This is a genomic window from Pseudoalteromonas sp. CNC9-20 (genome assembly GCF_022347875.1).
Classification (GTDB): Bacteria; Pseudomonadota; Gammaproteobacteria; order Enterobacterales; family Alteromonadaceae; genus Pseudoalteromonas; species Pseudoalteromonas ruthenica.
Genome location: NZ_JAKRFS010000007.1, coordinates 57,672 through 230,907 on the forward strand (window position 1 = coordinate 57,672; position 173,236 = coordinate 230,907).

General features: G+C 47.0%; 157 protein-coding genes, 2 tRNA genes and 1 pseudogene (1 of these 160 running past the window's edge). 74 read left to right on the plus strand and 86 right to left on the minus strand.

Annotation, left to right across the window (positions count from 1 at the left end; genetic code table 11):
• From ycaO to folX, 6 genes are all read left to right on the plus strand, one after another.
• Positions 1 to 1,444: the 3' portion of a 30S ribosomal protein S12 methylthiotransferase accessory factor YcaO gene (gene ycaO, locus MHM89_RS16675; RefSeq protein WP_026111117.1), read on the plus strand. Its footprint begins 317 nt before the window's first position; only the last 1,444 of its 1,761 coding nucleotides appear in the window; its start codon lies beyond the left edge, outside the window; it ends in the stop codon at positions 1,442 to 1,444.
• Between the two features lie 142 nt (positions 1,445 to 1,586).
• Positions 1,587 to 5,990, plus strand: coding sequence for a PAS domain-containing protein (locus MHM89_RS16680; RefSeq protein WP_239409290.1), 4,404 nt, complete (start codon positions 1,587 to 1,589; stop codon positions 5,988 to 5,990).
• 95 nt (positions 5,991 to 6,085) lie between these two features.
• The gene (gene nadE / locus MHM89_RS16685) at positions 6,086 to 6,916 is read left to right on the plus strand and encodes an ammonia-dependent NAD(+) synthetase (protein ID WP_151173619.1); all 831 of its coding nucleotides are present in this window, start codon (positions 6,086 to 6,088) and stop codon (positions 6,914 to 6,916) included.
• Positions 6,917 to 7,067: 151 nt separating this feature from the next.
• Positions 7,068 to 7,775 carry a dihydromonapterin reductase gene (folM, locus tag MHM89_RS16690; RefSeq protein ID WP_239409291.1) on the plus strand — a complete coding sequence of 236 codons (708 nt, stop codon included), beginning with the start codon at positions 7,068 to 7,070 and terminating at the stop codon, positions 7,773 to 7,775.
• Positions 7,776 to 7,786: 11 nt separating this feature from the next.
• Positions 7,787 to 8,341, plus strand: a complete 555-nt coding sequence (gene folE, locus MHM89_RS16695; protein WP_239409292.1) for a GTP cyclohydrolase I FolE — start codon at positions 7,787 to 7,789, stop codon at positions 8,339 to 8,341.
• An 8-nt stretch (positions 8,342 to 8,349) separates the two neighbouring features.
• The gene (gene folX / locus MHM89_RS16700) at positions 8,350 to 8,706 is read left to right on the plus strand and encodes a dihydroneopterin triphosphate 2'-epimerase (RefSeq protein ID WP_022944982.1); all 357 of its coding nucleotides are present in this window, start codon (positions 8,350 to 8,352) and stop codon (positions 8,704 to 8,706) included.
• A gap of 27 nt (positions 8,707 to 8,733) precedes the next feature.
• Here folX and MHM89_RS16705 read toward each other — a convergent pair whose 3' ends face one another.
• Entirely contained in the window at positions 8,734 to 9,192 is a 459-nt protein-coding gene (locus MHM89_RS16705) for a YqaA family protein (protein WP_026111116.1), read from the minus strand.
• 38 nt (positions 9,193 to 9,230) lie between these two features.
• Positions 9,231 to 9,545 (minus strand): DUF4870 domain-containing protein, encoded by a 315-nt coding sequence (locus MHM89_RS16710; protein WP_045979475.1) that lies wholly within the window; start codon positions 9,543 to 9,545, stop codon positions 9,231 to 9,233.
• Between the two features lie 268 nt (positions 9,546 to 9,813).
• On the opposite strand from MHM89_RS16710, the gene MHM89_RS16715 reads away from it, so the two are divergent.
• Both MHM89_RS16715 and MHM89_RS16720 read left to right on the plus strand, forming a co-directional pair.
• A complete protein-coding gene (locus MHM89_RS16715; RefSeq protein ID WP_022944979.1) occupies positions 9,814 to 10,284 on the plus strand; it encodes a DUF2721 domain-containing protein in 471 nt (156 codons plus the stop codon).
• A gap of 132 nt (positions 10,285 to 10,416) precedes the next feature.
• The gene (locus MHM89_RS16720) at positions 10,417 to 10,866 is read left to right on the plus strand and encodes a cytochrome c (protein ID WP_045979403.1); all 450 of its coding nucleotides are present in this window, start codon (positions 10,417 to 10,419) and stop codon (positions 10,864 to 10,866) included.
• A 115-nt stretch (positions 10,867 to 10,981) separates the two neighbouring features.
• Here MHM89_RS16720 and MHM89_RS16725 read toward each other — a convergent pair whose 3' ends face one another.
• Both MHM89_RS16725 and MHM89_RS16730 read right to left on the minus strand, forming a co-directional pair.
• The gene (locus MHM89_RS16725; RefSeq protein WP_239409293.1) at positions 10,982 to 14,374 is read right to left on the minus strand and encodes a S8 family serine peptidase; all 3,393 of its coding nucleotides are present in this window, start codon (positions 14,372 to 14,374) and stop codon (positions 10,982 to 10,984) included.
• A gap of 162 nt (positions 14,375 to 14,536) precedes the next feature.
• Positions 14,537 to 15,172, minus strand: a complete 636-nt coding sequence (locus MHM89_RS16730; RefSeq protein WP_235419992.1) for a cytochrome b/b6 domain-containing protein — start codon at positions 15,170 to 15,172, stop codon at positions 14,537 to 14,539.
• Positions 15,173 to 15,284: 112 nt separating this feature from the next.
• On the opposite strand from MHM89_RS16730, the gene MHM89_RS16735 reads away from it, so the two are divergent.
• On the plus strand, positions 15,285 to 15,971 hold the full coding sequence (locus MHM89_RS16735; RefSeq protein ID WP_239409361.1) for an AzlC family ABC transporter permease: 687 nt from the start codon (positions 15,285 to 15,287) through the stop codon (positions 15,969 to 15,971).
• Positions 15,971 to 16,270, plus strand: coding sequence for an AzlD domain-containing protein (locus tag MHM89_RS16740; RefSeq protein WP_026111113.1), 300 nt, complete (start codon positions 15,971 to 15,973; stop codon positions 16,268 to 16,270). The genes MHM89_RS16735 and MHM89_RS16740 overlap by 1 nt, the downstream gene beginning before the upstream one ends.
• A gap of 34 nt (positions 16,271 to 16,304) precedes the next feature.
• Here MHM89_RS16740 and MHM89_RS16745 read toward each other — a convergent pair whose 3' ends face one another.
• A complete protein-coding gene (locus MHM89_RS16745) occupies positions 16,305 to 16,493 on the minus strand; it encodes a hypothetical protein (protein WP_022944972.1) in 189 nt (62 codons plus the stop codon).
• A 340-nt stretch (positions 16,494 to 16,833) separates the two neighbouring features.
• Here MHM89_RS16745 and MHM89_RS16750 point away from each other — a divergent pair, with 340 nt between their 5' ends.
• On the plus strand, positions 16,834 to 17,625 hold the full coding sequence (locus MHM89_RS16750; RefSeq protein WP_045979407.1) for a YggN family protein: 792 nt from the start codon (positions 16,834 to 16,836) through the stop codon (positions 17,623 to 17,625).
• Positions 17,626 to 17,634: 9 nt separating this feature from the next.
• On the opposite strand, the gene MHM89_RS16755 is transcribed toward MHM89_RS16750, so the two are convergent.
• The gene (locus MHM89_RS16755) at positions 17,635 to 19,080 is read right to left on the minus strand and encodes a PLP-dependent aminotransferase family protein (RefSeq protein ID WP_045979408.1); all 1,446 of its coding nucleotides are present in this window, start codon (positions 19,078 to 19,080) and stop codon (positions 17,635 to 17,637) included.
• Between the two features lie 92 nt (positions 19,081 to 19,172).
• On the opposite strand from MHM89_RS16755, the gene MHM89_RS16760 reads away from it, so the two are divergent.
• Positions 19,173 to 20,120, plus strand: coding sequence for a DMT family transporter (locus MHM89_RS16760; protein WP_151173623.1), 948 nt, complete (start codon positions 19,173 to 19,175; stop codon positions 20,118 to 20,120).
• On the opposite strand, the gene MHM89_RS16765 is transcribed toward MHM89_RS16760, so the two are convergent.
• Positions 20,077 to 20,940 carry a diacylglycerol kinase family protein gene (locus MHM89_RS16765; protein WP_239409294.1) on the minus strand — a complete coding sequence of 288 codons (864 nt, stop codon included), beginning with the start codon at positions 20,938 to 20,940 and terminating at the stop codon, positions 20,077 to 20,079. The genes MHM89_RS16760 and MHM89_RS16765 overlap by 44 nt on opposite strands.
• 277 nt (positions 20,941 to 21,217) lie before the next feature.
• Between MHM89_RS16765 and MHM89_RS16770 the strand changes: the two genes are divergently transcribed.
• The 4 genes from MHM89_RS16770 to MHM89_RS16785 all read left to right on the plus strand — a co-directional run bounded on the left by MHM89_RS16770 (position 21,218) and on the right by MHM89_RS16785 (position 22,892).
• The gene (locus MHM89_RS16770; protein WP_022944967.1) at positions 21,218 to 21,358 is read left to right on the plus strand and encodes a hypothetical protein; all 141 of its coding nucleotides are present in this window, start codon (positions 21,218 to 21,220) and stop codon (positions 21,356 to 21,358) included.
• 172 nt (positions 21,359 to 21,530) lie between these two features.
• A tRNA-Ser gene (locus tag MHM89_RS16775) sits at positions 21,531 to 21,621 on the plus strand.
• A 23-nt stretch (positions 21,622 to 21,644) separates the two neighbouring features.
• Positions 21,645 to 21,737 (plus strand) — tRNA-Ser (locus MHM89_RS16780).
• Between the two features lie 540 nt (positions 21,738 to 22,277).
• Entirely contained in the window at positions 22,278 to 22,892 is a 615-nt protein-coding gene (locus tag MHM89_RS16785) for a flavin reductase family protein (RefSeq protein WP_239385833.1), read from the plus strand.
• Here MHM89_RS16785 and MHM89_RS16790 read toward each other — a convergent pair.
• Entirely contained in the window at positions 22,870 to 23,985 is a 1,116-nt protein-coding gene (locus MHM89_RS16790) for an aminotransferase class V-fold PLP-dependent enzyme (RefSeq protein WP_239409295.1), read from the minus strand. The two genes, MHM89_RS16785 and MHM89_RS16790, sit on opposite strands and share 23 nt — an antisense overlap.
• The gene (locus MHM89_RS16795; RefSeq protein WP_022944964.1) at positions 23,985 to 25,160 is read right to left on the minus strand and encodes a monodechloroaminopyrrolnitrin synthase PrnB family protein; all 1,176 of its coding nucleotides are present in this window, start codon (positions 25,158 to 25,160) and stop codon (positions 23,985 to 23,987) included. The genes MHM89_RS16790 and MHM89_RS16795 overlap by 1 nt, the downstream gene beginning before the upstream one ends.
• Before the next feature lie 116 nt (positions 25,161 to 25,276).
• Here MHM89_RS16795 and MHM89_RS16800 point away from each other — a divergent pair, with 116 nt between their 5' ends.
• The 3 genes from MHM89_RS16800 to MHM89_RS16810 all read left to right on the plus strand — a co-directional run bounded on the left by MHM89_RS16800 (position 25,277) and on the right by MHM89_RS16810 (position 28,329).
• Positions 25,277 to 25,762, plus strand: coding sequence for an Lrp/AsnC family transcriptional regulator (locus tag MHM89_RS16800; protein ID WP_239409296.1), 486 nt, complete (start codon positions 25,277 to 25,279; stop codon positions 25,760 to 25,762).
• Positions 25,763 to 25,847: 85 nt separating this feature from the next.
• Positions 25,848 to 27,188, plus strand: coding sequence for an alpha/beta fold hydrolase (locus MHM89_RS16805; protein ID WP_045979414.1), 1,341 nt, complete (start codon positions 25,848 to 25,850; stop codon positions 27,186 to 27,188).
• Between the two features lies 1 nt (position 27,189).
• Positions 27,190 to 28,329 (plus strand): GNAT family N-acetyltransferase, encoded by a 1,140-nt coding sequence (locus MHM89_RS16810; RefSeq protein WP_239409297.1) that lies wholly within the window; start codon positions 27,190 to 27,192, stop codon positions 28,327 to 28,329.
• Here the strand turns inward: MHM89_RS16810 and MHM89_RS16815 are convergent.
• The 6 genes from MHM89_RS16815 to MHM89_RS16840 form a co-directional block, all read right to left on the minus strand.
• Positions 28,300 to 28,896 carry a DUF938 domain-containing protein gene (locus MHM89_RS16815; protein WP_239409362.1) on the minus strand — a complete coding sequence of 199 codons (597 nt, stop codon included), beginning with the start codon at positions 28,894 to 28,896 and terminating at the stop codon, positions 28,300 to 28,302. The genes MHM89_RS16810 and MHM89_RS16815 overlap by 30 nt on opposite strands.
• Positions 28,889 to 30,961, minus strand: a complete 2,073-nt coding sequence (locus MHM89_RS16820; RefSeq protein WP_239409298.1) for a S9 family peptidase — start codon at positions 30,959 to 30,961, stop codon at positions 28,889 to 28,891. Before MHM89_RS16820 ends, MHM89_RS16815 begins: the two co-directional genes overlap by 8 nt.
• 58 nt (positions 30,962 to 31,019) lie before the next feature.
• Positions 31,020 to 31,589 (minus strand): hypothetical protein, encoded by a 570-nt coding sequence (locus MHM89_RS16825; RefSeq protein WP_022944957.1) that lies wholly within the window; start codon positions 31,587 to 31,589, stop codon positions 31,020 to 31,022.
• A gap of 211 nt (positions 31,590 to 31,800) precedes the next feature.
• Positions 31,801 to 34,923 (minus strand): efflux RND transporter permease subunit, encoded by a 3,123-nt coding sequence (locus MHM89_RS16830; protein ID WP_239409299.1) that lies wholly within the window; start codon positions 34,921 to 34,923, stop codon positions 31,801 to 31,803.
• 9 nt (positions 34,924 to 34,932) lie between these two features.
• Positions 34,933 to 36,027, minus strand: coding sequence for an efflux RND transporter periplasmic adaptor subunit (locus tag MHM89_RS16835; protein ID WP_238319660.1), 1,095 nt, complete (start codon positions 36,025 to 36,027; stop codon positions 34,933 to 34,935).
• Positions 36,028 to 36,356: 329 nt separating this feature from the next.
• Positions 36,357 to 36,971 (minus strand): PQ-loop domain-containing transporter, encoded by a 615-nt coding sequence (locus tag MHM89_RS16840; RefSeq protein WP_040643146.1) that lies wholly within the window; start codon positions 36,969 to 36,971, stop codon positions 36,357 to 36,359.
• Between the two features lie 274 nt (positions 36,972 to 37,245).
• Here MHM89_RS16840 and MHM89_RS16845 point away from each other — a divergent pair, with 274 nt between their 5' ends.
• Positions 37,246 to 38,385: a PepSY-associated TM helix domain-containing protein gene (locus MHM89_RS16845; protein WP_239409300.1), complete on the plus strand. Its 1,140-nt coding sequence runs from the start codon at positions 37,246 to 37,248 to the stop codon at positions 38,383 to 38,385.
• Positions 38,386 to 38,397: 12 nt separating this feature from the next.
• On the opposite strand, the gene MHM89_RS16850 is transcribed toward MHM89_RS16845, so the two are convergent.
• The 4 genes from MHM89_RS16850 to MHM89_RS16865 all read right to left on the minus strand — a co-directional run bounded on the left by MHM89_RS16850 (position 38,398) and on the right by MHM89_RS16865 (position 43,376).
• Positions 38,398 to 39,936, minus strand: a complete 1,539-nt coding sequence (locus tag MHM89_RS16850) for a PH domain-containing protein (RefSeq protein WP_239409301.1) — start codon at positions 39,934 to 39,936, stop codon at positions 38,398 to 38,400.
• On the minus strand, positions 39,926 to 40,441 hold the full coding sequence (locus MHM89_RS16855; protein ID WP_239409302.1) for a PH domain-containing protein: 516 nt from the start codon (positions 40,439 to 40,441) through the stop codon (positions 39,926 to 39,928). Before MHM89_RS16855 ends, MHM89_RS16850 begins: the two co-directional genes overlap by 11 nt.
• A gap of 9 nt (positions 40,442 to 40,450) precedes the next feature.
• The gene (locus tag MHM89_RS16860) at positions 40,451 to 41,305 is read right to left on the minus strand and encodes a D-hexose-6-phosphate mutarotase (protein ID WP_239409303.1); all 855 of its coding nucleotides are present in this window, start codon (positions 41,303 to 41,305) and stop codon (positions 40,451 to 40,453) included.
• A gap of 112 nt (positions 41,306 to 41,417) precedes the next feature.
• Positions 41,418 to 43,376, minus strand: a complete 1,959-nt coding sequence (locus MHM89_RS16865) for a methyl-accepting chemotaxis protein (protein WP_239409304.1) — start codon at positions 43,374 to 43,376, stop codon at positions 41,418 to 41,420.
• A gap of 158 nt (positions 43,377 to 43,534) precedes the next feature.
• On the opposite strand from MHM89_RS16865, the gene MHM89_RS16870 reads away from it, so the two are divergent.
• From MHM89_RS16870 to MHM89_RS16880, 3 genes are all read left to right on the plus strand, one after another.
• Positions 43,535 to 44,029, plus strand: coding sequence for a MarR family transcriptional regulator (locus MHM89_RS16870; protein WP_022944948.1), 495 nt, complete (start codon positions 43,535 to 43,537; stop codon positions 44,027 to 44,029).
• Positions 44,030 to 44,226: 197 nt separating this feature from the next.
• A complete protein-coding gene (locus MHM89_RS16875; RefSeq protein WP_022944947.1) occupies positions 44,227 to 45,549 on the plus strand; it encodes a porin in 1,323 nt (440 codons plus the stop codon).
• A 181-nt stretch (positions 45,550 to 45,730) separates the two neighbouring features.
• On the plus strand, positions 45,731 to 46,270 hold the full coding sequence (locus MHM89_RS16880) for a carboxymuconolactone decarboxylase family protein (RefSeq protein ID WP_022944946.1): 540 nt from the start codon (positions 45,731 to 45,733) through the stop codon (positions 46,268 to 46,270).
• A gap of 39 nt (positions 46,271 to 46,309) precedes the next feature.
• On the opposite strand, the gene asnB is transcribed toward MHM89_RS16880, so the two are convergent.
• The 5 genes from asnB to MHM89_RS16905 all read right to left on the minus strand — a co-directional run bounded on the left by asnB (position 46,310) and on the right by MHM89_RS16905 (position 52,914).
• Positions 46,310 to 48,349, minus strand: coding sequence for an asparagine synthase (glutamine-hydrolyzing) (asnB, locus tag MHM89_RS16885; protein WP_239409305.1), 2,040 nt, complete (start codon positions 48,347 to 48,349; stop codon positions 46,310 to 46,312).
• Positions 48,350 to 48,378: 29 nt separating this feature from the next.
• On the minus strand, positions 48,379 to 49,458 hold the full coding sequence (locus tag MHM89_RS16890; protein ID WP_239409306.1) for an aspartate carbamoyltransferase: 1,080 nt from the start codon (positions 49,456 to 49,458) through the stop codon (positions 48,379 to 48,381).
• A gap of 102 nt (positions 49,459 to 49,560) precedes the next feature.
• Entirely contained in the window at positions 49,561 to 50,985 is a 1,425-nt protein-coding gene (locus MHM89_RS16895; protein WP_239409307.1) for a sodium:solute symporter family protein, read from the minus strand.
• Positions 50,986 to 50,993: 8 nt separating this feature from the next.
• The gene (locus tag MHM89_RS16900) at positions 50,994 to 51,479 is read right to left on the minus strand and encodes a hypothetical protein (protein WP_239409308.1); all 486 of its coding nucleotides are present in this window, start codon (positions 51,477 to 51,479) and stop codon (positions 50,994 to 50,996) included.
• Positions 51,480 to 51,603: 124 nt separating this feature from the next.
• Entirely contained in the window at positions 51,604 to 52,914 is a 1,311-nt protein-coding gene (locus MHM89_RS16905; protein ID WP_239409309.1) for a Zn-dependent hydrolase, read from the minus strand.
• A gap of 219 nt (positions 52,915 to 53,133) precedes the next feature.
• On the opposite strand from MHM89_RS16905, the gene MHM89_RS18945 reads away from it, so the two are divergent.
• The 5 genes and pseudogenes from MHM89_RS18945 (at position 53,134) to MHM89_RS16930 (ending at position 59,045) form a co-directional block, all read left to right on the plus strand.
• A complete protein-coding gene (locus tag MHM89_RS18945) occupies positions 53,134 to 55,449 on the plus strand; it encodes a TonB-dependent receptor (protein WP_239409310.1) in 2,316 nt (771 codons plus the stop codon).
• Between the two features lie 87 nt (positions 55,450 to 55,536).
• Entirely contained in the window at positions 55,537 to 56,130 is a 594-nt protein-coding gene (locus MHM89_RS16915) for a biliverdin-producing heme oxygenase (RefSeq protein WP_235420010.1), read from the plus strand.
• Positions 56,131 to 56,168: 38 nt separating this feature from the next.
• Positions 56,169 to 56,513 (plus strand): annotated as a pseudogene (locus MHM89_RS16920) (YbaN family protein); the annotation flags it as partial.
• Positions 56,514 to 56,729: 216 nt separating this feature from the next.
• Positions 56,730 to 57,173 (plus strand): energy transducer TonB, encoded by a 444-nt coding sequence (locus tag MHM89_RS16925; RefSeq protein WP_239409311.1) that lies wholly within the window; start codon positions 56,730 to 56,732, stop codon positions 57,171 to 57,173.
• 12 nt (positions 57,174 to 57,185) lie between these two features.
• Positions 57,186 to 59,045, plus strand: a complete 1,860-nt coding sequence (locus tag MHM89_RS16930; RefSeq protein ID WP_239409312.1) for a hypothetical protein — start codon at positions 57,186 to 57,188, stop codon at positions 59,043 to 59,045.
• Between the two features lie 18 nt (positions 59,046 to 59,063).
• On the opposite strand, the gene MHM89_RS16935 is transcribed toward MHM89_RS16930, so the two are convergent.
• Entirely contained in the window at positions 59,064 to 59,489 is a 426-nt protein-coding gene (locus MHM89_RS16935) for a carboxymuconolactone decarboxylase family protein (protein ID WP_239409313.1), read from the minus strand.
• A gap of 190 nt (positions 59,490 to 59,679) precedes the next feature.
• Here MHM89_RS16935 and MHM89_RS16940 point away from each other — a divergent pair, with 190 nt between their 5' ends.
• From MHM89_RS16940 to MHM89_RS16965, 6 genes are all read left to right on the plus strand, one after another.
• A complete protein-coding gene (locus MHM89_RS16940; RefSeq protein ID WP_022944934.1) occupies positions 59,680 to 60,099 on the plus strand; it encodes a DoxX family protein in 420 nt (139 codons plus the stop codon).
• Positions 60,100 to 60,142: 43 nt separating this feature from the next.
• Positions 60,143 to 60,994, plus strand: coding sequence for a pirin family protein (locus MHM89_RS16945; protein WP_239409314.1), 852 nt, complete (start codon positions 60,143 to 60,145; stop codon positions 60,992 to 60,994).
• Positions 60,995 to 61,050: 56 nt separating this feature from the next.
• Complete coding sequence (locus tag MHM89_RS16950; RefSeq protein WP_239409315.1) at positions 61,051 to 62,880, plus strand: monovalent cation:proton antiporter-2 (CPA2) family protein; 1,830 nt, start codon at positions 61,051 to 61,053, stop codon at positions 62,878 to 62,880.
• Complete coding sequence (locus MHM89_RS16955; RefSeq protein ID WP_138548759.1) at positions 62,881 to 63,765, plus strand: LysR family transcriptional regulator; 885 nt, start codon at positions 62,881 to 62,883, stop codon at positions 63,763 to 63,765.
• A 119-nt stretch (positions 63,766 to 63,884) separates the two neighbouring features.
• On the plus strand, positions 63,885 to 64,571 hold the full coding sequence (locus MHM89_RS16960; protein WP_022944930.1) for a pirin family protein: 687 nt from the start codon (positions 63,885 to 63,887) through the stop codon (positions 64,569 to 64,571).
• Positions 64,571 to 65,311: a sulfite exporter TauE/SafE family protein gene (locus MHM89_RS16965; protein WP_239409316.1), complete on the plus strand. Its 741-nt coding sequence runs from the start codon at positions 64,571 to 64,573 to the stop codon at positions 65,309 to 65,311. The genes MHM89_RS16960 and MHM89_RS16965 overlap by 1 nt, the downstream gene beginning before the upstream one ends.
• Before the next feature lie 29 nt (positions 65,312 to 65,340).
• Here the strand turns inward: MHM89_RS16965 and MHM89_RS16970 are convergent, their stop codons facing one another.
• The 5 genes from MHM89_RS16970 to MHM89_RS16990 all read right to left on the minus strand — a co-directional run bounded on the left by MHM89_RS16970 (position 65,341) and on the right by MHM89_RS16990 (position 70,092).
• A complete protein-coding gene (locus MHM89_RS16970) occupies positions 65,341 to 66,486 on the minus strand; it encodes a heparan-alpha-glucosaminide N-acetyltransferase domain-containing protein (RefSeq protein WP_239409317.1) in 1,146 nt (381 codons plus the stop codon).
• Positions 66,476 to 68,554 (minus strand): TonB-dependent siderophore receptor, encoded by a 2,079-nt coding sequence (locus MHM89_RS16975; RefSeq protein WP_239409318.1) that lies wholly within the window; start codon positions 68,552 to 68,554, stop codon positions 66,476 to 66,478. The genes MHM89_RS16970 and MHM89_RS16975 overlap by 11 nt, the downstream gene beginning before the upstream one ends.
• Before the next feature lie 154 nt (positions 68,555 to 68,708).
• Complete coding sequence (locus MHM89_RS16980; protein WP_239409363.1) at positions 68,709 to 69,167, minus strand: GNAT family N-acetyltransferase; 459 nt, start codon at positions 69,165 to 69,167, stop codon at positions 68,709 to 68,711.
• Entirely contained in the window at positions 69,164 to 69,541 is a 378-nt protein-coding gene (locus tag MHM89_RS16985) for a DUF3703 domain-containing protein (RefSeq protein ID WP_235420021.1), read from the minus strand. Before MHM89_RS16985 ends, MHM89_RS16980 begins: the two co-directional genes overlap by 4 nt.
• Positions 69,542 to 69,702: 161 nt before the next feature.
• Positions 69,703 to 70,092 (minus strand): DUF523 domain-containing protein, encoded by a 390-nt coding sequence (locus MHM89_RS16990; RefSeq protein ID WP_239409364.1) that lies wholly within the window; start codon positions 70,090 to 70,092, stop codon positions 69,703 to 69,705.
• A gap of 141 nt (positions 70,093 to 70,233) precedes the next feature.
• Here MHM89_RS16990 and MHM89_RS16995 point away from each other — a divergent pair, with 141 nt between their 5' ends.
• Positions 70,234 to 70,851: an aspartyl/asparaginyl beta-hydroxylase domain-containing protein gene (locus MHM89_RS16995; protein ID WP_239409319.1), complete on the plus strand. Its 618-nt coding sequence runs from the start codon at positions 70,234 to 70,236 to the stop codon at positions 70,849 to 70,851.
• On the opposite strand, the gene MHM89_RS17000 is transcribed toward MHM89_RS16995, so the two are convergent.
• On the minus strand, positions 70,821 to 71,333 hold the full coding sequence (locus tag MHM89_RS17000) for a hypothetical protein (protein WP_239409320.1): 513 nt from the start codon (positions 71,331 to 71,333) through the stop codon (positions 70,821 to 70,823). The genes MHM89_RS16995 and MHM89_RS17000 overlap by 31 nt on opposite strands.
• A 70-nt stretch (positions 71,334 to 71,403) precedes the next feature.
• Positions 71,404 to 71,646 (minus strand): TIGR02647 family protein, encoded by a 243-nt coding sequence (locus MHM89_RS17005; protein WP_022944921.1) that lies wholly within the window; start codon positions 71,644 to 71,646, stop codon positions 71,404 to 71,406.
• A gap of 263 nt (positions 71,647 to 71,909) precedes the next feature.
• Between MHM89_RS17005 and MHM89_RS17010 the strand changes: the two genes are divergently transcribed.
• A complete protein-coding gene (locus tag MHM89_RS17010; protein ID WP_022944920.1) occupies positions 71,910 to 72,449 on the plus strand; it encodes an Eco29kI family restriction endonuclease in 540 nt (179 codons plus the stop codon).
• A gap of 22 nt (positions 72,450 to 72,471) precedes the next feature.
• Here the strand turns inward: MHM89_RS17010 and MHM89_RS17015 are convergent, their stop codons facing one another.
• Positions 72,472 to 73,629 carry a DNA cytosine methyltransferase gene (locus MHM89_RS17015; protein ID WP_239409321.1) on the minus strand — a complete coding sequence of 386 codons (1,158 nt, stop codon included), beginning with the start codon at positions 73,627 to 73,629 and terminating at the stop codon, positions 72,472 to 72,474.
• Positions 73,630 to 73,983: 354 nt separating this feature from the next.
• Here MHM89_RS17015 and MHM89_RS17020 point away from each other — a divergent pair, with 354 nt between their 5' ends.
• Both MHM89_RS17020 and MHM89_RS17025 read left to right on the plus strand, forming a co-directional pair.
• Positions 73,984 to 74,949, plus strand: coding sequence for a calcium/sodium antiporter (locus tag MHM89_RS17020; RefSeq protein WP_239409322.1), 966 nt, complete (start codon positions 73,984 to 73,986; stop codon positions 74,947 to 74,949).
• A gap of 58 nt (positions 74,950 to 75,007) precedes the next feature.
• Positions 75,008 to 75,361 carry a hypothetical protein gene (locus MHM89_RS17025; protein ID WP_239385860.1) on the plus strand — a complete coding sequence of 118 codons (354 nt, stop codon included), beginning with the start codon at positions 75,008 to 75,010 and terminating at the stop codon, positions 75,359 to 75,361.
• Positions 75,362 to 75,536: 175 nt separating this feature from the next.
• Here MHM89_RS17025 and MHM89_RS17030 read toward each other — a convergent pair whose 3' ends face one another.
• Positions 75,537 to 76,325 carry a hypothetical protein gene (locus MHM89_RS17030; protein ID WP_239409323.1) on the minus strand — a complete coding sequence of 263 codons (789 nt, stop codon included), beginning with the start codon at positions 76,323 to 76,325 and terminating at the stop codon, positions 75,537 to 75,539.
• A gap of 284 nt (positions 76,326 to 76,609) precedes the next feature.
• On the opposite strand from MHM89_RS17030, the gene MHM89_RS17035 reads away from it, so the two are divergent.
• The 3 genes from MHM89_RS17035 (at position 76,610) to MHM89_RS17045 (ending at position 78,441) form a co-directional block, all read left to right on the plus strand.
• Complete coding sequence (locus tag MHM89_RS17035; protein WP_045979442.1) at positions 76,610 to 76,849, plus strand: hypothetical protein; 240 nt, start codon at positions 76,610 to 76,612, stop codon at positions 76,847 to 76,849.
• A 277-nt stretch (positions 76,850 to 77,126) separates the two neighbouring features.
• Positions 77,127 to 77,702, plus strand: coding sequence for a hypothetical protein (locus MHM89_RS17040; RefSeq protein ID WP_239409324.1), 576 nt, complete (start codon positions 77,127 to 77,129; stop codon positions 77,700 to 77,702).
• Between the two features lie 199 nt (positions 77,703 to 77,901).
• Positions 77,902 to 78,441, plus strand: a complete 540-nt coding sequence (locus tag MHM89_RS17045; protein ID WP_239409325.1) for a hypothetical protein — start codon at positions 77,902 to 77,904, stop codon at positions 78,439 to 78,441.
• A 328-nt stretch (positions 78,442 to 78,769) separates the two neighbouring features.
• Here MHM89_RS17045 and MHM89_RS17050 read toward each other — a convergent pair whose 3' ends face one another.
• Complete coding sequence (locus MHM89_RS17050; RefSeq protein ID WP_239409326.1) at positions 78,770 to 79,255, minus strand: hypothetical protein; 486 nt, start codon at positions 79,253 to 79,255, stop codon at positions 78,770 to 78,772.
• Between the two features lie 342 nt (positions 79,256 to 79,597).
• On the opposite strand from MHM89_RS17050, the gene dcm reads away from it, so the two are divergent.
• Together dcm and MHM89_RS17060 are read left to right on the plus strand one after the other, a co-directional pair.
• On the plus strand, positions 79,598 to 80,647 hold the full coding sequence (gene dcm / locus MHM89_RS17055; protein WP_239409327.1) for a DNA (cytosine-5-)-methyltransferase: 1,050 nt from the start codon (positions 79,598 to 79,600) through the stop codon (positions 80,645 to 80,647).
• A 19-nt stretch (positions 80,648 to 80,666) separates the two neighbouring features.
• Positions 80,667 to 82,262, plus strand: a complete 1,596-nt coding sequence (locus MHM89_RS17060; RefSeq protein WP_239409328.1) for an AAA family ATPase — start codon at positions 80,667 to 80,669, stop codon at positions 82,260 to 82,262.
• A gap of 9 nt (positions 82,263 to 82,271) precedes the next feature.
• On the opposite strand, the gene MHM89_RS17065 is transcribed toward MHM89_RS17060, so the two are convergent.
• The 11 genes from MHM89_RS17065 to MHM89_RS17115 form a co-directional block, all read right to left on the minus strand.
• A complete protein-coding gene (locus MHM89_RS17065; RefSeq protein ID WP_239409329.1) occupies positions 82,272 to 83,972 on the minus strand; it encodes a hypothetical protein in 1,701 nt (566 codons plus the stop codon).
• Positions 83,972 to 87,049: a helicase-related protein gene (locus MHM89_RS17070; protein ID WP_239409330.1), complete on the minus strand. Its 3,078-nt coding sequence runs from the start codon at positions 87,047 to 87,049 to the stop codon at positions 83,972 to 83,974. Before MHM89_RS17070 ends, MHM89_RS17065 begins: the two co-directional genes overlap by 1 nt.
• Positions 87,050 to 87,065: 16 nt before the next feature.
• Positions 87,066 to 88,193: a sigma-70 family RNA polymerase sigma factor gene (locus MHM89_RS17075; protein WP_239409331.1), complete on the minus strand. Its 1,128-nt coding sequence runs from the start codon at positions 88,191 to 88,193 to the stop codon at positions 87,066 to 87,068.
• 50 nt (positions 88,194 to 88,243) lie between these two features.
• A complete protein-coding gene (locus MHM89_RS17080; protein ID WP_239409332.1) occupies positions 88,244 to 89,851 on the minus strand; it encodes a Tn7-like element transposition protein TnsE in 1,608 nt (535 codons plus the stop codon).
• A complete protein-coding gene (locus tag MHM89_RS17085; protein ID WP_239409333.1) occupies positions 89,848 to 91,356 on the minus strand; it encodes a TnsD family Tn7-like transposition protein in 1,509 nt (502 codons plus the stop codon). Before MHM89_RS17085 ends, MHM89_RS17080 begins: the two co-directional genes overlap by 4 nt.
• 1 nt (position 91,357) lies before the next feature.
• Complete coding sequence (locus MHM89_RS17090) at positions 91,358 to 93,013, minus strand: AAA family ATPase (RefSeq protein WP_239409334.1); 1,656 nt, start codon at positions 93,011 to 93,013, stop codon at positions 91,358 to 91,360.
• On the minus strand, positions 93,013 to 95,094 hold the full coding sequence (locus MHM89_RS17095) for a Mu transposase C-terminal domain-containing protein (protein WP_239409335.1): 2,082 nt from the start codon (positions 95,092 to 95,094) through the stop codon (positions 93,013 to 93,015). The genes MHM89_RS17090 and MHM89_RS17095 overlap by 1 nt, the downstream gene beginning before the upstream one ends.
• Positions 95,078 to 95,908, minus strand: coding sequence for a TnsA endonuclease C-terminal domain-containing protein (locus MHM89_RS17100; RefSeq protein WP_239409336.1), 831 nt, complete (start codon positions 95,906 to 95,908; stop codon positions 95,078 to 95,080). Before MHM89_RS17100 ends, MHM89_RS17095 begins: the two co-directional genes overlap by 17 nt.
• Before the next feature lie 104 nt (positions 95,909 to 96,012).
• Positions 96,013 to 96,702, minus strand: coding sequence for a hypothetical protein (locus MHM89_RS17105; RefSeq protein WP_239409337.1), 690 nt, complete (start codon positions 96,700 to 96,702; stop codon positions 96,013 to 96,015).
• A 204-nt stretch (positions 96,703 to 96,906) separates the two neighbouring features.
• The gene (gene glmS / locus MHM89_RS17110) at positions 96,907 to 98,727 is read right to left on the minus strand and encodes a glutamine--fructose-6-phosphate transaminase (isomerizing) (protein WP_022944908.1); all 1,821 of its coding nucleotides are present in this window, start codon (positions 98,725 to 98,727) and stop codon (positions 96,907 to 96,909) included.
• Positions 98,728 to 98,790: 63 nt separating this feature from the next.
• Entirely contained in the window at positions 98,791 to 99,555 is a 765-nt protein-coding gene (locus tag MHM89_RS17115; RefSeq protein WP_022944907.1) for a DeoR family transcriptional regulator, read from the minus strand.
• A gap of 241 nt (positions 99,556 to 99,796) precedes the next feature.
• Between MHM89_RS17115 and MHM89_RS17120 the strand changes: the two genes are divergently transcribed.
• Both MHM89_RS17120 and MHM89_RS17125 read left to right on the plus strand, forming a co-directional pair.
• On the plus strand, positions 99,797 to 101,269 hold the full coding sequence (locus MHM89_RS17120; protein ID WP_235420029.1) for a methyl-accepting chemotaxis protein: 1,473 nt from the start codon (positions 99,797 to 99,799) through the stop codon (positions 101,267 to 101,269).
• Positions 101,270 to 101,279: 10 nt separating this feature from the next.
• Complete coding sequence (locus MHM89_RS17125) at positions 101,280 to 101,774, plus strand: DUF6436 domain-containing protein (protein WP_239409338.1); 495 nt, start codon at positions 101,280 to 101,282, stop codon at positions 101,772 to 101,774.
• Positions 101,775 to 101,779: 5 nt separating this feature from the next.
• Here the strand turns inward: MHM89_RS17125 and MHM89_RS17130 are convergent, their stop codons facing one another.
• The 5 genes from MHM89_RS17130 to MHM89_RS17150 all read right to left on the minus strand — a co-directional run bounded on the left by MHM89_RS17130 (position 101,780) and on the right by MHM89_RS17150 (position 109,141).
• Complete coding sequence (locus MHM89_RS17130) at positions 101,780 to 102,100, minus strand: DUF6482 family protein (protein ID WP_138507928.1); 321 nt, start codon at positions 102,098 to 102,100, stop codon at positions 101,780 to 101,782.
• A gap of 98 nt (positions 102,101 to 102,198) precedes the next feature.
• Complete coding sequence (locus MHM89_RS17135) at positions 102,199 to 104,604, minus strand: ABC transporter permease (RefSeq protein ID WP_239409339.1); 2,406 nt, start codon at positions 104,602 to 104,604, stop codon at positions 102,199 to 102,201.
• A gap of 169 nt (positions 104,605 to 104,773) precedes the next feature.
• A complete protein-coding gene (locus tag MHM89_RS17140; RefSeq protein ID WP_045979453.1) occupies positions 104,774 to 107,167 on the minus strand; it encodes an FtsX-like permease family protein in 2,394 nt (797 codons plus the stop codon).
• A 2-nt stretch (positions 107,168 to 107,169) separates the two neighbouring features.
• Positions 107,170 to 107,877, minus strand: a complete 708-nt coding sequence (locus MHM89_RS17145) for an ABC transporter ATP-binding protein (RefSeq protein WP_022944901.1) — start codon at positions 107,875 to 107,877, stop codon at positions 107,170 to 107,172.
• A 10-nt stretch (positions 107,878 to 107,887) separates the two neighbouring features.
• Positions 107,888 to 109,141 carry an efflux RND transporter periplasmic adaptor subunit gene (locus MHM89_RS17150; RefSeq protein ID WP_239409340.1) on the minus strand — a complete coding sequence of 418 codons (1,254 nt, stop codon included), beginning with the start codon at positions 109,139 to 109,141 and terminating at the stop codon, positions 107,888 to 107,890.
• A gap of 219 nt (positions 109,142 to 109,360) precedes the next feature.
• Between MHM89_RS17150 and MHM89_RS17155 the strand changes: the two genes are divergently transcribed.
• The 3 genes from MHM89_RS17155 to MHM89_RS17165 all read left to right on the plus strand — a co-directional run bounded on the left by MHM89_RS17155 (position 109,361) and on the right by MHM89_RS17165 (position 113,482).
• A complete protein-coding gene (locus MHM89_RS17155; protein WP_239409341.1) occupies positions 109,361 to 110,758 on the plus strand; it encodes a sigma-54 dependent transcriptional regulator in 1,398 nt (465 codons plus the stop codon).
• Between the two features lie 5 nt (positions 110,759 to 110,763).
• On the plus strand, positions 110,764 to 112,059 hold the full coding sequence (locus MHM89_RS17160) for an ATP-binding protein (protein WP_138507924.1): 1,296 nt from the start codon (positions 110,764 to 110,766) through the stop codon (positions 112,057 to 112,059).
• A 193-nt stretch (positions 112,060 to 112,252) separates the two neighbouring features.
• Positions 112,253 to 113,482, plus strand: a complete 1,230-nt coding sequence (locus tag MHM89_RS17165) for a LysM peptidoglycan-binding domain-containing protein (protein WP_235420035.1) — start codon at positions 112,253 to 112,255, stop codon at positions 113,480 to 113,482.
• On the opposite strand, the gene MHM89_RS17170 is transcribed toward MHM89_RS17165, so the two are convergent.
• The 23 genes from MHM89_RS17170 to rpmH all read right to left on the minus strand — a co-directional run bounded on the left by MHM89_RS17170 (position 113,479) and on the right by rpmH (position 134,681).
• Complete coding sequence (locus MHM89_RS17170; RefSeq protein WP_239409342.1) at positions 113,479 to 114,153, minus strand: hypothetical protein; 675 nt, start codon at positions 114,151 to 114,153, stop codon at positions 113,479 to 113,481. The two genes, MHM89_RS17165 and MHM89_RS17170, sit on opposite strands and share 4 nt — an antisense overlap.
• Before the next feature lie 125 nt (positions 114,154 to 114,278).
• Complete coding sequence (locus tag MHM89_RS17175) at positions 114,279 to 114,815, minus strand: hypothetical protein (protein ID WP_239409343.1); 537 nt, start codon at positions 114,813 to 114,815, stop codon at positions 114,279 to 114,281.
• Positions 114,816 to 115,766 carry a hypothetical protein gene (locus tag MHM89_RS17180; RefSeq protein WP_239409344.1) on the minus strand — a complete coding sequence of 317 codons (951 nt, stop codon included), beginning with the start codon at positions 115,764 to 115,766 and terminating at the stop codon, positions 114,816 to 114,818.
• Between the two features lie 200 nt (positions 115,767 to 115,966).
• A complete protein-coding gene (glmU, locus tag MHM89_RS17185) occupies positions 115,967 to 117,328 on the minus strand; it encodes a bifunctional UDP-N-acetylglucosamine diphosphorylase/glucosamine-1-phosphate N-acetyltransferase GlmU (RefSeq protein ID WP_045979459.1) in 1,362 nt (453 codons plus the stop codon).
• 227 nt (positions 117,329 to 117,555) lie between these two features.
• Positions 117,556 to 117,978 (minus strand): F0F1 ATP synthase subunit epsilon, encoded by a 423-nt coding sequence (locus MHM89_RS17190; RefSeq protein WP_022944891.1) that lies wholly within the window; start codon positions 117,976 to 117,978, stop codon positions 117,556 to 117,558.
• A 13-nt stretch (positions 117,979 to 117,991) separates the two neighbouring features.
• Positions 117,992 to 119,377, minus strand: a complete 1,386-nt coding sequence (atpD, locus tag MHM89_RS17195) for a F0F1 ATP synthase subunit beta (RefSeq protein ID WP_022944890.1) — start codon at positions 119,375 to 119,377, stop codon at positions 117,992 to 117,994.
• Between the two features lie 32 nt (positions 119,378 to 119,409).
• Positions 119,410 to 120,270, minus strand: a complete 861-nt coding sequence (gene atpG / locus MHM89_RS17200) for a F0F1 ATP synthase subunit gamma (RefSeq protein ID WP_022944889.1) — start codon at positions 120,268 to 120,270, stop codon at positions 119,410 to 119,412.
• A gap of 53 nt (positions 120,271 to 120,323) precedes the next feature.
• Positions 120,324 to 121,865 carry a F0F1 ATP synthase subunit alpha gene (gene atpA, locus MHM89_RS17205; RefSeq protein ID WP_022944888.1) on the minus strand — a complete coding sequence of 514 codons (1,542 nt, stop codon included), beginning with the start codon at positions 121,863 to 121,865 and terminating at the stop codon, positions 120,324 to 120,326.
• Between the two features lie 14 nt (positions 121,866 to 121,879).
• A complete protein-coding gene (gene atpH / locus MHM89_RS17210; RefSeq protein ID WP_022944887.1) occupies positions 121,880 to 122,413 on the minus strand; it encodes a F0F1 ATP synthase subunit delta in 534 nt (177 codons plus the stop codon).
• A 16-nt stretch (positions 122,414 to 122,429) separates the two neighbouring features.
• The gene (gene atpF, locus MHM89_RS17215; protein ID WP_022944886.1) at positions 122,430 to 122,900 is read right to left on the minus strand and encodes a F0F1 ATP synthase subunit B; all 471 of its coding nucleotides are present in this window, start codon (positions 122,898 to 122,900) and stop codon (positions 122,430 to 122,432) included.
• 45 nt (positions 122,901 to 122,945) lie between these two features.
• Positions 122,946 to 123,179, minus strand: coding sequence for a F0F1 ATP synthase subunit C (gene atpE / locus MHM89_RS17220; protein ID WP_022944885.1), 234 nt, complete (start codon positions 123,177 to 123,179; stop codon positions 122,946 to 122,948).
• Positions 123,180 to 123,236: 57 nt separating this feature from the next.
• Complete coding sequence (gene atpB / locus MHM89_RS17225) at positions 123,237 to 124,094, minus strand: F0F1 ATP synthase subunit A (protein ID WP_022944884.1); 858 nt, start codon at positions 124,092 to 124,094, stop codon at positions 123,237 to 123,239.
• Between the two features lie 15 nt (positions 124,095 to 124,109).
• On the minus strand, positions 124,110 to 124,490 hold the full coding sequence (locus tag MHM89_RS17230; RefSeq protein ID WP_045979460.1) for an ATP synthase subunit I: 381 nt from the start codon (positions 124,488 to 124,490) through the stop codon (positions 124,110 to 124,112).
• Positions 124,491 to 124,635: 145 nt separating this feature from the next.
• A complete protein-coding gene (locus MHM89_RS17235) occupies positions 124,636 to 125,556 on the minus strand; it encodes a ParB/RepB/Spo0J family partition protein (protein WP_045979461.1) in 921 nt (306 codons plus the stop codon).
• 20 nt (positions 125,557 to 125,576) lie between these two features.
• Positions 125,577 to 126,362, minus strand: a complete 786-nt coding sequence (locus MHM89_RS17240) for a ParA family protein (RefSeq protein WP_022944881.1) — start codon at positions 126,360 to 126,362, stop codon at positions 125,577 to 125,579.
• Between the two features lie 16 nt (positions 126,363 to 126,378).
• A complete protein-coding gene (gene rsmG / locus MHM89_RS17245; protein ID WP_130146647.1) occupies positions 126,379 to 126,999 on the minus strand; it encodes a 16S rRNA (guanine(527)-N(7))-methyltransferase RsmG in 621 nt (206 codons plus the stop codon).
• A 15-nt stretch (positions 127,000 to 127,014) separates the two neighbouring features.
• Positions 127,015 to 128,904, minus strand: a complete 1,890-nt coding sequence (gene mnmG, locus MHM89_RS17250) for a tRNA uridine-5-carboxymethylaminomethyl(34) synthesis enzyme MnmG (RefSeq protein ID WP_239409345.1) — start codon at positions 128,902 to 128,904, stop codon at positions 127,015 to 127,017.
• Positions 128,905 to 129,314: 410 nt separating this feature from the next.
• Positions 129,315 to 129,752 carry an FMN-binding protein MioC gene (gene mioC / locus MHM89_RS17255; protein ID WP_239409346.1) on the minus strand — a complete coding sequence of 146 codons (438 nt, stop codon included), beginning with the start codon at positions 129,750 to 129,752 and terminating at the stop codon, positions 129,315 to 129,317.
• A gap of 897 nt (positions 129,753 to 130,649) precedes the next feature.
• Complete coding sequence (mnmE, locus tag MHM89_RS17260; protein ID WP_022944876.1) at positions 130,650 to 132,014, minus strand: tRNA uridine-5-carboxymethylaminomethyl(34) synthesis GTPase MnmE; 1,365 nt, start codon at positions 132,012 to 132,014, stop codon at positions 130,650 to 130,652.
• A gap of 105 nt (positions 132,015 to 132,119) precedes the next feature.
• On the minus strand, positions 132,120 to 133,745 hold the full coding sequence (gene yidC / locus MHM89_RS17265; protein WP_022944875.1) for a membrane protein insertase YidC: 1,626 nt from the start codon (positions 133,743 to 133,745) through the stop codon (positions 132,120 to 132,122).
• 27 nt (positions 133,746 to 133,772) lie between these two features.
• A complete protein-coding gene (gene yidD / locus MHM89_RS17270; protein ID WP_082079318.1) occupies positions 133,773 to 134,024 on the minus strand; it encodes a membrane protein insertion efficiency factor YidD in 252 nt (83 codons plus the stop codon).
• A 93-nt stretch (positions 134,025 to 134,117) separates the two neighbouring features.
• Positions 134,118 to 134,543 carry a ribonuclease P protein component gene (gene rnpA, locus MHM89_RS17275; RefSeq protein WP_022944874.1) on the minus strand — a complete coding sequence of 142 codons (426 nt, stop codon included), beginning with the start codon at positions 134,541 to 134,543 and terminating at the stop codon, positions 134,118 to 134,120.
• Between the two features lie 3 nt (positions 134,544 to 134,546).
• On the minus strand, positions 134,547 to 134,681 hold the full coding sequence (gene rpmH / locus MHM89_RS17280; protein ID WP_045980711.1) for a 50S ribosomal protein L34: 135 nt from the start codon (positions 134,679 to 134,681) through the stop codon (positions 134,547 to 134,549).
• A 569-nt stretch (positions 134,682 to 135,250) separates the two neighbouring features.
• Here rpmH and dnaA point away from each other — a divergent pair.
• The 4 genes from dnaA to gyrB are packed head-to-tail and all read left to right on the plus strand — an operon-like array spanning position 135,251 to position 141,289.
• Positions 135,251 to 136,651, plus strand: a complete 1,401-nt coding sequence (gene dnaA, locus MHM89_RS17285) for a chromosomal replication initiator protein DnaA (RefSeq protein ID WP_239409347.1) — start codon at positions 135,251 to 135,253, stop codon at positions 136,649 to 136,651.
• 10 nt (positions 136,652 to 136,661) lie between these two features.
• A complete protein-coding gene (gene dnaN / locus MHM89_RS17290; RefSeq protein WP_022944872.1) occupies positions 136,662 to 137,765 on the plus strand; it encodes a DNA polymerase III subunit beta in 1,104 nt (367 codons plus the stop codon).
• A gap of 3 nt (positions 137,766 to 137,768) precedes the next feature.
• Positions 137,769 to 138,860 carry a DNA replication/repair protein RecF gene (recF, locus tag MHM89_RS17295; RefSeq protein WP_138507914.1) on the plus strand — a complete coding sequence of 364 codons (1,092 nt, stop codon included), beginning with the start codon at positions 137,769 to 137,771 and terminating at the stop codon, positions 138,858 to 138,860.
• Between the two features lie 11 nt (positions 138,861 to 138,871).
• The gene (gene gyrB, locus MHM89_RS17300) at positions 138,872 to 141,289 is read left to right on the plus strand and encodes a DNA topoisomerase (ATP-hydrolyzing) subunit B (RefSeq protein ID WP_138548730.1); all 2,418 of its coding nucleotides are present in this window, start codon (positions 138,872 to 138,874) and stop codon (positions 141,287 to 141,289) included.
• A 77-nt stretch (positions 141,290 to 141,366) separates the two neighbouring features.
• Here the strand turns inward: gyrB and MHM89_RS17305 are convergent, their stop codons facing one another.
• A complete protein-coding gene (locus MHM89_RS17305) occupies positions 141,367 to 142,506 on the minus strand; it encodes a S8 family serine peptidase (RefSeq protein WP_239409348.1) in 1,140 nt (379 codons plus the stop codon).
• Between the two features lie 289 nt (positions 142,507 to 142,795).
• Between MHM89_RS17305 and glyQ the strand changes: the two genes are divergently transcribed.
• The 3 genes from glyQ to MHM89_RS17320 all read left to right on the plus strand — a co-directional run bounded on the left by glyQ (position 142,796) and on the right by MHM89_RS17320 (position 146,335).
• Positions 142,796 to 143,695 (plus strand): glycine--tRNA ligase subunit alpha, encoded by a 900-nt coding sequence (gene glyQ / locus MHM89_RS17310; RefSeq protein ID WP_026111100.1) that lies wholly within the window; start codon positions 142,796 to 142,798, stop codon positions 143,693 to 143,695.
• Positions 143,696 to 143,703: 8 nt separating this feature from the next.
• Positions 143,704 to 145,773, plus strand: a complete 2,070-nt coding sequence (glyS, locus tag MHM89_RS17315; protein ID WP_239409349.1) for a glycine--tRNA ligase subunit beta — start codon at positions 143,704 to 143,706, stop codon at positions 145,771 to 145,773.
• Positions 145,774 to 145,882: 109 nt separating this feature from the next.
• Positions 145,883 to 146,335 carry a hypothetical protein gene (locus MHM89_RS17320; protein ID WP_026111099.1) on the plus strand — a complete coding sequence of 151 codons (453 nt, stop codon included), beginning with the start codon at positions 145,883 to 145,885 and terminating at the stop codon, positions 146,333 to 146,335.
• A gap of 3 nt (positions 146,336 to 146,338) precedes the next feature.
• Here the strand turns inward: MHM89_RS17320 and tusA are convergent, their stop codons facing one another.
• The 3 genes from tusA to fadB form a co-directional block, all read right to left on the minus strand.
• Positions 146,339 to 146,578: a sulfurtransferase TusA gene (gene tusA, locus MHM89_RS17325; RefSeq protein ID WP_022944865.1), complete on the minus strand. Its 240-nt coding sequence runs from the start codon at positions 146,576 to 146,578 to the stop codon at positions 146,339 to 146,341.
• 108 nt (positions 146,579 to 146,686) lie between these two features.
• On the minus strand, positions 146,687 to 147,850 hold the full coding sequence (gene fadA, locus MHM89_RS17330; RefSeq protein ID WP_045979470.1) for an acetyl-CoA C-acyltransferase FadA: 1,164 nt from the start codon (positions 147,848 to 147,850) through the stop codon (positions 146,687 to 146,689).
• Between the two features lie 2 nt (positions 147,851 to 147,852).
• Positions 147,853 to 150,015 (minus strand): fatty acid oxidation complex subunit alpha FadB, encoded by a 2,163-nt coding sequence (fadB, locus tag MHM89_RS17335; protein ID WP_235420048.1) that lies wholly within the window; start codon positions 150,013 to 150,015, stop codon positions 147,853 to 147,855.
• A 301-nt stretch (positions 150,016 to 150,316) separates the two neighbouring features.
• Between fadB and MHM89_RS17340 the strand changes: the two genes are divergently transcribed.
• The 10 genes from MHM89_RS17340 (at position 150,317) to MHM89_RS17385 (ending at position 158,083) form a co-directional block, all read left to right on the plus strand.
• The gene (locus MHM89_RS17340) at positions 150,317 to 152,200 is read left to right on the plus strand and encodes a transglycosylase SLT domain-containing protein (protein WP_239409350.1); all 1,884 of its coding nucleotides are present in this window, start codon (positions 150,317 to 150,319) and stop codon (positions 152,198 to 152,200) included.
• 60 nt (positions 152,201 to 152,260) lie between these two features.
• Positions 152,261 to 153,583, plus strand: a complete 1,323-nt coding sequence (gene pepQ, locus MHM89_RS17345; RefSeq protein WP_022944861.1) for a Xaa-Pro dipeptidase — start codon at positions 152,261 to 152,263, stop codon at positions 153,581 to 153,583.
• Between the two features lie 59 nt (positions 153,584 to 153,642).
• The gene (locus MHM89_RS17350; protein ID WP_138588048.1) at positions 153,643 to 154,257 is read left to right on the plus strand and encodes a YigZ family protein; all 615 of its coding nucleotides are present in this window, start codon (positions 153,643 to 153,645) and stop codon (positions 154,255 to 154,257) included.
• A gap of 39 nt (positions 154,258 to 154,296) precedes the next feature.
• On the plus strand, positions 154,297 to 155,748 hold the full coding sequence (locus MHM89_RS17355) for a TrkH family potassium uptake protein (RefSeq protein ID WP_022944859.1): 1,452 nt from the start codon (positions 154,297 to 154,299) through the stop codon (positions 155,746 to 155,748).
• 831 nt (positions 155,749 to 156,579) lie between these two features.
• On the plus strand, positions 156,580 to 156,789 hold the full coding sequence (locus MHM89_RS17360) for an EF-hand domain-containing protein (RefSeq protein WP_022946908.1): 210 nt from the start codon (positions 156,580 to 156,582) through the stop codon (positions 156,787 to 156,789).
• 58 nt (positions 156,790 to 156,847) lie between these two features.
• On the plus strand, positions 156,848 to 157,057 hold the full coding sequence (locus MHM89_RS17365; protein ID WP_022946908.1) for an EF-hand domain-containing protein: 210 nt from the start codon (positions 156,848 to 156,850) through the stop codon (positions 157,055 to 157,057).
• Positions 157,058 to 157,108: 51 nt separating this feature from the next.
• On the plus strand, positions 157,109 to 157,321 hold the full coding sequence (locus tag MHM89_RS17370) for a calmodulin (RefSeq protein ID WP_239409351.1): 213 nt from the start codon (positions 157,109 to 157,111) through the stop codon (positions 157,319 to 157,321).
• A gap of 35 nt (positions 157,322 to 157,356) precedes the next feature.
• Positions 157,357 to 157,575 (plus strand): calmodulin, encoded by a 219-nt coding sequence (locus tag MHM89_RS17375; protein WP_022946910.1) that lies wholly within the window; start codon positions 157,357 to 157,359, stop codon positions 157,573 to 157,575.
• 46 nt (positions 157,576 to 157,621) lie between these two features.
• On the plus strand, positions 157,622 to 157,840 hold the full coding sequence (locus tag MHM89_RS17380; protein ID WP_022946911.1) for a calmodulin: 219 nt from the start codon (positions 157,622 to 157,624) through the stop codon (positions 157,838 to 157,840).
• A gap of 27 nt (positions 157,841 to 157,867) precedes the next feature.
• Positions 157,868 to 158,083, plus strand: coding sequence for an EF-hand domain-containing protein (locus MHM89_RS17385; RefSeq protein WP_022946912.1), 216 nt, complete (start codon positions 157,868 to 157,870; stop codon positions 158,081 to 158,083).
• A gap of 68 nt (positions 158,084 to 158,151) precedes the next feature.
• Here MHM89_RS17385 and trkA read toward each other — a convergent pair whose 3' ends face one another.
• The 4 genes from trkA to def are packed head-to-tail and all read right to left on the minus strand — an operon-like array spanning position 158,152 to position 162,296.
• Entirely contained in the window at positions 158,152 to 159,528 is a 1,377-nt protein-coding gene (gene trkA, locus MHM89_RS17390) for a Trk system potassium transporter TrkA (RefSeq protein ID WP_022946913.1), read from the minus strand.
• Between the two features lie 7 nt (positions 159,529 to 159,535).
• Positions 159,536 to 160,819: a 16S rRNA (cytosine(967)-C(5))-methyltransferase RsmB gene (gene rsmB / locus MHM89_RS17395; protein WP_239409352.1), complete on the minus strand. Its 1,284-nt coding sequence runs from the start codon at positions 160,817 to 160,819 to the stop codon at positions 159,536 to 159,538.
• Positions 160,812 to 161,771 carry a methionyl-tRNA formyltransferase gene (fmt, locus tag MHM89_RS17400; RefSeq protein WP_022946915.1) on the minus strand — a complete coding sequence of 320 codons (960 nt, stop codon included), beginning with the start codon at positions 161,769 to 161,771 and terminating at the stop codon, positions 160,812 to 160,814. Before fmt ends, rsmB begins: the two co-directional genes overlap by 8 nt.
• 12 nt (positions 161,772 to 161,783) lie before the next feature.
• Entirely contained in the window at positions 161,784 to 162,296 is a 513-nt protein-coding gene (gene def / locus MHM89_RS17405) for a peptide deformylase (protein WP_022946916.1), read from the minus strand.
• 130 nt (positions 162,297 to 162,426) lie between these two features.
• Here def and MHM89_RS17410 point away from each other — a divergent pair, with 130 nt between their 5' ends.
• The 6 genes from MHM89_RS17410 (at position 162,427) to hemF (ending at position 167,330) form a co-directional block, all read left to right on the plus strand.
• Positions 162,427 to 163,554, plus strand: coding sequence for a LysM peptidoglycan-binding domain-containing protein (locus MHM89_RS17410; protein WP_239409353.1), 1,128 nt, complete (start codon positions 162,427 to 162,429; stop codon positions 163,552 to 163,554).
• A gap of 46 nt (positions 163,555 to 163,600) precedes the next feature.
• A complete protein-coding gene (dprA, locus tag MHM89_RS17415) occupies positions 163,601 to 164,722 on the plus strand; it encodes a DNA-processing protein DprA (RefSeq protein ID WP_239409354.1) in 1,122 nt (373 codons plus the stop codon).
• 1 nt (position 164,723) lies between these two features.
• Positions 164,724 to 165,197, plus strand: a complete 474-nt coding sequence (locus MHM89_RS17420) for a DUF494 family protein (RefSeq protein ID WP_045980674.1) — start codon at positions 164,724 to 164,726, stop codon at positions 165,195 to 165,197.
• 61 nt (positions 165,198 to 165,258) lie between these two features.
• Positions 165,259 to 165,837 carry a topoisomerase DNA-binding C4 zinc finger domain-containing protein gene (locus MHM89_RS17425; protein ID WP_022946920.1) on the plus strand — a complete coding sequence of 193 codons (579 nt, stop codon included), beginning with the start codon at positions 165,259 to 165,261 and terminating at the stop codon, positions 165,835 to 165,837.
• A 3-nt stretch (positions 165,838 to 165,840) separates the two neighbouring features.
• Entirely contained in the window at positions 165,841 to 166,404 is a 564-nt protein-coding gene (locus MHM89_RS17430) for an L-threonylcarbamoyladenylate synthase (RefSeq protein WP_022946921.1), read from the plus strand.
• 2 nt (positions 166,405 to 166,406) lie between these two features.
• Positions 166,407 to 167,330, plus strand: a complete 924-nt coding sequence (gene hemF, locus MHM89_RS17435; RefSeq protein WP_239409355.1) for an oxygen-dependent coproporphyrinogen oxidase — start codon at positions 166,407 to 166,409, stop codon at positions 167,328 to 167,330.
• 127 nt (positions 167,331 to 167,457) lie between these two features.
• Here hemF and MHM89_RS17440 read toward each other — a convergent pair whose 3' ends face one another.
• Positions 167,458 to 169,053: a nicotinate phosphoribosyltransferase gene (locus MHM89_RS17440; RefSeq protein ID WP_239409356.1), complete on the minus strand. Its 1,596-nt coding sequence runs from the start codon at positions 169,051 to 169,053 to the stop codon at positions 167,458 to 167,460.
• Between the two features lie 10 nt (positions 169,054 to 169,063).
• Positions 169,064 to 169,918 (minus strand): ribose-phosphate diphosphokinase, encoded by an 855-nt coding sequence (gene prs / locus MHM89_RS17445; protein WP_239409357.1) that lies wholly within the window; start codon positions 169,916 to 169,918, stop codon positions 169,064 to 169,066.
• A 181-nt stretch (positions 169,919 to 170,099) separates the two neighbouring features.
• Between prs and MHM89_RS17450 the strand changes: the two genes are divergently transcribed.
• Positions 170,100 to 170,798 carry an NUDIX domain-containing protein gene (locus MHM89_RS17450; RefSeq protein ID WP_239409358.1) on the plus strand — a complete coding sequence of 233 codons (699 nt, stop codon included), beginning with the start codon at positions 170,100 to 170,102 and terminating at the stop codon, positions 170,796 to 170,798.
• A gap of 73 nt (positions 170,799 to 170,871) precedes the next feature.
• On the opposite strand, the gene MHM89_RS17455 is transcribed toward MHM89_RS17450, so the two are convergent.
• Complete coding sequence (locus tag MHM89_RS17455) at positions 170,872 to 171,330, minus strand: group II truncated hemoglobin (RefSeq protein WP_151172248.1); 459 nt, start codon at positions 171,328 to 171,330, stop codon at positions 170,872 to 170,874.
• A 26-nt stretch (positions 171,331 to 171,356) separates the two neighbouring features.
• On the opposite strand from MHM89_RS17455, the gene aroE reads away from it, so the two are divergent.
• Together aroE and MHM89_RS17465 are read left to right on the plus strand one after the other, a co-directional pair.
• Positions 171,357 to 172,181 (plus strand): shikimate dehydrogenase, encoded by an 825-nt coding sequence (gene aroE / locus MHM89_RS17460; RefSeq protein ID WP_239409359.1) that lies wholly within the window; start codon positions 171,357 to 171,359, stop codon positions 172,179 to 172,181.
• On the plus strand, positions 172,178 to 172,426 hold the full coding sequence (locus tag MHM89_RS17465) for a DUF1488 family protein (RefSeq protein ID WP_022946925.1): 249 nt from the start codon (positions 172,178 to 172,180) through the stop codon (positions 172,424 to 172,426). Before aroE ends, MHM89_RS17465 begins: the two co-directional genes overlap by 4 nt.
• Here MHM89_RS17465 and MHM89_RS17470 read toward each other — a convergent pair.
• Entirely contained in the window at positions 172,398 to 172,946 is a 549-nt protein-coding gene (locus MHM89_RS17470) for a gamma carbonic anhydrase family protein (RefSeq protein ID WP_239409360.1), read from the minus strand. The two genes, MHM89_RS17465 and MHM89_RS17470, sit on opposite strands and share 29 nt — an antisense overlap.
• Positions 172,947 to 173,236: the final 290 nt, after the last annotated feature.

Consider the following 173,236-nt stretch of genomic DNA (forward strand, 5'->3'; position numbering starts at 1 on the left):
TGAAAAGTGGTTTGCCGTTGACGGCGAACAAGTGCCAGAAGGTTTGATGAATGAGCAGCTATGGGACTATTTTGACCCTGAGCGCGAACTCACCCCATCTCACCTTTATGACTTTAACTCCGGCAATACCGAGCGCGGTATTTGTGCGCTGCCATACACCCGTGTGCGCGATGAAGAAATTGCCTACATCCCCGTCAATGTCATCGGCAACATCTTTGTATCTAACGGCATGAGTGCCGGGAACACCAAATACGAAGCTCGCGTGCAAGGCCTTTCAGAAGTGTTTGAGCGCGCCATTAAAAACCAAATTATCGCTGAAGGAATTTGCCTACCCGAAGTACCTGAAGAGGTGGTGAAGCAATATCCGAAGATTCACCAAGCCTGTGAAGAGCTACGCAGCCATGGGTTTCATTTGCGCATCGCCGATGCGTCGTTGGGCGGTAAATACCCGGTTATGAGTGTGACCCTAATCAACCCAGTTGATGGCTCGGTGTTCGCTTCATTCGGAGCTCACCCGTCATTTGAAGTGGCGTTAGAGCGTACCGTTACTGAGCTTCTTCAAGGCCGTCGCCTTGACCAACTCGACGTATTCCAATGCGCCACCTTCGATAACGACGAAGTGGCGTCAGCAGAAAATATCGAATTACATTTTATCGACTCCAGCGGCCTGATCTCCTATGACTTCTTCCGTGACCAAGCTGATTTTGACTTTGTGCACTGGGATTTCAGCGGCAACACCGAGCAAGAGTACCAATTCTGCACGGATCTGATCCACGACATGGGCTACGACATCTACATCATGGATTACACGCACTTAAACGTGTACGCCTGCCGTATCTTGGTACCCGGTTTATCCGATATTTACCCTGTGGATGAGCTCATCTGGCGCAACAATAATGAGGGCGCTAAATTCCGCCAGGACTTCCTGTCACTGGATCAATACGACGCCGAACAATGGCTGGAAATCTACGACCGCTTAGAAGAAGCAGGACATAGCGATATTATCCGCGCTGCTGAATTTATCGGTGTGGTGACTGATGCCGACACGCCTTGGCATACGCTGCGCATCGGCGAGCTGAAAGCGCATCTATGCCTTGCCGCACAAAGCGAGGAAGCCATTGATTGGGTCGAGTGGATTCTGCATACCGATCAAATTAGCCCAGAGCGGATTCGCTTCTTCCGCTGCTTAAAAGCGGTCTTGGAAATCAAATATGACGAACAACGAGCTTACAGCACTTATCAAAGCTCATTGGCGCTGATGTTTGGTGCTGACAATGTTGAACTCGCGATTGAAATAGCAGAAGCGCGGATACAATTCCACGGGCTTAGCTTCCCAGGCTTAGCACTTGAGGGCTTCAAAAAGCACCACGCACTACTCGATGGCTACCGCAAACTGCACAGAGCAAAAGCGCAGTTTTGGGATCGCCAAGTAAGCGATAGCTAAACTCTTTTGATGATGCGCCCAAAGCCTGGGCGCATTGTTCCTATGCCCGAAAAATCAGCACCTTAGCTGATATATTAATTAGACAAGCCTCGCTACTGCACTATAGTTTAAGGTGTTGTTCAACCACCGACTATCTGCAGCCATGCCACCAGCTTCGAAAAGCCGCTTTTATGCCATTGCCTTTTACGGCCTAATAGCCCTCACCCTAGCTGTGGCTGTATTTCTCGATCACCTCAATTATCAAAAAGCTGAACAACAATATCGCCAAGATGTGCGGGAAGTAGCACAAAGTTATCGCAGCCGATTACAGGCACTGATGACTGCCAACATTCAACTTGTACGCGGATTAATACCGGCCATCGCTGCCCAGCCCAACCTCAACCAACAACAATTCAGTGTCATTGCACAAAGCTTGTTTACCAGTTCTAAAGAACTGCGCACCATAGGTGCAGCACCGGATATGGTTATTCGAATGACCTACCCTCTCAAGGGTAATGAGGGGGCCATTGGCCTCGATTATATGGCCACCCCCAGTCAACGTGATGCAGCCTTGGCCGCTAAAGAAGGTGGAGAAATAGTCATTGATGCCCCCGTTAATTTAGTGCAGGGCGGTGTTGGCATTATTGCTCGACTGCCCATTTATCTGCAGCAGCCGAAACAAGAGTTTTGGGGGCTGATATCGGTCGTGCTCGACGCCAACAAGGTCTATAGCAATGGCGGACTCGTGCAATTACAAGAACAATTCAATGTCGCCTTGTATAAGCGTAATCCTGATAAACACATGTTTGGCGATACCGCTATTCGCTATAGCGACCCCATTGAACTATCGATTAGTCTACCTAATGATACTTGGTATTTGGCAGTCCAACCGCAAACGGGCTGGCAACCTCCGTGGGAGAGCTTTGGCTATGCGCGCATCGCGATTGTTTTAACCACCTTGTTAGTGGTACTGTTTTTAGCTTGGCTTCGAGCCTTATTCTTAAAACTCATGGTCAATGAGCAGCGTCTTCAAGCGTTATTCGACCTTTTTCCGCTAGGTATCGCGTTATGTGATGCCAAAACGGGCCGCTATATCAATGCTAATAAAGCCTTACTTAATTCGCTCGATACCCACTTACAACAGCTAAAACAACAACACTTCGCCAACACTCTGCGCTTCAACGAGCGCACAGTACCGGCCTTAGATCAATTGCGCCATGGTCAACATATTGTTGCGGGAGAAGCTCTTTGGCAAAACAACAGTACCTTCCCGGTGAATGTGAATGGGGTGCAATTTACCAATGCTCAGGGTGAACCTTTTGTGTGGCTACTCATTGAAGATTTGCGCGAAAAGAAGGCGACACAAGCAGAAATACTTGAAAAGAGTCAGCGCCTAGCATTGATCGTTGAAAATATCGGTGTTGGAACCTGGGATTGGCAAGTACAAAGCGGCGAAGTGACGTTTAACGAGCGTTGGGCGCAAATCATTGGTTATGAGCTCGAAGAGCTCACCCCCATCAATATTGATACTTGGCTCAATCACACCCACCCTGATGACTTAAAAGAATCAGGACTACGTTTGGAGCAACACTGGCAGGGACACAGTGAACAGTATGTATGTGAAGCCCGAATGCGTCATAAACTAGGCCATTGGGTGTGGGTTCTGGATACCGGCCGAGTCATTGAATGGTGCGACGATGGTCGACCAAAACGTATGATTGGCACGCACTTAGATATTAGCTCACAAAAGTCGACTGAGGCGGCACTGCGCCATGCTAAGCAAGAGATCGAGCGCTTCTTTGAGCTCAGCGCTAACTTTATGGCTATTCTCAACGTACATGGCTTTTTCGAGCGCGCCAACTCACGCATATACCGGGGCTTGGGCTTTACAGCCAGTGAAATACTTGCCAAGCCGCTGCTCGACTTTGTCGCCTGTGATGATAAAGAGCGCGTACAACAACAATTTGATAAGTTGGGCCAGCAGGACAATGAAACTCAATTTGATTGCTACTTGCGCACCCACTCACACAAACAGCTGCTATGCCGTATTAACTTGGCTCTGGATCAAGAGAATAGCAAGATTTATATGGTTGCTAGCGACATCACTGAGCAGCAACGAATCAGCAAGCAGCTGTTGACGCATAAACAAATGCTCGAAACAATGAGTACCCAGGCACGCATTGGCGCATGGGAGCTGAATAACGATACTAACCGCGCGTTCTGGTCCAAAGTGAACCGCGAGATTCATGGCGTCGATGACAGCTACCTGATCACCGCAGATAATCTTTTTCACTTTTTCACACCCAGTTCCCAATCACAGTTAAATACGCTCATTAGTCGCACTATCAATGACCGTCAGCCGTTTTGTACTGAGCTACAGATAGTCACAGCTCAAGGTGCTAAAAAGTGGGTACGCGTGCGCGGTGAGGCGGAGTTCGACCAGCAACGCTGTATTCGCATCTTTGGCTCTACCCAAGATATAGATGGCGAAAAGCGCGGCCAGCTCGCGCAACAGCAATTAGCACAACGTAATAGCGCTTTAGCAGGGCTCACGGTCGATGACGCGATTCTCAATGGTGATTTAGACGCGGCTAAACACATTATCACCCGCATGGTCAGCCGCACCTTAAACACCCATAGGGTCAGTATCTGGTTGTTTGACGATGCCCACCAAAAAATGCATTTACTGTCGCTGTACGAGCAAGAGAAAAACAGCCATAGCGAGAGCGGTGTATTAGTCGGTGAGCAATACCCAACTTACTTTAGCGCGATACAAAAGCGAGCGGTATTAAGCATCAGTGATGCTCACAACGATCCGCTGACCAGGGAGTTTTTACAGGACTATCTGCAGCCGCTCAATATTCATGCGCTTCTCGACTGTGCCATCCCGGGGCGCCATGGCATGGTCGGCGTGGTGTGCGCAGAACAGCTTCATGAGCCGCGTGTATGGAGTGAGAATGATGAAAACTTTCTTATTGCTATCGCCAATATCATCGGTGGTGTCTATGCCAACCACGAAAGACAACTAACGGAAATTGCCCTTCGCAACGCGAAAAATAAAGCTGAGCATGCGGCGCTCGTAAAAAGTGAGTTTCTTGCCAGTATGAGTCATGAAATACGTACGCCGATGAATGGCGTATTGGGCATGTTAGAGCTACTGGATCACAGCACATTAAATGACTCGCAGCATCATCACCTGCAACTAGCCCGCTCTTCTGCCAACACCTTGTTAAGTATTATCAACGACATATTGGATTTTTCTAAAATTGAAGCGGGCAAGGTAGAAATTGAACATATAAGTTTTGATATTCACCAAGTGTTGTCACAGGTTGTTGAGTCGCTAGCCTTGAAAGCACAGCAACAAAACAACCGTTTATATCTGGATGCGCATCAGCTACCACAGCAAATAGTTGAGGGTGATCCCAACCGCTTGCGACAAGTGCTGGCCAACTTATTATCGAATGCGATTAAATTTACCGAAGACGGTGAGATAACGATTACCGCAACACTCGATGAGCATGGGGTATTTACCTGCAGTGTCCAAGACACCGGTATTGGTATCTCTAAACAAGCTCAAGCGCAATTATTTGATGCCTTTACCCAGGCTGACAGCTCCACCACTCGGCGCTTTGGCGGCACCGGTTTAGGTCTTGCCATTGTCCGTCAGCTATGTCAGCTCATGCATGGCGATGTCAGTGTGAAAAGCACTGTGGATCAAGGCAGTACATTTACGTTCTTCATTCAACTGGAAGCTAATGAGCAATCTACCATCACTCAACACCTGGTGGGTGAGCACGTGGCTATTTTCTGTCATGACCGCCAAGAGAGTACCCTCGCTCGGCAACACTGTGAGTTGATGGGAGCAAAGGTCACCTGCTTTACGGATGGCAATGACTTGCTTGAGCATTTGGCTAACCAAAGCGTCGAGCGCCTCATTATCGATGCCGAACCGCTATTAAAAAATACCCTCGAGTTACAGCATCGACTGAAAAGCACGCTTAGCGAACAATGTCAGCTGTTGGTCTTAGCGAATATGGAGCAAACTAATGAAGTCAGCGAGCAATTGGAATTTGAACACTTCCGATTGGCGTTTCATCCATTAACTAGCTTTGATATTTTCAGCGGTTATACGCGCTCAGAAGAGACTGGTGCGCAGCAGCTCTCAGAGACTATTAACTGTTTGCTTGTAGAAGATAATCAGGTCAATCAAATTGTTACCTCATCCTTATTGGACAAACACGGTTGCAACTACGAAATTGCCAATGATGGACAACAAGCGATAACACGCTTGCAACAGTGTCCTTCGGGGTATTTTGATGTGGTGCTGATGGATTGCCAAATGCCCATTCTTGATGGCTACCAAGCAGCCACTCAAATCCGCCAAGGCAAGGCCGGAGAGCAACATCAAAACATTGCGATTATTGCCCTGACCGCCAACGCAATGGAGGGCGACAAGGAAAAATGTTTGCAATCGGGTATGAACGATTATTTGAGTAAGCCCCTTAAGCCAGACGCGCTCTACGAGAAGCTGACCATCTGGGCACATATGGCACCGCCGTGTGAATAGCGCGAAGCAAAATAGCAAGCCCGAGGTCGGCGCTTTAATTTTTTTGTAAATGCTTACATAATAGCTGCTTACCATCTTGCTCAAGCGGGGGAATTATGCGAGCCGAAATCGTTGCCGAAATGAAAGTGCAACCTAGCATTGATGTCCAACAAGAAGTTACTCGTCGGGTGTCATTTTTAAAACACAAGCTTCAACAAGCCCACTGCCGCACCTTGGTGCTTGGCATCAGTGGCGGTGTTGATTCCTCTACTTGCGGCCGTCTTTGCCAGCTTGCCATTGAAGAGCTCAACGCCGATCACGATACTGAACAATATCAGTTCATTGCCGTGCGCTTACCTTATGGTGTGCAAGCCGACGAGGATGAGGCGCAGCTGGCGCTCGATTTTATTCAACCCAGTCAGCGTGTTACCGTGAATATCAAACCCGCTACCGACCATATGCATGAACAGGTGCTAAGCAGCCTCGCTGGCAGTGATTTAAGTTTACCCGCACAAAGCCATATTGATTTCGTTAAGGGCAATGTCAAAGCGCGCCAGCGCATGATTGCCCAGTATGAGCTAGCGGGTCTACATCAAGGTTTAGTCGTTGGCACCGATCATAGCGCGGAGAACATTACCGGGTTTTATACTAAGTTTGGGGATGGTGCGTGCGATCTAGCGCCGCTGTTTGGCTTATCTAAACGCCAAGTACGCGCCCTTGCTCAACACCTCGGAGCGCCTGACGCCTTAGTTACCAAGGCACCGACCGCCGACTTAGAGTGCGATCGCCCCGGCCTCACAGACGAAGAAGCGCTGGGCTTGAGTTATGACCAAATCGACGACTTCCTTGAGGCGAAACCCTTAAGTGCAGAAATAGAGCAACGCATAATCGCCATATATCAGCGCACTCAGCATAAGCGCCAACCGATTCCGACCATTTACGATTAGTGCACATAGCCCATGTCAGTACATGGGCTATGACTACAACAAAACTAACCTCAGGCGTAATTGATCGACCGCTCTCGCCCATGCGTAAACACTGCAATCCTTTTGTCATTTGTTTATAGTAAGAGCAGTTCACGCTTAAACTGAAGAAGTTATGTCCTTTCCAATTTTAATAACCGGGGCCGGACAACGTATAGGTCTTGCCCTTGCCCAGCATTTTGTAGCTGAGCAGCACGATGTCATTATTACCTACCGTACTCGGCACAATGCAGTAGATGAGTTAGCGGCGCAAGGTGTTACTTGTATTCAAGCAGATTTTAGTGACGATGAAAGCATTATTCACTTTATCAATGAGTTACGAGTACATACGCCAAAGTTACGCGCTATTATTCATAACGCATCAAGTTGGGATAGTGAGAGTAAAAACGACGACTACGCAGCCTTGTTCGATAATATGATGCGTATTCATGCCAAGGTACCTTACCTTATCAACCAACATTGCCAAGACATGCTCGAGCACAGCGATGGCTATGGCGACATTATTCATTTAACCGACTTTGTGGTCGAGACAGGCAGTGCCAAACATCTTGCCTACGCAGCCAGCAAAGCGGCATTGGATAATTTAACTAAGTCATTTGCAGCCAAGTACGCACCACATATCAAAGTGAACGCTGTTGCCCCTTCGCTGATTATTTTTAACGAGGGCGACAGTGAACAGTATAAACACAAGACATTACAAAAATCCCTCATGGGCATTGAACCTGGGTGTCGAGAAATTATTAATGCTGTCGAGCTTCTGCTAACCAGCGACTATATAACCGGACGCAGCTTAGCCGTTGATGGCGGCCGTCATCTAAAGTAATTGAGAACATTATGCACGACGAATTAAAACAAAGTTACCAACAATTAATCTCCGCCGTTGGCGAAGACCCTCAACGCGAAGGCCTACTAGATACCCCCAAGCGTGCAGCCAAAGCCATGGAGTACCTAACTCAAGGCTACCGTCAGACATTAGCAGAAATCACCAATAATGCGGTGTTTACCTCTGATGCTGATGACATGGTTCTGATCCAAGATATAGAGCTTTACTCAATGTGTGAACATCACCTGTTACCCTTTGTCGGCAAAGCACATATTGCTTACATTCCCGAAGGGAAAGTCTTAGGGCTTTCGAAGTTTGCCCGTATCGTTGATATGTTTGCCCGTCGCTTCCAGATCCAAGAGCAATTGACTCATCAAATCGCTCAAGCAGTTGAAGAAGTCACTGGCGCCAAAGGCGTTGGCGTGATCGTTGAAGCTAAGCACATGTGTATGATGATGCGTGGGGTCGAAAAGCAAAACTCTAAAATGCGTACGTCAGTTATGCTTGGTAATTTCCGCACTGATCCGAAAACGCGCAATGAATTCCTGCAGCTAGTGAAGAATTAGGACACACCATGACCAACGCCATTATCAATGTTACTAATCTCCGGCTAAGAACCTATATTGGGTTCAACCCCGAAGAACGGGAAAAAAAGCAAGATGTTGTGATTAATATCGAGATCCACTATCCGGCAGATAAGGCGTGTACCAGTGATGAGGTGCAAGAAGCACTCAACTATAAGACCGTCACCAAGGAAGTGATCGCACTGGTAGAGCAAGGACAGTTTTTACTTTTAGAAAAGCTAGTCGCGGATATCTTAGCGCTCTGCCACCAGCACCCTAGTGTGCATTACGCTAAAGTACGGGTGGACAAGCCACATGCGTTGCGATTTGCAGACTCTGTATCGTTGACCTTGGATTGGCACGCTTAGCTGTCTAGCTATGATTAAGCACTCGCATTAATTGGCGAGTGCTTCCCCCCCGCCATACAATGACTGTATGCCAAGAGCCATCAATATAACCACCCAATACCGCACGCCTTTACCGATACTGACAATAGCAACAAACAGCCAAAACCGGACCCGAAAGATACCACCTATCACGGTGAGTGGATCGCCAATCACCGGCAACCATGCGAAAAATAGGCTATACACACCGTAACGATGAAAACGGCGTGTCGCTTTTTCCATCGCTGCGGCTGAGACCGGAAACCATTTTTTGTGCTGAAAGCGTGTAACTTGGGTCCCCAAGGCATAATTGACACAGCTACCAAGAACATTCCCAAGTGTTGCAAACAACCATAACAACACTAGGTGATAGCCCCCTTGCGTCACCATCGCAGTAAGTACCAATTCCGATGAGCTAGGTAGGAGCGTTGCCGACACAAAGGCGGTTAAAAATAAACTAAAATAGGCCAGCAAAACGCTCCTGTATTGCTACTTTGTATGTCTAATACTTATAAAAACTTAATACACAGCGGATACTTAAACTCTTTGCCTTCGTAGGCTTTGATGCTAGCAATAATCACCATTACGAACGAGAAAATGGCGACTAAAGGCAGTAGCACAACCCCAATAGCCACAAAAATAAGTAAGAAGCAGACGATGAAAGCAATAAGCATCGTTAGCTGAAAGTTCAATGACGCGCGGCCATGACGGTCAACCACTTCCATCTCATCTTTTTTCACCAACCAGACAATCAACGGGCCAATGATAGATCCAAATGGCACTATAAAACCCGCGAGTGCGGCTAAGTGACACAGCATCGCCATGGTTTTCTCATCATTGCTTTGCTTGTTGTTATTGTTTGCCGGTGGCGGGGTGTCATTCTTCTCTGGTAATACGGGTTCCATATTCTCTCCTGCTTTATGGGTTTGGTATTCAGATTCGCAGGTTTTCTTGCTTGTGTCTAGATACCCGCTCAGTATTAATAACAAACCAGGTGCGTATAGGTTGGCTCTGTGAGGACAGCCTAAGCATTGGTATTACGGCGTATTAGCGCTAGACTAGGGCTCTTGTAATATCATCGTCGGAGTTAACGTGGGTACTGAAGTTGTTAATATTTTAACCATGGCAAAGGTCATTCAAACAGCCGTCGCTCCGGTATTTCTAATCACAGGGATTGCGGCCACCCTTGGGGTACTATCAAACCGCTTGGCGCGGATCACCGACCGTGCTCGTGCCTTGGAGAGAAAACTAAAAATCAGCAGCGATGAAGAGTTTAATCGCTCACTAGCAACTGAGCTGCGCGCCCTGTTAAAGCGTGCGCGTTGTATTCATATCGCTTTTAGTTTCAGTGTACTCAGCGCTACCTTAGTGAGTGCAGTCGTTATGCTGTTGTTTATGGCAAATATCCAAGCCATTAACCTTGGTACTGCTATTGCTGGGTGTTTTATGGTCGCGATGCTGCTGCTTATATTGGCATTTATCGCGTTATTAGGAGAAGTCTTTTTAGCGACTAGAAGTATGCGCAGGGGCATGATATTCGCAGACATTGATCTCGGAGAATAACCACAATTGCACATACCTTCAGCGTTTAGTAGGACTTATTAGTCATTGCAGCGATTATTAGCACACTTGCTCTTGTGTTCACTGCCCTGCTTAGGTAAAAAGAAGGTTGTTTTACGAAAAGGGGCAAATGGAATGAAACTAAAAACATTATTGGCGGCGACTCTGATCGCCACATCGGGTTCAGCACTAGCAAACTCCGTGTTCGAGAAGCCGGAAGATGCGATTGAGTATCGGCAGTCGGTCTTTTCATTGATCCGGGTGCAAATTGGTGACATGGGCGATATGCTTAAGGGTAAGGTTCCTTTTGACGCGGCACGCTTTCAACAACGCGCAGATAACGCTGCAGCGCTATCACAAATGCCTTGGGAAGCGTTCACTGCGGGCTCAGATCAGGGTAATACCGATGCCTTAGCAGCCATCTGGGAAGACAAGGCCACCTTTGATAAAAAAGCCAACTCCTTTGCGCAATATGCCCAAGAACTTGCTGTTGCTGCTAAAAGTGGTGATAAAAAGCAAATCGCTCCTGCTTTTAAAAACTGGGCGAAAGGCTGTAAAGATTGCCACAAGTCATTTAAAGACTAAACAAACCCGCTCATGGCGGTATCAACCAGTATGAAGCTCAAGCTGATTACCATGTTGGAACACCTATAAAAAACGGCGCCTTCAGGCGCCGTTTTTATGTCCATAGCTCAACGAACTAGCTGCGACGACGACGCAACCACATAAGTGGTGCCATCAGTAGCGCTAGCCACCCTAATGAGCCCGAGCTAGTGCTCTTCTTCACAGGAACTTGAGGCTGTGGTTCTGGTTGCTCAGATGCTTCATCAGCTAGGTTAGTGACATTGACCATCACCGTTGCCGTGTTAGAAATATTGCCGCTGGTATCTGTGGCAACAACTTCAAACATTACCTGTTCAAGGCCACTGTCGTAATCAAGCTGTTCGGCATTGGCCACAACGACCTCACCATCGCTGTTGATATCAACGGCGGTCGAGCTTGAGCTCACAACAATAAACTCTGAAATAGCGCCAGCAAAGGTCGCATTTCGCTCAGCGGTAAGTGTACCAATAACCGTACCTTGTTCGGTGTTTTCATCTACCGAGAACTGCGCATCGGCCAAACTAGGCGCCACTTGCATATCATTGCGCGGTGAGGTGACAACGGCTTTGGCACCATTGGTAGATAGAATAGTGAAGTTAGCATCAGCAAATAAGAACTGTGCACTTTCCCCAGGAGCAATACTCTGTACTTCATCACCCTGAGCATCTACTGCCATTGCCACAATTTGTGCAGGTGCGAAGTTATAGTTACCTTGAGCAGTATCAACGGCGTTACTGCCACCTGTTGGGAAATTATCAGGTGCGGTTCTGAAACGTACCGTAGCATTGACATTGCCCAAGTCCGCCGCAGTCAGACCATAATCACCAATACAGTTTTGCAGTGTTACGTAGTTAGTCGCACTGTCGAAGTACAAGTTGCTCAGATTACCGCTTAGTTGACCATAAGGCGTTGTAAAGGTAATAGGTGTAGGTGTCGCGCCGCCAAACAGTGAGTAGTTTAGCGAGTGGGCTGTGACATCCCAGCGGCCATCACCATCCATATCAAAATCTGCGGCGAAGCCACCCATATCAGCGTGGGCTACAGGCTGGTCAACAACCAAAGTTGTAAATACGCCATATCCTGATTCACAGAACGAGGCTGGTACAGCCAATGTCTCGACACTGCCAGCTACAATATCTAAACGACCACCATCACCCACTGTGTCTGTTACTGTATTTTCAACAATCACCGGTGTGAGCTCCGCAGCACCTTGGTTGTGCAATGTATAAACGACACCTTGCTCACCTTTTTCGGCGCTGATCACAGGTTTTGCCGCTGCACGTGGAAGTACATGATAAACCAAGTGCAAGGCCTGTTCACCGCCTTCACTAAAGACCAACGCACCATCTAGCTCTGAGTCAGTCAGCAACTCAGTCGCTGCTAAGGTGTCAATATTGCTGCCACTTAGCTGCCACTCTGGCAATGTTGTGGGGTCAATAGTCATTGCCACTTCAAACTCGACGGATTGGCCCGCCGGAATAGTCACTGAGGTGGGATACTCAGCCATTAAGCTGCCGCGTTCAACATCATCTGCAAAACGCTGCTCTAAACTGAGCTCATATGTCTTAGCACTGCTTGAAAAGTTTTTAACTACCACGGTTTTAGTCATCGTGGTTGTTTCACTTAAGCTTTGCAGCCCGAATGACAGCGCAGCTTGATGCGTGTCTTTTGCCCAAGCCGCTACCGGCAGGTTCGCAGCCTTTTCTACGTCAACCAAACCAGAGCCAATGGCGCTAATCGGTGCCATTGCAGCGTTCTCATCTAGCGCACGTGGGGTGACGGTAACATCAAGGTTTGCTGCGTTCATCAAGGTTGCTTTAAGTTCCATCGCGTTGCGCTCTGGTAAAGCCTCTTTAAGCATACTGATAGCACCAGCAGTAATTGGGCCTGAGAATGACGTGCCTGTTGCTCCTGAAAGCCCTGTTCCTGTGCCAGGCTCGGCGGTCATGATATTAACACCGGGGGCAGTGATCTCAGGTTTTAATAGGCCGCTGACCGAAGGTCCACGAGAGGTGAAATCGGCCATTGCACCAGGTGTTGCCACTAACTCAGAGGAAATATTGAAACTAGCGCCGCCTTTCAATTGCGCCCCAGTGGCAAAAGTAACCCCCACTGATGGAATACTCACTGCTTCGTCAAATCCGCCCATAGGCGCAGGCGTGCCATCATCAACGTTATTGGCGATAATAACAAAAGCAGCACCATTAGTTTGGGCAGCCAGTACTTTATCAGTGAAGTTACAGCCACCACGGTCCACCACTACAGCCTTGCCTGTAAAATCAACACCTTCAGCAAAAGGCTCACAAGCGGTTTGGTTGGCATCTGGATAAACCAGCTCAATGTCATCGCTGCTAAAGCTGAACGCACCTGGGCCAAAATTGGCGCCCTGAATAACAGCTTCTTCGCCTGCCACTGTGCCTTCAGCCACACGAGTCTCATCCGTTGGGTGAGTCATGGCTCCCACAGAAAGTGCATTTTCAGTGGTGCTTGGGCCACCAACGATAAATGGATATGCACCATCGTTGCCGGCAGAGATAACCACACTTGTACCTAACTTGGCGGCGCGATTAATAAATAGGCCTACCGCATCTTCCGCAAGGTCACCGTAGTCGCCACCTAAAGACATGTTAACTACATCGACGCGGTCTTCAATATCCATGTCGCCATTGGGGTCCATCGCTGATTCTAGCGCCAGTAATTGTGCAAGCCCTGGACAACCACCGCCACACACTGAATACACAAACAATTCTACATTAGGTGCAATCCCCGTTACCGAGTGTGAAACATGTGTACCGTGACTTGTTCCGAAGTCAATCGGATCGGCATCATTATTAAAGTAGTCATAGCCACCTTTAACAATACCTTGCGGCCAAGTTACCGTCGTTGGATCAGCAGTGGCTGCGTCATAAGCTGCTTGCGTACCCTCACCACCAAATACTGCGTGGGTATAATCAATGCCAGTATCAAGCACTGCCACTCGAACTCCTTCACCAGTCGCGATTTGGCTCTCAACTAAGGGCGTTGCTTTGATGTAATCAGCGCTATCAGCCACATTAAGCTCGTAGTCGTAAACCGGGTAGATTTCTTTCACATCCTCGTGTGCCAGCACTTTTCTCACTTCAGACTCATCGCCGTTAACGACAAGCGCATTAACCAGCTTAGTGGTGCGTGTGATCACATTGAGATTTAAATCGGCGCTTTGGATATTACTTAATACACGCTCTTGCGCTTGCGAGATTTGCGCACTTTGCGTGGCTTGCTGATCTTTGCTTACTGAAAACATCGGCTCACTGTTAAGCTCAATAAGCCAAGATACAGCACGTTTGTTCTGTTTTTTAATGTCGCCAAGTTGGCGCTCAATTTTGCTTTGATGCTGCGGTGTAAAAATTTTATTCTGTGGTTCTAGTTCTGAAGCTGCGACTTGAGTGCTAAGCAAGGCAGACGACACGCCCAGTGCTAATGCACTCAATTTGAGTTTATTTGAAGCCATAATTTTCCTCTGAAAGACATCATTATTGTTGTTGTTCAATTGCAACTATAATGAAAACAAAAAGAGGAGCAAGATTAAATTAATGTAAAATTATTATAAGTAAGTTGGAAAGCGGGCTATGCCCGCTCAATGGGTCACCATGAATATGTAACAAAGTATGTTTTAAATAAGACTTACGAGTGGCTCGTAACCCCAAGTACATAACAACGCAGCCAGTATAGCTGCAAAAACGACGAACGCGGGCCAAGCAGGTTTGACTACCGCTGTTTCTTGTAATGCATTATTGCGACCGGTGATCATCGCTGGTACCAGTCTTTTACCTTTCAATGCATAAATCACAATAGCAGCAATATGCAAAGCAATGGCGGCTAGGATAAAGTCAAAGTTTTGATGGTGCACGGACGAGGCCCACTCAACCCAATCGTAAGATACATATTGGACTAAAGGACCATCGGTAAGAATGTCGTCTGTGGTCATCAATCCGCTGAGCAGTTGCACCAATAACAGTGCAAAAAATAGCAACACCATATAGCTGCCCGCCGCATTATGCCCGGCCACTTGTTCGCTTTGTTTGAGCGCCCTAAACACGGCTTTGGGTGAGTGTAATAACTTGCGCAAACGAGCACTTTCGCTACCAAAAAGCCCCCATAACAAGCGAGTTGCAAGCAATGCTAAGGTAATGTAGGCGAGCACAAAGTGTAACTCCATCGCGCCCTCCTCCGCAGAGAAATAGAGGCCAGCAATACACAGCACTAAACTCCAATGAAAAAAGCGTATAAACCCATCCCAAACTTTCATTTTTGACTCCTTAACTTGGCAATATTGCGATTATGCCAAACTCTGTGTCATGCTGCGTGCTTGATCGTAAAAAACTTTGCTTATGTCTGCTGTTACAAACGCTAAAAACCGAATCCGCTTACATCGACTGGCCTTTATCAAAGGTCAGCTCGATATGTTACCGTTAAACTTAGCGGTTTTACCTTGGGGGCTATTGTGTGGCTCGTTAGCGATGCAAAACGGCTTCAGCGCCTGGGAAACACAATTGATGTCGTTGTTGGTCTTTGCCGGCTCGGCGCAACTGGTGGCCATCGAGCTTATCGCTGATCATACGCCACTGCTGACACTGCTGTTTACGACCTTCATTATTAGCTCTCGCCACTTTCTCTATGGTCTGGCAGTACGCCAAAAGGTGATTAGCCAACCGCTGCGCTGGCGCTTGCCCGTCAGCTTCGTGTTAACCGACGAGCTATTCGCCTTTTCCCACCACCGCAAGGCATATCAAACGAAAACACGCCTTATTTATGCGCTCAGCGCTGGCTTTAGCTTTTATGTGGCCTGGAATATATGGACTCTATTGGGCATCTTGGCAGGCCAACTATTACCCGATTTAACCAATTTAGGCTTAGACTTTGCCATCGCCACTACTTTTATTGCCTTGGTTGTGCCCACCATAAAAAACAAAGCAACCTTAGCCTGCGTGGTGATCACCGGGATTTGCGCCGCCACTTTCAAAGCTTGGGGACTGGAACTCTGGTTGGTACTTAGCGCCCTAAGTGGTATGACGGTGGGCTACGTGGTCAGTAAGGGTAACCAATGATACTGACGACCATAGTGCTTATGGCATGTATCACCTTTGCCAGTCGTTACCTGTTTTTACATCGCGCCTTACCCTTTCGGGTCGGGCCCAAATTACAGCGCTTTTTAAGCTTCAGTGCGCCGGCGGTACTGACCGCTATTTGGGTGCCCATTGTCCTCCTTCCTGAGGGGCAGTGGCATATTAGTTATCGCAATCCTTATTTACTGGCCGCCGTACTGGCCATTATTGTTGCTTATCGCAGTAAAAGCATCTATCTCACTACCTTAGTAGGGATGGCTGCTTATTTTCTGCTGCGCTGAAAAACAAAAAAGGGGCTTTCGCCCCTTCCTAACTTTACTCGTTGAGGTAATCGTCAAAATCATCGTAGCCGAGATTTTTCCGCAGCTTACGCTGCTCTAGATAATCATCAAGCTTCTTTTTGACCTTGCGCTTACGACGGTCATGTTGGTTACGCCCCATCGCTTCGTATTCATCTTCAACAAATTCGTCATCTAACGCATCATAGGAATATGTTTTACCCACAATACACTCCAGTTAATTACAATCATTGTGCGCGGCTCAAGCTTAGCTTCACCACGACCAAGAGCCTACGCCCTTAAAATGAATAAATAGCTGCAAATGGCAAAACTGGAAAGTGAGATTTTTTTATCGTTTCAACAAATATCTTTTATTGACGATGATCATCAATGTGCGACTTTCACTAACACCTTATTGAAAACGACTAAAAGTTAGCTTTTTTTTAAATCTCTAGCAAAAGCCAGCTCACTATAAATTCATAACCTATTGTTTATTATGGAATAATAATTTTGGCACCGAATTTGTAATGTATCTCTCGTAACAACAATCAACGGGAATAAAGACAATGAAAACGACAGCAGCCCTTCTTTTTGCATCCATGACGGTAACCACAAGCGCACTGGCACACGAGCAAAAGCCAGATAACCTCTCATTTGGTTCACAACAGTGCGATATTGAGTTTAAAAGTGATATTCGTATCAACCCTGAACGCATACAAATCACCAATGTCGATAATCAACACATGGTGTACGATGGTCAGCAGCTGCTCGTTGATGGTGAAGTTATGCCTCTGACTGCAGCTCAGCAGCAAGCACTGGATAATTACTCTCAGCAACTACGTAGTTACGTCCCTGAAGTTGCTCAGATTGCCCTTGATGGCGTGAAAATAGCCGGTGTGGCCATTGAAGAAGTGAGTGCAGCGTTTGGCATTGAGCATAATGACGCGTTGCAGCAGGTCGTGGATAATATTGGCAATAATATCGAGCATAGCTTTTATCAAAATGGCGAGTTTGTGATGGGCAAACAAAGCTTTGATGAGCTAGGTGAAGATATTGAGCAACAATTCGATGAAAACTTTGAACAAGCCGTTGAACAGGCAATGGTGCAATCAATAGGCAGCGTGCTGATGGCCTTGGGTTCGCAAATGGTCAGCTCAGGTGGCGACATGGACGAGTTCGAGCAGCGCATGGAAAGAATGGGTGAGCAAATTGAACAGCGTGTTGAGCTTCAAGCTGCCAATATCGAGCAGCGCGCAGATGCCCTTTGCCATTCATTTTCAGAGTTGGCAGAGCAAGAGGCCCAACTGGTGAGCATGGTCCCAGAACTAAGTGACTTCCAGCTTTTAATTACTAAATAGTCGGAATAATCACCCCTTTCGCACTTGCTGGCAGAGCGCTCCCAACCGCGCTACTGCCACTTCCACTTTATCGCTCCAAGGAATACCATAACTCAGGCGCACACATTGACGGTATTTATCGGTAGCGCTAAATATTGAGCCCGGTGTAATGCTGATCCCCGCGTCCAACGCCAAATGAAAAAGTTCAATCACATCGTATTGGCTTGGTAACTGCAGCCACAATACACAGCCGCCCTTGGGATTAGTCATCCGCGTTTTTTCCGGAAAATGCTGTAACACCAGCGCCCGCATGCGCTCCTTGTTCAAGGCTAGGCGCTGGCGTAGTGTACGTAAGTTTTTGTCGTAATCGCCACTACTCATAAATTCGTACAGGGTCCACTGATTCATCAATGATGATGAACAGCTAATCGCCCGTTTTAAGCGTCGCGCTTGCGCTGCATACTTACCAGCAATCATCCACCCTACGCGATAACTCGGCGCCGCTGTTTTAGACAGCGACGAGCAGGTGATCACTTGCCCTTTGCGAGAAAAGTATTGCGCCGGTTTGGCATGACTATGTTCATACGCCAATTCACCATACACATCATCCTCAATAAGCACCGCCCCTCGTTCCTCAATCATGCGCACCAGTTGCTGGCGGCGCTCATCGGACATTTGCGAGCCTAAGGGGTTGCTAATTGTAGTAGAGAAAATACAGGCTTTGATGTCGTGCTCTGCGAAGGCACGCGCCAAATCATCTGCACAGACACCTTCTTCCGGGCACATTGGGATCTCTATGGCTTTCAGCCCCAAGCTTTCAATCATCTCAATGATGCCGAAGTAACAGGGCGATTCGATAGCGACAATATCACCCATTTGCGTAACGCATTGCAGCGCAATGTTTAATGCTTCTTGCGCGCCATTGGTAATAACGAGCTCGTCACTATTCACACCGATGGCAAAATCTAAATATCGACCGATGATCTCTTTTTTTAGCGGTGCAAAGCCATCCAGTGGGCCATAGTTAATCGCTTGGTCGCCGGCTGCGTTCATGACCTTGCGCATAGTTCGGCTCAATACTTTATCGGTGGCACTCACCGCCACCGGGTTGGCGATCCCCAGCGGGATCACACCGGGCTGATGTAAACCATCGAAAACCTGTTCAATTAATGCCTGCTTGTTAACTGCCACGGGCGAGCGCGCCAGTCGTGAACGTTTAGGCTGGCTGCACGGGAGCACCGCCGCATTTAAGTAAAACCCAGACTTTTCGCGGGCGCTAACCACCCCTTGACGTTCTAACTCCTGATACGCTTGCTGTACCGTGGGAATGCTAACCGAGAGTTTCTGCGCCATGGCCCGCAGCGAGGGAAGTTTTTCCCCTGCATTTAAGGTGCCGTGTTGCTGCATATCTTTAATCAAGTCGACAACTTGCTGATAAAGATAAACAGCGCGCTGCTTGTTAATCGTCCGCGACATAATCTGTATAGGTATCAAAATCACTTTTCTGTGTATGTACAGTATACAGAATCACTTTAAAATACCACCTTTTACGATCACGAGAATTCATCATGAACAACATCCTGCTTTATGTGGTCACTGTACTCATTTGGGGCTCAACTTGGCTGGCGATTGAGTTTCAACTAGGTAGCGTGCCCGTGGAGGTATCACTGTTGCTGCGCTTTGCCATAGCAGCGCTATTGATGTGGGGGTATGTGCTCATCAAACGCCTGCCTATGCGTTTTAATCGCCGCGATCATGTCTTTTTTGCCTTATTAGCATTGTGTAATTTTGGCGCGAATTACCTCATTCTCTATTGGGCGCAAGCCTATTTAACCTCAGCACTGGCCTCGATTGCGTTCAGTATGCTGTTGTTGATGAATATCATTAATACCAAGCTGTTTTTCTCTCGTCCCATCGCCAAACGCATTTATTTTGGCGCCCTACTGGGCGTGGTAGGGATTGCCGTACTGTTTTGGCCGGCAATTTCGTCGTTGGATTTAAACAATGGCGTATTAATTGGCTTGCTGCTGGCGTTGTCGGGCACCTTAGTGGCATCGTTAGGGAATATGGTCAGTGTGCGTAACTCACAAGCCGAGGTCGGAATTTTACAAGGCAATGCTTGGGGCATGTTGTATGCAACCCTAGGTTTAAGCTTATATGTTGTATTCACTGGCGCCAGTGTCGACTTCGCAACAACCACAATGAGTTACTGGCTATCGCTGCTTTACTTAAGCACCTTTGGTACGGTCATCGCCTTTGCCTGCTACTTCGTGCTATTAAAAAATATTGGCCCTGAGAAAGCCAGCTATGTGATCGTCTTATTCCCGCTCGTAGCGGTGGTACTGAGCACCCTATTTGAAGGCTTTGTATGGCAAGCGAACACCGTATATGGCTTTGCCTGTGTACTGCTTGGCAATGCCATTGTGCTCACGCCAGTGCACAAAATAACGGCTCGCTTTCGTAAGCCCCGTGTTACCGAGGTACCACAAAAAGCAGTGCGTCCGCTTGGCAGCTAATCACGGCGGGCGTGGTGCCAAGGTATTCGCCATCGGCTTCAATACCCAACCCTACAGTTGTCACCTCACAGCGCTTTATAGCCGCTGTGGTGATCTGTGCAAGTCGGGTATGCGCGCCAAAGTAACTAAATAATAGCGCCACAGCTTGGCGCAGTGGCGCGCCTTGAGCAACGCTGAGGTAATTTAGAGCGCCGCTTGTCACATTAGCATCCGGCGCGACCTTCATGCCACCACCAAAAAACTGACCATTGGCAAAGCAGCACATCAGCTGGCGCTGGTTAGTCACCTTGCCATCAATTTCTACCCTGACCTGTGGGTTAGAGTAGGTATAAAAGTGCCTAAGCCCCTCCCAGCTATATCGCCAACGGGCTAATCGGCCTTTTTTGTTCTGCGTTGCGCGCACCACCTCAGCGTCATAACCAACTCCAGCCACATTAACAAAGTAACGATCGTTGATTCGCCCTAAGTCGATACGCTGTGCCGGCGCCCGTAAAGCTGTAGCTAACCAATGCGCTTGGCTAACACGCCACTGCCGAGCAAAGTCGTTGCCACTGCCACAGGGGATCAATGCCACCTCAACAGCGGTGTAGGCAAACGCATTGACAACCAAGTGTAAGGTGCCATCGCCACCGAGCACCACAACCCTTGTTAAACCATTGCTACGCGCTTTCAAACGTTTTAAGTCACGCGCAAAGTCCCCGGACGTAGCTAGGCGGGAGTAACCAATAGCCGCTTGCTGCAAACATTTTTCGAGTTGGTCGAGCAACTTTTTTTGGTAACTGGGGTGATAGACCACCAACCAAGATGAACAAGTCGGCAAATGGACACCTTAAAACAAATATGTTTTATCTGAATAAATATGCAGCCTATTTTAATACAGAAAGCTTATCAAGCTTTAAACCCTTAATATAATAAGGTTCAAGGTAAAAGCACACAAATATAATCATGCATAAAACACGCTAAAGCGAAACTTAACAAAAGCAAAATATATAAAAAAAACTTATGCGAAAGGGCCAAAATTTATCGTTTTATTTTTAACCACTTCAGCCTCACAATAGCCATGTTTTCAGACACAGACATAGCGCGGAGCAACCAAGATGAACCCAGTAAACACATTAAACCAAACGGCAGCAAGCCAAGTCGCAGTGAAGCCCAGCAAGCGTAAAGCAAAAATGCTGGCAAAGTTAAACCGCTTCGGTAAGGAACTCGCTCTTAGTGGCGTCGTTCGTTACAAGTAATAAGTTAGATTAATGTTACTTTGGGTGTAAGGCACCAACCAGCTTTACACCCTCAACCTTCCCCCATCGCAGTCTAAAATACCCTCTATTTCACTGAATTAGCACAAAAATCAAGCAAACGACCGTTTTTCTATTTACACCTGCGTTTTGCCTCAGTATTATCCTAGCCCATGGAGAGATGGCAGAGCGGTTGAATGCACCGGTCTTGAAAACCGGCATGGGTTAATAGCCCATCTAGGGTTCGAATCCCTATCTCTCCGCCACATTTTACAAACTGATTCGCGCCGGAGAGGTGGCCGAGTGGCTGAAGGCGCTCCCCTGCTAAGGGAGTATAGGGTTTGTAGCCCTATCGAGGGTTCGAATCCCTCCTTCTCCGCCATTAGTTATAAGAGAACCGCCTTTACGGCGGTTTTTTTATAACTAAATTTCGAGTAGGCGGACTTGGTGAGGACCCTTTGTTCGACAAAATGTCGGGAACATTTTGAGCCGCGAAGGCGCCCGTAGCGGCGAGTGTATGGATACACGAGTGCTCATCCCGAGTCGAAGCCATTAGTTAAGTTAAAAAACCGCACATTGTTGCGGTTTTTTGCTTTTCGGCGTCCAGTCGCAAGCGTCCAGCCTTCGGCGTCTCAGAACTGCGAAGCAATACTTCGATTTCTTCGACCCTTCTCCGCCATTAGTTATAAGAGAACCGCCTTTACGGCGGTTTTTTTATAACTAAATTTCGAGTAGGCGGACTTGGTGAGCCCCCTCCGTTCGACAAAATGTCCGGAACATTTTGAGCCGCGAAGGCGCCCGTAGGGACGAGTACAGGATGTACGCGCGCTTATCCCAACAACCGTTATCAGAACCTGGCCTTTACTTTTTCACCACGTTTGCCACCATAACGCCCCATTATCAACAGCGATGAATATTCACTATGCTATTACATACTCAAGACGCAGAGTCTAGCCAGCAACTTTATCAGCACCTTGTCGGTGCCATCACCCCTCGTCCTATTGCTTGGGTCAGCACCCGCAGCGCCACTGGCGTCGATAATATCGCCCCTTACTCATTTTTTAGCGTGGCCAGCTGCCAACCGCCGGTGTTATCAGTTACTCATGTGACACCTCGCACAGGAGAGCCGAAAGACACATTGAAAAACTTGCTGGCAACCAAAGAATGTGTGGTAAATATTGTCACTGAAGACTTGCTCACGGCGATGAATCAAAGCTGCGCCAACTACCCGAGTGATATCAGTGAATTTACGGCCGTGGGTATTGATAAGCACACTAGCCACAGTGTATCCGTGCCAGGCGTTGCCGCTGCGCCAGTACGCTATGAGTGCACGCTGCGAGAGGTGATTGAGCTTGGCTCAGAGCCGGGAAGCGGGCAAATGATGTTGCTCGACGTTAAAACCATCGACATTGATGATGCTCTGTTGGTCGATGGTCGCATCGCACCGGAACGTTTGCCCACTATAGGTAAGCTAGGTGGCGATGCCTACGCGCATACCACCCGTCAAAGCGTGCTTAGTCGCCCAGTACTCGATTAGCAACGCTGAGTAACGCCGCAATATCTTGCTCATCATTGTAGATGTGCGGTGAAATACGAATACCCAAGCGGCGTTCATCGACGCTGATACAGGCTTTGTTTAGTTCCGCTAGCAGGGCCTGTTGGTGACGTCCGCCATGGACAATCAGGGTACCACTGCGCTTCTCGGGCTCCTTCGGCGAGACAATCCACTGCTGCAGGTGCGACCACAGCAATTGTTGCATGGCCAGGTTATGGTTACGCACCTTATCGATGCCGTACTCATTGAACCAGCTAATACTGTGCGCGGCCAAAACATAAGGTGCAATATTGGGGGTGCCGCCCCAAAAACGTAAGGCACTGGGGTGGTAGTCAAAATGATGAATATCAAATTCAAAAGGATTGCTGTGGGAAAACCAGCCCACGTCTTTGGGCTGACAGTGCGCTAATTGCTGCTCACTAACCCATAAGTAAGCGGCTCCTGGCCCACCACAGAGCCATTTTACGCTCGAGCCGATCATAAAGTCGGGTGCCACTGCGGTTAAATCCAAAGGGATCACCCCCGCTCCCTGAGCTACATCGATTAGCGACAACACTCCCCGCTTTTTTGCGTACTCACAGATATGAGCAACCGGGGCCTGCTGCCCAGAGTTGGAATACACCTGACTAACAAACACCAAATCAACCTCAGTGTCTAAGTAATGCTGCCATACCTGAGCATCACTGACATCTTCGTGAGCCGGTATAAATCGCAGCTGACAATCCTCAGGTAAGGCTTTTTGCAACACAAAGCCCATGCTCGGGAAGTCTTGCTCACTGAGCAGCACTTTGCACCCACCTCTCGTTAGCCGTGGGTGGGCCATCAGCAGCTTGGTCAATGCACTGGATAAATTAACCTGTGGGCAAAATTGCCCAGCAGGGCTATTAAATAACCTCGCGAGTGCTTGAGTAAACTGTTCAATAACCTGCAGCCATTGTGACCAAGGCTCTTGTTGGCCCTGCTGCCAAGGCGCAAAGAACGCCTCATTGAAGGCGTGCTGTGCGGTTGTTAATGGCCGACCCACCGAGTGGCTGAGTAAGTAGGGCCCTTGAGGCAAGGCAAAGGTATCTTTCATTAGTTGTCCACCAACGCCGTTAATGTGGCGATATCGTGATAACGGGTGTGAATATCATCGCGCTCACGCGCAGCGCGCTTATCGCGCAGATTAGCGAGTTCGGCCAACAGCACAGGTAAGGGCGGTCCACTGGCCGTTACCTTCGTTTGATGCTGGCTACCAAGATTTTCATTAGGAATACGAATATACTTATCAACCAGCTGGTTATGGTGCTGAATTGCCGTTTGCCCATGCAATTTACACACCCTCAAAAATGCTCTGAGGTTTTGCTGAAACCAGGAACTGCTATGCTGCTGCGGTGCCACCGCTAAAAACTCATCCATAATCGACGGCAAACGCATGCAATTGCGCAGTACGCGCTGATCTTCTGGCATCATGTATAAAAACTTCTCTACCAGCATTTGTGAATAAGCCGGTTCATTGGCGCAGCATAACCCCAACAACATATCGATCACGTTAATACCAGCAAAATCACCGGCATTGGCGCCCCGATAGACCTCTTTGCCAACCCGATAAGGCTTGTAATAGGGGCGCACGGCATAAAAGAACTGCTGTGCATCAAGGTGCTGAAATAAATAGCGGTTACTCTCCAGTACATCTTTTAGCGCTTGTTCGGCCACTAACAATAAATCAGGAACCACAGGGTGAGAAATGCCCAAAGGCTGGATACGCAACAACGCATCGGCGGCCCGCTTGAAGGCCACTATGCCCTTAGTGTTATAGTCAACAAACAAGCGTTCATCGGGCAGATCAGTAAAACGTTTATATTGGCCATTGATAGCGCGATTATGGGTGGTTAAATGCGCCGTTGCAAAACGAGGGGTAACGCCTATGGACGCGCCAATGTGCATAGCCAGAGTCGACGCTTGTTGCAGCGGAGAATGCGTTTCTCGTGACGGCTCGGTGATTTCATGACGCCGACACGCCGCCATATATAAGCCAACATTGCCGAGCAAATCAAAGGCACTATCGAAGCCCTCATCGGTATTGCCCTCATCAACTAAATTAGCTATTAACGCGTCTCCTTCGTCTGTGAGTTGCTGCTTCAGTGCATCGCCGACACCATGGACATTGGCACGATCGGCCTGTGCTTGGTAGCGCTGTTCTAATTGATTATTAATTTCGACAAAGCGACTGCGGATCCAGTCATCAAATTGCTGTGCGTGCGGTGTCATAGGAGCTACAAAAATATTGCCTTACATAAGGTAAAAATAGCATAAAGCCGGTGGTGCTTTTTATTAACCTCCACTAACATAAACGTATAAAAACAATAAAAATCACCATTGAATAAATGACAAATAGCGATAACCACTCAAAAATTAAAATAGATGCCAAGGACCTGCAGTTGCTTGCGCTGCTGCAAGACAATGGCCGGATGAGTGTCAGCGAGTTAGCGCAGCGCGTTAATCTGTCAGATACTCCTTGTATTCGCCGCATCACTAAGCTGCAGCAAGCTGGCTATATTCGTGGTTACCATGCCCGTTTAAACGCCCAACAACTGGGGTTTCATGTTACCGTCTATGCGCTTATTAAATTACAGCAAAACTCCGCTCAGGCCGCCGATAACTTCGAAAGCCAAGTGGATGGCTTTTTAGCGGTGCAGGAATGTGCGGTGATCACCGGTGAGTACGATTATTTGCTAAAAATTATTGCCAAAGACCTTGGTGACTACGAACACTTCGTCAAACATACTCTCGGAGGCCTTGCGGAGATTGCCGCCATTGACTCCACCGTGGTTTTAAAACAACGCTTCTCTCGCTGGCAGCTGCCGCTGTAGTTGTATATACAGGGTTGCTCGCTATCCGCTAGCTGTCAGTGCAGTGCTTTGGTATGCTGCTAACTTGGATTGATGGAGTACTCCCATGCGTATCGTTATTTTTATGCTGATGTTGATCAGCGGTGTAGGCCACAGCAGCGAAACTTGCCTCGATATAGTCAGCGATGTCGACACCATAATGGCGGCGAAAGAACAAGGCCGCTACCGCTACGCCATTGGTGATGGCCAAGCTGCGGTTGATATCAGCGACAACCCCAGCTTTGCTACCTATTTACGCCGTGCCAATCAGTGGCTAAAGACACACAACCCCCGCGCCCACACTCCTTGCCCCGTAAACACAGCCACAGTGCAACTGCTGCAGCAGCAACAACAGCTTCCTGCCAATACTCAAGTGCATCATTTACTCAGCCCATTTGAGCTGCGTCAGCATAATAATGACAAGGTCGCGTTGCTGTTTCACGGCCTTACCGACTCCCCTTTTAGCTATCATAGCCTCGCGGCCTATTTCTATCGCCAAGGTTTCACCGTGCGGACAGTACTGTTACCAGGCCATGGCAGTGCCGCAGCTCAGCTTCAGGACGCCGAGTTTTCGCAGTGGCAGCAACTTGCTCGCTATGCCATAAACCGTGCCGCTAACGAGTTCGAACAGGTGGTGATTGGCGGCTACTCAACCGGTGCGGCGTTAGCCATGGCCGAGCTTGTAGCCGAGCCTGATAGAGCCAATATCCGCGCCCTTATGCTTTGGTCTCCCGCCAGTGAACCACATAATAAAAATGGCTGGCTAGCAAAGTGGATTGATCGGGTTCCATTCGTAAACTGGATCGATAAAGACGCCGACATAGATTTCGCCAAATATGAAAGCTTTCCTTTCGCTGCCGCAGCCCTAGCCCATCAAGCCATGTCGCGAATTAGTCAAGATGCGCTGACTGAAGCCGAGCTGCCCAATATTCCGTTATTTGTTGTTCAAAGCGAGGTCGATACCACTATTGATGCACGCGCGACCTTAAATATGCTTAAGGTATGGCATGACCCACAAAAACGTCCGCAAACCCGGCACGATATGTTGGTGTTTTATGGTCAACAACAAGCTGCCAAAGCATTGTTAGGGGCCGCGTTCGATATTCGTAGTTATTCATGTCAGCGTGGACAGCCTCCTTGTGAGGACGTTATTGATATCTCTCATATTGGTGTGGTCAACGCGCCACAGCACCCATACTATGGTCGGCAAGGGCTTTATCGTAACTGCGGCAGCTATTTAGAGGATGATGCCCGCTACCGCCAATGCAAAGTGGGTGAGGTGATCGTCGGTGAGCGCACCGCCGCTAACCTCTCGCAGCAGCGGCCGCTCAAGCGCCTGACCTATAACCCGTTTTATGCGCAGCTAGAGCAAGATATGAGCGCGTTTTTAGCTCGGGTCATGCAGTAACATGACGGCACTGACGCATCGCTTCTTTACGTCGGTCACCGAGGTTGGACAACCCACTTGGCAACGTTTTTTCAGCGCTCACCCTTTTAGCCAATATTCGTTTATTTACGCCCTAGAACAATCCGGGAGTGCCTGCGCACAATCCGGCTGGCAGCCCTACCATCTAGGTTTATACCGAGGTGAGCAGCTGGTCGCCCTATGTATAGGCTATATAAAATCTCACTCTTATGGCGAGTATGTATTTGATTGGAGTATTGCCGAGGCCTACCAGCAATACGGCTTTGACTATTACCCTAAATGGCTTAGCGCCATCCCCTTTACGCCCATCACCGGCCCGCGTATCGCTTACCGTGATATTGACCCACAGCAAGCGGCTATCGCCCTCGCCAACGCCCTAGATCACGAAGCCGAGCAACAGCAATGGTCGGGATGGCATATCAACTTTTACAATGACGACGTCAGCCAACACTTGGCACATCCCCCTTTACTAAAGCGTCAAACCGTACAGTTTCAGTGGCGCAATCACGGCTATAACAACTTCGGACACTTCTGTAGCGCACTGAAGTCTCGTAAGCGCAAGCAAGTGTTAAAAGAACGAGCACAGATTGCGGCGCAGCAGTTGCAGGTACAAGTGCATCAAGGCCGGGAAATTAGCCCCGAGTTAATGCATGCAATGATCCGCTTTTACCAGCAAACTTACCTCAAGCGCTCAGGCCATCTGGGCTATTTAACTGCAAACTTTTTCACCCAGCTACTCACGCTGATGGCTGACCATTTGGTCATTATCAGCGCTTGGCACCAAGGCACCATTGTCGCCGCAAGCCTTTATCTGCGCGACCAGCAAACCTTGTACGGTCGATATTGGGGTTGCGATGAGCAATTCCAGCACTTGCACTTCGAACTATGCTATTACCAAGGTATTGAATTGTGTATAAACGAGGGGCTAACAAACTTTAACAGCGGCGCTCAAGGGGAACATAAAATCGCCCGTGGCTTTGCGCCGATTTTCACCCACTCCTGCCATCGCTTTTGTGACAGCCCATTCACTGCCGCATTAACGGACTTTGTGGCTCGCGAAAGTGCGCAGCTGGACTTGTATAGACAACAATGCTTAGCGCTTAGTCCGTTCAAAGTGCAGTAACTGATTATTCGCAGGCATCGCTACATCATCAATCAAGGTCAGCCCCGCTTGCTTGGCTAAGGCGACCAGCCATTGTTGCTCCCTAATACCACTGCGTGGATCGCGTTGTTTGAGCATGGCATCAAACTGTGCATTGCTGGCACTGGTGAACTGACCTTGACACTTAAAAGGCCCGTAAATACATAACTGGCCATGTAATGGCAAGTGCTCACTAACCCCTGCAAAGAACGCCTCAACCAGCGCTTCGCTGACAATATGAAGGGTATTGGCAGTGAACATACCATCTGGTTGCGATACCGGCCAAGGCTCGCCAATATCGAGAGACAATGGCGGTAACAGGGTGTCACACTGTGCCTCTTGCAGCCATAGCTCGATGCCATCATGGTTAGCAGGTAAGTCGCTGGTTTGCCACAATAAGTGCGGCAATCGAGGAGCGAAAAAAGCAGCGTGCTGGCCAGTGCCCGAGCCAATCTCAAGCACCTGCTCAGTATTTTTAAAAATACGCTGTAATTGCGCCAATATTGGCGCTTTATTGTTTTCACACGCCTGTGAAAAAGGTTTATTGATGCTCATCTTCAGCCAAAGTATGTAGGAAGAAGTTAAACTCAAGGGCTTTCTCTTGCAGGCTTTTGAATCGCCCAGAAGCCCCACCATGACCCGACTCCATGTCGGTTTTAAATAACAATAGGTGATTATCGGTTTTGTACTCGCGCATTTTCGCAACCCATTTCATCGGTTCCCAGTACTGCACTTGTGAGTCATGCAGCCCAGTGGTTACCAAAATATGGGGATAATCTTGCGCCTTGATATTATCGTACGGGGAATAAGCCGCGATGGTTTGATAATCGCCCTCATCGTTGGGGTTACCCCATTCATCATACTCGTTGGTGGTCAGCGGAATGCTCTCATCCAGCATGGTGGTCAGCACATCAAGGAAGGGCACATGACAGCCAATCGCACGATACAAATGCGGAGCCTGGTTAATGACCGCCCCCATCAGCAGGCCACCGGCACTGCCGCCGCTGGCGAACACTTTATCCTCAGCACCATAACCCTTGGCAACCAGCGCCTCGGTAACATCAATAAAGTCATTGAAGCTATTTTGCTTATGTTTGAGCTTGCCTGCTTCATACCATTGCCGGCCCAGCATCTCTGAGCCACGAATATGCGCAATAGCATAGACGAAGCCACGATCGAGTAAACTCAGGATGGTGCTGGAAAAGCTTGGATCGATAGTAATGCCATAGGCACCATAACCATACTGTAACAGCGGGTTGCTGCCATCGCCTTTAAATAAATCACGACGGTATACCAGAGAAACAGGCACTTGCTCACCGTCACGCGCAGTGATAAACAAGCGTTCGCTGGCGTAGTCATCGGCATTAAACTCACCCACCACCTGCTGCTGCTTCAACAAGGTTTTCTCACCCGTGGCTAAATCAAACTCAAACAAGCTACCCGGCGTTGTTAAGCTCGAATAAAACACCCGCGCCTTGCTCACATTCGGTTCGGGATTCATGGCCACACCGGCAAAGTAACAGGGGTCGGCAAATTGCAGTGGCACCGGCGACCCCGTCGCCATGCCTTGGCGATGCTGGTACACCACAAAGCCTATCTGCCCTTGCTGGCGCTCGGTGAGCAACCAGTAGTGCTCAAACAGCTCGACACTCTCTAACAGCACATCCTCGCGGTGGGCAACGAGCTCTTGCCATTGCTGTAAGTCGGCTAATTGCGCGGCAGTGGCTTGCATAAAGCGGAAGTTCTTCGCCTGCCAATTACTGACGATATAAAAGTACTCACCTAGCTTATCAATATCATACAGGTGCCCTTGGGTGCGCGGCAGTAACTCCGTTACTGGAGCACACGGGTTATCGGCATCAATAGCGAAGGTATGGCTGGTTTCTGTGGCTTCTAAATCGATAAAGATCAGGCTCTCGTCACGGCTTTTGCCCAGCCCCATATAAAAGCTGCGGTCACTCTCTTCGTATACCAACACGTCTTGCTCTTGCGCCGTACCTAAGCGATGACGAAACACCTGATAACCCAGCAGTGTTTGTTCATCTTTACGCACATAAAAAACTGTTTGGTTATCGTTGGCCCAGACTACTTGGCCTTCGGTGTTAGTGAGGGTGTCGCTAAGCAGCTCACCGGTGGCGAGATCCTTAAACGCCACGGTGTAGATACGTCTTCCCGAGGTATCTTCGGCATAGGCAAGAAGCTGCTCATTGGGGCTCACTGCCACCTCACCTAAATCATAGAAGTCATGGCCTTGTGCAAGCTGATTAACATCCAACAGTAGGGTTTTATTATCACCACTAAAACTGGTGGCACGAAAATGTCGGCCGTACTCTTCATCACCACTGACTTCGCTGTGATACCAATAAGCGCCATCTTTGACCGGCACGGTATTGTCGTCTTTCTTTATGCGCCCTTTGAGCTCGGCGAACAGCTGTTGCTGGCGCTGCGCAGTAGACGAAAGCATTTGCTGACAATAACGGTTTTCCGCCTCTAAGTGAGCGAGAACTTCGGGGTTTTCACGCTTATCGTCACGCATCCAATAGTAATCATCTTGGCGCTGCTGACCATGGTGGGAAAGTAAGTGGGGAACCTTTTTGGCGATGGGTGCTTGCACAAATGACCTCAATACACTGAAACTGAGCCGTCAGTGTATCATTTGCTCAACAGGGCGACTATTCCTCTACTTCTTGCCAAGCTGTTTGCCAATTTAAGCCAACGCCTGGTTCGTATTGATCGTGGTTTTTACCACCCAAACGACACAGTTCGGTATACGGCCAAGGCTTGCAACGGTACACCTTTCCAGTCGCTAAATGCAGTACTCGGTCACCAGCGCGATAGGACTCGTGGTTAACAGGAAAAATGTGATCATAGCCGGAAGCCATTTCTCCTACCTGATCTTGGCTTTTAGCTACACAGTTATAATTAATGACTACTTCAGTAATGCCACAGCGACTACTGGCATAAATTTCATTACCACGATAGCCAACAATCAATCCTTGCTCGGTCATGCGCCCAGCCTGCATTAAAGGAATATGAGTGTTAATGTATTGCGCCACTTCACGGGACCAATTCTGAGGTTCCCCTTGCTGGTCCGATTCAATATTGATGACAAAACTGAGATCTTTGACTAGCCCTTGGGTGTCGTATACTTCTACTTCAACCACGTCGCCACGAAACAACTGGGTATGACTACTGAGCGTGCCCACGCTGATCCATTCACTTTCGGGTAAAGACTTCACCATTGCAAACCTCACAATTTGGCTTTCCTAAACAAACCAGGTAGCAACCCAATAAAGCTTAATTAAAACTTAAAGGTAACTTAATTTTTAACCAGCTGAAAGATTAATATTCTACTTTCACCCTTTGCCATAGCGCAATAAAGTATTGGTTTATTGAAGCAATATAATACTTTGATACTAAAAAAGGGAAGTCTCCTTCCCTTCTATTAGTTGCTTACGCCTTTGCCGCTTTTGGCCTGCGACTGAATAACTGCCAGAACTTAACAAATGCTCGGCGCACATCAGCGAGTATCATATATAAGCAAGGTACCAAAATGAGTGTCAGTAACGTTGCGTACATTACCGCAAAGCCTAATGCTACGGCCATGGGGATGACGAATTTAGCTTGTAGGCTGGTTTCGAACATAATGGGTAGGACACCGGCAAAGGTAGTAATCGACGTCAGGGTAATAGCACGAAAACGGGCGCAGCCACCCTCAACCACTGCCCTGGCCGTGCTGTGTCCTTCACGGCGCGCTTGGTTGACAAAGTCAGTCATTACCAATGAGTCATTGATAACCACACCGGCGGCGGCGATTAGGCCGAAGAAAGACATGGTACTGAGGTCAAGGCCGAACCAAAAATGTCCCCACAATGCCCCTGTTAAGCTGAACGGGATCACCGACATCACAATGAGTGGCTGGCTATAACTCTTCAGCGGCACAGCTAAAAGAATATAAACAATGATCATTCCCGCAATGAAAAACAGCATTTGCTCATTTGCCTGCGCTTGCTGCTCTTCAATGGAGCCGCCAAGCTCAGTTTTAACCGAAGGAAAGTCCTCTTTTAGCTGTGGCAGTAGGTCTTCTTTAATGCGTTTAACAACGGCTGTTGGCTCCACCATTTCTTCATCGATGCTGCCATACACATAGACGGTGCGGTAACCACCCTCGCGGCGGATATAGCTCACACCCGGGCGCTCTTGAAGTTCAACCACATCACCTAACATCACTTCTTGACCGCTAGGAGTCATCACTACGGTGTGTTTTAACGATGAGAACGCCTCGCGTGTCAGTTTAGGGTAACGCACCATCACCCGTACTTCTTCACCATTGCGGATCACCCGTTGCGCTTCACCACCATAGAAACTTGCCCCAACTTGATTAGCAATATCTTGCAAATCTAGACCCAAGTCATAGGCCACTGGCTTGAGACTAAGCTGCACTTCCTTGCTTGCTGGGTCGATGGTTGAACTAATATCAAACAACCCCTTTTGCTGTTGCAGCATGGAGATAAACTGACGCCCAGCGGCATTAAGCGTATCAATATCGGAACCAAATAGTAGGTAACCGAATTCGCCGTCCCCTCCCGGGTTACCGTTGACATCATCTTGGATAGTCAGTGATTTAATGCCGGCTATTTCTGGCATAGCTTCGCGCCAACGGCGCGACAATTCAAAGGCGTTATAAGGGCGAATTTCTTCTTCAACGAGTGGCGCCAATACCGTGGCTTCCGTGCGGCCTTGGTTAAACACCAACAGATCACGCACCATTTTTTGCCCAGCTTGTTGTTCGGTTTCGCGATCAACTTCACGCACCATGGCTTCAATTTTTTGCACCGCTCGGATAGTTTGCATGTCCGAGGCATTATCGTTCATCTCGATATTAATTTGCGGGAAGTCATGCGGCACTTTTGGTGTAGGAACCATACGCACATGGTTGCTGGCTATAAGTGTAAAACTGAGCACTAACATACCGAAGAAACCTAATAGCACCACCCAACGCCACTCGATGCACTTTTCTACCGTGCGTCGGTAAGGGCCATTAACGAAAGCAAAGAACCGAGTATTAAAGCGCGTTCTGAACCCATCTTTTTTAATAGGTGGGAACTTAGTATGAGCGATGTGCGCGGGTAAAATCAGTTTTGATTCAATCAAGCTAAACGCCAAACACGCCATCACTACCACGGCGATACCGAAGAAGAAGGCTCGTTCAGGACCACTTGATAATGTAAACGGCGCGAATACCGCCATCGTAGTAAGCACCCCGAAGGTCGCCGGTGTGGCGACACGTTTAGCGCCGCGCACCACATTTTCAACGCCACCGCCTTTTCTCTCAATTTCGGTATAGGCACTTTCGCCTATGACAATGGCATCATCCACCACGATTCCAAGTACCATGATAAAGGCGAATAACGATACGATATTGATACTAATGCCAAATAACGGCATGGTCATCAGGGCACCCAAGAAACAGACAGGTAAGCCCACCATCACCCACAGAGCCAATTTAAAACGTAAAAACAAGCTCAACATAATGGCCACCAAAATGGCCCCTTGGAACAAGTTTTTCAGCATCATGTCCAAGCGCGCATTGAGGTAGTAAGTCATATCCATCAAGGGGACAAGACGCACTCCAGAGGGGAGCGACTCATTCTTACTGTCGATATAGGCTTTAACCGATTCGGCCACGGGAATCATATTTTGTTCTTTGGTTGCTTTCACGCTGAGGTAAATGGCGTTTTTACCGTTGAACTTGAAATAACGCTCACCCTCGGTGAAACCGTCTTTTATTACCGCCACATCTTGCAGTAGGACCTTCGCGCCATTAGCACCGACTTTCACTGGAATAGAGCGGAACTCCTCACCAGAGTATGACTGCGCCTCTACACGCACAGAGATAATGCCGGCATCGGTACGTAATTGACCAGCGGAGAAGTTAGCCGAATAACGTCTTACCGCACTAGCCACATCATTAAGTGTGAGGCTATAACGGCGCAAAGTATCAGGCTTGATTTCAATAGCAATCTCATCGAGTGGCACATCGTTTTGCACCAACGACACATTGCTTAGCTGTAGTAACTCATCCTCAATGTTATTGGCTATAGGCTTGAGTTCTGTCAGAGGTAAATCAGCAACCAAAGACATGCCTATGACATCTTGGCGGAATTCTACTTGGCTAATGGTGACAGGCTCCATTCCCGCAGGAAAGGTCGCGATGCCATCAACACGCAGCTTAACTTTATCTAAAACATCGGTGAGCTCAACATCTGGGTCTATCTCTAACTGCGCGCTTCCTGAGTTGCGAAAGGCACGATACACCCCTTTTTCGATTTCAGTGACATCCTTAAGTGACTCTTCAATTTTGATCAGGATGCTTTCTTCAATCTCTTGTGGTGAGGCTCCCGGGTAATTAGCCTGAACGGTGATATAGTTGACTTCAACATTGGGAAACATCTGCCGCTGGATGGTCATGTAACTCACAATACCCATGATGATGATGAATAACATCATCAAGTTGGCAGCCACAGGGTTATTGGCAAAGTAAGCGATAATGCCGGTTTGTTTTTGCTGTTGCATTATCGGCTCCTACAGTTGATCCGTTGTCTTGGGGCTATTTTCAGAGCTATTTACAGCTCCGGCAATACGCACTTCCATGCCTTCTTGCGGGTACTCAGGCAAAGTGATAACCACACGGTCGTCAGCATCAAGGCCACCACTGATCAGAAAAAACTCATCTTCTTCACGTACCACTTTGACTTGTCGAGGTTGCAGCAGGTTGTCTTTATTCACCACCCACACCGTCTGGTTATTCACCAGCTCTTGCGGCAGGCGGAAAATCTCTTTCAAAGTTTGTCCGGCGAACTGCACTTGCACATAGCTGCCAAACTTCAGCTTAGGCAATTGCCCGTGCATAGCGTAGGGATCGTTAACACGCACCACCAAGTTACTCATACGCGTAGCGCTGTCGACCACGCCTAAATCGCGATCGATCACGGCACTGCGAGTGAAACCGTTTAAACCCTCCCGGATAATGGTGGCTGGCGTGCCAGCAACACGCTGTGGTAAAAAGGCACTGTCAAAACCAGCCACGGGGACAATCACTTCCGCCGTCTCGATATTGTTAAGTTCAGCTACTTGGCTACCCACAGAAACGAACTGTCCTTGGCCTACGTTTCGGCTGATCACTAAGGCATCGTAGGGGGCGCGGACTTCGCAGTTGTCTAAATCACGCTGAGCACGCTTTAACGCTGCTTCTGCTGATTTCACAGCAGCTTTGGCGCTGAGCACCTGAGGTTCACGCAGGAATAATGCTGAACGCTTTACACCCGGCGTACGGGCAGCTTCGTCTTTGGCGACGTCTTGTTGTGCTTGCTCTTCAATTAATGCCGCTTGGGCCCGAGCAAGCTCTGCTTCGGCTTGTAATACCGCAGCTTCATAGTTATCTTTTTCAATAGTGAACAGCAGCTCGCCACGCTCAACAATACCGCCTGCAACAAAGCGTTCGTTCCAGCTTACCACCTCGCCGGTAACCTGCGCGGCAAGCTGAGTGCTTTCAAGAGGCTGTACCTCACCATATGTGGATAGCAACACTTGATGATCGTTGGCCGCAAGCTGCTCTACCTCAACGACTGGGCGTGTATCAACTTGCTTGGTCTCATCTGGCTTCTTTGCCGACACCATAACAGCGGCTCCAGCAAGCCCCGTTACTAACACGACTCCCAGCGCCACCAACAACTTTTTCAGTACCTTGTGCATACCCACTTACCTTGATAAATCTATACTCACGTTATATTAACAAGTTGCCGTGTATAAGTAAGGTGACATTTGTAAGGAAGTATTACTACTTTGCAGTTTCTTTACACCACGGCATCACCTGTAGCCATGACCGATAATACGTATCAACGAGATGGAGAGATTAGGTGACTTGAAAGGGCGACAAGAGAGGGCATAAAGTGGGGTATTTAAACGATGAAAAAGGCTGCATACGGGCAGCCTTTTTTACTTCGAACTTATGCCATAGCAGGACGATGACGGTAATATTGAATACAGGCTAATTGCGCCGCATTGGTCAATAAGATCATCACAAAGTTAAGAATATGCGACACGCTGGGCGCCGCCATATAAAGTTCAGCCGTCAGACCAAAGCACCCTGCCAAAAGCTGCAACATAAAATAGCGCGCACTCAAGTTACTAACATCACCACTGCGCAAAGTTTTATAGGTTTGTGGCATAACGCGAATTGAGCTCATAACCAGACCAACATACGTCAGAGCGATAAGCAGACTATCGGCATCAACGTAAGGGCTAGCCAATAAAGAGAACGGCGCCACGCTGAATAGTAGCATGTACAATAATTGCTTACGCTGCTTGGCTGCGGCATCGTAACGAAGAAAATAGTACAAAATAAGGCTACTGAGCATACCGGTCACCACAAAAGGTAAAACCATGTAGTAACGCTCAAAAAATAGGTTGAAGGCAATAAAGTAAATACTTTGCGCTACGCCAAAACTCATCATAAGCAAAGAAAGCCCAGAAACACTGCGGTTTTTGCGAACTTTATTTAGCATCGGCATAAAGCTAAAAGCTAAGATAAAAGACGAAATAATGGGCAAATACTCAGTCAAAGCAACCTCTTTTGTTAAACTAATCGTTAAAATAGAAAACAGGCCGTTAATAAACAAACAACTAATGTAAACGCATGATTATTAACAACTTTTTGAAGGCGCGCATTGTATAGATGCTAGCCTACTAAGCAATAGCAATACGGCACTCAACGCATCATGCAAACGTAAAGATATAATTACATTTTCAGCTTATGTTTACGCTTAACGAGTATGGTTGTATTATTTTTGATAATCGTTATTATTTGCATAACCGTCAGAAAGCTCGCTTAGTCCCATGCGTAAAACCCTATTTAAAATTCATAGCTGGTTAGCTCTTGCTGCCATGCTGCCATTACTGTTGATCAGTATCACTGGTGCTATTTTGGTGTTTAAAAGCGAAATAGATGGCTGGCTAATGCCGCAAAAACACTTTGCCGTCGCCAATACTGAACAGCGGTTGTCGCTTGATACGCTCACCGAGCGCATCGAACAACGTTATCCAGAACACGTTATTGCTGCGTGGGAAGTGTTTGATAATGACACTGCAGATAGAGTGTACACAATCAAAAAAGGCACCGAGGATTGGTACAAGTTCCACGTCAATCAATACACTGGCGAGACACTTTCTGAACCTGTTAGCACCACACATTACATTACCGATTTCTTGGTAGAGCTGCATTACACCTTTATGCTCAATGACTTGGACTCCTTACCGGGACAAACAGGAACAGTACTGGGGTTTTTCTTCGCACTGTTCTTACTGGTGTTAGGGGTTACGGGACTTATCATTTATCGCAAATTTTGGCGTCGTTTGTTCACTTTACGCTGGCGAGCAACGCTGCAAATTGTGCTCAGTGACATTCATAAAATGACGGGGGTTTTTGGCTCTCCCATTCTCATTATATTGGCGATCACCGGGGGCTACTTTAACTACGCTGTGTGGTATCACGAAGTAATTGAACATGCCGATGAAGAGCACCCTGTGGTGATGAATAAACAACATTCGGCAAACTTATCACTGCAGTCATTAATGGACGACAGTCGCACACAAATTGCCAGCTTTAAGCCAACTTTTATCACGTTACCTCATGAGGGAGATGACCATATTACCTTTTGGGGAGAAGTCGACAGCAGCAATCCGCTTTTCAGTGAATACGGTAATATGGTGACTTATAACCGTGACACAGGTGCCCATATGAGCAACTGGGATATCCGTGAGGTAGCATTTGGTTGGCAATTAATCGATAGCTTTCGCAAGTTACACTTTGGCTATTTTGCCGGTCTTGTTAGCAAAATCATCTGGGCGGTGATCGGTTTAAGCCCAGTTTGGTTGGCGGGCACAGGGTTTTACTTGTGGTATGTGCGAAGCCGCCGTAAGAAGGCTTCTAAGCGTAACCGTCGTACACAAACACACCACAAGCGGGCTTATAGCTAGGCTAAAAAGCCATTAAAACCAAGCGCGCTGGTCGGTTTCGATATGAAATAACAGTCGATCGGCCAGCATCCGTGCTTGCTGCTCAGGCATAAATGGCAAGGTGAGGCGCTTTGAAGCAAACTGAATACTAATGGTTGCAACCTGTGCTTTGGCCATTAATGTTGTTTGCACCACGCTGACCTGCTGCGCTTTAAAGAGCTCACACACCGTGAGCACACTGCCAATTAGGCCACTGCGATGGATTAAAAACTCCTGCCCTTGATGACTGACTAACTGCCAGCCAAGACGCTTGTATATACAATAATGATAAAGCGCTAAAGGCAGTATTAACAGCGCCAACGCAATGAACGCCCAATGTAAAAAAGCCGCCAATGAACAACTCACTGTAGCTAATGGCAATGCGGCCAATAAACCGACGCGATGCCAAAAGTAGCGCCGAGATACCGGCTGCAAATCACCGTCATAGTTAGCAAACCAAGGAAACATCGTTGCCATCATCTGGGTCATCTGCGCATGCGTTAACACCGGCAATAACAGCGATTGCTTATCCTGCTGATGTTTCGGGCCGAAGGTAGCCACTTGCGCAAAACTCAGGGTATAACGGCGCAATAATACCGCGACCCAGTTTTGCTTAATGGTCGCGCTTTGTACCTTGGTAAAACGCATACTGAGTTGCTGGCGCTCTAACAACCCAGCAACTCGACGAAAACGGGCCTGCTCGATAAAAAGTTCAAAATTATAAAACCGTAATAACGCCATGATCACTGAGCCACCGACAGTAAGTATCACTGCGGCGATAAGCAAAGTGATCAGGGTTAACTCTTCAGCGTATGCAGCCAAAAGGTCGTGAGCATTGAAAAAGGCATCTAAATTAGCGATCACCACTTGCTCAAATAGTCCATCGACCATATTCACAATAGGCATGAGGGCCGCTAGCGCCAGCAATGCCATATTCGACATCAACCCATATTTAGCCACTTCATGGTTCGGCAAGGCTAAATCAGCCGAGGTTGCTACTTGAGTCTCTTGCTCTGTATCAGCCTCCTCTTCATCACTGCGCTGCTTCGACGCTAAAATAAAGCGACGTAGTTGCTGCGCATGGGCATTACTCAAAGCGGGTAAGACTATCTCTTTGTCACTGCTACCAGCGGCGTCAAACTGGCAGTTTGTTCTTCCCAGAGGAGCAAAGTAAAAAGGCGTGGCAAGGTTAATATTTTGCACCCGTGCAAAACGTAACGCCAGACGCTCTTTAGTAAACACACCTTTATGAAGCAACACTTGAGCATCGCCTTGCACCCGAAAACGAAATGTTGCGTAATAAGCACAGCCATACGCAACTAATGCCAGCAGCGCGATTCCTCCACCCCATGTTGCCCAAAATATCTTACGTTCAACATTTACAACAAAGAGCACCAAGACCGGCAACATATTTAAGAAGCCATCAGCGATAAGTCGGTAACCGGTATTCACAATGAAATAAAGAATCGCCCATGGACTCAAGCGCTGCCACTGCTGCGCTGGTTCAGCTGTATTACTGCTATTATTGCTCATCGTTGTGGTACTGCTGTATAACGTCGCGCAGGGCTTGGTTTTGTTGATGATGCAACCCACTCATGGTTAGGTCGGCAGCAAAACCACCGGCACTAAATAACTGCAAGGTACTTACAGACCAGAGTCGCTCAAGTGGCCCATGATGAATTTCACTGTGCTGAATACGAGCAAAAGGAAGTAGGGTGGTTGTTCGCCAAATAACCCCCCGTTGATACATCACATCATGCTCGCGAATCGCATAACCGCTATGGCGATAAGTAAGGTACTGCCAGAATATGTGTAGGCATGCATAAGCTGGGAGAACGTAGGGCAACCAAGGCCGCAAAGCGGCAAAATCAAGCGGTCGCAAATAGGCAACAGCGGCTGTAGCAACGAGCAACCCCACTAACCACAACAGAGCCCTTGTTAGGCGATAACCTAACGCCGCTCCCGGCAAAGGTTGTAATTGCACGGTTTGGTGCTGTGGCAGGTGCTCAATCTGCTCATTACTAAATGACGAGCCCATAGACCGTTACTAGCCCCAGCGAATAATGGTTGCTAGTGTATGGCTTTGCTGCGCCGCAAGTTCAACTTTATCGTCAAGCACATTTGCGGCCTCTAAACACAGCATTTTGTGGTATTCGTCGTCCGCAAAGTTCGATAACCGCTGAGACTTATCTACCCAGGGATTCCATAAAACACACGAACGCGAGTTTTCCCGGGCAACCTCAATGGTGCCGTCAGGGGTGCGAATACGCTGCAATGGCTGTGCATCACTGTAGACCATATCGGTTTCACGGCCAAAGTGAACCACTTCTTGTTGCTCAAAGGGCCCTTCACCAAACTCGATGTACTGTGCCCCCTGCAAGCCGTCTACGGATGTTTGCGTAATATCTGGGGTCGGTAAGTAGCTATGCAGTGCTTGTGTTAGTTGCACTGGGCTGTCACCTAAGTTGGTGTTAGTCAACCGTACCTCGAGCTGTTTATCGCTCAGTACATATTCAACCTCTAACTTGGTGTTGTGAGGCCAATAGGTTTTATCCACCTTCGCCATCGGCAAAGACAAGCTGATGCGAATGGCGTCTTGTTCTTCTTTTACTTCTTCTGCACGCCATAACGATACTCGAGCCACACCATGAATGGGCCATTCGGGATTTTGATGCACTCCAAACCAAGGCCAACAGATGGGGATCCCGCCACGAATACTTTTGCCCTCTTGGTAATCCTCCTCGCTCGATACCCAAATAAGTGGTTTTTGGTTAGCTGGAGTGTATTCGGTCAGTTGTGCGCCTTGAAGAAAAATACGGGCTTGGCACAAGGGTGAATTAACCTGTAAGTATTCTAAACCCGACTCACATCGAGCAATAGTAACACTAGGTGAAAGCTGCATACTTCGTTCCTTCTTAAAAAAGCCAATGCAGCTTCACCATACCCAAATAATCATAATTAAGTAAATATATCGCGAAAATAATTCATCTCTCGGTCATGTTTTTACTTTGCATTTAGGTTTTAAAGCGCCCAACTAGAGCGGCCAATTGTTTCGCAAGCGCATCTAAACGCTGGCCACTGCTGTCTGTTTTAGTCGCCACCTCACTGACTTCATCAGCGGCGGTTTTAATCTCTACGACATTACGATTAATATCTTCCGCCACGTGCTGCTGTTCCTCTGCAGCCGTCGCTATCTGCGTATTGAGATCACTAATATCCATCACTGAGCGATTAATTTCCACAAACTGCTGTTGCGCCGCATTGGTTTGCTCAACAGTTTGGGTGCTGCGAGCCAAGCTTTGATTCATCTCCCCCGCAACCCTTTCGCTCATTGCTCTGAGCTTATCCAGTTGCGTGGCGATTTCTTCTGTCGATTGTGAGGTTCGTTGTGACAGCGCCCGCACCTCATCGGCAACAACGGAAAAGCCACGTCCATGCTCACCGGCACGGGCCGCCTCAATTGCGGCATTGAGTGCTAATAAGTTAGTTTGCTCAGCAATGGCGCGAATAACATCCAAAATGGAGGTAATACTTTCGCTCTCTTGTGCGAGCTGGGTAATGTCACTCGCCGCCGAGGTAATCGCCTGCGACAACTCAGTGACACTGGCCACGGCTTCGGTAATGACTTCTTGCCCTTGCTCGGAGGCATCGCGTGTTTGCTGCGCTAAATCGGCAGCATTGGCACAACTTTGCGCCACTTCATTTGCGGTTGCCGCCATTTCGTTAATGGCCGTGGCAGCCATTGCAAGTGCCTGCTGCTGCTGATCAGTATAACCGTTTAAGCTACTCGAAAGTGACAATGAATGTGTTGCGGCCTCATTCACTTCTTTCGCGGTGTCATTTATTTGTGCCACCAACTTGGCAATAGAAGTTAAGAACACATTGAAGTTCGCTGCCAAAGCACCCGTCTCATCTTTCGAGCTTACTTGCAGCCGCTGGGTAAGATCGCCATCTCCTTCGGAGATATCCTCTAAGCCTTTGCTAACAGTAATAATTGGGCCGCTGATAAGCCCCGATATGGTATTACCTAACAACGCAAATATCCCAGCAAGTACCAAGCAAACGATTATAATCGTCCACGTCATGGCGTTAGCCGCCGCCATCACCTCGCTTTGCGGTACTAAACCAATGAACTTCCAACCTAGCTGTGGCGAGGTATAGAGGTGGGCATAGTAGTCCTCACCGGCCAACGTCACTTCAAAGTCGCCATTACGGCTTTGCGCCAATTCGCTAAAAGCGCCGTTGCTGACTTGGGAGAATTGTTTAAAATTATGCTCTGGATCCTTAGGGTTAACTAATACCGTGCCGCTATCTTCTACCAGCATGAGGTAACCCGACTCACCCAAAGTGATTTTTTTAACCATATCGGTGAGTGCCTTTAACGACACATCCATCCCCTGCACACCCACGACTTGCCCGCCTTCTTTCACCGCTTTTACGGTGGACACGATTACCGTATCATCAGCAGCCCAATAATAAGCATTGGTGCGCACCGTCTCGCCATTTGCATTTGCACCATGTTGATACCACGGACGTTGGGTCGGGTCGTAGCGAGGGCCAACTGCTGATTGTGGCCACTGAATATAGCCGCCCTCTTGGTTGCCCATATACACATAGGCAAGGCCCGGATGGGTTTCGCCAAAATGACTAAACAACGTAAACGCCTGCCGCTCAATTTGCGAGCCAGCTAGCGCATCGAGTTCGCTGCTGGTGTCACTGTTTTTATACAGGGTGACATCCGTGGTTGCTGCCAACACTTTAGGATGTGAGGCGAGAAAGTCCACATCTTTCACAACCTCGGCAAAAAACGAACTGAGGCCTCTATCAATCTGGATGACTTCGCGATTAGTTAAGTCTTGAAAGTTACTCAGCGCTTGGTCACGCGCTTGATTAATAACAATAACAGCAATGATACCCAGAGGTAGAATAATTGCACTGACAAAGGCCAGTAATAACTTGCTTCTAATACTCATAGTTGTATTGCGCTAGGTAATAATGATTAACTTTAGTTTCAATAGCCTAAACTCGCCACGTTTTTATAAACCTTAAACGTAACGGTTTTTATCAAGGGGGTGTAGTCCGCTTGGTATTTAAAGGTATAATGGCTGCTTTAGTCAGTTGGAGGTTGGAAATGCAAAAGTATGACGAGTTATTAATTGCCCTGCGTAAGGTCATCCGCGCCATTGATCTGCACTCCAAACAACTGAACAAAACGTCCGGCCTCACTGGCCCCCAGCTGCTAATTATGCATGAAGTGGCACAAACCGACGGCATCACGGCCAGCCGCATTGCCCAAAATGTGAATCTTAGCCCGGCAACAGTCACCAATATTTTAGATAGGCTAGAGAGTCGAGCCCTGGTAAGCCGCGTGCGCAGCCAACTTGATAAACGCCGAGTGAGCTTATATTTAACCGAGCAAGGCAAAGCGCTGCTTGATCAGGCACCACAACCACTTCAAGATCACTTTATCGAGAAGTTCAGCAGTCTCTCTGAATGGGAACAAACTCTGCTACTTTCGTCGATGCAGCGCATCGCCGCAATGATGGACGCAGACAACATAGATGCCTCTCCGCTACTGGAAGTGGGTGCAATTACCCGTCAGGTTGACCCTGGAAAATCAGAATAACTCTAATATTAGTAAACACTTACACATTTCCCCAAAACGGTTCCTCTTGCTACACTAAAGCACGGTTTGGTATAGAGGGGTCGTATCTAGGATGATCCCTTAACGCCACTGGCCAGTATTTAATCTGGTTAATCAACTTCGAAAAATTCAAATACTTAGTCTAGGCTAAGTGATTATGGCAACAACATAGGGCAATTATGACTACGTTCAAGAAGACCGCATTGGCTCTTGCCATTACCTGTGTTTCTGGCACCGCAATGGCGAACCCAGAAATGGAGGCAATGAAGGAGCAACTGGCACAGTTGCAAAAGCAAATGCAGCAGTTGCAGAAAAAGCTTGATGCCGCTGAGCAAAGTGCAGAGCAACAAGCACAGCAGCAAGAAGAGATTAATACCCGTATTGCTCAACAAGAACAGCAGCTTGAGCAAACAGTGGCGATGGAAAAGAGCGCCGAGAAAGAAGATGGCATTCATGTTGGTGGTGCAGTACGTACTAACTTCAGCCATACCTCTTACGATGATGATAATAAAAATCGTGGCGGCGACTTTGACTTCGATATCTTCCGGTTAAATTTCTCTGGCGATATTGGTGATGTCGAGCTCAACGCTGAGATTCGCTTCTTCGACTACATGACGGCCGTGAAATATGCCTATGTTGGCTACGATTTCGCAGAAGACTGGCAAGTGCAGGCCGGTATTACCAAAGTGCCTTTTGGTAATTGGCCGTACAACTCACACAACTGGTTCTTCGGCACCACTTACTACATTGGTTTAGAAGATGACCATGACATGGGTGTGCTATTTAAGCGTAAAGTAGCCGATAACTGGCAACTCGATCTTGGCTTTTTCAAAAATGATGAGCTAGGTGGCGTTGATGGTTACGTCGATAATCGCAGTGATCGTTACTCTTATGATGTTGTTGGCTTTAGAAATGTGGGTGATGGTATCTACGCAGAGCCAACCAACCCGATTGGTGAATACAACACCTTTTCAGGTCGTTACGCTTATCACTTAGAGCATGAAGGTGGCAAAACTGAGATTGGTGTTTCTGGCTTAGCCGGTGGCCTGCATGATGGTAATGACCGTGCCGGAGATTACCAAGCGTGGGCTGTACACGTAAATAGCAACATCGGCCCCTGGAACTTCCAGTTGCAACACGGTGACTACAACTACGATATCGACAACGTCGATCGCATGGCGGTAGGTGCTTACTCCTTCTATGACAGTATTGCCGCAGAAGCCACAATGACCAACGCCAACATTGCCTACAGCCTCCCTGTTGAGTGGGGTCCGGTAACCAATCTGCAGTTTTACAATGACTACGGCATCATCTACGACAAGTCTGACAACAGCGAAGACACGTGGATGAACGTAACCGGCGTTTCTGTTGCCGCAGGCGGGTTATTCACCTACTTTGACTTAGTACATGCTAAGAATCAGCCATTTGTAGGGGGTTCTATTGCTGGTGACAGTGACGAAACAGAACGCCGCTTCAATATCAATATTGGTTATTACTTCTAAGTAGTGAGTGATTCAAAAAAAGGGCCTGATGGCCCTTTTTTATTGCCCTGTGCGACCCGATGTACCGTTATTTTATTTCACCGCACCTTAGATGGGTGTGAAGTCAGATATAACTAAATCTTATTTGAACAAACATTCAAATAAGCCTAGTCTACTCCCTATACACCAAAAGGAGATAGCGATGAAAGAATTTACTTTACATACCCCAGAGACCGCGCCAGAAAGCAGCAAACCCTTACTAGAGAAGTCACAACAAGCTTTTGGTAGTATTCCTAATTTGCACGCAGTCATGGCCGAATCGCCACAGCTTTTACACGGATACCAAGTATTGCATGAAGCCTTTTTAAACAGCTCATTCAATAATGCCGAAAAAACAGTGGTATGGCAGAGTATTAACGTTGAACACGAATGCCATTACTGTGTCCCTGCGCACTCAGCGATTGCCAAATCAATGAAGGTAGATGACGACCTTAATCAGGCTTTGCGTGACCAGGCGCCATTAGGTGATGACAAGCTAGAAGTACTGCGTGATACCACGCTCGAAATTGTGCGTCAGCGTGGTCACTTGAGCGATGAACAAAGTAAGACCTTTTTCGCTGCCGGCTATAGTCAGCAGAATTTATTGGATATTATTCTTGCTCTCAGCCAAAAAGTGATGAGTAACTACGTAAATCACCTCGCCGACACACCACTGGACGATGCCTTTAAACCTTTTGCCTAACACCATAAAAAGGGCTGCGCTTGCAGCCCTATTCGGTTTCTATATTTGTGCACCTTGGTGCGCGTCGTCAGCACGCCAACCATAATGTTGCGCCAATTGTGCAGCCTGTTGAGGCACATCGGTTGCTACAAACTGCTGATACAATACCTGAACGCCAATCATGTGATTAATCACCGCATCCAACTGCACCTTCAATGCATCATCAGTGTCAGGGGCATCGTGAAGGGCAAATAAATCCGCCACAGCTTGCGGGTCTAACAGGCCTGATTGTGCTAATGCCTCGTCGCTTAGGTACTTGTCAGCTAACTGCTTCATCGCTTGCCACTTTTTCTCATCGGTGTGAGCGGGCGGCGCCATAAAAGCAAACTTTTCCCGTTTATATAAGGTCTCCGGCAGTAACCCTTTCATTGCCTCACGTAACACGTATTTTTCTTTGTTGTCTTTAATACGCAGATGAGGAGGGATGTTAAAAGCAAACTCAGCAAGATGATGATCTAAGAACGCTGGCCGCGCTTCCATCGAGTTAGCCATATCGACTCTGTCACCACCCCAGGTGAGAATCTGCCCTTCGAGCATGGTTTTAATCCATACATACTGCGCCTTATCGAGAGGGTGACGCCCTGCTAACATATCGTTGTCAAAGGTGGCCGCAATGGCTTTGCCAGCATCATAATCAGCTAAGGCTGTTTTATGTTGCTCAGCCACCAACCCATCGGCGAACTCACCACAAGCCAGCCAAGGTTGTAAACAACTGGGGGTAAAACCAACTAGGCTTTCCAAGGCCTCATTACGACACTCATTGCGCGAGAGCATCGCGCCCTTAAAGAGCTTATTGGTTTTTTGTAACATGCTCTGCCACTTTGCGCGCTCATCGGCATCCACTTCATCCATACCATAAAGGAACAAGTCGTTACGGAACGAAGGGTAGCCAGCAAAGAGCTCATCAGACCCTTCTCCAGTCATCACCACTTTATAGTTTACGTCGTTCACTTGCTGGCTCATGAGGTATTTTGCCACACCTAAGGTGTTGTAAATGGTGCGCTCGGTATGCCATAAGGTGCGCTCAAAATGACTGTAAAGCTCATCACCGCTGAGTGACATGATGTGATGATCGGCCTGCGTGGCTTCGGCCATTTCTTTTGCTATGGGGGTTTCATCATAATCGTCGCTATCAAAGCCGATGGTGAATGCCTTGATAGGTTGCTGACTCGCCGCCGAAGAGAGCCCGAGAATCGCGCAAGAATCAATGCCACCCGACAGGTAACAGCCAACTGGCACGTCTGCTGTTAAACGCAGCTGCACCGCTTCTAGTAACTTTTCGCGGACTCCTTGTATATACAACTGTTCATCGGCGTCATTTTGGTGCTCCTCAGCGCGGGGAAAGTTAACGTCCCAATAGCGATTATCCGTGATTTGCCACTGCCCATTTTGCCGTTTAAAACTGACAACATGACCCGGCTTGACTTGGTGTACGTCAGCGAATGCCGTGCTCCCCGGCACCATCACTTGAATAAGCTGATGATAGAGCCCAGCACTGGAAAACTGTCGCTTAACCTTGGGGTGCGCAAACAGCACTTTTAACTCTGAGCCAAACACCACTTCGTCTTGTGTTTGCGTGTAATACAGGGGCTTTATCCCGAAGCGGTCACGCACTAAATGCAGTGTGTCTTCTTTGTTGTCATACAGTGCAAAAGCAAACTCCCCACGCAGTTGCTCCAGCATCGCTTGCATCCCTTGGCGCTGATAAAGATGGAGCACAATTTCTGAGTCACTTTTCGATTGAAAACGAGCGCCTTGAGCCACTAAGTCGGCACGAATTCGGGCATAATCATAGAACTCGCCGTTGTGTGTAAGCATCAGTTGCTCATCACTGTTCATAAAAGGCTGTCGTGCTCGTTGCTCATTTAGGTCAATAATAGAAAGGCGGGCATGACTAAAGCCGATGCCTTTACCCTCAATACGACGGTAGCCGAAACCATCGGGGCCGCGATGGTGTTGGATAGCCGCCATATTGACAAGCAGCTGTGGATCAATGGATTGAGTTGGATCGAGATTAAATACTCCCGCTATACCGCACATGTAAAATCCTTACTAAATTAAACTGCTAGCTAAATGACATCCATCACTGTATCGGCTCGCTGCACCATACAAGTGAGAAGTGCCATGCGTAAAAATACTGCGCCTCGCGCTTGGGAGAAATACCAATTATGAGGCGTATCATCTAAACAGGTGGAGAGCTCTTCACCTCGAGCTAAAGGGTGCAAGATGATGGCGTCTTTTTTCAGCTGAGATTTGCAATTGAGGCCGTATTTTTTGCCATAGGTTTCAAAGCTATCGCCTACCCAAGCAATGGCATTGATGTACACCACATCTAGCTGAGGCAGAACCTCATCCATCTCCTTGCTGGTACGAATATGGATACCGGCATCGATGAGTTGCTGTTTTTGGCCAGAGTCGAATATGGTGTTTTCATCTTGGTCGTTGAGTAATACTATTTCATCGACAATCTCGGGGAAATGCACAAACATTTTAAGCAGACTACGCACCGTGCGCATTTGATTCGGAACACCAACAATGCCGATTTTGAGCTGGCGAAAATCCTCATGCTCTGGATTAAGTAGCGCTGGACACCATTTGAAAATAGTGTATAGGTCGGACATTGCTTGTGTTGGGTGTTCATCAATACCGTTACCGGCATTAATAATAGGAATACGCAGCGGCCCAACCATCTCCGCTATAGACTCATTGGCATTGTCTCGCAGTACCACACAGTCGCCGTAGTTATTAAACATCTCTGCGACATCGGCGAGAGACTCCCCTTTGGCAATGCCTGTAGAGGAGCGATCGGTAATTGACATGATATCGCCACCTAGGCGGTGCCAGGCACTTTCGAATGATAACCGCGTACGCGTACTTGGTTCATAAAAAGCACTGATGAGAATCTTCCCTTGCAGCGGCGAGCGATAGCGTGCAGGGTTACTTTCATACTTCGCAGCCAGACGAAATAGCTGCACCAAAATATCGCGGTTCAACTGATCAGCACTGATGATATGCTGATTTTCGACTTGATGGAGTAAGTCTCCATCCTCTTCAATTGCTCGTAATAACGCTTTCGGATGAGCATCACCGTAAACATCAGGTCGAGCTCTATCAAAAGCGGCTTTTTCAATGGCGAGGGCACTTACCATAATTTTCCCTTAATATGATCGCGAACAAATAAGGTCACGAGTAAAATAGGACACAACAACGCCAGCACCAGAGCGGCGTATATCAACAGAGAAAACAAACTGCTAGAGATCATGGTTGTCCTCCGTTGGTGTCTTTAGTTGCTGCCAATTAAAGGGCGTGTTATTCAGCTTGCATGCAATGATGCAAACCACCAAGGACACGGCACAGGAAATTAATGCCGCGACGTAAAAACCAATTGCAAAGTAACCAATCAACCCACTTGTTGTGCCCAAGAGCATGGCCAAACCAGCACTTTTGCCAATTAAGCGGCGGTAATATAAGCCAAGTACGATGGGCCAAATGGTGCTCGCAACGAACGCACCGGCAAAATTAAGTAAGGCACCCAGAGTCGCTAGTTTGGGCAGGCACAACACCCATGTAGCGACCCCTAGAATGACGATAACTCGCTTACCGATACGCATTAACGTTTCAGAGTCAGCATCAGGATTAATATGCTTGTTATAAATATCCTGAGTAATAAGGTCAGAGGTGGCTGCTAAAAGTGAATCAAGACTCGAGGCAAGCGCGGAGAAAACAATGATAAACAGTAAAATAGCGCCCCCATAACCAAGCACATTCGCCGCCACCATGGGGCCGACCATATCCGCACTGGGAGGGAAAATACCTAAGGTTGGCGCAGCAAGGGCAATAAACCCTGTCACTATGGGTATCGGCAACCATAATAATCCGGCGGTGAAGTACGCTTTTTTAGCGGTATCAACACGAAAGGCAAAAGCCCGTGACCACCATACGTTAGAGTGAAAGATCTCTCCTAAGCCAAAAAAGATGTTGTTAAACAAAAACAGTAATGCCGCAGGAAACAATAAATCCAACAGCATGGGATGCTCTGCGGCGAGGTTCTGATGCACCGTTTCCAAGCTGTAGTTATCGATCACCACACCAGCCACAATGATCACGCCAATCACGATAATCAGCGCTTGAATAAAATCGGTAGCGATCACCGCGCGCATCCCACCGAATAAGGTGTATAGCACGCACATGGTGAGGATTACAGTCATCCCCAAGTGATAATCTAGGCCACTGAGTGATTCCAGTAAAATCCCCCCTGCCATGCCTAAACTGACTAGCCAGCTAAAAGCGTAAACCAAGGAAATAATGAGAAATATGCGCCAACTAAAGCGACCAAAGCGTAAGCGAATAAAGTCGCCACTGGTAAACCCTGTGGGCAACAGCCGCTTAATGCGTTGACTAAGCGGAGCAAATAACAGCAGCCCTAACGCGGCAAAGGAGTAACCTACCATCCCCCAAATACCAAATTGGTACGTCAATTGTGGTGCCACCAAGGTGGTATTACTGGTGACCCAGGTTGCCATCGCGGTGGCGGTTGCAAAGGCAAAGCCAACATTACGTCCTGCCAAAGCAAAGTCTTCATGGGATTTAATATGACGTCCAAGCCACCAGCCGAAAACAACCCAAACGATAGCAAAAATAGCGGTGATAATGAGCGCAGTTTGCGTATCTAACATGCTACTTCCTAAGAATCCGGCGCTCGGTTATCGGCTACATAGCCCCGCATTAGCACCAGGAACAAAGCGATGAAAAGCACCAAGCCAAGCGTAAATAGCGGCCAAACCAAAGTCATACTGTGGTGCTGCACAACAACAGTGGCGCTGTCGCTGAGTGCTTGACCCTCTGCAACTAAATTAACGGTGTAATGACCCTCTGCCAAACCACTAATAGTAACGGCTTGCTGGCCATTGACTGCAGCTTCTATGGGAAACAGGTGGGAATCAGATTCAATATGCAAGTGCGCATTGGCTAATATAGAGGTGAGTTCTTGCTCACTAAGGGCCAAGGACGGTGCAGCACGCAACTTTACATCAAAATAGCCGGCGCTGACGTTCTGCTCTGCGGGTTCAATAACAATAGGACGCTGACTCTGCGCACCAGCCACACCCCATCCCATTGCAAGCGCAAAGATGGTGAAGCTTACCAATACACACTGACTTAGTAATTTCATACTGCCGCAGGCGTCCCTAATGCGTAAAAATTAACCCTAACACTCAAATTTTTTGAATTCAAACTAAGCATTTAATTAAAAAAGTTTAGTGAAATAAGCCTAGTACATCTTTATGCAATTGCTGTTAACCCACTTTTTTATTTGAGTTATTAGCAATCTTTGTGACTTTTTTATCGCCTTTACGCGTCGCTTTGACTAACCCAGAACTGGTTGCTTGGGTGGCAACGCAGGCCAGCAACAAGTTGGCTCCGGCCTCTACGTCATGCCAATGCGACCACTCATCAGGGGCATGGCTTATGCCATTGACCGAAGGGATAAATATCAGCCCAGTTTCTGTGAGACTGGTAAAAAACTGACAATCATGGCCTGCACCACTGGGCATACGTTGATAGTTCAGCCCCAGCTGCTGCGCTTGCTCGGCAATAAAGTCTGTTAACACAGGGCTGCAATGCTGCGGTGCTAACCAACTTACCTGCTCGTATTCAAACATTAATTGATGGCGTCGAGCGATAGCAGAAAGGGCTTTACGGCAGGCTTGGCTCAACGCCTCCATGATATGTTGGTCCATATCACGAACCACTAAGGTGAAATCCACCTCACCGGCAATAGTGTGGGCAAACCCGGGCTTTAACTCAGCTTTGCCTACGGTAATACGGCTGTACTCAGTGCCATCTTCATCAATAATACGGTTTATTTCATGGGCAAAGTCCGCCAGCCCCATAAACGCATCAGAACGCATTTCCATCGGCGCGGTGCCCGCATGGTCGGCCTTACCCACCAGCTTCACAATCCACTTAAATACACCAGAAATGCCATCAACAACGCCAATTTGTATACCAGTTTGGTCAAGCACAGGGCCTTGTTCGATATGCAGTTCAATAAAGCATTTTAAATCCTCTGGGCTAAACGCTGCGCTCAGCGCTTGCATAGGATCAAGGCCGCAACTTTTCATAGCGTCACTAAGTAGGTAGCCGTCTGCATCATGCATAGTGAGAATATCGTGCGGGGTTAATTTGCCCGTCAGTGCTTGCGCACCAAACATCCCGCCAAAGCGCCCTTCTTCTTCTGCAGTAGCAACTACCCGCACAGGGTGTTTTAAGGCAACGTCATGGTGTTTCAATACCCGTAAACATTCGAGCCCAGCAATCACCCCCAAAGTGCCATCAAACATGCCCCCCGCAGGCACGGAGTCAAGGTGTGAGCCGACTACAACCGCACTGGCATTTTCTGGTCCATACTCAATGTGTACATTGCCTGCACCATCCATGTGGGTGCGAAAGCCTTCGCTTTGGGCCAAATCCATGAGCCAATTGCGCGCCTCAAAATCGGCGGCGCTAAAGCCAGGACGATAAATTCCCTTATCTTCCTCGTTATACCCGATCCGCGACAAAGTAAATAAAGTCTCTTTTAAGCGTTCGATATTAACGTTGTACATACTCCCTCCAAAAGCAGAACAGCTGTCCCCACAGTGTAGAAGAAAGCGCCTGTTTGTCAGGTGAACACGTCATATTGCCTGTTATTTCCGACACATGGGCTTATTAGTAAGGAAAGACACAACAGCAAACTGGTCTGAGTTGTACTTAAAACACAAACAATATGTGGAAAAGTTAATGCGAACCATTATCATACGCACCTTCTTAAATAGGAGCACATTGTGAAAAGCAGTACAATTTACTCATTATTACTATGCAGTTTTTATGTTTCCGCCAACCCCTCTTCTCTTCAAGAGCCCATTCGAGAAATAGAAGTGATCACCGTTGAGGGTCAGCAGCTGTATTTAAAGAAGCGTGAAATCGAGCATGCCAAAGGGTTTAGCAACGCCGATATTTTCTCCACCTTTGCCAGCATTGATGCCAACAATTTACGTAATGAAGCGGGGGCACTCGATATTGGTATTCGCGGCGTGCAAGGCGAAGGGCGAGTACCCATTTTTATTGATGGAAGTTTACAATCGACCCACACTAACCGGGGGTATATGGGTACTTCTGAGCGCACCTACATTGATTCAGATCTCCTCAGTACAGTGCACATCAGCAAAGGAACCAGTGTCAGTGCAGCGCCTTTCTCAGCCGGTGCGATTGGTGGTTCCGTGACTATGACCACGCTAACACCCGCTGATATTGTTAGTGGAGGTAAGCAGTATGGTGGGCTAATTAAGCTTAAAACCTACAACAACAATAAAATGCCCAACGTCAGCGATGATGCAAAGCAACAAAGTTATTATCAGATTAGCAATGACAGCGATGTCACCGATTTTAATCACGGCTCTATGCTTGTAGCGTCTGCGTTCGCCGGTCCACAACTCAGCGCCGTACTTGCGTACAGCGATAAGAAAACAGGGAATTACTTTGCCGGCTCTCATGGCTACCACGAATTTGTCGAGTACAACGATTGGGGCGACGTTTTACCGCCAGTAAACCGTGGCGGTGAAGTGGTTAATACTAGCTTTGAGAGTCAATCGGCTCTGGCCAAACTGAGCTACCAGCCCAGCGATGAGCACCTATTTGAACTCAATACCCGCCACCATCAGCAAAAAGCCGGGGAGATGCTCGCGTCTTATTGGTATAAACAGCGGGCTGACGATATTTGGCAACTTCCAGATGGCTCTTGGGAAGTCATGCCCGAAGGCGTCGAAACCATGCCACAGTGGCAGCCCGGCACGGCACAGGTTAATACAGTGAGTGCTAGCTACCGTTTTCTACCGACAAATAATGCGCTTTTCGATGTTCGCCTGAACGCTTGGAGCACACATGCCAAGTTAGAGCAATACAATGCGCTAGGCAGTAACTTTGGCCCCAATGCCCTGCAATACTTCCACAAATACACGAATAAACGTCATGGTATTGGCGCATACAATACCGCCTCTTTGATGCTCGCCAACACGTTACCGACTACGCTCACTTATGGCTTGTCTTGGCAATCTGAACGTTTGCAGCCAGAAAAGGACGCTGCTAATTACTTTTATGGAGACCAGCCCACTTCTCGCAATGGTAAACAAGTGAAGCGCAGTGCGTTTATAGATGCTGAATTTGATCTTGCGCCGTTCGAGTTAGCCCTTAACTTTAACCATCACGATTCCGAAACTGAAGATTACCAAGGTCATTACAGACTCGAGTTCAACGGCAAAACTGACGCAATCGCACAGCTAACCTATCGCTTTTCCAATAACGCCTATGTATTGGCTAAATATAGCAGCGCCTATCGCATGCCGAATGTCTATGAAACAACCGTCTCCAATGAGGTGTTTTCATATTCACCTTACTACCCACTCTCACCGGAGCAAACGAAATCATTTGAGCTAGCTCTGGGTCAGCAACTCTCCGACTTACTAACGCCAAAGGACACCCTTGCCTGGTCAGCCACCTATTTCCACACCCGTATTGATGACATGCTAGGAACCGCGCAGTTAGCCAATCCAGACCCTCAGGCGCAGGGATGGCAAAAATCAGCATTCACCTTTACCAATTACGATAGCTTTACCCTTCCTGGTATTGAATTAACAGTTAATTATCGCGGTGCCCAATTCTATGGCTCTATCGCTTATACCCAATATACGGGGGCACAGATCTGCGCCACTGATGCGGCTGCGTTTAACGACGCTCAGCGCTGCAGTGCGCAAGGTTTCTCTGGCAGCCTAACGCCACTGCGTATTCCACCGAAACGAAAGTTGGTTGCCACTCTAGGTAAAACCTTCTTTGCTGATACGCTTGATGCTGGCCTGATTTACAAGGGGCATTCGCAAAAATATCATCCGGGCGGATTTTTAGTAGGCACCGGAGTTGATGCATTACAAAGGATCCCTGCCAGTTACCAGCTAGATATGTACCTTGATTACAAGATAAATGACGCACTATCAAGCTCCCTTGCTATCACTAACGTAACCGATCGATACGTGGTTTCCTCGGGATCAATTGTTGCCATGCCAGAGCCGGGACGAACTGTCACGGTCGCTTTGGAAGTGAAACTTTGATGGTCACTCACCAGTGCCGCCATGCGCTGGTGACTCACATTCACACTTTATACCTATAAACCGTTTAAAGACTACCCGGAGTAATACATGACTCATAGCGACACCCTACTCTCTCGCAGTGAACGCCTTAAGCAAAGCACTCACGACTTGCATGAGAAAATTGATACCACCATTATGGCCAAGCACCCCTTCGAAAGTACCGAAAACTATTTACGCTTCCTGTCTTTGCAGTTTTATTTTCTGCGCGATGTGGAGGTTCTTTACACTCACCCCGCATTGCTTGAATGCATTGACGATCTGCCCATGCGCTCACGCATCAGGTTATTGGAGCAAGATTTTTTCGACCTCGGCTATCCTTTACCCAGTGGTCGTTTAGAGCCAGTGTTAAGTGATACCACAGAATTAGCTCGCGCTTTAGGTTGGCTGTACGTGGTAGAGGGCTCTAAAGTGGGCGCGGCGATGCTGGGTCAGCAAGTACAAAAGAAGTTATCTTTAAATGGTGAATACGGCGCACGCTTTCTTGCTGGACCGGGCGCAGGACGTGGCAGTGCCTGGCGACATCTAGTACACTTAATTGACAACATTGAGCTCGATGCGTACCAAGAAGAAGCCATTGTGTTTGGCGCGCGTCAAGCATTTACGCGCTTTCAGCTTTATCAAGCACAAGTGTATTCAGGGTAACGGAAGTACAAGTGAGCAAAACCACTGCTGCGGGTCTGATGACCCGCTATAAAAACTACTGCTTACAAGGCCTAGGGCTTGGTTTTGTTGGCCTCGGAGTCATTGGTATTGCGCTGCCAGTGATGCCCACCACCATTTTCTTTATTCTTGCCTTGGCATGTTTCACTCATTCCTCACAACGCTTGGAAGAATGGCTACTGAATCACGCGCGCTTCGGGCCAATTTTACACAACTGGCAGAGCCATAAAGTAGTGCCACATAAAGCCAAGTGGCTCGCCGCGATAGGAATGAGCATAGGCCTATATTTTATGATGCACTCCTCTGCCCCGACGTGGGCTGTTGCGATAGTTGCGGCAATTGAAGCCTTGGTATTGGCCTATTTAGCTTATTGCCCAAGCTATCCTCAACAACCTGCGCACCGCGCTCGCGCCATCATTGCCGTCGTAAGCGCTGTGCTATTCCTAGGTGGGTGTTACCTTATGGCCTGGCTAATGAATAAATTTTAGTCATCCTCTTCACATGTTCTCGCTTAAACTTTAAGCTAGCTAAGGAAGGTGTTTCGCACCGCCATTTTTTATTACTGTAAACAAGGATGTATTATGCTTAAAACCATACCACTGATACTGGCGCTGGCAGCCAGTGCTTCGGTTGAAGCCAAAGAGGTGATTCACGCCGATGTGAAAGTGCACTATCTAGTAAGCCAAGACGGGGAGCAGCTTTGGCAGCCACTTGATACCATAAATACCCCCCGCTACCCTATTGAACTAGCACGGGATGGAATTGCTGGCTGTGCAGTTGTAGGCTTTGATATTAGCCCTGAAGGCAAGCCTAAAAATATCGAGGTCATTGCTCGCCAGCCACAGCGCCATGCTCGGGAGCTTCGTAAGGCAACACGCGAGTACATTCGCAATTGGCAATTGCCATCCAGAGAAAGTAGCGAGGATCTGCCTATGGCTTTACGCTTCGATTATTGCATTGGCGGTAAAAACGACGAACAAGCCCAGGCTTTATGCGCTAAGGCGATTACCAAACCCTGCGCTTAGCCACGATCAATTATGCGCCACAAGCCCATCGTTATTGTGCTTATTACTGTTACGGCGATGTGGCTTGCTTGGCAGAAATTATTACCAATCGAGCAACAAACGCACGAAACCAGCACACCAAGGGTTACAAGCTCAACGAGCTTAACGGTTGATAAAGAGCCAGTGCTATCACTCAGTGATGCGTCCACTTCACTAGCGAAGCCCAGCATCCATCAATGCACCAACGAATTGGCCCAGTATGAAAATCAACGACTCAGGTATTTCACCACTTTGAACTACCAGGCCCTATTACGCCAAGGGTACTCCTTAGATCAAGTCACTCTCGCTATCGCGCACTTTCTCGGGCCAAGCCATGCAACAACATGGCGCTATCAACAATTAAAAGCCAATACGCAAATGGCGCAGCGAATCGCGACTGCAAGCCAACAATTCAGTGAAAATACCGCAACGGAGCTACTCGTTCAGCCCCACTCTCCACAACCTTGGCTACTGGAAAAGTTAGCTCATCCTTCATTCTCCCTCGCGCCAGGGCAACAGTTATATGTCGACGATATAGCCTGGCTAATTAGTAATATTGACATTTTAGATGCGCAGATTGTCACCGTTATTAAGCACTTTGATGATATTAACCTCGTCGTATCACAAGATTATGCTGATGCCTTGCGGTTAATTGATTTGGCCGCCAGAGCAGGACGAACGGAGGTGGTTAAAGCCCTATTAAACAAAGGGGCCGCGCTGAGTGACGACAATTATCTGCCTTCCACATTAGAGTGGGCAATATGGGGGTTGAGTAACGCTCCACAGTCTCGTTGGCCGGACTATGTCGAGGTGATTGAGTTATTGACCAGCCGAGGGGCTAGAGCAGCATTTATCTACAACGAAAAGGGCGACATTATTGAAGCGCAGGGGCGTCGCTTTAAGTTGACCGCTGAGCGTATACAGCAAATATATACCCACCACCAACTCGATTTTGACAGCCTGTGGCAAAGAGATGCTTTGCACTTGGACCTTGCTCAGCCGCTGATTCAGCCACTGCAGCAGCGCGCCGACCAGCAACTGGTTATAAGCCAACAATTGAAGAGCCGTTTAAGCCAATGCCCTAGTTTACTGAGAGAGTTTCGTACTGACTGGCAACCGCTCGGGTTAGCGCATGCTCTGGCACAAGTGAGTTACGAAGACGACGTTGATTTGGCCGCGTTGAATGCTCGCTCCGTGCAACTTTACGAGTGTTACACCCGCAACCAAGCGCGCAACGCCAAGCGTACCGTTCATCACAGTCAAGCTGCAAAAGCTTATTTAAAGGTGCTGCGCAGAGAGGGGTTAGAGGCCGCCTTAGCATCGTTATATCAGCAACCACTCACCGAAGTGTTACGCCGAGATCTATTTTACGCCTCACTGAGCCGCGTCGGGGCACAGTCATTCACACGACTGCAGAGCTCACAACTGGGTCAATCCCAGCTGGACTACGTGCGCTTACCCGCAGGTTTGACGCTCCCGCAACTACGGGAGTATTTGCCGCGATTCGATAGTCACGGACATTCGCTACTGTATTATGCGATTAGCCACTACGATACCGAGCTACTAACGCAATTAGTGGCCGCTGGCGTCCCCTACCATCAAGGCATAACCGCGATGGATCCGCTTGCCCTGAGCCTACAGGGCATTGAGCTATTCGCGGGCCAAGCACCGAGCTTGCAGGTACTCGATGAGGTGATGACCTATCAGCCTCCGCTTACACCCTGGCACCGTAGTATGTTGGCACTCATCGCCCGCAAAAACCCAGCACTATACCAGCAGTTGCACACTCGTCACCCACAGCTACGCCATCAAGACGCGCCGCTACCTGAGTATGACTGTAGCAGCCAGTTTTAGCTAAGCTGCTTGCCCTCACTAAAAGTCAAAGCCGATGGCCACTCGATTCCAGCCGTTAATTTGAATAATAACTGCGCATAAAGCCACTATTTGCTCTTCACGGTAATGCGCTTGCAGCCTTTGTATATCAGCCTTCAGCGGCTCATGCCCCGAAAGTGAGGTTAATGCCTCAGCCCATTGCAGCGCCGCCCATTGAGCCGCTGTAAAAGTTGATGCCGCTGGCGAGTTTAGCAATGCAGCTATCGTCGCCTCAGTAATATTGCTTTGCTGGGCTTCACGAGTATGCATGGCAATACAAAAGCGGCAGCCATTAATAGCCGATACGCGCAAACGCACCATATGTATTAACTCTGGCTCAAGTTGATGCTCTGCGGATTCGGTCATCGCCATCAATGCTTCAGGGAGTTGTGGTAATAGTTGATAAAGCTGCTGCTGAGATAGCATGGTTAGTTCCTCCTATGAATAATCACTATCAGCTTACAGCGCGCCACAGTGGAACACTTGAACGTTTACGTCATTTCATTCTTTTAAAACGAACGAAATAGCGTAATTTAACTAATTTTCATTCTCTCAGGTTAAACCTATAGTGATTACATCGCCACTGCGGTGGCACACTTTTATCGAGGAGAGAACCATGAATATCATTAACATCACCCACACCGAAGCCTTTAACAACATTACCAAGCTACTTGCTCGTTTTGCCTTAGCGGCGCTGTTTATACTCACAGGACTCAGTAAGGTTGAGTTTTACGATGCGACCGCCCAGTACATGGCAACAATGGGTGTACCCGGCGTCTTACTGCCTTTAGTTATCGCTCTTGAGGTGATTGGCGGCGCAATGGTGGTACTAGGTCTACTTACCCGCTTAACCGCACTGGCCTTCGCCATTTTTAGTATCGTCAGCGCCTTACTATTCCACTTTGACTTGGGTGAGCAAACACAGTTTTTGATGTTTTATAAAAATATCGCCATTGCCGGTGGCTTTTTAGCTCTCGCAGCTAGTGGCGCAGGAAAATACAGCCTAGATCAGCTATTACTTAAAGACCGCAGTTAACAGCACAGAGCCAGTGCCAAAGCGCTGGCTCACCCCATATACTATGGCAAAAATACTAGAAGCAACGCAGCACGATATTGGCGGCCTCACGGTCAAGCGGATACTGCCACACCTAGAAAAGAAAATGGTCGGCCCCTTTATCTTCTTTGATCATATGGGCCCCACCACCTTTGCGCCGGGACAAGGTGTGAATGTTCGCCCGCACCCACACATAGGTCTCTCTACCCTCACCTACTTATTTACTGGCAGCTTGTTACATCGCGACTCGCTAGGAAATCACGTTGAAGTAAGCCCTGGCGATGTTAATTGGATGACCGCAGGGCGCGGTATCGTCCATTCTGAACGCGAGTCGATAGAAGTCCGAGCCAGTCACCACGATATAAATGGCTTACAATGCTGGGTCGCGCTACCGCCCACTTTATGTGAAATTGCACCTAGTTTTACACATATCAATAAGGCCGCCTTGCCACAGCGTATTGTTGATGGGGTCACCATGCGCCTTATTGCTGGCGATGCCTTTGCCATGAGTTCCCCGGTAAAAACCTACTCACCGCTGTTTTACCTCGATATTATCGCCACGGCTCATAGTCGTATTGCGCACCCTAACCCGCTTCAAGAAGCGGCCATCTACGTTATTTTTGGCGCTGTCGAAGTAGGCGAGACCGCTGCAACAGCTCATCAGTTTGTGCTTCTGCAAGAGGGGGACACGGAGCTCAAATGCCAAAGTGACTGTCGCTTTATTCTGCTCGGTGGCAATGCCTTTAATAAAGCGCCTTATTTGCACTGGAATTTTGTTGCTTACAGCCGCGAGCGCATCGAGCAAGCTAAATCGGATTGGCAACAACGCCTCTTTGCCGATATTCCCGGAGACGATAACGAGTTTATACCGTTGTAATTAGTTTGTAGTTCCGCCACTCTAAGTGGCCTAACCGTGATTGAGTAGGATAACCTATGTTATTGATGGCCCTTATTTATTTGGGAGCAGCGATTATTGCTGTGCCGCTTGCTAAACGCCTTGGTTTGGGCTCGGTATTAGGTTATCTGCTCGCCGGTATCCTAATTGGCCCCTATGCCTTGGGCTTGGTCGGCGACCAAACAGAGGTGATGCACTTTGCCGAATTTGGCGTAGTGATGATGCTCTTTCTCGTCGGTCTAGAACTGCACCCGGCACGGCTTTGGCGCATGCGTCATGCCATTCTCGGCCTGGGTGGCTTACAAGTCACCTTAACGGCGGCAGTGCTATTTGCCCTGTGTTACTGGCTGTTGCCATTACCTTGGCAAAGCGCATTAGCCATTGGCTTAATGCTGGCGCTGTCATCCACCGCCATCGTCTTACAATCGCTCGAAGAAAAAGGCTGGTTGCGTATTGAGGCGGGACAAAACGCATTTTCGGTGCTGTTATTTCAGGATATCGCCGTTATACCCATGCTCGCCCTACTGCCACTGTTGGCGTTTGCACCCACGTCTGCGGCAACGGCCCACAGTAACCTTATTGAAGATTTGCCGGTGCTGGCGCAAGTAGGTATTTCCACCGCCCTTATTGCCGCAATTATTCTCGCCGGCAAGTATGTATCCGCACCGCTGTTTAGGTTTATAGCGGAAACCCGTATGCGCGAAATCTTCACTGTTTTTGCGCTGTTCTTAGTGGTGGCGATCGCTTTGCTTATGCAGCTAGTGGGGCTGTCCCCGGCGTTAGGCACCTTTCTCGCGGGCGTGGTACTAGCAGAGAGTGACTTTCGTCATGAGTTAGAAGCCGATATCGAACCCTTTAAGGGGTTATTATTGGGGCTATTTTTTGTTGCCGTTGGCGCCAATATCGACTTTGCCTTGTTGGCTGACAACTTCGCTGACGTGTTGCTAATGGTGTTGATACTAATCACCGTTAAGGCAGTGATTCTATTTGCCCTTGCCCATATATTTAAGCTTGCAAGTGGTCACAAGCTGCTATTTACCCTGGCGCTCGCTCAAGGGGGCGAATTTGCTTTTGTGCTGCTGACCACCTCTTCATCACTGCAAATCTTAACCTCCGAGCAAGTCAATCTAGTGACCTTGGTCGTGGCTATTTCGATGTTGATGGCCCCCCTTTTACTGATCCTTTATGAACGCTTACAACGTCGTAGCAATAGCAGTAATACACCGGCCTATGATAAACCCGAGCACATCGCGGCCAGCAAAAATGTGATCATCGCTGGCTATGGTCGCTTTGGCCAAGTCATAGGGCGCTTACTCAGCGCTCAAGGCTACGATATCACCGTGCTAGACCATAGCCCTAGCCAAATCGAGTTGTTGCGACGCTTTGGTACGCAAGTTTTCTACGGCGATGCGGGCCGCAAAGAATTACTCGATGCTGCGGGTGCTGAACATGCGCAAATGCTCGTTATCGCCATTGATGATGCCGATAAAACCTTGACCATTATCGAGCTGGCGAAAAAACATTATCCGCACCTGAAATTGGTCGCTCGCGCACGTGATAGACGCCATGCTTACCAATTGATTGGTGCCGATATTGATGCCTTTAATCGTGAAACAGTCGACTCCGCCATTAACCTTGCCGTTGAGTCATTGCAACTACTAGGAAATAGCGAGCCCGATGCACAACGCGCCGGTGAGCTGTTTCGCAACCATGATCGGGAATCGCTATTGCAACTGGCTGAGTTATGGGGCGATGATCACAGTTATGGTGTTGCGGTACGCCAGCGTATGGACGATTTAAAACATGTGTTAGCGCAAGATAAGCAAGCACAGCAGAAACTCAATACCTGTGATAATGGTGATTGTTAAGTGTTAAGAATAACGTTAGAACAGTGGCGCATGTTTCGCGCCGTGGTGGAATATGGCGGCTTCAACCAAGCGGCCGCAGGCGTGCATAAAAGCCAGTCCAGTATCCATAATGCCGTGGCAAAAATAGAGGCCGCTTTAGGCGTGAAGCTATTTACCGTGCATGGCCGTAAAACCACTCTGACCGAGGCCGGTAATATGATGCTGCGCCGCGCTCAGTACCTGCTTGATGAGGCCGCCAAGGTCGAAGCCATGGGCCATACTCTAGGTGAAGGCATTGAATCACAATTGCGTATTGCCGTTGACGAGTTACTCCCCAAAGAGCTGCTCTTCAGTGTGCTTGAAGCCACCAGCAGCCAGTTCCCGCTGCTGCGCATTGAACTGTTTGAATCGGTACTAGCCGGTGCCAACGAACTACTGCAAGACAATAAAGTGGATATCGCCATCTCGCCATTGGCCAATGATGATTTTTGTGAGGAGCTTGGCCACTTTGAGTTTATCGCGGTTGCGCATCCGCAGCACGCATTGCAGCAAATCCCCCGCGCCCTCACCTTTGAAGACCTCAAAGCACATCGGCAAATCGTGGTGCGCGATTCAGCGCTAAATGCGCAGCAAAGTTCCGGTTGGCTCGGCGCTGAGCAGCGCTGGACGGTCAGCCATTTACACACCTCTATCAATATGATCAGCAAGGGATTGGGCTTTGCCTGGCTGCCCCGCATCGCTATTACCGAGCAGCTTGAGCAGGGCACCCTTAAGGCACTTAATATTGCCGGCGCAGACACCCGTACGGCGTTGTTATATCTGCTCTTTAAAGACGGCGATAATCTCGGCCCCGCCGCGCGTACATTTATTGGTGAGCTGCGCTACCGACTGATGGCAGACGAATAAGCCCGAGGTCTTAAGCAAATACATTCGTTAAAAACGAACGCTAAGTACTTTTTTAACTCATTTTATTCACTTTTGTATGCTCTTAAACTGGCTCTATCAACATACTTTTGGAGTCTACTATGAACTATATTCGTCGCGCTGAGCAGCGAGGTCAGGTTAATCTAGGTTGGTTGCAAAGCCAGCATAGCTTTTCATTCGGCCATTACTATGACCCCCAGCATATGGGCCTGTCGACCTTACGCGTTATTAACGAGGATAAGGTAGAACCGGGCCAAGGCTTTGCCACCCACGGCCACCGCGATATGGAAATCATTTCCTATGTCATTGAGGGCGCTTTAACCCATCAAGATAGCCAGGGCAACACTTTTACCCTCACTGCCGGCGAAGTACAACGAATGAGTGCCGGCAGCGGCATTATGCACAGCGAATATAACGCCTCGCAAAGCGAACATGCGCATTTCCTACAAATTTGGATTCTGCCAAAGTTTAAAGGGATCACCCCCAGTTATGAGCAACGGCGCATACCTCAGCAGGGGGCGATGACCCCGCTAGTGACGCCGCAAGGTGAAGGCAACACCCTAAGCATTAACCAGCAAACGCGCTTATCGCGGCTGATGCTCACCGCGCAGCAAAAGTTTCGCTTACAAAGCGGTACTAACCTTGGCTATGTGCATATTGTCAAAGGTGCATTAACAGCCGATGGCGCGCATTTTTCCAGCGGCGATGGATTTGCCTTGGAGCGCGAGCAAAGTATAGAGCTACAGGCTGAAAGCGCGCTAGAAGCATTGTATTTCGAGCTGCCTTAATGACCTTACTGACTCTTACTGTTGTCGCTTTGGTCGTGGTGCTGACCGGCATTTCCAAATCCGGATTTGCTGGCGCCCTCGGGGTGTTTGCTGTGCCTCTGTTACTGCTGGTAATGCCAGCGGTGGATGCTATCGCCCTGATGCTGCCAATTTTAATTGTTGCTGATGTATTGAGCTTAAAAAGCTACTGGCGTCAGTGGCGGGGGGATTTAATTACCCAGCTATTACCTGCGGTGATAGTGGGTGTAATTGTCGCGCAGTGGCTCATTACTGAGATCGATGGGCGCTGGTTAAGCGCGGCTATCGCCACTTTTAGTGCAGGTTTTGCCATTCGCAGCCTATTTTTTGCGAATACTCGTTATGCGTTGTTGGCCAGTCATTGGGGAGCGAAAGCGATGGGCCTGCTCTCTGGTCTCGCCAGCACCTTGGTTCATGCCGGCGGCCCACCACTGATTATGTACTTTAATGCTAAAGCACTGCCGCCCCACCACTATGTTGCCACCGCCGCTGCCCTGTTTGCACTGATGAATGGCGTAAAACTGATTGCCTTTAGCAGCCAAGGGTTGTTAACCCTCGATATCCTGCTGCTCGCCCTGGCTTTCTCCCCTTTGGCGCTAGTAGGTAATTGGCTGGGGGTCAAAATTCAGCAAAGGTTCGACGCCCAGCGTTTTGTGCGGGTGATGAATGGGTTACTGCTGTTACTGGCCGCCGTGTTATTTATCAAGCTCATGCTCAGTTAACAAAGCCACAGCAATGCTGTGGCCTAATGTTATAGATACTTTAGCCACCACTGATGATGAGTGCGCTTGTAATCGCTAAACCACTTCACAGGCAAGTAAAGAGCCACGGCAAGCACCACAGCGATAAGCCATATCCAAGCAATGTGATTAACCCCCACATACTCGCCCTGATTATTTCCCACCAGCCAATAAGCAGCTTGGTACAATGCCAGTAACACATACAAATGGACGACGTAAAAGAACATGGGTACCGAACCAAAGGTACGCAACATGTTGGTGACGCTTCCCAGCGGCTTTTCAAAGACATAGAGGCCGACAAACATACCCGCCAGAGTAATGAGTAAAAAGCTCAAAGAGGGGGGATACTTAGTGATATTGAAAATCGACATGGTCGTTTGCATCGCCGAGTCGAAAGAATGCCAAGGCAATGTTTCACCATAAATATTGCCACCGCGTAACAAAGCAAAGAGCAACACACAGATTAACGCAAGCCCTAATAGCCAAGCCTGACGTCGTGGCATCGCGATACCTTTGCCATACAGCGGTCCGGCACAATAACCAAGCAAGATTACGCCAATCCATGGTAACACTGGATAACTGACCTTCACATTGAGCCAACTTGTTTCCAAGATGTAGCCGCGATCATGCAAAATACGCCACAGCGTATACCCGCACTCATTTTCATTAAACTCGATGGGGGTGAGCATGTTATGGGTAAATACAATGGTTAAACCTAAGGTCAGCAACACCGGCATAGGTAGCTTGTGCAATATCGCCAGCACCAGCATACACAGGCCAATCGCCCACATAACCTGTAGCCATAGGGTATGGTAACTGCCCATCCACGAGTAGCTAATCAGGGTTACTTCAAGGGCTATAATAAAAAGCCCACGTTTGAGCAAAAACCCGGTGGCACTGCGTGGTTGGCCTTGCCTGGCGTGCTGATATAACCACGCCGACATGCCAGTTAAAAATATAAATGCAGGCGCGCAAAAATGAGCGGCGAAACGACTCCAAAATAACCCCGGCGAAGTCGTTTCTATGACCATAGGGTCGCTCACTTGCATGTGTAAAAAGAAACGCTCACGCACGTGATCCACCAGCATCAGCAGAATCACCACACCGCGCATAATATCAATGCTATGAATACGCTTCTTTAGCTGCTCAGAAGTCATAACCGACACTCAGTTTAAACTGTGTTGGCGCACCCGGATACGCCCACATAGCATTGTAACTACTGGCAATATAGTGCTCATTAAAAATGTTATCGACATTCAGCGCCACCGATAGCTGCTGTGATGCAAACCATTTTGCGTATAGACCAACAAGTTGGTAGCTGGGAATACGAAAACTGAGATCGGCGGGGTCGCCCAGGCGGTCAGAGTTATACTTGTAATGAGCCCCTACTTTTATGTCTTGCTGCCACAGTGTCAGGGCATGGTTTATAGCCACAGCAGCATTATGCTTGGGTACGTTTACCAGCGGGCTGCCTTTGGGTATCGGTACTAACCAGTCAGCGTTAATTACGTCGTTGGCCGTTTTCGCATCAACATAGGCATAAGACAAGATGTAATCGGTGTTACTACCGAGCGAGCCGGATAAATCAAGCTCAACGCCTCGGCTATTCGCCTCGCCTACCGGCGCTGAGTAACCGACATTGATTGGATCAGACACCAGCATGTTACTCTTGGTCGCATCAAACCACGCCAGCGTACCGCTAAGGTGTTCGGTACTAAATTTTATTCCGACCTCAAACGAGTCACTTTCCTCAAAGCCAAACGGCTTGCCGTTGGCATCGGTGCCACTGAGCGGTAAAAAGCCTTCTGAATAGCTGGCATATAAATTAATAGCGCTATTAACGTCGTAAACCACACCAAAGCGCGGGCTTATACGATTTTTAGTGCTTTTTGAAGCCACCCCAGACTTGGTTTCGAAAATATCTTGGGCTATTTCATCAAATCTGAGCCCGAGCATCACTTTTAGCGAATCACCTAGGTCGAGCTGATCTTGTACATAGATACCATAGGCATCTTGCTGTTCATTGTTCTCATATTGCATGCTCACATCAGGGCCCGGCATAGAGTTATAATCAGGCTCGAATATATCTAGGGTATAGGTGGCGTAGCCACCTCGATACCGATATAGGCCCGTGCGCAACTCATAGTCATAACCATCCACACCGAGCAACACATGGTTAGTAATGCCGGCAACCTCAAAGTGGCCGCTTAGCTCGATACGTGCCGATAGATCATCAGACTTATAGTCGCGATAACGATGCTGACGCGTGAGAGTACGACCATCATCGTATACAGACTGTCTTGACGGCGACAATTCCGCATCAGAAGAATAACCCGTTAATGTACTCGTTCGATAACTGGCACCGACAAGCAGTGACCAATCGCTATTTAAATCATTATGATATTGCAGCTGGTGGCCGCGCGAATGTACCTTGGTAGGCGTATCGTTGGGGTTTCCTAAAAATCGCGACTCAGGCAGGGTTTCAATATCGCCATTTAAAACCACAATACCGCGATCGTACATTTGCTGCTGATCAACATACTCAAACTCATAGGTCAGTGAAGAGTCATCCCCCACTTGGTAGTACAGGGACGGCGTAATTGCGAACTTATCATGGTGCACATAATCCCGGTAACTATCACTGTCTTGCCAAGCCCCATTGATGCGAAAAGCAACATCGTCGTTAACTGCGTTCGTGTAATCTCCTTGCACACGCGTGTGATTGTCACTGCCTATCTCAGCTTGTAACTGTCCTTGCTGATAAAACTGTGGCTTTTTAGTAATAATATTAACTGTACCGCCCGGCTCTGAGCGCCCATATAATGCCGAGCCTGGCCCCTTAAGTACCTCAATATATTCAATATTGGATACGTCTCGCGGCCCAGCAAAGCCACGGCCACCGCTGAAACCATTGATAAGGTACCCCGAGGGCATATTTTCGTTGCCCGACAGGCCACGAATTGAATAGCTATCCCACAACGCGCCACCATTATTTTTGCGCGAGATACTGGCAGAGAAATCAAGGGCATCACGAAAACGTGTAATGCCGTTATCTGAAATTAAGTCTTTGCCCAGTGTGGTAATTGATTGTGGCAACTCTTGTGCGGGAATATCACCGCGAAAAGCTTGCTTGTGCTCAACGGTAATCGTTTCTATGTCATTGTTTTGCTGTGCAAATGCCCAACTCGGCAAAGCCAGCACTAAAAGCGAAAGTGGATACTTCATAACATCACCCAAGTAGAATTTGTTATATCATAACAAATGATATAAAGTAACAAAATACTTGTATGATAAATGTGACTTATCGCGACCAACCGATGCAGTGATGGGCTAATTCTTATGGATAGGTTAAAGCGGCTCTACGCTACCCATCAGATAGCTAGTGCCAGGGAGTTTGGTTTTCTATATACAACAGGGCCAACATGTCTTCCTCATCGTCGTCCATGCCCTGTTCAATGAACCCAAACTGGCTGTAAAACTGCTTCGCAACAGGGTTGGAGGGGTTATAGCAAATTTCAATTTCTGTGATCTGTGACTGTTCTTTAATTTCGGCAATGGCCAACGTTAAGGCATAACGGCCATACCCTTGGCGCTGATAGCGCTCGTCAATCATAAACCGCCAGATTGAGACTTTGTGCGCACTTTCCTGTACCCACATAAAGAACCCGATAGGCTGCTCACCCAAGTAAATTGCCCGGGTGCTATAGCCGCTATTAAATTGCGCTTCAACTAAGGACCACATATTACAGGCCACATAATCTTGTTGCTGCTCACTTACATCAAGATCACATACGGCCTCATAATTGCCTTTAGTAATCGCGCGCAACGACAAACTTATTGCTCCCATGTTGCGACCCTCTTTTTAGCGTTAGCAATGGTTTGAGCGTAATTTGCAGGGATGGGCATCACTTTAAACGGGCTGACATTAGCGCCACCAGTATTCCCCCTAGGCACCCAACCCAAGGCTGTTTTACTAGCGGCCCCGAGAACTCTTACCAATTGCCCTGTGAATTCTGGTAAAACGCGGTTACACCACGCCCAACGTAACATCAACATATGCACATAAGTATGCCAATAGGTGGACTCTTGCCCCAATACATGGGCATTTTGCAAATGAAAAAACTGTTTATTGGGGTCGTTGGCATGCTGGGCTTGGCGTGCATACACCAACTCACGTAACACACTAAACCTAATGGCTTGACTAAAGGTCATGGACGCTCTTAAAAGTGAACAAACTTTCACCTAGCATACTACTTAGAGTTAGCTCCAAGGCAAGCATTAAATGGTGACTTCTTAATCGCTGAGCTGTACTCGCAATTGTTTTAAGGTATGTTGACTAAACACACTCACGTGATTTGCTCGTAGCAGTGCACTCACGACCCCTTGCGAGCACCAAACTCGCCATTGTAAATGGTATTGCTACCACAGGAAGGGCTCGATTCTGTTAACACCGCATAGCGAATGTCGTGCTGTTTGCACAATGCTAGTGCCTGGCGAGCGCCTTGCAAAAACACCGCTGTGACATCTTCACCATCTGCGGTCACTATTTTAGCCCGCCCTGCGAGCACATCATCGCCATCACCCCCTACAATTTCTGCTGCCGCTCTGGGAATCGGCAAGCCCGCAGCAACCTCTGGGCACAATGGCATGATATGACAATGGCTACGCAGCCATTGCATATGTTCGCACTCTGCACTTACGCAGGTGGCGTTATAACGCACTTTACTGCCCAACAGGCAGGCACTCACTAAAACTGGGGTCATCACGATAATAAATGGCTGATATCAGCCAGTAACTTACCGAAAATATCAGCACTCGGCTAGTAAGGCGCTGTAATGACCCGTAATGGTTAATAATTTTGAGGGTGTTGTACTAATTGGCATGCTTTTTCGGCTTTTTTTACTATGTGTCAGAATCATCAACTCAGCGGCCAAGTAGCCGCATTTGCGCAGCTCTCGCTCTGTTTTTCGCCGTTGGATATTCTCAATTCATTGCCTAAGTTAACAACTCTGCCTTGGGTTCCTCATGTAAATACCCAACATTATCAGGGCCAGTGGGATGTTGTTCCGTTACGTTGCCAAGCCCACCATAAAAGCGCCCATGAGATCTTACAAAGCTTTAGTATTGACCAAGGCGAACATTGGACCAACTTACCGTTATTACAAAACAGTCATGCGCTTGTTGAGGTGTTGGCGAGTCTGCCTTGTCCGGTAAAAGCTGTGCGACTCATGCGCTTACGAGCCGGCGCGGAAATAAAACCCCATCAAGACCTAGGGCTCGCACTGGAATTCGGCGAGGCCAGATTACACTTGCCATTGCGTAGCGACGAGCACCTTATATTCAACGTAGCTGATCATCGTGTGCCGATGCAGTGCGGAGAGCTTTGGTATCTCAATGCCAACATGACACATAGCGTGCACAACCGCAGTACTGAAGACCGCATCAATGTGGTGATCGACTGCCAAAGTAACGCCTGGCTTACTCACCAAGTTTATAACAGTGCTAATTGCCTGTGGGTGTAAGCGTCATCGCGAAACCACTGTTGCATAACGGGAAACCCCTGTGGTTGCTCGGGTGCAAGACACATAAACCAACTATAAAGTAGCGGCACACCTGGGCCTGGGTTAGTGCTAAAGGCAGTAATTAAGTTAGCGGCAGCGCCGCGATAGCCGTGTTCGTGAAACACGACACTAGGCGGCAGACCTATCGCTTGAAGTGCTGCCCACGACCACGCCATTGCCGCCATTTCTTCGCCGCCTTGGTGACCCCATTTTTTAACATCACCGCTGAGTGTGGCGCGGTGATGTCGGTCTGTAACCGCTAGGTGCCCAGCCTCATGGAGTAAATCCCCTTCATGGGCTAAGCGCTTTTTATCGATCACTAATATCCCTTGATGAATATTGATACCCGGAAGAAAGCTCTCTTCAGCCACTGGAGCAAAGCGATAAGGCAGCTCGATATCATCGAAAAACTGCAAAATAGCAGGCAAGTGAGTGTGCACCATGATCACCTCGTCAGCTGTTGTGATACTTGCAGCTTACAGCGGCGACACTCACGCTTGCTATTACAGGCCATTACCCGGCTTTTGAGCTTAATGCCGCGTAGAGAGTGTCTAAATGTTTCACTAAGTCGAGGCCTAAATCGGTTAAATATCCCCCATCGGGACTATCGGTAATGCCTTTATCGAACAACCGCTGCGCGGCATCACGCAACGTTGCATCAGCATCACTGTGTACCTTTATGCCCTGCATGTGGCTAGCACGTGGAAACTTTGCCAACAGCTCCATTTCATCAATCATGGTTTTATTTATGCGCACGGTGATTCCTTATAATTGTTGTTGCTATCACTTTAATGCTAGTTGAAGATCAAATTTATGCTGTTTTTTAAAGTACTTTCTTTTTCTAAGTGAATGAAAGTAATCGCTTTACCTCAGGTATTGTTAACTGGTTCGTACATTGAATTGCGGATAAGGAATAACAGCTAAGACAGCCTAAAAGCTGCAATTACAATTATATTGCCAAGTTATATATGACGTTCTATATTTAGGAACGAAATAAACACACTTCAAGGATGATACTTATGACCATTAATGTAATCGCGCAAACATTCCAGTCCCACCAATTAATACAACTCGCCAACGAGGCTGCACGCTTTTTAGAAGCCACTCCTAAACACATCTTGCCCATCGCAAGCCAGTTTATGGGTTCGGGAGTGTATGCGCTCTATTATAATGGCGCCGACAAAGACTATGCAGGCATCGGCAATGTACCTATCTATGTAGGCAAGGCGGTACCCACTGGCGCTAGAACTGGCTCCATGGTCAGAAAAGAAGAGCCGAAATTAAAGTCGCGTCTCAATGAGCATGCGCGCAGTATCCAGCAAGCAAGTAATTTAAAGATCGCTGACTTTAAATGCCAGTTTATGATTATCCCAGTAGATATGAGTGCCATTATTCCCGTTGTTGAATCAATGCTGATTAACAAGTATCGGCCTATTTGGAACACTCAAATTGACGGCTTTGGTAATCATGATCCCGGCAAAGGGCGGTATGAGCAAGCCCGTTCTGCTTGGGACCGTAAACACCCAGGTCGAAAATGGGCCGACAAACTACAAAGCTAAATACAGCGTCACCAAAGCCAGCCTAGCCCTGGCTTTGGTTAATTGCCCGAAACACACTGGTGCCAACAATTTCAGCCAATTGAGAGGGCACCGCATTGCCCAGCTGACGCATCACTTCGCCCCAAGAACCTGAGAACACAAAGTCGTCAGGGAAGGTTTGAATACGAGCACTCTCGCGCACGGTATAATAGCGTACCGAGCCATCATGGTAGCGGATCATATTTTCTCCCCCAGGCACCCCATGGGCACCCGCCTTTAGGGTTTTCGACGGGGCATCGATATAACTGCCGGTGTGACCTGGGTAGGTCCGTGCTCCGGGCTTGTAGTCATGGTGATCCAATAAGCCACTATGTTTCTCGTCCCTCGGATCGGGCAAATCTTGCAAAGCGTCTCTTACCGTTACCCAAGGCTGGTGCTTAAAGGTACCCAAATCGTACTGCTTTTGTAGCTTTTTGGCCTTAGCACGTTCTTTATCACTCAAAACAGGGGAAGGTAGTTTATGGTTATCCCAGTAACTAAAATCGACAAGTTGGCGCCATAGCAAGGCGTCTTGGCTGTGTGTTGGTTCAGGGAACGACCATTGCACCTTAATATCATTACGAAAGCCTATAATAAACACTCGCTCACGCTTTTGCGGCACGCCATAATCTGCGGCATTGACCAGCTTAAAGGACACTTGATACTCGCTCTCCCCCTGCGTTGCTTCGTGTTGCTGCTGCAGTCTGCTCAGGTGAGCTTGCCAGCTTTCTTGCGGTTGTGCCGGGAAAGAGGGGTATTGTAGTTGCAGCAATATATACTGAAAGTATTCAGCAAAGCTTTTGCGCAGTAAGCCTTTTACATTCTCCAATATAAAGGCTTTCGGGTTAAGTGTGCGAATGGCTTTAACCGCTTCGGGGAACATATCACGGTTATCTTGATGGGCTTGGTGCTTTCCACCAAGCGAAAAAGGCTGACAGGGCGGGCCACCCGATACAAGGTCAACAGGCTCTGCGATTGTGCTGTAATCAAATCCTCGGATATCACCTTCATACAAACGCGCACCGAACCCAGTGCATCGATTCAGGCGCAAGGTTTCACATGCATCTTTGTTGTACTCAACCACGCTAACATGTTCAAAGCCAGCGCGGCTCAATCCAATGGCAAGTCCCCCCCCACCCGCAAATAACTCTACTGACTTCATTTCCGTGTTTCTGTCCAATACATTAATTATCGCTCACCAAGCCGCTTCACTGGCGCTATATACCGCATGCCTGCTCAGTTAACTGGGCCTCACTTTTGGGTGGCAATGCTACACCACTTCATTGCACCCGTCATCTAGATAGCCAACCTAGCCATGCACTAATAACCTCTACAGCCCAGCTTCGCCCTGGGTTAGGACCGCGACCACGAGCAGGCCACAAGGGCAAGTTAAAGGACAATTCGATAGTGCGTTATAAAACGCTTTATTGGCACTAAGTAGATGAAAGTAAATGCTTTACAAGGACAACTAATACGCCCATATTAAGGCCATAAAAGCCAAGATGGCGGAGGAACAATGTTGCTTGCAATAACAGCGATTGTAGCTGGTTTTATACTACTGGTTTACAGTGCCGGACGCTTTGTAGACGGCGCTGCGGCCACAGCGGCACACGCAGGGTTACCCACTATTTTGATCGGTATGCTTATTGTCGGGTTTGGCACGTCCGCACCGGAAATGGTTGTCTCGGCGATGGCTGCGAGTGATGGCAATCCAGCGCTAGCACTAGGCAACGCTCTTGGCTCAAACATTGTCAATATTGGCCTAATTTTAGGGGTCACTGCACTGATTGCTCCCATCACAGTGCACTCGAATATTGTTCGCAAAGAGCTACCACTGCTTTTAGCTGTGGTGTTGCTGTGTGGCTATTTGCTCTACGATGGTCAATTGACCACATTCGACGCCACCTTGCTGCTTGGTGGCTTTGTTAGCGTGGTGGCATGGTCAATATATTCAGGCCTACGCCACCACAACGACCCACTGGCAAGCGACACCGAGCAGGGTGTCACCAGCCAAACCATGGGGCTAAAGAGCGCACTGTTTTGGTTAGTTTGTGGCTTAGTGGTTCTAGTGCTAAGTTCACGCATATTAGTGTGGGGTGCGGTGCAAGTCGCCTCGGCATTGGGAGTCAGTGATTTAGTCATTGGCCTGACTATTATCGCTTTGGGCACTTCACTACCAGAGTTAGCTGCGTCTATTATTGCGGCGAAAAAAGGCGAGCATGATATCGCCATTGGCAACGTGGTAGGCTCGAACATGTTTAATATTCTTGCCGTTATTGGTATTGCTGGAGCGATTGAACCCTTCGGCCTTGGCGCAGATATTTTTTATCGTGATTGGGGAGTGATGCTGGTGTTAACGCTTGCTTTGCTGGTCATGGCCTATGGCATCGGCCGTCAAGGCCGTATCAACCGGGCAGAAGGGGGGCTATTGCTCAGCGGTTATCTCGCCTACAACGGCTACTTGCTGTGGACCTTAGTGTAAACGCGAGTGCGAGCAAACCCACTCTCTAATCATTGAACACCTTAGTTAAGGACAACCTATGCAATATAAGAAAACATATTATGCAATTAAGGCGCTTGCTGTTTTATCTTTTGCTGCCATTGCTTTTACATATTGGGGAGCCGGTCTGGCTCTGTTATTGCTGCTATCGCCCTATGCTATCCTGTATTTTTTGGCCAACAGTCACAGCTATCGCAATACAAAATTAGCCGTGATGCGAGCCACGCCGGCGATATTCAGCTTTTTCATCATGCTGGGCTTAGTGTTTGGGATTCAATCAGACCCACAGTCAGGTATCGGCGTTATGCTAGGCGTAACGGCGCAATTGGCCGCCATTAGCCTCGCCGAGTTAATCATTCTATTTTTCTTGCGAACGCCAGAATACGCACCTTAATCTGTACGATAAACGCATAACTGTTACCCTTTAATATGGTGTGCGCTGTAATCAAGTACTGCCCGGGTGATGCAGGTGCAACACGCCAACACTTCTGCCCGATACACCACAGCCATTGTTACCAACAGGTACTATCTGGCTTTGACGTCGCCCTAGGCAACTAGGGCAACGACTGTTAACTCTGTGGGCACGCAGGGTGTTCTAAAAGCACTTGCGTGACAATTTGCCCAAACAGCGCTTGCTGCTGCTGGTCTAACTGAAGCGCCGGATTATAGGGAATGGCGTCCGCCAATTCGCCAGTAATGATCTCATAAAAGGTCATTGCAGTGAGCACCTTCCCTGCGTAGGATGCATGATTACCATCTGCATGATGTAGCTCAACCGTTGGCATAACGTCTAATACACGGTTCCAAACCAAGCCTACGGGCGCGACACAGCTAAGCTCTTGTTGGCTAATTGATTGATGTAAATTGTATACCCGCTCTGCCTCAGATGGGTCACCACGTTGTGGGTGCTCTGGAAATAATATCGGTGTGATGTTGTTTGATTTAGCCTTTGCAATTAAACGCTCAGTTGCGTGCGTTGGATAGTCGGTTGCGCCGAACTGAGAGTACTTTTGCCCTTGAAATATGGCGTGGCTCCAAGTGTTTTTTTCTAATTGCTCTAAGTTTGCAGTAACCGCAGCAATTTCATCTAAAAACCGCCCACTAATTGTTACCGTTTCAATCGTCTTATTTGGAAGTTGGTCACTGATCAGTGTTTCAATGATTGAACCTAATTGTGAGCTATGACTGTTACCATAAATAACCAACCGATAGTCAGCAACAGCACTATTATCAACGATGTTACCTGTCGGTGTTGGTGTCAGTTGCTTCGGCTCATCATTTTTTGTGCCAGAGCCACAGGCCGTTAGGTTTAGCCCTATAAAGGCTATGAAGGATATCGCTAAAGGTTTTATCGACATGATCACCTCCCTGTTACATTGCGCAAAAGCGCATAGACGATAGATATATGATTCTTTTCGAAAATACACACATTAGTAGGCAACTGCAACAGTAAAAAAGAACAAATAACGTGCAGCGCCAGATAAAAGAATCAAAGGTTTACTATGATAATTAAGCGCGATAAAAACCCATAATGGCAATAACTTACATTATTTGATATTAATAAATTAGCGACCAAAGTAAACTTATCATCATTTTAGTCAGTGGAGGTTTTGTGCGCAGTTTTGAAAGTCACGGAGGTCATATGTCTCAACGGGAAAAGGTTACAACATGGTTAATGTTAGTGATTTCATTCGCTGTATTTATTGCTGCAACATATATAATTGGTTCGCTTATTGGCAGTCTATTTATCACCGCAACGGTTGAGTTATCAATTCTGCAAATCGGCATTATTTGTGGGGGGATCACAGCAATATCAGTATTTATACGTTGCGTGAAAAAGTTAAAAAATCATGCTGAATTAGCTCGCACCTCTAGACCGTAGTCTACGGTAGCTTAAAGCGAGCGTCAGACGGTCATCCACCAAAGTCACAGTGATACATCCATAATCGTTGAGTTTCTCCCATAGTCAGGAAAACGACCCTCTGGATCGTTTTTGTCGAGTCTACGGTTAAAGCTATGTCGTGTAACTTCAGCGCTGGTAAGTATTTCCTAAATTTGCTATCAATGGTCACAGGACAAAAACGAGACAGATTGCCGGAGAAAGACGACCCAATTGCTCGATATTAAATTGTTAGTGTTCAATGGTGAAGGAATCGAGTTTGGCGCATTATTATAAATTTTTCGGAAACCTTGTTGACTTGGATTGCATAATCCAAGACCTCAAATTGGTTTTAGCTAAAACTGAAGATATTGATTTTCCAGGGCATGAAAACGGACTTATAGCTGACATTTTTCCTGATATCACTCGAAAAAGCTTTATTGTTTCATTGCTTATTACTTTAGACGAGCAGTTTAAGGTTTACTGTGGAATTCTTAAAGAAACCACAGGGCAAACACTAAAGTGGAATGAACTTAAAGGTTCAGCTTTAGAGCGATTTATAACTTATTCAACAAAGGTCTGTGGTTTTGCCACTGTCAGTGATAACTCATCAAAGCAATTACTTACTGGTTTAATCGAAGTGAGAAACTGTATTGTCCACAACAGTTCATGCCTAGACGGTTTTGGGAAAAGAAAAGTTATTGAGTCATTTGCAACTCAAATCGATGGTGTCACTATTGAAGATGACATTGTTTATTTAAACGTAGAAGGCTGTATCAATTGTGCAGACTTAGTTTTTGATTTTATGTCTAAAGCATATAATGTAGCTTTAGAGCAGTTTCCAAAAGAACACTAACAAGTCATTAAAGCAGGAAAATTTACAGTTGGCTGTTTTCACTGCGTTCAACATTTTAGCCAACTATAAATTTCCTCTTAATGAGGCGTTATGAGTAGAGACACCATTGATAAATAGTTTGCTATCACGGTCTGCTGAACTCGAAAGCAGACTCTTGGAGTTTTTAGCGCTCGCTCCTTTTGATAATTCGGAGAGAGTCATGGCTAGTAGAGTCATGTGTAGTATTGCATTCGAGCATGCTGAAAGCGCGAAGATGCTGATTTCGGGTGGCAATCTCACCTCCGCGACGGGACTTGTTCGTCTTCAGTATGAGGCTTTGGTCAGGGCAATGTGGCTTCTCTACGCGGCTCCCGACAGCGCCGTTTCTAAGTTGACCAGTGAGCTGACACAAGAGACAGCTAATAAAGCGAATAGGCTTCCGATGCTCAGCGAAATGCTTGAGAAATTACAGGGTAAAGCACCCCAGGAACCGTTGAATATGCTGCTGGAATTTAAAGAGTACTCTTGGAAGCCTCTAAGTTCGTTCATCCACGGCGGTATTCATGCAATCCACCGCCACAGCAAAGGCTATCCACTTCCTTTACTCGAGCAGATGGTCCGAATATCCAATGGTGTGTCAGTAATGGTAGGAATGCTATTGGTCATATTGCATGGCGGTGGTGCGCAGCGTGGCAAAATGCCACTTATTCAAAGAGAATTTGCTGACTGTCTACCTGAAACTAAGTCGCCAATCTCATAACATAAAGCATGGGTGACTAATGGTTGAATGGCGGTTAATGGCACTGCGCTGACCGTCGGGCCAGCTACTAATAAACATTCGGTCTAACACTTTATGCCATTGCAACAAAAAAGGCGCTTTCTGTGGGGCAGTAATAAAGTTTCATACTGGGTTGCTCCGCAGCCCTTACATTACATCAGGCGAGAACGCCCATAAAAAAATAAAGTGTCATACTAAAAGGCAAATAAGCTCTGAAATAGAGCTTATTTAAAGTAATAAAGTTTCATACTGAATACGCATTGATACTCAGCTTCCCTCTACTGAAACACCTATTAACAGCTTTTATCCGCTAATCATGTTTTGAAGCATCAACAACACACTCTATTTCAGTGAGTTTTTCTTCCCACCAATTGATAGCCAAGGCTAAAACATCACGACAGTCTTCACCCTCATATGGCCCTTGATTAATAGGGCAAAAAAGATTTTTTGACAATTCAAATATTGAGTTACAGGGGAGTACAGCAAGCTCCACTGAAGCTGAAAGAAAACCAAATTCATACTCTTTTAGAACAGAGTTTCTCTCATCTTCTATAAAGTTTTTGAATATTTCATTGCCTTCATTCTGTTGCTTCCAAGTTGAATACGCTGCTGAGATTGCATTTTCTAATGCAATTGATGAAGGGCCATCTATCTTATGTAAAACATGGCCTACTGCTCGAGAAAGAGCAATGGCTGAAACCCATAGAACGCGAAATTTCACTTGATCTTCCTCAATTTCTAAGAGGTGATGAGCAACTTTTAAATCATCTAGGGCTTTTCTTGCTGTAGTCGTCATACATGGTTATATAAAAACATTGGTTGATTCCTATAAAGCATTCTCTACAAATAGGATGCTCTAAACAAGGTTGATGAATATTAAAACCGCTCCCATTTTTAGTCCCAACTCCCATACAACCAAACCTTTAACTTAATGATGCCAGAAAGCCCTTTACCTTTGCTATCCATTCCAATTTCATCCGCATTATCGCAGATTTCAGCTACCATAAATTAAGTCTATAAATAATAAGGAAATTTATGTATCCCTTTCTTTTGGAAGAGAAAAACTTCAATCCACCTCGATTTAGCGAGCATTATGAGGTAAACTACGAAGGGGATATCATTTATTGGTTATAACTACATGAAAAACATAGTTAGTGTAGATCTATTTTGCGGTGCGGGAGGATTAACTCGAGGGCTACTTGACTCTGGAATTCATGTATCTGCTGGACTAGATATAGAAAGCAGTTGCAAATATGCATATGAGTCAAACAACGGAACGACTTTCCACTGTAAAGATGTAACATCTTTGAAAGGGAAAGAACTATTAGGTATGTATTCTGAAGGTGATATCAAGCTATTAGCTGGGTGTGCCCCGTGTCAACCTTTCTCCACATATTCTCAAGGACGAGATGTGAAAAAAGATAAGAAATGGCCTTTGCTCTATGCATTTTCAAGACTAATCAAAGACACCCAACCAGATCTCGTTACAATGGAGAATGTTCCTGATGTGACCAAACACAAGGTATACCATGACTTTGTTAAGACTTTGAAAAAGCAGGGCTATAATATTTGGGCTGATACTGTATATTGCCCGGATTATGGGGTTCCTCAGACTCGAAGTCGCCATGTTTTACTAGCGTCTAAGCTCGGCTCTATTTCATTAATTCCCAAGACTCACAACCCTGATGAATATATCACAGTGAGACAGGCTCTCTCAGAACAACAGCTGCCAAAAATAAAGGCTGGCTCTGCCTCCAAACTTGATCGCCTTCACAAAGCTTCGGGCCTATCAGAACTCAACATGAAGCGTATGAAAGCCTCTAGACCTGGAGGCTCCTGGAAAGATTGGCCGAAACACCTCATAGCAGAATGCCATAGAAAACCAAGCGGTCAAACCTACTCCAGTGTTTATTCCAGAATGAGTTGGGATGAACCTGCTCCAACAATGACCACCCAATTTTTCGGATTTGGTAATGGCAGATTTGGACATCCAAAAGAAAACAGAGCAATATCGCTGCGAGAGGGTGCAATTTTCCAAACGTTCCCTGAGTGGTACAAATTTACTGAAGATACTAAGCCAATTCAAACCAGCGTCGTAGGAAAAATGATCGGTAATGCCGTTCCTCCCAGGCTGGGACAAGTGATAGGTGAATCATTCAAAAAGCATATTGAAGAACTGAAACTTTAAAACTACAGGGAATTAGAACATGGCTGTTATTTACCCCCCTTTTTTACCCGAAAAATGCCCTTCCTCAGAAGAAAAGGTAAGAGCTTCACTTACGAATGTTGATGGCATTACGATCCTTCATTCAGTTTGCTGGCAATCACAAAGGAACAACCGTCAAGGAGATGGAGAAGCCGACTTCATTGTCCTAATTCCGAAAGAAGGTATTCTAATACTTGAAGTTAAGGGTGGTGATATTGAAATTGAAAACGGGACTTGGTATTCAACTGATAGATTTCAATCAAAACACAGAATCAAAGATCCCTTTGTTCAAGTTAAAGACTCAAAGTATGCCTTACTTAACTACCTGACCCATGAAGACAAAAAGTTAAAAGCAATCCCTATAATGCATGCAGTTGTATTTCCAGATATTTCCGTCAGTAAATCGCTGTCGATGAACTCACCAAAAGAGTTAATCATAGATAGAGAAGATTTAATCAATATTGAAAACGTTATAGGAAGGGTTACTGGGCATTGGGGATATAATCACAAATTTCCAGATAACTATTTAAACGACGTTTGCGCCCTACTAGCCCCTACACGATACGTCCAGAGGCTAATTTCAGACGATATAGACGAAACAGAAAGAGGCATCATCGAATTAACCCGCGAACAAATGAAAGTTTTGGAATCCTTGAAACGAGCGAAACAAGCTATCATTTATGGAGGTGCCGGCACTGGAAAGACGGTGTTAGCGATTGAAAAAGCAAGACAACTAGATAAATTAAAGTTTAAGACTCTATTAATTTGTTACAACAAGCTATTGAAAGAGAAAGTAAGTAGTTTATTAGCCAGCTCGACGATAACTGTAGAAACATTTCATTCCCTTACCTTGAAAGAGGCTCAGAAAGCTAACCTGGATATACCAAATCATTTGGATTCCGAATGGTATGAATCTCAAGCTGGGCAATTATTCAAACACGCCGCGAATATTAATAAAACAAACTATGATGTGATTATTATTGACGAAGCACAGGACTTTTCTTATGAATGGATAATATCGTTACGAGAACGCCTGTCACAGCACGGTACTTTCTACATATTCGCTGATTCTCACCAAGATTTATATAAGAGAGACTGGCAAGAACCCGAAGGGGTAAGCCCGTACGAATTACTCCAAAACTGCAGAAATACAACCCCAATAGCCACCACAGTAGCCGCCATCTACCAAGAAAAAGTGATTGTAAGCGGGTTGCAAGGACCTACTCCGCAGTTTGTTGAAGCTAATACAATAGGTGAGTCTTTAGATTTTGTTTCAACAATTGTTGAGCACCTAATTTCGGAAAAAGTCGATCGAGAACACATAAGTGTTCTAAGCAACACAAGTCAATTTATAAAAGACCTCAAAACCCAGTGCGTTGGAGAATACGTCTTTTCTAGCTATGATAAATTTGGCATTTGTGCAGAAACTATTCGTCGATTCAAAGGGTTAGAAAACCACGTAGTTATTGTTGTAATTGACGACAATGAAACTGATGATTCAACACAATCACTATGTTACGTAGGCATGAGCCGCGCAAAGTCGGCTCTATACCTAGTTTCATCCAAACGAGTAAAAGACAAACTCAATTGGCAATAAACTCCCCGGCTATCGTAAGTACCCTTTTCGACCAAAGAGGGTTTTGCGACTTAAGTTCATATTGAAGTGTCTGCACGAAGGTTCCCCGAGGTGTAAACATCCCATACAGGCGCCTCCTGAATCGTGACACGCAGGATCCATTGCACACCGATGATCTTCATATAAGACAGCATCTAACAGTTTATGCAGCTCTGTTTCAAACACAGCTTGCAGCCCCCCTAGAACAAAGTCTCCTTTAGCAGCGCCATATATAAAAAAGCCTAAGTGATAAGGTAATAAAAGCTCAGATAGCCCATTTCTATCGATACCTGAAAAAACCGAAGCGACCCGAATGAATCGATGTGCATAAGAATGAATAAGCTTTTGAAGGACATCAACGAGACTCTGTTCACCTCCGGTACCATCGTACTTATTAATGGCTTCTAATATGTTTTGACGACTAGATTTTTCATCCTGCCCTTGGATGATATTAAAACCTTCGCCTTGTAGCCAATCGATGACCCGATTCGGCTCCAACTGAACATATAAAGCTTCTGTTTGAGCTAAGTCTGAGTAGATAGTATAACCTTTCGAACCCTTAGACTTGAAAGGGGTTAATTTATCCTCACCCGGCTTATGCCCTCCTCGTGTATACCCGTACTGTGCTGTCAATACGGGGAACTTATCTATCAGCTCAACACTCTTCAGGCCCGCTTTTGACAGGCTAGACAAATAGTCTCTTTGATAAACTTTAGTAAAGCGAGATTCTCCTTGTACCGATGCAATAAGATCTTTTATCTGTACCCTGGAATCCAATGTTGCAAGCGCTAAAATAACAGCCTGAGCTTCAGCTTCCTCTTGGTGTTCTCGAATAAGTCTCAAATTAGGAACTGAATCAAACTCATCTGAAGTACCAGCAGCTTGAAGCATTTTATCAATAACATCGTCAGGCAACCCTTGACTTTGTAGAGTTCTGCGCAAGGACTCTGAACTAGACTTCACTTGTTCAATATTATCTTCCTCCATACCACTTAGCACCCATGAAAGTGCTCGAGGAGGCCCCCCTGCTTCAGTTAAAACTCTAATCTTTTCTTTATCTGGCGGGTTTACAATCACAACACTATGAGGTGTATATACAGAGGATGCTCGATGCGGAAGAAACTTCAAATTACCTTTTCCGCACTCGCAACTCACGTTACCGAACCCTTTTCGCAATGGCGCATTACAAACTGGACAATCGAACACGATTTCAGCGGCAGACGCTGTACCAGGAAAATTTACTCGGACTTGTTTATGCTCTTTGCACTTGGGGATGTACGGCTCACGAAGAGCACCACATTCATCGTGATACCCAACAAAATAAAGGTTACTTTTACCTATATCTTTGCCGCATGGGCATGGAGCATCAGGTTCACTATGAACTCGAAAGCAGCTTCTACACACCCAAGACTTATTGGGGAATGGTTCAATTTTCACTCCATTATCTTCGTCAATCGTCACAACTTGTATTGGAAACCCCTTCCTCAAGTTTGTCACAAAATCCCCGTCCTTTCCCGATGCTTCCCAAGCGCCAGCGTGCCTAATTATCGCCCGCTTTATTGAGGCAACATCTATATCATTCCTTGAAAAATGAACCCAATCTTTGACCTTCCATACTCGACCTTTTAAATCGACAGTTTGCTCAGGCAAAAAACCAAACAACACTTGTGAAACACTTCTATATTCAACCATTATTTTTTCCTCCCTGAATTCTTCATAACAAATGCTCTAATAGGTACTTGTTTTTCAACGTCACGTAAAGATCTCATAGGAGGTCTTTCCGTAGGGGAAAGCTCAGAAGGGAAAATTGCACTATTTGGGGGTTCTTTGATATTGGACTCGAATCCCTCTATCCACTCTTCAATATCAGCTCGAATGTGGCTATCTAAATCTCCCTCTAACTCCAGAGCCTGAATTAGTTTTCTAGCCTCTTTACCACTATCGAAATTGCCATTGTTATAATATTCCCTCAATGCCTTTACAGTAGTTAATGGGAGCTCTGAGTCATATTCATGAATCATAATCAACCTTGCTAGAAGTAAGCCTGAGATAGTCCTATTCAATACTTGTCGACTACGTTTGCTTATTGGAACAGGATCCACGAATCGATCGCCTTGTGAGACAAATTGGCTAAAAGAGCGGTAAATACCCGCATCCCTTTCCCGACCGATTTTGTGCACAACAAAAACCAAACTCGGATATCTACGCCCCACCCGAGCTGTAGCCTGTATAAACTCAGCTGTAGACAGGGGAATTCCCAGCATTACCATAATATTCAATCTATCAATATCAACACCGTGTGACATCATGGAAGAAGCAGCGATTATGTGTAACCGTTCATCGAACTCGCTTTCAGGGTTATCCAACCGATTTAAGATATTACTTACTTCCTTAAACTCCGTCTTTCCCGTTAATGATGCAATGTTAACTTTTCCATTCACTTCGGAAAGCTGGGTCTCTGCTGAACGAGTGACAGCTTCAAGGTCTCTTATAGTATTTCCATAAACGACATTAGTTCCATACAGAGACACTAGCTCTTCTGAGAAGTGTATAGGAATACCTATTTCACTACATGTTTCCTGAGGATGTTCCTGCAACCGCCTAATCGACTTTTGCAACTCAGCTAATAACCTATCTACCGTATACTCAATAGTGACTCCTTTAGGCGCTATAGCTATAAACTCTCTCATTTTATCTGTGGAATCAGCAGTCCAGAAACCGGTACCTTCCTTTGGAGGGGGTACAGGAAAAACCCTTCCTTTTCTGCGATACAAAACATCAACCTGTTTTTCATAACCAGTCAATGTTGCCGATGAAGCAAGAATTTTCGGTTTTCTATCGCAAAGCTCTTCCTCAAGGGAATCGAAAATGGCCTCATAATGAGCATCAACAGCTCCAAGACTGTCGCGAAGCAAGTGAAGCTCGTCTTGCAACCTGAACGAGGGCCCAAACCTCTTTACGTCCATTCCCAAGTCACACACCTCACCTTTACAGCCAGGAACCAAACATCCATTAGGCTTTTGACTTCTTCGGGAATATGTATAGCCATGACCTTTGGAGCACTTTCCTTTGGGAGCCCCCAACAGCCCCCTCATTGCAGTCTGCATAGATACGGATGCTGCTTTATCAAGTGTGCCAACGACAACTGTTGGAAGAAATCTATATATTTCATCGTCAACAACATATATCGGCAGGGGCTCTCCTTGGGTTATACAAGATGCACTTGTGCACTTGTGGTATAAACGCCAACTTGCTCTATCGAAGTCCATTTCAATTGTTTTGTCATGACAATACGGGCAGGAATCTAGCACTTGATACTTTGAAGGCATCCCTGGATCATCTATATCCGGCTGCCCTGGCTCCGCGTCTACAGGGATCGAATTAGGAGTAGCTCCATTACCAACAAAGAACCCCAGAGAAAATCTAGCTCCTTGGATATTATGTTTTTTTCTGACTATGTCAGCAGCAGCTATTGCATTAGCAAAACGCTGAGTTTGTTGTAGAGAAAGCATTCTTAAAGGAAATCGGCTCCATGCCGTGATTCCAGAGCTTTTACCAGTAAGGCGATCGTAAATTGAAGCTGTTATCAAAAGCCCAAGGTAAGTTTCTGTTTTCCCTCCCCCTGTAGCAAACCACACCACATCTGCAATGTCCGCCTCATCTTTTTGATCAACAATTGAACCTAAATTTGCGAGCAAGAAGCCAAACTGGAAGCTTCTCCATGAGGTGTACTTACCATTAGAACTTAAACTCATCGCTTCATTCATGCAGGTAAAAGCTGTAAATAGCTCGCTGTTTGTTTCAAGGAGCTTAATACCGTTTTTAATCCTGCCACACTCTTCGTCAAATTGTCGCGAAGAATCTAGAGCGCTATTTAACGCCTCTTCTGACCATTGCTCTTCTTTAGACCTCGCCCTTAAGGCATGTTCTGACCAATTTTCATTACCCCAACTAAGCAGATATTCTAGTAAAAGATTGGATGACTTAATTGGATCTTCAGACAGAAGCATGAAATCGAATGAGGGGGGAGACCCACTAACATTCCAGTACTTAGGTCGGAACCTGTCTACCGAAATAGCATCTTCTGTTTGAAAAGCCCCATCACTCCCCAAGACAATCCCACAATTTATTCCGTATGCTGGCACCTTCCGATCATAGCGAAAGGAATCCTCTAAAGCGGACAAGAGGTAAGGTTTAGTAACGAGGCCTTTAATAGACATTTCACATTGATAAAAACGAGTATCCGATAATTCTGAGCATTCTTTTGGTGACGTGTTAACCAGCGTAATAAACAGCTCAAAATCTGAGTACTGATCGCGTCCAACTTCAACTTCTATTGCAGCGGATAAGCCCTTTGTCCCAATAACTCTAGTAATTTCACTGGAGAGCTCATCCTCTAACAGTCTACTTTTGCCAAGCTCACTCGTAATTGATATTTCGCGGGAAAATGTTACCTGTTCAGATTTAATCCAGTTAGAACTACCTTTCATTTTTAACCAAACATGAAACCCAACATTTAATTCAAGTTTCCATTTTTCTTCGTTAGGGTCTCCAGGTTTCAACTTTATACCGAAAGCACAAGGCTCTAGCCGTTCACCTTTTTCCCCCCAGTCGCTTTCTTTGACTGCCTGCTCTGACTGTATCCTCCCCAACCAATATTTTCCTGATGGTTTAACAGCTATTGAACTATCGCAATCACCTCGACCAACCTGTGTCATTCGCTGACCCAGCCAAGTTACAAACTTTTCTTGAGCATCCTGTATATTCATTTAATTTCCATTTGTATTAATCGTCTAAAAAGTTTTCTTGTAAGACAGAAGCACTACTTGGCCGTCTTAGCTTTTTCAATGCCTCAGCTTCAATTTGCCGTATCCGCTCCCTAGTTACTCCGAACATTTCTCCTATATATTCCAATGTCCTTTCTTCTTGGTTGTCGGACAACCCAAATCTATGCGCAAGCACCTCTATTTCTCTATCTTTCAAAATCGCTAAATGCTCTTTTATTCCGGCTGTTAATTCCTGTGAATTAATCTCGTCTTCAGGGGACGGTATATCCGCGACTAAAAAATCCTTCAGTGAATATTCCCCATCATGCTTTGATTCGTCTAAGGAACTCGGTTGTATAGCAGAAATAGCCCAACAAAAGTGCACCTCTTCAACGCTCCAATTTAATTCTTCTGCAACTTCATAAGGTTTTGGTGATTTGCCGTTTTTTATAGCTGAAAGTGCAGAGATGGCTTTTTTAAATAACTGCACCTTATTGTGCATATGAACCGGCACGCGAATTGTTAGTCCTTTATCAATAATTGCTCTTTCAATTGCTTGTTTTATCCACCACACCGCATATGTAGAAAACTTAAACCCCAAATCTGGATCAAATTTTTCAACAGCTCGACTTAATCCTATGATTCCTTCTTGGAATAAGTCCTCTACCGTAAGATCTGCACTAACACTGAAGTATGATACGACTTTTCTAACCAGCCTTAAGTTAGCTAAAACCATAGCTTCCTTAGCCTTTCGTCCATTTTCGACAATTATGTTTAAGTGCCGATGTGTACTTATATCATCGCCAGAATGGCTATCTTGAACTTGCATAGCCAACTTTATTGTACGGCCTAACTTCACCTCATCTTCTTTTGTTAATAGGTTATATCTATTTATAAAGCTAAAATTTGAAGATGATCCCGCTTCAGCCGTCTCATCAATGAGCTCAATATCATCGTCATTCAATTCCCCCCATTCGACAGGAATTCCTTGTGACATAAGCTCTTCGATAACATAGCTGCTTTCATCGACTGACAATTCCCGCTTTACAAATATTTTTGTTAGAGCTTCTTGAGATAGCTTTTCTCCCGTTCGCTCATAATCACCAACTAAATCTCGTATGGTTTTCTCAACTATTTCATTTTTCATTAATTTCCCTATTACCAACCGATTGGCTGAGTAAAACAAATCCACTTAAATTACGATTTTAGCCGCTCACTCATTCTTTGAGTCCATTTCCCAATATCCTCAGTAGTTAACGCCCCACCTTTCTTCGACTTCTGATGCGGCACCCAAAAGTGTTTTTCCGCGCCTATAAGCTTGTCCAAGTGCTCTTTCGGCCAAGACAGAGATGCTTTTAGGAGCTGTTTTTCGATCTCGTATAGGTGAGGCTCGAGGTCGCCGATCGCGCTGGCGCGGATCACTCTGGTCGACAGGGCCTTGGCAGCATCCGAGGTGTCGACTTCCAGCAGGTAGTACCCGGTAGTGCCGGCAGTTACATGGGCTACGGACATGCACCTGGGTTCTTTATCCGGTTCCACCAAATGCTTTTGGCATTTGCCAACGATCGGCAGTTTCCTGAGCTGGTATATGACAACCTGGCAATCATACTCTTTCTCAAGCAGTTCGAGCATTTTGAAGTAGCTGGTGAATTTGTTCAGATACAGGTGGGCGTCGTCGGTTTGGTCGTTCATGTTGTCCCAATCGGCACTCGGCAGATCACCGCCGGGCCCTTGCTCTTCGGTACTAACATCGCTGGAGGCTTCGCCCGGTTCTTCATCGTCCTTGCGGCCCCGACCGGTCGGCTTTTTCTTTTCGCAGATCTTGGACGTCTCTATAGCGCGGTCGAATTCGAATTCCGTTGCATACCCTTCCAGCACAACCGGTTTGTTTTCCCGGCTCCCCTCGGAAGCATCGTCCACCTTGTGTCCGGGCGGCCGGTTTGCACCCGAACCGCTTCCTTGGCCGTTGCCGCTTTCCTGGGTATAGAAACTGGGATGGTAGAAGGCTACGCGCTCGGGAACATTCATAGGAATATATCTTAATCCTATGATTTCGTGAACGAGCATGGTTCGGCTGTCTTTATCAAGATACCCCTTAACCTTCATTCTTGCATCCTCCAATGCAGGAGGGTCGAATTGAAAGCTCCAGCGCCTGTACTGTCCCACATCGTATCCGTGGTTGAGCTGGTAGGCGCCTATGCTGTCGTAGGAACGCCTGGCCTCGGAATCCATCAATATCCAGGCGAACAGCCTTCGAAAGCCATAGTCGCTAAAAAGTTCTTTGTCGCCTGAGAAGCTATCCAATACATTAACGATGGTTCTATCGTTTTCTTCGTCGTACTCTGGGCTGTATTCGATGTTCAGCAGGTCGTGCTCCAGGGCCGTTCTAACCAGGTAGGCATTTTTAAAGAAAAGCATTCGCGCCAGCTCGAACTGGGGAAGATAAACCGTGGTGCCGTCGGCCAGAGAAAACACGAAGCAATATTCTCCTGCTTCGTTCTTTGCAAGCCTGTCTCGGGCAGGGCAGTTGCCGATCCGATCAACGGACCATTCGCGAGTCGTTGATATGGCAAAGCTCTTTTCCGAAGACTCCTTGAAGTAGTAGTCGTATGTCGGGTTTATTTTCCGTTTCCGCACCAGGACAGGTGCATTCGACAGGGTGGTTGAATCCTTTCCATTATCCCCTTTGGGATGAATACTGAGATTGATGCCCCACTTGATAGCGCCCTTTTTGCGATAGAGGCTGCCGATGCCGTTGATCCAGGTATCGTCTTTGAATCCTTTGAGTTGGGTACTTCCGTTCAAATCCCTAAAACCTCCTTGAGAAAACGGCTGGCCGGTTCGGTAAGGCGTTCTTCGCTCAACCCGGACCACCTCAGCACCTGCCAACGCTTCAATGGTTCGCCGTCCCGCGTTATCCGTATGGCAGTGCGGGTCATTCTTCTTATTTGATATTCAAATATATTTTCACAGTAGCGATCAAAAAACAAACTGCACAAAGGTAGTAGATCCAAATGCTTCTCTATCGGGGCCTTATGCTCCAACCGGTTCAAATACCAGTTCCTTGAGCGCCGGAGATCATCCAGCCGCAACTCGCTTACATTGCGCAGTGTGATCAGAGTTTTGAGCGTATCCATATCCCGCCGATGCCAGTCGACTTTGACCTGCTGTTTAGGCTCCGGCGCCTTATGGCTTCTGTTTGTTTCCATCAGCCATTGTCTGTCGCGGCGATACAGCCAGGCATATACATCGCCGAATCCGTTCAGACGAGCCAGCTTGGTGCCGTGCTCTTTCACCGCTGCTAACCACTTGCTGCGATATTTGCTCAGCTCGCTTTCACCCGTTCCTTTCAGCTCCTTGGTAGGGGTTTTCTGACTCAGTTCGAGCCGCGAAACCACATCGACAATGTCGGCCAGCTTCCACCCGGGCTCCATAAAGGCATGAAGCACCACCAGATGTTCAAGATAGCTGAACGCCTTGCGGTGTTTGCGAAACATGCTCTTGAGCCAATTGGTTTCTGTGTCGTAGGGCAAGAGTCCGTAGCGGGAAAGCCAGTCGGCCCCCCAAAACCCCACGACTTTGTCGCGGACGAGGTCATGGCGTACCTGAGTACCGCGATTGAAGCCGTTTTCGGCCGCCAGATTGGCATACCAAAGGGTCCATTGGGAAAACTCGGGCGTAAGTCTCGGCTCCAGGTTCAGCAGCTCGCCGATGCTTTGCGCCAACAAGTCGCTCTGCCGCTCTCCCGGTTGCTGCTCAAGCAATGGACATACCTCCAGATCCGCTGCTTGAAACTGGTGCCTGTGCGCATTGTGACGGCGTATTTTCGAATCGACCAAACTTCCGTGAACCGGACAGCTTTCTGCCCCGGCAACCTGCCAGTCGCGTCGCCAATAGCATTCGCCATGTTCGTTCAACTGCTCGCGAATGCACTCGGGGCAATACCTGAGATACATCGGCTGTTTGATGCGCGAAGCCGCTGCACCGGACGTCAGGTGCACCGAGCTTTTTCCGTTTGCGGTAAGCTCTCGAATAAGTGCAAGCCGACGCGCTTCGCCCACAAAAGGCGCATACAAGGGAAAGAGGGTATTCCGATAGAGTAGGCTTTCCGGCGTGATCCCGATTTTTTCAGGGTAAAGCGCAGCGATGCGCTTGAGGTGGGACGGAAGATCGGATGTGGCCAAAATCTTTCTGTCGCCGAACACCTCCGAAAGCAGCTCCTTCGGCGAAACGATGCCGCTATGTATCCCGTGCCTCGCTATCGTGCTGTAGAGCAGTTCATCGCGATATGGCAGGGGAAAGCCAAGCATGTCAGCCCGCGTTCTTCAGCCAGCCGAGTACGTCGAACAGCTCTTGTCCCGGCTTCAAGTCGTCATATAAACGGCCCTTTTCCGCCTGGGAGAATTTGAATCTCAAATCGTCGGACGGCAAAGTATGCCAGTCGCTTGGTTTCACCTTCTCTGCCTTGGGCTTTTTCGGTTCCGAAGGCTCGGAATACCACTCCAATACGATCTTGCTCAACTCGGGCATGGAAAGGCTGGGATATTGCTTGAAGACGTGTTCTACCAACGGCTTCAACAAATCGGACTCGCAACCCATCGCCTGCAGCATCATATACAGCTTGCGCGCCTTTTCATTGCTGCCGAACGTAGGTTCGTCCTGCTTTTCCGTCTGCCGTTCTTCGATTAGCTTCTGCAGTTCGAGAAGGCGTTTGTCCAAATCGGGCATGCGCAGGTCCGAATACTTAGTGATCAGCTGGGGATCACCGCTACGCAACGCATCCAGCATGGGGTGCACCGGTTTGAGCTCCTGCTCGTACACGGTACGCAACAACTTGACGGTGATCCGTTCCAACCCGGTCGATATGGCCCGCATTTGGGCGAGTACGAACAGCTTGACCACGATATCGAGCACGCCCTGGGAAAGATCGAACCAGCAATCGCGGATCTCCTCGCTCAGTATCTCGTCACGCTTGGTCAGCCATTGGTATTGCCACAGCTTATCGGTAAACGCCCGCCATTCGGTTCTTTTCGGCTTGCCCGTTTTTACGTCGATTGCACGCGGTCCGGTCTTCATCGGCTCCCAGAACAGAGAGCCAAACCCGGCGCTGCGCCTTCCTGATTGCAGTTCCATTTCAAACATGGGCCTGGCCTTGGGGGTACCGGCTATCACCACGGGAACGCCGACCACGTTCACCAGGGCGACGAAAAACTCCAGCATCTGCTCCTTGGTTATGTTCTTTTTGATCGTCAGGCGCTGTATCTCGTCGATCACCAGTACGCCTATGGCCCGCTGAGTTGCAACCTGACCCATCAGGGATAGTAACACCTCTGGTCCGTGACGCTTACGGGCATATTTTTCCTCATAATTTGTATTGAGCGTACGGTCGACCTCGCGGAAAAAATTGAGGCATAGGCTTTTCAACGAGCCGTTGGAAGGGCACTCGATCCTCAGGTAGGGTAACTGAATGAAGTTGTATTTCGGGTGATAGATAGCCTCCGGGTAGGTTGCCAGAATCCGATTGAGGGTCGTACTTTTCCCGCTGCCGGAGCAGCCGATCAACGACAGGCTTCTTGCGGTAGAGTTGGATTGAGAAAAGCGGAAATCGCTGGCCACTCCCTCCTTGATCTTCCGATAACCTTCCTGCATCTTCTTGTTCAGCGAGCCGTCCGCAATATTGCGGCCCACGTAGCCGCCGCGGATCATGATGGATATTTTCTCTTCCAGCTGCTTATGGATGGACAGCGGCTGGAAAAAGTCGTCGAGCAATGCGCTTATCTGGTGGGCTCGAAGATGGCCTTTTTCGAAGCAATCCTTGGGATCGAAGTCGACCTTGCCGGTCAGCTTAACCTTGAGGTCCTGCAGGTCCATGATGGGCGGCAGAGCCTCGATAAGCGGGTTGTCTCTGTATCGAGCAACACCAGGATCCGTGTATATCGCATCGACGAAGTTTTCTGGCAACGGCATCAGTCGTCCTCCCCGAACAGCTCGTCGATATAATCCGGATAGTCGAGATCGGGATCCTGTTCCGACAAATGAACGACATCCGCAGGCGTGCTATTGTCGTCCGGCTCTGGACGCCGCGCCTTCTCGGCCCGTTCTTTGGCCTTTTCCGCTCGCTTGTTGTCGTTGATGGCCCGGATCCGTTCGGCATCGGTGAACCCGGAAGTATCCGGCGTTTTCTTTTCCGCCTGGGCAATCTTCTCGATAACGAATTCCTCGTGCTCGCGCTTTTTGCTTCCCGACGCTATTCGGGCCTTGCCCGTGGTTTTCTTCTGCTCGTCGCGCAGCTGCCAGACGTCCCAGAACGAAGCTCCGCGGAACTCTCTCGAGCGGTCGGCCAGATTGCAAACCCAATACCTGTTGCTGCCCTTTTCGGGAAACAGATAGATGCGATCTGCAACCAACGGATCGTAGGCGGCCTCGAGACTTGCCGGACGCTTCACGTCTCGGCCGCGATGCGTCCAGCCCTGCTGCAGGATCTCAGACGAGGTGTAGTAGAGTCCGAACAGGCAGACTCCGAGCTCCGACAGAGTCGCCTTCTGCCTCGGCAACAGGGCGATATGGACCGCGTCCGGATCCTGTTGATGCAATCGGCCGGTTCTGTGCTGCAGGCCCCAGTTCCACAAATGAATTGGCGTCATCGGCAGGTCGGTGGGCATATCCGCATCCCTGTCGTACTTCTCAAGCACGGCATGCTGGTTGTGGTACAGCACAGACGACAAGATGATCTGGGCGAACTCTCTTACCATAAGTTTGGCATCCAGGCGATAGTCCTTGCCACCGCGCTTTTTCACCTTGTTGCCGGTAACGAACCCGGGCGCGAAGGGCGTAAAGGTCGCCTGAATGGTTTTGAAGTTGCGCTCGACTATGCCTTTGGCATCGCCACGGTAGGGCGCGGCATTTTCGATCCGGACCGAGAAAGTGCTTTCCAGGTTTTCTATCTGGTGGCCAAGGAGTTCGCCCCTGTCGGCCAGAATGGCGTCGGGCAAGCCCACGCTCGGCCAGTCTTGGGTTTCGATGTCAAAACCCAGCGCCCGGCAATAATCGGTCTTGTCGGTTACGGCCATATACAGGGCCTGCATCGCCGCCGCATAGGAGGGATTTTCAAAACCTATGTAGAAACCGACCACCATGCGGCTGAACACGTCTAATACCATGTACACCACGGGCCTGCCGACTATATTGCCGCGTTCGCTGTCCGACACCAGGTAGATATCGGCGATGGTGGCGTCTATCTCGTAACGGCTGCCGGGCCCTAGCACCTGGGTATTGGCGGTACTGTGAAGCGGCCTGATGTCCTTATTGTATTCGTTGCTCGATACCCGCTTTTTCAATACTTCGACTTGGCCGTACTCGCGCTTGTAGAAGTGCATCATCTGCCAGTTGCTGGGTAATTCCTCTTCCGGCGTATCCGGAAAGTAGTTTCGATACAGGGTGACGAAACGGCGATGGGCATAGGGAAACGAGTGCCCCTTGTCCTTCAGCAGATAGCGGTCGATGGCGATTCGGAACAGGCGCTCGACGGATTCGTCGATGATGGCCCCGACGCCCGGCGTGTACTTGCGCGGGCGCCCGAGCTTCTTATCTGTAGCGATTCTTTTTTTACCCTTGCCACCGGAGTTCTTATAGTCTGGTAGCAGGGCGTTGGCAGTCTGGCCCCTTTGCCAGTAGCGCCGAGCCAAGCGATACAAAGTCTGTTTGGTAGAACCCTGCGTTTCGAGAATCTCTTTGATGGCAGCTCCTCGACTTTTCGGCTCGTAGAAGTCGGGCAGATCGAGCAAAGGTTTGATCAGAGCAAAATTGGTATCCCGCTTGGTTCTGGCGGTCGTACCTTCCAATGGCGATTCAAAGGCAAGCTCCCGGTAAGGGTCGTCTATGCGGCTCAGGGTTTCCTGGTCGACGGCGTCGACCAACTCGGCCGTCGCTGCAAGCTCGGGAAAAGCCGAATCGTCGTCGATATCGATCCACACCAGGTACTCGCCGAGCAACTGCAGCACCCGATAGCGGCTCTCGCCATATTTCAAAACCTCATTGATTCGAAACAAGATACACCTCCCGGATAAAGCCCAGATCTCCGGCCTGCAAATCCTTCGCCTTGAGCTTGGTGCTGGGAATGAAAATATCGAAGGTAAAGTAGCGTTTGGCCAACAGCTTCCTGACCTCGTAGAGGGATTCGCCGAGCGGCAGGTCGTAGGCCGCGTCCAGCTCCTTGCATATGGCGATGAGCGTTTTGTTCGGATTTTTTTCGAAGTGGTGGGCGTAGAACTCGATCTGCTGCAGCGCCAGTTCCATGTCCTCTTCGTCGTCGCGCTGCGCCGGATAGAGCCATTTGATGTTCTTGAAAACGACATCGGGGATTTCCCGTTCGGTAACCAAATACCAGGGATACTCTTTCTCCGCCCAGTATCTTCGCTCGACTTCCAGCTTTTCGACCGTGCGGGCATCGCCGAGTGCCGAAGCATACTTGGCCTGCCATACGAATCTGGGTTCTTGTTCGTCGGTGGTGTCGACCAGAAAATCGGACGACATATACTGGTCGACGCCTGCGATATTGGAATGCTTGATTCCTGCTTCGACCGCCAGCCGACGGGTAGTATCCCGCTCCAAAGAAAACTGTTCACGGATTTGGGTGACTTCACTGTGCCATTCCAACAGCAGGAAGGCAGCCAGCTCAAGATCGGACAGCAGATGGTGTGTACGCCTCGATTTGTGGCCGAACACCCGGTGGATGCGCCCGAGCGACGGAAGATCCCGCACGGTCAGCCAGGGCTTGTAGTCGGCTTGCTCGCCGCTGCCGCGCCCCTCTTTAATCCATTTCGCAAACTGGGCCTCGGTAAACCCCTTCTTTCTCGAAGCCATAAAAAAACGCTCTAACCGATTGAATTTTCATCATAGTCAGAGCGGTATCGGTATGCAACTTTATTACTTAACACACCTATAGGTTCAACCTAAAGAACTAATTGCTATGTCAATTCACCCAGACACAAATCCACATGACCTTTTATCGCATCTATGTAACCATTGATTAGTTGGTAAATCACCTTATAAACATTTAAAACATACCCTAATTTCATATCAATCGGCTGTCCGTTTAAATATCCACCATGGTGAGTAAACACATTTCTTTCTTCTAACAACTTCTCGGTATGATCAAACCTAAGAATAGGCATTTTTAGATCGAACAATGCTAGTGATATACGCGCTATTTGTACCGGATCATGCAAAGTGGCTTTCTTCAAGCACTTGGCTAAGTATTCTTCGGTGTTATTTTTCTTCAATCGAAGGTGAACGCGATCCTTTTCTGTAAGCTTATCTACGTTAGAAACAGCCCGTGATATATAACTTTTTTTTCTACAGCAACCGTCGAATAAGTCATGCACAAAGCTCTCATAAGCAGAAACAATACCTACAAGGAGCATTCCATTTAAGAAAGCACCGCTTGGCTTATTTTTGTCATTTAAAGAGACTATTCCTTGATATATAGATTCCATATTTGAGTTAAATTTATTTAACTTTTCTTCTAAATCAACAAAAACATCGACCCACTCAAACCCTTCTTCTATCTGCTGTTCTAAAACTTCAATTTCACGTAAGTCCGCTTCCATTTCTTCATCGAATGTTTCCCAGTCAAAATTTTCGTCGCCAGCTTCCATACTTCACCTTTTATTTAAAATCCCTATGAACATGGGATTGTGTTGATACGACTCTACCTCTAATCAAAAATAAAGAAAAGCCGGCAACAATGCCGGCCTCTCGCTCAATATCGGTATGAAACTATATTACACAGTATGATTCTTTAATACTTAGTATGAAACTTTATTCCTCTCCGACACTTTCGCGCCTTTTTCAATTTCTTCTTATTCCACCGTTACCGATTTGGCTAGGTTTCGGGGCTGGTCAACGTCGGTGCCTTTGATAACCGCAACGTAGTACGAAAGCAATTGCAGTGGAATGGTATAAACCACTGGGGCAATGATGTTTTCCACATGATTTACATTGATTACGCGCATGGTCTCGTCCGATGCAAAGTGGGAATCTTTATCAGCAAACACGTAAATGATACCGCCACGGGCACGCACTTCCTCTACATTCGATTTCAGCTTTTCGAGCAACTCGTTATTCGGCGCCACAACGATGATCGGCATATCGGCGTCAATCAAGGCTAATGGGCCATGTTTGAGCTCACCCGCAGCATAGGCTTCGGCGTGAATGTAAGAGATTTCTTTGAGTTTCAATGCCCCTTCCATAGCAATAGGATACTGCGAGCCACGGCCTAGGAATAACGAGTGGTGTTTATCGGCGAACTCTTCCGCTAACTCCTCAATGCCCTCGGCCAGGGTCAACGCTTCTTCAAGCTTGTTAGGTAAGGTCTTAATTGCACTTACAATAGCACGTTGATTAAGGCCTTTTTCTTGGGCGATAGACGCCGTTAGCATCAATAAGCCAACCAATTGTGTGGTAAAGGCTTTAGTTGAAGCGACGCCGATTTCAGCCCCTGCTTTGGTCATAAAGGCTAAATCAGACTCGCGTACCAGCGATGAGCCCGGCACGTTACAAATGGTCATTGACGCCATGTACCCTTGCTCTTTAGCCAAACGCAAGGCAGCCAAGGTATCAGCCGTTTCACCCGATTGAGAAATCGTTACTAATAGGCTATTTTCGTGCACGAACGACTCGCGATAGCGGAATTCTGAGGCAATTTCGACATTACAGCTGACGCCGGCAAACTGCTCTAGCCAGTAACGCGCGACCATTCCCGAGTGATAGGAGGTCCCACAGGCGATAATTTGCACGTGTTTTACGTCTTTAAAAATTTGCGTTGCGCCCTCACCAAAGGCATCAACACTGACGCGCTCATCGTGTAAACGACCATCCAAGGTATTACGCACTGCCAATGGCTGCTCGTAAATTTCCTTCAGCATATAATGGCGATAGTCGCCCTTGCCAGAGGCGTCTTGAGTAATGTTAGACTCCACCACTTCACGCTCAACACTGTGGCCGTTGCTATCGAAAATTTCCACGCTATCGCGGGTAATACGTGCCACATCGCCCTCTTCTAGGAAGATAAAGCTGCGAGTTACAGGTAATAGTGCGAGCTGATCGGAGGCAATAAAGTTCTCGCCGAGTCCTAAGCCGATAACCAGCGGGCTTCCTGAGCGCGCAACAATCACTTCATTATCGTTGGCTTTATCAAATACCACCGTGCCATAGGCACCTTCTAGTTGCTTCACCGCCGCTTGTACGGCACTGAGCAAGGAGTTGTGCTGTTGGCGCAATTGATGGATAAGGTGCACCATAACTTCGGTATCCGTTTGCGATACAAACTCGTAGCCATCGCCTTGCAACGCTTCGCGCAAACTGGCATGGTTTTCGATAATGCCGTTATGAACCAGTGCTAATTCACTGTTAGAGACATGCGGGTGGGCATTGGCTTCGGTAACGCCACCATGGGTTGCCCAGCGAGTGTGGGCAATGCCCGTTGTGCCAGAAACATTGGCTTCATTGAGCGCACTTTCCAACGCCGCCACCTTACCTACAGCTTTAACGCAATTTAAGGTGCTTTGTTGCGATAGCGCTACGCCTGCTGAATCGTAGCCACGGTACTCAAGGCGCTTAAGGCCCTCAATTAAAATTCGGTTCACAGGGCGTTCGGCGACAGCCCCTACTATTCCACACATAGATTCTCCATTTGCACAGTATGTGTTGTTAAAAAGCCCGATGTTGTCGGTCGGGTTATGTGTTTATACCTTGGCACAAATTAAATGTACGCCATGCGCGCTGATCTCTTGGCGCAAGTCTGCAGCCAAGGTGTTGTCGGTGATCAAAGTGCTGACCTTGTGCCAAGGCAGTTCTAAATTTGGGATACGGCGGCCTATCTTGTCAGACTCCACCATCACCACCACTTCACGGGCCGCTTCAGCCATCACTTGGCTTAGGCCGATAAGTTCGTTGAAAGTAGTGGTTCCACGGGAAACATCGATGCCATCAGCACCGATAAATAAAGTGTCGAAATCATATGAGCGCAATACCTGCTCTGCTACTTGCCCTTGAAAAGACTCTGAATGTGGATCCCAGGTGCCACCGGTCATCAATAAGGTCGGCTCGTTCTCTAAGGCCAGCAAACGATTAGCAACATTAATGGCATTGGTCATCACCACTAGGCCTCGTTTGCTCGCCAGTTCAGGGATCAAGGCGGCGGTGGTGCGCCCGCTATCGATAATAATGCGGTGATGATCTTTAATAAGCTGAGCGGCTGCCTTGGCAATAGCGCGTTTACGGGCTGAATCTTGCGGCTCTTCACTGGCAACGATTTCATTGGGTAAGGCAATCGCGCCACCGTATCGGCGTAGCAAGAGGCCGTTTTTTTCAAGTGTTGCTAAATCCTTTCGAATCGTAACTTCTGATGTTTGCAGCTGCTCCGCTAACGCCTCTACTGAGACTTCACCCACTTCATTAACTTGGCTAAGAATAGTATGGCGGCGTTGCTGGGTATTGCGCTTAGTCATTCAGTTACACTTAAGTTTCGATTCGAAAGATGAACCATTATAGTCGAAACTTTATGTCAAGCTCAATGCACAAATGGTATGCGCACAAAAATAGTCGCAAAACGCTTAATTACGGCTTAAGCACAATCAGTGAGTGATCAACACTGATACGAGCAACGTAATAATTTCATTACTTAATTTGCGCTTGCTCTCGCCAGCGCCTAGCCTAAAACAACGGAGTGTTTAATAAAGGAAATTCAACTTGGTTAAATCCTCATCATTGTTCATATCGCTGTTTATTATTCTCACCGTTGAGTCACTCGCACTGGGTCTGTATTACGACAATATCGGGCAAGGCTTAGTCATCAGCTTTATTATCGCTTCTTTACCCATATACCTGCTTAAAAGTGCCCCGCAGAGCCGGCTGACACATCATGTGAGTGCTGCCGCATTGATGATGTTCTCATTTTTGCATATTCACCAAGCCTACGGCCTGATTGAAGTGCATTTTGAGATTTTTATCTTTATGGCGATTTTGGTCATTTTTAAAAACTGGCGCATTTTTATCACCGCACTTTTATTAGTCGCTGCGCATCACATCAGTTTTTACTTTATGCAAACGGGCGATGTGGGCGTTTACGTATTCGACCCACAAAGACTCGCCTTTAGTACCGTGCTTATCCACGCTGTATACGCCACAGCAGAAGCACTCATTGCTGCTTATATCGCACACATGTTGTATCAGGAATATCAAGGTGGAAAAGCGCTGGAGTCTGCCATAGAGAAGATAGCCCGCGACCCAATGAAGCTAGACCTTTCTGTGCGTGTTGATGCAAAAGGTAGCAATGCACTGGCACAATTCAATACCCTACTCGATCAACTCAGTAGCGTTGTTGATTCGGTCCATAAAGAGCAGCAAGCGCTTATTCAAGGCGCCACCAAGGTGGCTGAGCTACAACAATTACTCACCCAAAACGCCGAACATAAGCAAACGCAAAATAACCTGATTTCTCAAGCAGGAGAGCAAGTGAGTGATGGCTTTAGCCAAGTTCAAAGCCAAAGCGAGCACGTGGCCGACCAATACGCGATGATCTCAACGCAACTGCAAGGTGCCATGAAAGAAGTCCATGAGACCGATGCACAAAGCCATGCTTTAGCGCAAATGCTCGACACCACGCAGCAGCAGTTAAAGGATTTGGAGTCTAGCTGTGCGCTTATCTCTAACCTGCTCAATGACATAAATGCCATTGCCGAGCAAACCAATCTATTAGCATTGAATGCCGCTATAGAGGCAGCCCGGGCGGGCGAACAAGGCCGAGGCTTCGCGGTAGTCGCCGATGAAGTAAGATCGCTTGCCAATACCTCAAAGCAAGCCACCGACAAAATAGCGCATACGCTTAAAGAGCTGGTCGCTAACAGCGATAAGTCGACCACCTCCATGGGGCACTGCATTGATAAAGTGAATATTGTCGAGCAACTGAGTTCCTCAGTCCTGGAGGCTATCTCAGCGGTGGAACAAACCATGATAGTGATTAAGGATGATTCTGATAATGTTAAAGAAATTGTTTTGCAGCAAGCCAGCAATACTCAGCAAATAGCCCAGCAAAGTGTTCATGTACGCGAACTATCAGAAAAAGACAGCATCAACATCCATCAGCTTGATGAGCAGGTGGCGAACATGCTCAATGCTTTAGATGGTTTGAAGGCTCAGGTATCTCGTTTTGTCCAGCGCTAACAAACAAATATTGAAGTTGGTTATCAGCGGCCTATGGCTGCTGTGCAGTGCAGTCGCTTTATGGTTTGTGGCCGACAAACGGGCCACTGTATTTGATCCAAGCAACATGTTGCAGCAGCCACAGTGGCAACGCTCGTTACTGCCGGTATTGGCGGATATTGATAGTGAAAAGCACAGCACCACCTTGCTATTGGTGGGCAACGAGCAATGTCGTTGCCAACGAGTCGCTGCGCCTCACCAAAGTAAGGTCATCGCTGATGCTCGCCGAGCAGGAATAAAGGTTCGCCAGGTCGATGCATCATCACTGCCCACAGGCCTACTGCCTGCTGTGCCCGCCGCCATTATGTTAGCGCAGGGCAGTGTGCTTTACGCTGGCCCCCTCTCTGTGGGGCTCGGGTGCGCCATCGAAGATGGCATTATTGATACCGTTATAAGCAACTACGAAAATGGCTTTCACAGCTCGATGCTAGTAAGCAAGGTGTCTGGTTGCTACTGCCGTGTGTAGCAGCGCTACACCGTTGAGCCGGCTCGCTTGAGCTGACGAATTTCCATATTGCTGATACCATCACCACAAAAATCACTGGGTCCTATTTCTTCATACGCAGACTGCATTTTCAATAATGCTTGAGTCGCGCCGAGTTCAACCAGCGCACACTCGGCTTCACGCAAAGAATTAAAGGGTTTCAATGCGTCGTTGTTATCACTCAGAATATGATAATTACCGTCGGTATCAAGGGCTCCGGCTAAATAATGATTAGCATCGGCGTAACTAAGGATAATGGCGCGATATTGGCTATCGGCTAACGCGGCTTTAAGTTGATTTGCTTGCATAGGTTGCACTCCTCACTCTATTAACTGTTAAACGCAGCAACAGCGGGAATGGATTAAAAAAAGCGCACTTTCGTGCGCTTTGAGTAGGGTTGGGTTAATTATTCATAGCGCAGCGTTAGCGAAGGCCGGGTGCTAGCCGCTCTATAGGCGAGGCTAGCCACAGTTAACCAGGTGATCATAGCTACCAAAGCGGCGGCGACAACGTAAAACCATATAGCCTGATCAATACGCTCGTTAAAGTTGGCCAGCCAGTCACCCACTAACCAGTAGGTTAATGGAAAGGCAATGGCAGTACTTATGGCCACCAGCAGTAGGAACTCTTTGGCGAGCAAGTTAACGATACTTAACCTAGATGCACCGAGCACTTTGCGCACAGCCACTTCTTTTTGACGGCGTAAGGTAGAGAATGCAGCTAATCCAAAGGTACCTAAGCAGGTTAATAAGATTGCCAAAATACAGAAGATGGCAACTAAGGTGGAAACACGTTCATCGTTTTTATATAACGCGCGGTAGTTATCTGCTACCAGCTCAATATCAGCATTGTGCACATTTAACTGGTCACTGACGATCTGCTGCACCTGCGTTTTTACCGCGTTAAGCTGGCTCGGCTCAAAGTTAATAATCAACTTGCCCTCGTTGGCCCAGCTAAAGCCGCACACCAAGATTAAAGGCGATGCCGAAGCCTCACGCGCTGAACCAATGGTGACATCATTGATCACGCCCACAATTTTGAGCACTTCCTGGTTGTCTCCGGAGCTGCTGTAAAGCTCTTTGCCAATGGCTTGCTCAGCACTGTCATAACCCGCCACTTTAACGAATGATTGCGATACCAGCACCCCAGCCCGACCGTTGCCATCGTCGCCTAAGCTATGCCAATCACTGCCATAATCGGCGCTCAGATCGCGCCCAGCGATAACCTCTAGCCCAGCGGTTTCAGCAATATTAAAGCCCACGCCAATAAAAGGGATCACAGCATCATTTAACTCACCGTTATCCGAAGTCACAGTAAAGCTAGTGTTGAATGACGAGGTAAAAGAGGCATCGGTAATGCTGCTAGAGATCACCCCTGGTACAGCATTGATGCGCTGACTCAAGACATTGTTGTGCTTGAAGTACAATTGCCTAGCCGGGATATCATCCACTTCTAAACGGTATTGTTTTTCATAGCCAACGGCCAGCGATTGCAAGTGACTAAGTTGCTGATGCAAGGAGAATGCACCGATGATCAGGGCAATAGATAAAGAGGCTTGCAAAGTCAGCAACAACTTGCGCACCAAAATAGCAGTACGACCACGCTGAATATCACCGCTGAGCACGCGTTTCGCACTAAACGCTGACATAAAAAATGCGGGGTACGCGCCAGCTAACACGCCCACCGATACCACGACCGCGACTAAAATAATGCCAAACTCTGAAAAATAGTTGATCACCAAAGTGCGTCCTACCAATTGGTTAAACGCTGGTAATGCTAATTCCAATAACGCGCACGCAAGCACCGCTGCCACACTGGTTACCAATAAGGATTCCACTAGGAATTGATTAATAATTTGCGCCTTGCTCGCCCCCAGCGCCTTACGTACACCCACCTCTTTGGCTCGTTTAGCCGACTGCGCGATGCTCATATTAATGAAGTTAAAAGCCGCCAACACGATTAATAGAATACTCAGCGAAAAGCTGATCAACACCACGGTGTACGAGCCATTTTCTTTAAGTTCGTAACGGCTATCGGAATGCAGGTGAATGCTAGGTAGGTGCTCAAAGGATAAGGTCACGAAACCGAGCGGCTGATCTGGATAAACAAGTTCAGGGTAAGCCTCGGCAAAACGTGCTTGCTCGGCTTTGATATCAGCGTCGGCAGCAAAGCGTACATACACATAAAAGTTATTGAGCTGGTAATTAGGATTTTCGTCCTGCATTGCCACTAACCCGGAAAAAGCAAAGTGGGTATTATCTTGCAAATCGGCGAATACGGCGGTAACTGTGTAGGTCGTTTGCCCTTTGCTTAAGGTCTCACCAATAGCATTAGCCTGGCCAAAAATACGTATGGCTTCATGTTCGCTCAACGCGATTCTGTTCGGTGCGCTCAGCGTGCGCTGCAAATCACCAAAAAGCACATCGAGCGCAACAAAGTCGGTGATATTGGTGCCTGTGGCAAATAAATCTTTCATTTTGTAATAGTTGCCATGAGCACTAAAATCCCCAGATAGCCGAGGGTGCATTTTCAAGGCAAAGATATCCTCTACCGCACCATTTTTTGCCACCTCTTGCGCTGCGTAGTAATTAGTAATCGGCGCATTCACTCCCATTTCACGAAAGTGTTGCGATAACCGATAAGTGTGCTCAAAGTGGGGCTGATGCGCGTCGACACTGGCCTCAAAACGGGCAAACAGTGCCATTAAAATAGCCGCAGCCAAGCCCACCGCCAAGCCAAATACGTTTAATAGAAAATGTTGTTTATGGGTTACGAATGCGCGTAGCGCAGCCGATAAGTAACTAGTGAGCATAGGTGCACTCCTGCTGATGTATATACAAGCTGAGTAATGCCAATATCTGTCTGCTTCGCGCGCTATTGTTCGCCACTTCGAAGTCGTTATTGTTGTTCGTCGGCATATTGCATATGTTTTTTATCATTGTGATTTTTTGCGGCGACGCCCTAATGGCGCCGCCTACACCCTATTCGTATCTCAGTGTTAATGAAGGGCGCGTACTGGCCGCTTTAAAGGCTAGCCCCGCAACCGTCAGCCAGGTAATACCGGCAACAGCGAGAGCGGCGATGCCATACACCCAGATAGCCTGCTCAATACGGTCGTTGAAGTTTGCTAACCAGTCACCCACCAACCAGTAGGTCACTGGATAGGCTATGGCAATGCTCAGCGCCACTAGCAGTAAGAATTCTTTAGCTAAAATGTTGATAATACTGGTTCGGGAGGCGCCAAGAACTTTGCGTACAGCAATTTCCTTTTGTCGGCGAATAGTCGCGAATGACGCTAAACCAAAGGTGCCTAAGCAGGTTAAGAACACGGCCAACGCAGTGAATATAAACACCACTTGCGACACGCGCTCATCGCCACGCAGTAAGTTTTTATAGTCCTCTGAGAGTAAACTGATTTTAGGCTCATAAATCTTGGCATGATTGGCTAATACCGTTGTTACTTGCTGCTGAATGTATGGCAAGTTTTGCTGATCGATATTCATTATCACCTCAGCCACAGGGCCATAACTCAGCCCACATAGGAACATGATGTTCGAGTTTGCATCTTGGGCATTGCCCACTTTTACATCGGCTACCACGCCGACCACTCGCATTGCCATCCCTTGCCCTTGAGTGGTGATGGTTTTACCCACCATCTCACTCGGCTGTGAATACCCCGCTTGCTTAGCAATAGATTCGGTTACCAAGGTGCCAACCTGAGTGGTACCGTTAATTCGCTGCGCCCAATCACCAGCATACTCGGCGCTAAAGCCACGACCGGCAACGAGCTTAAGACCTAATGTTTCCACAACATTAAAATCGGTACCTATAATTGGCGTTAAGCCTTCGGTGCTCTCACCATTAGGCCACACCGGTGCCACGGTATTGTTGATTGAGACAGTGAGCTGAGTATCCACCACACTGACATTGTTTACGCCTTCAATTGCAGCGAGATTTTTAACTAAGGCACTGGGCTCTTTGGTCAGCACCATTTTGCGCGGCAACTCAGAGATAACTAAGCGCTGTTGCGTTTCATACCCCAAAGGTAAGCTTTGTAAGTAGGCTAATTGCTGCTGCAAAGTCACAGTGGCGATAATTAAAGCTATAGATAACGAGGCCTGCAAGGTAAGTAAGCTCTTACGAACAAATATTGCTGTATTACCTCGCTGTAAATCGCCACTTAACACCCGTTTCGCGCTAAATGACGAAATAAAGAAGGCAGGATACAGCCCTGCAAGTAAGCCCACCGCTACGGCCACCGCAAGCACCACAACGCTAAACATAGAGGCGTAGTTAACCACCAGTTCTCTATCTACCAAGGCATTAAAACTAGGGAGAATAAGCTCAACGGCAATGCATGCGAGCACCATAGACAGCAATGATACCAACACCGACTCTGATAAGAACTGCGTCACAAGCTGAGCTTTACTTGCACCTAGGGCCTTGCGCACACCCACTTCTTTGGCGCGTTTAGCCGATTGCGCCACGGTCATGTTAATGAAGTTAAAGCCAGCGATAAGTATCAGCAATACACTCAGCCCGGCACAAATCACTACCACCTGTTTGGCACCCCCCGTTTTCATTTCAAACGGTGATTTAGCGGTTAAATGCAGATCACGCAGTGGGTGTAACTCAATACTCACCTGATAGCTTTCATCATTAGCGAAGTACTGCTCTGTGAGCGTTTTCGCCAGAGCCTGGGTGTCGGTGTTAGGAGCCAGCTTTAAATACACATAGCTGTGGTTGGCACGCAGGTTTTCCGGGTTATGTTCAAAGTAGGCTAGGGACTTAAAGGCAAAATGGGTATTGTCGGCCAAATCGGCGAACACGGCTCGCACGGTGTACTGGCCATGCTCGTGCACCAAGGTTTCACCCACTGCATTCACCTTCCCGAAGATACGCAGTGCCTCGGATTCGCTCAATGCCAAGCCATTTGGCGTACTCAACGCCTGACTTAATGAACCATCTAAGGTGCGCAAGGCAATAAAACGCTCAATATTAGCGGTGGCGCCAAACAAGCCATCCAACTTATAACCTTGAGAGCGATAGGTCACATTGGCAGGGGTGGCCTGAGTTTGTTCTGACAAAGTTAGAGCAAACACATCCTCGATTTGACTGTAACTTTGCGCATTTTTTGCCTGCGTGTAGTTAGAGATAGGGATCACCGCCAAGCCAAGTTTGCTAAAGTCTTGGCCCACGCGATAAACCCGCTCAGCGTCAGGCTGCTGCGCGTCATAGGAAAGCTCATTGACGGCAAAAAGCGCCACCAAAATAGCTGCGGCTAAGCCCACGCTCAAACCAAACACGTTGAGCGCGAAGTGCTGCTTTTGTAGCTTAAAAGCACGCAGCGCTGTAATTATGTAACTTAAGATCATGGCTATGCCACCTCTGTATTAACCGCAGGATTAGCGGCATTGGCTTTATCCACCATGATTTGGCCATCAAGCAGGCGAACTAGGCGGTCGGCATAGTTCCCTTCTTTCTCTGAGTGCGTCACCATGATCACTGTGGTGCCCTCGCGATTAAGTTCACGCAGCATGGTCATGACTTCATCCCCGTTTTTAGAGTCCAAATTACCGGTGGGCTCATCGGCGAGGATCAGCTTAGGATTAATTACCAGTGCTCGCGCGACGGCGACGCGCTGCTGCTGACCACCGGAAAGCTGTTGCGGTAAGTGGTCGCCACGGTGATCGATGCCAACGCGCTTTAAAATAGCTTCAACACGTTGCTTGCGCTCAGCTTTATCTATTTTTTGATATTGCAGCGGCAGCTCAACGTTTTCATACACGGTGAGCTCATCAATAAGGTTAAAACTTTGGAACACAAAACCAATGCTGGCTTTTCTCAGCTGCGCTAATTGCTTTTCGTTGTAGCCAGCAATGTCCTCACCCAGAAACTCAAACTGTCCGCTAGTTGGCGAATCAAGCATGCCAAGGATAGATAACAAGGTAGATTTACCACACCCTGAAGGGCCCATAATGGCCAAGAAATCACCCTCTTTAACGCTGAGGTTTATATCGTTAAGTGCAGTTGTTTCAACGTCTTGAGTACGAAATACGCGCGATAAGTTAGTTAGCTTGATCATCATTGTTCCTTTAAAATTGTAATTGTTGTGCTTTATCGAAGTTGCTGTAGCTTGAGGTGATCACTTTGTCACCGGGCTCAAGACCGCTGAGCACTTCGTAATAATCTTGGTTTTTTCGACCTAGGCGGATGTCGCGGCGAACGGCGCCACTGTTATCATCATTCATGACATACACCCAGTTACCGCCTGAACTGCTAAAGAATGCACCTCGCGACAACAACAGCGCATTATCTTGACTACCGCCAAGCATGAGCTCGACATCCAAGCTCTGTCCCCGCTTGATGTTGCTCGCTTGCTCTGGCAGTTCGACTTCAATTTGAAATTGTGATTGCTGCACGCGACTGTCTATTTTGGTGACTGTGGCGCTGACATCCCCTTGTTCAAGTTCAATAATGACCTCCATACCAGAGCGTACTTGGCTGAGATAAAACTCGTCTAAGCGGATCACTAGCTTGTACTCGTTGGGTATATCAATCTGACCTAAACGCGCGCCACGACTCTTTGATGCGCCAATTTCAACATCCAACTCACTCAAATACCCGTCCACAGGGGCAGTGATCAGCAAGTTATCGAGGTTGCGGCGCGCAAACTGAAGGTTTTTCTCGAGCATTTCAGCACTATCTTGTAGCTGTGCCAACTGCACTTCACGAATGCTTTTCTCTTGCTGTTGACGCTCAATGGTGAGCTCTTTACGCGCTTGATAATAAGCTAAGTCTTCTTTTATCTCAGAGAGCTGCTCTTGAGAAAGCATGCCTTTTTCTACCAAGGGCGCAGTTTGCTTAAGGCGGCGAGTTAGATGAGTGATTTTCAGTTCAATTTCTAATAAATCTCGACGTAAGTTTAAGCGGCTGGTCTCCATATTCATCTGGGTGTTACGCAGAAAGTTAAGTTGCTCAGTAACTTGTGCTTCCCGGCTCATTACATCAAGTTGCAAATTGGTGTTACTTAAACGCACCAGAGGCTGACCTTTTTTAACAAATTCACCCTGCTCTACAAGACGCTCTTCCACCTGCCCACCGGCAATAGTGTCGAGGTAGATGGTGGTTTTTGGTACTACTTGTCCGCGTAAACTTAGTGCATCGACAAATTCGCCTTGGTTCACGGTGCTTACCGTTAAATTACTGGCATTAACCGTTTGGCTACGACCTTGTGAAGAGCTTTGACTAAACCCGTAAGCAGCGGCCGCAACACTGAGAGCAATAACCGACATTGCGACTTTCTTCGCGTGCTTTTTTAAGCCTGATGATTCTATTTTTCTATCCATCTCAGTCACCCAATATATGTGTTCGCTATATAAGGGGTAACTATCAAGCTCCGTGCCAAAATTTAAATTCCATAAATTTCACTTACTTAGTTTGAAATCGAGATTATTCTGAGCAATAAGGTGTCCGCTTATAGAACACCTCAATTCTTTACAGTGCCCATTTGTGGACAGGGAATGAATAACTGGGGTAGGCTAAAAAGAAAAAGCCAAGGCAGGGATATGAAACAGGCAGGCTCTATACTAGTGGTTGATGACAACCCCGATATTCTTATCGCCGCACGTTTATTACTTAAACAGCATTATCAAAGCGTTAAAACCACAGATAATCCCTTTGATATAGAGGGAATCGTTAACGAGCAACAGCAGGCTGACCAGCCCATTGATGTGATTTTATTGGATATGAACTTTACCCAAGACTCCATCAGTGGCCAAGAGGGATTCTACTGGCTAAAAAAAATCGCCGCGCAAGACCCCACGATTGTGGTGCTGCTTATGACCGCGTACAGCGACATTCAACTGGCTGTAGATGCAATAAAGGCTGGTGCCGCAGATTTTATCGCCAAGCCATGGCAAAACGACCAGCTGTTAGCCAGTGTCGCTGCTGCGTTTAGCCACGCCAAAGATAAGCGCCAAGTGGGTCAGCTCAAGCGCCAAACCCAAGGCTTAAACGATGCATTAAATAGCAATAAATTTGCCTTTTTAGGGCAAAGCGATGCGATGTTAAAAGTATTCGATACCATCGAACGAGCAGCCCAAACCGACGCCAATATTCTTATCACCGGTGAAAGTGGTACCGGTAAAGAGCTCACTGCCCATGCTATCCACCAGCAAAGCCTACGTCATAGCGGCCCTTTTATTAGCGTTGATATGGGAGCCATGAGCGCATCACTGATGGAGAGCGAATTATTTGGCCATAAAAAAGGCGCTTTCACTGATGCCAAAGAAGACCGCGTTGGCCGCTTCGAACTCGCTGGCGGTGGCAGTTTATTCTTGGATGAACTGGGCAATTTGCCGCTGGAGCAACAAGTGAAGCTGTTGGCAGCATTGCAAAATCGGCAAATCACGCCCATTGGTGGCAGCAAAACCATCGATGTCGATATTCGTTTAATCAGCGCCACCAATGATAATTTACATGAGGCAGTCAGCGAAGGCCGTTTTCGTCAAGATTTACTGTATCGAATCAATACCGTGGAAATCGCCCTACCGCCGCTGCGCGAGCGTCATCAGGACATTCCTTTACTGGTTGACTACTACCTCAACCATTTTGGCCAAAAATACAAACGCGAACTTAGCGTTAGCAATTCCAGCATGCAGGCGTTAAGTAGCTATCAATGGCCAGGCAATGTACGCGAATTAGCGCATGCAATAGAACGAGCGGTGATCCTCTCTACCGGCACTGAGCTAGATATTGGCTCAGTTATTAGCGCACCGGCGACCACCGGTAGCGCAGCACCACAGCAAGGTGAGCAGTACGATACCTTCAACCTAGAAGAGCTGGAACATCGCGCAATTCGCGCTGCACTCACTCACTTCCAAGGTAATGTGAGCCACGCCGCTAAAGCATTAGGGCTGACTCGTGGTGCCATGTATCGACGCTTAGAAAAATATGGGCTTTAACACTGATGTCTGCAAATACAAAACTGTCGTTATTGTTAGCTGGCGTTATACTCACGGCATTAGGCGCCCAATATAGTTGGTACAGCTTACAATTACCGGCGCTAACCACAGGCATGGTATTGGTCGCACTGGCCTGCATTTGCAGTATTTTAGTGCTGTTTAAACGCCAAAGCCGCCAAGCGCAATTAGCACTTAAAGCCCTGGCTAACGGGGATAGTAGCCTAGGGTTGCCTCGCAACCATCCTATGCGGGTACAGTATAACGAAGTAAAAGAGCAAATCTTGCAAGCCCGGTTGGCTGCGGAGCAACAAGCCCAGTTTATGCAAACCCTGCTAATCCATATCGATATGGCGGTGTTAGTGTTCGATGCGCAGGGCAATATTATTGAGCAAAACCCGGCTGTCGCTAGGCTGCTCGGGGCTCCCGTGAAAGACCTGCAATCGTTAGCGCAGCTCGGTGAGTTTATTAGTGAAGCACAAAGTCAGTGTCAATCAACCGCTCTATGGCAGCGAGGAGAACAGCAGGACACCTTGTCTATACAAATAAGCTTGGCCACCATCCAAGGGCAAGAGCTAAAAATTGTCACTTTGCAGTCGATTCATGAGCAATTACTACTGAAAGAACAACAAGCCTATAAGCGCTTAACGCGCGTTCTCACGCACGAAATTGCCAACTCGATTACCCCGCTGTCATCATTGGCACACACCTGCACCGGTCTGTTGCCACAAGGACTGAGTTTTACCGATAGCGAAGATAAAGAAGACTTAGCACTCGCCTTACAAACCCTGCATAGCCGCACTGAAGGGTTAAGCGCCTTTATCGCACGTTTTCGATCCATCAGTAATCTGCCCAAGCCAGATCTCAAGGCGCAATCTCTTGCAGATGTGGTAACACGTTGTTGTGCCCTATTCAAAACAGACTTGGAGCAGCAGCATATTGCTCTAAAGCTACAAACCCACAGCGACACTTTAGTGATGTGTGATGCCCAGCAAATTGAGCAGGTATTAATTAACCTGATCAAAAATGCCATAGAAGCGATGAGTGTGAACTGTGCGGACAAAACCTTGTCTATGGTTGTTGATAAAAATAGCCAAGGGCAGTTATACATTGCCGTGTGTGATACCGGTGGTGGCATCAGTAAACAAGCTCAAGAAATGATGTTTGTGCCTTTTTTCACCACTAAACAGCAAGGTTCAGGGATAGGTTTAGCGCTAAGCAAACAAATTATGGTTAGCCATGGTGGCGACCTAACCTACCATGAACAACCCCAAGGGGCATGTTTACGCTGCGTCTTTGGCTAACGCCAATGGGCTCTGAGGGCGCAGTTAGCAAGCCCTCGCTTCAGCGGCCGCTCAGATTTAGCTCACCTTATGTTAAGGTGCCAACGCTAAGCTGATTCGCCGAAATGACCGAATTCAGTTTATTATTTAAGTAGCATTTATGTATCGAATTTCAGCGCTATTAGTTTTTTTGTTCCTCGCGGGTTGCCAGAGCATGAGCTCGAAGCCCCAGCCCCCTGTAAACAATGACACCATAAAAACCGAGGCTCAGTCCCCAAGTGTAAGTGAAAAGGCGGTACCGCCGTCAGTGCAACCGAAACAGCCGCAACAAACACCGCAACAAGTGGACGATGTATGGCAGCGTATCCGTATGCAATTGAGCTTTGCAGACTCGACTCACCCGGATGTGATGAAGCGCGTTGACTGGTATTTATCACATCCTAATTATATGGATGAAATAAGCCGTCGTGCCGAGCCTTACTTGTATCATATAGTGACAGAGGTAGAAGCGCGAAACCTGCCAATAGAATTAGCGCTAATGCCGCTGATTGAGAGTGACTTTGATGCCAGCGCCTACTCTCACAAGCATGCTAGCGGCCTATGGCAGTTAACGCCTTCGCTTGCTCAATACTTTGGCGTTAAAATCACGCCTTGGTACGATGGCCGCCAAGATGTATTTGACAGCACAGCGGCGGCGCTGGACTTTATTGAGTACCTGTATAAGCGTTTTGATGGCAACTGGTATCATACTATTGCTGCATACAATGTTGGCGAAGGTCGAGTGCGCAATGCTATTGCGGCCAATAAAAAAGCTGGGAAAAGCACGGACTTTTTCGCACTCAAACTGCCCAAACAAACACGCAAATATGTGCCCAAACTGCTTGCTGCAGTGCATTTGCTAAAACATGAAAAAATGGACTTCCCAGCAATTGATAACAGCCCAGCCATTTCGCCTCTCCCCATCAAAGGCGCAGTTATTTTAGCCGATAAGTCGCAATGGCAAGATGTGCAAGACCTCAATCACGGTGTAATCCGCTTTCCTGCGATCATCGACGCTCCGCATTTAGTCGTACCCAAGGCTAAACAGCAACACTGGCAGCAAGCCATTGCCAAACAACAAAGTAGTGATTACAGCCAATGGCAGCATTACACCATTGCTAAAGGAGATAGTTTAAGTGTTATTGCCGAGCGTTATGCTCTTAGTGTTAAGCAGCTAAAGACGTTCAATAACCTTAGCTCCGATCGCATTCGCATTGGTGATAAGCTGATTTTACCGGTATTAGCCGATGAGCAAATCGAACATAAGGTCAGCTCGGGGGAGAGCTTATGGAAAATTGCCCGCCATTACCAAGTGAGCATTGCCAAATTAAAACAGTGGAACAACCTTTCAAGCAATATATTACAGGTTGGCGACACCCTCACCGTGTTTCTATCACGCAGTTAATCCTGCAACCATTTACTCATGGCCGCATCAAAGGCGGCCTGCTTTCTTTGTTTGAGATGCGGGCAAATGACTTCACCTGCGGGCATATCCGCTTGCGCCATCGGTGAAGAAGCATCCATGACAAAACAGCGGCCATCTTGGCGTAACAGATAGTTACCCGTCACCTTGTCACCAGCGAGCACCTGCATCGCGCCCGTTGATTGCTGCACTGATGTAATATTTGGACCGGAGTAATGAGGAAGCTCATCAAGCTGTACCTTGCCCACCCCAACTGATGACTGAGTTTTCGCAAACGCACGAGTGACGCGTTGCTCAAAGTGCGCATAAGGGTTTATTCTCACCGGGGGTTTGTCTGCTTTTTCAGCAGCAGCCGCTCGGCTTTTTAGAGCTTCACTGTGCTGATTAGCTTTTCCTTCACCTTCCTCTTTTTGAACGGGCGTGGCTGAGTGAGAGTCATTATTTACTGAGCGCTGCGGCTCAATCGGCTCTGGCGCATGCACGGGCTGCTGGTTCTTATTTTCTGGCGGTGGCAAGCTAATCATCACCACCTGCATGGTTGCCGGTGACTCTTCCTGATGCGCTCGCATTATCGCCGGAGTGGCGGTGCTCAACACATACCCAAGAATTAGCATATGGCAAGTAATTGAAATGAGTAAGGCGCGTAAAAACATATCCCTATGCTACAAAAATAACATCACCTTATAAGGACTGCAGATACGACGATTTAGTTCATGGGGCTGCGTAAAAATAGAACAAGCCGCATAGCGCGACTTGTTTAACTTGCGTTAAAAACTAACTACTTCAGGTTTTCAATGAGCTTATTGGTACGCAGAACGGTCTCATGCAAGCTGTTTTCCAATACGGCATCAACCTTGTCATTATGACAGATCTCAATATCCGTCACCCATGCGGTGGCAAATGATTCATTATGCAACAAGGTGAAATCCGGACATGACTGATAACCATTATGCGATGCTCTGATAGGCCAGGCCACATAATTGGCACTCACAACAACGACAATTAAAACAAAGAAAACCACTGAGGCCTTTCCTAATCTATTTAATGCTAATTTAATATGTTTATTTTCTTGCCATATTTCATTCATAGAGCCAAAAATACCTACTACAAAAGCGAATATGGTAATAGCCCAACTTATAGGTATGAGGGGGAATAGAGGTTCAAATACTACGAGTGACAAACCACTTGCTGGGTAATTAAATTGTATAGCTGATAGCTCAAATCCAAGCGCTAACATAAACCATGTAAGTAAAATAACGACAAGTAAAAGAAATACTGTAGCGTACAAGTACATAGTATCCACATCCCTACGCATTTAATATCTCCTGTTGTAGTAAGGGTTATCGCTTAAGAGGCGCTGTAAACGTCTTGAAATAGCTAATTCGACTGATTTAATAATGACTTTAGAAGCAAAAATGTAAGCTGTTTGTACATATCTATCAAACTCACGTTTCAGAAGTTCTTTTTGTCGTTGTATTTTCTTTTCTGTTTGCTCAAGGAAGCTCACAAGAGCATTTGTTACTCCCAAATGCTCATCTAGCAGGCTAAGGCCCATACCAATACCAACACCCAGTATTAGACCAACACCTATAGCAACAACTACGAACCCTGTTGCGGATATCACAGCCGCTACTACTAGAGCAAGCAAAGTAGCTATAACTATTTTTACAATGTCAGTAGCAGTTGTGGCAAGCCAATCGGTCCATCGGTATTCATCCTTAAAAATCCAATCAATTGTATTCAGCGTAATAGAAAAGAAAATCGAAATAAGAAAACCTTGTTTCGCCCCTGCTTTCATCGCTTCTCGCCCAACCCCTACTGTCATAAGCTTAGGACTGTTAATCGGGTAGCGCGCACTTGTAACTATACTTCGTAATTTATGATTACCTTTAAAAACAATATATTTCTTACCGTTTTTAGTTACAAGGTCAAACTTTCCTTTTATATTCCCAGACTTTCTAAAGTCATTAGCTAATTTTAGAAATGAGGGAGTGTCCTTGACCGCTGCGCCTAAGTTTGCACCAAACCAAGCCGCGCTCTCGATTGCAGAAAGTGCTGTAACTCTGGAAAAATAGTCTTTAACTTCTTCTATGGTTTTATTTCTACGTTTATGAAACTCAATCCACAGCCTGACAAACTCTTCTTTTGTCAGTGCATAAATATCGTGTTGCTCTTTGTTTAGATCTCTTCTGAGAGCAGCCTGATTACGGCCGCGAGTGATACTTGGGTGTTGATGGGGTTTTTGATGTAAAAATGGGCCTGGCATTTTGCACTCCTTGCTAATGTAAAAGTTTAGACTCAATCCTGGAGCCTTTTCGGCAATGTTATCAACTTTGAAACATAAATTAAATATATGACGTACTAGTAATTATAGCAGGCTCTGCAACCGTCTTTAAAATAGTTTTTATAAAGAACAAGCCGCATAGCGCGGCTTGTTTTATTATCACTTGGCGAATGCTTAACAGCTTAGCTCTTTTTTGTAGGCCGTTGCCAGCCGTCTAAATTACGCTGCTTGCCTCGCGCTACCGCCAGCTGCTTATCGCCCACATTGGTGGTCACGACTGAGCCGGCACCCACTGTGGCAGTGGCGCCAATTTCTACCGGAGCCACCAGCGAGGAGTTAGAGCCAATAAAGGCATGATCGCCGATAATAGTTTGCGACTTATTAACGCCATCGTAATTACAGGTGATTGTGCCGGCGCCTATATTCACCTTTTCGCCTATCTGTGCATCGCCCAAGTAGGTCAGGTGATTGGCTTTTGAGCCTTTTCCTAGACGGGACTTTTTCATTTCCACAAAATTGCCGATATGAGAGTCTTCTTCCATAACTGCCCCGGGGCGTAGGCGCGCATACGGGCCTAAGGTGCACTTCGCAGCGACACTGGCATCTTCAATCAAGGTATTGGCCTTAATCACCACACCATCACCAATTTTGCAGTCTTTTAATACGCAGTTCGGGCCGATAACAACATCGTCGCCGAGCTCTACCTGACCTTCAAAGATGACATTAACATCAATGTGTACATCCTGACCTGTGGTCACTGTGCCACGTACATCGATGCGGGCCGGGTCGGCTAGACTCGCACCGTTGATCATCAACTGTTCGGCTTGCCAACCTTGATAGGCACGCTCTAACTGAGCGAGCTGTACGCGATTGTTAGCGCCTTCAACTTCCATAGGGTGCGATGGTTGGCTTGAACTGATTTCAACGCCTTCTGAGTGGGCCATAGCGACAATATCGGTAAGGTAATATTCGCCTTGAGCATTACTGTTCGATAGATTGCCCAACCACTTTTTCAACAACCCGCCATGACAGGCCATGATACCGGTATTAATTTCGGTAATTTTCAGTTGCTCTTCATTGGCATCTTTTTGCTCGACAATGCCCACCAGTTTGCCATTATCGCGCAGCATACGCCCATAGCCATTAGGATCGGCCAAATCCACGGTAAGCACCGCTAGGCCACGCTCAGGAGTAGCTTTTAATAACCCTTCTAAGGTTTCTTGCTTGGTCAGTGGCACGTCGCCATATAAAATCAGTACTCTATCGTCATCGCCAATATGTTCTTTGGCTACAGCGACAGCATGGCCCGTGCCTAGCTGCTGCTCTTGTAGCACCCAATTGACCTCATTATGACCGAGTTGTTGTTTAAGCAACTCGCCACCATGACCATAAACTAGGTTGGTGCTGGTGGCCCCTAAGGCCTTAGCATTATCAATGACGTGTTGAACCATCGGCTTGCCGGCAACCGGATGCAGCACCTTAGGCAACTTAGAACGCATGCGTGTACCTTTACCCGCAGCTAAAATTACAGTCGTTAAATTCATTCTAATATCCTTTTTTCGCGACGTTACAGCGCACACTCAGCTCACGCTTTAAGTTGGCACATCCTGTGTCCGAACACAGCTGGCTAAAAAGCCGCCAGCGATGTTCTGGTATGGCTATCGACAATACCGACCATTGTATCTGCAACAGTGTGAACATAGAAAGAACAGACATAAAAAAACCCGCGCTTAAAGCGCGGGTTTTTGCAAACCTATGAGGTTGGAAGCGTTTAGCTGTTACGCAATTGACGAATAACACGAAGCTGCGCAAGCGCCTCTTCGAGTTGGATCGCTGCTTTATGGTAATCAAGCTCGCCACTGCCAGCTTTATCCATTTGCTCTTGCGCTTCACGCTTAGCCTGCTCTGCCGCTTGTTCGTCAAGCTCTTCAGCTCGTACAGCGGTATCTGCAAGGACAGTTACATTATGAGGTTGTACCTCTAATGTACCGCCAGCAACATAGATGATTTCTTCACCACCTAGTTGCTTTACTAAACGGACCATTCCAGGTTTGAGGGCAGTTAGTAGCGGTGCGTGGCCAGGCATAATACCAAGCTCACCTTCACTACCTGTCACTTGAAGTGATTCTACGCGACCAGAGAAAATCATCTCTTCAGCGCTTACAACATCAAGATGTACGGTCATAGCTGCCATACTCCCCTCCTAGTTACATGCTTTTCGCTTTTTCAACAGCTTCTTCGATTGAACCTACCATGTAGAACGCTTGCTCTGGTAGCTCATCGTATTCGCCGTCAAGAATGCCTTTAAAGCCTGCGATAGTGTCTTTCAATGAAACGTATTTACCTGGCGCACCTGTAAATACCTCAGCAACGAAGAACGGCTGAGATAGGAAACGCTGGATCTTACGTGCACGTGATACTACTTGCTTATCTTCATCAGACAGCTCGTCCATACCTAGGATGGCGATGATGTCTTTCAGCTCTTTATAACGCTGTAGCACGGTTTGAACGCCACGCGCGATGTCGTAGTGCTCTTGACCGATAACAAGCGGGTCTAGCTGACGTGAAGATGAGTCAAGTGGGTCAACCGCTGGGTAGATACCTAGTGACGCGATGTCACGAGATAGTACAACTGTTGCATCCAAGTGCGCGAACGTCGTTGCTGGTGACGGGTCAGTCAAGTCATCCGCTGGTACGTATACCGCTTGGATTGAAGTGATTGAACCGGTTTTAGTTGACGCGATACGCTCCTGTAGTACACCCATCTCTTCAGCAAGTGTAGGCTGATAACCTACCGCTGATGGCATACGACCTAGTAGTGCTGATACTTCAGTACCGGCTAGGGTATAACGATAGATGTTATCTACGAAGAATAGTACGTCACGACCTTCGTCACGGAACTTCTCAGCCATAGTTAGACCAGTCAATGCAACACGTAGACGGTTGCCTGGTGGCTCGTTCATCTGACCATATACTAGCGATACTTTATCGAGTACGTTTGAGTCGTTCATTTCGTGATAGAAGTCATTACCCTCACGCGTACGCTCACCAACACCAGCGAATACTGAGAAGCCGCTGTGCTCGATTGCGATGTTACGGATAAGCTCCATCATGTTTACGGTTTTACCTACACCGGCACCACCGAATAGACCAACTTTACCACCTTTAGCGAATGGACATACAAGGTCGATTACCTTGATACCAGTCTCTAAAAGTTCAACTGAGTTGCTCTGCTCTTCGTATGAAGGTGCAGCTCGGTGGATAGACATACGGTCTTCTTCACCGATTGGGCCAGCTTCATCAATTGGGTTACCCAATACGTCCATGATACGACCTAGGGTCTTAGTACCAACTGGAACCATGATTGGCTCGCCAGTATTCTCTACTGCTGTACTACGACGTAGACCGTCAGTAGTACCTAGTGCGATAGCACGTACCACACCGCCACCTAGCTGTTGTTGCACTTCTAGTGTCAAACCTGCTAGGTCGCCTTCTGTAATTTTTAGTGCGTCATATACGGCTGGCACGTTGTCTTGTGGAAACTCGATGTCCACAACGGCGCCGATAATTTGGACGACCTTACCTAAACTCATGTCAATTCCTCTCGTTAAACTTTGCCGAAGCGTTAAACCGCTGCCGAACCGCTCACAATCTCACTGATTTCTTGTGTGATTGCTGCTTGACGCGCTTTGTTGTACTGCAATTGCAACTGATCCATCAGGTCGCCGGCATTATCAGTTGCAGCTTTCATTGCAACCATACGGGCGGCCTGCTCAGAGGCAGCATTCTCAACCACACCTTGATAAACTTGTGACTCAATGAAACGCACCAACAGAGTTTCCAAAATGGCCTCTGGTGTTGGCTCGTACAAGTAGTCCCAAGCGTGGGCTGATACTTCTTCTTCAGCTTTTGGCAAAGGTAATAACTGATCGATTACTGGCTCTTGCTTCATGGTATTAACGAAATGGTTATATACCACGAACAAACGGTCAATTTTGCCTTCAGCGAACTCATCGAGCATCACTTTCACAGGACCAATTACGTCCTGAACTGAAGGGGCATCTCCAAGGCCTGCCTTTTTCGCGGCAAGCTGACCACCAAAGCTTTGGAAGAACCCAGCAGCTTTGCTGCCTAGGGTTGCGTAAGTAGCGTCAACGCCCTTTTCTTTCCAAGCCTTTACGTCTTGTGAGACTTTCTTGAACTCATTAGTGTTCAAGCCGCCACACAGACCACGGTCTGTAGAGATAACAATATAACCAACTCGCTTTACATCACGCTCTTCTAAATAAGCGTGACTAAAGTCAAGATTCGCTTGAGCAATACGACCGATCACTTTGCGTAAGTTCTCAGCGTATGGACGGCTAGAAGCAACACGCTCCTGTGCACGCTTCATTTTTGAAGCGGCAACCATTTCCATTGCGCTGGTGATCTTCTGAGTATTTTTAATACTCCCGATCTTGCTTTTAATCTCTTTTCCGCTGGCCATGACTCTCTCTCCGAATCTCGGTGAGCGCAATGCACTCACCTTAGATAACTAAATTACCAAGTTTGCGTTGACTTGAACTTCTCAAGAAGTTCTTTCAACTGTGCTTCAATCTCGGCGTTGTAGTTACCAGTTTCATTGATTTGCGCCATTAGCTCTGCGTACTCGCTTTTAGCGAAGCCGATTAGGCTTGCTTCGAAGTCCATGATTTTGCTTACTTCGATGTCAGCAAGGAAGCCTTTTTCAGCAGCGAAAAGTGATAGAGACATTTCCGCAACAGACATTGGCGTGTACTGTTTCTGCTTCATTAGCTCGGTTACGCGCTCACCATGCTCAAGTTGAGCACGTGTTGCTTCGTCAAGGTCAGAAGCGAACTGCGAGAACGCCGCAAGTTCACGATACTGAGCAAGCGCTAGACGGATACCACCACCTAGTTTCTTAACGATCTTAGTTTGCGCAGCACCACCTACACGCGATACAGAAATACCGGCGTTAACCGCAGGACGAATACCTGAGTTAAACAAGTCAGTTTCCAAGAAGATCTGACCATCGGTGATTGAAATCACGTTGGTTGGTACGAAGGCAGAAACGTCACCACCTTGAGTTTCAATGATTGGCAATGCCGTCAATGAACCTGTTTGACCTTTCACTTCACCATTGGTGAACTTCTCAACGTAGTCAGCGTTTACACGTGCTGCACGCTCTAGAAGACGTGAGTGAAGGTAGAAAACGTCACCTGGGTATGCTTCACGGCCCGGTGGACGCTTAAGTAGAAGTGAAATCTGACGATACGCTACCGCTTGCTTAGACAGGTCATCGTATACGATAAGCGCGTCTTCACCACGGTCACGGAAGAATTCACCCATAGTACAACCAGCAAACGGTGCTAGGTACTGTAGGGCTGCAGATTCAGAAGCCGATGCAACAACAACAATCGTGTTTTCTAGGGCACCGTGCTCTTCTAATTTACGTACTACGTTAGCAATAGTCGATGCTTTTTGACCAACCGCTACATACACACACTTAATGCCTGTGTCTTTTTGGTTGATGATAGCGTCGATTGCTAATGCAGTTTTACCAGTTTGACGGTCACCGATAACCAATTCACGTTGGCCGCGACCAACTGGAATCATGGCATCGATAGACTTATAACCAGTTTGAACTGGCTCATCTACTGATTGACGGTCGATTACACCTGGGGCGATTTTTTCGATTGGCTCGAAACCTTCGCTGTCCAGTGCACCTTTACCATCGATAGGCTGACCTAGGGTGTTTACTACACGACCTAGAAGACCATTACCGACTGGTACTTCAAGAATACGACCTGTTGATTTAACTTTTACGCCTTCTTTAAGGTCAGCGTAAGGACCCATTACTACTGCACCTACTGAGTCACGCTCAAGGTTCAATGCGATAGCATAACGGTTGCCAGGAAGCTCGATCATCTCACCTTGCATACAGTCAGCTAGACCGTGGATGCGGATGATACCGTCAGTAACAGATACGATAGTACCTTCGTTACGTGCTTCACTTACAACTTCAAACTGCTCAATGCGTTGCTTGATCAGCGCAGAAATTTCTGTGGAATTAAGTTGCATGCTCTTTTTCCCAATTACGATTGTAGTGTGGCCGCTAAGCGGTCAACTTGGCCGCGTATAGACCCGTCGATTACGGTGTCACCGGCACGAATTACCAACCCGCCAACGACGGAGGCATCAACACTACAATTCAGCTTAACTTTGCGTGCGAAACGTTGTTCAAGTGCCGCGCCTAGTTTCTCTTGCTGCGCTGCAGCAAGCTCCGTTGCAGAAATCACTGTGACTTCGATTTCTTTGTCGAACTCAGCCTTAAACTCGGCAAATAGTTCGGCAACGTCAGGCAGGGCGGCTAAACGTTCATTTTCGGCCATTAGCTTGATAAGATTTTGACCCTGTTCGTTGAGTTGGTCAGCACAAACCTTGATGATTACATCGGCTTGGTCAGACACAGACGGCAGGCTGCCAATGACTGCATTAACCTGCTCATCGCTGGCCACTTGGCCAGCGAAGTGCAGCATTTCATGCCATTGGGCAACCGCGTTTTTCTCAACGGCAAGCTCAAAAGCCGCTTTAGCGTATGGGCGAGCGATGGTAGTCAATTCAGACATGCTCATACCCTCCTAGTTACAGCTCTGCGACAAGTTTTTCAACGATGTCGCTGTGTGCGGCTTGGTCGATCTCGCGCTCAAGAATACGCTCAGCACCGACTACTGCTAGAGTAGCAACTTGCTTACGTAAATCTTCTTTCACGCGGTTACGCTCTGCTTCAATCTCAGAGTGACCTTGAGCTATGATGTTTTCACGCTCTTGCTGACCACGAGTTGTCTCTTCGTCAACAATAAGCGAGGCACGCTTTTTAGCTTGCTCGATGATTTCAGCAGCTTGAGCTTTCGCTTCTTTTAACTGTTCCGTGGCTTTTTGACGAGCCAGTTCCAAGTCTTTCTCAGCTTTATCAGAAGCAGCTAAACCATCTTCAATTTTCTTTTGGCGAGCTTCAATCGCACTATTTAGCGGTGGCCATACGTACTTCATACAGAACAGCACGAACACCGTAAATGCGATTAATTCACCGATAAGAGTGGCGTTAATATTCACGACCGCTCCTCCTTATTGACAGTTGTTCTAAGAGCTACTAGTGAATTAAAGTGCGAACAACATGTACATAGAGATACCAACACCGATCATAGCTACGGCATCGATAAGACCAGCAAGGATGAACATTTTAACCTGTAGTGAAGGTGCAAGCTCAGGCTGACGCGCACACGCTTCTAGGAATTTACCACCCATGTTACCGAAACCAACTGCAGTACCGATTGCACCGAAGCCGATAAGTAGAGCAACAGCGATATACTTAAGACCTAATACTAGTTCCATTTTTTTCTCCAAAGTTTTTAAAGTAAATTAAAAAATAAAAGTTAATAAATCAGTTTATTAGTGGTTGTCTGAGCTAGCCATGCTTAGATAAACAATGGTCAGCATCATAAATACGAATGCCTGTAGTACGATAACCAAGATATGGAATACCGCCCATACAAAGTGCAGTGGTAACTGCATTAAACCCACAGCGCCGATAAGGATGAAGATCATCTCACCTGCATACAGGTTACCGAATAAACGCAGTGCCAATGAAAACGGCTTAGCAATCAATGAAATTAGCTCTAACAGCAAGTTACATGGAATTAAGAACACCATTGCTAGTTTGTTCTTAGTGCTAAACGGGTGCAGCGTTAACTCAGCAAGGAAACCACCGATGCCTTTAATGCGAATTGAGTAACCAATCATTAGCAAGAAAACGCCAATGGCAAGACCTGCAGTCATGTTCAAGTCAGTGGTTGGTACGATTTTCATGTATACGTCATGAGAGTCCATACCAAATGCTGTTTCGCCCACCCAGCCTGCAAATGCAGGAAGGAAATCAACCGGGATCAAATCCATAAGGTTCATTAGGAATACCCAAACGAAAATCGTTAAGGCAAGGGGGGCAATTAACTTACTTTTACCGTGGTAAGTGTCGCGTACGTTGTCACCAACAAACTCAACAATCATCTCAATGAAACATTGAAACTTACCAGGTACACCTGTGTGTGCTTTTTTAGCGGCGCCACGGAAGATCCATAAGAATATAAGACCTAATCCGATTGACCATGCGAGGGTATCTACATGCCATGTCCAGAAGCCACTGTCCGCACATGCTTTGTTGAACTCAATACCGGCATCGGTTGAGCACATCTTAGCATTGGTCAAGTGGTGCTGAATATGGCTCGATAGAGTCACTTCTTCTGCAGCCATGTTTTATCCCAAAAGTTAATGATTAAAAAAAATCGGTGCTATCCACTGTGTGGCAAATATCAGCACATAAGCGCTGAAAAAGGGTACTGGAAGCAATAAAAAATGTTTAAAAGCCAGTACGAACATACACACAGTGAGCAAAAACTTTAACGCCTTTCCTCGTTTCAACGAGCTTAGGACTTGTTCTGATTTGCTTGCGCCCATATATCTAAATGCATAAGCGGCAAATACAAAATTAGGGAGTACAACAGTCAAGCCTCCAAGCCATGCTGAGAGACCGGCTTCTACTCCCCAACCTACTAAAACTATTACTGCAGCGATTGTTGCTACGACACCCTGAAAAAGAACGCCCTTAAATGCGGCGCGGCGATACGGGCCTGCTAACCTTTGCGTCACTTTTTATTAACCTTAATAACTTTAAATTTTATTAGGGTGTGAAAACTGGCGAAATTATACTTGTTTTTGGCTGATTTGCAACTTGAGTCAGTGCGATTTGGGGGAATTTCACCCCCGCGAAACGGGGGTGAGAGCGCCTTAGCGACTAATCTTTAAACTGTGGGTCAATACGGTGAAGAATTCCGTCTAACTCTTCGAGATTTGTATAAGAAATCACCAACTTACCTTTACCTTTTTGGTTGTAGTTAATTTCTACCTTAGCGCCGAGATTATCTTCGAGCTTTTGCTCTAACTGTATGACATCTGGATCTTTTTCTTTCTTCTGCGGCTTTTCTACGGGCTCCAGAATAGAACGCACGAGTTTTTCGGTTTCACGCACGGTTAGCGCTTTAGCTACGGCAGTGCGTGCCGCTTCAGACTGCAACTCACCACTTAACGCTAATAAACACCGAGCATGACCCATTTCAATATCGCCATGCTCTAACATGATTTTAACATCATCGTTAAGGTTATTGAGTCGTAATAAGTTAGTGACAGTGGTGCGCGATTTGCCAACGGCATCAGCCACTTGCTGGTGCGTTAACTCAAATTCATCAATCAGTCGACCTAAAGCGATGGCTTCTTCCATAGCATTTAAATCTTCACGTTGAATGTTTTCAATCAACGCAATAGCAACTGCTGCTTCATCCGGAACTGCCTTGATAAGGCAAGGCACCACATCAAGTTTAGCTAACTGAGCGGCGCGCCAACGGCGTTCACCGGCGATGATTTCATAGCTGTCAGGTGCAACTTGGCGCACGACGATGGGCTGAATAATACCTTGTGCACGAATGGAGGAAGCAAGTTCTTCTAACGCTTCCTCCGACATATCTTTTCGCGGCTGATACTTTCCAGGACGTAAAAATTCGATCGCTAACTTTTGCAACTCACCACTTTGCGCATTCGCTTGCGCTTGTGAGTGTTCTTCAACAGGTGCATCTGCGCTTGGCGCTGGGCCAGGAGCTGGCTTAGATGACGTCAGTAGGGCGTCTAGACCCCGTCCTAATCCACGTTTTTTAGCAGACATTGGTTGGCTTACCTCTACGTTTAGGCGACTGCAGGTGTTTGTTTTTCTTTTCTGCGCAGTATTTCACCGGCCAAGGCAAGGTAGGCTTTGGCGCCTGCAGAGGCTCGGTCATAATACATGGCCGGCGCACCAAAGCTAGGGGCTTCTGCGAGACGAACATTGCGCGGAATAACGGTTCGGTAGACCTTATCGCCAAAGTGCTGTTTCAATTGCTCAGAAACATCATTGGCAAGGCGGTTGCGCGGATCGTACATGGTTCGCAAGATGCCTTCAATCTGTAATTTAGGGTTCACTAACTGCGCCAATTGCTCGATGGTTCCCATCAGCGCTGTAATTCCCTCAAGGGCATAGTACTCACACTGCATAGGCACGAGTACCGAATCAGCGGCGGCCATGGCATTAACGGTCAGCATATTCAGTGAAGGTGGGCAATCGATGAAGATATAATCATATTGCTCCAGAATTTTCTCCAACGCGTTGCGCAGGCGCACTTCGCGTGCGAATAATTCCATAAGCTTAACTTCAGCGGCAGTCACATCGCCATTGGCAGCAATTAAATGATACTCACCCGAGGTTTGCTGGATGACAACGTCATCAAAAGGTTGCTCTTCAATGAGTAAGTCATAAATAGTGGCGACATCATCGTACTTATCAACGCCGCTACCCATGGTCGCATTGCCTTGAGGATCGAGATCGATAAGTAAAACTTTACGCTTGGTCGCAGCCATAGAGGCCGCCAAATTCACGGCTGTGGTGGTTTTACCCACGCCTCCTTTTTGGTTTGCAATTGCAATGACTTTAGCCACGGTGATCCTCTGCCAATTAAGCTTTTTTTAGAATTATAAGATGACGTTCGCCCTGAAGCTCTGGAACTGATAACTCAATGTCCTGGGTAAACGAAAATCCAGCAGGGAGGTTGGCAAGTTCCTGCTCAGGATATTGGCCTTTCAAAGCTATAAAACGTCCATCTTGATCAATTAAATGCGCGCACCAATGCAACATATCATCAATAGAGGCAAAGGCACGAGAAAGCACTCCATCTAATTTAACACTTGGCTGATAATCTTCAACTCGACTCTGTACGGCGGTTACATTTTTTAGGCCAAGCTCATGTTTTACTTGCTTAAGAAAAGTCACACGCTTGCCAAGGCTATCCAGTAGTACAAATTCGGTGTCGGGTAGGGCAATGGCTAACACCATACCCGGTAAACCTGGGCCGGTGCCAACATCAATGTAATGTTTACCCTCTAAATGTTCAGCTACCACCAAACTATCCATAATATGCTTTACCAGCATCTCATTAGGGTCGCGAACAGACGTTAAATTGTATGCTTTGTTCCACTTGTTTAATAAAGCAACATAGGCGAGCAACTGATTAATTTGTTGCTCGCTTAGAGAGATATTGGCTGCGGCCAATAACTGCGTAAATTTTTTTTCTAACATGGATGTGTTATGTGGTTACGCTGATTTGCGTAACATGCCCTGCTTTTTCAGATACACCAATAATAGCGAAATCGCCGCTGGAGTAATACCAGAAATACGCGATGCTTGGCCAATGGTGTCCGGGCGAGCTTCGCTCAGCTTGGCAACAACCTCATTTGATAAGCCAGATACTTGGCTGTAATCAAACTCCGTTGGCAAAATAGTTTGCTCATGGCGCAACTGCTTTGCGATCTCGTCTTGTTGGCGAGCAATGTAACCAGCATACTTTGTTTGAATCGCTACCTGTTCAAGTGCTTGCTGGTTGTCTGACTCACTCGCTAAACCTTCGATAGCGGTAAGATCGCGATAATTGATCTCAGGGCGACGGATCAACTCTTCTAAACTGGCTTCACGGGTCATCGGTGATTTTAATAACGCGTTCACTGCGTCCTGTGCTGGGTGATCTTTATGGATCCAAGTGGAACGAATACGTTGTGTTTCTTGTTCCATCACTTCTAATTTTTCATTAAATGCAGCCCAACGCTGGTCATCGACCAAACCCAGTTCTCGGCCTTTCTCGGTAAGGCGCAAGTCAGCATTATCTTCGCGAAGTAGTAATCGGTATTCGGCACGTGAAGTAAACATGCGATAGGGCTCTTTGGTACCTAGCGTGGCTAAGTCATCAATTAATACCCCTGTGTATGCTTCATCACGGCGTGGAGTCCAAGCTTCTTTGCCTTGTACTTGCAACGCGGCATTCATACCTGCAATAAGCCCTTGTGCTCCGGCTTCTTCATAGCCTGTGGTGCCGTTTATTTGCCCAGCAAAGAAAAGCCCTTGAATAAACTTCGTTTCTAATGACGGCTTAAGATCCCGAGGGTCGAAAAAGTCATACTCAATGGCATAACCAGGGCGACAGATGTGGGCTTGCTCAAATCCAGCGATGCTGTTGACTATTTGCATCTGCACGTCAAATGGCAAACTCGTGGAGATACCATTTGGGTATAGCTCATAAGAGGTTAACCCTTCTGGTTCAACAAAGATCTGGTGCTTATCTTTATCGGCAAAACGAACTATTTTATCTTCAATCGATGGGCAGTAACGCGGACCGATCCCCTCAATCACGCCTGAATACATAGGCGATCGGTGCAGATTGTCATTGATAATCTCGTGCGTTTTGTCGTTTGTGTAGGTGATATAACAAGGGATCTGCTGCGGATGATCTTCCACCTTACCCATAAACGAAAACACAGGTGTGGGCGTATCACCAGGTTGTGTTTGCATTTTGCTGAAGTTGACGGTGCGAGCATCAATTCGTGGAGGCGTGCCTGTTTTTAAACGATCAACGCGAAAAGGTAATTCACGTAAGCGCTGTGCTAACGCAATTGAAGGCGGATCCCCAGCGCGGCCACCTTTAAAGTTTTCTAAGCCAATATGGATTTGGCCACCTAAAAAGGTTCCTACGGTGAGTACCACGGATGGCGCACTGAACTTCAATCCCATCTGGGTGACAACACCTGTAACTTTATCACCCTCTACAATCAGATCATCACAGGATTGCTGGAAGATCTTTAAGTTTTCTTGGCGCTGCAGAATCGCTTGTATTTCCGCTTTGTACAACGCTCTATCAGCTTGGGCACGAGTTGCACGTACAGCAGGGCCCTTCGATGAGTTTAATGTTCGAAATTGGATCCCGCCTTTGTCGATCGCTTTTGCCATGGCACCACCAAGGGCATCGATCTCTTTCACCAAATGGCCTTTGCCGATCCCACCGATTGCAGGGTTGCATGACATTTGCCCTAAGGTGTCCATATTATGCGTTAGCAATAGCGTATTCATGCCCATTCGTGCAGAGGCCAAAGCGGCTTCTGTACCAGCGTGACCGCCGCCAACAACAATGACATCAAAGTGCTCATGAAAAATCATTTAATGCTTCCTACAACCAGTGAAATATTAAGAGGAGGCGTATTCTACCTAGAAATTAGCTTAAGGGAAATGGTTAAATAATGTTCACTCAAGGTAAAGAGATCTTATATATAAAAGGATCTTTTAAAGAGATCTTTTATTGATCTTACTACTAGGATCCTACTTTTCTGTTGATAACCCTATAAAACGTATGATTAACAACAGATTAAGCGATCTAAGTTATTGTGAGTATGATCGGATCTAGTAGGGGAGAACATCTGATCAAAAGGCCCTTTTATACACAGGCAAGATTCGCTTCGATCTTATCAAGTGTATAATCATGGTTAAGATCGCAAGATACCAAGCTTTTATCCACATACCGATCTAAAAAACAATAAATATGTGTATAACTTTTTAGTAAGATCGTTTTCTTACAAGTGTTTTAATAGTTCTGGTAACCACCGTTCAGCCGTATCTTCAGGTAGATCTTCGCCAAGAACATCTATCTCCAAGCGAGGTAAGAGTGGTTGAGCTTGTTTTGATAGCAACAATTGCTCGATGTTTTTGGCCGCATAGTTATAGGTATCGTAACTAGAATCTCCTATACCAATGATCGCAAAGCGAATATTGTCGAGATTAGTGAGGCCATTGAGATCTTCAACAAAAGGCTGCAAATTATCAGGATAGTCGCCAGCGCCATGGGTTGATGTGCAAATCAACCACGCAGCCTCCATTTTCATATCCTTAAGATCAGGTTGCTCATGTAAAGTACAGCTTATGCCTTGATCTTCCATTAAGTCACTTAACTGTTCGGCCACATATTCAGTGCCGCCCATTTGACTACCAATAATAATTTCGAGCTGGCTCATTGTTACTACGCCTAAATGTTGTTGCGCCCATGATACCTGATCTGTGGTTAGGCTCAATTGATCTTAATCCCTGTGTGTAGTTCTGAACATCAATAGCTGTTTAAAATGAATATATAGTTATGATAAATATAGAGTTTTTAATTTTTAAAGCTGTTGATAAAAAGTCGATAAGCTTAGGTTAAAAAGCCATGCCCGTTCATCATAACTGGGTAATTTCACGCTGTTTTCTACTGATAAAGAAAAATTGCATGGGTGTGTATGCTTTGCTTGTGGATAATGATCAATAGAGATTATCTCGGCGTATTTTTGGATCTATAAAACTCATTTAATAGATCCAATACTTCTATAAATTTTCTATTTATTGGCTTCATTTCTTTTGTGAGTGCCCGTATTTTTGGATCTGATGCCCTTAATGTGCCAAGTCTCCAGCCTCAAATGCTTTGTTAATGTTAAAACGCATGAATGACTGCTACCCAAACTAGCTATGTCTGACTGATCTTTTCACTGTTAATCACGTTTTTTGGTGCAGATAGGCATGTCAGTTTTTAATTGATCGCTATAAAAATTGCTCAGTAACGAGTCGCTGGTAGCTAATATTCACACAAAATAGCGCCGATATTTGTCGCAAATATGCATCATCACTATTGTTGTTGCTGTGGGCATCTAGCATCGGTGAGATCTTATTTAACGCTAGTTTAGCGTTGTTTTATGCCAATAAATTAGGGAGTGACGAGCTCACTTATGTGTTCGTTTTGCCCTGATAGCTGTCATTTTTGGATTGAGTTGTTGACTATTAGGTGAGCCGAGCTTTGCTTTTCTGATGATTTGGAGTGTTGAGTTACAGAGAGGGAGCTGAAAAAAGCCCACACAAAGATGGGCTCGCTAGACTTTATTAATCTATTTACCGATACAAAAGGAGCTGAAGATCTTGCCGAGCAGATCGTCAGAGGTGAATTCGCCGGTGATCTCGCTTAAATACTGCTGGGTTAAGCGCAGCTCTTCTGCCAAGATCTCCCCGGCAACATGGGCTTCAAGTTGCTCTTGACCGGTATACAAGTGCTGCTGCGCTCGCTCTAATGCATCTAAATGACGGCGGCGAGCCATAAAGCTGCCTTCTTGGGTGCCCTCAAAGCCAATGCATGATTTAAGGTGCTCTCGCACATGGTCAATGCCTTGTGCTTGTTTGGCGCTGAGGCGAATAACCGGATGAGTAGGGTGGTCATCAAACCCTGGTTGCTCGCCACTGAGATCGACCTTATTCCTGATCACGGTAATGCCCATATTGGCGGGCAGCTTAGCGGTAAACTCTGGCCAAATTTGCTCTGGGGTGGTGGCATCCGTTTCCGTGGCATCAACCATAAACAGCACGCGATCGGCTTGGTTGATTTCTTCCCAAGCGCGTTCTATCCCTATTTGCTCGACCTTATCTGGGCTTTCACGTAGTCCTGCGGTATCAATAATATGCAAAGGCATCCCATCGATATGGATATGCTCTTTTAATACATCACGAGTGGTGCCTGCGATATCGGTGACAATGGCGGCATCACGCCCAGCAAGGGCGTTAAGCAAGCTTGATTTACCGGCATTAGGGCGACCAGCAATGACCACGCGCATACCATCACGAATAATGCTGCCTTGCTTCGCTTGTTTGCTAACTGCCGCGACCTTATCGAGAATAGCTTGCAAGTCGTTGCCAACCTTACCATCACTAAGAAAATCGATTTCTTCATCAGGGAAGTCAATGGCCGCTTCCACATACATGCGCAAGTGAATAACTTGCTCCACCAGCTCTTCAATATGTTTTGAAAACTCGCCTTGTAGTGAGTGCAGGGCACTTTTAGCCGCTTGTTCTGAGGTTGCATTAATTAAATCGGCAATTGCTTCGGCTTGGGTTAAATCAAGCTTATCGTTGAGAAAAGCCCGCTCCGAGAATTCACCGGGCTTGGCCAAGCGTACGCCCTCAAGTTGGCTAATCTCTTTTAACAACATGTCGAGAATCACAGGGCCGCCATGGCCTTGTAGTTCTAGCACGTCTTCGCCGGTGAAAGAATGTGGGCCTTGAAAGAACAGCGCTATGCCCTGGTCTAATTGTTGTTGCTGCAGGTCATTAAAAGGCAGGTATTCGGCGTAGCGGGTGCGTGGGCAGCGTCCTAAAATGCGCTCTGCGACCAGCTTTGCATGGCTGCCAGAAACACGAATAATACCCACACCACCACGACCTGGCGCGGTGGCTTGAGCAACGATTGTATCTTGTGAAAGCATAGAATTACTCGATAAAGCCTGAATGGATGTATTGTAACCTAATGTTGTTATAAACAATAAAAAAGCGGCTCTTAGGCCGCTTTTTTTAGCTTCAATAGCGGGTTGTTAACCGCGTACTTTCATGCCTTTTTTCTCCATACCGCGATAAATAATCAGCATTTGCGCAATGGAGATAAGGTTAGACACGAGCCAGTATAGAACCAGACCTGATGGGAACCATAAGAAGAAAACCGAGAAGATTACTGGCATCCAGGTCATCATCTTTTGTTGCATCGGGTCGGTAACCGTCATTGGCTGTAGTTTCTGCATCAAGAACATACTCGCACCGAACAAGATAGGCAGTACGTAGTAAGGGTCTTTTGATGACAGGTCAGTTAGCCATAGGCCGAACTCAGCATGACGCAGCTCTGGCGACTCTAGGAATACATAGAACAGCGCCAAGAAGATTGGCATTTGCAGTAACAGCGGGAAACAACCACCCATCGGGTTTACTTTTTCCTTCTTGTACATTTCCATCATGGCCTGACCGAACTTCTGGCGGTCATCACCGTAGCGCTCTTTCAGTGCTTGCATTTTCGGTTGCAGGGCACGCATCTTCGCCATAGAGGTGTACTGTGCTTTCGTTAATGGGAAGAGTAATGACTTCACCACAATAGTGATGGCGATAATAGCCAGACCCCAGTTACCTAAGAAGCTGTAAAGGAACTTAAGTAGGGTGAGCAACGGTTGTGAAATGAACCACAGCCAGCCATAGTCAACAGCCAAATCAAGGTTAGGGTGAATGGCTTCAAGGGCATCAGTGTCTTTAGGGCCCATATAGTAAGTGGCGCTGATGTCCGCTGTGCTATTGGCTGCCACCGTAATTGGCTCTGACTTTACACCAATTTGCGCAACTGAAGGCGTGATAAGGCGCATATAGACGGTGTTTTGTTGCTCTTGGTTTGGTACCCAGGCACTGACAAAGTAGTGCTGAAGGAAAGCGATATAGCCGCCTTGGGTGGTTTTATTTAATTGTTTGTCTTCAATATCAGAGAACGAGTATTTTTCATAATTTATCTCGTCTGTACCGTAAGCACCACCAAGGTAGCTTTGATCAATTAAACTGCCTTTTTCTTGCACTGTACGCTTAACTTGTGCAAACAACTGCACTTGCAGTGGCGCTGCGGTGGTATTTTCTACGTTGTAGTCCATCGCTACATCGTACTGACCCTGTTTAAAGGTGTAAGTTTTAGTAAAGCGAACGCCTTGTTCATCAACGAAAGTCAGTGGCACCGTTAAGGTATCGCCATTGAGAGTATATTGTAGCTTCTCAGAGTCATACACTGGGCGTTCGGCCTGCGCATCAGGACCATTTAAACCAATTAAGCCACTTTGTGAGAAGTACTGATTGCCATCAAACTCCCCCAATAATAGGTAAGGAGTATCGCTGCCATGGGTTTCGGCGTGCTTAAGCAACTTAGTTTCGATGATGTCACCGCCCAAGGTATCAATTTTTACGGCAAATACATCGGTAGTCACTTCGATAATTTTACGGTCCACAGCAGTGGCAGTAAGGGAATTATCAACGTCTGATTGCGGTACATCTGACTGACCGGCCTGCTGGCTTTGCGTCTTTTGTTGCGTTTGGGCACTAGGCTGCTGCGGTTGGTTGTAGTCATTATTCCACTCTTGGAATAATAAAAACGACACCAACAACAGGCCGATTATTAAAAACGTGCGTTGCGATTCCATAACAGCTCTTATTTCTCGTCGTTTAGATTAATGATGGTTACGTTTGCTGGGTACGGGGTCATCCCCACCAGCATGTAAAGGATGGCATTTTACTATTCGTTTCGTTGCCAACCAACTGCCTTTTATTGCTCCGTGCATTTTTATAGCTTGCAGAGCATACGAAGAGCAGCTCGGATTAAAGCGACAACTGGGCCCAAGTAGGGGGCTTATCCACTTTTGATAACCTCTAATTACAATAATGAGGCTGTGTTTTGGTATAGCCAAAATATGGGCGATCATAGGTAAGCCTCAGTACTGAGCAGAGTGATTGTGAATACTCAGTGAGTGTCGATTAAAAGGTGAGCTAAAGATACCTGAAAAAGACGCTAAATTCTATGATTGCTGGCGCTTTTGCTGCCCATTAGGACGCTTTTTGCCATGACGTCTGGGTGGTGGCTTGTATCCTGGTTTACAACGCTCATTGATTTTTCGCCATAACTTATCAAGTTCAGCACGAATCTCGGCATTAGAACGCTCGTCAATACCGCGCTTAACCATAAGCACAATATCAATGTTATCTAACTGATGTTGATTGAGACGAAAACTCTCACGGGCGATACGCTTAATGCGGTTGCGTTGGTTGGCTTGCTTCACATTTTTTTTAGCTACGGTTAAACCAATGCGAGGATTATCTAAGTCGTTTGGTTTAGCTAGTAATGTGAATAGGGCGGTTGCTGCCCGAGCGGGCTCGTTAAAAATGCGGGAATAATGCGAGGGAGTTAACAGTCGTAACTCCCTGCCAAAGCGAAAGTCTTCCACTAATTAAGCAGAAAGTACTTTGCGGCCTTTAGCACGACGACGTGCTAGTACTTTACGGCCATTTGCTGACGCCATGCGAGCACGGAAACCGTGAGTACGCTTGCGCTTAAGTACGCTAGGTTGAAAAGTTCTTTTCATAACAATTCCATCCGATCGGTTAAGGTTTAAATTAACTGTGTGGGTCGCGATCCTCACACAGACGCAGACACTGCACAAAGCCAAGTGATTTACACCGGACAATAAGCGGTGCCTTAGCGAGCGCGGAATTCTATAGATAGTCTTGGTCAAAGTCAATGAAAATAACAGTGCTATAGGAGTAGGGGAGCGAAAAAATTGTGCTCAGATCGGCAAGCGATCCTAAAAAGATCGGTGATTAATTGAAGTTTTCCACAGGCTCTGTTTAAAAAGTGCATAAATCCACTTAATAACCTTAATTGATCTTAAAAATTGAATACGATCAAACCCTAATTAATGGTCTGCCTAACTTCTATTTTTAAAATTTATATTAAATAAAAACAATATTTTATGTAAATTTTGCGCAGGGAGCATAATTTCTAAAAAAATCAATATTGAAGTTGTGGATAAATAGGCGTCATAATGGACAGCCGGATCGCACCAAGGCGCAGATTCAGGGAAGACAAGCAACGACAACCTTCACCCGTGATGTACGGGTATCAATAATACAAACCTAATTTCGGGAGTACACTGTGTATCTGTCAGTTTGGCAAAGTTGTTTATATGTGTTGCAGGATGAACTACCGTCGCAACAATTTAGTATGTGGGTGCGCCCGCTCCAAGCTGAAAGTACAGACGACACTTTAACTATTTATGCGCCTAACCGTTTTGTGCTTGATTGGGTTCGCGAAAAGTACCTTAATCGGATCAATGAACTATTAGTTGAAATATGCGGTGACGAAGCTCCTGAATTGCGCTTTGACGTGGGCAGCAAACCGATACTCAACGGTAACACGCCCGCCTCCAGTAGCAATACGAATAATATCCAGGCAGCGAGTGCTAGCAGCGCTCCAGCGGTCACCCAAAGTGCGCAGGCACCTGCCGCCGTAGAACCGGCGCCCAAGTCACAGTACAAATCGAATATCAAAGAAAATTATACCTTTGACAATTTTGTTGAAGGTAAGTCAAACCAATTAGCTAAAGCAGCAGCCACACAGGTGGCCGATAACCCAGGTTCAGCATTTAACCCTGTCTTCATTTATGGTGGTACAGGCTTGGGTAAGACGCACTTACTGCATGCCGTGGGTAATGGTATTTTAGCTAAAAAAGAAAACGCTAAAATCGTTTATATGCATTCCGAGCGCTTCGTGCAAGATATGGTCAAAGCGCTGCAAAATAATGCCATTGAAGAGTTCAAGCGCTATTACCGCAGTGTTGATGCCTTACTTATTGATGATATTCAGTTTTTTGCTAATAAAGAGCGCTCTCAAGAAGAGTTCTTTCATACCTTTAATGCGCTGTTAGAAGGTAATCAGCAAATTATTCTGACTTCTGATAGATACCCAAAAGAAATAGAAGGCGTTGAAGACCGTCTTAAATCACGTTTTGGCTGGGGCTTAACTATTGCGATTGAGCCACCGGAGTTAGAAACTCGGGTCGCTATTTTGATGAAAAAAGCGCAGCAGAGTAAGATTAATTTACCCCATGAAGTGGCCTTCTTTATTGCGAAGAAACTGCGCTCAAATGTGCGTGAGTTGGAAGGCGCACTTAACCGGGTCATCGCTAACGCAAACTTTACTGGACGACCAATTTCAATCGACTTTGTTAAAGAAGCCTTGCGCGATCTACTCGCTTTGCAAGATAAGTTGGTGACTATCGATAATATTCAACGCACAGTGGCAGAGTATTATCGAATTCGCGTATCAGATTTACTATCTAAACGCCGCAGCCGCTCTGTAGCTCGTCCACGACAAGTGGCCATGGCGCTATCTAAAGAATTAACCAATCACAGCCTGCCAGAAATAGGCGATGCCTTTGGTGGGCGTGATCACACAACCGTGCTGCATGCATGCCGCAAGGTTAAATCACTGCGTGAAGAAAATCACGAAGTGAAAGAAGACTATCAAAATCTAATAAGAACTTTGTCATCTTAAGGTCAGCCTTATGCAAATTACTATCGCTAGAGATCAGTTTTTAAAACCACTCATGCAAGTGTCTGGTGCTATTGAGAGAAAACATACCCTGCCAATTCTTTCAAACGTATTGCTAGAGGTGCGTGATGGTCAACTTTATATGACTGGGACAGACCTTGAGATAGAGCTTGTTGCCTCGGTCACTTTGGAGAAGCCCACTGCCGACACCAAGATTACTTTGCCAGCTAAGAAGCTCTTAGATATCTGTAAAAGCTTGCCTGATGGCAGTGACATCAATTTAAACTCGCAAGAGCATCAGGTGGTACTGACCAGTGGTAAAAGCCGTTTTGCGCTGTTGTCGTTGGCGGCCGAAGACTTTCCTAATTTAGAACAGTGGGATGGCGAGGTTGAGTTTCAGCTAAGCCGTATGGAGCTGAGAAAGCTACTCGAGAACACCCACTTTTCCATGGCGAATCAGGATGTTCGTTATTACCTTAATGGTATGTCATTTGAATTAGAAAATGATGAAATAAAAACCGTTGCCACCGATGGCCATCGCCTCGCATTAGCGTTTAAAAAGCTACCTCAATCGCTTAATTCGCAGCGCCAACTTATAGTGCCACGCAAAGGTGTGCAAGAAATCATGCGGTTAATGCCGGCAGATGATAATCCTGTGACTATTCAGTTTGGTGCCAATCATATTCGAATTAGCGATGCAGAGTTTACATTTACTAGTAAATTAGTTGATGGGCGCTTCCCTGATTATCGCCGCGTTTTACCTCGTGGGGGTGACAAGATTATCACTGCAAATCGGGAGTGGCTACGCAATGCTCTACATCGAGTGTCTATCTTGTCTAATGAAAAGTTTCGTGGTGTGCGCTTAAATTTGAGTAATGGCTTATTAAAAGTCAGTGCCAATAACCCAGAGCAAGAACAGGCCGAAGAAGTTGTCGAGGTTATGTATCAAGGTGATGAGTTAGAAATCGGATTTAATGTTTCTTATTTGCTGGATGTTCTAAACACGGTAAAAACTGAAGACGTTACAATTACGCTTGCCGATTCGAATAGTAGTGCGCTCATGGAAGCGACAGGTGATAGTGAAGCGCTCTACGTTGTTATGCCCATGCGTCTATAGATAATGAGCATTACTTCTCTCAGCCTCAATGATTTTCGAAATGTTGAGGCTGTTTCTTTATCTCCCCAAGACATAAATATCATTTACGGGGAGAATGGCAGCGGCAAGACTAGTTTTCTCGAAGCCATATACTTCCTTTCCCATGGACGTTCTTTTCGTACCAACAAGTATCGCAACGTGATTCGTCATGGGGCGCAAAAATTTACTCTGCACGCAAAAAAGCACAGTAATAATCTCACCATCCCAATGGGGATAAGTAAAAATGTACAGGGTGAGACCCAAGTCCGTATTCAGGGAAAGGCAAGCCGACGTATATCAGATTTAGCCCAGGTATTGCCTGTGCAAGTCATCACACCTGAAAGTTACTCTTTCTTCTTTGGTGGGCCGAAGGAGCGACGGGCATTTATTGATTTGGGTGTGTTCCACGTGGAACATGAGTTTTTAAATGCTTGGCAAAACTTTAACCGTATACTTAAGCAACGTAATGCTTTACTCAAGCAAAGACCCCGAGATATCAAGCTTCAACTTGCTGTATGGGACAAAGAATTTGTCCGTTTGGCGCAGCATATTACGGCGCTAAGAGAATCTTATATTGAGAGGTTTAAAGCGCATTTTTTTGATAGACTGTGTGCTGAACTTGAATTGATGCAAGGCCTGAAAATCGAGTTCCATTGCGGGTGGAAACAGTCAGATTCACTCGCTGATGTACTGTCAGAAAACCTCGAACGCGACCTTGCACGTGGATATACATCGAGAGGGCCCCACAAGGCGGATATAACGATAAAAACCGATGTGGGTGCAGCAGAGCATGTCTTTTCAAGAGGACAGCTAAAACTGCTTTTATATGCGCTTAAAGTAGCGCAAAATAGCTTAATTGAAAAAGAGACCGGGAAGCAGTCACTGTTGCTAATAGACGACTTACCCTCGGAGCTCAGTGAAGATACAAAGCGCAAGGTGGGCCAATTATTATCCCATTGCCAAGCGCAAATATTTATAACGACAATTGAGTCCGAAAGTGTCTCTGCCGTGTTAGAAGCTTTGGATAGAACTGAAGCTTTGTTCCACGTGAAACATGGCAAACTAATAACAAGATAGATGGAAACACCATGTCTGAAAATTACGATTCATCAAGTATTAAAGTACTGAAAGGATTAGATGCAGTACGAAAACGGCCAGGAATGTACATTGGTGATACCGATGATGGCACCGGTTTACACCATATGGTTTTCGAAGTTGTCGATAACTCAATCGATGAGGCATTAGCAGGATACTGTGACGACATCTTCGTAACTATCCACACCGATGGCTCAGTATCAGTTCGCGATAATGGTCGTGGTATCCCAACTGAAATCCATGAAGAGGAAGGAGTCTCAGCGGCTGAGGTTATCATGACCGTACTACACGCCGGTGGTAAATTTGATGATAACTCATACAAGGTATCCGGTGGTCTGCATGGTGTAGGTGTTTCGGTTGTTAACGCATTATCAGAAAAGCTAGCGCTAGAAATTCGCCGCGAAGGTAAATTACATAAGCAAACCTACACCATGGGTGAGCCTGATGCGCCGCTTTCTGTGATTGGTGATTCGGAAACCTCAGGCACAGAAATTCGCTTCTGGCCGAGCTCAGAAACATTCAGCGATATTAACTTCCATTACGATATTTTAGCTAAGCGCTTACGTGAATTATCATTCCTGAACTCTGGCGTATCTATCATCTTGACCGATGAGCGCGAGGAAGATAAGCGCGATCACTTTAAATATGAAGGTGGTATACAAGCTTTCGTTGAATACTTGAACCGCAAGAAAACACCAGTTCATCAAAATGTTTTCCACTTCACCCATGAGCGTGAAGATGGCATCAGCGTTGAAGTATCGATGCAGTGGAACGATGGCTTCCAAGAAAGCATTTTCTGCTTTACCAATAATATTCCTCAACGTGATGGTGGAACGCACTTAGCCGGTTTCCGTGCAGCGCTCACCCGTACATTGAATGGTTATATGGAAAAAGAAGGCCTTAACAAAAAAGCCAATGCGTCGACCAGTGGCGATGATGCCCGTGAAGGTTTAACCGCAGTTGTTAGCGTTAAAGTGCCAGATCCTAAGTTCTCATCGCAGACCAAAGATAAACTTGTTTCCAGCGAAGTGAAATCTGCTGTTGAGCAAGCGATGGCCGAAAAATTAGGTGAATTCTTACTTGAGAATCCCAGTGATGCGAAGGTCGTTGTCAGTAAAATAATTGACGCCGCACGTGCGCGTGAAGCAGCGCGTAAAGCGCGTGAAATGACGCGTCGTAAAGGAGCCATGGATTTAGCCGGCCTACCTGGTAAGCTCGCTGATTGCCAAGAGAAAGACCCTGCGGAATCTGAACTTTACATAGTGGAGGGTGACTCAGCGGGTGGCTCTGCTAAGCAGGGGCGTAACCGTAAAAACCAAGCTATCTTGCCACTAAAGGGTAAAATTCTAAACGTTGAAAAAGCCCGTTTTGATAAAATGCTTAGCTCGCAAGAGGTGGCTACGCTCATTACGGCGTTAGGTTGTGGTATTGGCCGTGATGAATACGACCCTGAAAAGCTTCGCTATCACCGTATCATTATCATGACCGATGCTGACGTAGATGGCTCGCACATCCGTACTCTGCTACTGACTTTCTTTTATCGTCAAATGCCAGAAATTATTGAGCGTGGTTATGTTTATATTGCTCAACCTCCGCTGTACAAAATTAAAAAAGGTAAGCAAGAGCGGTACATAAAAGATGATAATGCACTCGTTGAGTACTTAACTTCTCTCGCACTAAACGGTGCCGCACTGTATACCAGTGAGGGAGCAAGTGCCATTCAAGATAACGCGCTAGAAAACCTAGTTCGCGATTATCAGAGTACCGAAAAAGTTATTGAACGTTTAGCGAGAAAGTACCCATCTTCAATGATGAACAGCTTAATCTACCAACCTCGTATTAGTGAGTCTGAGCTTGATAATGAAGAGAAAGTGTTAGCATGGACGAAAACACTGGTAGAAGATTTAATTGCTAAGGATGAAGATGCGGCTATTTTCAGCGCACACACGCAATTCGACGAAGAGCGTAAACTCTATTATCCGTTGATCAATATTCGTCAGCACGGGGTTGATAAAGTCTATGTACTGAACCACGATTTCTTAACCTCCAAAGACTATCAGCGTATTAGTGTTACAGGTGAGAAAATCACAGACCTGATGCAAGAAGGCGCTTATGTTCAACGCGGGGAGAAAACGCAGCCAGTGAGCAGCTTTGTTGAAGCACTAGAGTGGTTAATTACCGATTCTAAGCGTGGCCTATACACCCAACGCTACAAAGGACTGGGTGAGATGAACCCTGACCAGCTGTGGGAAACGACAATGGATCCTAGTGCTCGCCGTATGCTTAAAGTGACCATTGAAGACGCCATAGCGGCAGACCAATTGTTCGCAACTCTAATGGGTGACCAAGTAGAGCCGCGCCGTGACTTTATCGAGCAAAACGCACTTCGTGTTGTGAATCTAGATGTGTAGAAATACAGCTTAATAACGTATAACTAAAAGCCCTTACACAAACATGTAAGGGCTTTTTTTTGATTTAATACTTAATATTAAAGATGGATAATATCATCGGCATTGCCATCTGGATCGTTCAACGCCGATCCGTCTGTGCCTGGATTACCATTGCTCATCATGATCACCGCGCACGCCGCTGGTGAAGCCATTGATGTGCCAGACATTGTGGTAGTGCCACCCCCTTGGCGTGTGGAAAGAATACCGACTCCGGGTGCGGCATAATCGATAGGTGGGTTGCCAAAGTTACTGAAACTAGCAAAGCGGTCGCTGCTATCTGTTGCTGAAATAGTATAAACCCGGTTATGGGAGGCGCTCGCTGGAGAGACATTATTGGCATCTTGGCTTTCATTGCCTGCGGCCACTACAAAAAAGGCTCCCGATTGTTGTGCGGCATTTTCGACCGCATCGTTAAGTTCCTGATTGAAGCCTCCGCCTAAACTCATATTTGCACAGTCGCCTGGTGAGGCATTAGCGGCGACATGATCAATACCTGCTAGTACCCCAGACCAGCTGCCAGAACCGCGAGAATCGAGTACTTTTACAGGGACCACATCAGCACCTGCTGCAACACCAACGACATCGATACCGTTATTAAGAGCAGCGATAGTGCCGGCGACATGAGTACCATGACCATTGCCATCATCCATGTCTGCGTCACGCCCTTTTGTAAAAGCGGTAAAGCCACGGTTAGCATCAACGTTGAGATCAGCATGGTCTAAGTCAATACCGGTATCGAGTACCCAAGCGGTATAGCCGGAACCATCCACTGGACCTCCAACACGCGTGACGCTCCAAGGCGTTTGTTGAGATTGACTGCCGCCGCCACCGGGCTTACCTTTTTTTGCTGGTGAGGCATAGGCAATGCCATCTTCGGTGAAGCGCATCACATCGGCCTCGTTTGCAAATACCGTTTTCGCTTTAGCGCAGCTCATATTAACAGCCATACCTTTGATCGCATTTTTATATAGGTGCTTGGCTTGAGCTTGTGCCTTAGTCAACATACCGCGTGCTTTACCTTCGACATCAAAGCGAGAAACCGAGTCATTAAAACGGATAATACAGGTATTATCGATCTCCATCTGTGCCGCCATGCCGGTAAAACTAGGGGCGCTTTGTGCAGTGGCTATACCGGTGGATGCAGCGAATACCGCTGTGGCTAAAAGTGTCTTTTTCATTTCGAATCCTATCTTAGTTATATTTTATTGGTCAAAGTGCGGTTAACACTAATTTAACAAAGTTAGACTACTTTGCTGATAATGCAATAAAGAAGAATTAAAAATACGAATAATGAACTAGGTGAGAAGAAATAATTCAGTGATGTTTAAATGAATAGATTATGAATGTGAAAGGAAGGGGCTGTTAGCTACAGAGCCACTGTAAAAGAAACTGCTTAAAACACAGCGTGGCAGCAGGTATACTGTGAGCAATAAAACCGCACTCAAAGCAGCAGAACCTAACCTCATTATGCAAAAATACGACTTACAAACCTTTCAGGGCCTTATCCTAGCGTTACAGGATTACTGGGCACAGCAGGGCTGTGTTATTGCACAGCCTTTTGATCTAGAAGTGGGCGCAGGCACGTTTCATCCACTCACCTTTTTAAAAGCCGTTGGCCCAGAGCCAATGTCGAGTGCGTATGTGCAGCCTTGTCGCCGTCCTACCGATGGCCGCTATGGTGAAAACCCTAACCGCCTACAGCATTACTATCAATTTCAGGTAGTTTTAAAGCCGTCTCCGGACAATATCCAAGACCTATACTTGGGCTCACTCGCTGCATTGGGAATTGACACACTTAAGCATGAAGTCCGTTTTGTTGAAGACAACTGGGAATCGCCAACTCTGGGTGCTTGGGGATTAGGATGGGAAGTGTGGCTAAATGGCATGGAAGTCACGCAGTTCACCTATTTCCAGCAAGTAGGGGGGCTTGAGTGTGCGCCAGTAACCGGCGAAATCACCTATGGTCTAGAGCGTTTAGCCATGTATATTCAAGGTGTGGACAGTATTTACGACCTCGTGTGGGCTGACGGCCCGATGGGCAAAGTGACCTATGGTGATGTTTTCCACCAAAACGAAGTAGAGCAGTCGAAATACAATTTCGAACATGCCGACGTTGATGCGCTATTTAAGCAATTCGACCAGTGCGAAAAGGAAAGTCAAAAACTCATAGAAGCAGAGTTGCCATTACCAGCTTATGAGCAAGTGATGAAGGCATCGCACGCATTCAACCTTCTCGATGCACGTCACGCTATCTCAGTGACAGAGAGACAACGTTATATTCTGCGCGTTAGAGCCTTATCTAAAGCCTGTGCAGAAAGTTACTACGCGGCGCGTGAAGCGCTCGGATTCCCGCTGTGTAAGGATTAAGAATACCTATGTTACAACAGAATCTTTTAGTTGAAATTGGTACTGAAGAGTTACCACCAAAATCACTGCGCACACTTGCAGAAGCCTTTGCTGATGCATTAACCGCACAACTGGACGAGCTTACTCTCGGGCACCAAGGTGTGCAGTGGTATGCATCGCCTCGCCGGTTGGGGTTGATGGTGTTGCAACTGGATGAAAAACAACAAGACAAAGTGGTCGAGAAGCGTGGCCCAGCAGTCAAAGCTGCGTTTGACGCCGATGGCAACCCAACCAAAGCGGCATTGGGTTGGGCTCGTGGCTGTGGTATTGAAGTCAGTGATGCGGAGCGCCATACCACTGATAAAGGCGAGTGGTTACTACACAAGGCCAATGTTCCTGGTCAGGCGGTACAAGAGCTGATTGTAGACGCCGTAGCTAAGGCATTAACTAAACTACCTATCCCTAAACCTATGCGTTGGGGAGCTAACAAGACTCAGTTTATTCGCCCGGTACACACCGCGACCATTTTCTACGGTGCAAGCTTAGTTCAAGGTGAAATTCTTGGTAAAGCGATCGGTAACGAGCTTCAGGGGCATCGCTTCCATCACCCAGAGAAAGTCGCGATTCATCACGCCGATGAGGCGCTAATTAAGCTGAAGGAAGCCTACGTTGTCGCGGATTACGAGGCGCGCAAAGCGATGATCCGTAATCAAATTGATGCCGCTGCAGCAAAAGTGGGTGCCCAGGTCGCGATGGATGAAGAACTGTTAGAAGAAGTGACCTCGCTGGTTGAATGGCCGGTGACGTTAACCGCCTCTTTTGAAGAAGAGTTCTTGGATGTGCCAGATGAAGCACTGATCTACACCATGAAAGACGACCAAAAATACTTCCCGCTGCTTGATAGCAATGGCAAGCTTATTAATAAGTTTTTGTTTGTTTCCAATATTGAGAGCAAAGACCCAAGTGTAGTGATCTCTGGAAATGAGAAAGTAGTGCGCCCACGTTTAGCTGATGCACAGTTCTTTTATGAGGCAGATAAAAAGAAAACATTGGAAAGCCGCTTAGCGTCTCTTGATTCCGTGTTGTTCCAAAAACAACTAGGTACCCTGAAAGATAAATCAGAGCGAATTAGCGCGCTATCAGGCTACATTGCAGAGCAATTGAGTGCCGATAAAGCTTTAGCAGAGCGGGCCGGTTTGTTAAGTAAAACCGACCTGATGACAGAGATGGTGATGGAGTTCACTGATGTTCAAGGCGTGATGGGGATGCATTATGCACGTCATGACGGTGAGCATGAAGATGTCGCCAATGCCATGAACGAGCAATATATGCCGCGTTTCTCTGGGGATGAATTACCACATAGCACTATCGCTTGTGCTGTGGCTTTGGCAGATAAGTTCGACACCTTAGTGGGTATTTTTGGTATCGGCCAAGCTCCGAAAGGTGACAAGGACCCATTTGCCCTGCGTCGTGCAGCAATTGGTGCGCTTCGGATCATGGTAGAGAAGCAACTACCTTTAGATGTGCTTGATATTATCGCCAAAGCACAGCAACTGTTTGCTGATAAGCTCAGTAACAGTAATGTCGCTGAGGATGTATTTGATTTCCTCCTAGGGCGTTTCCGTACTTGGTATCAAGAGCAGGGTATTGCCGTTGATGTAATCCAGGCTGTGTTGGCGCGTCGACCTTCTAAACCCCTTGATTTCGACCTGCGTGTAAAGGCGGTAAGCCATTTCCGTAGCTTAGAGCCTGCAGAAGCGCTGGCAGCGGCAAATAAACGAGTGGGTAATATCCTCAGCAAAAATGACATCAAGGAAGTCGGTGCCATTGATAAAGCGTTACTTCAAGAGCCTGCCGAGCAGACTTTGGCTGAGCAAGTAGCGGCCTATCAAGCGAAGTTATCGCCATTGTACGAACAGGGCGATTATCAGCAGGCATTAAGTGAATTGGCGAATATACGTCAAAGTGTTGATGCCTTTTTCGATAACGTAATGGTGATGGCTGACGATGATGCCGTTAAGAGCAATCGCTTGGCGCTATTGTCACAATTACAATCACTGTTTCTGCAAGTTGCTGACATTTCTGTTTTACAGAAATAGTGAGTATTTTTCATAGTGATAGTAAAAGCCAGCATTAAGCTGGCTTTTTTATTGAAGCCTTTGCACTAATTTCTTAGACTGGAGAAAAGTGCGCTTAAAGTGGAAACAAATAATAATGACAAAGCAAATTCCGTTACTCGTTTCAGCCTTACTATTGGGGGCTTGCTCAAGCTCAGTGACTATCGATGATATCGTGCCTGCTGAGGAAGTGAAAAAGCCGTTATTCTTGCGTGGCGATTTCTCGTTGTGGGATGCACAGCCAGAGTATCAAATGCAACGAGTGGCACCAGCCATCTATGAGACCAAAATTCGCTTCTCTACGCCGGGGAAGGCCTATGAGTTCAAAATAGCCGATGCCCAGTGGAGTGCTGGTTATAATTGCGGTTATCTTGACGAAGCGCTCGATAAAACGTTAGAGCTTGGCCTACCAGTTCAGGCAGACTGCAACAGCGTATACAACTATTTTAGCTTTACGCCAGAGGAGAAAGGTTGGTACAAAGTGTCTATCAATTTCTCTCGCTTTAAAAAGCCCTTGGTAACAGTCAATCAAGTGTTTGAATAAGGCCTACTGGCCTTTTCTGATCAAATACTGATACGGGGCTTGCTCGGTTTTCTGGGCCACCAAGGTGTGGTCCATAAAACGACAAAAACTGGGAATATCACGAGTCGTTGAAGGGTCATCAGCGGTGATTAGCAGGGTCTCGCCTTGGCGCATTTTGCGCACGGTGCCGCGCACCATCATCACCGGTTCGGGGCAACGTAGGCCCATGGCGTCAAGAACATGGTCAGCTTGGTCAAAGTTCATTGGTGTCGTTGCCTTAGAATAAAAGCGCTAGTTTACCCAAACTTTAGATAAGAAAAAAGGCGGGAGCAATAATGCTTAACCCGCCTTTTTGTCACCAAGCTGATGTGGCTATGGACGTTCGAACACCGTAGCAATACCTTGGCCTAAACCAATACACATGGTTGCAAGGCCGTATTTAGCGTCCTTATCTTCCATAATATTGATAAGCGTGGTGCTGATCCGTGAACCAGAGCAACCCAATGGATGCCCAAGTGCAATTGCACCGCCATTTAGATTCACTTTTTCATCGACCTTATCCAGTAGACCTAAGTCTTTTAGCACTGGTAAAGACTGCGCTGCGAATGCTTCATTAAGCTCAGCAACGTCAATATCATCAATGCTGATACCTGCCTGCGCCAATGCCTTCTTAGTCGCAGGGACCGGACCATAACCCATGATTGATGGATCGCAGCCGGCGACTGCCATTGACTTAACACGAGCACGAATTGGCAAGCCTAGCTCTTTAGCTTTGTCTTCACTCATAACCAACATGGCAGAAGCACCGTCAGACAACGCTGAAGATGTGCCCGCAGTGACGCTACCAGAAGCCGGGTTAAATACAGGACGAAGCTGAGATAAACCCTCGACGGTGGTTTCTGGACGAATAACTTCATCATCTTCAACCAAGGTCAATGCACCACTTTCATCATGGCCTTCCATCGGTAGGATCTCGCTTTTAAAGCGACCTTCTACTGTGGCTGCATGAGCTCGTTGGTGTGAGCGAGCGCCGAACTGGTCCTGTTGCTCGCGGCTAATACCGTGCAAGGTGGCAAGATATTCAGCTGTTAGTCCCATCACACCTGCGGCTTGAGCTACAGAAGTAGCGAGCCCTGGGTGGAAATCATTACCATGGGTCATTGGTACATGGCCCATATGCTCCACACCCCCGATAAGGTAAGTGTCGCCGGCACCGGTCATAATTGCGCGTGCCGCATCATGCAACGCTTGCATTGATGAGCCGCATAATCGGTTTACAGTGACTGCTGGCACTGTGTGTGGAATACCCGCCAACAGTGCGGCGTTACGGCCGACGTTAAAGCCTTGTTCTAAGGTTTGCTGTACGCAACCCCAATAGATGTCGTCTATTGACGCAGGATCCACAGCAGGGTTGCGCTCTAATAGGCCTTTCATCAAGTGGGCACTAAGGTCCTCAGCACGCTTGTGGCGGAATACGCCATTTTTTGAGCGGCCCATAGGTGTACGAATACAATCGACGATGACAACATTATTCATGATTATTGTCCCTCCACTTGATAAAACACGCGGCCTTGCTCGGCCCATTGACGTGTTTGGTCAGATACTTGGTAAATCGCACCAAGGTGTGCGTACTTATCGGCAGTTGCTACAAAGTTAGCCAGGCCGACTTGGTCTAAATAGCGGAATACACCGCCTCTGAACGGCGGGAAGCCAATACCATATACCAACGCCATGTCTGCTTCTTGTGGTGAAGCAATGATGTTTTCTTGTAGGCAAAGCAGTACTTCGTTGATCATCGGCACCATACAGCGGTCGATCATTTCCTGCTTATCAACGTCTTTCTCACTATCGCTCAGCGTTGATAGTAACTTTAATGCCTCGTCATCATGGCTCTTCTTCAAACGGCCACGGCGATCAGGAGCATAGCTGTAGAAGCCTTTGCCATTTTTCTGACCGTAGCGTTTAGCTTCTGCAAACACGGCGACCGGATCTTTCTCTTGGCGAGCCATACGTTCAGGGAAGCCTTCAGCCATCACGCCAGTGCAATGGAAGGCGGTATCAATACCCACCACGTCTAGTAGGTAGGCGGGCCCCATTGGCCAACCAAAGACATTTTCCATGACTTTATCGATTTTTGCGAAGCTGATTCCTTCGCTGACCATTTTGCTGAAGCCAGCAAAGTAGGGGAATAGCACACGGTTTACGAAAAACCCAGGGCAGTCATTCACAACGATGGGCGACTTACCTAGCTTAAGGGCATAGTCGACTACAGCGTTAACGGTATCTTCTGAGGTTTTCTCGCCACGAATCACCTCTACCAAAGGCATCTTTGGAACGGGGTTGAAAAAGTGCATACCGCAGAATTTTTCAGGTTTCTCTAGCGCTGTGGCAAGTTCATCAATACGAATGGTCGACGTGTTTGATGTTAGTACAGCATTGTCACCTAAGGTTTTCTCAAGGTCGCTTAATACCGCTTTTTTCACCTTCGGATTCTCAACCACGGCTTCAACTACGATATCAGCACTTTGCACATCCGCATCGTTGAGAGTCGGTTTTATTTTGCCTAGTACGCCGACCATCTTATCCATGTTCATATGGCCGCGTTTTACTTTTTTACCAAGTAGCTTTGCTGCCTCGCCCATACCTAAGTCGAGAGCATCTTGGTTAATGTCTTTCATGACAATAGGTGTGCCTTTGTAGGCTGACTGGTAAGCAATACCGCCGCCCATAATGCCAGCACCTAGTACCGCAGCTTGGTTGATGGTGACACTACTCCCCTTGGCTTGCTTTTTAGCTTTGCCTTTAATGAACTGATCGTTCAAGAAAATACCGGTAAGCGCAGCAGCTTCATTGGTTTTAGCCAGCTTGGCGAAGTTGGCATTTTCTACTGCCATGGCTTCGTCGCGACTCATATTTGCGGCTTCTTTAATGGTTTTCACTGCAAGCACTGGCGCTGGGTAGTGGCCTTTAGTTTTGCCCATAACCATGCCTTCGGCCATGGCAAAGCTCATACCTTGCTCTACCTTATTCATCTTCAATGGCGCTTGTTTTGTTGCGCGGCGCTTTTGCCAATCAAGCTTACCCGCAATGGCTTGCTCCAGCATGTTGATACATGCATCAACAAGCGCGTCATCAGCAACCACAGCATCAAGTGCACCTACTTTTAGTGCATCATTGGCGCGGTTTTCCTGACCCGTAGTGATCCAAGTCATGGCATTGTCTGCACCGATGATACGAGGTAAACGCACGGTACCACCAAAGCCTGGCATAATACCCAGTTTGGTCTCAGGTAAACCGATTTTAGCTTTGCTGCTACCAACACGGAAATCGGTCGCCAGAACCCACTCGCAGCCACCGCCAAGAGCCATACCATTGATGGCACTGATAGTAGGAAAAGGTAAGTCTTCTAAAGCGTCAAACACATCGGTTGCGTTTTTAATCCAGCTTACAAGCTCTTGCTCTGGTCTTTGGAAAGTGGGTAGGAATTCAAAAATATCAGCACCAACGATGAAGTGATCTTTATCGCTGGTAAATACCATGCCTTTAATGTCGTCACGTTGACGTAATTCTTTGATGGCCTCTAAGCAGTCGTTTAAGGTTTGTTGAGATAGTTTATTCACTGAACCAGGTACAGTGAACTTAAACTCAGCAATTTGGTCCTTTATAAAAGAGACTACAAAGGAATCGCTCTGAAATATCATGGGTATCTCCCTTTGTTTCATGTGAAACTGGTACGATGAGTTGGGTTTTCGATCAGTGTCGCGTCTTTAATCCGAAAATGCAATGAAAATTTCCGGCTAAAATTTACATTCGGTTAAAAATTAACGCTGATACGAGATGCGACCAAAACACGTATAGATGCGGTTACTAAAGGTCAAAACTCATCCATTAATGTAGTACAGTTAAGATGGTTCGTTGAACCAATAATGGTAACGTGCCTTTTTGAGCATTTTTAGTGTTATTCCGTTACCTGTGTTTCGCGCGATAAAACGTAGGATTATCATGAAACGATTTATACATGTGTTACTGGCTGCATCCCTACTGCACGCCTCCAGTGCTTCTTTAGCCAGTGACAATGACGATTTTTTAGAGGCGGAAAAGGTGGCCTGGTCAGGCAACTATAAAGAGTTTAAGCGCCTTAATAGCCAACTCGATCACCCTCTTAAGCCTTATGTAGAGATGGCCTTTTATAAACGCCATCCGCAGTTAAAATATCAAACAGAAATAGAGCGCTTTTTGAGCGTGTACCAAAATACTCCCCTCGAGTGGCCGGTGCGTCGAGCTTGGCTTAACTACCTAGCTAAAAGAGGGCGAAAAGCCGACTTTGTTGCTAACTACCAACCCACAAGCGATGCGCAGTTAAAGTGCCAGTACCTAGATTTTCAATTGCAACTAGGCGCCCCTGAGCGAGCAATATTAGCGCAAGTTGCTGATCTCTGGGTGGTAGGGCAATCTCAACCGAAACAGTGTGACTCCTTATTCGCTAAGTGGCGTGATGCTGGGATGCAAACTCCACAACGGGTATGGCAACGGGTAGGGTTGGCAGCACGAGAGGGCGAACACCACTTGCTGCGCTACCTGAAAACGTTGCTACCGAATAATGAGCGTTATTTAGCTGATTTATATTCTGCGGTGCGCAAAGACCCCAGTGCTGCAGCAGGGTTGTACCGGTTCAAAAACAAAAGCAGTAAAGAAGCGGAAATTGCCCATTATGGCGTTAAGCGTTTGGTATGGCGAAATCCGGAACTAGCGATTCGAGCATGGACCAAACTCGATAACATGTTCACTTTTACCGACGAGCAACGTCAGGAAATTAACTATGCTTTTGCTTATGCATTGGCGGTAAAACAGCATGATGAAGCGAAATTTTGGTTAAATAAAGTGCCCGATGCGGGCCATGATAAAAAGCTAATGCAGTGGCATTTAGCGAATATGCTCAGAGAGCAAGATTGGCCAGGGATATCAGCTTACTTCACTAATAAAACCAATCTCAGCAATGGCCATAAATACTGGCTCGCATACAGCTATTTTCGTCAAGGGCGGGCACAAGAGGCCCAAAATATATGGCTGCCGCTGGCACAACAACGAGACTATTATGGCTTTCTTGCTGCCGCACGCTTGGACCAACCGGTTAACCTCAATAGTAAACAGTTGATGTTGCCGCCTGGGTTGAAGGAAAAGGTGGCTCAGGCGCCAGGCTTCAAGCGCGCCAAACGTTTGCATGAACTGAAGCGCTACACCAGCGCGCGCAGGGAATGGAATTACCTAATAGATACGTCAAGTGAAGCGGAGAAACTAGCGGCTTCGGTATTAGCCGGTGAACAAGGCTGGCATGACAGTACCATCTTTACATTAGCGCGTATAAAGGCTTGGGATTACGTGGATTTACGCTTCCCTGATGCATTCACCGACTTATTTAAGCGCTATAGCCGCCGCAACAAGGTGGATATGGATTGGAGTATTGCTATTGCTCGGCGTGAGAGCTCTTTTGCTCCGGATGCCCGCTCTCGGGCCAACGCCCGGGGATTAATGCAGCTTCTTCCTAGCACCGCGAAGTACATTAATCGTAGTACCGTGTCTTCACGGCGTTTGTACGAGCCCAGCACTAATATCAATTTGGGCACCAAGTACCTTAAGTACCTAGAGGGTAAAACTAATGGCAACCAAGTGTTAGCAACAGCGTCTTACAATGCGGGTTATCACCGTGTACGTAAATGGTTACCGGATCAAGCTATGCCTGCGGAGCTGTGGATTGAATTGATCCCGTATCGGGAAACGCGTGACTATGTCAAAAATGTATTTGCTTATCGGCAAGTATATCTTACTAAACAAGGCAAAAATGAAAACATCCTAGCGTCTATTCTTGATATGCGCATAGGTGGTTAGCCGCACAGCTGGCGGCTGTGATAGACTGCAGTTAATAATATTTAGCAAAGTGGGTGATACATGAATAAATTAGCGGTGTTATACGCTGAACATATTGCAACCTTGCAAAAGCGCACGCGCGAAATTATCGAACGCGAAAACCTAGACGGCGTTGTTTTCCATTCTGGCCAAGCGAAGCGCCAGTTCTTAGACGATATGTACTACCCGTTTAAGGTGAATCCACAATTTAAGGCCTGGTTGCCAGTGATAGATAATCCACATTGCTGGATTGTCGCGAATGGCACTGATAAGCCAAAGTTGATTTTCTATCGCCCTGTGGACTTTTGGCACAAGGTCCCCGATGAGCCGAATGAGTATTGGGCTGACTACTTTGATATTGAACTGCTGGTGAAACCGGATCAGGTGGAAAAGCTACTCCCTTATGATAAAGCGCGATTTGCTTATATTGGTGAATACCTGGAAGTCGCTCAAGCTTTGGGCTTTGAGCTGATGAATCCGGAGCCGGTAATGAACTTTTATCATTACCACCGTGCCTACAAAACGCAGTACGAACTCGCTTGTATGCGTGAGGCGAATAAAATCGCCGTACAAGGCCATAAAGCTGCGCGAGATGCGTTTTTCCAAGGCAAGTCTGAATTTGAAATTCAACAAGCCTACCTGTTAGCGACCCAACACAGCGAAAATGACACGCCTTACGGCAACATTGTGGCGCTAAACGAAAACTGCGCCATTTTGCACTACACGCACTTTGATCGTGTTGCTCCTGCTACCCATCGTTCTTTTTTGATTGACGCTGGCGCCAACTTCAATGGTTACGCAGCCGATATTACTCGAACCTATGACTTTACTGGAGAAGGGGAATTTGCTGAACTTGTTGCCACCATGAAGCAGCACCAAATTGCACTATGTAACCAGTTGGCGCCTGGCAAGTTATATGGTGAGTTACACCTTGATTGTCACCAACGTGTGGCGCAAACACTGAGTGACTTTAACATCGTTAACTTATCGGCCGATGAAATTGTTGCCAAAGGCATTACCTCAACGTTCTTCCCACATGGTTTAGGCCATCATATTGGTTTACAAGTACATGATGTGGGTGGTTTTATGGCTGACGAGCAGGGCGCACACCAAGAGCCGCCTGAAGGTCACCCATTCCTGCGTTGCACGCGCAAGATTGAAGCGAATCAAGTATTTACCATTGAACCTGGGTTGTACTTTATTGATTCCTTGCTCGGTGATTTAGCAGCGACAGATAATAATCAGCATATTAATTGGGACAAGGTCGCAGAGCTTAAGCCTTTCGGTGGTATTCGTATTGAGGACAATATTATTGTTCACGAAGACAGCCTTGAGAATATGACTCGCGAGCTAGAGCTCGATTAACCACCCATTCACTGCGGGGCCTAAGTGCTCCGCAGTTTGCTATCAATGATCCTGCCGTTATGTCTGAATACTCATACCCTAGTGAGCCCTTAAGTTACGAAGAAGAAATCAAAAAGAGCACCTTTATTGTGCATGTGGCGCACACGCCGGATATTAGTGCGGCAAAAGACTTTATCGCCGATATTAATCGCCGTTACCCCGACGCCCGCCATAATTGCTGGGCTCATGTAGCAGGGGCTCCAGGAGGCAGCCATGTGTATGGCTTTTCTGATGATGGCGAGCCCAATGGGACTGCTGGCAAACCAATGCTGAATGTGCTCCAAGGCAGTGGCCTTGGCGAAATTTGTGCTGTGACAACGCGTTACTTCGGTGGTATTAAGCTTGGGACCGGTGGGTTGGTTCGTGCCTATGGCGGTACGCTTAATAACGCGCTGGCGCAACTAGTTACCCAGGTTAAGGTGCCTAGTGTGGTACTCATTGGCGACAGTGACTATGCTCTACAGGGAGTCATAGAGCAAAGGTTGCAAACTCACTATCAAGTCCTTGATATTGAGAAGCAATATGATAGCGCCATTCGTTGGCAGATATGTATTGATGAGCGCCAAAGCGATGCAGCGATAAAAGATATCTTTGATTTAAGCCACGGTACTGTTGAGTTAAAAATAAAACAGTAAGACAATAACATGCAAACAAAAGTCACGGCGATGCGCTAGATGCAATACCGCACGATAATAAAAATACTGGGCCAGCTGGTGGCGTTATTCAGCATCACTATGGTGCCGCCAGCCTTGGTCTCACTAATATACAAAGATGGTGGCGGTTTACCTTTTATTCTCGCTTTTGTCTTTAGCGTCATTGCTGGCTTAATTGCCTACTACCCCAACCGTAATGAGCATGGAGATTTAAAGGCTCGGGAAGGCTTTTTAATTGTGGTATTGTTTTGGCTGGTGCTGGGCTCGTTCGCATCTTTACCGCTGATTTTTCTAGATGCACCCAAGTTATCAATGGCAGACGCCGTGTTTGAGGCGTTTTCTGGGCTGACCACTACCGGTGCGACTGTACTTACAGGCATAGAATATTTACCTAAGTCGGTGCTTTTCTATCGCCAGCAATTACAATGGCTGGGCGGTATGGGGATCATCGTACTTGCCGTTGCCGTGCTCCCTATGCTTGGCGTGGGTGGGATGCAGCTGTACCGTGCTGAGACGCCAGGGCCGGTGAAAGATTCAAAAATGACACCACGAATTGCCGATACGGCAAAACACCTGTGGTATATCTATGTCTCGCTTACCTTAACTTGCACGCTGGCTTATTGGGTTGCGGGAATGAATTGGTTTGATGCGATTTGTCATGCCTTTTCAACCATAGCCATTGGTGGTTTCTCTACCTATGATGCGTCAATGGGGCACTTTGATAGCCCCGTGATTAACCTGATCTGTGTGGTGTTTTTGCTAATTGCGGCAATCAACTTTTCATTGCACTACGCAGCGGTGGCCAGTCGTAGTGGCAAAGTTTATTTGCGCGACCCTGAGTTTAAAGCGTTTTTTCTGATCCAAGTGGCACTCATCATTATCTGTTTCGCAGTGCTTTCCTCTAATAACATTTACGCTAATGGTGATGAAACGCTCGACCAGGCGATGTTTCAGGCCGTTTCCATCAGTACCACCGCTGGTTTTGCGACCGATAACTTCTCCGCTTGGCCGCTGTTTCTACCTATGCTGCTGATTTTTTCCAGTTTTATTGGTGGCTGTGCGGGCTCCACAGGCGGGGGAATGAAAGTAGTGAGGGTGTTTTTATTGTACTTACAAGGTATCCGAGAGCTTAACCGTTTGGTCCACCCGCGTGCCATCTATTCGATTAAGCTAGGTCGTAAAGCCCTGCCAGATAAGGTTGTGGAGGCGGTATGGGGCTTTTTCTCTGCTTATGCCTTGGTGTTTGTAATTATTATGATCAGCCTGATGGGGACGGGGCTAGATAATATCACTGCCTTCTCGGCGACCGCAGCCTGCCTTAATAACCTGGGTCCAGGGCTGGGTGAAGTAGCCGCTCACTATGGTGACATTAGTGATAGCGCAAAGTGGATCCTGACATTGGCAATGGTCTTTGGCCGGTTAGAGATATTCACTCTCCTCGTGCTGTTTACCCCAACATTCTGGCGTGGGTGAGGCACGGTCGCTTGCGACTGCGAGTGACTTAACGTCACTCGTTGAGGGCCGAACGCGAAGGCGTGGATGCCTGAGCCGGGCGTCGCTTCAGGATGAACTCCGGTCACCATGCTACCCTTTTCTATCGCGTGGCAGTGACTTAACGTCACTCGTTGAGGGCCGAACGCGAAGGCGTGGATGCCTGAGCCGGGCGTCGCTTCAGGATGAATTCCTGCCACCATGCTCTCCCTTTTCTATCGCGTGGCAGTGACTTAACGTCACTCGTTGAGTGGCGTTGAGGCGTGGATGCCTAGCGTAGGCACTCAATTGTTTATTATCTCTTCTGTATTTCTTTTTGTCCTAAATTCCATCTCTTTACTGAACCAAAGATGCGTTGTTGCTAAAAAGCAACACAGCGCTTGGTGTGCAGTAGGGGCTCAATAAAAATCCCCTTACAAATAGCTATTTAAATTATAAGTCGTTGAATTTTATATAAATAAACACAAAAAATAATTTATGAGAATGATGGCATTACACTTTCATTCAGTTAAAAGTCACCTTCAGCGCAATCCAGGCAGGTAATTGGCTGAATTCAAGGTGAGAAGTTGCAAAATAACCTATTGAAAAATATAGATATTATCTTTTAAGCCTGAACTGTGTCGCAAAAGAGCAACAGAAAAACATGGTGTAAAGGCTCTTAACTCCCCTGATTTACATATATCTCCATGATAAATAATGCTTTTTTAATGTTGGCACCGGACTTGTAATAGTCAGGGTGAGTTTAAAACGCAGTAGCAATTAGCACAGAACGTTACTGACACAGATTTCAACAAGTAAAGAAGGATATTGATTATGAAACGCATGACTTCAACTTTAGCACTTATCACTTTAGCAGCTTCAAGCGCAGCATTTGCAGCAGATTTCTCTACTTTAGATGCAGACGGCAATGGCGCTATCAGCAAGCAAGAAGCAGCAGTGGATGCAGAGCTTAGCAAGCACTTCGACAAGCTAGATACCGATGGTAACGGTGAGCTTTCAAAAGAAGAGTTTGAACAAGCTTAAGCGCTTAGTTTAAACATCAATTTCAGATTTTAGTTTTTAGTCCAGAAGGGTACTTATTATGAAACGCATGACTTCAACTTTAGCACTTATCACTTTAGCAGCTTCAAGCGCAGCGTTTGCAGCAGATTTCTCTACTTTAGATGCAGACGGCAATGGCGCTATCAGCAAGCAAGAAGCAGCAGTGGATGCAGAGCTTAGCAAGCACTTCGACAAGCTAGATACCGATGGTAACGGTGAGCTTTCAAAAGAAGAGTTCGAGCAAGCTTAAGCGCTATTCGCTCTTTCTCACGCACTTTATTTCCATTAAGAGGGATTTGTTATGAAAGGTATGACGTCAACAATCGCATTTGTCACTTTAGCTGCATCAAGCGCTGTATTTGCAGCAGATTTTAACGCACTTGATGCCGACGGCAATGGCGCTATCAGTGTTCAAGAGGCCTCTGTCGATGCCGCTCTAATGGAGCAGTTCGAACAACTCGATACAGATGGCAACGGTGAGCTCTCAAAAGCAGAGTTCGAAAAAGCCGAGTAACCCAATTATTTACCAAACAAGGTAAGGAGCAAGTTATGAAAACCATGAAACACACAGTCGCATTAATGGCACTTGTAGGCGCATCTTCAGCTTTCGCATTGGATGCAGATTTCAACACTATCGATGCCGACGGCAACGGCGCTATCAGTATGGAAGAGGCGTCTAAGTATCCTGAGCTTATGAGTCAATTTAAAGACTTGGATACTGACATGAACGGTGAGTTATCTGAGCAAGAATTTGCTAAAGCGCAGTAACGACTGCGCAACACCGGACAACACCACACAGTAAAGAGGATACATTATGAAAAATTCAACAAAAGCAGTCGCTATCGTAGGTTTAGTAAGCGCATCATCAGCATTCGCATTGGATATGGACTTTAACAGTGTAGACGTAGATAGCAATGGCGCTATCAGCATGGAAGAAGCGTCTAAGTATCCAGAGCTAATGCAGCAGTTCAAGGATTTGGACGCCAATAAAGACGGTGAGCTGAGCGAAAAAGAATTCGCAAAAGCCGAGTAATTTAACGCCAACTAAGAGGAGAGCGTGATGAAAACGACTAACACACTACTTGCTATGGCGATTTTGGCTTCTTCTGCAACAGCTATCGCAGGTTCTACTTTTGATACATTGGATGTCGACGGTAATGGCAGCATCAGCAAGGAAGAGGCAAGTGCAGATGCAGCGATTCTAACTAAATTTGATGAGCTTGATATTGATGGAAATGGCGAGCTATCTAAGGAAGAATTTGCTCACGCTGAGTAAATACCCAGACCCATTAGAGCAACGCAAAAGCAGTCTTAGTCCACCCACTAAGGCTGCTTTTTTATGTATTACAGAAACATTGCGCTGACCTGGAAGAGTTTCTCAACCACATGAATGTGTTTTTTATCTATCAAGAACATAATGACATGGTCACCACTTTGGATCACTGTATCATCATGGGCTATCAGCACGTCATCATTGCGCACGATAGCGCCAATAGTGGTCCCTGCAGGTAGTTTAATTTCAGAGATAGCTCTGCCTACCACTTTAGAGGTGTTCTCATCACCATGGGCTACGGCTTCAATTGCCTCTGCCGCGCCTTTACGTAACGAGTAAACATTGACGATGTCACCGCGTCTTACGTGAGTCAGCAGGGCTGAAATGGTCGCTTGCTGTGGTGAAATAGCGATGTCAATTTCGCCGCCTTGCACCAAGTCAACATAGGCGCCACGTTGAATGAGCACCATGGTTTTTTGCGCCCCCATACGTTTTGCCAACATCGCTGACATAATATTGGCTTCGTCGTCATTGGTCACCGCAATGAATACATCGACTTGCTCAATATGCTCTTCTGAGAGCAACTCCTGATCAGACGCATCACCACAAAAAACCACAGTATCATCGAGCATTTCAGATAGTTGCTCAGCTCGTTGTGGGTTACGCTCCAGCAGCTTAACGCTATGGTTCTTTTCCAACGAGCGGGCCAAGCCAGCACCAATGTTACCGCCACCGGCGATCATGATCTTCTTATAAGAACGCTCAAGCTTTTGCAGTTCACTCATTACCGCACGAATATGCTTGGTTGCGGCAATAAAGAAGATCTCATCGTCGGCTTCAATCACCGTGGTGCCCAAGGGTTTGATAGCCTTGCCTTGGCGGTAAATTGCAGCAACACGAGTCTCTACATTGGGAATGTGTTCTTTCAATGCTGATAGCGCATAACCAACGAGTAAACCGCCATAGTAGGCTTTGACTGCGACCAGAGACAACTTGCCATCGGCAAATTGCAGCACTTGTAAGGCGCCCGGATAATCAATAAGGCGGCGGATGTACTTGGTAACAAGTTGCTCAGGAGCGATATAGTGGTCCACCGGCAAATCGTCATTATGGAACAACTGCTGACGATAGCGCAGGTATTGCTCCGAGCGAATACGGGCAATCTTGGTGGGGGTATTAAAAATACTGTAGGCCACTTGGCAGGCCACCATATTGACTTCATCGGAGCTGGTGACGGCAATAATCATATCAGCATCTTCAGCGCCGGCCTTGCGCAAAATATCGGGGTGAGCACTGTGCCCAGTGACTCCTTGCAGGTCATATTTGTCCTGTAGCTCGCGCAAGCGATCGCCATCAATGTCGACAACGGTGATTTCGTTCTGCTCGCCGACAAGGTTTTCAGCCAGTGTTCCGCCGACTTGCCCCGCGCCTAAGATGATAATTTTCATTGCTATATCACTGTTTTATTATTTTTGCGTAATAGAAGCCATCGGTGTCGCCAGGTAATAATTGCCACCCTGGTTGAGCTATAGAGTCTTGCTCGTGCAGTGGGCTATGCTGAGCATCACGATGGCGTGTGAAGAAGGCTTTCATCTGCTCTTGATTTTCTTCTGATAGCACCGAACAAGTTGCATAAAGTAAAGTTCCGCCCGGCTTCAATAATGGCCAAATAGCATCAAGGATTTGTCCCTGTAGCTTAGCGAGCTCGTCAATATCAGAGTGTCGTCTTAACCATTTAATATCAGGATGACGGCGTATCACCCCTGTTGCTGAGCAGGGAACATCCAATAAAATGCGATCAAATTGCTGACCTTGCCACCATGACTCAGTGTCTTGTGCTTGGGCGCAAACAAGTTCGGCATCAAGCTGTAATCGCTGTAAGTTAGCGCGCACTTTGTCTAGGCGTTCAGCATCACAGTCAAGTGCCATCACTTTTGCGTCGGCCAACTCAAGTATGTGACAGGTTTTGCCGCCCGGTGCGGCGCAGGCGTCGAGCACATATTCACCATCTTGTGCGCCAAGCAGCCTCGCGGCTTGCTGAGCAGCTGCATCTTGGACAGAGCTTGCCCCTGCGAAAAATTCTGGTAGTTTCTGCACATCCACTGCTTTTTTAAGCTTTATTGCGTCTTGGTAATCGGCAAATTGACTGTACTCGATACCTTGTTTGCTGAGCAGGTGCGCATATTGCTCGCAAGTATACTGACGTTGATTCACGCGTAACCACATGGGCGCTTGCGCCTGGTTTTGGGCAACAATGGTGTGCCAATGCTCTGGGTAGTCGCGCTTAAGTTTTTTTAATAACCAGCCTGGGTGATTATATTTACAAGCATCGATCTGTGTTGCTGCGGCTTCGAGCTCATCGCGTTGGCGCTGAAAATTCCGTAATACGGCGTTAACTAGGCCTTTCAGGCCTGGTGCGCGCATCGCTTTGAGTGCATTAACGGTTTCACCCACTGCGGCATGCTCGGGAACACGCATATGTATTAATTGATACAGGCCAACATAGAGTAAAAATTGATAGACACGACGCTTCCCTTTGAGGGGCTCATCCAGCAGTTGCTGACAATAAAACTCTAGGCTTGGCAGGTAGCGTAAGACGCCATAACAAATTTGCTGCATCAAGGCCTTATCTTTTGGATTGAGGTCCCGGCTGTAGCGGGGCAGAGCTGCCGAGAGAGAAACCCCGCGATCGACGACGTGATAAAGTGTGTGCGCCGCTTGGGCGCGAACATTACTCATGGGTTTCGCCTGCAATATGTGCCAAGGTGCTACCCACACTGACCCAATCGGCTCGGCCGTTTAAAAAGTCTTGGGCGGACATAGGTTTTTTACCTGGTGGTTGAAGCTCGGTAATGCACAGAGCATGGTTGGTGCAGGCGACCACAATACCGTTTTTATCGGCCCGCAATATTTGCCCTGGTGCACCTTGCTCGGTAACAACGTCGGCTTGCCATACCTTGACGGTATTGCCTTGCATCTTGGTAAAACAAATAGGCCATGGGTTAAAGGCTCTCACGTTGCGAGCTAATTGCTCGGCATCAAGCTGCCAGTCTAACTCCGCCTCTTCTTTAGATAATTTTTTAGCGTAGTTTGCTTGAGCATCGTCTTGGGGCTCTGGCTCTATGGTAGAGAGCTTGGCTAAGGTATCAATTAACGCTGAAGGGCCTAGCTGCGCAAGCTTGGCGTACAATGAAGCTGAGGTTTCATCAGCTGCGATAGGGCAACGAGCAATACTCAGCATATCGCCAGTATCAAGACCTTCATCCATTTGCATAATAGTGATGCCCGTTTCCTTATCGCCAGCCCAGATAGCGCGCTGAATAGGGGCTGCGCCTCGCCAGCGAGGTAAAATGGAGCCGTGGACATTGAGGCAACCCAATCTGGGGGTTGTTAAAATCGCTTTTGGCAATAACAACCCGTAAGCAACTACCACCATAACGTCGGCGTTTAGCTCTGCAAGTTGCTGTTGTGCCTGCTCGTCTTTTAGAGAAGTTGGCTGATAAACAGGTAAGTTATGCTCTAAAGCAAGCGTTTTAACCTCACTGGCCTTGAGCTTTTTTCCTCTACCTGCGGGGCGATCAGGCTGGCTGTACACGCCAACCACCTCATGTTCTGAGTCAATAAGTGCCTGCAAATGGCGGGCGGCAAAATCCGGCGTACCGGCAAATACGATGCGAAGAGCTTGAGTCACTGTTTATCCTTGTTACTGAGCTTTTGCGGCAAGACGCGCTTCTTTTTCAAGCTTCTTGCGAATACGTTGGCGCTTCAAAGGAGATAAGTAATCAATGAATAGCTTACCTAGTAGGTGGTCTAATTCATGTTGAATGCAAATGGCCAGTAAACCGTCGGCGTCAAGGCTAAACTCTTCACCTTGTTCATTCAGGGCTTTTACAGTCACCGTTTCAGCGCGATCAACCTTCGCATAGGAGTTTGGAACGGATAGACAACCCTCTTCACTGACCGTGGAGCCGTCTTTATGAGTAATCTCAGGATTAATAAGAACCAACGGCTGGTCGCGCTCGTCGGAAACATCGATGACGACGATACGCTGATGAATATCAACCTGGGTGGCCGCAAGACCAATACCATTTTCATCGTACATGGTCTCTAACATGTCTTTGACGATGGTGCGAACATCATCGTTAATATCGGTTACTGGTTGAGCGACTGTGCGCAAACGTTCATCAGGGAATCGAAGTACTTCTAAAAGTGCCATAGCTACCTTATTAAAAATTGTGCTAAATATCGGGTATTGTGTTATGTTTTTATTTTAGCCATTCGTGTGCACCTTTAACAGGTTATTGGGTAATAATTATAATAAAACAAGCTTGAGGAAGCTCATTACAATGATAAAACAGCTATCGGCTGCCGTATTAGCACTTGCGGCTGCTTTTCCATCATTAGCAGATGTTCTAACGGTAAAAGAAAATGCCCCTGAGCAGTATGTGGTAGAAAAGGGAGATACGTTATGGGATATCTCTGCTATTTATTTGGACAAGCCTTGGTTATGGCCAGAGCTGTGGCAAATGAATCCACAAATTGATAACCCTCACCTTATATATCCGGGTGATACGTTATACCTTGTGTATGACGCTCAGGGTCGACCTCGCTTAGTGATGGAGCGTCCAGAAAACTATCAGAAACTAACTCCCCATGGTCGCAAAACCATGAAGAGTGATAGCGCTATTCCAACTATTTCTTTAGAGCTATTGCGTCCATTTTTAACCTATGAACAGGCGCTAAGTGAAGAGCAAATAGCGGCTCAGCCCTATGTGTTAGGTGCTAACGAGAACGTTAAGCGCCCAACTAAAGGCCACATTCTTTACGTTAAAGGCGATTTAGAACGTAACCGTAACTACGCTATTTACCACAAAGATGACCCTTACATTGACCCACAAACAGAAGAAGTGCTTGGCTACGAGGTGAAGCTCGTTGCCACTGCGCGTGCGTTCCGCTCGGGAGACTTCGATAACGGTGTACCAGCCTCTGTGTTTGTTAACGATGTGAAGCGTGAAATTAATGCTGGTGACTTCTTACTGCCCGTCAGCGAAGGGCAAAGCTTGCCTGCGTTCTTTAAAATGCGTCGCCCTGACAAGGAAATTGATGGCGAAATTATTGCGTCAACCAATGAGCTGCGTGAATTCAGCAAGATGGACATCGTGGTACTCAATCGTGGCCTGACAGACGAAGTGAAAGCAGGGCATATGTTTGATATTCGTCGACAGTCACCCACCGTAGTTGATGGTCACGATGGGCCAAGTTATAAAGAAGACGCGAGCACTTACGAGAAAGTTGCGTCTAACATTGAAGAGTCCTTTAATTTCGAAGAGGATGGTGACAACACCACGTGGCATATGCCGAAAGAGAAAGTCGGCGAGCTTATGGTACTGAAAGTACAAGATAGAGTGAGCTATGCCATTGTCACAAAAACGCTACGCCCAATTCGCGTTGGCGATGTAGTCAGTGTTAATTAGTAACAGCTGATCGTACACTGCGTTGGGTTGTGCTCAAGGAGGGAGCATGGCACAACAGTTACCGTTATCATCGGCCTCGTCAGAGGCCGATTTACATTTCCATCAAGCCGCATTACTGGCTTTGCTCTATGTTCGTGGACTTAGCTGCCGCGATGTCAATAAGTTGCTTATGCATGTACCGTTAGCCCGCATGGTTACGGAGCCTGAGTGTTTGCAATGCTACGGCGTAAAAGCCAACATCATTGGAGCCCTTTCAGCGCTTAATATTGCTAACTACAAGCGCAAGATTCAAGCATTCAAACATCAAGGTATTGATGTTATAGCCTTGGGTACGTCTGCTTACCCCGAGCTGTTAGCTGAGTTACCCGATCCACCGCTATTACTGTTTTGCAGAGGCAATACCCAGCTTCTCAAACTACCACAAATCGCGATGGTCGGCAGTCGCAGTGCTTCGCTTGCTGGGAAGCGATGTGCCCAAGAAATAGCCCAGCAATTGAGTGCTGCGGGGCTAATAATCACTTCAGGCATGGCAATGGGCGTAGACGCCATGTCTCATCAGGGGGCACTGATGGCGACAGGTCAAACTGTAGCTGTGCTTGGCACCGGTGTTGATATTTGTTATCCCCGCCGCAATAAAGCCTTACGTGATGATATTTTGGCAAAGGGTCTGTTAGTCAGTGAGTTTGTGCCCACAACTCCGGCTCGGGCTATGCATTTTCCTAGACGCAATCGCATTATAGCTGGCTTATCGGTCGCCACTTTAGTGGTTGAGGCTGAGCGTAAGAGTGGCTCATTGATCACGGCCGAACTGGCTGCGGACTACAACCGAGAGGTGATGGCTATACCGGGCTCGATTAATAATCCCTATTCCAAAGGCTGCCATAAGCTAATAAAAGAGGGCGCGGCCTTGGTCGAATCGGCAAAAGATGTATTGCTCGAGTTAGGTTTTTCTGCGCAAAACGGTCTATATATAAAGAGTGAACCTACTTACCGTGAGGATGAAAACAGCATACTTCGTCATATTGGTTACGAGCCTACTTGCGTTGATGACATTGCTAGTAGTGCCGAAGTACCCATTACAGAACTACTGACGCAACTAGTCGATTTAGAGCTGGAGGGGCTAATAGAGAGCACCTCAGAGGGCTATGTAAAAACAGGGGGCGGGTAACATGTTTGATATCCTAATGTATTTGTTTGAAAACTATATTCACAGCGAGAGTGAAATTTTTGTCGAAGAGAACGTACTCACCGACGAATTACGTAAAGCGGGGTTCAACAACAGCGAAATATTTAAAGCACTGGATTGGTTGGAGCAGTTAGCTCAGTTGCAATATAGCGATGAGCGCCCTTATTTGCATAATGCCCCAACTGGAGCATGCCGTATCTATACCGAATACGAAAGTATGAAACTTGATACTCAGTGCCAAGGCTTTTTGATGTTCCTAGAGCAAATTGGCGTTATAAATAGCACAACTCGAGAGATGGTTATCGATCGCGCTGTAGCACTGGACCAAGAGCAAATTGCACTGGACGATTTGAAGTGGGTGGTGCTGATGGTGTTGTTAAGTGTGCCTGGGCAGGAGCAGGCTTATGCACAAATGGAAGATTTAATTTTCGATGACCCGAACCCAACACTGCATTAAGCTTGATCTCTGTGTTGGGGTCAGTATATTGGGCGCAAATTCACCAAAGTGCGAGTAGTGCGTGAGCAAGATCGACCATTCGTTATTTAATGCTAATCAACATGCTCTAGAGAAAGAATACGAGGTATGTCCCCAGTGTGGTTGTGAGTTGGTGATGCGGCACTCTAAGAACGGTCCTTTTTTAGGGTGCGCAGCCTACCCGAAGTGTGACTTCATTCGTCCTTTGCACCAACATGACACAGCCGTACTTAAGGTATTAGACGATAATCCCTGTCCTGAGTGTGATTCGCCTTTAGCGGTGAAAAACGGCCGCTTTGGCATGTTTATCGGTTGTACCAATTTCCCTCAGTGCCATTACATCGCCGATCAAAAGCAACAGCAGCCAGAGCAAAACCTAGTAACCTGCCCAAAGTGTCATGATGGTCGTTTAACTAAACGTAGTAATAAATATGGTAAAACTTTTTACTCTTGCGATGCTTACCCCAAATGCAAATACAGCTTGAACTATGAGCCCGTGGCTCATGCTTGCCCTCAGTGTGATTGGCCGGTCATGGTCAAGCGTAATCTTGCTGGGGGACCTGTGTTACAATGTCCGCAAAAGTCCTGTGGGCATAAACAAGCTGAGAATGTGGAGAGTTAGAAGGTGTCAGAGCCAATCACAGTAGACCCGGTTGTAGAAAGCTTACAACAGGGTGAGGTTATTCTTTACCCAACAGAGGCCGTGTACGGGCTGGGTTGCGACCCAATGAACCAACAGGCAGTAGAAAAGCTATTGGCTATTAAGCAGCGTCCGGTTGAGAAGGGTTTAATTCTTATTGCCGATAATTACGGTCAGTTACTGCCTTATGTGGCCGATCACAAAATTCCTATGGATAAGCGCGCTGATATCTTTTCGCAGTGGCCAGGCCCTGTCACTTGGGTGATGCCGGCTGCCGCTGATACGCCAAAATGGCTTACTGGCAAGTTTGATAGCATAGCGGTGCGAGTGACCAATCACCCAACTGTGAAGCGTTTATGCCAAGCCTTTGGTGGCCCTTTAGTGTCAACGAGTGCCAACTTAAGTGGCGAGCAGCCGGTTAGCTCAATTGCGGCTGCGAAAGCGGCGTTTGCCGAACAAGTGGGTTGCTATGTTGATGAACCCTTAGGTGGCCAGCAACAGCCCAGCACCATAAAAGACGCCCTCAGCGGGCAAACGTTTCGAGGTTAATCATGGCATCACAACTTTTAGCACAAGTGAAAGAATACCTTAAAGCGTTGCAGGATGAGATCTGCGCTGGTCTAGAGCAGGCTGATGGCAAGGCACAGTTTGTAGAAGATGCTTGGCAGCGAGAAGAGGGCGGTGGCGGACGTACGCGCGTTATTCGTGACGGCGCTATTATCGAACAAGGCGGTGTCAATTTTTCTCACGTGTTTGGTGCGTCAATGCCGGCATCAGCAACAGCACATCGGCCTGAGCTTGCTGGACGAAGTTTTCATGCATGTGGTGTCTCATTGGTTATTCATCCGAAAAACCCGCATATCCCAACCAGCCATGCCAACGTACGCTTTTTTATCGCTGAAAAAGAGGGCGAGCAGCCTATTTGGTGGTTTGGTGGTGGATTTGATTTAACACCTTTTTACCCTGAACGTGAAGATGTAGAGCATTGGCATCAGGTTGCTAAAGATTTATGCGATCCATTCGGGGAGGATGTGTATCCAAAATATAAGAAGTGGTGTGATGATTACTTCTATTTGAAACATCGTGATGAAACTCGAGGTGTTGGCGGATTATTTTTTGATGATCTGAATGAATGGGGATTCGAAAAAAGTTTTGCCTTTATGCAGGCGGTGGGTAATGGCTATTTAGATGCTTATCTGCCGATAGTCAGTAAGCGAAAAGACACTGACTATGACGAACAGCAGCGCCAATTTCAGCTTTATCGTCGCGGTCGTTATGTAGAGTTCAATTTAGTCTGGGACCGAGGCACTTTATTTGGCTTGCAAAGCGGTGGCCGCACAGAGTCTATTCTCATGTCTATGCCACCACTGGCGAGGTGGGAATATGACTATACTCCCGCCCCAGGCACTGCTGAGGCGAAACTATACGAGCATTACTTAAAGCCACAGGACTGGCTAGATATGAGTGAAAAATAGATGATTTCACGAGGTTGATAGATTCATCAAGTTGGTAAGAACATGACAGCCCTGATAAAGCACGTTCATGTTCTTACCATAAGTAGATAGTGATAGTGTTTGTTAACTGTTGTCCAACCTAAAACCGCTAAACCTGTTGAGCTATTAAGGCTCTGATTTCGTCAAGGGTTGTCTCTTTTAATAACTTACCATCTTCAAAAACAACGTCTAAAAGTCCTTGTTGCTCCTCTTGTTCTGATACGTTATCAAATAGGGTTAGTTCACCATCAATACGTTCTACCTTTAACAACCCTTTCGATGATTTCTTTTTAGCGTCTGTTTTAGGGTCTTTGAAGATGGCTAAACGTTGACCATCCTTTACTACACTTGTGGCTTTAACTGCCGAGCCATGTGTATCTCGAGTTACGTATTGGTAGCTATATGAACCAATACCTAAAACAACCTTTGATGCGAAGCCTTTGTCCATGAGTCGTTGTAGTATCTGACGCTGACGACTTAGGGTGATTGCGTCCCCGTAAATTGCGCCAATATGATCATCCAACAACTTGTATCCTTGAGCCGTAGTCGTGCCACCAAAAATGTCCCAGAGGCACTCTATCAAGCCTTTAACTTCGCACTCCATGAGCCTAATGGTCGAATTATTTTCTAATCCAAAGTATTCACCATTAAACCTGTAGGCCTCATACCCTTGCGAAATTGCTTCTTTTTCAGCCTCGCTCTGGTTCTGAAATAGCTCACTGTAATCTGAGACAGGGGAAACTTTGTATCCTGTGAGTATTTTTACAGGGTCTCCTGAGTCAGGACGAATAACTAACGTACCGTCCCGCATCATAATATCGTCTTTTAATTGTGGGAGATAATCAGTGACTAAAGTCCAGAAGTCCCATGTATCAGACACTACGCTTAGTATTCCTTTTGGGGATTGTTCTTTCATTAGGTATTTAAAAAACTCAATTTCTCCCTCCATAATCCAAGAGCAAGTTACCGAGTGTTCTGTTGCATCTACTGAGCAGCCAACTAGTTCTTTATCAACATTTGCACCGTAGTATTTCTCTGCGAATAAAACTGCGGGAATAGTATCTGTGCCAACTAACCCTGATGCTAAATGGCCAAAGCCACTCATGGCAGCTGCATGCTTGCCAAACATTCCCCTAAAGCTGAAATCATGGCCTTGAAATGGCACAAAATCAGCGGGTAATCCCGTTTTAGTTGCAAACTCTTTAAATACTTTGAAATAGGCAACAGAAGTAGTTGCGCTTGTTTGAATTGGCCAATTCTCGCAACTTAACACGGTTTCGATCATATTGGTCAGCCATTGAAAACCCGGTTTTGTATTAACTATTGTGATGGGGGGTACTAAATAAGGAACCAGTGTTCCTTCTGGCAGTGCTTTGATTTTGAGTGGTAAATACCCTAAATCATGAAGATCTTCTAGGTATGTAACATCAACAGAATAGCCAAGCATTGAGCTCATAATTCGCTTATGAGTTGCTACAGCAACTGCTTTATCTTGTTTAAAAAACTCGTTCCACTCTTCTAACAGGTAGCTCTTTATAAAATATTGCAAGCCAACAAAAGCTACCTTGTCATTGTCTGTTATGTTGCTTAGCTTGCCACTTCTAGAAGTATAATTTGCATATACTTCGGTTACACTAGGGTGGTAAGCGCGACTATGAAACTCTTTATAAACATCCTTTTGCATACTTGCAGCTGTAATAGTCATGGTGTTGTCCCTACATCTCAATTATTTGTAAATTTATATCGCTGTTACTTTTAAACTCATTCGCGGGTCTAAAGGAGTCGGTTGTATAGATGTGATCGATCAGCCCCTCAAACACATCGAGTCCTTTGGAAAAAATTCCATGGGTAATGAACAAAGACACTTCTAAAGCCCCTTCATTCTTGAGTACTTTCGCTAATTCAATAAAGGTTCTCCCACCATCACAGATATCATCTGCGATCAGTACATTTTTACCTTTAACATCGCCTAGTACTTCGGTTTTTATTATGTCGCCCGTTTTGAGATCTCTGACTTTGTGAGCTTGAATTACTTCGGGCACTCCATTAAATTTTTCGGAAATCTTAAGTGTCTTTTTGCTGGCACCAGCATCAGGAGAGATTAGCGTTAGTTCACCCACAGATAAGCGTTTGTTTAACTCTTCACACCGTCCCAGTAACGCGACCTGCTCGATATTGGTTACTCGATGTATTAGAGCTGGTGAGACATCACTGTGTGAATCCCAAATGGTTACTTTTGAAAAGTTTAAGCTGTTAATGATATTTGCCATAACAGCGGCACCCAATGCTTCACCTTCTACACACACTCTATCTTGGCGAGCGTAGGGAAAATAAGGGATTACAAGCTCAATAGCCGTGCTCTCAGCTGTTATTCTTCTTAAAGCATCAACGGCCATCATTAGCCTGATCACTTTTGATGAGTCGTTTAGCCGTTCAAATATTTCTATTTTTACAGTATGAAGTAATGAGGCTGGGCTGAATCGAATATGTTCTTCACCCCCTGAAAAGCTGAAGTTATCATAATTGAGCTGTGATTTATTACCTGCTGAGTCATAGCTAAGTACTTTCATTTGGCATCCTTTCAATCTTTGTGTCCTACCGACACAAAGAAGGTTATCAAACGTACCTAAATCAAGCAAGATATTTTTTGAGCTAAAGTGCGACTAGTATAGTGGAGCGGTTAACTCTGCTAGTTGAAATTTTTGGGGCTACCAGATATTTTGTCGCTAAGATCTTAGTGTGGATGGGAAAGTGGCTGATAGTTACGATATTAGAAAATATAAAAACCCTCTATTTACAGTTGATAGTGTGTTGTTCACTGTAAAAGATGCGGATTTAAAGGTTTTGTTAGTCAAGCGAGCGAGCGAACCTTTTACCGGTCAATGGGCGTTACCGGGTGGCTTTATTGACATAGATATCGATCATGATGCGGATATGACCGCATTACGTAAATTAAAAGAAAAGACTAATATCACCCCTCAATATTTGGAGCAATTGCATACCTATTCGGGAGTAAGTCGCGATCCACGAGGATTTAGTGTTACCCTGGTCTACTTTGCTCTCGTCGCAGAGGGAAACGCATCAGCACATGTAGCAACAGTTGATGATGTGAAATGGACAAGTGTGGGGGAGTTACAGGGCCTACCTGTGGCCTTTGATCATAAATATATTGTAGAACAGGCAAGGCAGAGGTTGAAGCAAAAGGCTTTGTATTCAATGGTGCCAGTATATTGCTTACCAGAATACTTTACCGTTGGGCAGTTCAAGTCTGTTATCGAAACTATTTTAGGCAAAACTGTACAGCGCAAGACCATTATCAGGCGTATAGAAGCAACTGATATGTTGGAAAAAATGGATGAAAAAGTTAGGTCAGGAGGCCGGTTCGCTCAGTTGTACCGAGTTAAACCAGGCGTAGATATCGTTAATTTTGAACGCAACCTTAGTACATAATCCTTTGGGGATTATTTTATGGTGACTGCTTAATTTCGGATAAATTGTCCCTAACCTAATAGAGATAACATATTTAGTGCTGGTTTATCATATGACTAGCAAGCTGTGCCAATGATTGGCGCAGGTTTTCTCGCAATACTGGGTTGTCAATTTCTTGATCAAGCGCTTTGTTCATACAATGCATCCACTGGTCGCGTAAGTCTTTATCAATAGGAAAGGGCATATGGCGCTGTCTTAGGCGCGGGTGACCGTATTGTTCTACAAATAAATCAGGCCCACCGAGCCAGCCAGAGAGAAACTCAAAAAACACCTGACGAATGCGATCTAATGGCTGGGGATGCATATCATATAAAGGTTTTGCGTATTCATCTTGAGCCATAATGTCGTAAAATCGATTAGCTAGAGAACGGGCCCCTGGCTCACCTCCAATCATATCATAAGGGGTTTGTGACACGGTCGGGTGCTCGGTTTTGGCAGCGGTGGTTGATGAATTTGCATCTTTTTTGAGGATGCGTTTAAGTAACTGCTTCATAGCCTGCTCAATTATTAGGAAAGATAATGGATAAATACGCGGTTTTTGGTAACCCTATTAAGCACTCTAAATCTCCCCTTATTCACCAAGCGTTTGCTCGCCAACAGGGGATAGAGGTGGATTACCAGCGCATTTTAGCACCGTTAGAAAGCTTTGAGCAGTCGGTGACTGACTTTTTCGCCGCCGGTGGCAAGGGAGCCAATGTCACTTTACCTTTTAAAGAGCGTGCTTTTGCGTTGGCTGACACATTAACTGAACGCGCGCAATTAGCGGCAGCGGTTAATACCTTAGTGCTTACTCCGCAAGGCAAGTTAATGGGCGACAACACCGACGGCATTGGCTTGGTCAGCGACTTGCAAAGGGCCTTTGGTCCGCTGCGCGATAGACATGTATTGTTACTCGGAGCGGGAGGGGCTGCGAAAGGGGCTGTGTTACCCTTAATTGAAAGTGGTATTGGCTCACTCACGATCGCTAATCGTACCGCAAGTAAAGCACAGCAGTTGGCAGAGCGTATAGATAGCAACGTAGCGGTTCATGGCTGTGGCTTTACGCAGTTAAGTGAAGGCCCTTTTGATATTGTTATCAACTCCACTTCGTCCAGTGTTCACGGTCAGGTGCCAGATATTGATACTAAGGTAATGCAACACTGCCAGTATGCTTATGATATGTACTATGCCGATCAGCCAACCAGCTTTATGCGCTGGGCAGGTGACATAAACAGTTATGTTTTTTGTGCTGATGGTCTCGGTATGCTGGTGGCTCAAGCCGCTCATGCATTTGCCTTGTGGCGTGGCTTTATGCCTGACTGTGAGCCAGTCATTCGTGCCTTAAGAGAGGGGCAGTTAAAATGAATCAAGCTATCCAATTCGTAGACCGTGTAGAGTACATCAATGGTGTACTCACCTTTTACGCTATGGCCAATGGCATGCTAATACCCTGCACTATAGATATGGACAATATCGAACGCAGTGATGCGCTTACACACTTTGCGCAATTAAGATTTGACTACGAAGAGGTCGCGCAGCAACTTATCGAAGATGAGGAGTTTACCGCCGAGGGCCAAGTGGTTATTCCACCACTGGCACCACTTCGTTAAGATATTCGTCTTTTAAGCGCACATAATTATCTGCGGATACTTTCAAAAATGTACGTTCGTCATCGCTCAGTGGTCGAGCTTGCTTTGCTGGGCTGCCAACATACAAGTATCCAGACTGCAGCGTTTTATTCGGGGGAACAAGCGCGCCACCGGCGATAATCACATCATCTTCGACGGTGACGTTGTCCATGATAATGGCACCCATACCAACGAGAATACGGTTTCCTAACTTGCAGCCATGGAGCATGGCCTTGTGTCCTACCGTGACATCGTCGCCAATAATAAGAGGGTAACCTTCGGGGTTCGCTTTGCTGGCGCGCGTCAGGTGCAATACCGAACCATCTTGAATATTAGTGCGTTTACCAATGCGCATATAGTTTACATCGCCGCGAGCGGCTACCAGTGGCCAAATACTTGCGTTCTCGGCGACCTCTATATCTCCAACCAGCACAGCTGACTCATGAACATAGGCTGTCTTATCAATATTCGGTGCTTTACCTTTGTAGCTTTGTATAGTCATAGTTATCCCTTTAAGGTGATCTTGTTCCACTTTAGCTAGAGCTCTGCCGGAGCACAATAGAGTTGGCGAAAATGTGTTCGGGAGTTCGGTTTTCTCCCTAACATGAGGTAATTATAGCGTTAATAACGTAGTAAAAGTGTTTATATAGGCCGGAATTTGAGCGAACGATCCATTTTTTGCAGTTTTCTTTAAAAAAGGGGTTGCGTGGAAATCGAATCTCCCTATAATGCGCATCCACCGACACGGCGGACTGCTTACAAACAAGCACTTCAACGAGTTGGGTGAGTCAA

Excerpts from the sequence above, each read along its gene's own strand:
- glmU (WP_045979459.1), bottom strand. The coding sequence starts at position 117,328 with ATGAATTTAACGACTGTAATTTTAGCTGCGGGTAAAGGTACACGCATG.
- def (WP_022946916.1), bottom strand. The coding sequence starts at position 162,296 with ATGGCACTTTTAGAAGTACTTCGATTCCCTGATGAACGTTTGCGCACA.
- MHM89_RS16930 (WP_239409312.1), top strand. The coding sequence starts at position 57,186 with ATGCGCCACAAGCCCATCGTTATTGTGCTTATTACTGTTACGGCGATG.
- MHM89_RS17065 (WP_239409329.1), bottom strand. The coding sequence starts at position 83,972 with ATGGTTGAATATAGAAGTGTTTCACAAGTGTTGTTTGGTTTTTTGCCT.
- MHM89_RS16835 (WP_238319660.1), bottom strand. The coding sequence starts at position 36,027 with ATGGTGTCGGCAAAGAAGCCAGATGAGACCAAGCAAGTTGATACACGC.
- atpA (WP_022944888.1), bottom strand. The coding sequence starts at position 121,865 with ATGCAACTTAATTCCACAGAAATTTCTGCGCTGATCAAGCAACGCATT.
- mnmE (WP_022944876.1), bottom strand. The coding sequence starts at position 132,014 with ATGCTTTCACAAGATACAATCGTTGCTCAAGCCACCGCGCCAGGTCGT.
- MHM89_RS16990 (WP_239409364.1), bottom strand. The coding sequence starts at position 70,092 with ATGACCCCAGTTTTAGTGAGTGCCTGCCTGTTGGGCAGTAAAGTGCGT.
- MHM89_RS17470 (WP_239409360.1), bottom strand. The coding sequence starts at position 172,946 with ATGACTATACAAAGCTACAAAGGTAAAGCACCGAATATTGATAAGACA.
- MHM89_RS17035 (WP_045979442.1), top strand. The coding sequence starts at position 76,610 with ATGTCTCAACGGGAAAAGGTTACAACATGGTTAATGTTAGTGATTTCA.
- MHM89_RS17410 (WP_239409353.1), top strand. The coding sequence starts at position 162,427 with ATGATAAAACAGCTATCGGCTGCCGTATTAGCACTTGCGGCTGCTTTT.
- MHM89_RS17355 (WP_022944859.1), top strand. The coding sequence starts at position 154,297 with ATGCAATACCGCACGATAATAAAAATACTGGGCCAGCTGGTGGCGTTA.
- MHM89_RS16810 (WP_239409297.1), top strand. The coding sequence starts at position 27,190 with ATGACGGCACTGACGCATCGCTTCTTTACGTCGGTCACCGAGGTTGGA.
- MHM89_RS17190 (WP_022944891.1), bottom strand. The coding sequence starts at position 117,978 with ATGGCAGCTATGACCGTACATCTTGATGTTGTAAGCGCTGAAGAGATG.
- MHM89_RS17180 (WP_239409344.1), bottom strand. The coding sequence starts at position 115,766 with ATGCCAGGCCCATTTTTACATCAAAAACCCCATCAACACCCAAGTATC.
- MHM89_RS17305 (WP_239409348.1), bottom strand. The coding sequence starts at position 142,506 with ATGAAAAAGACACTTTTAGCCACAGCGGTATTCGCTGCATCCACCGGT.
- folX (WP_022944982.1), top strand. The coding sequence starts at position 8,350 with ATGACCAACGCCATTATCAATGTTACTAATCTCCGGCTAAGAACCTAT.
- recF (WP_138507914.1), top strand. The coding sequence starts at position 137,769 with ATGAGCATTACTTCTCTCAGCCTCAATGATTTTCGAAATGTTGAGGCT.
- MHM89_RS17135 (WP_239409339.1), bottom strand. The coding sequence starts at position 104,604 with ATGCTCACTAGTTACTTATCGGCTGCGCTACGCGCATTCGTAACCCAT.
- MHM89_RS17175 (WP_239409343.1), bottom strand. The coding sequence starts at position 114,815 with ATGCGTAGGGATGTGGATACTATGTACTTGTACGCTACAGTATTTCTT.
- MHM89_RS16850 (WP_239409301.1), bottom strand. The coding sequence starts at position 39,936 with ATGAGCAATAATAGCAGTAATACAGCTGAACCAGCGCAGCAGTGGCAG.
- atpB (WP_022944884.1), bottom strand. The coding sequence starts at position 124,094 with ATGGCTGCAGAAGAAGTGACTCTATCGAGCCATATTCAGCACCACTTG.
- MHM89_RS16795 (WP_022944964.1), bottom strand. The coding sequence starts at position 25,160 with ATGACACCGCACGCACAGCAATTTGATGACTGGATCCGCAGTCGCTTT.
- MHM89_RS17360 (WP_022946908.1), top strand. The coding sequence starts at position 156,580 with ATGAAACGCATGACTTCAACTTTAGCACTTATCACTTTAGCAGCTTCA.
- MHM89_RS17060 (WP_239409328.1), top strand. The coding sequence starts at position 80,667 with ATGGCTGTTATTTACCCCCCTTTTTTACCCGAAAAATGCCCTTCCTCA.
- yidD (WP_082079318.1), bottom strand. The coding sequence starts at position 134,024 with ATGATCGCCCATATTTTGGCTATACCAAAACACAGCCTCATTATTGTA.
- MHM89_RS17160 (WP_138507924.1), top strand. The coding sequence starts at position 110,764 with ATGTCTGCAAATACAAAACTGTCGTTATTGTTAGCTGGCGTTATACTC.
- MHM89_RS16865 (WP_239409304.1), bottom strand. The coding sequence starts at position 43,376 with ATGAGTATTAGAAGCAAGTTATTACTGGCCTTTGTCAGTGCAATTATT.
- MHM89_RS17455 (WP_151172248.1), bottom strand. The coding sequence starts at position 171,330 with ATGAAGCAGTTACTTAAACGCATCCTCAAAAAAGATGCAAATTCATCA.
- MHM89_RS16710 (WP_045979475.1), bottom strand. The coding sequence starts at position 9,545 with ATGGCGATGCTGTGTCACTTAGCCGCACTCGCGGGTTTTATAGTGCCA.
- tusA (WP_022944865.1), bottom strand. The coding sequence starts at position 146,578 with ATGAACTTTGACCAAGCTGACCATGTTCTTGACGCCATGGGCCTACGT.
- MHM89_RS17105 (WP_239409337.1), bottom strand. The coding sequence starts at position 96,702 with ATGGAAGCTGGCGACGAAAATTTTGACTGGGAAACATTCGATGAAGAA.
- mnmG (WP_239409345.1), bottom strand. The coding sequence starts at position 128,904 with ATGATTTTTCATGAGCACTTTGATGTCATTGTTGTTGGCGGCGGTCAC.
- nadE (WP_151173619.1), top strand. The coding sequence starts at position 6,086 with ATGCGAGCCGAAATCGTTGCCGAAATGAAAGTGCAACCTAGCATTGAT.
- MHM89_RS17365 (WP_022946908.1), top strand. The coding sequence starts at position 156,848 with ATGAAACGCATGACTTCAACTTTAGCACTTATCACTTTAGCAGCTTCA.
- MHM89_RS16965 (WP_239409316.1), top strand. The coding sequence starts at position 64,571 with ATGACCTTACTGACTCTTACTGTTGTCGCTTTGGTCGTGGTGCTGACC.
- MHM89_RS16725 (WP_239409293.1), bottom strand. The coding sequence starts at position 14,374 with ATGGCTTCAAATAAACTCAAATTGAGTGCATTAGCACTGGGCGTGTCG.
- MHM89_RS16905 (WP_239409309.1), bottom strand. The coding sequence starts at position 52,914 with ATGTACAACGTTAATATCGAACGCTTAAAAGAGACTTTATTTACTTTG.
- rsmB (WP_239409352.1), bottom strand. The coding sequence starts at position 160,819 with ATGAGTAATGTTCGCGCCCAAGCGGCGCACACACTTTATCACGTCGTC.
- MHM89_RS16895 (WP_239409307.1), bottom strand. The coding sequence starts at position 50,985 with ATGTTAGATACGCAAACTGCGCTCATTATCACCGCTATTTTTGCTATC.
- MHM89_RS16730 (WP_235419992.1), bottom strand. The coding sequence starts at position 15,172 with ATGAAAGTTTGGGATGGGTTTATACGCTTTTTTCATTGGAGTTTAGTG.
- atpD (WP_022944890.1), bottom strand. The coding sequence starts at position 119,377 with ATGAGTTTAGGTAAGGTCGTCCAAATTATCGGCGCCGTTGTGGACATC.
- MHM89_RS17000 (WP_239409320.1), bottom strand. The coding sequence starts at position 71,333 with ATGGTGCACACTCACTTGCCTGCTATTTTGCAGTTTTTCGATGATATC.
- MHM89_RS17015 (WP_239409321.1), bottom strand. The coding sequence starts at position 73,629 with ATGAAGTCAGTAGAGTTATTTGCGGGTGGGGGGGGACTTGCCATTGGA.
- MHM89_RS17045 (WP_239409325.1), top strand. The coding sequence starts at position 77,902 with ATGGCTAGTAGAGTCATGTGTAGTATTGCATTCGAGCATGCTGAAAGC.
- MHM89_RS16985 (WP_235420021.1), bottom strand. The coding sequence starts at position 69,541 with ATGACCTTTAGTCAAGCCATTAGGTTTAGTGTGTTACGTGAGTTGGTG.
- MHM89_RS17070 (WP_239409330.1), bottom strand. The coding sequence starts at position 87,049 with ATGAATATACAGGATGCTCAAGAAAAGTTTGTAACTTGGCTGGGTCAG.
- MHM89_RS17235 (WP_045979461.1), bottom strand. The coding sequence starts at position 125,556 with ATGTCTGCTAAAAAACGTGGATTAGGACGGGGTCTAGACGCCCTACTG.
- MHM89_RS17370 (WP_239409351.1), top strand. The coding sequence starts at position 157,109 with ATGAAAGGTATGACGTCAACAATCGCATTTGTCACTTTAGCTGCATCA.
- MHM89_RS17375 (WP_022946910.1), top strand. The coding sequence starts at position 157,357 with ATGAAAACCATGAAACACACAGTCGCATTAATGGCACTTGTAGGCGCA.
- MHM89_RS16940 (WP_022944934.1), top strand. The coding sequence starts at position 59,680 with ATGAATATCATTAACATCACCCACACCGAAGCCTTTAACAACATTACC.
- atpG (WP_022944889.1), bottom strand. The coding sequence starts at position 120,270 with ATGGCCAGCGGAAAAGAGATTAAAAGCAAGATCGGGAGTATTAAAAAT.
- MHM89_RS16860 (WP_239409303.1), bottom strand. The coding sequence starts at position 41,305 with ATGCAGCTTTCACCTAGTGTTACTATTGCTCGATGTGAGTCGGGTTTA.
- rsmG (WP_130146647.1), bottom strand. The coding sequence starts at position 126,999 with ATGTTAGAAAAAAAATTTACGCAGTTATTGGCCGCAGCCAATATCTCT.
- yidC (WP_022944875.1), bottom strand. The coding sequence starts at position 133,745 with ATGGAATCGCAACGCACGTTTTTAATAATCGGCCTGTTGTTGGTGTCG.
- MHM89_RS17130 (WP_138507928.1), bottom strand. The coding sequence starts at position 102,100 with ATGCAAGCAAATCAACTTAAAGCCGCGTTAGCCGATAGCCAATATCGC.
- MHM89_RS17010 (WP_022944920.1), top strand. The coding sequence starts at position 71,910 with ATGACCATTAATGTAATCGCGCAAACATTCCAGTCCCACCAATTAATA.
- MHM89_RS17100 (WP_239409336.1), bottom strand. The coding sequence starts at position 95,908 with ATGGCTTCGAGAAAGAAGGGGTTTACCGAGGCCCAGTTTGCGAAATGG.
- glyS (WP_239409349.1), top strand. The coding sequence starts at position 143,704 with ATGTTACAACAGAATCTTTTAGTTGAAATTGGTACTGAAGAGTTACCA.
- MHM89_RS16970 (WP_239409317.1), bottom strand. The coding sequence starts at position 66,486 with ATGACTTCTGAGCAGCTAAAGAAGCGTATTCATAGCATTGATATTATG.
- MHM89_RS16800 (WP_239409296.1), top strand. The coding sequence starts at position 25,277 with ATGACAAATAGCGATAACCACTCAAAAATTAAAATAGATGCCAAGGAC.
- MHM89_RS16790 (WP_239409295.1), bottom strand. The coding sequence starts at position 23,985 with ATGAAAGATACCTTTGCCTTGCCTCAAGGGCCCTACTTACTCAGCCAC.
- fadA (WP_045979470.1), bottom strand. The coding sequence starts at position 147,850 with ATGAATAATGTTGTCATCGTCGATTGTATTCGTACACCTATGGGCCGC.
- MHM89_RS17350 (WP_138588048.1), top strand. The coding sequence starts at position 153,643 with ATGTCTGAATACTCATACCCTAGTGAGCCCTTAAGTTACGAAGAAGAA.
- MHM89_RS16720 (WP_045979403.1), top strand. The coding sequence starts at position 10,417 with ATGAAACTAAAAACATTATTGGCGGCGACTCTGATCGCCACATCGGGT.
- MHM89_RS16960 (WP_022944930.1), top strand. The coding sequence starts at position 63,885 with ATGAACTATATTCGTCGCGCTGAGCAGCGAGGTCAGGTTAATCTAGGT.
- MHM89_RS17170 (WP_239409342.1), bottom strand. The coding sequence starts at position 114,153 with ATGTTTTTACGCGCCTTACTCATTTCAATTACTTGCCATATGCTAATT.
- MHM89_RS17075 (WP_239409331.1), bottom strand. The coding sequence starts at position 88,193 with ATGAAAAATGAAATAGTTGAGAAAACCATACGAGATTTAGTTGGTGAT.
- MHM89_RS16880 (WP_022944946.1), top strand. The coding sequence starts at position 45,731 with ATGAAAGAATTTACTTTACATACCCCAGAGACCGCGCCAGAAAGCAGC.
- mioC (WP_239409346.1), bottom strand. The coding sequence starts at position 129,752 with ATGAGCCAGCTCGAAATTATTATTGGTAGTCAAATGGGCGGCACTGAA.
- MHM89_RS16945 (WP_239409314.1), top strand. The coding sequence starts at position 60,143 with ATGGCAAAAATACTAGAAGCAACGCAGCACGATATTGGCGGCCTCACG.
- MHM89_RS17385 (WP_022946912.1), top strand. The coding sequence starts at position 157,868 with ATGAAAACGACTAACACACTACTTGCTATGGCGATTTTGGCTTCTTCT.
- MHM89_RS16760 (WP_151173623.1), top strand. The coding sequence starts at position 19,173 with ATGAACAACATCCTGCTTTATGTGGTCACTGTACTCATTTGGGGCTCA.
- MHM89_RS17090 (WP_239409334.1), bottom strand. The coding sequence starts at position 93,013 with ATGCCGTTGCCAGAAAACTTCGTCGATGCGATATACACGGATCCTGGT.
- rpmH (WP_045980711.1), bottom strand. The coding sequence starts at position 134,681 with ATGAAAAGAACTTTTCAACCTAGCGTACTTAAGCGCAAGCGTACTCAC.
- fadB (WP_235420048.1), bottom strand. The coding sequence starts at position 150,015 with ATGATATTTCAGAGCGATTCCTTTGTAGTCTCTTTTATAAAGGACCAA.
- MHM89_RS16785 (WP_239385833.1), top strand. The coding sequence starts at position 22,278 with ATGCTATTACATACTCAAGACGCAGAGTCTAGCCAGCAACTTTATCAG.
- MHM89_RS17085 (WP_239409333.1), bottom strand. The coding sequence starts at position 91,356 with ATGCTTGGCTTTCCCCTGCCATATCGCGATGAACTGCTCTACAGCACG.
- prs (WP_239409357.1), bottom strand. The coding sequence starts at position 169,918 with ATGAAAGTACTTAGCTATGACTCAGCAGGTAATAAATCACAGCTCAAT.
- MHM89_RS16870 (WP_022944948.1), top strand. The coding sequence starts at position 43,535 with ATGCAAAAGTATGACGAGTTATTAATTGCCCTGCGTAAGGTCATCCGC.
- MHM89_RS17440 (WP_239409356.1), bottom strand. The coding sequence starts at position 169,053 with ATGACTATTACAGCTGCAAGTATGCAAAAGGATGTTTATAAAGAGTTT.
- MHM89_RS17140 (WP_045979453.1), bottom strand. The coding sequence starts at position 107,167 with ATGATCTTAAGTTACATAATTACAGCGCTGCGTGCTTTTAAGCTACAA.
- MHM89_RS16915 (WP_235420010.1), top strand. The coding sequence starts at position 55,537 with ATGACTCATAGCGACACCCTACTCTCTCGCAGTGAACGCCTTAAGCAA.
- MHM89_RS17150 (WP_239409340.1), bottom strand. The coding sequence starts at position 109,141 with ATGGATAGAAAAATAGAATCATCAGGCTTAAAAAAGCACGCGAAGAAA.
- atpE (WP_022944885.1), bottom strand. The coding sequence starts at position 123,179 with ATGGAACTAGTATTAGGTCTTAAGTATATCGCTGTTGCTCTACTTATC.
- aroE (WP_239409359.1), top strand. The coding sequence starts at position 171,357 with ATGGATAAATACGCGGTTTTTGGTAACCCTATTAAGCACTCTAAATCT.
- MHM89_RS16755 (WP_045979408.1), bottom strand. The coding sequence starts at position 19,080 with ATGTCGCGGACGATTAACAAGCAGCGCGCTGTTTATCTTTATCAGCAA.
- MHM89_RS16680 (WP_239409290.1), top strand. The coding sequence starts at position 1,587 with ATGCCACCAGCTTCGAAAAGCCGCTTTTATGCCATTGCCTTTTACGGC.
- MHM89_RS16950 (WP_239409315.1), top strand. The coding sequence starts at position 61,051 with ATGTTATTGATGGCCCTTATTTATTTGGGAGCAGCGATTATTGCTGTG.
- MHM89_RS17025 (WP_239385860.1), top strand. The coding sequence starts at position 75,008 with ATGCAATATAAGAAAACATATTATGCAATTAAGGCGCTTGCTGTTTTA.
- MHM89_RS16805 (WP_045979414.1), top strand. The coding sequence starts at position 25,848 with ATGCGTATCGTTATTTTTATGCTGATGTTGATCAGCGGTGTAGGCCAC.
- MHM89_RS16935 (WP_239409313.1), bottom strand. The coding sequence starts at position 59,489 with ATGCTATCTCAGCAGCAGCTTTATCAACTATTACCACAACTCCCTGAA.
- dprA (WP_239409354.1), top strand. The coding sequence starts at position 163,601 with ATGGCACAACAGTTACCGTTATCATCGGCCTCGTCAGAGGCCGATTTA.
- MHM89_RS17030 (WP_239409323.1), bottom strand. The coding sequence starts at position 76,325 with ATGTCGATAAAACCTTTAGCGATATCCTTCATAGCCTTTATAGGGCTA.
- MHM89_RS17155 (WP_239409341.1), top strand. The coding sequence starts at position 109,361 with ATGAAACAGGCAGGCTCTATACTAGTGGTTGATGACAACCCCGATATT.
- MHM89_RS16750 (WP_045979407.1), top strand. The coding sequence starts at position 16,834 with ATGAAAACGACAGCAGCCCTTCTTTTTGCATCCATGACGGTAACCACA.
- MHM89_RS16875 (WP_022944947.1), top strand. The coding sequence starts at position 44,227 with ATGACTACGTTCAAGAAGACCGCATTGGCTCTTGCCATTACCTGTGTT.
- MHM89_RS16770 (WP_022944967.1), top strand. The coding sequence starts at position 21,218 with ATGAACCCAGTAAACACATTAAACCAAACGGCAGCAAGCCAAGTCGCA.
- hemF (WP_239409355.1), top strand. The coding sequence starts at position 166,407 with ATGGCATCACAACTTTTAGCACAAGTGAAAGAATACCTTAAAGCGTTG.
- dcm (WP_239409327.1), top strand. The coding sequence starts at position 79,598 with ATGAAAAACATAGTTAGTGTAGATCTATTTTGCGGTGCGGGAGGATTA.
- MHM89_RS17165 (WP_235420035.1), top strand. The coding sequence starts at position 112,253 with ATGAGCTCGAAGCCCCAGCCCCCTGTAAACAATGACACCATAAAAACC.
- pepQ (WP_022944861.1), top strand. The coding sequence starts at position 152,261 with ATGAATAAATTAGCGGTGTTATACGCTGAACATATTGCAACCTTGCAA.
- MHM89_RS17380 (WP_022946911.1), top strand. The coding sequence starts at position 157,622 with ATGAAAAATTCAACAAAAGCAGTCGCTATCGTAGGTTTAGTAAGCGCA.
- MHM89_RS16845 (WP_239409300.1), top strand. The coding sequence starts at position 37,246 with ATGCGTAAAACCCTATTTAAAATTCATAGCTGGTTAGCTCTTGCTGCC.
- gyrB (WP_138548730.1), top strand. The coding sequence starts at position 138,872 with ATGTCTGAAAATTACGATTCATCAAGTATTAAAGTACTGAAAGGATTA.
- MHM89_RS16975 (WP_239409318.1), bottom strand. The coding sequence starts at position 68,554 with ATGAAGTATCCACTTTCGCTTTTAGTGCTGGCTTTGCCGAGTTGGGCA.
- MHM89_RS17115 (WP_022944907.1), bottom strand. The coding sequence starts at position 99,555 with ATGACTAAGCGCAATACCCAGCAACGCCGCCATACTATTCTTAGCCAA.
- MHM89_RS16925 (WP_239409311.1), top strand. The coding sequence starts at position 56,730 with ATGCTTAAAACCATACCACTGATACTGGCGCTGGCAGCCAGTGCTTCG.
- MHM89_RS16830 (WP_239409299.1), bottom strand. The coding sequence starts at position 34,923 with ATGCAACAGCAAAAACAAACCGGCATTATCGCTTACTTTGCCAATAAC.
- asnB (WP_239409305.1), bottom strand. The coding sequence starts at position 48,349 with ATGTGCGGTATAGCGGGAGTATTTAATCTCGATCCAACTCAATCCATT.
- folE (WP_239409292.1), top strand. The coding sequence starts at position 7,787 with ATGCACGACGAATTAAAACAAAGTTACCAACAATTAATCTCCGCCGTT.
- MHM89_RS17050 (WP_239409326.1), bottom strand. The coding sequence starts at position 79,255 with ATGACGACTACAGCAAGAAAAGCCCTAGATGATTTAAAAGTTGCTCAT.
- MHM89_RS16900 (WP_239409308.1), bottom strand. The coding sequence starts at position 51,479 with ATGAAATTACTAAGTCAGTGTGTATTGGTAAGCTTCACCATCTTTGCG.
- MHM89_RS17465 (WP_022946925.1), top strand. The coding sequence starts at position 172,178 with ATGAATCAAGCTATCCAATTCGTAGACCGTGTAGAGTACATCAATGGT.
- MHM89_RS17020 (WP_239409322.1), top strand. The coding sequence starts at position 73,984 with ATGTTGCTTGCAATAACAGCGATTGTAGCTGGTTTTATACTACTGGTT.
- MHM89_RS16825 (WP_022944957.1), bottom strand. The coding sequence starts at position 31,589 with ATGGTGAAGTCTTTACCCGAAAGTGAATGGATCAGCGTGGGCACGCTC.
- trkA (WP_022946913.1), bottom strand. The coding sequence starts at position 159,528 with ATGAAAATTATCATCTTAGGCGCGGGGCAAGTCGGCGGAACACTGGCT.
- dnaN (WP_022944872.1), top strand. The coding sequence starts at position 136,662 with ATGCAAATTACTATCGCTAGAGATCAGTTTTTAAAACCACTCATGCAA.
- MHM89_RS16855 (WP_239409302.1), bottom strand. The coding sequence starts at position 40,441 with ATGGGCTCGTCATTTAGTAATGAGCAGATTGAGCACCTGCCACAGCAC.
- glmS (WP_022944908.1), bottom strand. The coding sequence starts at position 98,727 with ATGTGTGGAATAGTAGGGGCTGTCGCCGAACGCCCTGTGAACCGAATT.
- atpH (WP_022944887.1), bottom strand. The coding sequence starts at position 122,413 with ATGTCTGAATTGACTACCATCGCTCGCCCATACGCTAAAGCGGCTTTT.
- MHM89_RS17420 (WP_045980674.1), top strand. The coding sequence starts at position 164,724 with ATGTTTGATATCCTAATGTATTTGTTTGAAAACTATATTCACAGCGAG.
- MHM89_RS17340 (WP_239409350.1), top strand. The coding sequence starts at position 150,317 with ATGAAACGATTTATACATGTGTTACTGGCTGCATCCCTACTGCACGCC.
- glyQ (WP_026111100.1), top strand. The coding sequence starts at position 142,796 with ATGCAAAAATACGACTTACAAACCTTTCAGGGCCTTATCCTAGCGTTA.
- MHM89_RS17145 (WP_022944901.1), bottom strand. The coding sequence starts at position 107,877 with ATGATCAAGCTAACTAACTTATCGCGCGTATTTCGTACTCAAGACGTT.
- folM (WP_239409291.1), top strand. The coding sequence starts at position 7,068 with ATGTCCTTTCCAATTTTAATAACCGGGGCCGGACAACGTATAGGTCTT.
- MHM89_RS16890 (WP_239409306.1), bottom strand. The coding sequence starts at position 49,458 with ATGGTAAGTGCCCTCGCCATTGAAAAAGCCGCTTTTGATAGAGCTCGA.
- MHM89_RS16995 (WP_239409319.1), top strand. The coding sequence starts at position 70,234 with ATGTGTCAGAATCATCAACTCAGCGGCCAAGTAGCCGCATTTGCGCAG.